The sequence below is a fragment of the Methylosinus sporium genome, from assembly GCF_003113265.1.
Classification (GTDB): Bacteria; Pseudomonadota; Alphaproteobacteria; order Rhizobiales; family Beijerinckiaceae; genus Methylosinus; species Methylosinus sporium.
This window is the reverse complement of record NZ_PUIV01000003.1, coordinates 1-201,434: the sequence shown is the minus strand read 5'-3', so window position 1 is coordinate 201,434 and position 201,434 is coordinate 1. Positions and strand designations below refer to the sequence as shown.

188 protein-coding genes, 4 tRNA genes and 6 pseudogenes are annotated in these 201,434 nt (G+C 64.0%); 98 read left to right on the top strand and 100 right to left on the bottom strand.

All coding sequences use genetic code 11. The annotated features are described in order from the left end of the window. Together C5689_RS18340 and C5689_RS04170 are read left to right on the top strand one after the other, a co-directional pair. On the top strand, positions 1 to 194 hold a 194-nt coding region (locus tag C5689_RS18340; protein WP_206605351.1), incomplete at its 5' end, for a restriction endonuclease subunit S domain-containing protein. 895 nt (positions 195 to 1,089) lie between these two features. After that, entirely contained in the window at positions 1,090 to 4,542 is a 3,453-nt protein-coding gene (locus tag C5689_RS04170; protein WP_108916003.1) for a DEAD/DEAH box helicase family protein, read from the top strand. A 409-nt stretch (positions 4,543 to 4,951) separates the two neighbouring features. Here C5689_RS04170 and C5689_RS04160 read toward each other — a convergent pair. From C5689_RS04160 to rpe, 3 genes are all read right to left on the bottom strand, one after another. Further along, positions 4,952 to 5,026 (bottom strand) — tRNA-Gln (locus tag C5689_RS04160). An 80-nt stretch (positions 5,027 to 5,106) separates the two neighbouring features. Then, complete coding sequence (locus tag C5689_RS04155) at positions 5,107 to 6,597, bottom strand: pyruvate kinase (protein WP_108916001.1); 1,491 nt, start codon at positions 6,595 to 6,597, stop codon at positions 5,107 to 5,109. 83 nt (positions 6,598 to 6,680) lie between these two features. Then, entirely contained in the window at positions 6,681 to 7,367 is a 687-nt protein-coding gene (gene rpe / locus C5689_RS04150) for a ribulose-phosphate 3-epimerase (RefSeq protein ID WP_108916019.1), read from the bottom strand. Between the two features lie 178 nt (positions 7,368 to 7,545). On the opposite strand from rpe, the gene C5689_RS04145 reads away from it, so the two are divergent. Further along, positions 7,546 to 7,908 carry a hypothetical protein gene (locus C5689_RS04145; protein ID WP_108916000.1) on the top strand — a complete coding sequence of 121 codons (363 nt, stop codon included), beginning with the start codon at positions 7,546 to 7,548 and terminating at the stop codon, positions 7,906 to 7,908. A 53-nt stretch (positions 7,909 to 7,961) separates the two neighbouring features. On the opposite strand, the gene fba is transcribed toward C5689_RS04145, so the two are convergent. The 3 genes from fba to C5689_RS04130 form a co-directional block, all read right to left on the bottom strand. Continuing rightward, positions 7,962 to 9,044 (bottom strand): class II fructose-bisphosphate aldolase, encoded by a 1,083-nt coding sequence (gene fba, locus C5689_RS04140; protein WP_108915999.1) that lies wholly within the window; start codon positions 9,042 to 9,044, stop codon positions 7,962 to 7,964. A 265-nt stretch (positions 9,045 to 9,309) separates the two neighbouring features. Beyond that, positions 9,310 to 11,310, bottom strand: a complete 2,001-nt coding sequence (tkt, locus tag C5689_RS04135; RefSeq protein WP_108916018.1) for a transketolase — start codon at positions 11,308 to 11,310, stop codon at positions 9,310 to 9,312. 13 nt (positions 11,311 to 11,323) lie between these two features. After that, positions 11,324 to 12,199 carry a phosphoribulokinase gene (locus C5689_RS04130; protein ID WP_108915998.1) on the bottom strand — a complete coding sequence of 292 codons (876 nt, stop codon included), beginning with the start codon at positions 12,197 to 12,199 and terminating at the stop codon, positions 11,324 to 11,326. Positions 12,200 to 12,516: 317 nt separating this feature from the next. On the opposite strand from C5689_RS04130, the gene C5689_RS04125 reads away from it, so the two are divergent. After that, on the top strand, positions 12,517 to 13,518 hold the full coding sequence (locus C5689_RS04125) for an adenosine kinase (protein WP_108915997.1): 1,002 nt from the start codon (positions 12,517 to 12,519) through the stop codon (positions 13,516 to 13,518). A 54-nt stretch (positions 13,519 to 13,572) separates the two neighbouring features. On the opposite strand, the gene C5689_RS04120 is transcribed toward C5689_RS04125, so the two are convergent. The 3 genes from C5689_RS04120 to ubiE are packed head-to-tail and all read right to left on the bottom strand — an operon-like array spanning position 13,573 to position 16,853. Further along, the gene (locus C5689_RS04120; protein WP_146188315.1) at positions 13,573 to 14,481 is read right to left on the bottom strand and encodes a hypothetical protein; all 909 of its coding nucleotides are present in this window, start codon (positions 14,479 to 14,481) and stop codon (positions 13,573 to 13,575) included. A gap of 5 nt (positions 14,482 to 14,486) precedes the next feature. After that, positions 14,487 to 16,055, bottom strand: a complete 1,569-nt coding sequence (gene ubiB, locus C5689_RS04115; RefSeq protein WP_108915995.1) for a 2-polyprenylphenol 6-hydroxylase — start codon at positions 16,053 to 16,055, stop codon at positions 14,487 to 14,489. Between the two features lie 36 nt (positions 16,056 to 16,091). Then, complete coding sequence (gene ubiE / locus C5689_RS04110; protein ID WP_064033906.1) at positions 16,092 to 16,853, bottom strand: bifunctional demethylmenaquinone methyltransferase/2-methoxy-6-polyprenyl-1,4-benzoquinol methylase UbiE; 762 nt, start codon at positions 16,851 to 16,853, stop codon at positions 16,092 to 16,094. Positions 16,854 to 17,155: 302 nt separating this feature from the next. On the opposite strand from ubiE, the gene thyX reads away from it, so the two are divergent. The 10 genes from thyX (at position 17,156) to C5689_RS04065 (ending at position 25,840) form a co-directional block, all read left to right on the top strand. After that, on the top strand, positions 17,156 to 17,836 hold the full coding sequence (thyX, locus tag C5689_RS04105; RefSeq protein WP_108915994.1) for an FAD-dependent thymidylate synthase: 681 nt from the start codon (positions 17,156 to 17,158) through the stop codon (positions 17,834 to 17,836). A 4-nt stretch (positions 17,837 to 17,840) separates the two neighbouring features. Beyond that, the gene (mutM, locus tag C5689_RS04100) at positions 17,841 to 18,713 is read left to right on the top strand and encodes a bifunctional DNA-formamidopyrimidine glycosylase/DNA-(apurinic or apyrimidinic site) lyase (protein ID WP_108915993.1); all 873 of its coding nucleotides are present in this window, start codon (positions 17,841 to 17,843) and stop codon (positions 18,711 to 18,713) included. Between the two features lie 89 nt (positions 18,714 to 18,802). Next, on the top strand, positions 18,803 to 19,684 hold the full coding sequence (locus C5689_RS04095; RefSeq protein WP_158271746.1) for an FkbM family methyltransferase: 882 nt from the start codon (positions 18,803 to 18,805) through the stop codon (positions 19,682 to 19,684). 124 nt (positions 19,685 to 19,808) lie between these two features. After that, complete coding sequence (locus tag C5689_RS04090; protein ID WP_108915991.1) at positions 19,809 to 20,672, top strand: ParA family protein; 864 nt, start codon at positions 19,809 to 19,811, stop codon at positions 20,670 to 20,672. 4 nt (positions 20,673 to 20,676) lie between these two features. Then, entirely contained in the window at positions 20,677 to 21,132 is a 456-nt protein-coding gene (locus C5689_RS04085; RefSeq protein ID WP_108915990.1) for a hypothetical protein, read from the top strand. Between the two features lie 8 nt (positions 21,133 to 21,140). After that, the gene (locus C5689_RS18120) at positions 21,141 to 21,848 is read left to right on the top strand and encodes a hypothetical protein (protein WP_146188314.1); all 708 of its coding nucleotides are present in this window, start codon (positions 21,141 to 21,143) and stop codon (positions 21,846 to 21,848) included. 147 nt (positions 21,849 to 21,995) lie between these two features. After that, positions 21,996 to 22,751: an ABC transporter ATP-binding protein gene (locus C5689_RS04080; RefSeq protein ID WP_108915989.1), complete on the top strand. Its 756-nt coding sequence runs from the start codon at positions 21,996 to 21,998 to the stop codon at positions 22,749 to 22,751. Next, on the top strand, positions 22,748 to 23,575 hold the full coding sequence (locus C5689_RS04075; RefSeq protein WP_108915988.1) for an ABC transporter permease: 828 nt from the start codon (positions 22,748 to 22,750) through the stop codon (positions 23,573 to 23,575). The genes C5689_RS04080 and C5689_RS04075 overlap by 4 nt, the downstream gene beginning before the upstream one ends. A 145-nt stretch (positions 23,576 to 23,720) precedes the next feature. Further along, positions 23,721 to 24,401, top strand: coding sequence for a response regulator transcription factor (locus C5689_RS04070; RefSeq protein WP_108916017.1), 681 nt, complete (start codon positions 23,721 to 23,723; stop codon positions 24,399 to 24,401). Beyond that, positions 24,398 to 25,840: a sensor histidine kinase gene (locus tag C5689_RS04065; protein ID WP_108915987.1), complete on the top strand. Its 1,443-nt coding sequence runs from the start codon at positions 24,398 to 24,400 to the stop codon at positions 25,838 to 25,840. The genes C5689_RS04070 and C5689_RS04065 overlap by 4 nt, the downstream gene beginning before the upstream one ends. Here the strand turns inward: C5689_RS04065 and C5689_RS04060 are convergent. The 3 genes from C5689_RS04060 to C5689_RS04050 all read right to left on the bottom strand — a co-directional run bounded on the left by C5689_RS04060 (position 25,804) and on the right by C5689_RS04050 (position 28,789). Next, on the bottom strand, positions 25,804 to 26,643 hold the full coding sequence (locus C5689_RS04060; protein WP_306432192.1) for a tRNA nucleotidyltransferase: 840 nt from the start codon (positions 26,641 to 26,643) through the stop codon (positions 25,804 to 25,806). The genes C5689_RS04065 and C5689_RS04060 overlap by 37 nt on opposite strands. A 56-nt stretch (positions 26,644 to 26,699) precedes the next feature. After that, positions 26,700 to 28,448 (bottom strand): SulP family inorganic anion transporter, encoded by a 1,749-nt coding sequence (locus C5689_RS04055; protein WP_108915985.1) that lies wholly within the window; start codon positions 28,446 to 28,448, stop codon positions 26,700 to 26,702. 71 nt (positions 28,449 to 28,519) lie between these two features. Next, the gene (locus C5689_RS04050; protein WP_108915984.1) at positions 28,520 to 28,789 is read right to left on the bottom strand and encodes a helix-turn-helix domain-containing protein; all 270 of its coding nucleotides are present in this window, start codon (positions 28,787 to 28,789) and stop codon (positions 28,520 to 28,522) included. A gap of 132 nt (positions 28,790 to 28,921) precedes the next feature. Here C5689_RS04050 and ung point away from each other — a divergent pair, with 132 nt between their 5' ends. The 4 genes and pseudogenes from ung to C5689_RS04030 all read left to right on the top strand — a co-directional run bounded on the left by ung (position 28,922) and on the right by C5689_RS04030 (position 31,698). Beyond that, entirely contained in the window at positions 28,922 to 29,587 is a 666-nt protein-coding gene (gene ung, locus C5689_RS04045) for a uracil-DNA glycosylase (RefSeq protein WP_108916016.1), read from the top strand. 221 nt (positions 29,588 to 29,808) lie between these two features. Beyond that, the gene (locus C5689_RS04040) at positions 29,809 to 30,042 is read left to right on the top strand and encodes a hypothetical protein (protein WP_108915983.1); all 234 of its coding nucleotides are present in this window, start codon (positions 29,809 to 29,811) and stop codon (positions 30,040 to 30,042) included. A 120-nt stretch (positions 30,043 to 30,162) separates the two neighbouring features. Further along, positions 30,163 to 30,483: pseudogene (locus C5689_RS04035) on the top strand (uracil-DNA glycosylase); the annotation flags it as partial. 168 nt (positions 30,484 to 30,651) lie between these two features. Next, positions 30,652 to 31,698 (top strand): phosphatase PAP2 family protein, encoded by a 1,047-nt coding sequence (locus tag C5689_RS04030; RefSeq protein ID WP_108915982.1) that lies wholly within the window; start codon positions 30,652 to 30,654, stop codon positions 31,696 to 31,698. Positions 31,699 to 31,822: 124 nt separating this feature from the next. On the opposite strand, the gene C5689_RS04025 is transcribed toward C5689_RS04030, so the two are convergent. Together C5689_RS04025 and C5689_RS18115 are read right to left on the bottom strand one after the other, a co-directional pair. After that, positions 31,823 to 32,545 (bottom strand): TonB family protein, encoded by a 723-nt coding sequence (locus C5689_RS04025; protein WP_108915981.1) that lies wholly within the window; start codon positions 32,543 to 32,545, stop codon positions 31,823 to 31,825. Between the two features lie 438 nt (positions 32,546 to 32,983). Further along, on the bottom strand, positions 32,984 to 33,460 hold the full coding sequence (locus C5689_RS18115; protein ID WP_146188313.1) for a hypothetical protein: 477 nt from the start codon (positions 33,458 to 33,460) through the stop codon (positions 32,984 to 32,986). A 42-nt stretch (positions 33,461 to 33,502) separates the two neighbouring features. Between C5689_RS18115 and C5689_RS04010 the strand changes: the two genes are divergently transcribed. Next, positions 33,503 to 34,030 (top strand): hypothetical protein, encoded by a 528-nt coding sequence (locus C5689_RS04010; RefSeq protein ID WP_108915978.1) that lies wholly within the window; start codon positions 33,503 to 33,505, stop codon positions 34,028 to 34,030. Positions 34,031 to 34,343: 313 nt separating this feature from the next. Here C5689_RS04010 and C5689_RS04005 read toward each other — a convergent pair whose 3' ends face one another. The 3 genes from C5689_RS04005 to recF form a co-directional block, all read right to left on the bottom strand. Then, positions 34,344 to 35,156 carry an SGNH/GDSL hydrolase family protein gene (locus C5689_RS04005; RefSeq protein WP_108915977.1) on the bottom strand — a complete coding sequence of 271 codons (813 nt, stop codon included), beginning with the start codon at positions 35,154 to 35,156 and terminating at the stop codon, positions 34,344 to 34,346. Then, a complete protein-coding gene (locus tag C5689_RS04000) occupies positions 35,096 to 36,199 on the bottom strand; it encodes an OpgC family protein (RefSeq protein ID WP_108916015.1) in 1,104 nt (367 codons plus the stop codon). Before C5689_RS04000 ends, C5689_RS04005 begins: the two co-directional genes overlap by 61 nt. 106 nt (positions 36,200 to 36,305) lie before the next feature. After that, a complete protein-coding gene (recF, locus tag C5689_RS03995; protein WP_167398678.1) occupies positions 36,306 to 37,466 on the bottom strand; it encodes a DNA replication/repair protein RecF in 1,161 nt (386 codons plus the stop codon). Here recF and C5689_RS03990 point away from each other — a divergent pair. The 10 genes from C5689_RS03990 to rplA all read left to right on the top strand — a co-directional run bounded on the left by C5689_RS03990 (position 37,444) and on the right by rplA (position 44,146). Beyond that, on the top strand, positions 37,444 to 39,015 hold the full coding sequence (locus tag C5689_RS03990; protein WP_244594575.1) for a M48 family metalloprotease: 1,572 nt from the start codon (positions 37,444 to 37,446) through the stop codon (positions 39,013 to 39,015). The two genes, recF and C5689_RS03990, sit on opposite strands and share 23 nt — an antisense overlap. A gap of 112 nt (positions 39,016 to 39,127) precedes the next feature. Further along, the gene (locus C5689_RS03985) at positions 39,128 to 39,400 is read left to right on the top strand and encodes a ribbon-helix-helix domain-containing protein (protein WP_108915975.1); all 273 of its coding nucleotides are present in this window, start codon (positions 39,128 to 39,130) and stop codon (positions 39,398 to 39,400) included. Next, entirely contained in the window at positions 39,401 to 39,709 is a 309-nt protein-coding gene (locus tag C5689_RS03980) for a type II toxin-antitoxin system RelE/ParE family toxin (protein WP_108915974.1), read from the top strand. Positions 39,710 to 39,737: 28 nt separating this feature from the next. Beyond that, positions 39,738 to 40,739: a 4-hydroxythreonine-4-phosphate dehydrogenase PdxA gene (gene pdxA, locus C5689_RS03975; protein ID WP_108915973.1), complete on the top strand. Its 1,002-nt coding sequence runs from the start codon at positions 39,738 to 39,740 to the stop codon at positions 40,737 to 40,739. After that, positions 40,736 to 41,599 carry a 16S rRNA (adenine(1518)-N(6)/adenine(1519)-N(6))-dimethyltransferase RsmA gene (rsmA, locus tag C5689_RS03970; RefSeq protein ID WP_108915972.1) on the top strand — a complete coding sequence of 288 codons (864 nt, stop codon included), beginning with the start codon at positions 40,736 to 40,738 and terminating at the stop codon, positions 41,597 to 41,599. Before pdxA ends, rsmA begins: the two co-directional genes overlap by 4 nt. Before the next feature lie 33 nt (positions 41,600 to 41,632). Further along, positions 41,633 to 41,866: a hypothetical protein gene (locus tag C5689_RS03965; RefSeq protein WP_108915971.1), complete on the top strand. Its 234-nt coding sequence runs from the start codon at positions 41,633 to 41,635 to the stop codon at positions 41,864 to 41,866. 203 nt (positions 41,867 to 42,069) lie between these two features. Next, positions 42,070 to 42,261 (top strand): preprotein translocase subunit SecE, encoded by a 192-nt coding sequence (gene secE / locus C5689_RS03960; RefSeq protein ID WP_108915970.1) that lies wholly within the window; start codon positions 42,070 to 42,072, stop codon positions 42,259 to 42,261. Between the two features lie 61 nt (positions 42,262 to 42,322). Next, positions 42,323 to 42,853: a transcription termination/antitermination protein NusG gene (gene nusG, locus C5689_RS03955; protein ID WP_108915969.1), complete on the top strand. Its 531-nt coding sequence runs from the start codon at positions 42,323 to 42,325 to the stop codon at positions 42,851 to 42,853. A 155-nt stretch (positions 42,854 to 43,008) separates the two neighbouring features. After that, positions 43,009 to 43,437, top strand: a complete 429-nt coding sequence (gene rplK, locus C5689_RS03950; protein WP_108915968.1) for a 50S ribosomal protein L11 — start codon at positions 43,009 to 43,011, stop codon at positions 43,435 to 43,437. Positions 43,438 to 43,441: 4 nt separating this feature from the next. Continuing rightward, positions 43,442 to 44,146 (top strand): 50S ribosomal protein L1, encoded by a 705-nt coding sequence (gene rplA, locus C5689_RS03945; protein ID WP_108915967.1) that lies wholly within the window; start codon positions 43,442 to 43,444, stop codon positions 44,144 to 44,146. A 65-nt stretch (positions 44,147 to 44,211) separates the two neighbouring features. Here the strand turns inward: rplA and C5689_RS03940 are convergent, their stop codons facing one another. Next, on the bottom strand, positions 44,212 to 44,826 hold the full coding sequence (locus C5689_RS03940; RefSeq protein WP_108915966.1) for a PAS domain-containing protein: 615 nt from the start codon (positions 44,824 to 44,826) through the stop codon (positions 44,212 to 44,214). 1,067 nt (positions 44,827 to 45,893) lie between these two features. Here C5689_RS03940 and rplJ point away from each other — a divergent pair. The 4 genes from rplJ to rpoC all read left to right on the top strand — a co-directional run bounded on the left by rplJ (position 45,894) and on the right by rpoC (position 55,577). Continuing rightward, complete coding sequence (gene rplJ / locus C5689_RS03925; RefSeq protein WP_108915963.1) at positions 45,894 to 46,415, top strand: 50S ribosomal protein L10; 522 nt, start codon at positions 45,894 to 45,896, stop codon at positions 46,413 to 46,415. 51 nt (positions 46,416 to 46,466) lie between these two features. Further along, complete coding sequence (gene rplL, locus C5689_RS03920; protein WP_108915962.1) at positions 46,467 to 46,847, top strand: 50S ribosomal protein L7/L12; 381 nt, start codon at positions 46,467 to 46,469, stop codon at positions 46,845 to 46,847. A 155-nt stretch (positions 46,848 to 47,002) separates the two neighbouring features. Next, complete coding sequence (gene rpoB, locus C5689_RS03915) at positions 47,003 to 51,151, top strand: DNA-directed RNA polymerase subunit beta (RefSeq protein WP_108915961.1); 4,149 nt, start codon at positions 47,003 to 47,005, stop codon at positions 51,149 to 51,151. 235 nt (positions 51,152 to 51,386) lie between these two features. Next, positions 51,387 to 55,577: a DNA-directed RNA polymerase subunit beta' gene (gene rpoC / locus C5689_RS03910; protein WP_108915960.1), complete on the top strand. Its 4,191-nt coding sequence runs from the start codon at positions 51,387 to 51,389 to the stop codon at positions 55,575 to 55,577. A gap of 195 nt (positions 55,578 to 55,772) precedes the next feature. On the opposite strand, the gene C5689_RS03905 is transcribed toward rpoC, so the two are convergent. The 4 genes from C5689_RS03905 to C5689_RS03890 all read right to left on the bottom strand — a co-directional run bounded on the left by C5689_RS03905 (position 55,773) and on the right by C5689_RS03890 (position 58,342). After that, the gene (locus tag C5689_RS03905; RefSeq protein ID WP_108915959.1) at positions 55,773 to 56,630 is read right to left on the bottom strand and encodes a hypothetical protein; all 858 of its coding nucleotides are present in this window, start codon (positions 56,628 to 56,630) and stop codon (positions 55,773 to 55,775) included. A gap of 65 nt (positions 56,631 to 56,695) precedes the next feature. Beyond that, on the bottom strand, positions 56,696 to 57,223 hold the full coding sequence (gene infC, locus C5689_RS03900; RefSeq protein ID WP_108915958.1) for a translation initiation factor IF-3: 528 nt from the start codon (positions 57,221 to 57,223) through the stop codon (positions 56,696 to 56,698). 198 nt (positions 57,224 to 57,421) lie between these two features. Further along, on the bottom strand, positions 57,422 to 57,646 hold the full coding sequence (locus C5689_RS03895) for an FmdB family zinc ribbon protein (protein WP_108915957.1): 225 nt from the start codon (positions 57,644 to 57,646) through the stop codon (positions 57,422 to 57,424). Between the two features lie 75 nt (positions 57,647 to 57,721). Beyond that, positions 57,722 to 58,342, bottom strand: coding sequence for a DUF2239 family protein (locus C5689_RS03890; protein WP_108915956.1), 621 nt, complete (start codon positions 58,340 to 58,342; stop codon positions 57,722 to 57,724). 128 nt (positions 58,343 to 58,470) lie between these two features. Here C5689_RS03890 and C5689_RS03885 point away from each other — a divergent pair, with 128 nt between their 5' ends. The 3 genes from C5689_RS03885 (at position 58,471) to C5689_RS03875 (ending at position 60,538) form a co-directional block, all read left to right on the top strand. Beyond that, on the top strand, positions 58,471 to 59,655 hold the full coding sequence (locus C5689_RS03885; RefSeq protein ID WP_108915955.1) for a PQQ-dependent sugar dehydrogenase: 1,185 nt from the start codon (positions 58,471 to 58,473) through the stop codon (positions 59,653 to 59,655). 71 nt (positions 59,656 to 59,726) lie between these two features. Then, positions 59,727 to 60,035, top strand: a complete 309-nt coding sequence (locus C5689_RS03880; protein ID WP_108915954.1) for a type II toxin-antitoxin system TacA family antitoxin — start codon at positions 59,727 to 59,729, stop codon at positions 60,033 to 60,035. Continuing rightward, on the top strand, positions 60,023 to 60,538 hold the full coding sequence (locus tag C5689_RS03875) for a GNAT family N-acetyltransferase (RefSeq protein ID WP_206605350.1): 516 nt from the start codon (positions 60,023 to 60,025) through the stop codon (positions 60,536 to 60,538). The genes C5689_RS03880 and C5689_RS03875 overlap by 13 nt, the downstream gene beginning before the upstream one ends. A gap of 86 nt (positions 60,539 to 60,624) precedes the next feature. Here the strand turns inward: C5689_RS03875 and C5689_RS03870 are convergent, their stop codons facing one another. The 3 genes from C5689_RS03870 to dapF form a co-directional block, all read right to left on the bottom strand. After that, a complete protein-coding gene (locus C5689_RS03870; RefSeq protein WP_108915953.1) occupies positions 60,625 to 61,842 on the bottom strand; it encodes an RNA ligase in 1,218 nt (405 codons plus the stop codon). Positions 61,843 to 62,068: 226 nt separating this feature from the next. Continuing rightward, a complete protein-coding gene (locus C5689_RS03865) occupies positions 62,069 to 63,229 on the bottom strand; it encodes a MiaB/RimO family radical SAM methylthiotransferase (protein WP_108915952.1) in 1,161 nt (386 codons plus the stop codon). Continuing rightward, positions 63,226 to 64,092, bottom strand: a complete 867-nt coding sequence (dapF, locus tag C5689_RS03860; RefSeq protein ID WP_167398681.1) for a diaminopimelate epimerase — start codon at positions 64,090 to 64,092, stop codon at positions 63,226 to 63,228. Before dapF ends, C5689_RS03865 begins: the two co-directional genes overlap by 4 nt. A gap of 90 nt (positions 64,093 to 64,182) precedes the next feature. On the opposite strand from dapF, the gene C5689_RS03855 reads away from it, so the two are divergent. Continuing rightward, on the top strand, positions 64,183 to 64,938 hold the full coding sequence (locus tag C5689_RS03855) for a GyrI-like domain-containing protein (RefSeq protein WP_108915950.1): 756 nt from the start codon (positions 64,183 to 64,185) through the stop codon (positions 64,936 to 64,938). 3 nt (positions 64,939 to 64,941) lie between these two features. Here C5689_RS03855 and C5689_RS03850 read toward each other — a convergent pair whose 3' ends face one another. The 4 genes from C5689_RS03850 to C5689_RS03835 form a co-directional block, all read right to left on the bottom strand. Continuing rightward, positions 64,942 to 65,454, bottom strand: coding sequence for a GNAT family N-acetyltransferase (locus tag C5689_RS03850; protein WP_108915949.1), 513 nt, complete (start codon positions 65,452 to 65,454; stop codon positions 64,942 to 64,944). Continuing rightward, the gene (locus C5689_RS03845; protein WP_108915948.1) at positions 65,451 to 65,738 is read right to left on the bottom strand and encodes a type II toxin-antitoxin system TacA family antitoxin; all 288 of its coding nucleotides are present in this window, start codon (positions 65,736 to 65,738) and stop codon (positions 65,451 to 65,453) included. The genes C5689_RS03850 and C5689_RS03845 overlap by 4 nt, the downstream gene beginning before the upstream one ends. Positions 65,739 to 65,802: 64 nt before the next feature. Beyond that, the gene (locus C5689_RS03840) at positions 65,803 to 66,027 is read right to left on the bottom strand and encodes a helix-turn-helix domain-containing protein (RefSeq protein WP_024881568.1); all 225 of its coding nucleotides are present in this window, start codon (positions 66,025 to 66,027) and stop codon (positions 65,803 to 65,805) included. A gap of 6 nt (positions 66,028 to 66,033) precedes the next feature. Next, the gene (locus tag C5689_RS03835) at positions 66,034 to 66,597 is read right to left on the bottom strand and encodes a DUF2975 domain-containing protein (protein WP_158271743.1); all 564 of its coding nucleotides are present in this window, start codon (positions 66,595 to 66,597) and stop codon (positions 66,034 to 66,036) included. A gap of 104 nt (positions 66,598 to 66,701) precedes the next feature. On the opposite strand from C5689_RS03835, the gene C5689_RS03830 reads away from it, so the two are divergent. The 3 genes from C5689_RS03830 (at position 66,702) to C5689_RS03820 (ending at position 68,983) form a co-directional block, all read left to right on the top strand. Continuing rightward, complete coding sequence (locus tag C5689_RS03830) at positions 66,702 to 67,334, top strand: hypothetical protein (RefSeq protein WP_108915946.1); 633 nt, start codon at positions 66,702 to 66,704, stop codon at positions 67,332 to 67,334. Positions 67,335 to 67,435: 101 nt separating this feature from the next. Next, positions 67,436 to 68,137: a TerC family protein gene (locus C5689_RS03825; RefSeq protein WP_108915945.1), complete on the top strand. Its 702-nt coding sequence runs from the start codon at positions 67,436 to 67,438 to the stop codon at positions 68,135 to 68,137. A gap of 6 nt (positions 68,138 to 68,143) precedes the next feature. Further along, positions 68,144 to 68,983, top strand: a complete 840-nt coding sequence (locus C5689_RS03820) for an alpha/beta hydrolase (RefSeq protein ID WP_108915944.1) — start codon at positions 68,144 to 68,146, stop codon at positions 68,981 to 68,983. Between the two features lie 3 nt (positions 68,984 to 68,986). On the opposite strand, the gene C5689_RS03815 is transcribed toward C5689_RS03820, so the two are convergent. Then, positions 68,987 to 69,862, bottom strand: coding sequence for a tetratricopeptide repeat protein (locus C5689_RS03815; RefSeq protein WP_108915943.1), 876 nt, complete (start codon positions 69,860 to 69,862; stop codon positions 68,987 to 68,989). 109 nt (positions 69,863 to 69,971) lie between these two features. Then, positions 69,972 to 70,211, bottom strand: coding sequence for a 30S ribosomal protein S21 (gene rpsU, locus C5689_RS03810; RefSeq protein WP_018267543.1), 240 nt, complete (start codon positions 70,209 to 70,211; stop codon positions 69,972 to 69,974). Positions 70,212 to 70,514: 303 nt separating this feature from the next. Between rpsU and C5689_RS03805 the strand changes: the two genes are divergently transcribed. From C5689_RS03805 to C5689_RS03695, 24 genes and pseudogenes are all read left to right on the top strand, one after another. Continuing rightward, positions 70,515 to 71,369, top strand: a complete 855-nt coding sequence (locus C5689_RS03805; RefSeq protein WP_108916012.1) for an NADPH-dependent oxidoreductase — start codon at positions 70,515 to 70,517, stop codon at positions 71,367 to 71,369. A 178-nt stretch (positions 71,370 to 71,547) separates the two neighbouring features. Continuing rightward, positions 71,548 to 71,757 carry a hypothetical protein gene (locus C5689_RS03800; protein ID WP_108915942.1) on the top strand — a complete coding sequence of 70 codons (210 nt, stop codon included), beginning with the start codon at positions 71,548 to 71,550 and terminating at the stop codon, positions 71,755 to 71,757. 13 nt (positions 71,758 to 71,770) lie between these two features. Next, positions 71,771 to 71,947 (top strand): hypothetical protein, encoded by a 177-nt coding sequence (locus C5689_RS03795; protein ID WP_158271742.1) that lies wholly within the window; start codon positions 71,771 to 71,773, stop codon positions 71,945 to 71,947. Positions 71,948 to 72,177: 230 nt separating this feature from the next. Continuing rightward, on the top strand, positions 72,178 to 74,112 hold the full coding sequence (gene thrS, locus C5689_RS03790) for a threonine--tRNA ligase (RefSeq protein ID WP_108915940.1): 1,935 nt from the start codon (positions 72,178 to 72,180) through the stop codon (positions 74,110 to 74,112). Positions 74,113 to 74,396: 284 nt separating this feature from the next. Next, positions 74,397 to 74,738: a hypothetical protein gene (locus C5689_RS03785; protein ID WP_108915939.1), complete on the top strand. Its 342-nt coding sequence runs from the start codon at positions 74,397 to 74,399 to the stop codon at positions 74,736 to 74,738. Positions 74,739 to 74,894: 156 nt separating this feature from the next. After that, complete coding sequence (locus tag C5689_RS03780) at positions 74,895 to 75,896, top strand: ABC transporter substrate-binding protein (RefSeq protein ID WP_108915938.1); 1,002 nt, start codon at positions 74,895 to 74,897, stop codon at positions 75,894 to 75,896. Positions 75,897 to 75,918: 22 nt separating this feature from the next. Continuing rightward, entirely contained in the window at positions 75,919 to 76,707 is a 789-nt protein-coding gene (locus tag C5689_RS03775; RefSeq protein WP_108915937.1) for an ABC transporter ATP-binding protein, read from the top strand. 103 nt (positions 76,708 to 76,810) lie between these two features. After that, positions 76,811 to 77,515: an ABC transporter permease gene (locus C5689_RS03770; RefSeq protein WP_244594574.1), complete on the top strand. Its 705-nt coding sequence runs from the start codon at positions 76,811 to 76,813 to the stop codon at positions 77,513 to 77,515. Then, positions 77,461 to 78,594, top strand: a complete 1,134-nt coding sequence (locus C5689_RS19060) for a zinc-dependent alcohol dehydrogenase (protein ID WP_108915935.1) — start codon at positions 77,461 to 77,463, stop codon at positions 78,592 to 78,594. The genes C5689_RS03770 and C5689_RS19060 overlap by 55 nt, the downstream gene beginning before the upstream one ends. Beyond that, a complete protein-coding gene (locus tag C5689_RS03760) occupies positions 78,591 to 79,328 on the top strand; it encodes an enoyl-CoA hydratase-related protein (RefSeq protein WP_108915934.1) in 738 nt (245 codons plus the stop codon). Before C5689_RS19060 ends, C5689_RS03760 begins: the two co-directional genes overlap by 4 nt. A 37-nt stretch (positions 79,329 to 79,365) precedes the next feature. Further along, positions 79,366 to 80,679, top strand: coding sequence for an FAD-dependent oxidoreductase (locus C5689_RS03755; protein WP_158271740.1), 1,314 nt, complete (start codon positions 79,366 to 79,368; stop codon positions 80,677 to 80,679). Between the two features lie 106 nt (positions 80,680 to 80,785). Further along, entirely contained in the window at positions 80,786 to 81,739 is a 954-nt protein-coding gene (locus tag C5689_RS03750; protein ID WP_108915932.1) for a LysR substrate-binding domain-containing protein, read from the top strand. A 162-nt stretch (positions 81,740 to 81,901) separates the two neighbouring features. Beyond that, complete coding sequence (locus C5689_RS03745; RefSeq protein ID WP_158271739.1) at positions 81,902 to 82,771, top strand: alpha/beta fold hydrolase; 870 nt, start codon at positions 81,902 to 81,904, stop codon at positions 82,769 to 82,771. 88 nt (positions 82,772 to 82,859) lie between these two features. Continuing rightward, complete coding sequence (locus C5689_RS03740; protein WP_146188311.1) at positions 82,860 to 85,268, top strand: TonB-dependent receptor; 2,409 nt, start codon at positions 82,860 to 82,862, stop codon at positions 85,266 to 85,268. Between the two features lie 261 nt (positions 85,269 to 85,529). Then, on the top strand, positions 85,530 to 87,005 hold the full coding sequence (locus C5689_RS03735) for an MFS transporter (protein WP_108915929.1): 1,476 nt from the start codon (positions 85,530 to 85,532) through the stop codon (positions 87,003 to 87,005). Positions 87,006 to 87,253: 248 nt separating this feature from the next. Further along, positions 87,254 to 88,504, top strand: a complete 1,251-nt coding sequence (locus C5689_RS03730) for an aromatic ring-hydroxylating oxygenase subunit alpha (protein ID WP_108915928.1) — start codon at positions 87,254 to 87,256, stop codon at positions 88,502 to 88,504. 26 nt (positions 88,505 to 88,530) lie between these two features. Continuing rightward, positions 88,531 to 89,031: an aromatic-ring-hydroxylating dioxygenase subunit beta gene (locus tag C5689_RS03725; RefSeq protein WP_108915927.1), complete on the top strand. Its 501-nt coding sequence runs from the start codon at positions 88,531 to 88,533 to the stop codon at positions 89,029 to 89,031. Between the two features lie 20 nt (positions 89,032 to 89,051). Next, a complete protein-coding gene (locus C5689_RS03720; protein WP_108915926.1) occupies positions 89,052 to 89,900 on the top strand; it encodes a class I SAM-dependent methyltransferase in 849 nt (282 codons plus the stop codon). A 110-nt stretch (positions 89,901 to 90,010) separates the two neighbouring features. Then, the gene (gene aroC / locus C5689_RS03715) at positions 90,011 to 91,096 is read left to right on the top strand and encodes a chorismate synthase (protein WP_108915925.1); all 1,086 of its coding nucleotides are present in this window, start codon (positions 90,011 to 90,013) and stop codon (positions 91,094 to 91,096) included. Positions 91,097 to 91,306: 210 nt separating this feature from the next. Further along, positions 91,307 to 91,444 (top strand): annotated as a pseudogene (locus C5689_RS19055) (MerR family DNA-binding transcriptional regulator); the annotation flags it as partial. Positions 91,445 to 91,489: 45 nt separating this feature from the next. After that, complete coding sequence (locus tag C5689_RS19050; protein ID WP_370464713.1) at positions 91,490 to 91,765, top strand: MerR family transcriptional regulator; 276 nt, start codon at positions 91,490 to 91,492, stop codon at positions 91,763 to 91,765. Beyond that, complete coding sequence (locus C5689_RS03705; protein ID WP_108915923.1) at positions 91,689 to 92,876, top strand: MFS transporter; 1,188 nt, start codon at positions 91,689 to 91,691, stop codon at positions 92,874 to 92,876. The genes C5689_RS19050 and C5689_RS03705 overlap by 77 nt, the downstream gene beginning before the upstream one ends. A gap of 143 nt (positions 92,877 to 93,019) precedes the next feature. Next, a pseudogene (locus C5689_RS19045) lies at positions 93,020 to 93,136 on the top strand (ATP-binding cassette domain-containing protein); the annotation flags it as partial. Positions 93,137 to 93,420: 284 nt separating this feature from the next. After that, complete coding sequence (locus C5689_RS03695) at positions 93,421 to 95,415, top strand: sigma 54-interacting transcriptional regulator (RefSeq protein ID WP_108915921.1); 1,995 nt, start codon at positions 93,421 to 93,423, stop codon at positions 95,413 to 95,415. A gap of 71 nt (positions 95,416 to 95,486) precedes the next feature. Here the strand turns inward: C5689_RS03695 and C5689_RS03690 are convergent, their stop codons facing one another. The 3 genes from C5689_RS03690 to sfnG all read right to left on the bottom strand — a co-directional run bounded on the left by C5689_RS03690 (position 95,487) and on the right by sfnG (position 98,845). Beyond that, complete coding sequence (locus tag C5689_RS03690; protein WP_108915920.1) at positions 95,487 to 96,320, bottom strand: OmpW/AlkL family protein; 834 nt, start codon at positions 96,318 to 96,320, stop codon at positions 95,487 to 95,489. Between the two features lie 155 nt (positions 96,321 to 96,475). Beyond that, on the bottom strand, positions 96,476 to 97,660 hold the full coding sequence (locus C5689_RS03685; protein WP_108915919.1) for an acyl-CoA dehydrogenase family protein: 1,185 nt from the start codon (positions 97,658 to 97,660) through the stop codon (positions 96,476 to 96,478). Positions 97,661 to 97,732: 72 nt separating this feature from the next. Further along, complete coding sequence (gene sfnG, locus C5689_RS03680) at positions 97,733 to 98,845, bottom strand: dimethylsulfone monooxygenase SfnG (protein ID WP_108915918.1); 1,113 nt, start codon at positions 98,843 to 98,845, stop codon at positions 97,733 to 97,735. A 391-nt stretch (positions 98,846 to 99,236) separates the two neighbouring features. Between sfnG and C5689_RS03675 the strand changes: the two genes are divergently transcribed. From C5689_RS03675 to C5689_RS18330, 5 genes are all read left to right on the top strand, one after another. Then, on the top strand, positions 99,237 to 99,998 hold the full coding sequence (locus tag C5689_RS03675; RefSeq protein WP_244594572.1) for an amidohydrolase family protein: 762 nt from the start codon (positions 99,237 to 99,239) through the stop codon (positions 99,996 to 99,998). Between the two features lie 167 nt (positions 99,999 to 100,165). Then, on the top strand, positions 100,166 to 101,326 hold the full coding sequence (gene ssuD, locus C5689_RS03670; protein ID WP_108916011.1) for an FMNH2-dependent alkanesulfonate monooxygenase: 1,161 nt from the start codon (positions 100,166 to 100,168) through the stop codon (positions 101,324 to 101,326). 14 nt (positions 101,327 to 101,340) lie between these two features. Next, positions 101,341 to 102,507, top strand: a complete 1,167-nt coding sequence (locus tag C5689_RS03665) for an acyl-CoA dehydrogenase family protein (protein ID WP_108915916.1) — start codon at positions 101,341 to 101,343, stop codon at positions 102,505 to 102,507. Positions 102,508 to 102,556: 49 nt separating this feature from the next. Next, positions 102,557 to 103,090 carry an FMN reductase gene (gene msuE / locus C5689_RS03660; RefSeq protein ID WP_108915915.1) on the top strand — a complete coding sequence of 178 codons (534 nt, stop codon included), beginning with the start codon at positions 102,557 to 102,559 and terminating at the stop codon, positions 103,088 to 103,090. A 67-nt stretch (positions 103,091 to 103,157) separates the two neighbouring features. After that, positions 103,158 to 103,334, top strand: a complete 177-nt coding sequence (locus C5689_RS18330; RefSeq protein WP_158271738.1) for a hypothetical protein — start codon at positions 103,158 to 103,160, stop codon at positions 103,332 to 103,334. A 165-nt stretch (positions 103,335 to 103,499) separates the two neighbouring features. Here the strand turns inward: C5689_RS18330 and C5689_RS03655 are convergent, their stop codons facing one another. From C5689_RS03655 to C5689_RS03640, 4 genes are all read right to left on the bottom strand, one after another. Continuing rightward, on the bottom strand, positions 103,500 to 105,311 hold the full coding sequence (locus C5689_RS03655; RefSeq protein WP_244594571.1) for an ABC transporter ATP-binding protein: 1,812 nt from the start codon (positions 105,309 to 105,311) through the stop codon (positions 103,500 to 103,502). A 42-nt stretch (positions 105,312 to 105,353) separates the two neighbouring features. Next, positions 105,354 to 106,451, bottom strand: a complete 1,098-nt coding sequence (locus tag C5689_RS03650; protein WP_108915913.1) for an ATP-binding protein — start codon at positions 106,449 to 106,451, stop codon at positions 105,354 to 105,356. Then, complete coding sequence (locus C5689_RS03645; RefSeq protein WP_108915912.1) at positions 106,448 to 107,134, bottom strand: response regulator; 687 nt, start codon at positions 107,132 to 107,134, stop codon at positions 106,448 to 106,450. Before C5689_RS03645 ends, C5689_RS03650 begins: the two co-directional genes overlap by 4 nt. Positions 107,135 to 107,262: 128 nt before the next feature. Beyond that, entirely contained in the window at positions 107,263 to 108,246 is a 984-nt protein-coding gene (locus C5689_RS03640; RefSeq protein ID WP_108915911.1) for a DUF535 family protein, read from the bottom strand. A gap of 270 nt (positions 108,247 to 108,516) precedes the next feature. On the opposite strand from C5689_RS03640, the gene C5689_RS03635 reads away from it, so the two are divergent. From C5689_RS03635 to C5689_RS03625, 3 genes and pseudogenes are all read left to right on the top strand, one after another. Further along, positions 108,517 to 109,707: an efflux RND transporter periplasmic adaptor subunit gene (locus C5689_RS03635; protein ID WP_108915910.1), complete on the top strand. Its 1,191-nt coding sequence runs from the start codon at positions 108,517 to 108,519 to the stop codon at positions 109,705 to 109,707. Positions 109,708 to 109,715: 8 nt separating this feature from the next. Then, complete coding sequence (locus C5689_RS03630; RefSeq protein ID WP_108916010.1) at positions 109,716 to 112,829, top strand: efflux RND transporter permease subunit; 3,114 nt, start codon at positions 109,716 to 109,718, stop codon at positions 112,827 to 112,829. Between the two features lie 110 nt (positions 112,830 to 112,939). Then, positions 112,940 to 113,179 (top strand): annotated as a pseudogene (locus C5689_RS03625) (transposase); the annotation flags it as partial. A 158-nt stretch (positions 113,180 to 113,337) separates the two neighbouring features. On the opposite strand, the gene C5689_RS03620 reads toward C5689_RS03625, so the two are convergent. Beyond that, on the bottom strand, positions 113,338 to 114,150 hold the full coding sequence (locus C5689_RS03620) for an AraC family transcriptional regulator (protein WP_108915909.1): 813 nt from the start codon (positions 114,148 to 114,150) through the stop codon (positions 113,338 to 113,340). A gap of 86 nt (positions 114,151 to 114,236) precedes the next feature. On the opposite strand from C5689_RS03620, the gene C5689_RS03615 reads away from it, so the two are divergent. Further along, positions 114,237 to 115,010, top strand: coding sequence for a class I SAM-dependent methyltransferase (locus C5689_RS03615; protein WP_108916009.1), 774 nt, complete (start codon positions 114,237 to 114,239; stop codon positions 115,008 to 115,010). A 432-nt stretch (positions 115,011 to 115,442) separates the two neighbouring features. Here the strand turns inward: C5689_RS03615 and C5689_RS03610 are convergent. Then, positions 115,443 to 115,517: transfer RNA gene (locus tag C5689_RS03610), tRNA-Gly, on the bottom strand. A gap of 217 nt (positions 115,518 to 115,734) precedes the next feature. Here C5689_RS03610 and C5689_RS03605 point away from each other — a divergent pair. Together C5689_RS03605 and mfd are read left to right on the top strand one after the other, a co-directional pair. Then, complete coding sequence (locus tag C5689_RS03605; protein WP_108915908.1) at positions 115,735 to 116,025, top strand: FAD assembly factor SdhE; 291 nt, start codon at positions 115,735 to 115,737, stop codon at positions 116,023 to 116,025. A 15-nt stretch (positions 116,026 to 116,040) separates the two neighbouring features. Continuing rightward, a complete protein-coding gene (gene mfd, locus C5689_RS03600; protein ID WP_108915907.1) occupies positions 116,041 to 119,562 on the top strand; it encodes a transcription-repair coupling factor in 3,522 nt (1,173 codons plus the stop codon). Positions 119,563 to 119,581: 19 nt separating this feature from the next. On the opposite strand, the gene C5689_RS03595 is transcribed toward mfd, so the two are convergent. Together C5689_RS03595 and C5689_RS03590 are read right to left on the bottom strand one after the other, a co-directional pair. Further along, positions 119,582 to 120,292, bottom strand: coding sequence for a hypothetical protein (locus tag C5689_RS03595; protein ID WP_108915906.1), 711 nt, complete (start codon positions 120,290 to 120,292; stop codon positions 119,582 to 119,584). 80 nt (positions 120,293 to 120,372) lie between these two features. Continuing rightward, positions 120,373 to 121,542, bottom strand: coding sequence for a GGDEF domain-containing protein (locus C5689_RS03590; RefSeq protein WP_108915905.1), 1,170 nt, complete (start codon positions 121,540 to 121,542; stop codon positions 120,373 to 120,375). 84 nt (positions 121,543 to 121,626) lie between these two features. On the opposite strand from C5689_RS03590, the gene C5689_RS03585 reads away from it, so the two are divergent. Together C5689_RS03585 and C5689_RS03580 are read left to right on the top strand one after the other, a co-directional pair. Continuing rightward, positions 121,627 to 122,871 carry a dicarboxylate/amino acid:cation symporter gene (locus C5689_RS03585; RefSeq protein WP_244594570.1) on the top strand — a complete coding sequence of 415 codons (1,245 nt, stop codon included), beginning with the start codon at positions 121,627 to 121,629 and terminating at the stop codon, positions 122,869 to 122,871. A gap of 169 nt (positions 122,872 to 123,040) precedes the next feature. Next, on the top strand, positions 123,041 to 124,090 hold the full coding sequence (locus C5689_RS03580) for an alpha/beta hydrolase (RefSeq protein WP_108915903.1): 1,050 nt from the start codon (positions 123,041 to 123,043) through the stop codon (positions 124,088 to 124,090). 12 nt (positions 124,091 to 124,102) lie between these two features. Here the strand turns inward: C5689_RS03580 and C5689_RS03575 are convergent, their stop codons facing one another. The 3 genes from C5689_RS03575 to C5689_RS03565 form a co-directional block, all read right to left on the bottom strand. Next, positions 124,103 to 125,725, bottom strand: coding sequence for an ABC-F family ATP-binding cassette domain-containing protein (locus C5689_RS03575; protein ID WP_108915902.1), 1,623 nt, complete (start codon positions 125,723 to 125,725; stop codon positions 124,103 to 124,105). A 127-nt stretch (positions 125,726 to 125,852) separates the two neighbouring features. Then, a complete protein-coding gene (locus C5689_RS03570) occupies positions 125,853 to 126,260 on the bottom strand; it encodes a bacteriohemerythrin (RefSeq protein WP_108915901.1) in 408 nt (135 codons plus the stop codon). Between the two features lie 180 nt (positions 126,261 to 126,440). Then, on the bottom strand, positions 126,441 to 127,496 hold the full coding sequence (locus C5689_RS03565; protein ID WP_108915900.1) for a DUF2336 domain-containing protein: 1,056 nt from the start codon (positions 127,494 to 127,496) through the stop codon (positions 126,441 to 126,443). A gap of 138 nt (positions 127,497 to 127,634) precedes the next feature. Between C5689_RS03565 and C5689_RS03560 the strand changes: the two genes are divergently transcribed. Beyond that, positions 127,635 to 127,823, top strand: a complete 189-nt coding sequence (locus C5689_RS03560) for a hypothetical protein (protein WP_108915899.1) — start codon at positions 127,635 to 127,637, stop codon at positions 127,821 to 127,823. Positions 127,824 to 127,827: 4 nt separating this feature from the next. On the opposite strand, the gene C5689_RS03555 is transcribed toward C5689_RS03560, so the two are convergent. The 3 genes from C5689_RS03555 to C5689_RS03545 all read right to left on the bottom strand — a co-directional run bounded on the left by C5689_RS03555 (position 127,828) and on the right by C5689_RS03545 (position 132,247). After that, complete coding sequence (locus C5689_RS03555) at positions 127,828 to 128,340, bottom strand: CAP domain-containing protein (RefSeq protein WP_108915898.1); 513 nt, start codon at positions 128,338 to 128,340, stop codon at positions 127,828 to 127,830. A gap of 51 nt (positions 128,341 to 128,391) precedes the next feature. Further along, complete coding sequence (locus C5689_RS03550) at positions 128,392 to 131,007, bottom strand: DUF3772 domain-containing protein (RefSeq protein WP_244594569.1); 2,616 nt, start codon at positions 131,005 to 131,007, stop codon at positions 128,392 to 128,394. A gap of 100 nt (positions 131,008 to 131,107) precedes the next feature. Further along, positions 131,108 to 132,247 carry a lysine-2,3-aminomutase-like protein gene (locus C5689_RS03545; RefSeq protein ID WP_108915896.1) on the bottom strand — a complete coding sequence of 380 codons (1,140 nt, stop codon included), beginning with the start codon at positions 132,245 to 132,247 and terminating at the stop codon, positions 131,108 to 131,110. A gap of 200 nt (positions 132,248 to 132,447) precedes the next feature. Here C5689_RS03545 and C5689_RS03540 point away from each other — a divergent pair. Next, positions 132,448 to 132,537 (top strand) — tRNA-Ser (locus C5689_RS03540). A 313-nt stretch (positions 132,538 to 132,850) separates the two neighbouring features. Here C5689_RS03540 and C5689_RS03535 read toward each other — a convergent pair. The 4 genes from C5689_RS03535 to C5689_RS03520 all read right to left on the bottom strand — a co-directional run bounded on the left by C5689_RS03535 (position 132,851) and on the right by C5689_RS03520 (position 139,201). Continuing rightward, complete coding sequence (locus C5689_RS03535) at positions 132,851 to 136,012, bottom strand: efflux RND transporter permease subunit (RefSeq protein ID WP_108915895.1); 3,162 nt, start codon at positions 136,010 to 136,012, stop codon at positions 132,851 to 132,853. Positions 136,013 to 136,036: 24 nt separating this feature from the next. Beyond that, positions 136,037 to 137,155, bottom strand: a complete 1,119-nt coding sequence (locus C5689_RS03530) for an efflux RND transporter periplasmic adaptor subunit (RefSeq protein ID WP_244594568.1) — start codon at positions 137,153 to 137,155, stop codon at positions 136,037 to 136,039. A 191-nt stretch (positions 137,156 to 137,346) separates the two neighbouring features. Beyond that, complete coding sequence (locus C5689_RS03525; RefSeq protein ID WP_108915893.1) at positions 137,347 to 138,015, bottom strand: TetR/AcrR family transcriptional regulator; 669 nt, start codon at positions 138,013 to 138,015, stop codon at positions 137,347 to 137,349. A gap of 286 nt (positions 138,016 to 138,301) precedes the next feature. Continuing rightward, positions 138,302 to 139,201, bottom strand: a complete 900-nt coding sequence (locus C5689_RS03520) for a LysR family transcriptional regulator (protein WP_108915892.1) — start codon at positions 139,199 to 139,201, stop codon at positions 138,302 to 138,304. 127 nt (positions 139,202 to 139,328) lie between these two features. On the opposite strand from C5689_RS03520, the gene C5689_RS03515 reads away from it, so the two are divergent. The 3 genes from C5689_RS03515 to C5689_RS03505 all read left to right on the top strand — a co-directional run bounded on the left by C5689_RS03515 (position 139,329) and on the right by C5689_RS03505 (position 140,989). After that, positions 139,329 to 139,793: a nuclear transport factor 2 family protein gene (locus C5689_RS03515; RefSeq protein ID WP_108916008.1), complete on the top strand. Its 465-nt coding sequence runs from the start codon at positions 139,329 to 139,331 to the stop codon at positions 139,791 to 139,793. A gap of 143 nt (positions 139,794 to 139,936) precedes the next feature. Continuing rightward, positions 139,937 to 140,314: a DsrE family protein gene (locus C5689_RS03510; protein ID WP_108915891.1), complete on the top strand. Its 378-nt coding sequence runs from the start codon at positions 139,937 to 139,939 to the stop codon at positions 140,312 to 140,314. A gap of 69 nt (positions 140,315 to 140,383) precedes the next feature. Further along, entirely contained in the window at positions 140,384 to 140,989 is a 606-nt protein-coding gene (locus tag C5689_RS03505) for a pyridoxamine 5'-phosphate oxidase family protein (RefSeq protein ID WP_108915890.1), read from the top strand. Positions 140,990 to 141,213: 224 nt separating this feature from the next. Here C5689_RS03505 and C5689_RS03500 read toward each other — a convergent pair whose 3' ends face one another. Then, positions 141,214 to 142,266, bottom strand: coding sequence for an acyltransferase family protein (locus C5689_RS03500; protein WP_108915889.1), 1,053 nt, complete (start codon positions 142,264 to 142,266; stop codon positions 141,214 to 141,216). Positions 142,267 to 142,699: 433 nt separating this feature from the next. Here C5689_RS03500 and lptG point away from each other — a divergent pair, with 433 nt between their 5' ends. The 6 genes from lptG to accC all read left to right on the top strand — a co-directional run bounded on the left by lptG (position 142,700) and on the right by accC (position 149,703). After that, positions 142,700 to 143,785 (top strand): LPS export ABC transporter permease LptG, encoded by a 1,086-nt coding sequence (gene lptG, locus C5689_RS03495; RefSeq protein ID WP_108915888.1) that lies wholly within the window; start codon positions 142,700 to 142,702, stop codon positions 143,783 to 143,785. Further along, positions 143,785 to 146,403 carry an LPS-assembly protein LptD gene (locus C5689_RS03490; RefSeq protein WP_108915887.1) on the top strand — a complete coding sequence of 873 codons (2,619 nt, stop codon included), beginning with the start codon at positions 143,785 to 143,787 and terminating at the stop codon, positions 146,401 to 146,403. The genes lptG and C5689_RS03490 overlap by 1 nt, the downstream gene beginning before the upstream one ends. A 47-nt stretch (positions 146,404 to 146,450) precedes the next feature. Next, positions 146,451 to 147,242 carry a DsbA family protein gene (locus tag C5689_RS03485; RefSeq protein WP_108915886.1) on the top strand — a complete coding sequence of 264 codons (792 nt, stop codon included), beginning with the start codon at positions 146,451 to 146,453 and terminating at the stop codon, positions 147,240 to 147,242. Between the two features lie 101 nt (positions 147,243 to 147,343). After that, positions 147,344 to 147,787, top strand: coding sequence for a type II 3-dehydroquinate dehydratase (gene aroQ, locus C5689_RS03480; RefSeq protein WP_108915885.1), 444 nt, complete (start codon positions 147,344 to 147,346; stop codon positions 147,785 to 147,787). 6 nt (positions 147,788 to 147,793) lie between these two features. Then, positions 147,794 to 148,336 (top strand): acetyl-CoA carboxylase biotin carboxyl carrier protein, encoded by a 543-nt coding sequence (gene accB / locus C5689_RS03475; RefSeq protein ID WP_174800244.1) that lies wholly within the window; start codon positions 147,794 to 147,796, stop codon positions 148,334 to 148,336. Positions 148,337 to 148,344: 8 nt separating this feature from the next. Further along, complete coding sequence (accC, locus tag C5689_RS03470; RefSeq protein ID WP_108915884.1) at positions 148,345 to 149,703, top strand: acetyl-CoA carboxylase biotin carboxylase subunit; 1,359 nt, start codon at positions 148,345 to 148,347, stop codon at positions 149,701 to 149,703. Positions 149,704 to 149,707: 4 nt separating this feature from the next. Here the strand turns inward: accC and C5689_RS03465 are convergent, their stop codons facing one another. The 3 genes from C5689_RS03465 to C5689_RS03455 form a co-directional block, all read right to left on the bottom strand. Then, a complete protein-coding gene (locus C5689_RS03465) occupies positions 149,708 to 149,959 on the bottom strand; it encodes a transposase (RefSeq protein ID WP_108915883.1) in 252 nt (83 codons plus the stop codon). Positions 149,960 to 150,191: 232 nt separating this feature from the next. Beyond that, positions 150,192 to 151,289 (bottom strand): helix-turn-helix transcriptional regulator, encoded by a 1,098-nt coding sequence (locus tag C5689_RS03460; protein ID WP_158271737.1) that lies wholly within the window; start codon positions 151,287 to 151,289, stop codon positions 150,192 to 150,194. A gap of 146 nt (positions 151,290 to 151,435) precedes the next feature. Then, complete coding sequence (locus tag C5689_RS03455; protein WP_108915881.1) at positions 151,436 to 152,392, bottom strand: UDP-glucuronic acid decarboxylase family protein; 957 nt, start codon at positions 152,390 to 152,392, stop codon at positions 151,436 to 151,438. Between the two features lie 211 nt (positions 152,393 to 152,603). Here C5689_RS03455 and C5689_RS03450 point away from each other — a divergent pair. Next, positions 152,604 to 152,679 (top strand) — tRNA-Thr (locus C5689_RS03450). Between the two features lie 250 nt (positions 152,680 to 152,929). Here C5689_RS03450 and C5689_RS19040 read toward each other — a convergent pair. The 7 genes from C5689_RS19040 to C5689_RS03410 all read right to left on the bottom strand — a co-directional run bounded on the left by C5689_RS19040 (position 152,930) and on the right by C5689_RS03410 (position 160,071). Then, positions 152,930 to 153,205, bottom strand: coding sequence for a hypothetical protein (locus tag C5689_RS19040; protein ID WP_425293391.1), 276 nt, complete (start codon positions 153,203 to 153,205; stop codon positions 152,930 to 152,932). Positions 153,206 to 153,812: 607 nt separating this feature from the next. Next, positions 153,813 to 154,673 (bottom strand): alpha/beta fold hydrolase, encoded by an 861-nt coding sequence (locus tag C5689_RS03435; protein ID WP_108915879.1) that lies wholly within the window; start codon positions 154,671 to 154,673, stop codon positions 153,813 to 153,815. A gap of 52 nt (positions 154,674 to 154,725) precedes the next feature. Further along, positions 154,726 to 155,223: a DUF302 domain-containing protein gene (locus C5689_RS03430; RefSeq protein ID WP_146188310.1), complete on the bottom strand. Its 498-nt coding sequence runs from the start codon at positions 155,221 to 155,223 to the stop codon at positions 154,726 to 154,728. Between the two features lie 156 nt (positions 155,224 to 155,379). Next, positions 155,380 to 156,702 carry a fumarylacetoacetase gene (fahA, locus tag C5689_RS03425; RefSeq protein ID WP_174800243.1) on the bottom strand — a complete coding sequence of 441 codons (1,323 nt, stop codon included), beginning with the start codon at positions 156,700 to 156,702 and terminating at the stop codon, positions 155,380 to 155,382. A 7-nt stretch (positions 156,703 to 156,709) separates the two neighbouring features. Continuing rightward, positions 156,710 to 157,939, bottom strand: a complete 1,230-nt coding sequence (locus C5689_RS03420; protein WP_108915876.1) for a CaiB/BaiF CoA transferase family protein — start codon at positions 157,937 to 157,939, stop codon at positions 156,710 to 156,712. 1 nt (position 157,940) lies between these two features. Beyond that, positions 157,941 to 158,750, bottom strand: coding sequence for an enoyl-CoA hydratase/isomerase family protein (locus tag C5689_RS03415; RefSeq protein WP_108915875.1), 810 nt, complete (start codon positions 158,748 to 158,750; stop codon positions 157,941 to 157,943). Between the two features lie 259 nt (positions 158,751 to 159,009). Continuing rightward, positions 159,010 to 160,071 (bottom strand): AraC family transcriptional regulator, encoded by a 1,062-nt coding sequence (locus C5689_RS03410; protein ID WP_244594566.1) that lies wholly within the window; start codon positions 160,069 to 160,071, stop codon positions 159,010 to 159,012. A gap of 290 nt (positions 160,072 to 160,361) precedes the next feature. Here C5689_RS03410 and C5689_RS03405 point away from each other — a divergent pair, with 290 nt between their 5' ends. Together C5689_RS03405 and C5689_RS03400 are read left to right on the top strand one after the other, a co-directional pair. Then, positions 160,362 to 161,768: an NAD-dependent succinate-semialdehyde dehydrogenase gene (locus tag C5689_RS03405; protein WP_108915873.1), complete on the top strand. Its 1,407-nt coding sequence runs from the start codon at positions 160,362 to 160,364 to the stop codon at positions 161,766 to 161,768. 52 nt (positions 161,769 to 161,820) lie between these two features. Continuing rightward, positions 161,821 to 162,303 carry a tautomerase family protein gene (locus tag C5689_RS03400; RefSeq protein WP_108915872.1) on the top strand — a complete coding sequence of 161 codons (483 nt, stop codon included), beginning with the start codon at positions 161,821 to 161,823 and terminating at the stop codon, positions 162,301 to 162,303. A gap of 174 nt (positions 162,304 to 162,477) precedes the next feature. Here the strand turns inward: C5689_RS03400 and C5689_RS03395 are convergent, their stop codons facing one another. From C5689_RS03395 to C5689_RS03380, 3 genes are all read right to left on the bottom strand, one after another. Next, the gene (locus tag C5689_RS03395) at positions 162,478 to 162,906 is read right to left on the bottom strand and encodes a PIN domain-containing protein (RefSeq protein WP_108915871.1); all 429 of its coding nucleotides are present in this window, start codon (positions 162,904 to 162,906) and stop codon (positions 162,478 to 162,480) included. Continuing rightward, positions 162,903 to 163,253: a FitA-like ribbon-helix-helix domain-containing protein gene (locus C5689_RS03390; protein WP_425293390.1), complete on the bottom strand. Its 351-nt coding sequence runs from the start codon at positions 163,251 to 163,253 to the stop codon at positions 162,903 to 162,905. The genes C5689_RS03395 and C5689_RS03390 overlap by 4 nt, the downstream gene beginning before the upstream one ends. Before the next feature lie 348 nt (positions 163,254 to 163,601). Beyond that, entirely contained in the window at positions 163,602 to 164,033 is a 432-nt protein-coding gene (locus tag C5689_RS03380; RefSeq protein ID WP_244594564.1) for a hypothetical protein, read from the bottom strand. Between C5689_RS03380 and C5689_RS03375 the strand changes: the two genes are divergently transcribed. After that, positions 164,032 to 164,388, top strand: a complete 357-nt coding sequence (locus C5689_RS03375; protein ID WP_108915870.1) for a helix-turn-helix domain-containing protein — start codon at positions 164,032 to 164,034, stop codon at positions 164,386 to 164,388. The genes C5689_RS03380 and C5689_RS03375 overlap by 2 nt on opposite strands. A 29-nt stretch (positions 164,389 to 164,417) precedes the next feature. On the opposite strand, the gene C5689_RS03370 is transcribed toward C5689_RS03375, so the two are convergent. Continuing rightward, positions 164,418 to 165,233 (bottom strand): hypothetical protein, encoded by an 816-nt coding sequence (locus tag C5689_RS03370; protein WP_244594563.1) that lies wholly within the window; start codon positions 165,231 to 165,233, stop codon positions 164,418 to 164,420. A gap of 187 nt (positions 165,234 to 165,420) precedes the next feature. Here C5689_RS03370 and C5689_RS03365 point away from each other — a divergent pair, with 187 nt between their 5' ends. After that, positions 165,421 to 166,338, top strand: coding sequence for a LysR family transcriptional regulator (locus C5689_RS03365; protein WP_108915868.1), 918 nt, complete (start codon positions 165,421 to 165,423; stop codon positions 166,336 to 166,338). On the opposite strand, the gene C5689_RS03360 is transcribed toward C5689_RS03365, so the two are convergent. From C5689_RS03360 to C5689_RS03305, 12 genes and pseudogenes are all read right to left on the bottom strand, one after another. Beyond that, positions 166,302 to 166,559, bottom strand: coding sequence for a DUF2274 domain-containing protein (locus C5689_RS03360; protein ID WP_108915867.1), 258 nt, complete (start codon positions 166,557 to 166,559; stop codon positions 166,302 to 166,304). The two genes, C5689_RS03365 and C5689_RS03360, sit on opposite strands and share 37 nt — an antisense overlap. Then, positions 166,556 to 167,764 (bottom strand): TraB/TrbI/VirB10 family type IV secretion system protein, encoded by a 1,209-nt coding sequence (locus tag C5689_RS03355; protein ID WP_108915866.1) that lies wholly within the window; start codon positions 167,762 to 167,764, stop codon positions 166,556 to 166,558. The genes C5689_RS03360 and C5689_RS03355 overlap by 4 nt, the downstream gene beginning before the upstream one ends. Then, entirely contained in the window at positions 167,761 to 168,831 is a 1,071-nt protein-coding gene (trbG, locus tag C5689_RS03350; RefSeq protein ID WP_108915865.1) for a P-type conjugative transfer protein TrbG, read from the bottom strand. Before trbG ends, C5689_RS03355 begins: the two co-directional genes overlap by 4 nt. After that, positions 168,828 to 169,511, bottom strand: a complete 684-nt coding sequence (gene trbF / locus C5689_RS03345) for a conjugal transfer protein TrbF (protein ID WP_108915864.1) — start codon at positions 169,509 to 169,511, stop codon at positions 168,828 to 168,830. Before trbF ends, trbG begins: the two co-directional genes overlap by 4 nt. A 4-nt stretch (positions 169,512 to 169,515) precedes the next feature. After that, positions 169,516 to 170,855 (bottom strand): annotated as a pseudogene (gene trbL, locus C5689_RS03340) (P-type conjugative transfer protein TrbL). Beyond that, a complete protein-coding gene (gene trbK-alt, locus C5689_RS03335; protein ID WP_108915863.1) occupies positions 170,852 to 171,166 on the bottom strand; it encodes a putative entry exclusion protein TrbK-alt in 315 nt (104 codons plus the stop codon). The pseudogene trbL and the gene trbK-alt overlap by 4 nt, the downstream one beginning before the upstream one ends. A gap of 9 nt (positions 171,167 to 171,175) precedes the next feature. Then, entirely contained in the window at positions 171,176 to 171,919 is a 744-nt protein-coding gene (trbJ, locus tag C5689_RS03330) for a P-type conjugative transfer protein TrbJ (protein ID WP_108915862.1), read from the bottom strand. After that, complete coding sequence (gene trbE, locus C5689_RS03325; RefSeq protein ID WP_108915861.1) at positions 171,919 to 174,354, bottom strand: conjugal transfer protein TrbE; 2,436 nt, start codon at positions 174,352 to 174,354, stop codon at positions 171,919 to 171,921. The genes trbJ and trbE overlap by 1 nt, the downstream gene beginning before the upstream one ends. A 7-nt stretch (positions 174,355 to 174,361) precedes the next feature. Then, positions 174,362 to 174,640, bottom strand: coding sequence for a VirB3 family type IV secretion system protein (locus tag C5689_RS03320; protein ID WP_003612050.1), 279 nt, complete (start codon positions 174,638 to 174,640; stop codon positions 174,362 to 174,364). Then, a complete protein-coding gene (locus tag C5689_RS03315; RefSeq protein ID WP_108915860.1) occupies positions 174,640 to 174,978 on the bottom strand; it encodes a TrbC/VirB2 family type IV secretion system protein in 339 nt (112 codons plus the stop codon). The genes C5689_RS03320 and C5689_RS03315 overlap by 1 nt, the downstream gene beginning before the upstream one ends. Continuing rightward, the gene (gene trbB, locus C5689_RS03310; protein ID WP_108915859.1) at positions 174,975 to 175,961 is read right to left on the bottom strand and encodes a P-type conjugative transfer ATPase TrbB; all 987 of its coding nucleotides are present in this window, start codon (positions 175,959 to 175,961) and stop codon (positions 174,975 to 174,977) included. Before trbB ends, C5689_RS03315 begins: the two co-directional genes overlap by 4 nt. Positions 175,962 to 176,126: 165 nt before the next feature. Then, positions 176,127 to 176,684, bottom strand: a complete 558-nt coding sequence (locus C5689_RS03305; RefSeq protein ID WP_244594562.1) for a helix-turn-helix domain-containing protein — start codon at positions 176,682 to 176,684, stop codon at positions 176,127 to 176,129. Positions 176,685 to 176,746: 62 nt separating this feature from the next. On the opposite strand from C5689_RS03305, the gene C5689_RS03300 reads away from it, so the two are divergent. Next, the gene (locus C5689_RS03300; RefSeq protein ID WP_108915858.1) at positions 176,747 to 177,307 is read left to right on the top strand and encodes an arsinothricin resistance N-acetyltransferase ArsN1 family B; all 561 of its coding nucleotides are present in this window, start codon (positions 176,747 to 176,749) and stop codon (positions 177,305 to 177,307) included. Between the two features lie 49 nt (positions 177,308 to 177,356). Here C5689_RS03300 and C5689_RS03295 read toward each other — a convergent pair whose 3' ends face one another. From C5689_RS03295 to C5689_RS03230, 14 genes are all read right to left on the bottom strand, one after another. Further along, positions 177,357 to 177,800 carry a ribbon-helix-helix protein, CopG family gene (locus C5689_RS03295; protein WP_108916005.1) on the bottom strand — a complete coding sequence of 148 codons (444 nt, stop codon included), beginning with the start codon at positions 177,798 to 177,800 and terminating at the stop codon, positions 177,357 to 177,359. A 9-nt stretch (positions 177,801 to 177,809) separates the two neighbouring features. Beyond that, positions 177,810 to 179,789 (bottom strand): conjugal transfer protein TraG, encoded by a 1,980-nt coding sequence (locus tag C5689_RS03290; protein WP_108916004.1) that lies wholly within the window; start codon positions 179,787 to 179,789, stop codon positions 177,810 to 177,812. A gap of 146 nt (positions 179,790 to 179,935) precedes the next feature. After that, the gene (locus tag C5689_RS03285) at positions 179,936 to 181,693 is read right to left on the bottom strand and encodes a relaxase/mobilization nuclease domain-containing protein (RefSeq protein WP_108915857.1); all 1,758 of its coding nucleotides are present in this window, start codon (positions 181,691 to 181,693) and stop codon (positions 179,936 to 179,938) included. 370 nt (positions 181,694 to 182,063) lie between these two features. Further along, positions 182,064 to 182,840, bottom strand: coding sequence for a lytic transglycosylase domain-containing protein (locus tag C5689_RS03280; RefSeq protein ID WP_108915856.1), 777 nt, complete (start codon positions 182,838 to 182,840; stop codon positions 182,064 to 182,066). Between the two features lie 4 nt (positions 182,841 to 182,844). Further along, the gene (locus tag C5689_RS03275; protein ID WP_108915855.1) at positions 182,845 to 183,180 is read right to left on the bottom strand and encodes a DUF736 domain-containing protein; all 336 of its coding nucleotides are present in this window, start codon (positions 183,178 to 183,180) and stop codon (positions 182,845 to 182,847) included. 35 nt (positions 183,181 to 183,215) lie between these two features. Further along, complete coding sequence (locus C5689_RS03270) at positions 183,216 to 183,761, bottom strand: S26 family signal peptidase (RefSeq protein WP_108915854.1); 546 nt, start codon at positions 183,759 to 183,761, stop codon at positions 183,216 to 183,218. After that, positions 183,758 to 184,276, bottom strand: a complete 519-nt coding sequence (locus C5689_RS03265) for a DUF2840 domain-containing protein (RefSeq protein ID WP_108915853.1) — start codon at positions 184,274 to 184,276, stop codon at positions 183,758 to 183,760. The genes C5689_RS03270 and C5689_RS03265 overlap by 4 nt, the downstream gene beginning before the upstream one ends. Beyond that, entirely contained in the window at positions 184,273 to 184,527 is a 255-nt protein-coding gene (locus tag C5689_RS03260; RefSeq protein WP_108915852.1) for a ribbon-helix-helix protein, read from the bottom strand. The genes C5689_RS03265 and C5689_RS03260 overlap by 4 nt, the downstream gene beginning before the upstream one ends. Positions 184,528 to 184,582: 55 nt before the next feature. Further along, positions 184,583 to 185,221: a ParA family partition ATPase gene (gene parA / locus C5689_RS03255; RefSeq protein ID WP_108915851.1), complete on the bottom strand. Its 639-nt coding sequence runs from the start codon at positions 185,219 to 185,221 to the stop codon at positions 184,583 to 184,585. Positions 185,222 to 185,238: 17 nt separating this feature from the next. After that, positions 185,239 to 186,384, bottom strand: a complete 1,146-nt coding sequence (locus C5689_RS03250) for a replication initiator protein A (RefSeq protein ID WP_108915850.1) — start codon at positions 186,382 to 186,384, stop codon at positions 185,239 to 185,241. Positions 186,385 to 186,396: 12 nt separating this feature from the next. Then, positions 186,397 to 186,621 (bottom strand): DNA-binding protein, encoded by a 225-nt coding sequence (locus C5689_RS03245; RefSeq protein WP_244594561.1) that lies wholly within the window; start codon positions 186,619 to 186,621, stop codon positions 186,397 to 186,399. Positions 186,622 to 186,854: 233 nt separating this feature from the next. Next, positions 186,855 to 187,463: a DUF2285 domain-containing protein gene (locus C5689_RS18675; protein ID WP_244594560.1), complete on the bottom strand. Its 609-nt coding sequence runs from the start codon at positions 187,461 to 187,463 to the stop codon at positions 186,855 to 186,857. Next, the gene (locus C5689_RS03235) at positions 187,429 to 187,638 is read right to left on the bottom strand and encodes a transcriptional regulator domain-containing protein (protein ID WP_108915847.1); all 210 of its coding nucleotides are present in this window, start codon (positions 187,636 to 187,638) and stop codon (positions 187,429 to 187,431) included. The genes C5689_RS18675 and C5689_RS03235 overlap by 35 nt, the downstream gene beginning before the upstream one ends. Before the next feature lie 138 nt (positions 187,639 to 187,776). Beyond that, positions 187,777 to 188,040 (bottom strand): DNA -binding domain-containing protein, encoded by a 264-nt coding sequence (locus C5689_RS03230; RefSeq protein WP_244594559.1) that lies wholly within the window; start codon positions 188,038 to 188,040, stop codon positions 187,777 to 187,779. Between the two features lie 227 nt (positions 188,041 to 188,267). Between C5689_RS03230 and C5689_RS03225 the strand changes: the two genes are divergently transcribed. The 3 genes from C5689_RS03225 (at position 188,268) to C5689_RS03215 (ending at position 191,235) form a co-directional block, all read left to right on the top strand. Then, positions 188,268 to 188,495 (top strand): helix-turn-helix domain-containing protein, encoded by a 228-nt coding sequence (locus tag C5689_RS03225; protein ID WP_108915845.1) that lies wholly within the window; start codon positions 188,268 to 188,270, stop codon positions 188,493 to 188,495. A 442-nt stretch (positions 188,496 to 188,937) separates the two neighbouring features. After that, the gene (locus C5689_RS03220; protein WP_146188309.1) at positions 188,938 to 189,780 is read left to right on the top strand and encodes a hypothetical protein; all 843 of its coding nucleotides are present in this window, start codon (positions 188,938 to 188,940) and stop codon (positions 189,778 to 189,780) included. Positions 189,781 to 189,792: 12 nt separating this feature from the next. Continuing rightward, positions 189,793 to 191,235, top strand: coding sequence for an SMODS domain-containing nucleotidyltransferase (locus C5689_RS03215; RefSeq protein WP_108915843.1), 1,443 nt, complete (start codon positions 189,793 to 189,795; stop codon positions 191,233 to 191,235). A 59-nt stretch (positions 191,236 to 191,294) separates the two neighbouring features. On the opposite strand, the gene C5689_RS03210 is transcribed toward C5689_RS03215, so the two are convergent. From C5689_RS03210 to C5689_RS03190, 5 genes are all read right to left on the bottom strand, one after another. Then, positions 191,295 to 194,747, bottom strand: a complete 3,453-nt coding sequence (locus C5689_RS03210; protein ID WP_158271736.1) for a DUF4062 domain-containing protein — start codon at positions 194,745 to 194,747, stop codon at positions 191,295 to 191,297. Then, complete coding sequence (locus C5689_RS18325; RefSeq protein WP_158271735.1) at positions 194,740 to 195,894, bottom strand: hypothetical protein; 1,155 nt, start codon at positions 195,892 to 195,894, stop codon at positions 194,740 to 194,742. The genes C5689_RS03210 and C5689_RS18325 overlap by 8 nt, the downstream gene beginning before the upstream one ends. A gap of 69 nt (positions 195,895 to 195,963) precedes the next feature. Beyond that, on the bottom strand, positions 195,964 to 196,305 hold the full coding sequence (locus tag C5689_RS03205; protein WP_146188308.1) for a hypothetical protein: 342 nt from the start codon (positions 196,303 to 196,305) through the stop codon (positions 195,964 to 195,966). Between the two features lie 686 nt (positions 196,306 to 196,991). Next, positions 196,992 to 197,318, bottom strand: a complete 327-nt coding sequence (locus tag C5689_RS03200; protein WP_108915840.1) for a DUF736 domain-containing protein — start codon at positions 197,316 to 197,318, stop codon at positions 196,992 to 196,994. Between the two features lie 534 nt (positions 197,319 to 197,852). Further along, the gene (locus C5689_RS03190; RefSeq protein WP_108915839.1) at positions 197,853 to 198,293 is read right to left on the bottom strand and encodes a hypothetical protein; all 441 of its coding nucleotides are present in this window, start codon (positions 198,291 to 198,293) and stop codon (positions 197,853 to 197,855) included. Between the two features lie 623 nt (positions 198,294 to 198,916). On the opposite strand from C5689_RS03190, the gene C5689_RS03185 reads away from it, so the two are divergent. Continuing rightward, entirely contained in the window at positions 198,917 to 199,126 is a 210-nt protein-coding gene (locus C5689_RS03185; protein WP_108915838.1) for a hypothetical protein, read from the top strand. Positions 199,127 to 199,200: 74 nt separating this feature from the next. Here the strand turns inward: C5689_RS03185 and C5689_RS03180 are convergent, their stop codons facing one another. Both C5689_RS03180 and C5689_RS03175 read right to left on the bottom strand, forming a co-directional pair. Then, positions 199,201 to 200,139, bottom strand: coding sequence for a DUF2493 domain-containing protein (locus C5689_RS03180; RefSeq protein ID WP_174800242.1), 939 nt, complete (start codon positions 200,137 to 200,139; stop codon positions 199,201 to 199,203). Positions 200,140 to 200,468: 329 nt separating this feature from the next. Then, positions 200,469 to 201,332, bottom strand: a pseudogene (locus C5689_RS03175) (DUF7146 domain-containing protein); the annotation flags it as partial. Between the last annotated feature and the right edge of the window lie 102 nt (positions 201,333 to 201,434).

The following is a 201,434-nucleotide window of genomic DNA, read 5'->3' as shown; positions in this document are numbered from 1 at the left end:
CCCTCCCCCTCCAACACGCCTTCGCCGCCCGGGTCGCCGAGATCGACAAGCTCAAAGCCCATCACCGCGCCCATCTCGCGCGGCTCGACGCTCTGTTCGCCTGCCTGCAACATCGCGCCTTCCGCGGCGACCTCTCCGCCCCTTCCTTCTCCCGCGCGCGGGAGAAGGCGGCCTCGCGAAGCGAGGTCGGATGAGGGTCCGGGAAGAATAGACGTATTTTCGAAGCGTTGTAGCCTCGATAGCCCTCATCCGACCCGACTTCGTCGGGCCACCTTCTCCCACAAGTGGGAGAAGGAACGCGGCCCCATCGTTGCGGCTCATTTCGCCGCGTCGCGTCATAGGGCGTCCGTGAGAAGCCCCGGAGCTCCACCCTCCCCTTCAGGGGGAGGGTCGGCCTGCGCAGGCAGGACGGGGTGGGGCGATCCCTGAATCTTCGTCGCGCGGACTCCACCCCGCGCCTTCGGCGCGACCCTCTCTCTCGAGGGGAGGGTGGCGAACCCCTCCCCGCCGCCTCTTGACAATTGCGGACTAAATTCCTATTCTCTCCCTCGCCTCCGCCGGTGGGGCGCGCCTGAAGGGTAGGCGGCGTCGGCGGGGGCGCGGTTCGCATGGACGGGCGCCGACCCTCGCTCGTTTCCAGCGACGCCACGCCGCCGGCACGGGCTTCTCCTTCGCGCGGAGGCATGGGGACACATGCGTGTGGCCACATGCGAAAGCCCGGCCGAATATCCGAGGTTCGCGCGGGGATAGACTACCCGAAAGGGGAAAACAACCCTGGGCCCGCAGGCGGCGGACAGAAAAGGCAGCCGTGGTCCGGGACGCTTCCCGCTCCGAGGCGCATTGCTTCAAGGCACGCCGAGGCCGAACGGGGCCGAAGCGTCCCGGACCCTCCCATCCTCCCGCGCCCATTCCGGGCGGCGGGCGCAAAGGCGCGCCCATATGTGGGATAAAATACCTACAACTCGCGCAGAGCCCGCCGAGCGGCTCCTTCAGCATGAAAGATCGGGATAATTCGCTCGCCCGATCGCCCGGCGTTCTGGAGCGCGGGGGCTGGACTTTGGCCTCGCTCTGTCGTCGAATTGACCCGCCATGTCCCAATTTTCATTTCTCGCAGCCGAATTTCCCGACATATTCACCCACGCCTCCCGCGCGGAAGCGCTGGCGCGCAGCGATTCGCGCGGCGCCGCCTTTTATTGCCGGCTGGCGCTGGAGACCTCCGTCGAATGGCTCTATCGGCATGACGGGACGCTGCGCAGCCCCTATGAATCGACGCTCGCCGCGCTGATCGCGGCGCCGAGCTTCCAGACGCTCGTCGGCCGCACGCTCTGCGTCAAAGCCCGCTTCGTGAAGGATGTCGGCAACGCCGCCGCCCATGGCAAGCCGGTCGCCCCGACGCAGGCGGCGACGGCGCTGCGCGAATTCTTCGACATCGCCTATTGGCTCGTCCGCACCTACGCAAGGGGCGGGAAGCCCGCGCCGGATGCGGCTTTCAGCCTGGAGGCGCTGCCGAAGCTCGCGCAGGTTCAGCAGACGACGCTGGCGCAATTGCAGGAGGCCGCGCGGCGCTATCGGACGAGCGTGGAGCAACGCAAAGCGGTCGAAGCCGCCCTCTCCGCGAGCGAGGAGCGTCGCGCCGAAATCGAGGCGGCGCTCGCGGCGTTGCGCGCCGAGATCGCCGGCGCCAAGGCGGCGAACCAGGCGCGGCCGGATACGCATGACTATCGCGAGAGCGAGACCCGCGATCTCTTCATCGACACGCTGCTGCGCGAGGCCGGATTCGATCCACAGGCCCCGGATGTCGCCGAAGTGGAAGTGCGCGGAATGCCAAATGCGAGCGGCGTCGGCTTCGTCGATTATGTGCTGCCCGGCGCCGATGGGCGGCCGCTCGCGCTGATCGAGGCCAAGCGCAGCCGCCGCGATCCGCGCGACGGACAGCAGCAGGCCAAGCTCTACGCCGATCGCCTCGAGGCGCAATATGGCCGGCGGCCGGTGATCTTCACCACCAACGGCTATGAGCATTGGATCTGGGACGATACGCGTCACCCGCCGCGCCCGATCCAGGGCTTTCTGAAGCGCGACGAGCTGGAGCTGATGCTGCAGCGGCGCGAGACGCGCAAGACGCTCGCGCCGGAGAATATCGACAAGCAAATCGTCGATCGCGCCTATCAGCAGCGCGCCATCCGCCGCGTGACGGAAAGCTTCGAGCGCGACCATGCGCGCAAGGCGCTGCTGGTGATCGCCACCGGCGCCGGCAAGACGCGCACGGTGATCGCGCTCTGCGATCTGTTGATGCGCGCCAATTGGGTGAAGCGCGTGCTGTTCCTCGCCGATCGCAAGGCCCTCGTGACTCAGGCGACGAACGCCTTCAAGAAGCATCTGCCCGGCGCGGCGACGGTGAATCTCGTCGAGGACAAGACGCAGGAGGGCCGCGTCTATGTTTCGACCTATCCGACGATGATGCGGCTGATCGACGAGGCGGACGCCGAGGGGCGGCGCTTCGGCGTCGGCCATTTCGATCTCATCGTCATCGACGAGGCGCATCGCTCCGTCTATCGAAAATACAAGGCCATCTTCGATTATTTCGACAGCCTGCTGGTGGGGCTGACGGCGACGCCGAAGGGCGAGGTCGATCGCGACACCTATCGGCTGTTCGACCTGGAGACCGGCGTGCCGACCGACGCCTATAGTCTCGACGAGGCGGTGCGCGACGGTTTTCTCGCGCCGCCGAAAGCCGTGTCGCTGACGACGGATTTTCTCGACAGCGGCATTCGCTATGACGCGCTCTCCGACGACGACAAGGAGAAATGGGACGCGCTCGAATGGGAGGAGGACGGCGCCGTTCCGGGCGTCGTCGAGGCGCCGGCGATCAACAAATGGCTGTTCAACGCCGACACGGTCGACCGCGTGCTCGCCCATCTCATGGAGAATGGGCTGAAGGTCGCGGACGGCGACCGGCTCGGCAAGACGATCATTTTCGCGAAGAACCGGGACCACGCCAATTTCATCGCCGAGCGCTTCGACGCGCATTATCCGCATCTCGCCGGCCATTTCGCGCGGGTGATCGACCATTCGATCTCCTATGCGCAGACGCTGATCGATGATTTCTCCGACGCGGAAAAGGCGCCGCATATCGCCGTGTCGATCGACATGCTCGACACCGGGATCGATGTGAAGGAGATCGTGAATCTCGTCTTCTTCAAGCCCGTGCGCTCCAAGACCAAATTCTGGCAGATGATCGGCCGCGGCACGCGCCTTTGCGAGAATCTCTTCGGCGAGAAGAAGGACAAGGAGTTCTTCTATATTTTCGATTGGTGCCGGAACTTCGAATTCTTCGACGAGCATCCGAATGTCGCCGACGGCAAGGCGGGCGAGTCTCTCGGCAAACGCCTTTTCATTGCGCGCGTGGAGCTGATCGGCGAGTTGGACGGCGCCGCTACCGAGACGCCGGCCGGCGACTACGCGCAATTGCCGCCGGCGGCGCTGCATGTCGGCGAGAGCGGATCGGACGCCGATCGCGACGCCGCCGTCGCCGAGATCCGCGCATCGCTCGCCGGCGCGCTGCGGGCGGAGGTCGAAGGCATGAGCCTCGACAATTTCCTCGTCCGCCCGCATCGCCGCTCTGTCGAAAAATTTTCGTCGAGCGCCGCCTGGGCGCGGCTCGACGCCGACGCGCGCGCCGAATTGATCGAGCATGTCGCAGGCCTTCCTTCGTCGGTCGGCGACGACGATCTCGCCGCCAAGCAGTTCGATCTCCTTCTGTTCCGAACCGAGCTGGCCCTGCTGCGCGTAGAGCCCTCTTTCGTGGGCCTCGCCACGCGCATTCGGGAGATCGCCTCGCTGCTCGAACCGCTCGCCAATGTGCCGATGATCGCGGCGGAGATCGCGCTGATCGAAGAAGTCCAGACCGACGCCTTTTGGCAGGATGTGACGCTGCCCATGCTCGAGCGGCTCCGGCGACGCCTGCGCGCGCTCGTGAAGCTGATCGAGCGCGAGAAGCGGCCGATCGTCTATTCCGATTTCGAGGATCGCATCGGCGCCGGCGCCGAGGTGGCGATACGCGGCCTTCCGGTGGGGACGGATATGGACGCCTTTCGCCGCAAGGCGCGCGTCTTCCTGCGCCCGCACGAAAGCCATATCGCCGTCCTCAAGTTGAAACGCGCCGAGCCTCTGACCGCGACTGATCTTTCCGAGCTCGAGCGCATCTTCAAGGAGTCCGGAGCCGACGACGCCTCCCTCGGCCTCATCCAGTCGGAGGGTGGCCTCGCGCGTTTCGTTCGCTCGCTGGTCGGCCTGGACCGCGAGGCGGCGAAAAGGCTTTTCTCGGAATTCGAGGATGGACGGCGACTGACCGCGGACCAGCACGAGTTTCTCAATCTCGTGATCGATCATCTCACCGAGCGCGGCGCGATGGACCCCGCGCTCCTCTATGAGACCCCTTTCACCGATTTCGACGCCAAAGGCGTCGAGGGCGTCTTCGAGACGGCCGATGTTCTGCGCCTCGTCGACATTCTCCGACGCGTGGACGAGCGCAGCGCGGCGTGAGCGGACCTCCGCTCGACGCCGAATTCCGCTCCTTCGACGCGGCCGACGCGGCGCGGGCGATCGTGGCCGCGGGCCTCGATACTTCGCTCGGTCTCTTTCATCGCAGTCGAGGCGACGCGCTTCGAGCGGCCGGAAAGAACAGCGATCGGCGAGCGCTTAAAATCTGGCCCCCGAGGTAGCGCGCTCTTCCGGGGTTGCTGGCGTCCAGGCCGAGAATCGGCGTCGCAGAATTTCTCGATTCGGCAAGCGCCGACGGCAGTCGCCGCCGCCAATAATAGAACGCGCCGCGACGCACGACATGGGTTAGGGCGGGCACGAAGTCTCCGTGGTGTGCCAGCCATATGTCACACGGATGTGGAAACGTGCCCATAAGGCAATTTTCTAGCGATTCCAATGACTTACGGAATTCTGGCTGGGGCGGGAGGATTCGAACCTCCGTATGGCGGAATCAAAATCCGCTGCCTTACCACTTGGCGACGCCCCAATGCGCCGACCGGCCGAGTCGCCGGGCGGCGGCTATCCCATAATGCCCCGGCGTCGGCTCCGCAACTTTTTCGCGCGCCTCTAGTCCCAGGCGCGCAGCGGCATGAAGCGGGCGAATTTCTTCGATTGATGGCGATCCATGCGGGCCAGCACGTCGCGCAGGAATGTCACCGCCTCGGCGAGATACGGCCCTTTGTTCAGCATCACGCATTCGGCGCGCTGGGCCATGGCGGCGTCCGTGGTCTCGGCCCGGCTCGGCGCGCCGTCCTTGATGAACTGGTCGAGCACCTGCGTCGCCCAGATCACCGGCGCATGGGCGGCCTCGCAGAGCCATAAAATCTCCTCCTGCATTTCGGAGAGCCGCGCGAAGCCGAGCTCGACGGCGAGATCGCCGCGGGCGATCATCACGGCGGTCGGATGATGCTGGGCCGAGCGCAGAATGAGCTGCGGCAGATTGCGCACGGCGAGGGGCGTCTCGATCTTCAGCACGATCGTCTGCTTCGGCAGCGCGCCGCGCCGCGCCGCGAGATGATCCTGCAGGAGATCGACGTCGCTCGTCTCCTGCACGAAGGAGAAGCCGACGAGATCGGCCTTGGCCGCGACGAAATCGAGATCGCGGAAATCCTTCGGCGTCAGCGGCGGCAGGCGCAGATCGATGGTGGGGAAATTGAGGCCCTTCTCGACCTTCAGCCGCTCGCCCTTGCCGCGCGCGCTGAACACTTCCAGCTCCACGGCGCCCGCGCGCGCCTCTATGACGCGGGCGCCGATCTTCCCGTCATTGATCCACACTTCGGCGCCCGGCGCGAGCTGGTCGATCGCCTGCGGAAAGGAGGGGCGGATCGCGACCGGCCCGGCGGCGCGCGGATCGAGCGCGGCGACCATGGCGAAACGGTCGCCGCGGTAGAGGCGCAGCTTCTCGGGCGCGCGCACTTGCTCGATCCGGCATTTCGGTCCGGCGATATCCATCAGCACGCGGCAATTGCGCCCGAGCGCGGCCTCCGCGCCGCGAATATTGGCGATCATCGCCTCCCAGGCGGCGGCGTCGTCATGCGCGCAATTTATGCGCGCGCAGCCCATGCCGGCCTCCATCAGCCGGCGGATGAGCGCAGGCTCGCTCGCCGCCTCGCTCGGCAGCGTCACCATCACCACGGCGTGCGGTTTCGCGGGGACGACGCCGAAAATCTGGTCGCGCGCGGCGCTCAAGGCGTCCTCGCCGGCGCGCATCGCCGCGGGCGTGGGGTAGGGGGCGTCGGCCTCGCCGTCGAGCCGCCTGAGCGTCGCGAGCAGCGCGTCCAGCGCCTCCATCACCTTGGCCTCGCTGCGGCCGAGCGAGGAGAGGCCGAAGGCCGAGAGGCGAGATTGCAGAGCGCTGAGATCGCGGCGCCGCAGGGCGATGTAATGGGCGAGATTCTCCGCCGCCGAAGCGGCCTGCGGCGTGAAGGGCCCGCCCCAGCGTGTGAGGAGGGCGGCGCCGTCGGCGATGATCTCCTCGCGCAGGCGCGACAGAGCGGTCGATAGCTCGTGGAGTTCGGCGCGAGCCTCGCTCGCCGGCCTGTGTCTGGCGTCGTTCATCCGGTGAAGTCCGTTCGCGGCGAGGCGCCCATGGTTTCTTCCTCCATCATGACGATTTCGCAACGTCGCTGTGCGATGCGCCGTCACACGGCGAGCGCGCCGGCCGCCGCCGCCGCATGACGCAGCGCGGCGATATTGTCGCGATAGGCGGAAACCCCCGCGCCGGCGAAGACGGCGGAGCCGGCGACGAGAACCTCCGCGCCCGCTTCGACGATCGCCGTCGTCGTCTGCGGCGTCACCCCGCCGTCGACCTCGAGCATGATGTCACGACGACCGATCATCTCGCGAATGCGCCGAAGCTTGTCGAGCTGCGAGGGAATGAAGCTCTGCCCGCCGAAGCCCGGATCGACGCTCATCACGAGAATGAGATCGACATCGTCGAGCACATAATCGAGCGTGCGCTCGCTGGTGGCCGGATTGAGCGACACGCCGGCCTTTTTGCCGAGCGAGCGGATGAGCCGCAGCGAGCGATGCAGATGCGCGCCCGCCTCGGCGTGAACGGTGATGATGTCGGCGCCCGCCTCGGCGAAGGCCGCGACATAAGGGTCGATCGGCTCGATCATCAGATGCGTGTCGAAAGTGCAGGCGGCGTGCGGGCGCAGCGCCTTCACCACGGCGGGGCCGAAGGTGATGTTGGGCACGAAGTGCCCGTCCATCACATCGAGATGAATCCAATCGGCGCCGGCGGCGACGACGTCGCGCACCTCCTCGCCGAGCCGTGCGAAATCGGCGGAGAGAATGGAAGGAGCGATGACGATGTCATTGGGCATATGAGAGGCTCCGTCTATGTCGATGTCGAGAGACTGGCGGGGCTCCCCGATTGCGATTGTGTTTCGGCGGGCCGCGTCGATTTGCGTCACGCAGATTTCGTAATGGCGGTGCACCAATGAGATGGCAGGCGTGCTCAAAACCGCTCGCCCGCCGTACATCACATAGAGGGGGGATCCTATGAAAAAAGCCATCGCTCTCGCGGCGCTGCTGGCGCTGCCGTTCTCGAACGCTTTCGCCGCCGATTGCGTCGTTCACATCAAGCGCACGGCCTGCGCCGGCCAGGAGGCGGAGTCTTACAAGAAGTGCAACGGCAAGCAGGAGTGCGACACGCAGGAATCCGCCGAGAGCGAAGCGGAGTGCTCCGCCGTGGCGCTGAAGCATTGCGACAATTCCCGCCTGGATATCACGAAATACAAAGTCGTGACGGCGACCTTCAAGGGCGCGGCGCTGACGGGCGGCTTCGCCGCCAGCGGTAAGCCCAGCTCGAAGGGCGCGAATTTCTGCGCCGGCGATCGTCCCGATCTCAATCAGTGCAAATAAGCTCGAAGCGAGCTTTGGCGCGCCCGACGTTTTAGGGCGCGCCGTTCGCCGCATCACTCCGCGGCCCTCTTTTCCGCGAATTGCGGATCGAGCGCGCCTGCGGCATAGCGCTTCGCCATTTCGCTGAGCGGGATCGGCTTGATCTTGTTCGCCTGGCCCGCGGCGCCGAATTCCTCATAGCGCTGCTTGCACACTTTGCGCATCGCCTCCTGCGCGGGCTTCAGATATTTGCGCGGGTCGAACTCGCCCTTGTTCTTCAGCAGCGTCGCGCGGATGGAGGCGGTGACGGCGATGCGGCAATCGGTGTCGATATTGATCTTGCGCACGCCGAATTTGATGCCGCGCTGAATCTCTTCGACAGGCACGCCCCATGTCTGCGGCATCTCGCCACCGGCCGCATTGAACGCGTCCTGCAAATCCTGCGGCACGGAGGAGGAGCCGTGCATCACGAGATGCGTGTTCGGCAGGCGATTGTGAATCTCCTCGATCACATGCATCGCGAGAATGGCGCCGTCCGGCTTGCGTGAGAATTTATAAGCGCCATGCGAGGTGCCCATGGCGATGGCGAGAGCGTCGACCTTGGTGCGGGCGACGAAATCCACCGCCTGAGCGGGATCGGTCAGCAGCTGGTCATGGCTGAGCTTGCCTTCGGCGCCATGGCCGTCTTCCTTCTCGCCCTCGCCGGTCTCGAGCGAGCCGAGCACGCCGAGTTCGCCCTCGACCGAAGCGCCGACCCAATGGGCGAGATCGACGACGCGCCGCGTCACCGCGACATTGTAGTCGTAGCTCGCCGGCGTCTTGCCGTCGGCCTCCAGCGAGCCGTCCATCATCACCGAGGTGAAGCCGAAGCGAATGGCGCTGGCGCAGGTGGCTTCGCTATTGCCATGGTCCTGATGCATGACCAGCGGAATGTCGGGATACATGATCGCCAGCGCCTCGATCATCTTGGCGAGCATCACGTCATTGGCGTAGGAGCGGGCGCCGCGGCTCGCCTGGATGATGACCGGAGCGTCGACGGAGGCGGCGGCTTCCATCACCGCGAGACCTTGTTCCATGTTGTTGATATTGAAGGCCGGCACGCCATAGTCGTGCTCGGCGGCGTGGTCGAGCAATTGTCTAAGGGTGATGAGCGCCATTTGCGGTGTCCTCCCAGTGCCGGAATTCGATTAAAGTCTACGGCGGCGCCGCCAGAGCAATGCGGGGGCGCAGGCCGATTCCGTTGATAGCGATATAGCGGAGCGCGGGCGATGTCATCACCTCCCGCGGCCGCTCGCCGAGAATTGCGGCGCCCTCTCGCGAGGGTTTCTCTTGGTCTATTCGTTCGAGCTCGAAATCGACTATTCATTCCCTGCCGGCGCGACGCTCGCGAAGCTGCGGGCGCCGTTCCGATCACGCCGATCGTCAGAGCAGCGCTTGCGCGGTCCCGGCGACGCCTTCGGCCGTTATGCCGAAGCGGGCGTAGAGCGCATCCGCCGGCGCGCTCGCGCCGAAGCCGGTCATGCCGACGAAGGCGCCGCGCTCGCCGATCCAGCGGTCCCAGCCGAGCCGCGCGGCGGCCTCCACCGCGACGCGCGGCGCCGAGCCGAGCACGCTGGCGCGATAGGTCGGCGATTGCGTCTCGAACAACTCCCAGCAGGGCATGGAGACGACGGCGGCGCGCACGCCCCGCGTCCACAGAAGATCGGCGGCGGCGAGCGCGATCTGCACTTCCGAGCCGGTGGCGATGAGCGTCACATGGCGCCCGCCGCTCGGCTCGCGCAGCACATAGGCGCCGCGCGCCGTGAGATTCTCGCCGAGCGGCCGCTCCAGCGTCGCCAAATTCTGGCGCGACAGGCTCAGCACGGAGGGCGTCGTCTTCGCATTGAGGGCGATTTCCCAGCTCTCCGCCGTCTCGATCGCGTCCGCCGGGCGGAACACATAGAGATTGGGCAGAGCGCGCAGCGAGGCGAGATGCTCGATCGGCTGATGCGTCGGCCCGTCTTCGCCGAGGCCGATCGAATCATGCGTCAGCACATAGACGACGCGCTGGCCCATCAGCGCGGAGAGGCGGATCGCGCCGCGCGCATAATCGGAGAAGACGAGAAAGGTTCCGCCATAGGGAACGAAGCCGCCATGCAGCGCTATGCCGTTCATCGCGGCGGCCATGCCGTGCTCGCGCACGCCATAGTGAATGTAGCGGCCGGCGAAATTCTCCGCCGAGACCGAGCCGAGCCCCTTGGTGATGGTGAAGTTCGAATGGGTGAGATCGGCGGAGCCGCCGATCGTGGCGTCGGTCGCGGCGTTGATGACGCCGAGCACGGTCTCGGAGGATTTGCGCGTCGCCACCTTGGGCCGCTCGGTGGCGAAGCTCTCGCGCAGCGCGCGCAGCGGCGCGGCCACCGCGCCGGAGACGTCGCCCTTTAAGAAATTCTCGAAGGCGTCGCGCTTGCCGGAGGCGGCGAGACGCTGCTCCCAGGCGAGCCTTTCGCTCTCGCCGCGGCGGCCGGCGGCGCGCCAGGCCTCCAGCGTCTCCGCCGGAATCTCGAAGGGCTCATAGGGCCAGCCGAGTTCGGCGCGGGCGAGCTCGATCTCCGAGGCGCCGAGCGGCGCGCCGTGGACCGTCTCCTTGCCCTGCTTGCCCGGCGCGCCATAGCCGATGACGCTGCGGCAGGCGATCAGCGAGGGGCGCGCGTCCTGCTGCGCGGCGGCGAGCGCGGCGGCGATCTCCGCCGGCGCATGGCCGTCCACGCGCTGCACATGCCAGCCGGAGGCGGCGAAGCGCGCCAGCTGATCGGTGGAGGTGGAGAGCGTCGTCGGCCCGTCGATGGAAATGCCATTGTCGTCCCATAGCACGATCAGCCGGCCGAGCTTCAAATGGCCGGCGAGATCGATCGCCTCATGGCTGACGCCTTCCATCAGGCAGCCGTCGCCGGCGATGACATAGGTGCGATGGTCGACGATCTCATCGCCGAAACGCGCCGCCTGCAGCCGCTCCGCAATGGCGAGGCCGACGGCGGTGGCGAGGCCCTGGCCGAGCGGGCCGGTCGTCGTCTCGACCCCGATCGTGTGGCCGAACTCGGGATGGCCCGGCGTCTTCGAGTCGAGCTGGCGAAAGTTTTTCAGATCGTCGATCGAAACGCCCGGATAGCCGAGCAGATAAATCAGCGCATAGAGCAGCATGGAGCCATGCCCCGCCGACAGCACGAAGCGATCGCGGTCCGCCCAGTCCGGCGCCGAGGCGTCGAATTTCACGAATTGACGAAACAGCACCGCGGCGACGTCGGCCATGCCCATGGGCATTCCGGGGTGGCCGGATTTGGCCTTCTCCACCGCGTCCATCGCCAGCGCGCGAATGGCGTTGGCGGCGCGGCGCTCGTCCTCGGCCGCGGCGACTTCGGCGACAGTCTCCAGAACATTCGACATCGGATTCGTTTCCTCAGGCTTCGCCACGTTTGCGTTTCATCAGCTCCAAGATCCGCGGCGTGAGTATGAGCTGCATGGCGAGATCGAGCTTATTGCCCGGAATGACGATGGAATTGGCGCGCGACATCCAGCTGCCGGCGATCATCGTCACGAGATAGGGAAAATCGACGCCGCGCGGATCGCGAAAGCGAATGACGACGATCGATTCGTCCGGGCTCGGAATGGAGCGTGCGACGAAGGGATTGGATGTGTCCACCGTCGCGGCGCGCTGGAAGTTGATGTCCGTCTCCGAGAATTGCGGGCAGATGTAATACACATAATCGTGCATCCGGCGCAGGATCGTCTCGGTGACGGCCTCGGTGGTGTAGCCGCGCGTGTTGCGGTCGCGATGGAGCTTCTGCGTCCATTCGAGATTGATGACCGGCACGACGCCGATTTTGAGATCGGCGTAGCGCGCGACATTGACGTCCTCCGTCACGACGGCGCCATGCAGGCCTTCGTAGAACAGAAGATCGGTATTGGCGGGCAGCTCGCGCCAGGGCGTGAAAGTGCCCGGCGGCGAGGCGAGCACGGCGCCCTCGTTCGCGTCATGGACATAATGGCGATATTGCCCGCTTCCGGTCTCGCCATATTCCTTGAACAAGGTCTCGAGCTCGCCGAGCAGATTGGCCTCTGGGCCGAAATGGCTGAAATGCTGATTGCCCTGCGCCTGGGCGTCGGCCATGGCCGCTTTCATCTGATCGCGGTCGAAGCGGTGGAAGGAGTCGCCTTCGACATAGGCGACCTCCACCTTCTCGCGGCGGAAAATCTGCTCGAATGTCTGTTTGACCGAGCTGGTGCCGGCGCCGGACGAGCCGGTGATCGAGATGATCGGATGCTTGATCGACATGACGACGCTCACCGCAGGCCGGAACGGGACGCGCGAGCCGGAAGGCCGCGCTGTAATTCTCCTACAAGAAAAGCCGGGCGTTTGCTCGGCCCGCGCAAAAAAAATCTCGGACGCCGCCGCGCGCCGTCCCGCGTGCCCTGGCGCATTTTATATAATTACGTTGAATCAGTGTATTATGTGAAATTTACGGTTTCCCCCCGTCCCGCCGCCGCCGCCGTCGACCGGGCGCGCGGGGAGGCGGCCGGTTGACCTCCCGGCGGCGTCGATTAGGAAGAGCGCTCCGGCGCTCGCGCCCCCGTTCTGCAGCAGGTGATTTCATGTCCGCCACCTATGACGTCCTCGGCGTCGGAAACGCCATTGTCGACACTCTTTCGCGCGCGGAGGACGATCAGCTGGTCGCCGCCGGCCTGCACAAGGGCGCGATGCAGCTCGTCGACGAAGCCCGCGCCGCCGAAATCTATGCGGCCATGGGGCCGACGACGGTGATGTCCGGCGGTTCCGCCGCCAACACTCTGGTCGGCGTCGCCGGCTTCGGCCTCGCCGCGGCCTTCATCGGCAAGGTGAAGGACGACGACGCCGGGCGCGAGTTCGCCCATGACATTCGCAAGGCCGGCGTCGCCTTCGAGACGCCGGTCGCGGCCGACGGCGCCGCCACCGCACGCTGCCTCATTCTGGTGACGCCAGACGGCCAGCGCACGATGAGCACATTCCTCGGCGCCTGTCAGGCTCTGGGGCCGGAGGATGTCGACGAGGCGCTCGTGCGCGCGTCCAAAATTCTCTATCTCGAAGGCTATCTCTGGGATCCGCCGGCCGCCAAGGAGGCGTTTCTGAAGGCCGCCAAGGCCAGCCGCGCCGCCGGCAATCGCGTCGCTCTGTCGCTGTCCGACGCTTTCTGCGTCGATCGCTATCGTGGCGAGTTCCTGGGGCTGGTGCGCGACGGCCTCGTCGATATTCTTTTCGCCAATGAGAGCGAGCTGCATTCGCTCTATGAGACGGCCGATTTCGCCACCGCGGTGAAGGCGCTCGGCGCCGAGGCCAATCTTCTCGGCGTCGTCACGCGCTCGGAGAAAGGCGTCGTGGTCGTCGAGGGGAAGAAATGCGTCGCCGTTCCGGCCTATCCAGTGACGGAAGTGGTCGACACCACCGGCGCTGGCGATCTCTTCGCCGCGGGCTTCCTGGCGGGCCTCGCGCGCGGCGCGCTCTATGAGGGCGCGGCCTCGCTGGGCGCTCTGGCGGCGGCGGAGGTCATCGCCCATGTCGGCGCGCGGCCGCAGAAGAATCTGCTGCAGCTCGCCCGCGACCACGGCCTGCTCGCCTGACGTGACGCGCGTTCACCTCCCCCTAGAGGGCTCTAAAGGGGATGGTGGGCGCGCTCAGCGCTCGGCCGTCGCCATCCGGTCGGCGAGCGCCTGCGCCTCCTGCGTCAGCGCGGCGAAGAATTTCGTGGATTTCGCATGGTCCGCGAAGCAGCGACGGAATCCGGCTGAACCCTCCGCCTGCAAATCCGCATATTTTGCGAAATCCTTCTCATTGGCGAGGCCGGAGGCGGAATAGGACTCCATCGCCTTCTTGGCCTCGGCTTGATGCTCGGCCCAGATTTTCTCGCAAGCGGGCGCAGACTCGATCTTCGCCTTGGCAGGCGTCGAGGCGATGTAGAGCCGCCCTTCGCTGGCGACGGCGACGATGATCTCGTCGGGCAACACGCCGCCGGCGTCGTCCTGGCTGCGTAGGTCCAGAATGGCGGCGGCCAACGTCGCCGCCGCGGGCTTGGCGATGGGCAGATCGGCGTATTTCTCGACGCCCGCATCCGGGCTCACCGCCAGAGTGTAGAAAAAGGGCGAAGCCAGCGCCTCGCCGAGCGTTTGCGGCGGCTTTTCGCTTTTCTCCCAATCCTTGCGACGGGCACGCAAAAAGGCCTCGGCGAGGCCTTGCGTCGAGACGGTGAGCAGCGATTTCTCGTCGTCGCCGGTGAAGGCGAGGCCGTCGAGCTGATCCGCGCCGACGCCCTCGAACAGTGTCTCTATGCTGTATTTGCCGAGCTTCTGAAAACCAGGAACCGAGACGGGGCCGATGATCGCCTCCATCTTCTCGCCGAGGTCTTTCAGCGTCTTCCGCTCCTCCGCCTCGGCCGCTCCGGCGGCTTTGCCCGCCGCCTCCAGCTTGCGCAGCTTGGCCGTCGCGCGGTTGCGGAGGGAGAGATAGGCTTCCTCCGGGGTCGCGGCCGTGGCGGCGATGGGCGTGAAGGAGAGCAGGAGCGCGAGCGACGCCGTTTTCGCCATCATCGATCTCACCTCATCCAGTGAATGGCCAGCAGCGCCACCAGTACGACGGCCAGCATGAACCAGCGATCCGACCGCCGCCGCGCCCGCGCCAGACCTTCGAGCGAATCTTCCGAGAGGCGCAGGCCCTTCGAGCCTGCGGAGGCCAGCATTTCGACGGCGGCCTCGGCGTCATTGAGCAGCTTGGGCAGGCGCGTCGTGAATTTGGCGACCTCGATCGCGGCGCGGCCGGCGTCCTCGAGCTTTGCCTTGGGGCCGAGATTATCCTCGATCCAGCTGCGCACGACCGGATCGGACGTCCGCCAAATATTCAGCGTCGGATCGAGCGAGCGGGCGACGCCCTCGGCCACCACCATGGTCTTTTGCAGCAGCACCAGCTCGGTGCGTGTGCGCATGTCGAACAGCGCCGTCACCTCGAAGAGCAGAGTGAGCAGCCGCGCCATGGAAATGTCCTGCGCATTCGCCGTATGCAGCGGCTCGCCGATGGCGCGCAGCGCCTGCGAGAATTCCTCGACCGAATGGATCGGCGGCACATAGCCCGCCTCGAAATGCACCTCGGCGACGCGCTTGTAATCGCGGGTGATGAAGCCGAACAGGATTTCGGCCAGAAAGCGCCGCTCCTTGAAGCCGAGCCTTCCCATAATGCCGAAGTCGATGGCGACGAGCCGACCCTTGCGATCGACGAAGAGATTGCCCTGATGCATGTCGGCGTGGAAGAAGCCGTCTCGCATCGCCGTGCGCAGGAAGGACTGCAGCACTTTCCGCCCGAGGTCCTTGAGATCATGGCTCATGGCGGCGACGCGGGCGATGTCCGACAGCGGCGCGCCGTCGATCCATTCCAGCGTCAGCACCTCGCGCGTCGTGCGATCCCAATCGACGCCGGGGGCGCGAATATCGGGATCATCCGTCACATTGTCGCGAAATTCCGAGGCCGCCGCCGCCTCCAGGCGGAAATCTGTCTCGAGCTTCACCGAGCGGGCCAGCGTGTCGACGACCTGGATCATTCGCAGGCGCCGCGCCTCCGCCGAGAAACGCTCGGCGGCCCGGGCGAGAATATACATGTCGGCGAAGTCGCGGCGGAACTGACGTTCCACATCCGGCCGCAGCACCTTCACCGCGACCTTGCGCTCACCCTCGGCATAGGCGACGCGGGCCGGATGCACCTGGGCGATGGAGGCCGCCGCCACCGGCTCTCCGAAGGAGAGGAAAATCTCGTCGATCGGCTTGCCGAAAGCTTTTTCGATGATCTCGACCGCGGCCTTGCGGCCGAAAGGCTCCATGCGGTCCTGCAGCGCGGTCAGCGCGTCGGCGATCTCGCCGCCGACCACATCCGGCCGCGTGGCCAGAAACTGGCCGAGCTTCACATAGGAGGGGCCGATCTGCGCGAAGGCGCGCACCAGCGCCTGCGGCGCGCCGCCGGCGCTGCTGCCGGGTTTGGCGAGAAGATTGCCGAAGCGCAGCAGAAATTGCGCCGGGACGGGCAGGATCGCCGGGTCGACGCTCTTGAACACGCCTTCGCGCGCCAGAATGAAGCCGGCGCGCGCCAGTCGGAAGAGATGCCCGAAGCCGATGAGCACGAAGAGCCGCCGTTCGCGTTTAGTTTTAAGGAAAGATCAGAGCTTCCAGCCGGAGTGGATCGCCACCACGCCGCCGGTCAGCCGCTCGAAGCCCGTGCGGCGGAAGCCCGCCCGGCGGATCATCCGCTCGAACTCGTCCGCGCGGGGGAAGCGCTGAATGGATTCGACGAGATAGCGATAGGGCTCGCCGTCGCCGGCGACGAGCTTGCCGATCGCCGGGATCACATTGAAGGAATAGGCCTCGTAGATCTTGTCGAGGCCCGGAATCGCGACTTGCGAGAATTCCAGGCACAGGAACCGCCCGCCGGGCTTGAGCACGCGATGCGCTTCGGCGAGCGCGACCTCGATCCGCGGCACGTTTCGAATGCCGAAGGCGATCGTATAGGCGTCGAAATGCGCGTCCGGGAAGGGCAGGGATTCGGCGTTGGCCTGGACGAATTCCAGCTTGTCGGAGAGGCCGCGCTCCTGCGCGCGGTCGCGGCCGACGTCCAGCATGTCGCCATTGATGTCGAGCACGACGATCTCCGCCTCCGGCCCGGCCGCCTTGGCGATGCGGAAGGCGATGTCGCCTGTGCCGCCGGCGACGTCCAGATGGCGGAAGGGGCCGCGGCGGGAGGGCCGCACCTTGGCGGCGAAGACATCCTTCCACAGCCTGTGCATTCCGCCGGACATCAGATCGTTCATAATGTCGTAGCGGCGCGCCACCTTGTGGAAAACATCGTCCACGAGGCCCTGTTTTTCATCCAATCCGACTTCGGAGAAACCGAAATGGGTCGAGGTCTCGCGCTCAGAGGTCATAATCTCTCGGGTCCGGTGGCGTTCCGGGCGATATAACGCGCCTTTGCGCCTATGGCTATGGCTGGGGGCGAAAACCACCCTCTCCTAGGGGAGGACTATCACATTCACAGATCTCATAAGGCTCCAAGGTCGTCCTGGCCGGGACGAGCCCGGCCAGGACGTCGTGGGTGAGTTGGAAGATATGTGAATCTGCAAGCCCTGCGAGGGGCGCGCTGCCCAAAACATGTTATCGATGGGCGAGGCTCAGCTCCATCCGCCATAGAACGCGGGGGGCGAGCCGGGGAAGGGCGGAACGGCGTCGTATGTCAAATCAGATCAAAGTCCTGGACCATGGTTTCGTCCGCCTCGTCGATCACATGGGCTCGGACCTCTCCATCGTGCGCGCGGCCCGCGTCTCCTATGACGCCGCCTGGCGCGCCGGCGAGAACGAGGGCTCGGACAAGAAGCTCATCGATTACCTCTGGAAGAACCGCCATACGACACCCTTCGAGGCGGTGGAGTTCCAATTCGAGGTGATGGCGCCGATCTTCGTGCTCCGCCAATGGCACCGGCACCGAACTTGGACATTCAATGAACTTTCCGGCCGCTATCGCGAATTGCCGGAGACCTATTACCTCCCCGACCCGGAAAACATCGGCGAACAGGCGACGACCAATAAGCAGGGCCGCCAGCCCGGCGGCGATCTCGAGGCGCGCCGCGCCGAGGTGGAGAAGCTGCGCGCCGGCTTCGAGGCCGCTTTCGCCACCTATCGCGAGCTGCTGGCCGCCGGCTGGCCGCGGGAGCTGGCCCGCACCGTTCTGCCGGTGTCCACCTACAGCCATATGTTCGCAAAGGTCAATTTGCTGAATTTGTTCAAGTTTCTGTCTCTCCGGGCCGATCCGCACGCGCAATATGAGATCCGCGTCTACGCCGAGGCGATGGAAAAGCTCATCGAGCCCATTGTCCCGGTCGCCGTCGCGGCCTGGAAGGCGGGGCGGTTCTGAGCCCATGCCCGAGCTGCCCGAGGTCGAGACGGTCCGCCGCGGGCTCGAGCCCGTCTTCACCGGCTCAGGCCTCGCGCAGGTGGAGCTGCGCCGCGCCGATCTGCGCTTTCCCTTTCCGCAGGGCTTTGCCGCGCGGCTCGCGGGACGGCGCGTCGAGGCGCTGAAGCGGCGGGCGAAATATCTCTTGGGCGAGCTGGACAGCGGCGAGACGCTCATCATGCATCTCGGCATGAGCGGCTCCTTCCGCATCGACGCCGACGACCCCGAGGGCGCCTATCACCGGGCCGTGACCACCAAGCCGGCGCATGACCATGTCGTGTTCCATTTCACGAGCGGCGCCAGCGTCACCTATAACGACCCGCGCCGTTTCGGCTTCATGCTGCTGGTTCCGCGTGGCGAGATGGCGGCGCATCCGCTGTTCAATGGTCTCGGCGTCGAGCCGCTGGGGCCGGAGCTGACGCCGCAGCGTCTCGCCGAGGAGCTGCGCGGCCGCAAGGCGCCGCTGAAAGCCGCGCTGCTCGATCAGCGCATCATCGCCGGCCTCGGCAATATTTATGTCTGCGAGGCGATGCACCGTTCGTATCTCTCGCCCTTGCGCGCGGCGGGGACGCTGGTCGACGCCAAGGGCAAGCCGAAACGCGGCCTCGTCGATCTCGTCGAGGCGATAAGACAAGTGCTCGGCGAAGCGATAGAGGCGGGCGGCTCCAGCCTGCGCGACCATCGCCAGACCGATGGCTCGCTCGGCTATTTCCAGCACTCTTTCCGCGTCTATGACCGCGAGGACGCGCCTTGTCCGACGCCCGGCTGCCGCGGCCATGTCTCGCGCGTGATCCAGAGCGGGCGCTCGACCTTCTTTTGCCGCGACTGCCAGAAATGAGTGCGCGCCAGTCCCGCGCAAGCGGCGGCGCTCAAAGCTCGCTGATATTGGCACGCCGATCGACGCGCCGGCTATCGGGCGAGGCTTTCATGGAACCTGCGGACCTTCTCCCTCCCTTCATCGAGCTCGCCGGGGCGAGCGTCCCGCACAGAATCGTCGACATTGGCGCGCGCCATATCAGCGGCGAGCCGGTCTATGCGCCTCTGCTGCGCGGCGGCGAGGCGACCATCGTCGGCTTCGAGCCCGACGAGGGGGCCGTCGAAGAGCTGAACGCGCGCAAAAATCCGGGCGATGTCTATCTGCCGCACGCCGTCGGCGATGGCGGACGCCATACGCTGCACATATGCGCCGCGCGCGACATGACCTCGCTGCTGAAGCCCAATCCGGCGGCGATGGAGATGTTCCACGGCTTTCCGGTGTGGTCGGAAGTCGTCGCGACGCAAGAGATCGACACTGTGCGGCTCGACGATGTGGCCGAGACCGAGGGCGCGACATTTCTGGAATTGGACGTGCAGGGCGCGGAGCTGATGATCCTGCAGAACGCGGTCGAGAGATTGCGCCGCGCCTATGTGCTGCATATCGAGGTCGAGTTCCTGCCGCTCTATGAAGGCCAGCCGCTTTTCTCGGAAATAGAGCTGTTCCTGCGTTCGCAGGGCTATGTGCTGCATCGCTTCACGCCGATGATGAGCCGCGTGCTCAAGCCTTTGATGCTCGGCAATAATGTCTTCGCGGGCATGAGCCAGATCGTCTGGAGCGACGCTATTTTCGTGCGCGACTTCATGCGCCTCGATCTGCTCGCCGACGACGAATTGATCGGCGTCGCGCAGATCGCGCATGATTGCTATCGCTCGGCCGATCTCGCTCTGCGCCTGCTGACCGAGCATGATCGCAGAAGCGGCCGCAATCTGGCGCGCGCTTATATGTTCGGCCTGCGCCATCGGGCGCCGCGCGAGGCTGCGGCCGTGCCGTGAGTGGGGCGCGGTTCGAGGAACTGCGGCATGATCTAGACTGATAGCTTGATGATTTCAGGTGAAACAGGTTATCCCTATTTTAAAGAATCGCTGTCGGACTGCGACCGTTTTAAAGGAGTCTGCTTTGGGCGTCGTCGTGACTGTAATGAACATGAAAGGCGGGGTGGGCAAGACGACTGTCACTGCACACTTGGCTGGCGTGACAGCGAGGTACTTAATAAAAGGTAAGGAGCGGAGGGTATTAGTAATCGACTATGACCCTCAGTTCAATCTTTCTCAAGCTTATCTCCCGGCAAAGAGTTACTTTGAAGCAGAGACGGCAAAGAAAACCATATTATCGGTATTGATAGACGACGACGATGACCTGGATCCGTATAGGCTGCAGGTTCCTGGAAACCATGAGCCACCGAAGTTGAGTAGTGTCGTAACAAATGTATTTTCTGGAACAAAAGCAAGGCTTGATATTGTTCTGTCGACATTGGATCTCATGTATGCTGCTCTTGGGCAGGCGACGGAAGACACAAGGCCAATTGAAGAGCGGTTTGCGAAGTTTATTTCTGAGTGTCGAGAAAATTATGATATTATCTATATCGACTGCCATCCGGCAGGGTCGCTTTTTACGAAAACATCGCTGCGGAACTCGGATCACGTTCTAATTCCCGTGGTGCCACAGCGATATGCTGTTCGAGGGATTGGACTAATGACGCAATTTATTTCTGCGAAAGCTGTCGGTGGGGTGCCTCCAAAGGCGCATATTTTGTTTAATTCTGCGCCGCGTTCAAGCATATCGCGGGAGGAAGCTGAAATTCGTGCGGACTCTGCCTATACGCCGCTTTGTCTCACCGCTACGTTAAAAAAATACAAGGTATTTGCTGAACCGGAGGGCGGGCGAGGGTTTGTGTGGGCGAGTGGAAAGCCCTATAGTACCGAGGCGTTTAGGAACCTTCTTCGCGTGGCCGAAGAGTTTATTGGCCGCGTAGGAGCGTGAACGGATGGACCGGAAAGCACGTCAGCGCATACTTAGGAGCTTTCTTGCCTCGCTGATTCAGAGCGAACTGAGCGTCGATGATCTCAGAGCGCTGGCTATCGAATTGGACAGCGGTGCCTTTGGCCACGAGCTTAGCCAAATAATTCTAGATACAATTAGGGGAATATCCACTTTTGACGGCGGTCGTGCGGCAACGGGTTCCCCTGCGGGCAGCGGATTGGATGACGCATTGATTGCTGTAAAAGCAAAAAAAATGTCGAAAAAAATGGTTATGGAATTAATGAAAGTTGCGTCTCCGTTGCTGCGGGAATCCATGATTGCGCCCGCTATGCAAAAGAGCTTGGCTCTGGGCCTGAAGCGGTTCTTTGAGGTGGCGAATGCAGAGGATTGTCGGATTTTTATGGATATCCTTGCGGGCAAGTCGTCCGATGCATACCTCAAAGGAATTAACAACAGATAGGCGGGTGCATGCTGACCAATAAATTCAAAGCGGCTATTACTGCCGTTGACTGGAATTCTAATGTTTGTGACTTCCTTTCGGATCAGCCTGCTATAGAGAGATTAGCGGCCGCTAATCTTCGGCTCGCAGTATGGTCGCGGCAGCTTGAGAATGCGGACGCAGGTAATCCGGCGCTTTCTTTTATCCGCGAAATGCAAATAGCGGGTCAACATGTAGCAGCCTTGGTCGCATTGTCTCTTTATAAACCAGCGTCTGCGCAAATAAGAGCTGTATTCGAATGTGCTTTATTTTACACCTATTTTAGGACGCATCATTCAGAACTGGCAACACTGGTCAGGAGCCCGGAGTATTTTTTAGATAAGAAAGAGATTATCGACTACCATAAGGTTCACTCTGAAAAATTTTCAGAACTACAGCATAAGATCGGCCTTGTTTCTCAGATTAATAAGTGGTATTCGAAGATTTCTGCTATTGTTCATGGGCAAATACCCGGGTCGTGGGTGGGGTATACAAAAATAGCGGATATAAAAACGGCTAAGCCGACATACAATTCGGCGATTGATTTATTTATTCAGGGGGTTGATATTGTTCACCGCTTGCTCCTCTGTACGGTGGCGCAGGTGCTTTGGAATAAATTTTCTACAACAGCGAAGAAGCAGCTTCTAGCAGGTATGTCGGGAGAGCAAAAAAGTGCTATGGGGCTTGATGCTGCATAATAACGTGGGCCTGGTAAAAATTCCTGGCGATTCTGTCGATTTTGCTATATCTAAAAATATGTGTGAGGATATTTCTGGTATTGCTTCAGGGGTAGTTTTTGCTTTCCTGGTGCTTTATACTATTCACCTGAAGCCCTAAATACACCCATGTCGCCCGACACCTCCCCCATCCTCCGCGTCGCCGGCGTCTCCAAAACCTACGCCGAGACCGTGGCCGTGAAGCCGCTGAGCTTCGCGCTTCCCGCCGGCTCGGTGACGGGTCTGCTCGGCGGCAATGGCGCCGGCAAGACCACGACCATCGGCATGGTCATGGGCCTCATCGAGCCGACGACGGGAACGATCGAAATCTTCGGCCGTGAATTTCTGAAAGATCGCTATCATGCGCTCGGCCGCATGAATTTCGAGAGCCCCTATGTGGACATGCCGCATCGCTTGACCGTGCGGCAGAATCTCACCGTCTTCGGTCGGCTCTATGGCGTTCGCGGCGTCGCCGACAAGATCGAGGAGCTGGCCGGCGATCTCGCCTTGAAAGAATTTCTCGATCGTCCGAGCGGGCGTCTCTCCGCCGGGCAGAAGACGCGCGTCGCGCTCGCCAAGGCGCTCATCAACGAGCCGGAGCTCTTGCTGCTCGACGAGCCCACCGCCTCGCTCGATCCTGACACGGCCGATTGGGTGCGCGCGCATCTCGAGGATTATCGCCGCCGGCGCAATTGCGCGATCCTGCTCGCCTCGCACAATATGGCGGAGGTGGAGCGCCTCTGCGATCGCGTGATGATGCTGAAGGAGGGAAGCCTCGTCGACGACGGCTCGCCCGCCGAGCTGCTCGCGCGCTATGGCCGCGGCAATCTCGAAGACGTGTTTCTCGATGTCGCGCGCGGGCGCGGCAATGGAGCCGCCGCATGAGCGCGTCTTTGGAATTCTCGCTCGCGCGCGTCGGCGCGATGACCTTGCGCTATTCCTATCTGCTGCGCTCGTCGATGCCGCGCATGTTGGAGATGATGTATTGGCCGACGGTGCAAATGCTCACCTGGGGCTTTCTGCAGACCTATCTCCTGCGCGCGCCGGGCGGTCTCGCGGGCGCCGATAAGACGACGATCGCTGCCGGCTCGCTGATCGGCGCGGTGCTGCTGTGGGATATTTTGCTTCGCGGCCAGCAGGGATTTTCTTTCTCTTTTCTCGAGGAGATGTGGTCCCGCAATATCGCCAATCTCTTCATGAGCCCGCTGCGGCCGGCGGAATTCGTCGTCTCCATGATGGCGATGAGCCTCATTCGCCTCCTGGTCGGCATGGTTCCGGTGACGATCCTGGCCATTTGGTTCTTCGGCTTCAATCTCTGGGCGCTCGGCTTTGCTTTCGCCGCCTTTTTCGCCATTCTGATCTTCTTCGCCTGGAGCGTCGGCCTGTTCGTGTCGGGGCTGCTGCTGCGCTATGGATTGGGCGCGGAAAGTCTCGTCTGGTCGCTGATGTTCGTCATTCAGCCGCTCGGCTGCGTCTATTATCCGGTCGCCGTTCTGCCTTCCTGGCTGCAGCCGATCTGCTGGGCGCTGCCGCCGACTTATGTGTTCGAGGGGCTGCGCGGCGTTCTCGTCGACCATGCGCTTCGCCTCGATCTGATGATTTATGGATTGGCGCTGGACGCCGCGCTATTCGCCGTCGCCTCTTTCGCCTTTGTGCGCCTGCTCGCCGCAGCGCGCCGGGCCGGGACTTTATTACAGACCGGCGAGTGAGCGCGCGCGAGCGACGCGCGCATTTTCTGTTGCGGCCGGCCGGCCGGCGCTCGATAATGGCGCGACAGTCAGTCGAGTGGCGCGCTTTCGGCGTCTCGCGCCTTACGATCTTCGCCTGTCGAAGCTCGATGGGGACCGTCGTTCGATGCGAATTCTGATCGTCGAAGATCAACCCGATATTTCGACATTGATCGCCGATCGCGTCCGGCGCGCCGGCTATTTTCCAGATTGCGTCCGGGCTTTGGCGGATGTGCCGGGGGCGCTCGGCGCCCGCGACTATGCGGTGATGCTGCTCGATCGGCGTCTGCCCGATGGCGACGGCCTCTCGATCGTCGCCGCGGCGAAGCGTATTCGGCCGGGAATCCGCATTCTGGCGGTGACGGCGGCGCGCTCGATCGAGGACCGGGTCGACGGACTCGACGCGGGCGTCGACGATTATCTGACCAAGCCCTTTTCTCCCGAGGAGTTGCTGGCGCGCATTCGCGCGAGCCTTCGGCGCCCCGGCGGCGAAGCGGCGCCGCCGGTCGTCGTCGGCCGGCTCGCTTTCGATCTCAATTCGGAGAGCGCCTCCATCGGCGGGCATCCGCTCGTCGTGCCGAAACGGGAGCTGGTGCTGCTGGGGGCGCTGATGCGTCGCGCCGGACGGGCGGTCACTTTCTCGACGCTGCTCGAAGAGCTCTATGGGGCGGACGATCCCTCGCACATAGGCGCGCTGAAGATGGTCGCCATGCGACTGCGGCAGCGTTTGAAGGATCAGCAGGCCGACGTCGAAATTCACGCGCCGCGCGGCATCGGCTATCTCATCCGCGAAGCGCATGGGCCATGAGGCTGCGGTCGCTTTCGTCGCGATTGATCGTCTATGCGATCTTCGGCTCGATTCTCGGCTATCTCACTCTGCCGCCGGTCGTCGTCGGCGGCGTTCTGGTCTCGGGGTTTCCGGGCGGGCTCGGGTCTCTCGACGATCTGATGCGTCCTCGCGTGGGCTCGATCATGCTCGCGGCGCTGCGCAAGGGCGCAGACGGCGAAAGATCGATCGCGATGACCGACGAATTGCGGCAATTCATGTCCGCAAATCCGGATTTTCGTTTTGCCGCTTTCGATCCGCGCACGGGCAAAGCGCTTCCAGGATCGGCGCCGGAATTGACGAAGGCCTTCGAAGGCGTCGGTCGGCTGAAGCTGTTCCGCTCGCCTATCGAGATCGCTGTCGGCGGCTCCTTGCGCCATGGCGAATCCGCGGTTTTCGATTCGCCGATCGGCGAGGTCGTCATCGCGACTTATGGCGCGAAATTCCAGTGGCGCGACTTTTTTCTGCTGCCCTACCGAATGACCTCGATCTATGGGGCGCTGATCTTTCTTCCGCATTGGGCGGCCATGTGTCTCATCGCGCTATTCGTGGTCGATCGCGGGCTCGCGCCTTTGCGCGCCGCCGCGACGAAAGTCGCGAAAATCGACGTGAATTCGTTGAAGGAGCGCATCGCGCCGGAGGAGGCGCCGTCGGAAGTGCTGCCCTTCGTCGAAGCGGTGAACAAGGCGTTCGAGCGTGTGCGCGAGGGCGTCGAGCGTCAGCGGCGTTTCTCCGCCAATTCGGCGCATGAGCTGCGCACGCCGATCACGATTTTGCGCGCGCGCGTCGGCAAAATGGAGGAGGGCCCGCTCAAATCGGAAATGGAGCGGGATGTGCTGCGCGTGCAGACGATCGTCGAGCAGATGCTGCTGCTCGCGCAGATCGAGGAACGCGGGCGTATCGCGCCGCAGAAGATCGATCTCTACGATGTCGCGCTGACGGTCGCCGCGGATTATGTGCCGATCGCGATCGGCAATAATCGCGAGATTCAGTTCGAGGCGCCGTCGCGTCAAGTCGCGGCGCTCGCATCGCGATGGAGCGTCGACAGCATCGTCACCAATCTCATCGCCAATGCGGTGCGCGCGGAGCCCGAAGGCGGCGTCGTCATCGTTCGCGTGCTGCCCGAATGTGCGATCGAGGTCGTCGATCACGGCGTCGGCGTCGCCGAAGCCGACCGCTCCCGCATTTTCGAGCCCTTCTGGCGAAAGGACGAGGCGACGCCGGGCACGGGGCTCGGATTGGCGATCGTCCGCGAGCTGGTCGATCTGCTCGGGGGCGAAATTCGCGTCGAGGAGACGCCGGGCGGCGGCGCGACCTTCAAGGTGCGGCTCCCCGCCGCGGGCGTCGAGCCGGGCGAGGCGACGGAGGCCGTGGCGCTCGACGTTCAGCCGTTCGACCAGCGCTGCGAGCGCAGCGCCTGAGCGATCGCCTCGGCGCGCGCCTCGGGCGTCGCCGGCTCGATCGGCAGACAGGCGTCGCGCGCCGTCTCCAGCAGCACGGCCTTTGGATAGGCCTCGCCGGAGCGCCCGGAATGGGCGGTGAAATCGCAGCTGCACACTTCCATCAGCAGAGCGAAGCTCTCCGGCGCGTCGAAGGCGCCGAGCCGCTCCAGCATTTGCGCCACCGGGCCGGCGCGCACTTCCGAGGCGCGATGCACGCGCTCGCATTCGCTGAGCGCCGTCAGCGCCAGCGGGACGCAATCCGCTGGAACGCCGAAGCGCTCGGCGATCGAATTTATGCGCGGGCCGCCGCGGTCTATGTGCTTGTAATGATGCGGGAGATGCTCGCGTGGCGAATCCCCTTTGCCGACATTCATCACCAGCAGGGCGAAGCGCACGGGAAGCGGCGCCTCTCTGCGTCCGGCCTCGTCCAGCGAACGCAGCAAATGGGCGCCGAGATCGACCTCGTTCTGGCCGTCCGACAATTGCGGCACGCCGAAAAGGGCGTCGACCTCCGGCAGAACGACCTGCAGCGCGCCGCAGATGCGCAGCACGCGGAACGCCTTGCCGGGAGCCGGCCCGCCGAGCGAGAGCAGCAGCTCCGGCCAGATATCGGCCGGGTCGAGGCCGGCGAGGCAGCCGCTCTCGACCTGCTCGGCCATGAGATCGAGGGTCTCTTCGCCGGGATCGTCATCGGTCTCGGCGAGCAGCGCCGCCATGCGGAGAAGGCCGAGGCCGGGGTCTGTCTGCCCGAATTCGGGCAGGAAGAAAGGTTCTGAGGGCATGAGGCTTCGCGGGTGAGTGGTCGGCTGACGGCCAAGCAAACACCTTGCCGCGCGCCTCACGCACGGCCGGGGAGGGCGGCCCCGCTCAGACGCGGGGCGCGATTTTCGGGCGGCTGCGGCGCCGTGGCGCGCCGTCGCGCATCGGCGACCGTGCCGGCGTAGAGCGTCTCCGGCTCATGCAGTCCGGCCGAGAGCAGCGCCCGCCGCACGGCGGGCCGCGCCCCGGCGACGCAAACCACGGTTCCCGCCTTTCGCAGCCGCGCGACAAAGCTCTCCAGCGCCCGCGCCGCCGTGCTGTCGATCAGCGGAGCCTCGCTGAAATCGAAGATGAAGACATGCGGATAGCGGCCGATCTCGTCCAGAGCCGCGCTCACCGTCGCCGAGGCGCCGAAGAAGATCGCGCCGCTGATCTTATAGACCATCACCTCGGCGTCGGAGGCGGCAGCGGAATCATAGGCGGGGCGATGGCCGCCGTAATCATCCGCCCGGTCTTCGTCGAGGAAGGCCTCGCCGGTCTGCACCTCGACGCTCTCGGCGAGGCGATGCAGGAAGAGGAAGGCGCCGAGCGTCACGCCAACGCCTATGCCCACGGTCAAATCCTCGAAAATGGTGAGCAGGAAGGTCGAGACCAGCACCAGAGCGTCGCCGCGCGAGGCGCGGAACAGAGCGACGAATTCCTTCTTCTCGGCCATGTTCCAGGAGACGACGGCGAGCACGGCGCCGAGCGAGGCGAGCGGGATGTAAGCCGCCAGCGGCGCCGCGACCAGCATGAAGCCGAGCAGGAACAGCGCATGAAGCATTCCCGAGACCGGTCCCTTGGCGCCCGAGCGCACATTGGTCGCGGTGCGGGCGATGGTTCCCGTCACCGGAATGCCGCCGAAGAGCGGCGCGACGACATTGGCGACGCCCTGCGCGGCGAGCTCGCAATTGGAGCGATGGCGTCGGCCGCTCATGCCGTCGGCGACGACGGCGGAGAGCAGCGACTCCATGGCGCCGAGCACGGCGATGGTCAGCGCGTCCGGCAGCAGCGCGCGCAGCCGCGCGAGATCGAAATGCGGGACCGCCGGCGCCGGCAGCGTGCTCGGCACGCCGCCGAAGCGCGAGCCGATCGTCTCTATGTCGAGATGCAGCGCCGCCGTCGCCGCCGCGCAGACCGTCACGGCGATCAGCATTCCGGGCCAGCTCGGCCGCCAGCGCCGCAGCCCGAGGATGATCGCCAGCGCCAGCGCCGAGACGCCGATCGTCGCCGGCTTCAGCGTGCCGCGCGCTTCCCAGAGCGCCGTGAGCTTGGGGCCGAGCGCGGCCGGCTCATTGGCGATGGAGAGGCCGAAAATCTCCTTGAGCTGGCTGGCGAAGATGATGACCGCTATGCCGGCGGTGAAGCCGACCGTCACCGGAAAGGGGATGTATTTTATGTAAGTGCCCCAGCGCAGCAGGCCGATGGCGAAGAGAATGACGCCCGCCATCATTGTGGCGAGCGCGAGCCCGTCATAGCCCTGGCGCTGCACGATGGCGAAGACGAGAACGATGAAGGCGCCCGCCGGCCCGCCGATCTGGAAGCGGCTGCCGCCGAGCATGGAGACCAGAAAGCCGCCGATGATCGCCGTATAGAGTCCGCGGTCCGGGCTCAGCCCCGAGGCGATGGCGAAGGCCATGGAGAGCGGAAGCGCGACGATGGCGACAGTGAGGCCGGCGATGGCGTCGGCGCGCAGATCCGCGAGGCCATATCCCTCGCGCAAAATGGTGACGAGCTTGGGCGTGAACAGCTCGATGAAGCTCGGCTGGCGAAAACGTCGATCTCTCAACACTGGCTCCTTTGGTCGAGGAGCGGCGGGATCGTCGGCGCGAAGTCGGCGGTCGTCGTCGCGATTTATCCTCAAGTCGTCGGATTGGGCGGACCGGGGCGACGCATCCTCACGCCGCGTCCGCCGCTTTCGCTGCGGGCGTTCTCGCCGAGCAGTTCGACGCCGGCCTCGTTCAGCGCCTCGACGACCTTTGTGAGCGTCTCGATCACGCCGCGGACATTGCCGTCGCTCGCCTCCATGCGCTGAATCGTCGGCAGGGAGACGCCGGAAAGCTCGGCCAGCTTCTTTTGATCTATGCCGAGCAGCGCCCTCGCGGCGCGCAATTGAGCGGCGGTGATCATCTCATATGCTCACGCTTATTATATTAGCAGGCATGTTTTATCTCGCCAAGATGATGTTTGAAACATCATTCTCGCGCTTTTGCGACACGGCCGGGTTCTCGCCCGGCGCCGACGCATGTTAGCTTGGCGGATATGAACAAACCCGTGCAGATAGACGAGAGCTGGAAGCTGCGCCTTTCGGCGGAATTCGAGCAGCCCTATTTCGATGCTCTGCGCCAATTCGTGCGCGGGGAATATGCGCGTGGGGCGGTCTATCCGCCGGCCAAGCAGATTTTCCGCGCCTTCGACGAATGCCCTTTCGACGCCGTGGAAGTGGTGATCCTCGGCCAGGATCCCTATCACGGCCGCGGCCAGGCCAATGGCCTGTGCTTCGCCGTCGGCCGCGACATTCCGCCGCCGCCTTCGCTGCAGAACATCTTCAAGGAGATCGAGAGCGACCTCGGCCGGCCCGCCTCGCGCGATCCCGATCTCTCGCGCTGGGCGCGGCAGGGCGTGCTGCTGCTCAACGCCACGCTCACCGTGCGCGACAGCGCCGCCGGCTCGCATCAGGGCAAGGGCTGGGAGCGCTTCACCGACGCCGCCGTGCAGGCGCTCTCGCGCGAGCGCGAGGGAATTGTCTTCCTGCTCTGGGGCAATTACGCGCGGCAGAAGGGCGCGGGCGTCGATCGCTCGCGGCATCTCGTGCTCGAGAGCGCGCATCCCTCGCCGCTGTCGGCGCGCGGCTTCTTCGGCTGCAGGCATTTTTCCAAGGCTAACGGCTATCTGGTCGCGCAGGGGCGGACGCCAATCGACTGGTGAGGCGACGCCAACGTCGGTGAAGCGAGCGCTTCTCCTGTATTGTCGGCAAGAGCCGAACGGGTTCTCAGGTCTATTAGGGGAATGAAATCATGAAGTGTTTTTCACATTCGGATGTCGACGCGGTCGGCGTCTGCAAATCATGCGGAAAAGGCGTGTGTCACTCGTGCGCGCGGGTCGAGAGCAATGGCTTGGTATGCTCGGACGCTTGCGCGCAATCGTGGATGGATATGTTCACTCTCCAAGAAAACACGCGCCAGATTCAGAAAAGATTCCAGAAGAGCGGCGCCTCGATGAAGACACCGATCGCGACAGGAGCGATTGGCGGCATCCTGGCGGCGATGGGGCTGGCCTTCATCGTTACAGGAGACGCCAAGGGCCAGCCGCTCGTCATCATGGGCTCGGGGCTTCTGGCCATCAGTGTCGTGCTCGCCGTGCTACGCCGTTCTTTGCGGTAGAGGCAGACTGTCGGTCGCATGCGATGTCGCGTTCGCGCGCATTGCCGGGCCGCAGCATGGCGATTTCAATTACATCGTTTGCCGGCTGTCTCGCGCGGCGCGATCCGGGACCCCTCGCGCTGGGCGCAACAGGGCCTGCTGCTGCTCAACGCCACGCTCACCGTGCGCGACAGCGCCGCCGGCTCGCATCAGGGCAAGGGCTGGGAGCGCTTCACCGACGCCGCCGTGCAGGCGCTCTCGCGCGAGCGCGAGGGAATTGTCTTCCTGCTCTGGGGCAATTACGCGCGGCAGAAGGGCGCCGGCGTCGATCGCTCGCGGCATCTCGTGCTCGAGAGCGCGCATCCCTCGCCGCTGTCGGCGCGCGGCTTCTTCGGCTGCAGGCATTTTTCCAAGGCCAACGCCTATCTCGAATCGAAAGGACGCGCGCCGATAGACTGGTGAGACGGCTATATTACTGGAAGACAATATAAAATTAGTCGTTTACCGAAATGTAACCGCGGTTTCGTAATCAGGTATTCATTGGGAAGCCGGCGCTAGTCGGCAATTTCTGGGGCGTTTTCGTCGAGTCCGGCGGCGCGTCTCCAAATCATTTCGAGACGAGAGTTGTGCATGTATTCGACGTTAATTTGCAATTCGCTCCATGTTTCCTGCCGATTTTGCGACATTTGCCTCGATCATCTACGATTGCGTTTCGTCGTCGTCCCATTTGCGGCGGTGCGTCTCGGCCTCGCATTGATGGCGAGCGCCTGTGTCGGCGCAAAAGCGACGGGGCTGACGCTGCCATCCGTCCCGGACCTCAGTCTTTTCCTCGGCGCGATCGTCGCGCTCGACGTCTATTGTCGCTTCGCCTCGCCGAGCTTGGTCTCGCGCGCCGCGCCGATTTTCGTCTATTCAATGATCTATCTGGTGGCGACGTCGCTCGCGGGCGCCTTTGCGAGCTATGCGACGCAGCGTCTCGCCATGCCGCTGCAGGACGAACTGTTTCTCTCGCTCGATCGATGGCTCGGCGTCGATTGGCTGGCCTTCGTCCATTATATCGACGATCGTCCCGTGTTGGCGGAATGGCTGCGGAAAGCCTATGCGAGCATGGCCATTCAGATCGTCGCGCCGGCGCTTCTGCTGGCCGTGCTCGAGCGCATCGACGAATTGCGCGTCTATCTTCTCTCCTACGCGATCGCGCTCACGGCGACGATCGTCATCGCCGCTGTGCTTCCGGCCTCGAGCGCGGTCACTCTCGTCGACAATTCGATGTTTCACGAGCTTCGGTTCGCCGGCCGCACGCCGCTGGATCATCTGGCGCGCTTGCGCGAGGCCGGTCCGTTGGATTTCACGAACAGCGGGATCGGCGGCCTTGTGAGCTTTCCTTCCTTTCATGCCGTGGTCGGCGCGCTGACGCCTCTCAGCCTGCGCTCCGTGCGCCCGGTCTTCTACGTCTTGTGCCTCGTCGACGCCGGTCTGATGGTGGGCACGGTGACGGACGGCGGGCATTATGTCGTGGACCCTATCGGCGGAATCGCGGTCGCCTATCTGTCCTATCGGATGGCGCAGAGCATCGAGAGCCGGCGGCGCCGATCCTCGCCTATCGTCGAAGCGCATGGCGCCCGCGCCGCGCATCTGTCGCCGCCCTCCGCGGGGAGGGCGTCCGCCGTCGCCTGAGCGGCGCGACAGCATCCTCCGCTCCGAGCGCTTTCAGCCGACGTGGACGCCGGTCGGGCGTTGGGAACGCGTCGAAGCGAGAGCTTCGAATCTCTCTGCGCCTTCTATGAGATACGGAAAGATTTCAGGGGCCGAAGATGACATCGAGCGCGAAAGTCATCGGCCGCGGCGGCGGACCGAAGGGCGCGCTCGCGCGAACTCTCTGTAGAGCGGCCGCGTCGAGCTGCGGCTGACCGCTGCTCGACGCCACCTTCACGCTGTCGGCGCGTATTTCGCCGCTCTCCAGAATGAAGAAGGACACTTTCGTCACGCCGCGCCAGGCGGTAGGTCGTCCGGCCTCTGGATAGATGAGCTTCCCTTTTATCTTCTTGCTCACCAGGACGCCATAGGCGCGATCCAGCGTCTCTTTCGACACCTGACGATGTGCGGTCGTGCTGGCGACCTGCTGCTGTTCGGCGCCATCCACCTGCGTCGAGCCGGCGGGCGCCGACTTTGCGGGCGATCGCGCCTGCGCGGCGACCGACTTCGCCGTGATCGGCGCGCCATCTTCTTCTATCGGCTTTTGCTCCGTCGGCGGAGTCGGCTGCGCCTGCGTGGCGTTCTGCGCCCTCTGCTGCGTATCGCCCGCCCTGTCCCGCTGAATTTTTTCGTCGGCCTGGTCGTCCGAGAGGAGGTCGCTCACCTCGAAGATGAACGTGCTATCGTCTTCCGCTGGCTGGAGACGAGAGAGGAAATAGGGCAGCGTCAGCGCCGCGTGCAGGGCGAGCGACGCCGCGAGGCCATGATAAATCGTGAAGCGGCTCGCGCCCCCGCCATTGCTCGTCGTCATCGTCAATTGCATGGTCATCGTGCGTCTCTCAATTCTCGCCGGCTCTGATCTGCGCGCGGAGGCCGCGGCGCCGGCGAGCGCGCCGACGTCGATCCGATAGGCGGACGAGGACGAAATCGAACGTCGTCGACGGCCGCTTCATCTGCGTTTCTCCAAACTCTCGCGCACGCGAAGGCAATTTATCCGATTTACAGGAATAAGCCGACGCTCTCCAATTATACAGCAAGAAGCGCGCCTTCTTTCGTCGACGAGCTTCACGATGACGGGGCCCCGCATTTTTCGACTGTAGAATCTTTCTGCGTTTCGTTGAAACACAGAAAGATTATAAGCTCCTGTTTCGATGCGTTTCCCACGCCGGACCGGCGTCTGCTTCGGCTGGAAGCGCTCGGAGCGGCCGCCGATGGCGATGGCGTTTATTGCTTTCGCTTTATCGCACGGCGCCACGCGACGCAAAAATCAGCCGAACGCCTGTTCTTTCGGCATGGACGAAAAGTCGATTCGTAATATAAACAAAACATATTGTCGTGTCGAAGCCGATCGACGCCGTCGGTAAGCCGTCCGATGATCGCTTTCGCGAAGACCGCTCGCCTTCTCGCGAGCGTCGGGGCCGCCGAGTGGCGCCAAATATGCTTGGCTTCGTCGAGGAGCGACGAACGTCGTCGTACGGATCGAAAGCCGACATTTTTGTGGGCTTTGCGTCAGCGACAATTGCAACAGGCCGTTCTGCTCGATCTTTCGAGAGCGCTCCCTCATCACGGCTCTCGTCAGGACGATGCGCGCGCTGTCGATGCGAATCCCGTCTCCTGATCCCCCGATCGAGGGGCTCGGCGTTTCCTCCCCCTCTCTGCGCGCGTGCGAGAAGGAAAGCGCCGGACGCCGCGCGAATCGATCAGCCGGAATCCATACGTCTACCCCTGAAAAATCGACCGTCACGGCCTCGAATGTTTCGAGAAGGGCGGATAGCGAAAGCAGAACATGACGTCTATCGAAACGACCGCCTTCCAGCGCCTCGACGCCGAGGGCCGGCTCTTGAAGCCCAGCCACAAGGGGGCGACCCATCACGCCGGCCGTTTCGGCTTTCGCGGCGAGATCGCCGTCTCGCTCGATCCGCTGCTCGCATTGGAAGGCGTTCACGCCACGGCGCAGGAAGGCGAGGCGGCGCTGTCGTTTCTCGCTGGATCGCTGGCTTCTTTCCGCGAGCTCCCCGCTCTCGTCGCGGCGCTCGGCGCGAGCGCGAAGCCGGAAGGCAAATATTTCATCTATGTCTCCGATCTCGACCGCGCCTCGCGCTATGAGATCAGCATAGACGGCGTGCCGCTCAATGTTCTGCCGATCGACGACACCTCCGTCTACAATGAGCTGATCGAGCTTCTCTATCTCGACAAGACGAAGATGAAGAAATACGACACGGCTGAAAAGATCGACACGCTCGCCGATGGCGCCGCCAAATATGATCAGCGCTTCGAGGCCATCAGCTTCGAGGAAGGGCTGAAGCGGCTCTGAGGCTTCGGCGCAAAGTCGGCGCAGCGGCTTTCGCCGGGCGCCGGCGTTTGCGCGAAATGCTCCACTATGCGTCGATAGCAAAGATCGCCGATTGTCGTGATTATCCGTGTCAGCGGAGTGTCTCGCCTCGCCCCGATCCTACGTCCGAGAGCCCAGCGGCCAATCGCGCCATAGAATTCTCATCGAGGCCGTTCGCCTTCGAAGCGCGCGCTGCCCAAGAGCTTACAAAAGAACGCTTTCAAATCCATTCCCTCGGCTCCTGTCGGCAAAACGAGTGTGTCGGCCAAAACACGGGCTCTCCATCGACGAAGCGTCAATTCCCGCTCGGGCGGCGCTTGGCGAAGGCGCCGACGATCACCGCCCGCGCGATATGCTCGGCCATGCATTGATAGCCGAGATCGTTGAGGTGGAAATTGTCGCGCGCCATCATCTGCAGATTGGCGTGGTTCTGCGCGATGAAGCGCATGGCGTCGTAGCGGCGCACATAGGCGACATTCTCGGTGGAGGCGACGCGCTGCAGCACATTGCGTATCGCGAAATATTCCTCGTCGCGCGAGAAGCGCGAGCTGTATTGCAGGCCGACGAGAACGACGTCGATCTCGTTCTCCTTCAGCCAGCGGATCGTCGAGCGCACCGTGTTCTCGAACTCCTCCGGCGCGACGCGCACCAGCGCGTCATTGGTGCCGAGCTGCCACAGCAGCATATCTGGCTTCTCGCGCGCCACCTCGCTCTTGATGCGCTCGGCGGTGACGGCGGCGACCTCGCCCGAGACGCCGCGATTGGCGACGACGACATCGGCGCCTTTCATCGCGCCCTCGAGAATGGCCTCGAGCTGCGCCGGATAGCTCTTGGCGTCGGAAGAGGCGCCGACGCCCGAAGTGGAAGAGGAGCCGATGGCGAGAATGCGCGCCGATTTGCGCTCGCGCAGCGCTTTGGCGAAATGCGGCAGCGAGGCGGGCGCGGCGATGTCGCCGGCCGGCGCCTCGCAGGCGGGGCTGAGTGGCGGCGCCTCGGTCGGCGGCGCGGCTTCCTGTGCGAGCGGAGCCGCGACGGCGAACGCGAGCGCTAAGCCGCAGGCGCCCGCGACAATTTTGTCCGCAGCCTGTCCCGCCATTCCGAAGCCCATGCGGCCGCTCCCATCGTAAGGATGCCGAACATAACGATAAAAGCGTCGCTTACAACATCTCCGCCATAGGCGAAGCGGAAGATCTGCCCGGCGAGGCTCAGCAGTGAGCCGGCGCAGAACACCTGGAGCGAATTGCGGCCGAGCAGCGACAGGAAGCCGGCGATGCGCGGCAGCGCCCCCGCGATCGCGCCGAAAGCGCCCGCGAAGACCGCGACGATCGCGAGATTGGAGAGCAGCCGCGCCGGCGAGAGAAAGGTCTTGTCGAAGACGAAGAAGAGCTTGGGCTCCGGCAGAGCGATCGGGGAGGGGTCGAAATCGGTCTTGGCCGCGACCGCGCCGAGCAATACGAGGGGCAGAGCGAGCCGCCAGAGCCATTTTCGATGGCGGCGGGCGAGGCCGCCCAATCCGTCTTCGCCGGCCAGCAGAAAGCCGAGCACGAAGACGAGCTGCCAGGCGAGCGGATCGAAGAACCAGGAGCCCTCGGTCGGCCATGTCGGGAAATTCACGCCGAAAGTCAGAGCATAGGCCCAGATGGCGAGCGAGGCCGGCAGCAGCGCGGGCCGCGCATGGCGATAGCAGAGCGCGATCAGCGGCGAGGCCAGCATCAGCGCCACATAGAGCGGAAGAATGTCGAAATAGCCGAGCTGAAAAGTGAGCGCCACGAGGCCGAGATTGGCGCGCACCGGATCGGTGAAAATGGCGGAGGCGTTGTTCCAATCGAGTAGAAAGGGCGCGTCCAGCAGCAGCGAGGCGCCGGCGAGAAGCGCGACGGCCAGTTGCGCGATGACGAGTTGCGCCAGATAGACGGTGAAGGCGCGGCCCTCGAGCCGCAGGATCAGATAGCGCGCCGAGAGCGGCTTCGCCGGTCCGTCGACGAGCTTGCGCAGCGCGAAGCCGGCGAGAAAGACGAACAGCTCCGCCGAATCGGAAATCGCCACATTGCGGAAGGTGAAGCGCTCGAAAAAAATCCCGGGAATGTGATTGACGAATATTGTGACGAGAGCGAAGCCGCGCCAAAAATCGATTTCGTTCGGCTCGCGCATTCGCTTCTTCGATCGTTCGGCGGTTTCGTCGTCCCGCGCGAAGGCGGGCCGGGCGCGCTCGTTCATGGCCAGGAATGCGGCCTTTTTTAGGACCTCGCGGCGCAACTCACAGCGCGCGCTCGACGCGGCCCGGAAAGACGCGCAAAAGCTGCGCATTTCCGCCGAGCGCGGCGAAGGCTTCGGGATCGGCGCCCGTCATCCACACCTGTCCGCCGATGCGCGAGAGCTCGGCGAAGAGCGCCGCGCGCCGCAACGGATCGAAATGGGCCGCGACCTCGTCCAGCAGCAGCAGCGGCGCGCGCCCGGTCGTCGCCCGCACCAGACGGGCGTGGGCGAGCACGAGGCCGGTCAGCAGCGCCTTCTGCTCGCCGGTGGAGCAGGCGCGCGCCGCCTCGTCCTTGGGGCCGTGGCGCACGCGAAGATCGCTCGCCTGCGGTCCCTCCAGCGTGCGGCCGGCCGCGGCGTCGCGGCGGCGCGCAGCGGCGAGCCGCGCGCGATAGCGATCCTCGACGCGCAGCGCCGGCTCCTCGCCGAGCATTCGCTCGAGCTCCCCCTCGATCGCGACCTCGGCGAAGGGAAAGGGCGAGCTGTCGTCGCGCTCGCCGGCGATGAGCGCGCGCAGCCGCATCACGGTTTCAACCCGCGCCGCGGCCACGGCGACGCCGAGCGCGGCGATCTCCCGCTCGGCCGCGTCCAACCAGCGGGCGTCGGCGGTCTCCTCGGCGAGCAGCCGATTGCGATTGCGCAGGGCGCGCTCGAGCTTCGCCGCGCGGACTCCATGCTCGGCGTCGACGCTCAGCACGAGCCGATCGAGAAATCGCCGCCGATCGCCCGCCGGGCCGGCGAACAGCCCGTCCATCGCCGGCGTCAGCCAGAGCGGGCGCAGATGATCGGCGAATGCGCGGGCCGAGGAAGCGGGCGCGCGATCGATGCGGAAGCGGCGCGCCGCGCTCTGCTCGCCGCTCGCCGGCTCCAGCCCATGGCCGAGCTGCGTGGCGACGCCGTCGGCGGAAAGCTCGATCGAGACGGCGAAGCCGCCCGCGCCCTGGCGGCGCGCGCAATCGGCGAATTCGGCGCCGCGCAGCCCCCGCCCCGCCGAGAACAGCGACAGCGCCTCGAGAATATTGGTCTTGCCGGCGCCGTTCTCGCCGGTGAGCGCGACCAGCGGCGCCTCGATCATGCAATCGAGCGCGGCATAGGAGCGAAAATCGGCGAGCTGCAGCCGCCGCGCCATGGGGGCGAGAATGGGTGTGTCGCTCGGCGTCATGCCGCACGCTTTGCCACGGCCGGGCGCCGAGGGCCAGCGCCGAGGCCGCATCGTCGTCGTGGCGCATGTGTCCTCCGCCAATCCCGCCAACTCCGCCGCCGCGGCCGAGCCGGGTTTGCTTTCCGTCCTGGCTTACGCCACTCTCCACCGCATGGATCGCAAAAGCGGCAGGCGGCGGACGCTTCTCACCTGCGTCTTGATCTTCGCTCTCGGCGCGCCGGCCCGCGCCGAGGACGATGGTCCGCGCGTATCGATCATCCGCGACGCGGAGATCGAGCAATTGTTGCGGGACTACACCGCGCCCGTGCTGAAGGCGGCGGGCATTCACAGCGAGGCGGCCAAGATCATTCTGGTCGGCGATCGCTCCTTCAACGCCTTCGTCGCCGACGGGCAGAAAATCTTCGTCAACACCGGCGCGCTGATGGAGGCGAAGACGCCCAATGAGATCATCGGCGTGCTCGCGCATGAGACCGGCCATATCGCCGGCGGCCATTTGGCGCGCGGGCGCCAGGAGCTCGCCAAGGCGACCATCCTCTCCGTCGCCGGAATGCTGGCCAGCGCCGGCGCCATGGTCGCGGCGCGCGGCGCCTTCAACCGCCGCGACGGGCAGGTGGGCATGGATTCGGCCGGCGCCGTCGGAATATTGCTCGGCCCGCAAGAGGCGGTGAAGCGCTCGCTCCTCGCCTATCAGCGCGGCGAGGAGCAGGCCGCCGACCGCATGGCGGTGCGCTTCCTCACTGCGACGCGCCAGTCGGCCAAAGGAATGCTGGAAGTGTTCAACCGCTTCGCCGGCGAATCCTTGTTCAAGACGACGGCGATCGACCCCTATCTGCAATCGCATCCGCTGCCCAACGAGCGCATCTCCAATCTCGATCAGGCGGCCAAGCAGTCGCCCTATTTCGATGTCCCGGATTCGCCGGCGCTGCAGGCCCGTCACGATCTGATGCGCGCCAAGCTCGTGGGCTTCATGGGCAATTCCGGCGAGGTGGCGCGGCGCTATCCCATCTCCGATCTATCGCTGCCGGCGCGCTACGCCCGCGTCATCGCCGATAATCGCTTCGGCCGGCTGGAGGATGCGCTGCGCGGCGCCGACGCCCTGGTCGCGGCCGATCCGAAGAACCCTTACTTCTGGGAGCTGAAGGGGCAGATTTTGCTCGAGGCCGGCCGCGCCAATCAGGCCATCGCGCCTTTGCGCAAGGCGGCCGCCATCGCCGGGCCGGGCGCGACGCCGATCCGCGTGCTGCTCGGCCATGCGCTGGTCTCGGCCGACGATCCCAAGCTGCTGAACGAGGCGGTGAGCGTGCTCGCCAACGCGACGCAGCGCGACGAGGATAGCGCCGACGCTTGGGAGTTTCTGTCCATGGCCTATTTCCGCAAGGGCGAGAACGCCAAGGCGCAGCTCGCGGCGGCCGAGGGCCTCTTCGTCGCCGGCAAATATGTCGAGGCGCGCACCCAGGCGACGCGCGCCCAGGCGCAGTTCAAGGAAGGCACGCAAGGCTGGCTGAAGGCGGACGATATATTGACCTATCGCCCGCCGGGGAGCGAGTGAGGCTAGTGCGTTTCCAGCCGAAGTGGAAGCCGGTTCGGCGTTGGAAACGTTCGAAGCAAAAGATCGTAGCGAGCGGCCTTGGCCCCGCGCGACGCTGTGATATGAGGCAGTCATGACGATCACACTGACGAATGATCAGCGCGCCTGGCTCGAGGCGCATGTGAGCCGCGGAGATTACGGCTCGATCGAGGAGGCCGTCCGGCAGCTGCTCGACGAGCGCATCGCCGAGTCCGAATTGATCGAGAACGACGATCTGGCCTGGGCGAAGCCGCTCGTCGACGAGGCCCTTGCCGAGGTCGCCGCAGGCCAGACCATTTCTCTGGACGAGCACGCGCGCCGGATCGACGCATTGCTCGGCGCCGAAACTCGAGCCAAGACGCGCTGAATGGCGCGCCTGCTGTTTTCCCGAAAGGCGCATGCCGATCTGGAACGAATCCTATCCCAGCTCGCCCGTGTCGCAGGGCTCGCGACGGCGCGGAAGTATCAAGGTCTCTTCGAGCGGCTCTATCGCCGCATCGCGGATCATCCCGAGAGCGGCAGTCCGCGCGTGGCGCTCGGAGAAGGCGTTCGGATCGCAATCGTTTCGCCCTTCGTTCTGATCTATCGATATCGCGAGGGCGAGGAGTCTGCGATCGTTCTCAGGATCATCCACGGTCGGCGCAAGATCGCGGGCGCCGATCTTCCTCGCGAATGACCAGTCTTCTTCCTGGAAGGACGATTAAGTGACCACGCTTCCTCTCGCTCTCACCCAGGGCGACCCTTCCGGCATCGGCCCGGAGCTGACGCTGAAGGCCTATGCCGCGCGCAAGGCGCGGGCTCTGCCGCCCTTCTTCGCGCTCGCCGATCCGGCGCAGCTCGCGCGGACGGCGGCGGCGCTCGGGCTCGAGATTGCGCTGCGCGAGGTCGCGCCGGAGGGGGTGGCGGCGGTTTTCGATACGGCTCTGCCGGTCGTCCCGCTCGGTCTTTCAGTTCAGGGCGCTCCCGGCGCTCCCGAGCCCGCCGACGCCGCGGCGACGATCTTCTCCATCGAGCGCGCGGTCGAGCTGGTCGCGGAGGGAAAAGCGCGTGCTCTCGTCACCAATCCGATCGCCAAAAATGTGCTCTACGCCGCCGGTTTCGCGCATCCGGGCCATACGGAGTTTCTCGCGGCGCTGGCGGAGCGGCGCTTCGGCCGCCCCTTCCGCCCGGTGATGATGCTCTATTCGGAAGAGCTCGCCGTCGTTCCGGCGACGATCCATGTCGCGCTCGCCGAGGTTCCGCGCCTTCTCACCCGCGAGCTGCTGGTGGAGACGGGCGTGATCGTCGCCGCCGATCTTTCTGCCCGTTTCGGCCTCGCTTCGCCACGCGTCGCTTTCGCCGGCCTCAATCCGCATGCCGGCGAGAGCGGCGCCATGGGCCGCGAGGAGATCGACGTGATCGCCCCCGCCATCGTCGAGCTGCGCGCGCGCGGGATAGACGCCTCTGGTCCGCATCCGGCCGATACGATGTTCCACGCCGCCGCCCGCGCGCGCTATGACGTCGCCATCTGCCCGACGCATGATCAGGCGCTGATCCCCATAAAGACGCTGGCCTTCGATCGCGGCGTCAATGTCACTCTGGGCTTGCCCTTTGTGCGCACATCGCCGGACCATGGCACGGCTTTCGACATCGCGGGCAAGGGAATCGCCGAGGCGACGAGCCTCATAGAGGCGATCCGCCTCGCCGACCGCATGACGGCGCGATGATCGACGATCTGCCGCCATTGCGCGAGGTGGTCGCGCGCCATGGACTCATGGCCAGCAAGGCGCTCGGCCAGAATTTTCTTTTCGACCTCAACCTCACCGCCCGCATCGCCCGCGCCGCCGGGCCGCTCGAAGGCGCCACGGTCATCGAGATCGGGCCAGGGCCGGGCGGCCTCACCCGTGCGCTGCTCGCCGAGGGGGCGGGGCGCGTCATCGCCGTGGAGCGCGATTCGCGCTGCATTCCGGCGCTGCGCGAGATCGAGGCGCGCTATCCGGGTCGGCTCGTCATCGTCGAGGGCGATGCGCTGGCGCTCGATCCGGCGGAGCTGGCGCGGCTACATGGGCTCGGCGGGCCGGCGCGAATTTGCGCCAATCTTCCCTATAATATCGCCACCGAGCTGCTGGCGCGCTGGATCGAGGCCGAGCCTTGGCCCTCGGTCTTCGACCGCTATGTGCTGATGTTCCAGCGCGAGGTCGCCGAGCGCATCGTCGCGACGCCGGCGCAGCGCGCCGATTATGGCCGTCTCGCCGTGCTCTGCGGATGGCGGACGCGCTCGCGCATTTTGTTCGACCTCTCGCCCTCGGCCTTTACGCCGCCGCCCAAGGTGACGTCGTCCGTGGTGGAGCTCATTCCCAACGCCTCGCCGCTGCCTTGCGACCCGAAGCTTTTATCGCAGGTGACGCGCGCCGCCTTCGGCCAGAGGCGCAAAATGCTGCGCCAGAGCCTGAAATCCCTGCCGAAGCCGGGCCTGGATGTCCCCGCTCTGTTGGCCCGCGCGGGCATAGAGGAGACGCGCCGCGCCGAGGAGATCGACATCGGCGGATTCGTCGCATTGGCGCAAGCTCTGGCTGTCCTATCTTGACTCTGCGGCGCCTATCTTCGAGGAGCGGCAGTAATGGCGAAATTCTATTTTGCGGCGGTGGAGACCGAGGAAGGCCTGCGCGCCGAGCTCAAGATCGCAACCCCTTATTCGCTGGCGGCGGATGTCTTCGATCCGAGCGAGAGCTTTGCCGATTACGAGGCGAAGCTGGACGGCGCTCTGCGCGAGCTGGAGCGCACGCGCGACGAGGCGCGCGCCTGGTTCGCCAAGCATAATGGCGGGGCGGCGGCCGGGGGAGCGGCGCGCTGAGCAAAAGCCCTGACGTCGGCCCGAGCCTCGAGGCTTAATCCCGCTCTCGAATTTCCGCTTGGCGGCGTCGTCGGACTCGATTATAAGCACCTCATACGTGGCGCGCGGCCTGTGGCCCCGCGCCGCGACTGTTTTGTGGCGCGTCTCGACGAGTTTCGGGGCTGCGATCCTCGGCTCGGTGAAACATCTCGGCTCGGTGAAGAATGGCCAATCCGTTTCAGTTCCTGCAAGAAGTGCGCTCGGAAGCGAGCAAGGTCGTGTGGCCGACCCGCCGCGAGACCTTGATCACCTCCGGCCTCGTGGTCCTCATGGTGCTGGCCGCGAGCATTTTCTTCGTCGTCGTGGATCAGGGGCTGCGACTCGCCGTGGGCATGTTGCTGCGGCTCGGCCAGTAAGGGCGAGGAATTCGCCGGCGCGCCGATCGTCGAGAGCGAAAATTTTGGAGATTGTCGCGCCGTGAGCATGCGCTGGTATATCGTCCACGCCTATTCGAACTTCGAGAAGAAGGTCGCCGACTCCATTCGCGAGGGCGCCGCGCAGCGCAATCTCACCGATCAGTTCGAGGAGATTCTCGTGCCGACCGAGCAGGTGGTCGAGGTGCGCCGCGGCCGTAAGGTCAGCTCGGAGCGCAAATTCTTCCCCGGCTATGTGCTGGTGAAATGCGATCTCTCCGATCAGGTCTTCTCGCTCATCAAAAACACGCCGAAAGTGACCGGCTTCCTCGGCGCCGACAATAAGCCGATGCCGATCAGCGAGGCGGAGGCGATGCGCATCAAGGGGCAGGTGGCCGAGGGCGTAGAGCGTCCCAAGCCGACCATCTCCTTCGAGATCGGCGAGACGGTCCGCGTCGCCGACGGCCCCTTCGCCTCCTTCAACGGCGTGGTGGAAGAGGTCGACGACGCCCGCTCGCGGCTCAAGGTGGCGGTGTCCATCTTCGGCCGGCCGACGCCGGTGGAGCTGGAATTCGCGCAGGTGGAGAAGGTTTGAGGTTTCTGTGAATTCCCTCTCCCGCCTACGGGAGAAGGAAAAGCCGTGGCGGGCGCGCCCCTGTCGCCAGGGGGATCACGCGTCGGACCACGAACTGCAACCGGCGGCCCGGGACGCGGAAGCGTCGCGGGACCGCCTTTCGTTGGAGATGAGACATGGCGAAGAAAATCGCCGGCTACATCAAGCTGCAAGTGCCGGCGGGCGCGGCCAATCCGTCGCCGCCGATCGGTCCCGCGCTCGGTCAGCGCGGCCTCAACATCATGGAATTCTGCAAGGCGTTCAACGCCAAGACGGGCCAGATGGAGAAGGGGACGCCCATCCCCGTCATCATCACCGCCTTTCAGGACCGCTCCTTCACTTTCGAGCTGAAGCAGCCCCCGGTCTCCTACTTCCTCAAAAAGGCCGCCGGCATTCAGTCCGGCTCCAAGACGACGGGCCGCGGCTTCGTCGGCAAGGTCACGCGCGCGCAGATCCGCGAGATCGCCGAGAAGAAGATGCAGGACCTCAACACGACGTCGGTCGATTCGGCCGCGTCGATGATCGAGGGCTCCGCCCGTTCCATCGGCCTCGAAGTGGTGGGGTGAGATCATGGCCCATATCGGAAAACGCATCGCCAAGGCGCGTCAGGCCGTCGAGCGCACCAAGCTCTACCCGGTCGAGGAAGCGATCAAGCTGGTTCGTGCCAACGCCACCGCCAAATTCGACGAATCGATCGAGATCGCCATGAATCTCGGCGTCGACCCCAAGCACGCCGACCAAATGGTGCGCGGCGTCGTCAATCTGCCGAACGGCACCGGCCGCACGCTGCGCGTCGCCGTCTTCGCCCGCGGCGCCAAGGCCGACGAGGCCAAGGCCGCCGGCGCGGACATCGTCGGCGCCGAGGATCTCGTCACCATCGTCCAGGGCGGCACGATCGAGTTCGATCGCTGCATCGCCACGCCGGAGCTGATGCCGCTCGTCGGCCGTCTCGGCAAGGTGCTCGGTCCGCGCGGCCTGATGCCGAACCCCAAGGTCGGCACGGTGACGATGGATGTCGCCGGCGCGGTGAAGGCCTCCAAGGGCGGCGCGGTCGAGTTCCGCGTCGAGAAGGCCGGCATCGTGCAGGGCACGGTGGGCAAGACCTCCTTCGAGGAGGGCGCGCTCGCCGAGAACATCCGCGCCTTCGTGGATGCGGTGGCCAAGGCCAAGCCGACCGGCTCCAAGGGCACCTATATCCAGCGCGTGGCGCTGAGCTCCACCCAGGGGCCCGGCGTCAAGGTGGATGTGGCGACGCTCGGCGCGACCCAGGGCTGATGCGAGGCGGCGGCCGCTGGGCCGCCGCTCTCCGACTGTTCGCGCAAGATCATCGACGCGAGGAATCAATCGTCTTCTCGTGTCGAACCTTTCGGGGTCGCGCCCCCCTCATAGATCGTGAAATGCGGCCGCCTCGGCAGATCCCGCATCGGCGTCCCGGGCGTAATCGGCAACATCAGAGCCGTTTCCTCTCCAAGCACGCGCAGCGATACGATGTGCAGCGCCTCGACCGGAGTCCGCCCGAGCCATAGTGGCCGCTCTCCGGGCGCCAGAGAGCCCAGCACGCGGGCGTGCGTTTTCCCGAAAAACCGGACCGGCAGGAGCAGGAGCTCGAAATCCGCGATTTCGATCCCTCCCACCAGATAGCCCCGCGCCCCGGCGACGACCGGCGTCGCATCGTCCGTGACGATGCGAAGGATCGTCCTCACATCCTCGCGTCCCGCCTCGCTCCAAATTCCGAGGAATGATCGGCTCGGCCGCTCTGGGGGCCAAAAGGCGGCGACGCGCGCTCCGCAGAGCTTGGCCGGAACGAAATAGCTCAGCTCCGTTTCAATGACGAATGCGTCGGAAAGAGTCTGAAACGTGTTCGCCAGATCCATTTCGTGGCAATCGGGGGCCGCGCGCTCCCCTTTGAAGCCCCGCCAATAATCGTACAATATTCGATTGGCTGGATGTCTCATGCCCGCATTCGCACTCCAGCGACGCTCCCGGCCCGTTCAAGTCGCCGCCGAGGCTGTGTTTTCGGATCGCGGCGCATGGCTGTCCGCGACGAACCGTCCGCACGACGGTCAATTTTCTGAGAATCTAGAGATAGCGAATAGAGACGTTCGACACGCCGATTCCCGGATGAACATCCCGGTCGACGAGCTTCGACAATTCGAATGATCGGACGCTTGCTTTCATCAAATCATCAGCCCGGACGTTTTAAGGTAAACAGACCGTGTTTTTTCCGTTATGATCTCGCTCCAGAGCGACCGTCTGAATTTCGGGATAAAAAATGTTCGATGAAGCTGGCGCCGAACGGCGTGAGATCGACCGAAGGGGGCTCGATGGGCGTGGCGCCCGTCTCGAACTCCTGTCTCAGGGATTTTGCCGGGCTCTGGGTCATTCGATCATCGCTCTCGTCATCGCTTTCGGTTTCGTGAAAATCGCCTATGTCGAAGCTCGAGCTATCATCTGGGCGAGCCGCGGCTTTTTCAGGGCTGGAGCCGAGGCGTGGCGAAGGTCTGGAGCATGGACGGGGGCCAAATTTTTGCTTGGCAAACGCATTAGCCCCCTTTAATAAGGCCTTTCCGGGGTCGGCCAGCGTTCGCGACCCCCTTTTCAGATATCAGCTTCCGTCGAACCCGATCCCTCGATGTGGGAAAGGGCGAGACGGTGGATAGGCCGGCGGACCCGGGGAGTTTCCTCGCGTCCCGTCCGGCCATGTCCTGTCCGAGACTGCCGGCGCCCGACCGAGGATCACACCGAGGGACGGCTCAATCAGCTCGCGGACCGGCGGATCCCTCCGCCCCCGACGAGCGGCCTGCATAGACGGGGAAGACCGGAATTGTAGGGCCGGCGCGGCGCTTTTCAAAGCTCGCGCGCGGTCTTTCGAATTTGGTTGGCGCCCCTCTGATCCGAGGCGAGGCCGTTTCGGCCGACGCCGAGGGGACAGGATCTACGGCGCCGTCGTTCCGCCGCTGCTGCGGCGATGCGACGGCTCATCGCAGCGGCGGGGTTCGCCCCGCTCGAGGAGAGAGCAACCGTGGACAGAGCGGAGAAAAAGCAAGCCGTCGCGGCGCTGAACGAGGTCTTTGCGAAGACCCCGGTCGTCGTCGTGGCGCATTACTCCGGCCTGACCGTCGCCCAGATGCAGAAACTGCGCAAGCAGGCTCGTGAATCTGGCGCTTCCGTTCAGGTCGCCAAGAACCGCCTCGCCAAAATCGCTCTCGACGGCACGAGCGTCGCCTCTATCGGCTCCCTTCTGAAGGGGCCGACCCTGATCGCCTATTCGGACGATCCGGTGGCGGCGCCCAAGGTGGCCGCAGCCTTCGCCAAGGATCACGACAAATTCGTCATCCTCGGCGGCGCGCTCGGCGCCCAAGCCCTCGACCCCGACGGTGTGAAGTCGCTCGCGACTCTGCCGTCGCTCGACGAACTGCGCGCGAAGCTCGTGGGCCTCATCCAGGCGCCCGCGACCAAGCTGGCGCAGCTCACGACCGCTCCGGCCGGAAAGCTGGCGCGCGTGGTCCAGGCCTATGCCGACAAAGACGCGAACGCGGCCTGATAGGCGGCTCGTATCCAACCAACCGAACCGAATTCGAAGGACTGAAACATCATGGCTAATCTCGAAAAGATCGTCGAAGACCTGTCGAGCCTGACCGTGCTCGAGGCCGCCGAGCTGGCGAAGCTCCTCGAGGAGAAGTGGGGCGTCTCCGCCGCCGCCGCCGTCGCGGTGGCCGCCGCTCCCGGCGCCGGCGCCGCCGCCGCCGCTCCGGTCGAGGAAAAGACCGAGTTCAACGTGATTCTGGCCGCCGCCGGCGACAAGAAGATCGAGGTCATCAAGGAGGTCCGCGCGATCACCGGCCTCGGCCTCAAGGAGGCCAAGGACCTGGTCGAGGGCGCGCCCAAGCCGGTCAAGGAAGGCGCTTCCAAGGAAGAGGCCGAGAAGATCAAGGCCGCTCTCGAGAAGGTCGGCGCCAAGGTCGAGCTCAAGTAAGACGAGAATCGCCCCTCTCCCGCTTCACGGCGGGAGAGGGTTTTCCGCACTGATGACCAGGAGCGAATGGCGAATAGCGAATAGCGAATAGACAGGCCCTCTATTCGCTATTCGCAACTCGCTATTCGCTTTCAATAAGAGGATCGAGAGGCGACATGGCTCAGACTTCGGCGCAAACTTTCTCCGGTCGCAAGCGTGTCCGCAAATTCTTCGGCCATATCCGCGAAGCCGCGGAAATGCCCAATCTGATCGAAGTTCAAAAGGCCTCCTACGATCAGTTCCTTCTCGTCGACGAGCCCGCCGGAGGGCGCCCCGACGAGGGTCTGCAGTCGGTTTTCAAATCCGTTTTCCCGATTTCCGATTTCTCTCAGGTCGCTTTGCTCGAATTCGTACGCTACGAATTCGAGCCGCCGAAATACGACGTCGACGAGTGCCGCCAGCGCGGAATGACCTTCGCCGCGCCGCTCAAGGTGACGCTGCGCCTCATCGTGTTCGATGTCGATCCCGACACACAGGCGAAGTCGGTCAAGGACATCAAGGAGCAGGACGTCTATATGGGCGACATGCCCTTCATGACGGCGAACGGCACCTTCATCGTCAATGGCACGGAGCGCGTCATCGTCTCGCAGATGCACCGCTCGCCGGGCGTCTTCTTCGATCACGACAAGGGCAAGAGCCACTCTTCCGGCAAGCTGCTGTTCGCGGCCCGCATCATTCCCTATCGCGGCTCCTGGCTCGACATAGAGTTCGACGCCAAGGACATCGTCTATGCGCGCATCGACCGTCGCCGCAAAATTCCGGTGACGTCGCTGCTGTTCGCGCTCGGCATGGACGGCGAGGAGATTCTCTCCACCTTCTACAAGACCATCACCTTCGAGGCCGCCGGCGACAGCTGGCGCCAGCCCTTCGATCCCGAGCGGCTGAAGGGCGTGAAGGCCGTCAACGACATCGTCGACGCCGATACGGGAGAAGTGATCGTCGAGGCGGGCAAGAAGCTGACCGCGCGCGCCGCGCGCCAGCTCGCCGAAAAGGGCGTGAAGGCGATCAAAATCCAGCCCGAGGACCTCTATGGGCAATTCCTCGCGCAGGATCTCTACGATCCGTCGACGGGCGAGATTTTCGCCGAGGCCGGCGACGAGATCACGGTGAAGTCGTTGCCGCTGCTGGTCGAGAAGGGCTTCGACGAGCTGCCGGTGCTCGACATCGATCACATCAACATCGGTCCCTATATTCGCAACACGCTGGCGGTCGACAAGAACTCGTCGCGCGAGGAAGCGCTGTTCGACATCTACCGCGTCATGCGTCCGGGCGAGCCGCCGACGATGGATACGGCGGAGGCGATGTTCTATTCGCTGTTCTTCGATCCCGAGCGCTATGACCTCTCGGCTGTCGGTCGCGTGAAAATGAACATGCGTCTCGACCTCGACGCGCCGGACACGATGCGCGTGCTGCGCAAGGACGACATCGTCGCCGTGGTGCGCGCGCTCGTCGATCTGCGCGACGGACGCGGCGAGATCGACGATATCGACCATCTCGGCAATCGCCGCGTCCGCAGCGTCGGCGAGCTGATGGAGAATCAGTATCGTCTCGGCCTCCTGCGCATGGAGCGCGCGATCAAGGAGCGCATGTCCTCGGTCGACATCGACACGGTGATGCCGCAGGACCTCATCAACGCCAAGCCGGCGGCGGCGGCGGTGCGCGAGTTCTTCGGCTCGTCGCAGCTCTCGCAATTCATGGACCAGACCAATCCGCTGTCGGAGATCACCCATAAGCGTCGTCTCTCGGCGCTCGGACCGGGCGGTCTGACGCGCGAGCGCGCCGGCTTCGAGGTGCGCGACGTGCATCCGACGCATTACGGCCGTATCTGTCCGATCGAGACGCCGGAAGGCCCGAACATCGGCCTCATCAACTCGCTCGCCACCTTCGCGCGCGTGAACAAATACGGCTTCATCGAAGGCCCGTATCGCCGCGTGCGCGACGGCAAGGTGACGGATGAGGTCGCCTATCTCTCCGCCATGGAGGAGCAGAAATATCACGTCGCCCAGGCCAACGCCCCGGTCGATGCGGAAGGCAATCTCACCGAGGATCTGGTGCTCTGCCGCCACGCCGGCGATGTCGTGCTCGTCCCGCGCGAGCGCGTCGACGCCATGGACGTGTCGCCCAAGCAGCTCGTCTCGGTCGCCGCGGCGCTCATTCCTTTCTTGGAGAATGACGACGCCAACCGCGCGCTGATGGGCTCCAACATGCAGCGCCAGGCCGTGCCGCTGGTGAAGGCGGATGCGCCGCTGGTCGGCACCGGCATGGAGCCGATCGTCGCCGCCGACTCGGGCGCCGCCATCGCCGCGCGCCGCGCCGGCGTCGTCGATCAGATCGATGCGACGCGCGTCGTCATTCGCGCGACGGAAGAGCAGGACCCGACCAAGCCGGGCGTCGACATTTATCGTCTGATGAAGTTCCAGCGCTCGAACCAGTCGACCTGCATCAATCAGAAGCCGCTGGTGAAGGTCGGTGACTATGTGAAGAAGGGCGACATCATCGCCGACGGTCCTTCGACCGACCTCGGCGATCTGGCGCTCGGCCGCAATGTGCTCGTCGCCTTCATGCCGTGGAACGGCTACAATTTCGAGGACTCGATTCTTCTCAACGAGCGCATCGTCAAGGACGACGTCTTCACCTCGATTCACATCGACGAATTCGAGGTGATGGCGCGGGACACCAAGCTCGGCCCGGAGGAGATCACCCGCGACATTCCCAACGTCTCGGAAGAGACGCTGAAGAATCTCGACGAGGCTGGCATCGTCTATATCGGCGCGGAAGTGCAGGCGGGCGATATTCTCGTCGGCAAGATCACGCCCAAGGGCGAGAGCCCGATGACGCCGGAGGAGAAGCTGCTGCGCGCCATCTTCGGCGAAAAGGCCTCGGACGTTCGCGACACGTCTCTGCGCGTGCCGCCGGGCGTGCAGGGCACGATCGTCGAAGTGCGCGTGTTCAACCGCCACGGCGTCGAGAAGGACGAGCGCGCCCAGGCGATCGAGCGCGAGGAGATCGAGCGTCTCGCCAAGGACCGCGACGACGAGCTCGCCATTCTCGACCGCAATACCTACGCGCGTCTTTTCGAGATGCTGGTCGGCAAAATGGCGGTCGCCGGTCCGAAGACGCTCAAGAAGGACCAGCCGCTGACCTTGGCGCTCCTCGACGAATTTCCCCGCTCGCAATGGTGGACGATCGTCGTCGACGACGACAATTTGATGAGCGGCATCGAGGCCGTGCGCAAGCAATACGACGAGTCGAAGAAGGGTCTCGAGAACCGCTTCCTCGACAAGGTCGAGAAGCTGCAGCGCGGCGACGAGCTGCCGCCCGGCGTGATGAAGATGGTCAAGGTCTTCGTCGCGGTGAAGCGCAAGATCCAGCCCGGCGACAAAATGGCCGGCCGCCACGGCAACAAGGGCGTGGTCTCGCGCATCGTGCCGCAGGAGGACATGCCCTTCCTCGAGGACGGCCAGCCTGTCGACATCGTGCTGAACCCGCTCGGCGTGCCGAGCCGCATGAATGTCGGGCAGATTCTCGAGACGCATCTCGGCTGGGCCTGCGCCGGCCTCGGCAAGCAGGTTGGCGCCGCCGTCGACGCCTATATGCGCAGCAAGGACCGCAAGCCGCTCGAGGACAAGCTCGTCGACATCTATGGTCCCAACGAGTCGCTGCAGAGCCTCGACGAGCCGACCCTGGTGGAAGTCGCCAAGAATCTGCGCCGCGGCGTGCCGATCGCGACGCCGGTGTTCGACGGCGCGCGCGAGAAGGACATTGTCGAAATGCTGACGCGGGCAGGGCTCTCCTCCTCCGGTCAGGTCACGCTGTTCGACGGCCGCACGGGCGAGCCCTTCGATCGCAAGGTGACGGTCGGCTACATCTATATGCTGAAGCTGCATCATCTCGTCGACGACAAGATCCATGCGCGCTCGATCGGCCCCTATTCGCTGGTCACGCAGCAGCCGCTGGGCGGCAAGGCCCAATTCGGCGGACAGCGTTTCGGCGAGATGGAGGTGTGGGCGCTCGAGGCCTATGGCGCGGCCTATACGCTGCAGGAGATGCTGACGGTGAAATCCGACGACGTCGCCGGCCGCACCAAGGTCTATGAGTCGATCGTGCGCGGCGACGATACTTTCGAGTCGGGCATTCCCGAGAGCTTCAACGTGCTCATCAAGGAAATGCGCTCGCTGGCGCTCAACGTCGAGCTCACCTCCGCCGAGCCCGAGGAGGGCGAGGAGACGCCGCCCGCCGAGACCACGGCCGAGGCGGCCGAATAGAGCCGCCGCTCTTCCTTCTCCCGCTCTGCGGGAGAAGGTGGCCCCGCGGAGCGGGGTCGGATGAGGGCCGCCGCGGATCGCGCGAGCCCTTGGAGCCCTCACCCGACCCGACTGACGTCGGGCCACCCTCTCCCACAAGTGGGAGAGGGGATGCGCATATGAGATTTATGGACGTAGCGGAGAGACATCGCGAGGCGAGCGCGCTTCATCCGTTCTGCGTCTCTAGGAGAAGACCATGAATCAGCAAGAGGTCATGAATCTCTTCAATCCGGTCGTTCAGCCGCAGGCGTTCGATCAGATTCAGATTTCGATCGCGAGCCCGGAGAAAATCCTCTCCTGGTCGTTCGGCGAGATCAAAAAGCCGGAGACGATCAACTACCGCACCTTCAAGCCGGAGCGCGACGGCCTGTTCTGCGCCCGCATCTTCGGCCCGATCAAGGATTACGAGTGCTTGTGCGGCAAGTACAAGCGCATGAAATACAAGGGCGTCATCTGCGAGAAATGCGGCGTCGAGGTCACGCTCGCGCGCGTTCGCCGCGACCGCATGGGCCATATTTCGCTGGCCGCCCCGGTCGCGCATATCTGGTTCTTGAAGTCGCTGCCCTCGCGCATCGGCCTTCTGCTCGACATGACGCTGAAGGATTTGGAGCGCATCCTCTACTTCGAGAGCTATATCGTCATCGATGCGGGCCTGACGCCCCTGAAGGAGCGTCAACTCCTGACCGAGGACGAATATCTGCGCGCCCAGGACGAATATGGGCAGGATCACTTCACGGCGATGATCGGCGCCGAGGCTATCCGCAAGATTCTCGAGTCGATGGACCTCGAGGGCATCGCCGCGCGCCTGCGCACGGAGATCGCCGAGGCGACGACCGAGCTCAAGCCCAAGAAGCTCGCCAAGCGCTTGAAGATCATCGAGGCCTTCATCCAGTCCGGCAATAAGCCGGAGTGGATGATCCTGAAAGAGATTCCCGTCATTCCGCCGGACCTGCGTCCGCTGGTTCCGCTCGACGGCGGCCGCTTCGCGACCTCCGATCTCAATGATCTCTATCGCCGCGTCATCAACCGCAACAATCGTCTGAAGCGGTTGATCGAGCTGCGCGCGCCGGACATCATCATCCGCAACGAGAAGCGCATGTTGCAGGAGGCCGTCGACGCTCTGTTCGACAATGGCCGTCGCGGCCGCGTGATCACAGGCGCCAATAAGAGGCCTTTGAAGTCGCTCGCCGACATGCTGAAAGGCAAGCAGGGCCGCTTCCGCCAGAATCTGCTCGGCAAGCGCGTCGATTACTCCGGCCGCTCGGTCATCGTCGTGGGCCCGGAGCTCAAGCTCCATCAGTGCGGCCTGCCCAAGAAGATGGCGCTCGAGCTGTTCAAGCCGTTCATCTATTCGCGTCTCGACGCCAAGGGCCATTCGGCCACGGTGAAACAGGCCAAGAAGCTGGTCGAGAAAGAGAAGCCGGAGGTTTGGGATATCCTCGACGAGGTGATCCGCGAGCATCCGGTGCTGCTCAACCGCGCCCCGACGCTGCACCGCCTCGGCATTCAGGCCTTCGAGCCGGTGCTGATCGAGGGCAAGGCGATCCAGCTGCATCCGCTCGTCTGCGCCGCTTTCAACGCCGACTTCGACGGCGACCAGATGGCCGTGCATGTCCCGCTGTCGCTGGAAGCGCAGCTCGAGGCGCGCGTGCTGATGATGTCGACGAACAACATTCTGCATCCGGCCAATGGTCAGCCGATCATCGTGCCGTCGCAAGACATTGTTCTCGGCCTCTATTATCTGTCTCTGGAGCGCGACGGCGAACCGGGCCAGGGCATGATGTTCGCCGACCAGGGCGAGATCGAACATGCGCTCGCCGCCAAGTCGATCACGCTGCAGACCAAGATCAAAGGCCGAGCCTGGACCTATGACGAGAAGGGCCAGCGCGTGTCGAAAATCTTCGACACCACGCCCGGCCGCCTGATCCTCGGCCAGCTCTTGCCGCGCAATCCCAAGATTCCCTTCGACGCAGCCAACAGACTGATGACGAAGAAGGAAATCTCCAACATGATCGACACCGTCTACCGCAATTGCGGTCAGAAGGAGACGGTCATCTTCTGCGATCGCATCATGGCGCTCGGCTTCCGCGAGGCGTTCAAGGCGGGCATCTCCTTCGGCAAGGACGACATGGTCGTGCCGGAGACGAAGGAGCGCATCATCGAAGAGACGCGCAGCGCCACCAAGGAATATGAGCAGCAGTACAACGACGGCCTCATCACCCAGGGCGAGAAGTACAATAAGGTCGTCGACGCCTGGATGAAGTGCTCGGAGAAGCTCGCCGAGGAGATGATGATCCGCATCTCCACCGTCCGCAAGGACGAGCATGGCCGCGATCTGCCGATCAACTCGATCTACATGATGTCGCACTCGGGCGCGCGCGGCTCGCCCGCCCAGATGAAGCAGCTCGCGGCGATGCGCGGCCTCATGACCAAGCCCTCGGGCGAGATCATCGAGACGCCGATCATCTCGAACTTCAAAGAAGGCCTCACCGTTCTCGAATACTTCAACTCCACCCACGGCTCGCGCAAGGGCCTGTCGGACACGGCGTTGAAGACCGCGAACTCGGGCTATCTCACGCGTCGTCTCGTCGACGTGGCGCAGGATTCGATCATCACCACGGTCGATTGCGGCACTGAGAAGGGCATTCGCATGAGGGCGATCATCGACGCCGGACAGGTCGTCGCCTCGCTCGCCTCGCGCATTCTCGGCCGCACGGCGGCGGAGGATCTGCGCGATCAGCAGGGCAAGATCATCGTCCCCAATGGCGAGATGATTCAGGAATGGCATATCGAGCCGATCAACGCCGCCGGCATTCAGGAGGTGAAGATCCGCTCGGTGCTGACCTGCGAGTCGAAGAACGGCGTCTGCGCCAAATGCTACGGGCGCGATCTCGCCCGCGGCACGCCCGTCAATATGGGCGAGGCGGTCGGCGTCATCGCGGCGCAGTCGATCGGCGAGCCGGGCACGCAGCTCACCATGCGCACCTTCCACATCGGCGGCGCGGCGCAGCTGGCGGACCAGTCCTTCATCGAGTCCAACTTCGAAGGCACAGTGCATATCCGCAACCGCCATGTGGCGCGCAACTCGGATGGCGATCTCATCGTCATGGCGCGTAACGTCGCGGCGGTGATCGTCGGGCCGGACGGCGTCGAGCGCGCCGTCAACCGCATCCAATATGGCGCGCGGCTGAAGGTGGACGAAGGCGACAAGATCAAGCGCGGCGACCGCATCGCGGAATGGGACCCCTATACGCGTCCCATCGTCAGCGAGGTGGACGGCGCCATCGGCTTCGAGGATCTCGTCGAAGGCCAGTCGGTGTCGGAGACGGCCGACGAATCGACGGGCATCACCAAGCGCGTCGTCATGGATTGGCGTCTCAACACGCGCTCGGCGAGCCTCAAGCCGGCGATCGTCATCAAGGGCGCGGACGGCAAGGTCATCAAGCTGCAGCGCGGCGGCGACGCTCGCTACACGCTGCCGGTCGACTCGATCATCGCGGTCGAGCCGGGCGGGCAGATCAAGGCCGGCGACATTGTCGCGCGTATCTCGCTCGAAAGCGCCAAGACGCGCGACATCACCGGCGGTCTGCCGCGCGTCGCCGAGCTGTTCGAGGCGCGCCGTCCGAAGGATCACGCGATCATCGCGGAAATCTCCGGCACGGTGCAATTCGGCCGCGACTATAAGAACAAGCAGCGCCTCTCCATCGTCCCGCATGAGGAAGGCGCCGATCCGGTCGAATATCTGATCCCCAAGGGCAAGCACATCCATCTTCAGGACGGCGACGTCGTGGAGAAGGGCGACTATATCGTCGACGGCAATCCGGCGCCGCACGACATTCTGGCGATCAAGGGCGTGGAGGAGCTGGCGGCTTACCTCGTCAACGAGATCCAGGAGGTCTACCGGCTGCAGGGCGTCAACATCAACGACAAGCACATCGAAGTGATCGTGCGTCAGATGTTGCAGAAGGTCGATATCGTCGACGCCGGCGACACCGGCTTCCTCGATGGCGAGCAGGTCGATCTCACCGAGCTCGAGGAAGCCAACGCCAAGGCGCTCGAGGAGGGCGGCAAGCCGGCCCATGGCACGCCGGTTCTGCTCGGCATCACCAAGGCCTCGCTGCAGACGCGCTCCTTCTTCTCGGCGGCCTCCTTCCAGGAGACCACGCGCGTGCTCACCGAGGCGGCGGTCAATGGCAAGGTCGATCCGCTGGTCGGCCTCAAGGAGAATGTCATCGTCGGCCGGCTGATCCCGGCGGGCACCGGCGCCGCCATGGCGAAATTCCGTGGCATCGCCACCGGCCGCGACGATCTCATCATCACGCAGCGCGCTGCGGAAGCCGAGACGCGCCCGACGCCGCCGCGCCTGCCGCCCGCCGCGGCGGAGTGAGGCGATAGAGATTCTCCCTTTCCTCCACAGCGGGGAGAGGGAGCCGCGCATAATGAAAAAGGCCGCCAGCGTCTGGCGGCCTTTTTTCGTGCTGTATCTGGGATGTTGTTCGATCTGCGAAAACCGCGGGCGCCCGCATCAGACCCGGCTTCGCCGAGCCGCCTTCTCCAGCGCGCGGGAGAAGAATTCGCAGGCCTACCGCTTTTTCTTGCCGCCGGTTTCCGCCGTTTTTTTGAAGCCGATGGCCAGCTGTGTGCCGAGCGCGAGAGCGCGCGCCTCGGTCACGCGTAGGGCGCAATAGCCGAAATCCGCCTCCTGAACATAGGAGCGGCAGATCTCTTCGCGACGCGCGGAAAAGCCGGCCTGTTCGCGCACCAGCTCCTTGCGCTGCGCCTTGTCGGATTTGATCCGATCATAGAGCGCCTTGAAATCATTGCGCACGGTCTGCTCGATGCGGGCGCGCATCGTCAGCATCTCCTCGGCGCGCTTGGGATCGAATTCATCCGCGCCCATTCCCCAGAGTCCATTGGGGTCGGCGCGGCAATCGGCCTGTTTCAGTTCGCAGGCCTTGCCGTCGGAGCTGACCAGAATCGCCCCGTCCAGCGCGTCGAAACCGAAGGGGCAGGCGGGAAACGCCACCTCATAGCGCCGCAGCCCGCTCGTCGTCTCCCGCGGCGTGAGCGGTAGGGGCTCGGAAACCTCGATGCGGCAGGTCTCGCCGGAGCGCGTCAGCCGATCGCCGACGAGCGAGAGCCGCGCCACTTCCAGCGCGCCGCCGCCACGGCGCTGCAATTCGATCGAGCCGCGCGCGTCGCCGTCCTGGTGGAGGACGTGTCCGACGATCGTCTCCTCGCTCGGCAATTTGGGCGCGACGGGCGCGACCGTGGCGCGCGGCTTGGGCTTCGAGCCCTCCGCCGGCGCCGCCACGGCGCCGGCCGGCGCAGGCGCGACGGCGCCCGGCAGCGCCATTTGCGCGCGCGCGCCGGTCGATGCGGCGAAAGCCGATAGAAGCGCCGCGCCGGATAGAATCGCGCGGATGGACGGTCTGGACATGAAAGCAACAAAGACTGAAAGACGCGGCCTCGGCAAGTGCGGATCGAGGCCCCGTCCGAGGCGGGTCAGCGCGGCGCCAGCACCATGATCATCTGGCGGCCTTCCATCGAGGGCTCGAGCTCGACCTTGGCGATGGTGGCCGTCTCTGCCTTCACGCGGGTCATCAGGCGATAGCCGATGTCCTGGTGGGCGATCTCACGACCGCGAAAACGCAATGTGACCTTGACCTTGTCGCCCTCTTCGAAGAAGCGCTGCACGGCCTTCATCTTCACGTCATAGTCGTGCTCGTCGATGCCCGGGCGGAGCTTGATCTCCTTGACCTCGACGATCTTCTGCTTCTTGCGGGCCTCGGCGGCCTTTTTCTGTTCGAGAAAACGAAATTTTCCGTAATCGAGAATTTTGCAGACCGGCGGCTCGGAGTTGGGCGCGATCTCGACGAGATCGAGCGCAGCCGTCTCCGCCAGAGAGAGGGCGTCGAGCAGAGGAACCACGCCGTGGTTCTTGCCTTCCGAGTCGATCAGTTGCACCTCGCGCGCGCGAATCTCCCGGTTGATGCGCGGACCTTCCTTCTGTGGGGCCGCGGTGCTCTTCATTGGACGGCGAATGGATATTCTCCCTTCAGGATGAATCGGTCGTCTTCCGATCCTATCCGATTCGCGAGAGAAAGCGGCAAAAGCCGTCTTTTCCCCCGGGAGACCCGGTGGATGGCCGACGCCGAAAGAATCTCACTCTCCTCGGCGAAGTCAACCGCCGATATCGAACAATTCTGGGCGAGGGGCTGAAATTCGCGCTCAGCCGCAATCGGCGAAGGCGGGGCAGGAGGCTCCGCAGCCGCCGCCGCCGAGGGCGGCGCAGGCGGGCTCGGCCTCGCCGCCGCTCGCCGGCTTCGCGATCAGCGAGAGCTGGCGCGTCAATTCGACGCTTCCGCAGGCCGGACAGGCGGGAGTGTCGCCCGAGCGCACCAAGGTCTCGAATTCTTTATCGCAGGAATTGCAGCTATAGGCGTAGAGCGGCATCGCAATCCTCGTCGCCGGAACAGGTTTCGCGATACATGCGCTCGCGCCCGCGCCATTGCAAGCCGTGGCTCCTGCTCACGCGCCGCCGCCGGCGAGGCGCAGCGCATAGGCGCGAACATCCTTCGGCCACCCGGCCATTTGCGCCTCGAAGCGCGCGGCGTCCCCGGCGAAGAGCGCGCGCAGCGCCTCCTCATAGCCCGGCAGATTTCCGGCGACGTTCGAAAGGAAGCGATAGGCGGCCTCGCGCGCCGCGCGCGTGCGGTCGTCCGCCCCGCTCTCGCGCCGGGCGTTGTCGACGAGCCGGCGCAGCGTCGCCGAAGCGCCGCCGGGCTGGGTGGCGAGCCAGTCCCAATGGCGCGGCAGTAGCGTGACCTCGCGCGCGACGACGCCGAGCCTGGGCCGTCCGCGTCCGCGCGCGCTCTCGTCGCCCGTCTCCGGCTCGGCGGTTCCGCTTTGCGGCTTGCCGCTGGCGGCGGGGGAAGCGGCGAGCCGCGCGATGATCGCGGCCTTTCCGCCGCGCAGATCGAGATCGACGATCTCGCCCGTCGCATCGTCGAAAGTGAGAATATGGCCGTCGGCGGCGTCGGCGCTCTCGACCGCGAGAGCGACCTCCACCAAAGGGCCCGCGGCCAGCATCCGGCCCTCGGCGAAAGCGGCGCAGGGCCGCGACAGACGGGAGAGGAGATCATTTTCCATGCGCTATTTATACCCATTAAAAATTACGCAAGTCAATAATACCCGGAATAAATAATCGGCAAGCCGCAAGGGCGCGCGGCCCTATCTTTCTCGACGGGTCCTTTTGGGACCGCCACGGAGACCGTCCGATGATTCGCCGGATCGCCCTTTGCCTCTGCCTCTGCTCGACGCCGACCCTCGACGCCGGCGCGGAGCCCTCGCCGGAGGCCGAGACCCGCCGAATAGAGGCGGATCTGAGCCGCATCCATATGCCGGAAGGCTTCTCCATCTCGCTTTATGCGCTGGTTCCACATGCGCGCACGCTCGCTGTCGGACGGCGCGGCGCCGCCATTTTCGTCGGCACGGATGCGAACCGCATTCATGTGCTGACGCCGGGCAGGGAGGGCGCCGCTTCGGTCGATGTTTTCGCCCCCGACGCGCCTTTCGTCATTCCGCATGGGCTCTGCTTCGACGCGGAGGGAAGCCTCTTCGTCGTCGAGCAAAATCGCATTTCGAGCTTCCCCGCGGCGGAGACAGACTGGCGCCGGCTCGCCTGGAAAGACGCGCGCGGCCTCGCGCCGCAGGGCGGGCTCATCCCCGCCGCCGAGCAGAGCGCCAATCACACGACGCGCGTCTGCCGCATCGGGCCGGACGGCAAGCTCTATGTGTCGCTCGGCCAGCCCTACAATGTCACGCCGCGCGACAAGCTCGAGCTCTTCGACAAAATCGGCATGGGCGGAATCATCCGCATGAATCGCGACGGCTCCGGCCGCGAGGTTTTTGCGCGCGGCATTCGCAATTCTGTCGGCATGGATTTCGATCCTTCGGATGGGACGCTCTGGTTCACCGACAATCAGGTGGATAGCATGGGCGACGACACGCCGCCGGGCGAATTGAATCGCGCGACGCGGCCGGGATTGCATTTCGGCTTTCCCTGGTATGGCGGCGGCCATGTGCGCACGAATGAATATGCGCGCGATGCGCCGCCGCAGGGCGTCGTCTTTCCGGAGGTGGAGGAGGCGCCGCACGCCGCCGATCTCGGCATGACCTTCTATCGCGGCTCGACCTTCCCGCCCTATTATCGCGGCGGAATTTTCTCGGCGCAGCACGGCTCCTGGGACCGGACGATGCCGGTCGGCGCGCGCGTGATGTTCACCCGCGTCGGCCCGGAGGGAAAGCGCGGCGTCAGCGAGCCTTTCGCGGAAGGCTGGAACGATGGCGATCCGCAATATCTCGGCCGGCCCGTGGATGTGGCGGAGCTGCCGGACGGCTCGCTGCTGGTGACGGACGACCAGAATGGGGCGGTCTATCGGATCGTTTATAAGGCGCCGTGACGAATGACCTTTTGTATTGACATTATCCACACACGGGCTTTTCAATAGGCTGATCGTCAGAGGAGAGTCGAATGCCGACCGAGGCGTCGAAACAGCCGGCGGCGCCGGCCAGAGAGCGTCACGACTCCACAGTGAATGTGCGCATGTCGACGACGACGCGCAATCTGATCGACACCGCCGCCTCGCTCCTCGGCAAGACGCGCAGCGAGTTCATCACGGAAAGCGCTCGAAACCACGCCGTCGACATATTGCTCGATCAGCGCCTGTTCGTGCTCGATGAAAAAGATTTCGCGGAATTCGAGGCGGCGCTGGATCGGCCGCCGCCGCCCAATGACGAGCTGCGAGCGCTGCTGAAGAAGAAGCCTCTGTGGGAGAGGTAGAGCGCGGGGCGATATTTCATGCGCCCGCGCGGCTCGATCCCACCAAGCATGACTTTCGGACCTTCGACTGCGGCAAGCCTCGGCTGAACGAATGGCTGAAGCAGCACGCGGCCGCGAGCGAAGGGCGTAGCGCGAGAACCTATGTCGCCTGCGAGGGCGACAAGGTCATCGGCTATTACTGCATCTCCGCGGGCGCGATCGAGCGTGCGGCGATTCCTTCCAAGGTCAGGAAGCATGGCCTTCCCGATCCGATCCCGGTGAGCATCATCGGCAGGCTGGCGCGGGATGTCGGCCATGCCGGCAAGGGTCTCGGGGCCGATCTGCTCGCCGATGCGCTGAAGCGAATATTGTCCGCTTCGCAGACGATCGGCGTGAGAGGCGTGGTCGTTCACGCGCTCGATGAAGAATCGGTCCCTTTCTATACGAGGCGCGGGTTTCTTCCCTGCAAGCTCGGCGAGCGGACGTTTTTTATGCCGATCGAAACGATCGAGAGCGCTCTGTGAGTCCGCGCCCAAGTCGGCGCGAAATAAGTCGGCGCGAAATCACAGAGGCATCGCCAAGGCGGCCGCGAGCGCGTCTCTCATTTCTCTCATTGATCGCCGTCGAAGCCGAAGGCGAGCTCGGGAAGATCGAGCGCCGCCACGATCTGCTGGAAACGCGCATTGGCGCTCGTATTCTTCAGCACCAGCAGATCGATCGCCGCGAATGCGTCGCGGCGCTCCAGCCAGACATCCACCGCGCTTCCCGACAATGCCGCGCCGAGCGGCGCGGCATAGAGGGTCCAGAACAGCTTCTGACGTTCGCGCGGGTCCTGCGTGGTGATTTCCTCGCGCGCTCGCGCGATCGTCTCCGCCAATCGGCTCGCCGTGGCGGAGAGACGCGCGCGCAGGCAATCGCGATAGGCTTCGATCTTGCTCCGCTCGGCTGCGGAAAGATGCGGCAGCATATCGTCCAGCGCGCCGGAGACGATGATTTCCGCCGCGTCCTTGGGCTGCGCGAGATGCGCCTTGAATTTGTGAACGCGCGCATAGAGCGTATTCTTCACCTTCAGCATATGGCCGTCGTCGAAGCGCACGACATAGCCTTCGCCCTCGGTCTCCGCGAAAGCGCGCGCAGAAAAACTGTCCCAATCCGCGATCGAATCGAAAGCGCGCACGAGCGGAACGCGCAGCCGCCGCGCATGATCGGCGAGCTGCGCGTAAGCGACATGATCGCCGGTCTCGCGTTCGCGCAGGCCGGTCAGCGTCAGAGCCGGTGCGGCGTGGCGGACGACGACGATGTTTTCCGGCGACGTCCATTCGAAAATCGGCGTCAGCCCGGCGACGACGAGATCGCGCAGCGCGGCGCGCCCGGCGCCGTCTCCATCTTGCGTTTCGTACCAGGCGAGCGCCTGGCGCGCTATGTCGCTCACGCCCCAACGCGTCGCGAAGGCGAGCGCGCCATCGGGCCGGATGAAAGCATGAATCATCGAGCCGTCGAGCTTTTCCAGCACGAGATGGCGATCGGCGAGCGGCAGATTCGTCGCCAGCGTCTCCTCGCGTTCGCCGGCGTTGAAGAATTTCTGATAGGGACGCGACAGCAGCGCGCCGTTCTTCGCGTCGAAGGTCAGGCCGCGCAGCTCGCGCGCCAGCGCCGCGAATTGCGTCGCGCCGATTGGCGGAAAAACCTGATTGTCCATATAGGCGTAGTCATAGACAATCGTGCCATTGTGACGTTCGCCGCGCTTGAACGCCTCATGCATGAGGCCGGCGTCGCGATGCCTGTCGATATCGTCGAGATGCCGAATGAGAGGAAAAGCGTATTTCATGGGTCACTCTCCGCGCCCGGCCGCCGCAGCGGCCCGAACGCTGAAGAAGACCGGACTAACAAATCATGTGAAAAGCAGGTTGCCGAGCGCGCGCAGGCCCACGCCGCCACCGCAGTGCGGGGCGTTTTTCTGAATGCGGGCAAAATTGCGCATGTCGCTCATGCGCGGCGCGATACGCCTGTCATGCGCGAAAAGCAAGAGGCTTCGTTGCTCCGCGCGATGACGCTCAGGCGATGAAGACGCCATTCAACGCCTTCCCGTCATGCCCCGTCACGCGCATTTCCAGCATCCGCCCCGCTTCCGCGCCGGGCGTGCGAATGAGCGTGAAATCGTCGGCGCGGGCCATGCCGCCTTTTTCCGTCAGCACGCGCAATGTCTTGCCGATCTGCGCGTCGAGATGACGGATGAGCGCCGCTTCTCCGGCCGCGCGCAGGCGGGCGGCGCGCTCCCTCGCCAATGCGCCATTCACTCGAGGCATCAGCGCCGCCGGCGTTCCGGGACGCGGCGAATAGGGGAAGACATGCAGATGCGTCAGCCCGCACTCCTCGACGAGAGCGAGCGTGTGGGCGAACATGTCTTCCGTCTCGGTGGGAAAGCCGGTGATGAAATCGGCGCCGAAGACGATATCCGGCCGCGCCGCGCGCAATTCGGCGCAAAAACGAATGGCGTCGGCGCGCGAATGGCGACGCTTCATGCGCTTCAGAATGAGATCGTCGCCCGATTGCAGCGAGAGATGCAGATGCGGCATGAGCCGCGGTTCGGCGACCATGCAATCGAAAAGCGCGGCGTCCGCCTCTATGCAGTCGATGGAGGAGAGCCGCAGCCGCTCGAGCTGCGGCAATTCCCGCAACAGCGCGCGCGCGAGGCCGCCGAGCGTAACGCCCTCGGCGGAATAGCTGGTGAGATCGACGCCGGTCAGCACGATCTCGCGCTTGCCGCTCTCGACCAGCCGCCGCGCCTCGGCGACGACCTCGCCCGGCGCGATGGAGCGCGAGGGACCGCGGCCGAGCGGAATGATGCAGAAAGTGCAGCTATGATCGCAGCCGTTCTGCACGGCGAGAAAGGCGCGAGTCTGCCCTTCGGCGGCGCTGTCGGCGCGCGTCTCGCCCGGCTCGGTCAGCACCCGCATGACGCCATCCATTGCGGCGAAGCTCTGCGGATCGATGCGGGCCGCGCAGCCGGCGACCACGATCTCGGCCGCCGGCCGCTCGCGCTTCAGGCGGCGGATCGCCTGGCGCGCCTGGCGCGTCGCCTCGGCCGTCACGGCGCAAGTATTGACGATGACGCGCTCGCTTTGCGCGCCGGCGCGCGCCTCGCGCAGCAGCCGCTCGGAATCGACGTAATTGAGACGGCAGCCGAAGGTGACGATGTCGACCGCGGCGGTCACGATTCCGGCTCGGCGAAATAGCGCGCTTCCAGCGCCGTCTCGAATTCGAGCTCGACGTCGCCGGTCATCAGCACATGATCGTCCGCCCCCCAGGCGATGACGAGCTCGCCGCCGGGCAGGCGCACGCGCGCCTCGCGGGCCGAAAGGCCGCTTCGGGCGGCCGCCACCAGCGTCGCGCAGGCGGCCGAGCCGCAGGCCCGCGTCTCGCCCGTGCCGCGCTCCCATACGCGCAGCAAAATCTCGTCCTGCGTGATGATCTTGGCGAAGGAGATATTGGCGCGCTCGGGAAAGAGCTTGTGATGCTCGAGCTGCGGCCCGAGCGTCGCGAGATCCATAGACAGCGGGTCGTCGACGAAGAAGACCGCGTGAGGATTGCCCATATTGACCGCCGAAAAGGCGGCGGGCGCCCCCTGGATTTCCGGCGCAAGCGTCACATTTCTCGTATCGGGCGCTTCCTCGGCGAGCGGGATCTCCCGCCAGCCGAGACGCGGGGCGCCCATATCGACGGCAAAGCGCGTCTCGCCGGCGCGCCATGTGCGCACCGGGCCGGCGTCGGTCTCCAGCGTCAGCGTCTCGCCTTCGCCGGCGCGGCCGAGCACATAGGCGACGCAGCGCGTGCCATTGCCGCAGGCGGCGGAGAGCGAGCCGTCGGTATTGTAGATGCGCATGAAGGCGTTGGCGCCAGCATGGCGCGGGGTCTGCAGGACCATGAGCTGGTCGAAGCGCAGGCCGGGGGCGCGGGCGATGGCGCGCGCCTCGGCGGGCGCGACCTCGAGGCCGGCGCGGCGCAAGTCGAGAACGAGAATTTCATTGCCGATCCCGTTCATGCGAAAGATCGGGAGGCCGGCGAGCGGACTGGTCATCATGCCGTTCATTTCCTGTTACAGGCGTATATAGAGAATCGAATCGCGACGCTATGGCCGGCGCCTGCGCTTTCCAAGAGGACGAGACCGATGAGCAATTCGAGCGGTGAGGGCGTCACGCAGAGATTGAAGCGGGCTTGGCCCTTTGTCGCGGGGCTGGCTGTTCTCGCCGTCGTCGCGGGAGCCTTTTTCGGCGCGACATCCACCCCGCCCACCCCCACCGCCGTCGTTCTGGCGCCGAGCGCGCAGGTCGCGGCGGAGACGCCGCAAAAGCCCGCGCCCGCCGCGCCGGACAGCCCCGTCGCGCCGAAGCCGACGCTGGACCTCAACGAGCCTTCGCCGGCGGAGGCGGAGGCGCAGGCGCAGGCGCAAGCCGACGCTATCGCCGGTCAGGCGATCGATATCATCGCCCGTCCCGTCGTCAAATTGCGCGGGCAGGGCACATGGGCGGACGGACTCAAGACGCTTTCCGAGGCCGTCGCCAATCTGCGCATCGCCGCCTCCAAGGCTGGCCTCACCGTGGACGGCCGTCCGCTGGTCGCCTTCACCGAGACGGATGACAATGGCTTTCATTTCGAGGCCATGCTGCCGCTGACGCGCCCGCCCGAGACCAAGGCCAAGTTCGAGCACGGTGTCGAGGCCGGCGCGTCGCCGGCCGGCAAGGCGCTGAAATTCCAGCATCGCGGGCCTTACGAGGAGATCGACTCGACCTATGAGGCGATCACCGCCTTTCTGGACGAGAAGGGTCTCGACACGAAAAATCTGTTCGTCGAGGAATATCTCACCGATTTGAAGACCAGTGACGACGATGGGCTCGAGGTGGATATCTACGTGTTCTTGAAGTGAGGGTCATCGCTTCGCTTTTGCGAGCGCCTGCAGAGCCGTCGAAATCGGCAGGAAGTAGGAAGATGATCTGACCGCGAAAGCAAGAAAACCGAGGCTTCGATAGAAGGCCTCGGCGCTTTCGTCCTTCGCCTCCACGACGATCGCGAATATCGCGGGATCGGCCCTCGCCGCTCGCACGACGGCGTCCATGACCATTGCGCCGGCGAGGCCTCGCCGTCGAAATTTCACATCGACCGCAAGCCTGCCGATCAGTCCGGCGGGAACCACGCCGTAGCGCGGCAGCTTTCTCACGATCGCGGGCGGCAGCTCGGTGAGCGGCAGGCTGGCCGCGGCGAAAGTGTAATAGCCCGCGATGGCGCCGACGTCGTCGAGCGCGACGAAGCAATTGCTGATGCGCCGCTTCACATCCTGTGCAGCGAGCTCGCGCAGATAGCGGTCGAGCGGCTCGACGCCGCAATAAAATCGCTCCCTGTCATGGATCGAGCTCAGCGATTCGATACGAAATTCGACCGTCACTTCGTCGCCTTGACGAGCCGACGATAGGCGTCGGCGGCGCGCTGCAATCCGGGCGACGGCGCGGGTGGGTCGAGAATCGCATCGGCGAATATGCGCTGATCTTCGACCGAGAGTCGGATGATCTGGGTTTCCTCGATCGTGCGAATCGCCGCTTCTTGCGCGGCGACCACCACGAAATCGCTGACGCTTCGGCCTTGGATTTCGGCGGCGCGTTTGATCGTGGCCAGCGCCTCGGGCGCGAGACGCGCTTCGAGCCGCGCCGTTCGGTTGTTTTCTGCGCCCATGACGCCTCCGATTTTTGACGCCTCCGATCTTCGACCAACTATGTACGGTCGATTGCCGGACAAATCAACCTCCCTTTCCCTCCGCCTCCGGCCGATATTCCAGAATGTCGCCCGGCTGGCAGTCCAAGACCTCGCAGATCTTCTCCAGCGTATCGAAGCGAATTCCTTTCACTTTGCCGGATTTCAAAAGGCTGACATTCTGCTCGGCGATGCCGATGCGTTGCGCGAGATCGCGCGAGCGCATTTTGCGCCGCGCGAGCATCACGTCGAGATTGACCACGATCGCCATGTCGGCTCACACGAATTGCGCGTGCTCGCCGGCGATGTCGGCTGCGGTCTTGAAGATATGCGCTATGGCGATCAGCACCAGCAGGAAGATGACGTTCAGCAGATCCTCGAGCCTTATGTAGCCGTGATGATTCTGTCCGGGCGGCAGATGCGATGCGATGGTGAGAATGATCGCCGAGCGCATGACGACATCCAGCAGCACGGTGAACAGCCCGATGACGCCGGCTCGCCGCAGCCAGAGCGCCGCCTCCGCGGAGAAGACGCCGCCCTCGCGATAGAGGCTGAACACGCGCCACAGGCAAAAGCTGATGACGGCGGCGAAGACCCAGACGAAGAGGCTCAGCGCCGTCGCCGTCGCATATTGGCTTTGTGAAGCGCCCGAAACATCGATCTGCAGCAGCTCGCGATAATGGCGCTCGACCTTTCCGTGATCGGCCCAGAAGGTCAGTATCGCGAGGAGATCGGCCCCGGCGAAGACAATGACGAGCGCCCGGACCGTCTGGCAGATCCAGCCGATGCGCACCCGCAGCGCGGAAAAACGCGGGTCCTGAAAAGCGACGGCGTCGGTCATGGGTTGCATCCTCCTTGGTCGCGTCATGCGCGATAGAAACAATTTGACGCATATTATTTTTAATGTCAAACATGAAAATATAATCGAACAACAGGAAGCGATCCATGACCCGCGGCCTCCCGTCTCTCGCGCTCGCCTCTGCTCTTTTTCTTTCGGCCTGCAACGGCGTTCCGCTCTCCACGCAGTGGAAGCTGCGCTCCTTCGATCTCTCGACGGCCGACGTCGCGCCGCTCCGTGTCGCCTTGCGCGCGCCCGATTGGCTGGAGCCGACGCCGACGAGCGCGCGGGTCGTCGTCGCCTATTGGCGGGAGGGCGAGGAGGCGGCCAAGCGCGTGCTGACGATTCGCCTCGTCTCCGGCGCGAGGGCCGAAGACGGGCCCATTCTCGCCGGCCTCGAATCGACGCTGAGCGGCGGGCTCGTGGTTTTCGAGGCCGACAGGCGGGATCTCGCCGCTATCCGCGCCGCGCAGGAGGAAGGAATGCGCTGGCGCGAGAGCGGCGCGAAAGCCCACGGTTCGCTCGAGCTCGACGGCGGGCTGTTCTGTCGCCGCGCGGAAATCCCCGCCGGGGCGGTGATTTTCGACGTCTATGTGCATACGGATGATGCGCTCGGCTGGCTGCCGTTGCTGATCGGCCATGACGCGCACCGGCCCGGCGCGGACGAGAAAAAGCTCGCCGACTTCATGCCGCCCTGCGCCGCCGCGCCCGCCAATGTCGCGGCCAAGACGCGGCGATAGCGCAAAGCTCCGCCGCCGTCCGATCTCGCTGGCCTTCTCCCCCTTCCGCGCGATATGATCGCGGCCATGCTGCCCACGGGCAGGGTTGGAAATCCAAGTCAATGAACGGCGACGAGCTTTCCGTCGGCTTCGAAATCTTCGAAATCATCTGGATCGATCTGCTTCTTTCGGGCGACAATGCGATTCTCATCGCTCTCGCCTGTCACAAGCTCCCGAAACAGCAACGGCGATGGGGCATAATTCTGGGCGCGGCCGGCGGCGTGACGCTGCGCATCGCCTTCGCCTTCGTCGTCATACAGCTCATGGCCATTCCGGCGCTCAAGGCGATCGGCGGGCTCTTGCTGCTCGGCGTCGCCACCAAGCTGCTCATCGACGAGACCGAGCATCACGTCGACGCGAAAGAGGACCTCTGGGGCGCGGTGGCGGCCATCGTCATGGCCGATGCGGTGATGTCGCTCGACAATGTCATCGCCATCGCCGGCGCCGCGCGCGGCTCCATGCCGCTCATCGTCTTCGGCCTCGCCGTGTCCGTGCCGATCGTCGTCTTCGGCGCCGGCCTGCTGATGCAGGCGCTGTCGCGCTTTCCCATTCTCGTCTGGGCGGGCGCCGGCCTGCTCGGCTGGATTTCGGGCGAGCTCATCGCTGGCGATCCGGTCTGGACGAAGCTCGGCTGGACCGCGCCGGCCCATTTCGAATTGGCCTCCTCTATCGTCGGCGCCGTTCTGGTGCTCGTCGCGGGCTTTGTCGCGTCGAAGCTCGAGGAGCGCGCCGAGGCGCGGCGCCGAGCCGAAAGCAAAGGCTGATCGCCGATGGTCCTTGCGCTGCTGAAATGGACGCTGCTCGTCGTCGTCGGACTTTACTTTCTGTCGATGGCGGGCCTCGGCCTGTTTCAGCGACGCCTGCAATATCTGCCGGACAGGCGTCATATCCCGCCGCATGAGGCGGGCCTCGCCGGCGTCGAGGAACTGACGCTTTCGACATCGGATGGCGAGACGATCGTCGCCTGGCACGCGCCGCCGCGCGAGGGGCGGCCACTGTTGCTCTATTTCCACGGAAACGCCGGCGGGCTGGTGGATCGCGCCGCGCGTTTCCGCAATTTCCTTACCGCCGGCTATGGCTTTCTCGCCATCGCCTATCGCGGCTATGCGGGCTCCAGCGGAATGCCGACGCAAGAAGGCGTCATGCGCGACGCCGAGGCCGCCTATACGGAGGCCCGCGCGCGCGGCTACGAGCCGGAGCGCCTCGTCATCATCGGCGAATCATTGGGGTCCGGCGTCGCGACGCAGCTCGCGGCGCGGCGCGCGGCGGCGGCCTTGGCGCTCGATTCGCCTTTCTCCTCGGCCGTCGACGTCGCCGAGACGCGCTTCGGCTTTTTGCCCGTGCGCTGGCTGATGCTGGATCAGTTCCGCTCCGATCTCGCCATTCGCGACGTGCATATGCCGCTGCTGATCGTCCATGGAGACGAGGATGGCGTGGTGCCGATCGCGCTCGGGCGGCGGCTGTTCGATCTCGCCAATGAGCCGAAGACCTTCTTCCTCGCGCCCGGCGGGCAGCATTTGGTGCTGGGACTGCCGGACGTGTTCCCGCGCGTCGCGCGCTGGCTGGATGCGACGCTCGCGGCTCCGCGTCGCATGGAGGCGAGCGACTGACGTTCAGCCGCGCGAGGCGCCCTGCTTCGCGATCGGCTGCTGCGGATCGAGCGCCAGAGCGCGCTGATAGGATTCGGACGCCTTCTGGCGATTGCCTTTGCGCTCATAGGCGAGGCCGAGCCAGGCCCAGGCCGGCGCGCTCTTATTGTCGACATTGAGTGCAGCGTTGAAATCCTCGATCGCCTTGTCGTAATTGCCGAGCGTGACGAGGCTCTCGCCGCGCGCCTGATAGGGCGCCGCCGCGAAAGGATCGCGATCGATGGCGTTGTCGAAATCGGTGACGGCGCGCTGATTGTCGCCGCGCTTCTGATGGATCAGCCCGCGCGCGTGAAACGCCTGCGCGCTCTCGGGATTGAGCTTGATCGCCGCATCGAGATCGGCGAGCGCCTGCTCGAGATTGCCCTGCGCGCGCAGCAGATTGGCGCGGCCGATATAGGCCGGCGCGTGATTGGGGTTGACGTCGACGGCGCGGTCGAAATCGAGCCGCGCCTGATCGTTGCGGCCGATCTGGCGGAAGGCGAGGGCCCGATTGGTGAAAGCGGCGGCGTTATTGGGCTCGATCTTGATCGCCTGGGAAAAATCGGCGATCGCCTCCTGGAACTGGCCGATCTTCGCCAGCGCCACGCCGCGCGTGTTGTACGCCTCCGGGCTCGGATTGCGGCGAATCACCTCGGAGAGCGATTCGATATTGGCGTTGGCGGCTCTGGGGTCGGCGGCGTCGGTCTCGGCGAAGCCGCGTCCCGGCGGCCGCAGCACGCCGGCGGTCTCGCAACCGGCGAGGGCGAGTAGAGTCAGCATCGCGGCGCTCGCGCGCAGAGGCGCGCGGCGGCGAGATGCGGGGGACGTCCGGCGAACCGCCGAGCCGAGCGGCAATTCCATTCCGTCCGACCTCCTCGAACAAAGTCCTGAAAGCGCGGAACGCGCGATGACGACGATCTATACCGGGCAATTCGGCGAGAATTCGACGGTGCGCCCGCTTTTAACGCGCTCAGCGGCCGCCGACGGCGGGCTTCGCTTTCACCGGCAGCAGGCCTTCGCGCTGCAGCTTCTTGCGGGCGAGCTTGCGCGCGCGGCGCACGGCCTCGGCCTTCTCGCGGGCCCGCTTCTCGGAGGGCTTCTCATAATGGCCGCGGAGCTTCATCTCGCGGAAAATGCCTTCGCGCTGCATCTTCTTCTTCAGCGCCTTGAGAGCCTGGTCGACATTATTGTCGCGGACGAGAACTTGCACGAAGCGATCCTGTTTCTAGAGGCGGCGCGCGCCCCGGGTGGAGACGTTGCTGCGGGTGAGAATAGTCGGTCGGGCGCTGACGGAGCGCCTGACCCGTGCGCGGGGAATTAACAGAACCGCTCGGCGTTGTCCACACGCAGCAGCGGCGGCGTCGCCGTTATCAGTACAAACCGATAGGCCGGGAGCGCCCCGCCCGCTTCTGGTTTTCCCGCGGCGCGAGGGTGGATTTTTACGGCGGCTTTCGCCACCATGCCGCAAAGCGCGCGTTACGGCGCGCGTCATGCGGCGTTTTCTGGAGACGACATGAACAAGCCGATCAGCAAAGGGGAATTGAGCGTGGCCGATGGCGCGGAGGCGATCCGCGCCCGCTATCGCCGCGATGATTCGCCGACCCCGCCCGTTTGGAACGAGACGCTCGAGCTTCTGCTCGCGCATCGCTCCATTCGCGCCTATCTGCCGGAAAAAATTCCCGCCGAAACTCTGGCGACCGTCGTCGCCGCCGCGCAATCGGCCTCCACCTCCTCCAATCTCCAGGTGTGGAGCCTCGTCGCCGTGGAGGATGAGGCGCGCAAGAGCCGCCTCGCCGATCTCGCGGGCAATCAGCAGCATATTCGCGACGCGCCTTTATTTCTTCTGTGGCTCGCCGATCTCTCGCGGCTCGAGAATATCGGCAAGGAGCAGGGCCGCGACGGGGCGGCGCTGCCCTATCTCGAAATGTTCCTCACCGCCGCGATCGACGCCGGCCTCGCCGCGCAAAATGCGCTGGTCGCGCTGGAATCGCTCGGCTTCGGCGGCGTTTATATAGGCGGGATCCGCAACAAGCCTGAGGAGGTGGCCAAGGAGCTGGATCTGCCGCCGGGCGTTTTCGCCGTCTTCGGCATGGCGGTCGGCCGTCCCGATCCAACCAAGGCCGGCGGCGTGCGCCCGCGCCTCGGCCAAGGCGCCGTTCTGCATCGCGAGCAATATGCCTGGAACGAGGCGCAGCGCGAGGCTGTCGCCACTTATGACGGGAAGTTCCGGGATTTCCAGAAGGAGGCGGGCCTTCCCGAGCAGGGCTGGATTCGCCAGGCGCTCTCCCGCATTCGCGGCCCGGAGAGCCTCAGCGGCCGCGACCGGCTGAAGGATGCGCTGCGGGCGTTGGGATTCGCGTTGAAGTGAGCCGGGTGGAGGCGGCGGCCGCAACCGCCGCCTCCACGACTGCGCCCCGCGGACGCGTTTCGGCGAGCGTCTCTTGCGGAAACTCGGCCTTGAACAAAAGCGAGAATTGAAGCAATCTGCCAATTGCGAGATTTCGACGTCCTTACTGTTACAATCCAATTTCACTGGAGAATTGATCATGCAGAACGATGTGGATCGCGACTTGTTCTGGCTGGTCCTAGGAGCGCTCGTCGGCATGTTCGCCGTAGTGTTCCACAAATTCACATTCGGCTTCGATCTGCCCGCATGGCTCGGAGCGCTCATACCGTTGATTTCGGCCGTCGTCGTGGGCTCGATCGGGCCTCGCCTCGGCGAAAGAGCGTCCGCGCCTCCGATCGCCTATAATTGAGGAGCGCCTGGACATGTCCAATGTCGTCACGGGAGGCAGCCTGGGCGGAGCTCTATCTGTTCTGATCACCTGGGCTTCGAAGGTGTTTTTCCATTACGATATGGCGAGCGAGGTCGCCTCCGCTATGTCGGTCGTGCTCATCGCCCTCGGCGGATGGATCGGGAGACTCACCACTCCGGCGAGCCAGTAACGCCAGCGCGGACGGCTCGCCCGGCATTTTGCGTCGCCTGCCGTATGCCTTCGATCGCCATCCTATCGGCAGATCGTTCGGCCCCATCGAGATTGGTCGTGCTTCGGGCGCGCGTTCGAAGCATTATTGCCAAGCGCGACATGCTTGCCTTATCAAAGCCTCGGCCCAAATTCGGGCGACACGCGACTTACGCCGACTTGTATCGGCGAGTGGGCGCATGAGGAGAGCATATGATCGCCGTAACCTTCCCCGACGGGGCGTCCCGTCAATTCGAGCCCGGCGTCTCCGGCCTCGATATCGCCAAGAGCATTTCCCCTTCCCTCGCCAAGCGCACTGTCGCCATGGCTCTCGATGGAGAGCTGCGCGACCTCGTCGACACGATCGACCGCGACGCCAAAATCGAGTTCGTCTCGCGTGAAGACCCGCGCGCGCTGGAGCTGATCCGTCACGATTGCGCGCATCTTCTGGCGGAAGCGGTGCAGGAGCTCTATCCCGGCACGCAGGTCACCATCGGCCCGGTGATCGAGAACGGCTTCTATTACGACTTCTATCGGTCCGAGCCGTTCACGCCGGACGATCTTCCCGCCATCGAGAAGAAGATGCGCGAGATCGTCGCGCGCGACGCCGCCATCACCAAGGAAGTCTGGAGCCGCGATCAGGCCAAGACTTACTTTACGGCGAAGGGCGAGGCCTTCAAGCGCGAGCTGATCGAGAGCATTCCCGGCGGCGAGGACCTGAAAATCTATCGCCAGGGCCATTGGCTCGACCTGTGCCGCGGCCCGCATCTGCCGTCGATCGGCAAGGTCGGAACAGCCTTCAAGCTGATGAAGGTGGCGGGCGCCTATTGGCGCGGCGACCACAACAACCCGATGCTCTCGCGCATCTATGGAACCGCCTTCGCCAAACAGGAAGACCTCGACGCCTATCTGCATCGGCTCGAGGAAGCGGAGCGGCGCGACCATCGCCGCCTCGGCCGTGAGATGGACCTCTTCCATTTCCAGGAGGAAGGGCCGGGCACGATCTTCTGGCACGAGAAGGGCTGGGCGCTGTTCCAGAGCCTCGTCTCCTATATGCGTCGGCGCCAGAAGGCTGCGGGCTATCGCGAGGTGAACACGCCGCAGGTGCTCGACCGCGCTTTGTGGGAGACCTCCGGCCATTGGCAGACCTATCGCGAAAATATGTTCCTCACCAAGACGGAGGACGAGCGCATCTTCGCGTTGAAGCCGATGAACTGCCCCGGACATGTGCAAATCTTCAAGAATGGCTTGAAGTCCTATCGCGACCTGCCGGTGAAGATCGCCGAATTCGGCATTGTGCATCGCTATGAGCCGTCGGGCGCGCTGCATGGCATGATGCGCGTGCGCGCCTTTACGCAGGACGATGCGCATATCTTCTGCAATGAGGACCAGATCATGGAGGAGGCGTTGAAGGTCAACGACCTCATCCTGACGATCTATAAGGACTTCGGCTTCGACGATGTGGTGGTGAAGCTCTCCACCCGGCCGGAGAAGCATGTCGGCTCCGATGAAGCCTGGGCCAAGGCCGAGGCGGCGCTCCACAAAGTGCTGGAGGAGCTCGCTGCGCGGGGCTTGAAGACCGGCGTCAATCCGGGCGAGGGCGCTTTCTATGGGCCCAAGCTCGAATATACTTTGCGCGACGCCATCGGCCGCGAATGGCAATGCGGCACGACGCAGGTGGACTTCAATCTGCCGGGGCGTTTCGGCGCCTTCTATATCGGCGCGGACAGCGAGAAGAAGACGCCGGTGATGATTCACCGCGCCATGTTCGGCTCGCTGGAGCGCTTCACCGGCATATTGATCGAGCATTACGCGGGTCATCTGCCGCTGTGGCTCTCGCCGCTGCAGATCGTGGTGTGCACCATCACGCAGGACGCCGACGACTACGCCTATGAGGTGGCGGCGGAGGCGCGCAAGCTCGGCCTCGCGGTCGATCTCGATCTGCGCAATGAGAAGATTACCTATAAGGTGCGCGAGCATTCGCTGGCCAAGGTTCCGGCGCTGCTCGTCGTCGGTAAGAAGGAGGCGGCCGAGCGCACCGTCTCCATCCGCCGTCTCGGCTCGCAGGCGCAGAGTTCCGCTACCCTTGCCGACGCGCTGGCCGCGCTCGCCGCCGAGGCGACGCCGCCGGATGTGAAGGAGGCGTAATACCGCTCGCGACAGGCGCTCGCGGTCGCGGCAGCGCGATCGCGAGACGCCGTGATCGAGGCCGGGATTGGCTTTCGTCAAATCGCGTCATTTGCGGGCGTCGCCATATTGCCGCAGCGCGATGCGCTCCAGAGTGTCGCCGGGATAGATCGCGTCTCGCCCGCGGCCGGCGGCGGTGCTTCCGGCGCAGTCTGCGCGACAGCCGGCGATCGAAGGCAATTTGGTTTACCGGCGCAATGGATATTTCTCGCGGCGGCACGGAATCGTGAACGGCGAACTTGCACATGCGGCCGTGGGCGTCCCGCGAGTCGATCCCGTCGGCGACGGTTAGTCTGGGCGTCATCGTCTTGTTCGCCGTACGCCTGCGAAGAAACGTCAGCAGGACGGGTTCGACCGTGCGCAGCGAGCGGAAGAGCCTCTCGCACCATCTTCAAGAGTCCTTCTCGCGTAATTTCGCGATCCATTTTGAACCGCTTATCGTTACAGGAAATTTCACCATTCTTGTGAATGACGCCGTCACCGCGCTCGACATCAATGCTGTCCCCGAGCCAAAGCGTCGCGCCTTCCCACAATTGTGCGGGCGGCTTTGGCGCTATGGCGAGATTGGACAATTTCGAAAGCGGTAAGTCGCGAGCTCTGCATTATGCGGTCCTCACGACCTTGCACCACCAGCGCAGAAAATGAACTTCCATAATTCACGACTATGCAAGACATAAATAAAACAGAGATTGCGATGGGGATTTTCTTCGCGATAGTTCGTTCCACTCGCGAGGGAACAGGTGATGATCGATCGTCGATATTTCAGCCGAGCGGTCGCCGCATCCGCTCTCGCCCTGCCCGGCGTCGCGTGGTCGGAGTCTCCCGTGCTGCGCCTCGGAACGATGCGCCTGAACAGCGCGGCGCCATTTTTTGTCGCATCTGATAAAGGCTTTTTCGAAGACGAAGGCTTGAAGGTCCAAGTCGAATATTTCGACGCCGCCGCCCAATTGCCCGTCGCCGCCGTCGCGAATTCGATCGACGTCGGCATGACCGCCTTCACCGCCGCTTATTTCAACCTCGCCGCCAAAGGCGGGCTGAAACTCGTCTGCGGCGACAGTCGACCGCATCCCGCCTTTCCCAATAATCAGCTGGTGGCCAGCCGCAACGGCTACGACGCCGGATTGCGCTCTTTCGCAGACATTCGGGGACGTCGCCTGGGCATAACGACCATCGGATCGTCGTTCCATTATCAGTTCGGCGTGATTGCTGCGAAATTCGCCTTCCCACTGTCGCAGGTCGAGCTCGTCCCTCTTCAGACTTTGCCGAACGTCGGTTCTGCGGTCGCCGCCGGAAAGCTGGACGGCGCCATCCTTCCCTCGACGGTCGCGGACCCGTTGGTCAGAGCGGGCTCCGGCCTCTTCATCGGAAATACGGCCGAAGTCGACATGACGCAAGGAAGCGGCGTGTTTACCCGCCCCGATTTCATCGCCGCCAATCGTGCGGGGATGGAACGCTTCGTGCGAGCGCATCGGCGTGCGATGGCCTTCAGCAATCGAGCCGTCAATCGGCTCGACGAGCGAGGCCGACCGGTCGACAGCGACGAGCGAGAGGAGCTTCTCGAAATCGTCGCTCGGCGCACGGGCCAGACCAGGCAGCAGATCAGCTCGACCTTCGGCTATTACGATCCCGCCGCCGGCTTGAACCTCGAGGACGTCCGCAAGGTGCTCAGATTTTGGCAAGGCCTGGGACTCGTGAAGCGAAACGTCGACGCCGAACAGGTCGTCGACCTCTCTTTCGCGGCTTGAAGCCGGCCTCGGGGAGGACGCAATGGAACTGGAGCTTCGAGGATTGGGACACGACTTCGGGTCGTTGACCGTTCTCGACAATGTCTCGTTCGCGGTGCGAAAATCCGAGATCGTCTCTGTCATCGGTCCCTCTGGTTGCGGAAAGTCGACTCTGCTGGCGATCGCCGGCGGCCTCATCGCGCCGAGCCGAGGATCGGCTGTCTCGCTCGGCGTTCCGCCGGCTGCGAGCCTCAACCCCTTCACCTTCGTTTTTCAGGACGCCGGGCTGCTGCCGTGGCGGACCGTGGCCGGCAATGTCGCATTGGCGCTGGAGGGTCGGCCGCTATCGCGAAAGGCGCAGGCCGAGATCATCGAGGAAGTGTTGGATCGAACCGGTTTGTGCGGCTTCGCGAAAGCCTATCCGAAGCAATTGTCGGGCGGCATGAAACAGCGCGTCGGCATCGCCAGGGCGCTGGCCGCTCGTCCTGCCTTCCTCCTCATGGACGAGCCCTTGTCCGCCGTAGACGCGCAGACGCGCGAGCTGCTGATGGAGGAGTTCCTCGCCCTGTGGCTGCGAGACCGCGTTTCGATCCTCTACGTCACCCATAATCTCGACGAGGCGGTGCGGCTTTCCGACCGGATCGTCGTGCTCTCGAGACGGCCGGGCCGCGTCCGCGAAATCGTCGACGTCGCAATTCCGCAAAGCGAGCGCCGCCGCCCCGATGTCGCGAGCGAATTGTCGGCGATGCAGAACGACATCTGGAATCTGCTTCGATCGGAGGCGCGCAACGCCGATCGAGAGCTTCTGTCCCTGGAACGAGCCGATGTCTGAAGCCCATACGCCATCAGCGATCGGAGTTCCGAGCACGGTGCGATTCCGGGGCGGCGGATTCGAGATCACGCCGAAACGGTGGTTCGCTCCGGCATTTGCCGTTGTGCTCGTCGGAGCGTGGCAGGCCGGATCGACCTCGGGGCGGATCGATCCGCTGCTGCTGCCGGGGCCGGTCGACGTGCTCGAGACACTCTATCGCGAGCTCGCGCAAGGGGATTTGGCGATCCATATCGGCCAATCGCTCACTCGACTGCTGTTGGGCTGGTCGATCGGGAGCCTCGCGGGCCTGAGCGTGGGGCTCTCGATGGGACTCTGGTCCTGGTGCCGAGCGATCGGCGACGCCGCGATCTCTTCCCTATACCCCATTCCCAAGATTGCCCTGCTGCCGCTCTTCATACTCTGGCTCGGAATTGGGGAGTCCAGCAAAATAACGACGATTGCGCTCGGCGTTTTCTTTCCTATGGCGGTGTCCGTATGCGCCGCCGTCGACGCTGCGCCGCGTCCTTTCATACGCATGGCCCAGAGCTTTGGACTCGATCGCCTGTCGATCATCGTCAAGATCGTGTTGCCATCCGCCCTCCCAGCCATGTTGGCCTGCGCACGCATAACCGTTTCCACAGGCCTGGTGCTCCTCGTCGCCGCCGAGATGATCGGCGCACAATATGGGATCGGCGCCTATATTCTCGCCGCCGGCAACATCATGGACTCCGAGAAGCTCCTCGCCGGCGTTCTCGTAATCTCTCTCCTCGGAACATGTGCAGGGGCGGTGATCGCAGCGCTCGAACGCACGCTCTTGCGCTGGCGTTGACCCGCTCGCTCATCGGATCGTCATTCATGAAAGCTCTCCAAAAAACAGCGCCGAGCTTCGGAGTCGAGTTTCGCGAGGTTCCCCGTCCGGTCCCGCGCCCAGGCGAGGCGCTCATCGAAATCACTGCGGCCGGCGTTTGTGGGACGGACGTGCATATCTTCGAATGGAGCGGCGGCTATGAATTCATGGCGCCGCTGCTTCCGCTGACGCTCGGGCACGAATTCGCGGGACGCGTGATCGACGTCGCCGGCGACGCAAACGGATTGGCGCCCGGCGCGCTCGTCGCCGTAATCCCTTCCGCCCCATGCGGAAGTTGCGCGCATTGCCTGAGCGGCGCAGCCGAATCTTGCGAGCGTCGGTCAGCCAAGGGCACAAGCGCCGACGGCGGCTTCGCGCCTTGGATCACAGCGCCTGTCGTCAATTGCCTCGAGGCGCCGAACGGCGTCGACGACGAGCTCGCAGCGCTCGCCGAACCATTGACCGTCGCGCAGGAAGCCGTCCTGAAAGGCGGAGTGACGCGCGGCGATCGTGTGCTCGTCATCGGTCCTGGAACGATCGGACAGGCGATCGCCCTCTACGCCCGCATGGCCGAAGCCGCGGAGGTCGTCGTCGTGGGGAAGAACGATCCCCTCCGTTTCGAAACGCTGCGCGCTCTCGGATTTTGGGACCTTGTCGACATTGGCGACGGCGATCTCGAAACCGCTTTGGCGTCCCGCTTCACAAGCCAGAAATTCGATATCATTTTCGAGGCGACCGGCGTTCCGGAGGTGGTTCAGCAAAGCCTCACATTCTTGCGCAAGGAAGGCGTTCTCGTCGTCGCTGGGATACACCCGCGCCGGGCTTCGCTCGATCTCACCCGCCTCGTGCGCGAAAGACATCAAATCCGAGGCACGCAACGCGCTCCGCGCAATGTCTGGCCGCGTGTGCTCGACAGCCTCGCGACCGAAGGCGAACGGTTTCGCCATATGATCACGCATCGCATGTCGCTCGATCGCGGCGTCGAGGCCTTGGAATTGGCGCGGACGCGTCGGGCCTCGAAAATCATTCTCTCGCCGGTTGTTCGAAAGAGAAGTTCATGACCGCTGTCTCGATCGCCTCCCATGGAAATGTCGTCGTTATTTCGATCGATCGCCGAGAGCGACGAAACGCCATCGACATCGACGTCGTCCGTGGACTGCAAGAGGCGTTCGCCCAATTCGACGCGTCCGATGGCCGCGTTGCGGTGCTGACCGGGGTCGGCGACGATTTTTCCGTCGGATCCGATCCGAATGTCCCGGTAACGGAGCTCTGGCGCTGTATGCCGACGATCGGAATCGTTACGAAAAAGCCCATCGTCACCGCCGTCGCCGGCGAATGTCGAGGCAGCGCCTTCACTCTCAATATGTTCGCGGATCTCTGCGTCGCAGACGAAAGCGCGAACTTTTGCTATCCGGAAGGAACGCACGGGGCCTGGGGCGGCCTCGCCGCAGGTCTCGCAGCGCGCATTCCGCACAAGATCGCGATGGAAATTCTGCTGTTGTCGCAGCCTATCTCGGCGCGCCGCGCCTATGAAGCCGGACTCGTCAACCGTCTCGCGCCGCGAGGGAAGCATCTGGAAACGGCGCTCGAAATCGCCCGCGTCGTCGCGACGCGCGCTCCGCTCGTCATGCAATCGATGAAGCATTTTGTGACCGACCATGTGCTCGTGCAGAGCCCATCGGAGATACTCGGACGGACGACGCGCGACCTGACTGCGGTCCGCACGAGTCAGGACGCAGCCGAAGGCAAACGCGCGATGGCCGAGGGACGCGCACCCGAATTCGTCGGCAGATGAGCGCCCGGCTCGGCGATAACAAGGGAATTTGCCTCCTGTGACGACACGCGCCATCGACGCTGGCACGATCATTCGCCGCAATCTCCGTGACGCCCCGCCGCGCGTCTTGACGACCGACCTCTGCGTCGTGGGGTCGGGAATCGCCGGCGTATCCGCCGCGCTCGAAGCGGCGAGACTCGGGCATCGGGTCGTTCTGGTCGAGGCGGGCGGATCGCTCGGCGGTCAGTCCGTCGCAGCGCAGATCAACACATTTTGCGGGTTCTATGCGAATGGACCAACGCCACGGCAAATCGTCTTCGGCATCGCCGACGAGATACTCGCAGACCTCGGGAAGACCGGCGACGTCATGCTGCTTCGCAGCCGCCACAACTCTTTCGTCGTTCACTACCATAGCGTCGCTCTACAACGCTGGATCGAGCGGGCGACGAGCCGCGAGAGCGTTACCCCGCTTCTCGGCGCGGCGCTGTTCGACGCTCGCGTCGAAGACGAGCGCCTAGTCTCCATTTCCGTGGCCACGCGCGCCGGGATACTGCGCATCGAAGCCGAGGCCTTCGTCGACGCGACAGGAGACGCCGCTGTCGCCTGGATGAGCGGCCTCGCTACGCGAGAGCCCGCCGCTGGGCCGATCTATGGATCGCAGAACGGCATCCTTCGCAATGTCGATGAGCAGGCGCTCGCGGCGATCGATCGCGCGACCCTGCGATCGCGCCTCGTCGCCAAAGGCTGCGCCTATGGCTTGGACAGAAGCGACGCCTTCATATTCACCGCCCCGGGATCGGGCGAGACGCTCGTCAATATGACGCATGTAGAGACGCCTCTCGATCCCATCCATGCAAGTGAGATGGTCGCCGTCGGTCACGACAAGATGGACCTCGCCCTCGACTTTCTTCGGGCTGAATTTCCGGAAGCTTTTTCTCGCGCCGTGGTAAGCATATATGGCGCGCTCGGCGCACGCCAGACGCGCTGGTTCAAGAGTCGCTGTCAGCTGAGCGCGGACGATGTGCGGGCCGGAACGATCTTCGAGGATGCGATCGCCCATTGCGCATGGCCGATCGAGCTCCACAATAGTCTCGACCAAATCTATTTCGAGGCCTTTGATGAGGAGCACATTCATACGATTCCGTTTCGCTGCATGGTTCACGACGAGGTCGTGAACCTGCTCGCCGTCGGCCGATGTGTGGATGGCGACGCGCTCGCGCTGTCCTCCATTCGCGTAATGGGCCCGTGTATCGCGATGGGAGCCGCGGCCGCCCACGCCTTCGACCTGACCGGCGGCAGGTTCGACGCCCCGCCTGTCGGCCGCCTGCGTCGACGCCTGGCCGCCAATCTCGGGCTGGCGCAACTCGCCTGAGCGCTTCGGGCCGTTTCCAAGTCCCGGGCTTCGGCCGAAAAAAAAGCGGCTTGCAAATCTATTAAAACCATCGATATAATAGATTACTATCGGGAGTTCCTGACGCATGTCGCTGAGCTTACAGCCTCGTCGAAACGGAAATCCGACGCTCACTCCGGCGCGAGACGATCGGCCGCATGGCGTCAGCGTCATTCGCAATCAGATTCTCGAGAACGACCTTCTCCACGTGTTCGTGACGGTCGTCGACCAGGGCGGGTTCACTGCCGCCGCTCGAACGCTGCACAGAACCCAGGCGGCCGTCAGCCTGCAGATCAAACGTCTCGAAGACATTATCGGCGTCAGCCTGATCATGCGCCCGCAGAGAGGCTTTCGCCTCACTCCCGAAGGCGATCTCATGCTCGATTACGCGCGGCGCATGTTGGCGCTCAACGCCGAAGCGCTTCGCACGCTCCGCGCCGAAGAAACCGATTGCACGGTACGCCTCGGCACGATCGACGATTACGTCGCCAACATTCTGCCGCCGCTCGTCGGCGCATTCTGTCGTTCGCATCCACGCGTCAATGTCGAGCTCTATGGCGGTATGCCGAGTTCGATGCTCACACGCATCGGCGCCCATTTCGATATTGTGATCGCCATGGAGCCGGCCGGCACGAGCCAGGGACAGGTGCTTCGTCGCGAGCCGGTCGTATGGACGACATCGTCCGAGCACAATCAACATGAGCGATCCCCCTTGCCTCTGGCGGTTGCTCCGCCTGGAAGCATGTTTCGTCATTGGGCGATCGCCGCTCTTCAACAAAGTGGCGTTCCCTGGCGTCTCGCCCATGTGAATTCGAACGTTTCCGGCATAGAAGCCGCCGTGCGACAAGGCCTCGGCGTAGGGGTGTTCAAAGCGAGCACGATCGACGATCGACTACGGCGTCTCGACGAAAGCGACGGATTCCCGCGGCTTCCCGATGTCGAGATAGCGCTCTATTCAATTCGCTCGTCTCCGTCCTCGCCGACCATGCGGCTGAGAGACTATCTCGTCGAGCGGCTCGGAGATAATTCAGGCTCGGATTGACCACGCGGAAAGCCGACCATGCCGATTCGGCTATTCGACGAATAACCGAATTCCGTATTTCCAAAATCATATGATCGCCTCAGATTCCTCGAGCGTGAGCGTGTCGCCGAGGAGAGATATCTCGGCGAGATCCGATTGCGGGACCTCTATCGATTCATGGCCATGACCAGCGCTTATCCGAGTCTTTGTCCTCGACCATTCGAATATGACAAATCGCATGTCGTGAGCTCGGACGGCGTGCAAATCGTCGTGCGGCGGTGGGGCAATCGCCGAGGACCGCCGATCATCTTTGTCCATGGCTTCGCGCAGAGCGGTCTCGCCTTCATCCGGCAAGTACGAGACGAACGTCTCGCGGAAAAATATCATCTGATCACCTATGATCTTCGCGGTCACGGGGCGTCGGACAAACCTCTCGATCGTAACGCTTACCACGACAATCGGCTCTGGGCGCATGATCTACGCGCCGTCGCCGCTGCGGTCGGCGCGGCGCGGCCAATTCTTGTCGCCTGGTCATTCGGAGGCCGCGTCGTTTGGGACTACCTCAAAGAATATGGCGACGAGAGCCTCGCCGGCGCGCAATTGGTGGGATCGTCGTGGCGCCGAAGCAGCGAATGGACGAGCGCGGCTTCGGCCGCGAGCCTACCGCTGATGCTCGAAGACGATCTATCCACTAATATCGCCGGAACGATCGCCTTTCTTTCGAGCTGCTTCGCAACGCCGCCATCGCCGGAGGAGTTCGCGCAGATGCTCGCCTATAATATGACGCAGCCGCCGTCCGTTCGAAGGCTGATCGTTGGACGACCACAGCAGCCCCATGACTTCATCGCCTCGCTCTCTTTGCCGCTCGCGTTCATCGTCGGCGAGAAAGATCGCCATTGTGACCCGCGCGCGTCGCGCGCCTCCGCCGAACATATTCGCGGCGCAACCTTCCTCGAGCTGCCCGATGTCGGCCATTCGCCGTTCTACGAGGACGCGCCGGCGTTCAACGCGCAGCTGCTGAGCTTTGCGGAGCGCGTCTTTCCGCGCGGATGAAAGCATCCACCGTTTTCGATATGCCACTCATAAGAAGAATCAGCGTTGCCTGAGCGTTTACGTAATCTGTAGCGTTGCTTTACGATGTTTGCGTCAGAAAGTGGGAATGATGAGAAAATCGCTTATCGCCGCTATTCCGCTTTGCCTCCCCTTCACTGTCACCAGCGTCGCGCAGACGCTTCGTTCCGAGGAGGCGCGCGTTCCAGATGTGGTGGTCGGCGCGCCGAAATCGACCGCCGACGTGTCCGAGCGTCAAGCGACCGCTTTCCAAACGACGCCGCAGGCCGCGACCGTCATCACGAAGCAGCAGATCGACGCGTTGCAGATCAGCAATCTTCTGCAGGCGCAAAAGCTCGAGCCGAGCTTGCAGATCCGCTTCGCCGACGTTCGCTCATTGACTGTCAATATTCGCGGGTTCGGTTCGTCGACCTCCGTCGCCACCGACGGAATCTTCGGCGGCGTGCCGGTCTATGTCGACGGCATATTGCAACCTCGGCCAGGCCAAGCGATATTCGATATTCCCGATCTCGTTGGCGTCGACGTTTTAAAAGGGCCACAAGGAACGAGAGGCGGGATGGATTCGACGGGCGGCGCCGTCTATCTCAACACGGCGTCGCCGAGCTTCGACACACAACGAAAGCTCGAAGTCACTCATGGAAGTTATGGCAACATTCAGGTTCGCGGATCGGCGACGGGTGCGATCGCCGACAGCGACAAGTTGGCGTTCCGCTTGTCATTCGTCAGCGCCGATCGCGACGGATACGTCTACAGCTATTACAGCGGCCAAAAATACAATGACTGGCACAACAAGAGCTTTCGCGCGCAGATCCTGTTCCAGCCGACGAACGACCTCAGCGTACGTCTGATCGCCGACTATTCGCGTGTCAATCAGGCGTGTTGCCCGAATGTGCTGAACGGCGTCGTCGCGAATTACGCCAATGGCGCGGCGGTTCCGAACAATCTCTACGCCCGCCTGGCGAGGCTGAACTATGCGCCGACATCGTTCTACAATATCGACAGCTACAAGGGCGATATTTCCGGCTATCTGCAGAACACGCAGCAGAGCTATGGAGTGGCCGCTGTGATCGACTACAAGCTCGGCGGCTACGAATTTTCCTCGGTCACGTCTTTCCGAGGGTGGAGCTTCGATCCGCTGAACCAGACGAGCAGTGCTCTCGCCCCGGTGCGGACGACCAACTCGAACAATCAAATCGCTGAAAGATCCCTGCAGCAAGAGTTCAAAGTATCGACGCCCGCCAACGGCCCCATCGAGGGAACCGCAGGCCTCTTCTATCTATTCGAGCAGCTCTATGACTGGGGATATTCGAGCTATGGCCCAGCTGCGGGCGCATGGTACGGCTCGGCGGCGAATCCCCAGGCCTTAAACGATATCGCGCTCAACAACCTCGCCTCCAAGTCCTACGACAATCCAGTCAGTCATGTTATCGCGCCTTATGCGCGAGCCGTCTGGCATGCGACGCCGGATCTCGATTTCACCTTCGGTCTTCGCTACTCTTATACCGCGAAGAGCACATTATTTCGACAGTACCAGTTTGCCGCCAACAGCCTCGACGGGCTGACCGCGGCGCAACAAGCCACCGCGCGATCCGCGCGAATTGGATTGATCGGCGCAGATCGTGAATTCTACGCCACGACACGACAAGGATTGATTTCCGCTCTCGCCTCCGCCTCCTATAAGATTTCGCCCGACGCGCTCGCTTATGCGACCTACGCGCGTGGAGGACGCGCCGGCGGTCCAAATCCCGTCGCCAACCTTCCGACGACAGCCGCTACGACGGTGCGGCCCGAGGAATTGGACGACTTTGAAATTGGATTGAAGACTGATTTCTTCGATCATCGACTGCTCGCGAACATTGCAGCCTTCATCATGGTCGACCGGAATTATATCACCAACGTCACCGATACGTCTGGCGCTCGGCCGATCACCTATCTTTCCAACGCCAAGAGGGCGATCTCCCGAGGGTTCGAGCTCGATCTGCGGGCAAAACTCATCGAGGGGCTGACGACCTATGGTTCAGTCACCTACGATCACACCTATTACGACTCGTTTGAAAATGCGCCTTGCCGATTCGAACTCGCATTCTTGAGCTCTTGCAGCCTGACCGGCCGCCCGATCTCCCTGACGCCGCGATGGGCTCTCGCCGCCGGCGGCGAATATGCGCACGATATCGGACACGTGCTCGATCCGATCGAAAGATCGGTGATCGCCTATTTCGGAGCCGACTTCTCCTACCAGACGAAATTCTTCTCGGTTCCAGACGATTCGATCTACAGCGTCATCGACGCGTACGGTCTGCTCAATCTGCACGCCGGAATTCGGCTCGACGATGAAAGCGTCGATTTGTCGGGGTGGGTCCACAATGTGACCAACAAGCACTACTTCACTACCGTGTCGCCGAATTTTACCGCTGGCGGAGTGATCGGCACGCCTGCTGATCCGATCATGGCCGGATTCACGCTGAAAGCGAAATTTTGAACGCGACGCCGATGTGCGACTCTTCGTCCCCGAGGCCGTGTTCGTAATCGCTCCGAGCCTCGTCGACTTGCGCGGGGGCCTCGACGGCGATTGCATGCTCGCGAATGAAAAGATCGCGGCCCGGAATCTATCTTCCGAGCGATAGACGCATTAGCGGGAGCGATCTCACGCATAAACGAAACGAGCATTGCCAAATGCGACCGTGATCGGCATAGCTAGAAACGGCGCTTTTGCCCATCCCCTGTCGAGTTGTCCCGCGAAATGTCGCTCGAACAACAGAGCCGCAGCAATGGAGTTGTGGTCGCTCACGCGCGGTGGCGTTGGTTCCGCTTCGCTGTGCTGCTCACGGGCGTTTTTCTGTCGCCACTCGATTTTTTTATCGTCAATATCGCGCTTCCGGCGATCAAGGAGGAGTTCGGCGCGACGCCCGCCGATTTGCAACTCGTTGTCTCAGGCTACATGACCACCTATGCCGTGTTCCTTATCACAGGCGGTAGGCTCGGAGACATTTTCGGACGTCGGACCATCTTTTTGGCGGGACTCGCCTGCTTTGCCGGCGCATCGGCGATATGCGGTTCGGCCCCCAGTTCCAGCATTCTCGTAGCGGGCAGAGTTCTCCAAGGATTCGGCGCCGCGCTGATGGTTCCCCAAGGGCTCGCGTCCATCAATGTGATTTTCGCACCGGAAGAAAAATCGCTCGCGCTGGGTCTTTATGGCGCGACGCTCGGACTTGCCGCGGCGAGCGGACAAATCCTGGGCGGCTTCCTGGTCTCGGCCGATGTCTTCGGTCTCGGCTGGCGGATCGTCTTTCTCGTCAATCTGCCGATCGCAGCGGCCGTTCTCATTTCGGGGCTTCTCTTGCCCGAGGCGTCTAATCCACGTCGACCGCGGCTCGATATTTTCGGCGTCCTGCTTTCTGCGCTGACGCTCGCTCTCGTCGTCACGCCGCTGATCGAAGGTCGTGAACGAGGCTGGCCGCTCTGGTCCCTGCTATTACTGATGGCGGCGCCGATCGCCGGATCGCTGTTCCTGCGAAATGAGGAGCGACTCCTGCGAGATGGAGGAACTCCGCTTTTCGATCCGCGCGTCATGGAATTGCCCGGCTTCGGCCTGGGGTTGCTGGCGGCCCTCTTCTTCTATGCCATCGGCTCGTTTTTCCTTATTTTTTCCATTTATCTGCAAACTGCGCTCGGAGAATCTCCGAGAGACGTGGCGCTCGTCTTTCTCCCATTCGGCGTCGGCTCTTTTCTCGCTCCGCTGCTCAGCCCCTATGCCGGCCGGTTGCTCGGCCCGCGAACGGCTCCCTTAGGAATCGCTGTCGAGACGATCGGTATGCTGGGCCTAGCGTTTGTCGTTTGGAATTGGCGAACCGACCAGTCGCTCGATCACGCGCTTCGCGGCCTTGCACTGTTCGCGATCGGCTTTGGGCAAGGGACAGCGTTGCCGAGCCTCGTTCGCGCCATTATCGGCAAAGTCGACACGGCATGGTCTGGGCTCGTATCCGGCATCATCAACACGACCTTGCAGATCAGCTCCGCATTGAGCATCGCCATCGTCGGCGGATTGTTTTTTTCGATCGCCGGTCATGAGCCCATCGCTGAAAATATCTCGTTCGCATTGGTGGTGTCCTTGATCGCTATTTCGGGTTGCCTCGTCATTGCCGCGCTCGCAACCGTCGCTCTCACGCAAACAAGGCTCGTCGAGCTCGGCACGACGCCCAGCAAGAAAATCCGCTAGCGCGCGCCGGCCGAAAGGCCTTATTCTTTCTGATGCACAATTATAGAATAATACACGCTTTTGGCTTGTCGATATGACATCGCAGAATTACGAGGCAGTTAAATTGTTATGTGTCGTATAATAAAATTCTATATTGCTATTTTTAACGATTGTAATATTTATTTCGTTGTCGAGCTTTATTGTTGCTCGGTTATGGATGCGGCTACAAGAATAGAGGCTCGCCCTGGCATCGTTCTCGGGAGACTCGAATGACGACGCGGCAATTCGTCGAGACAGACAATAGGAATTTTTTTCGGGTGCATCGGCAAGTCTATGTATGTGAGGATACTTGGCGCCGGGAGCTGACGCGAATATTCGATAAATGCTGGCTGTATGCCGGTCATGCGAGCGAGTTGGAAAAGCCCGGCGACTTTCTCACGCGCAAGATCGGCGGTCGCCCCGTCATCTTGGTCAGGGACGTAGCTTCCGAGGCGCCGCTCGCGTTCTTGAACGCCTGCGCGCACCGCGGCGCCGTCGTCTGCACGGACGCGAAAGGAACCGCCAATCGATTTGCATGTCCCTATCACGGCTGGATGTACGATACGTCGGGCGCGCTCACCGGCGTGCCGGGAAGGTCCGCGTATGGACGTGTCGGCGAAGGGCTGCCCGAGCCTTCCTTGCCGCAAATCAAGCTCGATGATTATCGCGGCTTTCTATTCATCAACTTCGGCGAACCGTTGGTGAGCCTCGCCTCCTATCTCGGGGGCGCGAAGGAATACATAGACCTCGTCTGCGATCAGTCCGAAGGATCCGTCGAAGTTCTGCCCGAACATCTTCATCACTCCATCCGAGCCAATTGGAAGCTCCTCGCTGAAAACGGCGTCGATGCCTATCATCTGCCATTTGCGCACAAACGATTTCTCGAGCTTCTCGATTCGCTCGGAACCGATCCGAACTCGCACAAGCGCAGCGGCGTCGGCTATGCTCTCGGCGGCGGACATGGCGTCATAAAGAGCGGTCCGCCTTCGACTGGACGGCCCATCGCCTATTGGAGCCCCCTATTCCCAGCCGACATGAAAGCAGCGATCGATAAAAAGTTCGACGATCTCGTCGCTCGTGTCGGACGAGGACGCGCGGAGGACATGGCTCATACCAACCGCAGCCTCTTCGTTTTTCCAAATCTGGTCATCAACGACATACTCGGCTTGAACATACGGACTTTTTTCCCGACGTCTCCCGACGAGGTCGAAGTGACCGTCTGGGGTGCCGGATTTTCGAATGACACGCCGGAAGAAAGAGCCATGCGCGTCAGCGCACTGATATCCTTCATCGGGCCAGGCGGTTTCGGAACGCCCGACGACGTCGAAATTCTGGAATCCTGTCAGCGCTCATATGCACATGCGGGCATCGGCTACAGCGACTTCTCGCGTGGCATGAGCGTCGGCACGACAAAACATACAGATGAAGAGCAGAACCGAGCCTTCTGGCGCGAATGGGCCAATTATGTGGAGCAGCCGTAATGACAGCAACATTCGTCGTTCCCTATATGAGCGCAGTCCCGATTGTTCCGGATATCGTAAGCCGCATCACCTCCTTTCTCGCCTTGGAAGCGGACCTGCTCGACGAATGGCGCCTCGATGACTGGTTCGAGCTTTTTGAACCGGAGGCGCGATACATCGTCGCTCCATTGCAGCGCGCGGCCGAAAGCGCGCCTGAGCAAGCCCTCTGCCTGATCTTGGACGATTATGAGCGACTGCGGGCGCGCGTTCGGCATTTCGCGGGCGCGTCGACTTGGATGGAGCAACCGCGCTCGCGTACGCGTCGCTTGGTGTCCAATTTGCGATTTTTGGCCTCTGCGACCGAAGAGATCGTCGTGAGAGTGAATTTCGTCGTCTATCAATTTCGAAATCACGAATCCTGGGAGTTCGTCGGCAGCGCCAAATATCGGCTCGTCCCGCATGAATCCGAGTTTCGAATCCGTGAGCGGTCGGTGCAATTGGACCATGAGTCCATCTCGAAACAAAGACGCATCAGCATCATCATCTGAGACCTTTCTCGGAGAACGCCATGCAGAACCAAGACAGCTATTCGAAGGACGAGAGCGAAGCCTATATCCACGATGTCGGCTACGCCGATCGAGAGCGATTGGAGATATTGACCGAGCTATACGACCCCGCGAGTCGAGACTTCATCACGAGCCAGCTTCCCGACAATGCGCGGTCCGTATTGGAAATCGGATGCGGGCATGGCCAAATGGCGTTCTGGTTCGCCGATCAGGTCAGGTCACGCAGCGGAGCTGTCGTGGCGATAGACGAGTCGCAAGCTCAGATCGACGTCTGTCTCCAGAGGCGAGACGAGCGCGGGATCGACAATATTCGCTTTATCCGCCATGATATGACATCCACGCTGGATATCGGAGAAGCGTTCGACGTCGTCTACTGTCGCTTCGTTCTCGCGCATATCACGAACTGGACGACATTTTTCGAGAACGTCCTGTCGCTATGCAAGGACAACGGCTCGATTGTCATCGAGGAGCCGACGACACGCCGTTTTTCGATTCCCCATCACCCCTCCGTTCCCCGGTCGGTCGAGCTGCTCGAAAGGCTGGGCGAGAGAATCAACGTCAAATTCAATTGCGCGGAGCCGCTCTGGACCTATGTGCAGAACATGGACGTCGCTATCGAAGCGGCGCAGTTCACACAACCGGCGCTCAGGACCCCGCGTCAAAAGAGCCTGATCTGGCGTTCGTTCGTTCAGATTCGAGATCGGCTGCGAGAATTTGGACTCGCGACCAGTCCAGAAATAGAAGCGCTCTACCGCGATCTCCGGAATGTCGCAGAGGACGACGGCTACCTACTGGAAGGCGTTCGTATTCTTCACCTGCATTTGAGAAAGCGCCCTCCGGTGCGAAACTAAACGGCCCCAGTTCGGATCGCGGAGCTGCGCGACGGGGCGTCTCTTCATGCTTCGACCGCGTGGCGGAAACGGCGACGAGATCGAGTATGCGCTAGAACGCCGAGGTCTGCATGTCTCATAATTGTTTCGGCCACCTCTTCCGCGTCACGACATTCGGCGAGAGCCATGGGCCGGCGCTCGGCGCAGTGGTCGACGGTTGTCCGCCGGGAATTGAGCTGACGGCGGCGGAGATTCGACATGCGCTCGAGAGACGTCGACCCGGCCAATCGCGCTTTACCACGCAACGGCGGGAGCCGGATGACGTGAAAATTCTCTCCGGCGTCTTCACGGACGGAAACGGCCGGCAAGTGACGACGGGCACGCCGATCGCTCTGATGATCGACAACACCGATCAGCGCACAAAAGACTATAACGAGATCGCGAACAAATTCCGTCCCGGTCATGCAGACTATGCCTATGATGCGAAATACGGAATTCGTGACTATCGCGGTGGCGGACGCGCATCGGCGCGGGAGACGGCCGCGCGCGTTGCAGCGGGCGCGGTCGCCCGCAAAGTCGTCGCGGGCGTATCGATTCGTGGAGCGCTCGTGCAGATCGGCGCGGATAGAATCGATCGCGAGCGTTTCGATTGGAGCGAGGTGGAGAGAAATTCGCTATTTTGCCCGGATCCACGAGCAGCGCGGCGTTGGGAGGATTCTCTCGACGAGGCGCGGAGAGCGGGCTCGTCCGTCGGCGCCGTGATCGAGGTAATCGCGGAAGGCGTTCCTGCAGGCTGGGGCGCGCCGATCTACGGTAAGCTCGACGCCGAGCTCGCGAGCGCCCTCATGTCGATCAATGCCGTCAAGGGAGTTGAAATCGGGGCGGGCTTTGCGGCCGCGGAACTCTCGGGCGAAGCCAACGCCGACGAAATGCGTTCGGGCAATGACGGCAGAGCGGTCTTTCTTTCCAATCACGCCGGCGGCGTGCTGGGCGGCATTTCGACCGGGCAGACGATCGTGGCGCGTTTCGCGGTCAAACCGACGTCGTCGATCCTCACGCCGCGGCTGACGATCGACAGCCTCGGAGGAGACACGGAAATCGTCACGAAAGGCCGGCACGATCCCTGCGTCGGCATTCGCGCCGTGCCGGTCGGCGAAGCAATGATGGCGATCGTGCTCGCCGATCAGTTTCTGCGGCATCGTGGCCAAGTCGGATAGCGTCGCAAGCGCTGGGAACTCGGTGTCACGCGGCGAGCCGGCATATATCGACAGACAGCCACGAAGCCACCCTCTCGCGAGCCGCGCCCGCCGGATGCGCAAGTCCGCTGCGCGCTGCGGCGCAGTGCTTCTCCGTCGTGCGGTAAATCTCACTTTCGTGCTTGACCCTGACATTGATGTCAGGGGCTAGACCATGCGGCAGGAGGGCGGATGAAGATCGGAGACGTTGCAAAAAGGACTGGGGCGAGCGTGCGCTCCATCCGTCATTACGAGAAGGTCGGCCTGATCCGCGCCACCCGCGAGGAGAACGGCTACCGCGATTTCGACGAGGCCGACGTCGCTTTCGTGCGCCGCATCGGCCGGATGATCCGGCTCGGCTTCACCACAGACGAAATCGCGACATTTCTCAACTGCATCGTCGACGATCCCGCCGCGGTTACCGCCTGTCCGAAGGTGGCCGCTGCGCATCGGTTGAAGCTAGAGGCGATCGAACGGCAAATGGCCGATCTCGAAACGCGCCGCCAGAAGCTTCTCGTCACCCTGAAGGCTGCCTCCAGCCAGGACGACATCAACGTATCGGAATCGCCTGTCCATGCCGAAACCAACCCCATCGCCCTCGCTCATCCTCGCCACCCTGGCGCTCGCCGTCTATTTCGTCGGCGCGGTTGAATTCATGCTCGCGCCGATGCTGACGCCATTGGCGTCGGCCTTTGCCGCGAAGCCCGCCGATATCGCCTGGCTCGTGTCGGCCTACGCGGTGTCCTATGCCGTACTCGCCCCGCTCATCGGCCTCCTCGGCGATCGGATCGGTCGGCGGCGTTTGTTGTTGCCAGCGCTGGCGCTTTTTGCCGCCGATGCGCTGGCTGTCGCCTTCGCGCCCTCGCTCTCTTTCGCGATCGTCGCGCGAGTGCTCGGCGGCGCGGCGGGAGCGGCGCTCACGCCGACCGCCTTTGCCCTGATTGCCGAGACCGTTCCCGAAGAACGTCAGGCCGGAGCCATGGGGCTCGTCCTCTTGGGCTTGACCCTCGGCATCGCCACGGGTCCGACTTTCGCAGGGCTATTGACCGACGCCTACGATTGGCAGGCGCCGTTCATTGCCGTAGCCTGCGGCTGCATCGCCGTCCTCATCCTGGCGGCGCGCATTTTGCCGCCATCCATCGCGCGGCGGAGTCGTCCGCTCAAAGCCTCGGCGGCCCGATTGCTCGACGGCGCGATCCTCCGGCCCAACCTCTCCAAGGGGTTCTGGCTCGGCGCGACGATTGCTGGGTTTCTAATCTCCGGCGAGGTTCTGCGTAGCCGCTACGGTCTTTCCACCGGCGTCATCGGCCTTTCGGTCGCTGCCTTCGGTCTCGGGCTCGCCGCAGGCAACCTGGCCGTCGGACGGCTGACCGCCTGGGCCGGACGGCCCGAGACTGTGCTGGTTTTCGCCATCGGCCTGATCTTCTTCACGCAGAGTGCGTTCCTGGCGACCGAGTCTAGCTGCGTATCGGCAATTATCCTTCTGGCTCTTTGGGGATTTGCCTCGGGCCTCGCCGCCCCGGCCAACACCGCCGTTCAGACGAGCCGAGCTGGGTCTGACGCGGGCTTTGTATTGGCGTCATCGGAATCGATTAACAATTGCGCTCTTCTCGTTCTGGCGCCAGTCGTCGCAAGCTGGATCGGACGGGCCGACACCGTCGACGCGGCGATCCTGCTCGGCGCCTGCACGCTCGCGGCGCTCGGCGTAAATCTCCTCGATCAGCGATCGCTCCCGAAAATCCTTCCCGGCGAAACCGGCTAGCATTATTCGGCGCGCCGCGTTTCGATTGCACGATGGCGCTGGTGTTCCAGGACGCGCGATTGCTTCCCTGGCGGCGCCCAGGCCAGTGTGACGATTGGGCGCATCTGCGCGCTGGATGCATTGCGCGGCATCGGCTTCGAGGCTTTCCGCATCAGTTCTCCAGCGGACAGAGGCCCCGCGTCGCCTTCGCCCGAGCGCTCGCGGTGCGGCCGGACGTGCTGCTGACGGACGAGTCTTTCTCCGCGCTCGACACGCCGACCTTTTGCCGGACGATCTGCTCGAGCTCCGGCGCTCCGTCTCGGCTACTACCCTGTGATCGCTCTCGGCGGAAAGCCGGGCGAGGTCCGCGCCGCCGTCACGATAGAGGTCGCGCGTCCGCGATGACGTGCCGACCCACGCTGTCGCCTCCCATCGTCTCGAGATTTATTGACTTTGTCTAGTAATTTAGTCAACATATGCGCCGCCGTGAAACCCCGATTGCCTTCACCGCCGAGCAAACTGCGGGGCGCGGGGCAAAATGTAATGACGCATCGAGGCGCCGAGCATGTTCAGTCCCTCTTCCTTTTCGGTGGTCGTTACCGACAAGAAAAGGACCGGAATCGAGACCCTTTCCGGAGTGACGCCCGGAGCGACGAGCCGGGCTTCGGCCATGGTGTTCGAGGATTCCGTCTCCTTGCGGCTCAAAGCCGATCTGCATCGGATCGCGCCGAGCGACGCGACCGTTTTGATCATCGGCGAGACCGGAACCGGAAAGGAGCTGGTCGCTCGCTACATTCACGCCAATAGCGCGCGCAAGGACGGTCCCTTCCTCGCGGTCAATTGCGGCGCTTTCAGCGAGACGCTGGTCGAGGCGGAGCTGTTCGGCCATGAGAAGGGCGCGTTCACTGGCGCCGCGAGAAGCGAGACCGGCTGGTTCGAGGCCGCCCATGGTGGGACGCTGCTGCTCGACGAGATCGGCGATCTTCCGCCGCCCATGCAGGTGAAGCTGCTGCGCGTCTTGCAGGAGCGCGAGATCGTGCGCGTCGGATCGCGCAAGGCGCGGCCGATCGATGTGAGGCTGATCGCCGCCACCAATGTGAATCTCGAGGCGGCGGTGGCCGCGAAGAGCTTCCGCAAGGACCTCTTCTATCGACTCGCCATAGCGACCGTGAATATCGCGCCGCTGCGCGCGAGACGCGGCGACATCGAGCCGCTCGCCAATTATTTTCTGCGCCTCTATGGCGCGAAGCTCGGCCGCCCGATGCCCGTGCTCGCGCCCGAAGCCCTCGCGAAGCTGACCGCCTATCATTGGCCCGGCAATATTCGCGAGCTGGAGAATGTGCTGCACAATGCGCTGCTGCTGACGCAGGAGGCGCGCATAAGCGATGTGCCGATCGTCGAGGCGTTCGACGCGCCGCATGCGGAAGAGGTCGCCGATTTCGAGACGCGCCTGCGCAGCCTGCTCGAAACCGCGATAGCGCAAGGCGAGAAGAACCTCTTCGACCGCGTGACCCGTTCCCTCGTCTCGGTCGCTCTCGATCTCGAGCGCGGCAATCAGGTCCACACCGCGGAGCGGCTCGGCATGAGCCGCAACGAGCTGCGCACCCATCTCGGCCATATGGGCGTCATCGCGCCGCGCAAGAAAAATCGGCCGGAGAAAGCGCGCGAGGAGAAGCGGGCGCCGGCGCGAAGCGCGCCCAACATCGTGCGGCTGGGCTTTCAGAAATTCGGCACGCTTGCGGCCTTGCGGGCGCTCGGCTCGCTCGACGAACATCTTCGTCCATTCGGCTATCGGGCCGAATGGCGGGAGTTCAGCGCCGGGCCTGCTGTTCTCGACGCGATCGGTCGCGGCGAGATCGACATCGGCGTCACCGGCGAGGCTGCGACGGTTTTCGCTCTCGCGATGGGCGTTCCGTTCTATTATGTCGGCTATGAATCTCCCGCCCCGACCGATGTCGCCCTCGTCGTCGCCGATCCGCGCCTCTGCTCGATCGACGATCTGAGAGGCAAGCGCGTCGCTTTGAGCCGATGGTCGAACGCCGATCATTTTCTTACGACCGCGCTCAACATTCGGGGTCTATCGCGCGACGACATCGAGCCCGTCTATGTCCCTCCGACGCTCGATCTGCTCGAGGATTTGCGCGAGGGCGCCATCGACGCTTGGGCGATCTGGGAGCCTTTGTTGAGCGCCGCGCGCATGGGGAGCAAGACTCATGTGCTCCTCGATGGCTCCGGCTTCGTCGAGAATCATCAATTCTATGTCGCGCGCCGACACTTCGCTTGCGGCCAGCCGCAGATCGTCGACGCGATCCTCGCCCAAATCCGCGCGCTCGGCGCGACGCCGCGCGAGCGCGCCGAGGAAGAGCTCGGCGCCGTCGCGCGATGCCTGCATCTCGACCGGCAGGTGGCGCGACATTATCTGCACCGGCTCGATTTCGAGCCCAAGCCGCTCGATTTCCATGTCATCGGCCAGCAGCAGTCGATCGCCGACGGCTATTTCGCCGCGGGCCAGTTGCCCGCGCGCGTCTCGATCGAAGGCGCCGTTTGGCGAGGCGCCTGACGGCGCCTCGCGCTTTTGGCTCGGCGTGTGATCGATCGAACGATTCCATTCGATCGAAAGGCGCTTTCGCGTCAATATTTGGCGAGGATCGGCTGCGTCGCCGCGCCGCCGAAGCGCAGAGTGACGCCGACGCTCGCGAGCCAAGGATCGATGTTCGACTTGACCTTGACATAGATGTTCTGATTGAGCGCGGAATTATAGATCGTCGCATAGGCGGTCGGCTCCGCCATGATGCGCTTCAGATCGACATTCACGCCGATGTTGGGCGTGATCATATAATCGAAGCCGATCTGTCCCGCGACGCCGACCGAGGTTCCGATCTGCAGAGCGCGCACCGAATCATAGCCGGTGAAGCCGAGCGCGGTGCCGAGAGGCGTCCAGCCGTTGCCCGGGCTGTAGCCATAGGGAACCGCCCAAGTGACGCCGACGCCGATGTAGGGTTGGAAGGCGCCGAATTGGGTGAAATGATATTGGCCGAGCAGCGATACCGGCAGAAGATTGGTCGCGCCGACCGGAATGCCGGCGAGCGAGCCCGTCGCCGTCAGAGTGTGCCGCGTATAGCCGGCGATCGTCTCGACGGCGAAATGCTCGTCGAAATAATAGCTGAGATCGATCTCGGGAATGATCGATGTGGAGGCGTGAACGCCGGCGCCGAAGATCTGGCCGCCGGGAACGCCGGCTGCGATGCCGGTGACGGCCGGCACGGTTCCGAAGCGGTCGAAAACCGAAAAGCCGCCGTCGGGAACGATCGCCGTCGCGCGCAGCCTGATCTGGAAGGGCTGATAATCGACGGAGGATATCGTTGCTGGTTGCGGCTGCGCGCGCGACAGCAGATCGGCGGCGTAGGCGGCGTTCGCGCAGACGAGCGCGCTCGCCGCACCGATGACGCGGTACGGGAGATTCATCTTCTTTCCTCGAAATGCAGGGAAACGAAACGAAAGGCGAAGGCGCCTTTTGCTCGAGCAGTTTCCGATCCGAATGGATCGAAAACTGCTCCGGCTTTTCTTGATTTGGAGCGAATTCTGATCGATCGAACGATTCCGTTCGATCGGAAAGCGCTCTATTCGCCGCCTTCGTAGAACAGCTCGAGCGGCAGGCCGACCGCAGTCTTGCCGATCCAGTCGCGCGCGATGATGTTCGACGGCCCCATGCCGATGCCGGCGCGGGCGTCGCGGAAATAGCGCTCGAGTGCGCCCTTCTTGTAGCCGTAGCCGCCGGTGACGGTGAGCGCGGCCGCGGCGGAGAGATTGGCGGTCTCAGAGGCATGAACCTTGAATTCGGTGAGCGCGATCAGCAGCTCCGATTGCGGCTTGCCCGAAAACCACAGCACGTCGAGCCCCGCCGCGAGCTCACGCCGCCAGGGTCCGAGTGATTCGATCAGCACTTTCGGCTTGGCGAGCTCCTGTCGGATCGCCTGATAATCGGCGAGACGCTTGCTCGTGTCCTTGTGGATCGAATTCTTGATATGTCCCACCGCCGTATCGTGAGCGCCGCGGGCGACCCCTTCCCACACCGCGCCGAGGCCGATCAGATAGACCGGCGAGACGCCGTTGTAGATGATCTCCTTGCCTTGATTTTCCTCGCCGAGACGATTGCTCCGCGCGACCTTCACGCCCTCGTAGCGGATCGGACCGGAATGGTTTCCGCGCACGCCGAGCGCGTTCCACGGCCCGGGCGTGATGCCCGGCGATTTCCCATCCACGATGAAGAAGGAGATATCCGATTGATCGCGCGCGTCCGGCGTGCGCGTCTGCGTGATGTAGTAATCCGCCTTGCCGGAGGAGGTGGTGAAGGATTTTTCCGCATTGACGATATAATCATCGCCGTCGCGCGACGCCTGCGAGAAATTATACCACCAGTGACCGCCGGAGGCGCGCTCGCTGGTCGAGTAGGTTCCGAGCAGATATTTTCCGTCCTGCGGCTTCAGCCAGCGCAGCTTCTGATCATGCGCGCCATAGAGATTGATCGTCTGCGCGGCGCCGACATGCATCACATAGACGAGGCCCGTCGAGGCGTCCTTCTGTCCGATGCGATAGGCGGCCTCCGCGAAAGCCGTATGATCGAGTCCGAGCCCGCCATATTCCGGCGAGACCAGCGCGCGCGTCCATCCGGCTTCGGCGAGCGCATGGAGATTCTCGGCGGGGAACAGCGACTTCTCGTCATTGCGCTCCGCATTGCCGGCGATCACGGTCTCGATAACGCGATCGAGCCGTTCGAACGCTTCTGCTCTGTTGACTTCCGACATTTTCGTGCCTCAACTTATTCTGTCATTGCGGATCGAAGCGCAGTTCCGATCGACGAATCTGTTTCGAGACGCTCACGCGGCCAAGCGGGCTTGCTCGGCCTCGAGCGCGCGCACGAGCGGAATGACGCGCTTGCCGAAAAACTCGATCTCCTCCTGAAAATGCAGGAAGCCGAGAAGGACGAGATCCACGCCGACCGCCTTGAGATCCAAGATCCGCCGGGCGACCTCTTCCGGCGAGCCGATGAGATTGGTCTTGAAGCCGTCATTGTATTGGACAAGGTCCTCGAAGCTCGATTTCGCCCAATTGCCTTCGCGCTCCGGCGAAGCCGCACCGGCGTTCTGAACCTCGTGATGGAAAGCGCGAACCGCGTCCGGATCGGCATGGGTCAGAATGTCGTCCAACGCGGCGCGCGCTTCCTCGGCCGTGTCGCGCACGATGGCGAAGGCGTTGACTCCGATCTTCACCCGATGACCGCTCTGCGCGGAATTGGCGCGAATGTCGTCGACCTGTTTTTGAATGCCTTCGATCGTGTTGCCATTGGTGAAATACCAGTCGGAAACGCGCGCCGCCATGTCGCGCGCCGCGCGCGAGCTGCCGCCCTGGAATATCTCCGGCGGGCTGACCGGCTTCGGCTTCAGCGTGTAGGCGCGGAAGCGGTAGAAATCGCCCGCGAAGCTGAAATCGTCTTGCGACCACACGCCGCGCAAAACGCGGATGAACTCCTCCGAGCGCCGATAACGCTCGTCGTGATCGAGCCAATGTTCGCCAATCGCCTGGAACTCGCCGCGGAACCATCCCGAGACGATGTTCACCGCGAGCCGCCCACCGGTATACCAGCTGATCGACGCGACCTGCTTGGCGACGACCGCCGGATGCCACGGGCCGGGAAGAATCGCCGCGATCACATTGAGCTTCTCGGTCGCCGCGAGCAGCGCATGGGAGAAGCTCACCGACTCGTGCTGATATTCGGCGCCATAGCCGGCGGTGAAGCGGATCTGGGTCAAGGCGTATTCGAAGCCTGACGCTTCGGCGATCTGCGCGAGCTTGCGGTTATAGTCGATATCCCAGCTCGTGCGCTGCTCGACCTTGCTGATGACGAGGCCGCCCGAGACATTCGGAACCCAATAGGCGAATTTGATCGCCTCCGTTTTTTGATGCGCCGAAGGCGAAGAAGCGCCGCTCATCCTTAGTCTCCCTGGTGGCCCGCGCGCGCCGCCGATAGTCACGCGACCGCGCATCGATCATCTATGAATGAGCACGGCGCGTGCCACCCGATTTTCGGCCGGTGATTACGGTTTTCCGCATTATCACGGGGGACGGCGATTGCATTCGCAACAGTCGAGGAGCGGCGCTGCTGCACATGCAACAATGCGATTGCGATAGGCCGCGATCTGCCGAGTCCCGATCCGGCGCCTCGATTGCGATGCGCTTACTTCCGAGGCACGTCGAGAGGACCTTCGAATGACACGATCGAACCGCCCGCGGCATATCGTCGACATGCGCGCGCGACCATCATTCCTTCATTCCTTCTTCGGAGCGGAGCCTGGATCGGCCGACTTCGAAACCGTGCGCTGGATGAACCGCCGCCTGGGCTCCGAGGATATCGACCATTTCACGCGAGCGCCCGACCTTCCTTCGTTTCGTCGAGAACTCGATGCGGCGGAGATCGACATCGCTGTCATGGTGGGACGCAGCACGCCGAGCGTGCGGATTTCAAATGATGTGCTGGCGACGCTGTCTCGCTCGTCGGAAGGGCGCATGCTCGGCGTCGGCTCGGTCGACCCGCAACTCTTCGCCGGAAGAGGCGCGGCCGACGAGGCGGAGCGCTGCCTGAAGGAGCTTAAGTTCGCAGGCGTCAATGTCGATCCCGCTTTTTTGGGGGAGCCGATCTCTCACGACGACGCTACTTTGTTTCCCGTCTACGAAGTCTGCGCGGACTTCGGCGCGCCGGTCTTCATGATGTCTGGTCCGACGACGCCGGACCTACGGCGCAACGATCCGCTCGCCGTCGATCGCATCGCAAGGGCCTTTCCGACCCTTCCCATCATCTGCTGCCACGCCTTCTATCCCCGAATCGACGAGATGATCGGCGTCGCCTTTCGTAACGAGAATGTCTTCGTGTCGCCGGACATGTATCTCTTCGCGCCGGGCGGCCGGCGCTACGCGGACGCCGCGAGTGGATGTCTCGCGGATCAAGTCCTGTTCGGCTCGTCCTATCCGTTTCGCCCTCTCGGTCAGAGCGTCGCCGATTTCCTGCGCCTCGACTTGGACGAGGAAGTGATCGAGAAAGTCGCGTGGCGCAACGCCGCGCGCCTGCTGCGCCTCGATCTGGCATGAGCTGTTGCGCTTGCCGCAGAGCCGGGTCGGAATTGCTTCGAATGCAACAGCCGAAGGACAAAAAGACCGAGGATTCGAGGGTCGAGAGATTGGCCCGTCTTTTGCGGCCGCCGATTGCAAAAAAAGTCTCGTATGGCCGCGCTCGAATCGGCGAACAGGATCGGATCATGGAAGTCTTGTGGTACATTCCGACGCATGGCGACTCGCGCTATCTCGGCGCGGAGGAGGGCGCGCGGACGGCGACATTCGATTATGTTCGGCAGATAGCGGTGGCAGCCGACAGCCTCGGCTACTATGGCGTTCTCATTCCGACCGGACGCTCCTGCGAAGATCCGTGGATCGTCGCCGCGAGCTTGATCGAATCGACGAAGAGCTTGCGCTTTCTCGTAGCCTTACGGCCGGGCCTGGTGCAACCGGCGCTGGCGGCGCGCATGACGGCGAGCCTCGATCGTCTGTCGCGCGGGCGTCTGTTGATCAATCTCGTCGCCGGAGGCGATGCGAGCGAGCTCGCCGGCGACGGCCTCTTTCTCGATCATGCGGCTCGCTACGCCGTCTCGGCGGAGTTCGTGCGCGCATGGGAGGCGCTTCTTCACGCGAGCCACACAGATGAGAGCGTCGATTTTCACGGCGCGCATTTCGATATGGAGAAGGGGAAGCTGCTGTTTCCGCCGGTGCAGAGCCCGAGGCCCCCGCTCTATTTCGGCGGCTCCTCGGAGCCCGCGCACGAGCTCGCAGCGCGCGCTGTCGACACTTATCTGACATGGGGAGAGCCGCCCTCCGCGGTCGCCGAGAAGATCGCGGATGTGCGGCGTCGTGCGGCGGCGTTCGGACGCGCGCCCCGCTTCGGAGTGCGGCTTCATGTGATCGTTCGCGAGACGGAGGACGAAGCCTGGGCGGCGGCGGACTCCCTCATCAGCCGCCTGGATGATGGCGCCATCGCGGAGGCGCAGAAGACCTTCGCGAAGATGGATTCGATTGGCCAGAGGAGAATGCTCGAATTGCGCAAAGGCGGAGGGCGCACGCGCGCAGACCTCGAGATAAGCCCCAATCTCTGGGCCGGCGTCGGATTGACGCGGGGCGGCGCAGGAACGGCGCTCGTCGGTAATCCGGCGCAGGTCGAGGCGCGCTTGCGTGAATATGCGGCGCTCGGCGTCGACAGTTTCATTCTTTCCGGCTATCCGCATTTGGAGGAGGCCTATCGTTTCGCCGAGCTCATGTTTCCGAGGCTCGGAGTCGAGGCGCGCGGGACGTTGCCGGGCAAGAAGATCACCGGTCCGTTTGGAAGCGTCGCGGCGAAGCCCGACGCCGCGCCTTCGGCCGCGGCATGAGGAGCGCATCATAAATGTCTGACCGCATCGTCGAGATCCGCGCGACCGCTGTCGCGCTCGAGCGCCTGCTCGCCGCGCTCGCCTCGAACGCCGCCCAAAGGGACAAGCAGGGCAGCACGGCCAAGCACGAGCGCGATCTCATTCGCGACAGCGGCCTGCTGACCCTCTCCATCCCTCACGAATTCGGTGGCGGCGGCGCGGATTGGGTGGAGATATTCGCCATTATTCGGCGAATGGCGGCGGTCGACAGCTCGCTCGCCCATCTTTTCGCGTTTCATCATCTGATGATCGCCACGCTCCAATTCTTCGGGACAGCCGAGCAGACGCGGCGCGCCATGGAGAAGACGGTTCGCGAGAATTGCTTTTGGGGCAATGCGGTCAATCCGAAAGATTCTCGCCTGCGGCTGCGGCGGCAGGGCGAATCCTATCGGCTCGACGGCGCGAAGAGCTTTTGTTCCGGCGCGAGCGATTCCGACATGCTCGTCGTCTCGGCGCTCGACGATCTGGAAAAATTGAAGATCGTCGTCATTCCGACCCGGCGCGGCGGAATTCGGATTCACGATGATTGGGACAATATGGGGCAGCGCCAGACCGACAGCGGCTCCGTGTCTTTCGACGCGGTCGAGGTGCGTGAGGACGAGCTGCTCGTTTCGCCCGGGCCGCTCGGCTCGCCTTTCGCAACCCTGCGGCCATGTCTCGCGCAGCTCATTCTCGTCGCCATTTATGTCGGATTGGCGCGTGGCGCGCTCGATTCGGCCATCGGCTATGTGCGGGAGCTGCCGGGCGACGGCGTGGCGCGCATCGGCGGCGATCCGTTCACTCTCCATACGACAGGTGAGCTCTGGGCGCAGGTCTGCGGGGCGGAGGCGCTGGTCGATCGCGCCGTGCAGTCTTTTCAACGCGGCTGGACGCGCGGCGACGCGATCACGCCGCAAGAACGCGGCGCCATTGCGATCGATGTGGCGACCGCCAAGGTCGCGAGCGCCCGCGCGGCGCTCGACGTCGGCAGCCGCATGTTCGATATCATGGGCGCGCGCGCGACGACCGCCCGCGCCGGGCTCGACCGCTTCTGGCGTAATGCGCGCACGCATACGCTTCACGATCCGCTCGATCACAAGCTGAAGGAGCTCGGCGATTTCGCGCTGAACGGCGCCTATCCTATGCCTTCCTTCTATTCTTGAACGGAGCTGCGCCACAGCCGGCTTTCATAGCTCTCACACAGGAGACGACATGACCGCGATAAAGCTCGTCGCCGTATCCGGCGGCCTCGGACACCCATCACGCGCCGCTGCTCTCGCGCAAGCGATCACGGCGGAAATCGCCGCATCGACGGCGATCTCAGCCCATGCGATCTCGGTCGCCGATCTCGTCTCCGATCTCGCCGGAGTCGTTTCGGCAAAGGACGCTCCCCCGTCGGTGAGCGAAGCCGTGAAACAAATCGAGACCGCGGACGCGCTGGTCGTTACGACTCCGGTCTATCGCGGCTCCTACACCGGTCTCTTCAAGCATCTCTTCGATCTCGTCCATCACGAGGCGCTGATCGGTACGCCCGTTCTGCTCGCCGCGACGGGCGGCAGCGATCGACATTCATTGGTGATCGATCACCAATTGCGGCCCTTGTTCGCCTTTTTCCAATCACTGACATTACCTGTCGGCGTCTACGCCAATGACAGCGATTTCTCGAATTATGAGGTGAGCAGCGACGCCCTGAAGGAACGCATCAGGCTCGCCGTCACACGAGGGATAGAGCATTTGAAGCACTGACGGTAGCTGCGCTTCACTTCACTGGAAGCCTGATCCCTATCGGCGGAGTGGTTCTGGAGCCGTCGTGATGAGCCTCGCCTTCGCCGTTTTCAAAGAGAAGTCGCGTCTGGAAGCCTTCTCGACCATTTCTCGATCATCGACGACCCGCGCGAGGCCTGGCGCGGCGCGCATCCGCTTCGCGAGGTTCCCCGAACAGTCGATGAAGCTATTTCGGACGATGACGGACATGCGGCTCTTCAAGTGACGGGCGCAGGGGAGGGGGCGTCGACAGGGGCGCAATCGCCTGTCGATGGGCGCCTAGAAGTTCGCAGTCAGGAGAGGCGCGGCGTGTTTCGGCGCGGCCGGACGAGCAGGAGGAAAAAGCCAGCGGTGCGCGATGGGCATGAAAAGCGAAGGCTTTGCATAGGCGTCACGCAGTTTGCCGATCGAGATGCGACCGCATCACCAGTTCCGAATAGGCTCGTCCTTGCGCCATGAGTTCATCGTGCGCGCCACGCTCGATGATCCGGCCCTTTTGCAAGACGATGATTTGATCGGCCTGCCGCACCGTCGAAAGGCGGTGGGCGATCGTGATGGTCGTGCGTCCCTGCGATAGCGCAGCCAGCGCAGACGCCATGGCGTGTTCTGTCTTGGCGTCGAGGGCGCTGGTCGCTTCGTCGAGCAGCAGGATCGGCGGATCGCGAAGAATGACGCGCGCGAGCGCCAGCCTTTGCTTCTCGCCGCCCGAAAAGCGATAGCCTCGCTCCCCGACCAGCGTCTCATAGCGGTCGGGCAAGGCCATGATCGTCTCGTGGATCTGGGCGATGCGCGCGGCCCTCGCGAGCTGATCGTCGGACGCTTCCGGGCGGCCGAAGCGCAGATTGTCGGCGACGGTCGCATGGAGCAGATAGGGTTCCTGCGTCACGACGCCGAGCATGTCGGCCAGCGTCTCGAAGCGAAGCGCGCGAATATCGACGCCGTCGAAGGAGATGACGCCTGCGTCCACGTCATAGAGTCGCGCGAGGAGATAGCCGAGCGTGGTCTTGCCGGAGCCGGTCGCGCCGACAATGGCGACATGGCCGCCGGCCGGAATGTCGATGGAGATATCGCGCAGAGCGGGAGTCGCGGCGCCAGGATAGAAAAACGAGACATTTGCGACCCGGACTGCGCCGTGCATATCCGCCCGATCGAGCGCGACTGTCTCGGCGGCTTGCGTAATCTCGACCGGTCTGTCGAGATAAGCGAAGATCCGCGCGAAGAGCGCGCGGGTCGTTCGCATCTCCCGCGCGATTTCCAAAAGCTGCTCGAGCGGCCACAACAATTGCTCCTGCAGCGCGATCATGGCGACGAGCGTGCCGATTGTGATCGGCGTGTCGGCCTCTATCAGCAGTCCGCCGACCAGCAGCGTCAGCGCCGGAAGCACGGAGAGCGCGAGGTTGATGAGCGCCCATTGCCATTCGCCCGCCGTATGCGCGCGAGCTTCGAGCTTCGCCACCTCTCCGGAGAGGCTCGAGAAGCGATGCGACAAATGCTCGCCGCGGTTCATCGTTCTGGCGAGGATCACGCCGGAGATCGAAAGCGTTTCTTGTATGGCCGACGACATGTCGGCGATGCGCTCCTGCTGCTCGAAAAGCAGCCTTTCGCGCATTCGCGCGACCCGATTGCTGATCGCCACCGTTCCGGGAACGATCAGAAAGACGAAGAGAGCCAATCGCCATTCGAGCAGCAGGATCGCCGCGGCGGTCATGACCACTGTGGCCGAAGATCGCGCCAGCTCGTTCGCGCTGGTGGTCACGAGCGATTGCAGCCCGGATATGTCGCTGGCGATGCGCGATTGAATTTCTCCCGCGCGCGTCGCCGTGAAGAAGCCGAGAGACAAGGATTGAAGGTGCGAATAGACCCTCACTCGCAGATCATGCATGATCGCTTGCCCGATCCCGACCGACAATATCACCTGCGCTGTGCTGAGGCTGGTCGACAGGACAGCGACGAACAGCAGGCCGACCACCAGCGCGACGAGCTGATGCAGATCGGAACGGGGCAGAGCCTCGTCGATGATTGCGCGCAAGAGAAAAGGCGACGACATGCCCGCGCCCGCGCCGAGGAGCATCAGGGAGGCGACAATTGCGATCTTGGCGCGGTAAGGCCTGAACAGCTCGAGAACGCGGCGCAGAGACACATGCGTTGCAGCGACTTTCTCGTAATCGTTATCGGGTCGGTCCATTGCAGGTGTGGCGGTCATTCGATTGTCCATGGTCGTTCGATCAGCGTCGTGGCGGCGCCGTCATTCGGCCGGCGCGTCGCCGCCGAAGCGATCGCGCGCTCGGGCGAGCGGCAGAACGATCTCGAAGATCGCGCCGCCGGCGGCGGAGGCTCTGTATTGCGCGCGGCCGTGATGCGCCTCCGCTATGGCGCGCACCACGGAGAGGCCGAGGCCCGCGCCGCCATGTCGACGCGAGCGTGAGGCTTCCGCCCGGCTGAATGTGTCGAACGCATGGGGCGCGAAGTCGGGCGCGAGGCCCGGCCCCTGATCCTCGACGGCAATCACGAGTTCGTCCTCCTCCGCTCGCGTCGAAACGCGCAGGAGCCCCGGCGTCGCATAGCGCTTTGCATTCTCGAGAAGCGCGAGCAGCGCCTGCCGCAATCGAACGCCGTCGCAGGCCAGGACGATTCGGCGGGTATCGAGCTCGATCGTGAAGCCGGCCTCTACGAGAGCGGGTCGCATGGCGTCGACGGCCTGTCGAATGTCCTGCTCGAGATCGGTCGGCTCGAAACGCATCTCCAGCCGGCGACTCTCCGACAGAGTGACGATGCGCAGATCGTCGACGAGACGCGACAATCCTTCCACCTGCGACAGGAGATTGCGGAACAATTCGTCGCTCGGCTCGAACACCCCGTCGGCGAGGCCGTGCAGCCGCCCCCGCAGGATCGTCAATGGCGTGCGGAGCTCATGCGCGATCGCCGCGTTCCAGGAGGCCATCGCCGTGACGCTGTTCTCGAGGCGTTGCGCCATCGCATTGAAGTCGTCCACCAGTCGAGCCGTTTCGCCGAGCGATCTGTCGCCGGGCGAGGCCCGCGCCGTGAGATCGCCGGCGGCGATCCCGCGCGCGCCTTCGGCGAGCGAATTGAGAGGAACGAGAATCCGCTTCGTCAGGCGAAGCGCCGCGAAGATCCCGATGACGAGAGTGAAGAGAAGCAGGACCGCGATCAGCACGAAGTCCGGCGCCTCGGGAAGAAGCGGCGGCGGCCCGGGCGGCGGCGGGTAGTAGGTCAGATAGACGCCATAGAAGACAAAGGAGCCGACGAAGACGATCATCACGGCGACGGCGACGACAGCGCTCATCGACAGCGTGATCTGTCGGCTCAAACGATGGCGGCTCATGGCGCCGCCATCCGATAGCCGACGCCGCGCACGACATTCATCAGGCCGGTCGCGCCGGCCTCGTCGAGCTTGCGGCGCAGATTGCTCATATGACTGTCGACGGTCCGCTCCAGCGCGTCGCCGCCGGGCAGACAGGCGTCGACCAGCTCGCCCCGGCTGAACGCGCGCGAAGGCGATTTCGCCATATGGGCGAGGAGCCGGAATTCCGTCAGCGTCAGGGGCAGCGTCGCCGCGGCGTCGCCGTCTCGCACCCTGGCGAGAAAGCTTTGAAGATCGATCTCGAGCTTGCCGATGCGCATGACCTGACTGTCGGTCCGCGCATTGGTCCGCCGCAGAACCGCTTTGACGCGCGCGACGATTTCCGCCGGATTGAACGGCTTCACAACATAATCGTCGGCGCCGAGACGTAAGCCCTGCAGGCGCTCTATGTCCTCGTCGAGCGCGGTGATCATGATGATCGGCGTGTCGCCGCGACGCCGAAGCTCGGCCAGAGTCTCCCAGCCGTCCACATTCGGCATGTTCACATCCAGTAGGACGATGTCCGGCTTCAGAATCGCATGTTGATCGAGCGCGATCCGGCCATCCGCCGCGCTCACGGTTCGCAACCCTTCCCGCACCAGATAGGCTTCCAGAATCGCGGTGATTTCTGCTTCGTCGTCGGCGATGAGTACGAGTTCGTTCATGGTCGAGTTCTCGGCTGCTTGCTGGCTGGCCTCATATTGTTTCCCGCACATCGGACAATGTCGTCCTGCGGAACGACTTTGGTCACGCGTCGAAATTATGGCCGAATTTTCGGTTGTTCGAGTCGCTCCTAAATTTCCTGCAAAGAAATGGGTCTGCAGTAATATTTGGTCGATGACTCGAAAGCTTCGTGTGCCGGCATCGACGAGCTGCCGAACATTCCAAGATCCAGGCAGGGCTTCTCCATGCAAAATCGTCCCACCAATTCGTCGATATGCGCCCGTTGCCTTTCACGTCGCTCGTTCTGCGATTTCGCCGATATTAAGGGTAAGACGAAACCCTCGCGTGCGCGTAATCCTCCGCGTTCGAGCCAAAAGGCGTCGTAATCGGCGCGCATTCGCCGGCGCTGCCAACAGGCGTCGGCATTGATCGAATGCGTGTCATTGGATACGGCGAGGATCCGCCGGGCGCCCAACGCCCGGGCCAAGGTCGTCGCCGCCAGAAAGACCGCCATTTTGGGACGCAACCCCCAGAGAGACCGCGTTGCTTTCACGATCTGCGCCTTGGCGTCCGGCCCGCAATGCGACGATGGCCCTTGCAGTCCCCCGATCAGAACGGAAGGCGTCCCGTCGTCTTCGTTTCCAAGCACAAAGGTCAACGTCGCAAGTTTGAGACCGTCCGCTGTGTCGCTCAATACGAAACTCAACTCCCCCTCTTTGTAGCAATATTCCGGGCTGCGGAGCGACAGCCGATAAACTTCACCGTTCTTGCCGCATAGGAGGCCGAGCTCTGCGTCACATATTCCCCAAGAAACGGCAATCAAAGATGGAATAGCGTCGCAAATTAGGCTATAGTGATCTTTCAAAATCGACACCCGCTCGGAGCAAGAGAGGCCAAACATAGCGTAATTGAAAAGCGGCTTTCTGATACATTGTGCCGGAGCCGCTCCAAATGGATGCTTGTCTTTAAACTCGTCGAGAAAGTTCAGCCAGGCCGCCGAGGCGCGAATATCCTGCAACGACGATAGGCAGAATATTCCCGCTCGGAATGTCGATTCGTTTGCTGCGATCACGCAGACGTGTCGCCATATCGTCCGCATTGCTTCTTGCACCACGCCTCCGGACAAACGACCGTTTCGATATGGCTTCACGGGCTTCGTCAGCAGTTCGAGCCGACGACGAGTCGATGAAGATCGACCTCAATTATCAGTAACGAAACACACACATTACAGCAATCATTTGTCCGGCCAGACCGATGGTCTCCATCAATTCTCCATCAAACCTGCACGATCCACGAACAGCGGCGGCGTAGGTCATGATCGAAGACAAAAAAGACGCCCCGGCGCCGTCCAGGGCGATCCAGCAACGACCTCGAAAGCGCGCTCATGGATATTCGCTCGGCGATCGCCATCTCCACCGCCGCCGCCACGCTCGCCGGATGCGACTTCGATTCCAACGACCGAAGCAAGGCGTCTGTGCGGCCCGAAGTGAGCGTCGTCACCTTGCATCCTCGAAATGTCGCCGTCGTCTCGGAGCTGCCCGGCCGCATCGTCGCTTCGCTGGTGGCGGAAGTGCGGCCCCAGGTCGCGGGGATCATTCAGAAGCGGCTGTTCCAGGAGGGCGGTGAGGTCGCCGAGGGCGCGCCGCTCTATCAGATCGATCCGGCGCCTTATCGCGCCGCGCATGACAGCGCCGTCGCCGCCTTGCAGAAGGCAGAGGCCACTGTGCCCAGCGCTCGAGCCAAGGTCGAGCGCTATCAGGGACTGATAAAAAAGAACGCCGTCAGCGCGCAGGATCTCGAGGAGTCCGTAGCCGCGCTCGCTCAGGCGCGAGCCGATGTGGCGACGGCTCAGGCGAATGTCGCCAGCGCGAAAATCAATCTCGACTATACGACGATCAAGGCGCCGATCGGCGGCCGCGCCGACAAATCCTCGCTGACGCAAGGCGCGCTGGTGACGGCCGGTCAGGCCGACACGCTCACTACCATTCGCACGCTCGATCCGATCTATGTCGACCTCGCGCGATCGAGCGCGGCTATGCTCGATCTGAGACGGGCCATAGACGAGGGCCGCATCCGAACGTCGGAGCGCGAAGTCGATGTGAAGCTGAAGCTCGAAAATGGCCGGGTCTATCCACTGGCCGGACGGCTCGAATTCACCGAGGCCAAAGTCAGCCAGACGACCGGAACCGCGACAGTGCGGGCGGTCTTCCCCAATCCGTCGCGGCTGCTGCTGCCGGGAATGTACGCCCGGGCGATCGTCGAGGAAGGCGTCGCGCCCGGCGGCTTCCTCGTCCCTCAGCGCGCGGTCGTCCGCAACGTCAGGGGGCAGGCGACGGCGCTGGTGCTCGGCAAGGACGACAAGATCGAGGAGCGCGTGCTCTCCGTCGGCAGGACGGTCGGCAATAACTGGTTGGTCACGGCGGGGCTCGGCGACGGCGACCGCGTGGTTGTCGAAGGCTTGCAGCTCGTGCGCGCCGGGCAGTCGGCGACAGGCGTCGAGGTCGTGATCGACGAGGCCACCGGCGAGCTGCGAGAGCGCGAGCCGACGACGGCGAAAATCCAGGCGAAAGGCTGACGCGCGTGATCTCCGCATTTTTCATCGCCCGTCCGATCTTCGCCTCGGTGATCGCGATCGTCGTCATGCTCGGCGGCCTGCTGGCGCTCATCGGCCTGCCGGTTTCGCAATATCCGGAGATCGCGCCGCCGACGATCCAGATCACCGCCAACTATCCGGGAGCCGATGCGCGAACGGTCGAGAATTCGGTGACCAAGATCATCGAGCAAGGCATGACCGGCCTCGATCATCTCGACTATATGACCTCGACCTCGACCTCGACCGGCCAGGCCGACATCACCCTCACCTTCACCAACGCCGCCAATTCGGATGTGGCGCAGATGCAGGCGCAGAACAAGCTGCAGCTCGTCACCGCACTGCTGCCGACCATGGTCCAGTCCAATGGCCTCACCGTCACCAAATCGTCGAGCGCCTTTCTGATGGTCGTCGGCTTCGTCTCGACCGACGGCAAGATGACCGGCACGGATCTGTCGGATTACGTCAAGAGCGCGCTCAACGACACGCTGAAACGGGTCGAAGGCGTCGGTAACACGCAGCTCTTCGGCGCCGGCTATGCGATGCGCATTTGGCTCGATCCAGACAGGCTCGCCGAATATGCGCTGAACCCGAGCGATGTCGCGAGCGCGATTCAAGCGCAGAACGCGCAAGTGTCGGCAGGACAGCTCGGCGGTCTGCCGGCGCGCAGAGGGCAGCAGCTCAACGCCACCGTCACGGCGCAGAGCCGCCTGCAGACGCCGGAGCAATTCCGCGACGTCATCATCAAGAGCGCCGCCGATGGATCGCTGGTTCGCATCGGCGATGTCGCGACCGTCGAGCTCGGCGCCGAGGACTACGTCAGCGCCTCCACCTACAATAGCGCGCCGGCGACCGGCCTCGCTATTAATCTGGCGATCGGCGCGAATGCGGTCCGCACGGCCGCGGCGGTGAAGGCGGCGATCGATCGGCTCGCGCCGACGTTTCCCGAAGGAATGAAGGTCGTCTATCCCTACGACACGACGCCTTTCGTCAAAATCTCGATCGAGCAGGTGACGCACACGCTGATCGAGGCGATCGCACTCGTCTTTCTCGTCATGCTGGCCTTTCTGCACAATATTCGCGCCACGCTCATTCCGACGCTCGCCGTGCCGGTGGTGCTGCTCGGAACTTTCGGCGTTCTGGCGGTGGCGGGATATTCGATCAACACGCTCACCATGTTCGCCATGGTGCTGGCGATCGGACTCCTGGTCGACGACGCCATCGTAGTGGTCGAGAATGTCGAGCGCATCATGCATGAGGAAGCCTTGTCGCCACGCGAGGCGACGGTCAAATCCATGAGCGAGATTACCGGCGCGCTCGTCGGCATCACGACGGTCTTGTCCGCGGTCTTCGTGCCGATGGCCTTCTTCGGCGGCTCGGTCGGCGTCATCTATCGCCAGTTCTCGGTCACGATCGTTTCGGCCATGGCGCTGTCGGTCGGCGTCGCATTGATCCTGACGCCGGCGCTATGCGCGACGCTTCTTCGTCCGCCGAAGCCGGGCGCCGAGAAGGCCGGCTTGTTCCGCTGGTTCGATCGCAACATGGAACGCGGCGCCGACGCCTATCGAGACGGCGCGGCCGCTGTTCTGAGGCGCCCGAGGCGCGGCTTCGCGGCTCTGGCCGTGATGACGATCGCGGCCGCCGCGCTGTTCACGCGCTTGCCGAGCTCGTTCCTGCCGCAGGAGGATCAGGGCTATCTGATGGTCAGCGTGCAGCTGCCTGTCGGCGCGACCAGCGACCGCACGGAGCGCGCGCTCGATCGTGTGACGCGCTATTTTCTCGATCAGGAGAGCAAGGCCGTCGATGGCGTCATGACGGTGAGAGGCTTCGCCTTCAGCGGCGTCGGCCAAAATGTCGGCATGGCCTTCGTCGGCCTGCGCGACTTTTCGGAACGCAAGGCGTCCGACCTGTCGGCGACGGCGGTGACGGAGCGCGCGACGGCCGCGCTCACCGGCATTCGCGACGCGCAGGTCTTCGTGCTGGCGCCCCCGGCGATCGAGGGATTGGGCACGAGCAGCGGCTTCGATTTCTATCTCGAAGATATGACCGGCGCCGGCCACGAAAAGCTCTTGGCCGCGCGAGACCATTTGCTCGCAGACGCCGCGCGAAGCAGGCTCTTGAACGGCGTGCGGCCGAACGGCCAGGACGACACGCCGCAATTTGCGATCGAGGTCGATCAGGATAAAGCGAGCGCCCTCGGCGTCGGCCTTTCCGACGTCAACGCCACGCTGTCGACGGCATGGGGCGGCGCCTATGTGAACGATTTCATCGATCGCGGCCGCGTCAAAAAGGTCTATCTGCAATCTGCGGCCGATTTCCGAATGCAGCCGGACGATCTCGACCGCTGGCATGTCCGTGCCGCGTCGGGCGAGATGGCGCCTTTCTCGTCCTTTGCGTCCGGTCGCTGGGCGTTCGGCTCGCCGCGTCTCGAACGTTACAACGGATCGCCCGCCGTCCAGATTCAGGGCGAGGCGGCGATCGGCGCCAGCTCTGGCGACGCCATGATGGAGATCGACCGTCTGGTCGCCGGTCTGCCGTCTGGATTCGCTCATGAATGGACCAGCCTGTCGCGGCAGGAGCGTCTCTCGGGCAATCAGGCCACGTCGCTCTATGCGATCTCGGTCCTCGTCGTCTTCCTATGCCTCGCCGCGCTCTATGAGAGCTGGACGGTCCCGCTCGCCGTCATGCTGTGCGCGCCGATCGGCGTGCTCGGCGCGCTCGTTGCGGCGCTGATGTTCGGACAGGCCAATGACGTCTATTTCAAGGTCGGCCTGCTGACGACCATAGGGCTCGTCGCCAAGAACGCCATTTTGATCGTCGAATTCGCCATCGACCATCAAAGGGCGGGCATGGATGTGATCGAAGCGACGCTGCTCGCGGCGCGCCAACGGCTGCGCCCGATCGTCATGACCTCCTTCGCCTTCATTCTCGGCGTCGCGCCGCTCGCTTTCGCCGGCGGCGCCGGTTCGTCCGCCCAAAACGCGATCGGCGTCGGCGTCATGGGCGGCATGACCGCGGCGACGGCGCTCGCCATCTTCTTCGTTCCCCTGCTGTTCGTCGCCGTGCGTCGGATATTCGAGGGCGAGCGCGAATGGATGCGCCGATGAATGCGGCGGAAACGGACGAGAGATGGCCGGGAAGAGCGGGCAGCTTCGTCGAAAAAAGCGAGGCCATGGCCTGGACAAATTTTAAACGGCGTAGCGCGGCGTCGTGCGCTTATCAGGGGAAAGATTATCGCGCCAACGACAAATCCGAGGCAATGACCCTCGACGCTGACGAGTTCGTGCGCCGCTCACTCATGCACGTCTTGCCCGAGGGGCTTCGGCGCATTCGTCGTTTCGGGTTTCTCGCTAACGCCCGCCGTGCCCAGAAGCTCGCCCATATCCGCGCCGCTCTCGATATTGTCGATCCGCCGCGGAGCGTCGAATCCGCCGATTATCGCGAGCGCCACGTCATATGGTCTTACGATCTACCTGCTCGTTCCTTAACTGTGCTAGCAGGATTCCGCCACTCCGCGAGCGCATGCGCCTATCGGTGACAGCAAAGGAATCAGGTGGACGAATTCGGTCCCGGGATGATCGGCGTGTCGAATGATCTGTCGCCCGACGGCGAGCATCAACTCGCCCCTGAGCGGTGCCGCTGCCGGAATTGGGCCGGCCCTTCGCCGGCGATCTGCGCGAACGCCTTCGCGAAGGCGCTGAGGGACGCATAGCCCACATCGGCCGCGACGTCGGTTATCCTTCGACCCTGGATCAACAGTCCCATTGCCATCTGAATCCGCGCTTGGCCGAGCCAGTTCTGCCATGTCAGTCCCGTCTCGCGCGCGAACAGGCGGCGGAACGTGCGTTCGGAAAGAGCAGCGTGGCGGAGGGCTTCGGTCAATGTCGCGGCGGCGAGGTCGGCCGAGGCATAATCCAGGGCGCGGCGGATGGAGGGGTGCGCCGCGCTCGGCAAGAACAGCGGAAGCTCACTTTGCAGCCACTCGCCGCACAGGAGCGCCAATGCGCGTAGGAAGGCGTCCGCGAGCGGATCGGTCTCGCTGGCGCCGAGCGGCCAGCGGGTCGCGAACAGGATCATCTCCCGCATCAATGGGCTCGCGACCACGATCCGCACATGCCGCGAGCGATCCTCGACGGCTTCCGGCGAAAAATGCAATGAGGCGCCGCCGCCATCCGTGATCAGGGAGCGATGTCTCGTTTTCGCCGGTATCCAGACAGCCCGGCCTTGCGGAAGAATATGGAGACCGCGATCCGTCTCGATCTGGGCGACCCCACCCGCAGCATACATCAGTTGATGGTAGTCGTGCGCGTGCCAATCGTAGAGGATGTTGCAGGCGGCGCCCAAGAATGCGAAGCCGATGCCGGTGGGCCGATCGAGCCCGTGGGCGTGTATGGCGTTTTGGGTTTCGGCGTCGTCCAAGGCTCGCATGGCCGATATCCGCTCAACTATGGCCGTACAGCGTTAGTCGGCCAAGGTGGCGATGTCTATAGTCCCCTTTGATCGAGGAGGATGATATGACCGTCGCCACGCACAATCAGCGCATCGTCGACCAGTTCACCCGCTGGGCCAAGCCCTTCTCCGAACTGCCCATTCACGCGGAAGCGGACGCGATGGCGCGCACGCTCCGAGCCTGCGCCCTGACGCCGGACACGGACGCGCTCGATGTGGCCTGCGGACCCGGCATCCTCGCCTGCGCGCAGGCGCCCCATGCACGCGCCGTGACCGGCATCGACATCACGCCCGCCATGATCGAGCAGGCGCGAGCGCGGCAAGCCGCAGCCGGGCTGGAGAACATGGCCTGGCATGTCGGCGATGCGACCGCGCTACCCTTCGAGAGCGCGAGCTTCGATCGGGTGACGACGCGGTACAGCTTCCACCATATGCGCGATCCTGCCGCCACGCTCGCGGAGATGGTTCGCGTTTGCCGTTCCGGGGGGCGCATTGTCGTCATCGACGCGACGCCCTCGCCGGAAACCCAGGCGGCCTATGACGCCATGGAGCGATTGCGCGATCCGTCCCATACGAGCGCGCTCACCCTGGAGCAGCTCCGAGAGATCGGCCGGGAGGCGGGACTGCGCGAGGTCGTCGTCGACGGCTATCGGCTGGAGGCGGAGCTCTCCACTCTCGCGGATCCATCCGACATGCCGGCGCTGGCGGCGATGTTCGATGCCGACATTGCCTCTGGGCAGGATCGCATCGGCGTTGGAGCTCGGCGCACGCACGCTGGCATCCTGTTCCATTTCCCGGTGTCGATCGTGGCGTGGGAGCGTTTGGACGGCAAGCGATGACGATACGCTTTTCGACGCGCTGGGCGTCCTGCGAAGATCTTCCCGCACTGCGCGCGCTCATGGCGCTCGCCATTGACGCCTCGCAGGTGGGATTCCTCTCGCCCGGGCAGATAGCGGCAAGCCATGCGCGCCCGGGCGCGCCAGAAGCTGGCGCCCGTCACCGAGGTGGCCGACTCGGATCGTCACGCCATAGCGGTCGCCGCTTTTTCGTTCCGCTGAGCGCCGGAGCAAGGTCGCTGGGTTGCGCCATGCACGGGCTGAGGTGGAGCGCGACATAGGACCGCTTGTCGACGATGAAGGATCGCCAGAGTGAGTCAGTGACGCGGCCGGCCGGCTCCAAGGTGGTGGACACCATGTGAACGCCACCTTGGAAAAGCGAAAGGCCACCTTGCGGCGGCCTTTTCATAACGCTCTGGAATATATTGGCTATTTTGGAGCGGGCGAAGGGATTCGAACCCTCGACCCCAACCTTGGCAAGGTTGTGCTCTACCCCTGAGCTACACCCGCATCCATGTCGCGGCGACGCGACGGGGTCCTTATGCCGCAATCGAAGCGTGATTGCAACTGTCTCGGCGACGATCTCGAACGGCTTCGCACAGGCTGTGGATGACCTATCTTTTCCCCGCCGGCTGCGCTAATTCCTCTGGCTCCGCGCCGGCGCCCGAAGGGGCGGCCCGGCGCGCGAATTCTTGTACTCCGTCCCTCCGCGAGCGGATTTCCGCCCTTGAGCGCTTCGACCCGAGACGATCCCGACATTCGCCGCCGGCGCATAAAAATTCGCGCATGGCGCCGCGGTATGCGCGAAATGGACATATTGATGGGCCGTTTCGTCGACGCGACGATCAACTCTCTGCCCGAGGCCGAGCTCGACGATCTCGAAGCGTTGCTGGACGCGCAGGACGACGAGGTTTTTCGCTGGCTGTCGCGCGCCGAGCCGGTTCCCGCCTGCTACGACACGCCCCTCTTCCGCCGGATCGCGGCTTTCCATACGCATGAGAAACCGCTCGATCTTTGAGAGCATGTTCCCGAAATGACCGATCTCAAATCCGCGGTCGCCCGCCTGGAAAAAGGCGACAAGCTCCGCTTCGTGAATGTCCCGGACGGTTTCGACGCTTTCGTCGCCGCCGATCTCACCCGCGCGCTGGCCCGCGTCGCGGAGGGGCGGCCGGCCGTCTTCGTCCATGTGGCGCGCGATGCGCAGCGCTCGGCGGCTTTTCGCGAGGCGCTGCGATTCGCCGCGCCCGAGGTGGAGGCGCTGGATTTTCCCGGCTGGGATTGCCAGCCCTATGATCGCGTCTCGCCCAACGCCGCCATTTCCGCCCGCCGCATGACGGCGCTGGCGCGTCTCGCCCGCTCCAAATCCTCGGCCGAGCGGCCGCGAGTCGTCATGGCCACGGTGGATTGCCTGCTGCAGCGTGTCCCGCCGCTGGAAAATGTCGCCGCCGACACTTTCTCCGCGGCGCCCGGCAATGTCGTGCGTCTCGACGAGCTGGCGCTGTGGCTCGAGACCAACGGCTTTCTGCGCTCCTCCACCGTGCGCGAGACCGGCGAATACGCGCAGCGCGGCGGCATCGTCGATCTCTATGCGCCGGGAATGCCGGGGCCGATTCGTCTCGATTTCTTCGGCGACACGCTCGAATCGATTCGCAGCTTCGATCCCGAGAGCCAGCGCACCACGGGACAGCTGCGCTCGCTCGATCTCGTGCCGATGAGCGAGCTGCGGCTCACCAGCGACACGATGCGGCGCTTCCGCCAGGCCTACACCACGCGCTTCGGCGGCCAGACGCGCGGCGACGCGCTCTATGAGGCGATCAGCGAAGGCCGCCGCCATCAGGGCGCCGAACATTGGCTGCCGCTGTTTTATGCGCGCATGGGCAGCGTCTTCGATTATGTGGGTGAGGCGCCGCTGCTGCTCGATCCGCTGGTCGAGGAGGCCGCCGGCGAGCGGCTGACGCAGATCGCCGATTATTACGACGCCCGCAAATTCGCCTATGACGCCGCCCCGGCCGACTCCAATTACAAGCCGCTGCCCCCGGATCAGCTCTATCTCACAATAGAGGAATGGCGCGGCAAGCTCGAGGGGCGCAGCCTCGCGACCTTCTCACCCTTCGCCGCGCCCGACGGCGCCGGCAAGGAGACGATCGATTGCGCCGCCCGCGCCGGCCGCGATTTCGCGCCCGAGCGCAATGACGAAAACGCCAATGTCTTCGAGGCCGCCGTCGAGCATGTGAAGGCGCTGCGCGGCGCCGGCAGAACCGTCGTCGTCGCCGGCTGGTCGGACGGCTCCTGCGAGCGTCTCGGCAGCGTGCTCGCCGAGCATGGCTTGCGCGACCTGAAGACGGTGTCCTCTCTTCCTGCCGCTCTTTCGCTCGGCAAGGGCGCGGCGGCGCTCGCCGTGCTCGGCGTGGAGCATGGTTTCGAGACGCAAGGCCTCGCCATTCTCGGCGAGCAGGACATTCTCGGCGACCGCCTCGTGCGCCGCCGGCGCAAGACCAAGCATACGGAGAATCTGCTCGGCGAGGTGGCGGCGCTCTCGGCCGGCGATCTCGTCGTGCATGTCGATCACGGCATCGGCCGCTTCATCGGCCTCGAGACGATCACCGCCGCCGGCGCGCCGCATGATTGCCTCGAGATTCACTATGCCGGCGGCGACAAGCTCTATCTGCCGGTCGAGAATATCGAGCTGCTGACGCGCTACGGCTCCGAGGATACGGAGGCCGTTCTCGACAAGCTCGGCGGCGTCGGCTGGCAGACGCGCAAGGCGCGGATGAAGAATCGCATTCGCGAGATGGCCAAGGGCCTCATCGCGATCGCTGCGCAGCGCAGTCTTCGGCAGGCGACCAAGCTCGTCCCGCCGGAAGGGCTCTACGACGAATTTTGCGCGCGCTTCCCCTATGACGAGACGGAGGATCAGGCCGCGGCGATCGAGGCAGTGCTCGACGATCTGGCTTCTGGCCGTCCGATGGATCGGCTCGTTTGCGGCGATGTCGGCTTCGGCAAGACAGAGGTGGCGCTGCGCGCCGCCTTTTGCGCGGCGATCAACGGCCGACAAGTGGCGGTCGTCGTGCCGACGACTCTGCTCGCGCGCCAGCATTACAAGACGTTTTCCACGCGCTTCTCCGGCCTGCCGATTCGCGTCGCGCAATTGTCGCGCATGACTCACGCCTCCGACATGCGCCTCGCCAAAGCGGGCATTGCGGACGGAACCGTCGACATCGCCGTCGGCACACATGCCGTGCTCGGCAAGGCGATCTCTTTTAAAGATCTCGGCCTCGTCATCATCGACGAGGAACAGCACTTCGGCGTCGGCCATAAGGAGCGATTGAAGGAGCTGCGCGCCGAGGTGCATGTGCTGACGCTCTCCGCGACGCCCATTCCGCGCACTTTGCAGCTCGCCATGACCGGCGTGCGCGAATTGTCGCTCATCGCCACCGCGCCGGTCGATCGCCTCGCCGTCCGCAGCTTCGTTTCTCCCTTCGATCCGCTCATCGTGCGCGAGGCGCTGCTGCGCGAGCGCTATCGCGGCGGACAAGCCTTCTTCGTCTGTCCGCGCATCGAAGATCTGGAGGACGCCGCCGCATTTTTGCGCGAGGCCGTGCCGGAGGCGAAATTCGTCATGGCGCATGGGCAAATGGCGGCCGGCGATCTCGAAGAGCGCATGACGGCTTTCTACGAGGGGAAATTCGACATTCTCCTCTCGACGACCATCGTCGAATCGGGCCTCGACATTCCGACGGCCAATACGCTCATTGTCTGGCGCGCCGATATGTTCGGCCTCGCGCAGCTCTATCAGCTGCGCGGGCGCGTCGGCCGCGCCAAGACGCGCGCCTATGCGCTGTTCACCACGCCCGCCAATAAGACCATCACGCCGCAAGCGCAGAAGCGTCTCGAAGTGCTGCAGAGCCTCGACACGCTCGGCGCCGGCTTCCAGCTCGCGAGCCACGATCTCGACATTCGCGGCGCCGGCAATCTCTTGGGCGAGGAGCAGTCCGGCCATATCAAGGAGGTCGGCTACGAACTCTATCAGCAGATGCTCGGCGATGCGATCACGCTGCTGAAGGCCGGCATAGAGGAGCCGGAGGAGGAGGCGTGGTCGCCGACCATCGCCATAGGCGCGCCGGTGACGATACCGGAAGATTATGTGCAGGACCTCACTCTGCGCCTGCAGCTCTATCGGCGTCTCTCGACGCTGGAGACGGATCAGGACATCGAATCCTTCGCGGCGGAATTGATCGACCGTTTCGGCCCGACGCCGCCGGAAGTGGAGCTGCTGCTCAAGATCGTCGCCATCAAGGCGCTGTGCCGAAGAGCGCATGTGGAGAAGCTGGAGGCGGGGCCGAAGGGCGTCATCATCGCCTTCCGCGACGGCAATTTCGCCGATCCCGCCGGCCTCGCGCGCTTCATCATGGAGCCGAGCGCGCAGGCCAAGGTGCGCCCGGATATGCGAATCGTCTTCATCCGCGATTTCGCCGATATGAAGAGCCGGCTCGAGGGCGCGCGCCGCATATTGCGCACGCTGGTGTCGATCGCGGAGAAGAAGAAGGCGGCGTGATCTCGTCGCGCGGCCTCGGTCAATGGCCGCCCTTGGCCTCGTGATAATTCTCCACATTGGTCTGGAAATCGGCGACGCATTTTTGCGGAACCTCGTCGGCGATCTCGGGCCGCGCGTCGAAGCAGGCGCCGAGCATTTCCGGGCCGGGCGGAAATCCCTTGCAGAGCGAGACATAGATCGCATTGCATTCGCGCGACAGTTTTTCCTCCAGCGTTCTGGCGACGAGCGCGCCGTCGATCAGGTCGCGCGCCTCCTCATTCGTCTTCGCCGCGCCGATGACCATGGGCTCGCCGCGCAGATCGAAGACCATGAGCGTGGAGGCCGCGGCGCCGTCGGCGCGCTGATAGGCGATGCGCACGATCAGCCCCGCGGGCGCGCCGGTGGGATCGAGCCGCCACTCGGCCTGTTTCGCGCCCGTGACATTGGGAAAATTGCCGAGCGAGAAGGCCGAGGCCATGGGCCGTTCCAGCGAATAAAGCGTTTTGCCGCGCTCCAGCACGAGGAAGCTGCGCGGATCATCGTCCACGACATAGACGGAAAAGCCGCCGACGCCGGCGCAGCGGAAAATCGCGGTCCTGTCGCTCTTTTCCAGCGTCCGATTCGCGAGTTTCAGCCGATCGACGGCGGGGCAGTTCTGGAGAGACGTGTATTGCGATTTCAGCTCCGCGGCGGGGGCGGCGGAGGCGAGAGAGGCGAGTGCGAGAAGAGAAAGGGTTATTCCGCGGATCATGCCGGCTCGGCCTTTCGATGCGACGTGGTGCGGCGACTATATAGCGGCCGAAGAAAGGCGGCGCGATGATCGACTTTCGTCTAGCTATGGATTTCCTTCAGGCTCGCCCGGCGGGCGACGCAGACGCGATCGCGGCCCAGCGTCTTGGCGCGATAGAGCGCTTCGTCCGCGCGGCGCATCGCTTGGAGGAAGGTTTCATCCTCGGCGATTTCGGCGACGCCTATGCTGACCGTGATCGGGGGTAGGCGCGGCGTGACATGCAGCGCGGCCGCCTGCCGGATCATCTCGGCGACGCGCCGCCCTTGCGCGCGCGGCGCTCCATCCAGGAAAACAACGAATTCCTCTCCGCCCAGGCGGCCGACGAGCGCGCCTTCGGGAGTCGTCAGCCGCAGCAGCGCGGCGAAATATCTCAAGACCTCGTCGCCGACCGCATGGCCGAATCGATCGTTGACCCGTTTGAAATAATCGAGATCGACGAGGGCGACCGTCGCCGGATCGCCCTCGGCGCGGGCGCGCGCCAGCAAAGGCGCGCAAGCGAGGTCGAATCCGCGCCGGTTCAACAGCCCGGTCAATTGATCGGTCTCCGCCGCGCGGCGAGCCTCCGAGATCGCTCGCTGCGCGACCAGGAGCAAGGTGAGCAGCCCGGCCGCGATCAGCAGAACGCCCGTCACCGATTGCGAGATGATCGCGTAGGAGCTCGCGACATATTCGCTCGACGTGCGGCCGACGCCGTAGGCCGTCGCGAAAAAGGGCTTTGCGATGAAATGCGCGGCGATCACCCCATAGAGGCCGGCGAGCGCGATCTCGAGCGCCCCGCGTCCGCTCGCGAGCAGGATGATCCAGCCGCAGCAGGCGGTCGCCAGAGCATAGGGCGTCTGATAGACGAGGTTGAAGGCGAGACGGTCTTGCGGCCATTCGCCGATCGCCGCGCCGCTGAGCAGCGCCGCGCAGTAGAGCCCGGCGACCGCGCTCCAGCGTGGGCCGCGATCGTAGAAGCGGGCGAGAGAGGCCGTCATCAAAAACAGGCCCGCGCAAAAGCCCACATAGTTCAGTGCGCCGAAGAAATCGGGCCAGACTCCCAGGTGAACGACGAAAAGGCACAGCGGGGCCGACATTCCGAGCATATAGCTCGCGGCGAACCACAACGCCCGGCGGTCGGCCGGATTGGCCAGAGCGACGAAGGCGAAGCTCGCAGCGAACAGCGCCGCGATCATGATATTGACGATGAGAGCGTAGGACGCGCCGAGCATAGGTCTCCCGAGACGCCGGGAATAGACCTATAAGGTTGACAATTCGCGTCATTTTCATGTCGGCGATCACTGGAGGACGAAAGATTGCGATCGAATGAGAGAGAGACGACGACCGGCCTCATCGCGCATTGGCGCGCCATACCGCTCTATGCGCGCATCATCGTCGCCGTGGCGCTCGGCGTCGTCGCCGGCCTCGCGCTCGGCGATTCGGCGCATATCCTCGAGACGCCGGCCAAGCTCGTCCTGCGCCTGCTGGGCGCGTTGGCGCCGCCGCTGATCCTGCTCGCCATCGTCCAGGCGCTCATGCGCGCGCATCTCGCCGGCGGGCAGGCGCTACGCCTCGTCGCTCTGCTCCTCACCAATACTCTGGCGGCGATCTTCATCGGACTCGCGGTGGCCAATGTGCTGCAGCCGGGCGCCTGGACGACGGCCGCTCCCGGCGCGCCGGCGAAATCTTCGGGCGGTGCGGCCGATCCGCTGATGCAATTTCTCGACAGCGTGCCGAAGAGCATTCTGGGGCCTTTCGGCGACAATGGCGCGGTGATGGGCGTCATCTTCATCGCCGTCGCCTTCGGCGTCGCGCTGCGCGGACTGCGGACTCACGAAGTGCGCACGGTGGAGGATCTCGTGCATGTGGCGCTTTCGAGCCTCATCGCCATTCTGCATTGGATCATCGACGTCGTGCCGCTCGCCGTCTTCGGCCTCATCGCCAGCATCGTCGGCGTCAGCGGCTTTCGGGATTTTCTGGCGCTCGGCGGATTTTTCATCGCCGTGCTGACGGCGCTGGCGCTGCAATTTCTCTATTATGCGCTGCGCATATGGCTCGGCTCCTGGGCGAACCCGCTGCATGTGGTCGCCGGCGTGCGCGATGCGCTGCTGATGGCCTTTTCGACCGGCAGCTCCACGGCGACCATGCCGCTCACCTATGAGCTGCTGCGCGAACGCGTCGGCCTGCGCGAGCGATCAGCCAGCATGGGCGCGCTGATCGGCTCCAATTTCAACAATGACGGCACGGCGCTCTATGAGGCGATGGCCGCGCTCTTCGTCGCGCAATTGCTGGGAATGCATCTGACCTTCACGCAGCAGATTCTGGTGGTGCTGACCTCGGTCGTCGCCTCCGTGGGCGCGGCCGGCATTCCAGAGGCAGGCCTCGTGACCATGACCATGGTGTTTCGCGCCGTCGCGCTGCCGACGGATTATATCGCGCTGCTGCTGACGATCGACTGGCTCTTGGACCGCTGCCGCACCGCGATCAATGTGATGGGCGATGTAACGGTGAGCTGCCTGCTGGATGGGAAGGTGAAGGAGGAAACGCGGGAAGCTTCCTGAGGCGGCGCCCGACGCTTCGCTCGTCCTTCGAGAAACAGCGCCCTCTTTCAATCGGCGCCGACAAGTCGCCGAGTGGAAACAGTCGCCGCGGTCGAGCAAAGAACCGGAAAAATGTTCGAGGCACTGTGCAGCGCGCGGGCCTCGCCCGTCCTCCGATCGGAGTGGGAGCTTGAAGGAATCGCTCACACATTGCGCTGCGGCCGGACTACTGCTGGTCGCGCTGCTGCGGCCGACGTCGGGAGCCGATCCGGCCCGCGCCTCCGCCTATGCTTGGGTTCCCGAGACGATTTCGACGGACGGCCAGCGGCTGCTGGCGAAAATCGGCGGCGATCACGCCATCATCCCCACTTTGCCGGAGCCCGGCGATCATGATGGCTGGGCGCGGCTGCAGGCGGCCGCGGCGGCGGCGCGCGAGGTCGATCTCGCCGCTGTGCGGGCGAAGGGCGTCGCCGTATCGCGGATCGAGACCGACGGCGTCTCCTATTTCGACATTGCGCCGAACGGGCTCGTCGATGACGGATCGGTCGTCGTCTATCTCCATGGCGGCGCCTTCGTGTATTTCGACGCGCGCGGCGCGCTCGAGGGAATGGCGAAACTCGCGCGCGTCTTCGGCCGTCGCATCGTCGTCGTCGATTATCGCCTCGCGCCTGCGGCGAAATGGCCGCAGATCACGGGAGATGTGGTCGCCGTCGTGAAGCGCCTGCTCGCCGGCGGCGCGCAAATGCGGCGCATCGCCATGTTCGGCGATTCCGCCGGCGGCAATCTCGCGGTCGCGACGACGCTGAAAATGCGTGACGAAGGCCTCGGCCTGCCGGGCGCCGTGGCGACATGGTCGCTCACGGCCGATTTCCGCAACGCCGCCGACACGCGCGTCACGTTGCGCGACGCCGATCCGATCATGTCCTATGAGCGCCAGATCAAAAACGCAATGCTCGCCTATGCGGACGAGAAGGATTGGGCGCATCCTCATGTCTCGCCGGTCCATGGCGATTTCGCGAAAGGCTTTCCGCCCGCTCTCATTCAGGTGGGCACGCGGGAAATTCTGCTCAGCGATTCGGTGCGGCTGTATCAGGCGATCGAAGCGGCGGGGGGAACCGCCAAGCTCGACGTCTATGAAGGAATGCCGCATGTGTTCCAGGGGCAGATTCCGAACGCGCCGGAATCGCGCCTCGCCGTCGCCAAGGTGAAAGCCTTTTTCGACCAGCATCTCGGGCGCTGAGCGAGGCCATGCTCACCCGTGCACGCCCGGCGCCTCGCGCCCGGTGCGGGCGACATATTCCGTATAGCCGCCGCCGAACTGGTGCACGCCCTCCGGCGTCACCTCCAGCACGCGATTGGAGAGCGCCGCCAGAAAGCGTCGGTCGTGCGAGACGAACAGCATGGCGCCCTCATAGGCCGCGAGCGCCTCGACCAGCATCTCCTTGGTGCCGAGATCGAGATGGTTCGTCGGCTCGTCCAGCACCAGGAAATTCGGCGGATCGTAGAGCATCTTCGCCATCACCAGCCGCGCCTTCTCGCCGCCGGAGAGCACGCGGCATTTCTTCTCCACGTCGTCGCCGGAAAAGCCGAAGCAGCCGGCGAGCGTGCGCAGCGAGCCTTGTCCCGCTTGCGGAAAAGCGTCCTCCAGCGCCTCGAAGACGCTGTGCTCGCCATTCAGCAGCTCCATGGCGTGCTGCGCGAAATAGCCCATCTTCACATTGGCGCCGAGCGCCGCCGCGCCTTCGTCCGGCTGGGCGGCGCCGGCGATGAGCTTCAGCAGCGTGGATTTTCCCGCGCCATTGACGCCCATCACGCACCAGCGCTCCTTGCGCCGCACCTGAAAATCCAGCCCCTCATAAATGCTGCGCGAGCCATAGCGCTTGGAGACGCGCGAGAGCGTCGCCACCTCCTCGCCGGAGCGCGGCGCCGGGGCGAATTCGAAAGCGACCGATTGGCGCCGGCGCGGCGGCTCGACGCGCTCGATCTTGTCGAGCTTCTTCACGCGGCTCTGCACCTGCGCGGCGTGCGAGGCGCGCGCCTTGAAGCGCTCGATGAATTTGATCTCCTTGGCGAGCATGGCCTGCTGCCGCTCGAATTGCGCCTGCTGCTGCAATTCATTCTGCGCGCGCTGGCGCTCGTAGAATTCGTAATCGCCAGAATAGGAGTTGAGCGAGCCGCCGTCGATCTCGATGATCTTGCCGACGATGCGATTCATGAACTCGCGATCATGCGAGGTCATCAGCAGCGCGCCGGGGTAGCCTTTCAAAAATCCTTCGAGCCAGATCAGGCTTTCGATATCGAGATGGTTGCTCGGCTCGTCGAGCAGCATGGCGTCCGGGCGCATCAAGAGAATGCGCGCCAGCGCGACGCGCATCTTCCAGCCGCCGGAGAGCGCGCCGACGTCGCCGTCCATCATTTCCTGGGAAAAGCCGAGCCCCGCCAGCACCTCGCGCGCGCGGCCGTCCAGCGCATAGCCGTCCAGCTCCTCGAAACGCGCCTGGACTTCGCCATAGCGCTCGAGGATCGCGTCGAAATTCTCCGCCGCGTCGGGATCGGCCATGGCGGCCTCGAGCTCGGCCAGCTCGGCGGCGACGGCGCTCACCGGGCCGGCGCCGTCCATCACCTCGGCGACGGCGCTGCGGCCGGCCATTTCTCCGACATCCTGGTTGAAATAGCCGATGGTGACGCCGCGATCGACCGACACCTGGCCTTCATCCGGCTGCTCCTGGCCCGCGATCATGCGGAAGAGTGTCGTCTTGCCGGCGCCATTGGGGCCGACCAGTCCGACCTTCTCGCCGGGAAGCAGCGCCGCCGACGTTTCGATGAAGAGGAGCTGCTGGCCGTTCTGCTTGCTGATGTTCTCGAGGCGTATCATGTCCGCGCGCTTATCTGTGAATTGCGCGGGTCTTATGACATAGCGAGGCGGATTCCCGAAACCGCGACGGTAGAGGGCGATTTCGTCCTCTCCCCGCCGGCGCGGGGAGAGGAAAAGCGAGCGCGATTTACGCCACGCCCTTCTCGTTGAGGAAGGAGCCGTAGAGCTTGTCGATCTTCGGAATATGATCGGTCAGCCAGCCGACGAGAAAGGCCGCCGTATCGGCGGTCACTTCCGTCTCGCCGGCGTGAAATTTCTTCTGCAGATCGAGCGCGGCGGCGACCAGCTTGTCGTGCTCGGCCTTGTGGCCCGGATAGGCGGGATAACCATAGGCTTCGAAATTCGCTTCTTCCGAGGCGAAATGCTCGGCTACATAAGCGATGAGCGCGTCGAGGTCGCGGCCGACGGCGTCGCGGTCGCCGCTCGCGACCGAATCGCCGAGAACATTCAGCAGTCTGAAAATTTCCTGATGCTCTATGTCATGCTTGGAGACGTTGGTGGCGAATTGCTCGGGCGTCCAGGTGATGAGCGACATGCCTTTTCCTCCATCGAATGATTGGTTCGATCGAGGCGCGCCGCGACCGAACGAAGAGTCGCGTAAAGATCATGTCGCCGCGCGTCGTTGACGGGCGTCAATAAAGGACGAATCGCCGCTGCGGCATGATGCGGCCTTAAGGGCGAGACGAGAGCGGGCCTGAAGGCTGGCATCGCGGCTTCACGCCTGCGCTTTGGCCGTCTGGCTCGTCTGCTTGCGCCTGCGCTTTTGCTCCAATGCGCCGGGGCGCGCGGAAGCGGCGGCGGCGCGCTCCTTCTCCTGGCGCAGCGAGCCAGTCATCGCGGCGACGAGCCTCTGCGCGGCGCGCGGCGGCGTCGAGCGCATCAGGGCGACGAGCGAGCGTATGCGCTCCACATCCGGGGCCTCGCGATCCGCGCCCAAGAAGATGCGGATCGCCGTATCCTCCGAAACGCCGAGCGCGAGAAGGGCGAGCGCCAGCGCTTCGCCGCCCTTGTCGGCGAGAATGGCGCGCGCGCGCGATTTGCGGCAGTCGAGCGCTTCCGCGAGCGCCTCGGCCAGTCCCTCGAAATCGCGGGCTAGGGCGCAGGCGTCGATCTCCTCGGCCAGCGCCGGCGTCGGCCGCGCGACATATTCCGGCCCGTTGGAGACGAGCGCCCGCGTCGCCGCCTCCAGCAGAATGCGCGAGCGCTCGCCGGCGTCGGCGGCGAGGAACAGCGCCTCCGGGTCGAGCGCGAGATCGGCGCGGTCCAGCAATATGCGGGCGAGCCGCAGATCGTCGCGCGCGGCCTGCAGCAGCGAGCGCCGCGCCGCTTGATCGAGATGCAGGCGGCGATTGGCGGCGAGCGCGCAGAGCACCTCGCTCTCGCCGCGCGAGGCGAGGCCGGCGGCGATCTTGCGCTCGAGAGAGGAGCGGCGGGCGATGGCGATGGCGAGCTCGGCCGAGCCATGCTCGGCCAGCGCGCGGACGAGGCCGGCGTGGATCGACGGCGCATATTCTATGGCGATGCGCGAGACGCGCCCGCCCTTGTCGAGAAGCCGCGCGATGATCCCGCGCGGCGTGTCCGGATGGCGACACAGTTCCAGAGCCCGCTCGGCCACCACATCGGCGTCGAGCATCTCGATGAAGCCTCCGACCAGCGTCTCGAACTGCTCGACATCGGCGGCCGGATGCAGCGGACGCGCGACGAACTGGTCGACGATCTCGCGGAACAGGACCGCCTCGGCCTTCCGCCTTTCGCTTTCGCCTCGTGGCATATACGCACCAATCGCAAACTAAATACACGATCGGCGATATTAGCGTGCGGACATTGACGCAACATTAACCCTCGGCGTCCCCTAATCGCGCCATCGACCTGACGCGCGATTTGCGCGCTTCATTGCGGGGGCGATGAAATGGGCGAATTGATAGATTTTTCCGCGAGGGCGAGACCGGCGGCCGCTGCGCCGCCCATCGTCGGCGAGGCGCAAATTCTTTTCTTTCTGGGCGTGCGCTATGTGCGGCCGGAGGAGGCGGCGACCAAAACGCCGGGCGGCGGCGGCAAGGCGTCGAGCGGCGGCCGCAAGCGCAAACGCCGGGCGTGACGCCTCAGTCGGCGAGAATCAGCGCCCAATAGACCTTGTATTTCGCATTGGGCGCATAGGCGGTCGCGATTCCCATACGCGTCGCTTTCTTCATCAGCAAATTCTTATTGTGCGGCGGCGACTGCCGCCATCCAGAGAAAGCTTCGGCGAGCGTGTGATAGCCGGCCGAGACATTCTCCGCGGCGCTGACGCTGCGCATCCCGCGCGCGGTGAGGCGCATGTCCAGCGTTCCGCGCACCTCATGGCTCAACGAATTGGCGCTCGCCATGGCGCTCGCTTGCGCCTGCGCGGCCTCTTGCAATGTGGGGTCCAGCGCCAGCGCCGAGAGCCCGTTGTTGCCGCGATAGAGCGAGATCATCTCCCGCGCCGCCTGCGCGTCGACGCGCGCGTTCGGCGCAGCGAGCGAGCGATAGAAGCTCGGCTGCTCGGGCTCTTTCGGCAGGCGGCTCTCGCTCGTGCAAGAGGCGAGCGCGAGAAGCGCCGCGGCCGGCGCGAGGAAGCGAAGGGAGCGAGACATGCGGCTTTCGTCTGTGAGTGGAACGAAACGGAATGCGCGCGCCTTCTACACTCATTCGCCGGCCACCGCATAGTCCCGCTCGCGTCCGCTCTCCAGCGCGCGCGGCGAGGGCGCGAAAGGCTCCAGCCCCATCACCTGCACCACCGCCGGCGCCGGCGCGGGGGCGGAAATCTTCACCTCCGCCTCGGCGAAGCGGCGGTAGATGTCGAAGAGAAGATCGCTCTTCACCCGCGTCGCCTGCTCGACATCCTCGACATAGCACCAGAGCTCGAAGCGGAAGGCCGTCTGCTCCATGGAGAGGAACATCACTTGCGGCGCCGGAATGCGCAGCAGCCCGTCCTGAGCCTTGGCGGCGGCGAGCAGCAGCTCGCGGATCTGCTCGGGATCGACGCCCGAATGCGGGGCGATGGCGATTTTGATGCGGCCGATGCGATCATTGCGCAACCAATTCTTGACGACGCCGGAGACGAGATTGGAATTGGGCACGATCATCGTGGCGCGGTCGAAGGTCTCGATCTCGGTGGAGCGCACATTGATGCGCTTCACATAGCCCTGCTCCTCGCCGAGCACGACCCAATCGCCGACTCGGATCGCCCGCTCCCACAGCAGGATGAGGCCGGAGACGAAATTATTGACGATCGATTGCAGGCCGAAGCCGATGCCGACCGACAGCGCGCCGGCGACGATGGCGAGCCGCTCGAGGCCGAGGCCGAGCTCGGCCAGCGCCACGGCGACCGCCAGAATGAATCCGGCGTAGCCGAGGCTGGCGCCGATGGAATGGCGCAGGCCCATGTCGAGCCGCGTCAGCGGCAGCAGGCGCTGATCGAGCCAGCGGCGCAACGCCTTGGTCGCCCCGTAAGTGAGCGCGAAAAGGGCGAGCGCCGTCGCCATTCCGGCCGGCGAGATGGTGACCTCGCCGATTTTGAAACCGGCATAGGCGGTCTGGAGATTGCCGAAGAAATCGCCGGATTGGAAACCGTAAGGGACCAGAGCGACGAAGAGCGCGAAGGCGTAGAGGCCGAGCGTCGCGAGCCCGGTCAGCAGCACGGCGATCTGGCAGAGCGATTCCTGCCTCGCGCCGAAACCGGAGACGAGCGCGCGGCCGAGCGGCGTTTCCGGCTGGAAGGCGCGCGTGAGGCCGGTTTCGACAAAGGCGAGCAGCAGATAGAGCGCCGCGCCGACCGCCGCGAGCCAGGCGAGCTGCAACACCAGAAAATTGGCGAAGGCCACATAGCCGGCCGCTAGCGCGACGGCGATCACGACGATCTCCACCCAGGCCAGCAGGCGCAGCGCATAATTCGCATCGCGCCCGTCGAGAACGGCGCCGGGGTCGCCCTCGCATGTCTCATGGCGCGTCGCGACGGTGACGATGAGAAAGACGATGGCGATGAACAAGGCTCCCGCGCCGCGCGTCAGCACGATGACCGGAAGGCTCGCCTGAACGAATTCGGCGATCTGCTCCAGAACGCGCGTCGCCGCGGCGACGAAGCCGACGAGAACCGCGAGATAGAGCATCCGCCGCGAGAGCCGGTCGCCCAGGCCGACGAGCCGCCATTGCGGTAGGCCCGGCGCCAGCAGCCCGCGCGCCAGCCCATAGGAGACGGCGACGAATGTCACCGATTCGGACAGCCGCCGACCGAGCGGCGCGAGAACCGGGTCATCGAGCTGAAAGGCGTCGAGCGCGAGGGCGACGGCCGCGACGACGGCGATCGGCAGCGCCGCCGTCACAATGGTCGTCGTCACCGCCGCCGCGGCCTTGTGGAAACGATCCGGCGCCTCGACGGAGGCCTCGCGCTTCGCGAAGCGGCGGGCGAAGAAAGTCGCCGGGACGGCGAGCAGCAGCACGCAGAATATGGTCGCCAGAAAGCTCTCGATCTGCCCATTGCGCAGCCGCGCCGAAACCGCCGCGCCGCGCTGCTCCAGCAGCAGGCCGAAAACCTTGGCGTCATAGGGCAGCTCCTGCAGAGCGGAGCTCCACAGCGCCGGCGAGAACAGCCCGCTGGTGCGCAGGAACAAGGTCTTGGCGAAGAGCGCCCGCTGCCGCGCGCGGATCGCCAGAGCGGTCTGCCGCGTCTCGATCGATAGCGCCCGCGCCCGCTTCAGCGTGGCGTCCACCTCCTCATAGAGCTTTTTCTGTTCCGCCCATTCGGCGTTGACGCTCGCCGTCGCCAGCGAGCCGCTGTCCACGGCCGGAGCCGGCGCCGGATTGGCGGCGGGCGAGGAACGCATTTCGGCCGAGGCCTTGGCGATGACCGCCCGGCCGTTGCCGGGCGCGCGCGCGCCCTTGCCCGGGGCGGGCTCCTCCTTCTTGGGCGGAGCCTCGGCCGGAACCGGAGCCGGCGCGGCGGCTGGAGCCTCCTTCGTCTCGCTCGTGGGCTTAGCGGGGCCCGAGAGCTCGTCGAGCCGCGCCTGCAGCGCCGCGAGGCGCGGCGTCAGCCGCTCGACCACATCCTGCAGCTCGGCCGGGAGCGCATCGACCCGATCGCGCAGGCTCTTGAGCGTGGCGTCGTTGAGCGAGGGGTCGGCGAGGGCCGCCTCCACCTCGTCGAGCGTCGCGCGGGCGACGTCGAGCCGCGCGTTGAACTGCTCCAGCGAGGAGGAGGGCTCGGCGGCGAAGGCCGCGCTCGTGACGAAGAGGATCAGGCAGAGGGCGAGAAACCGGCGCAAGGCGGAGCTTTCGGTGGTGAGACGAGCCATATGAGCAATGAGACGAAAAATTCGCCAATCTTGCGGCGGCGGCGAGAGTTCCGCTGCTCGCGCGGGACTATCAGTCTCCCGCTGGGTAGCGATGCCGCCCTCCGGCGCGGTCGCGGACGCGCCAGCCGCCGTCCTCGTCCTGCTCCAGATGCGATTGCTGGAGCGGAACCTTACCGAAGCCGCCGGGAATGTCGAGAACGTAAGAGGGCAGCGCGATTCCCGAGAGCCGCCGCGCCAGCTCGGCGTAGAGCGCGCGCCCGCGCTCCAGCGAGAGGCGGAAATGCCCGGTTCCGGGCGCGAGATCGGGATGATGCAGATAGTACGGCTCGATCTGCGCCCGCACCAGAGCGCGCATCAGCTCTTCCAGAGTATCGACCGCATCATTGACGCCGGCGAGCAGCACGGTCTGCGCCAGCGTCGAAATCCCAGCGCTCTGGATGCGGCCGACGGCCGCGCGCGCCGGAGCCGAGAGCTCGCGCGCGTGATCGACATGCATCACCATATAGACGGCCTTGCCGCTCGCCTTCAGCGCCGCGAGCCGTTCCGCCGTCACGAGGCGCGGCGCCGCGGTCGGCGCGCGCGTATGGATGCGCAGCACGGCGACATGGGGAATGGCGGCGAGCTTTTCGGCCACTGCGGCGAGACGCCGCGCCGAGAGCGCCAGCGGATCGCCGCCAGTGAGAATGACCTCGAAAATCTGCGGCCGCTCCGCGACATAGGCCAGCGCCCGCGCCAGCGCCTCGTCGGAGAGCGTCGCGCCCTTGCCGAGGCCGACGGTCTCGCGGCGGAAGCAGAAGCGGCAATAGACCGGGCATACCGAGAGCAGCTTCAGCAGCACGCGATCGGGATAGCGATGCACCAGCCCTTCGGCCGGGCTGAAGGCGTCGTCGCCGATCGGATCGGAGCGCTCCTCCGGGCGCGTTTCCAACTCGCGCGGGTCCGGCAGAAATTGCCGGGCGATCGGATCGGCGGGGTCGGCGCGGTCGATCAGCGCGGCGATTTCCGGCGTCACGGCGACGCCATAGCGGGCCTCGACGGCGCGCAGCGCTTCCGCGCTCGCCGGATCCATGAGCCCGGCGGCGACCAGATCGGCCACGGATTTGAGCGTCGCCTCCGCCTCATTGCGGGCGGGCGATCCGAAGCCGTGGGACGGCCCCTGATTCGTTTCCTCGCCGCGCTCCGCGCGATAACGGGCTCTGTCCTCGGTCATCTGGCCGCTTATACGGCCGAATCCGCGCGTCGCAATGGGGCCGCGCCCGCTGAATCGGCGAGCGTCGCTGTTTTCCGGGCGCGACTGGGCGGGAGCCGAAAGTTTGAGCGTGGACGACTTACGGAATGATTTGCACTCTGGCGGCTTGTGAATATAGTGCGCGCCGATCCGAGGCCGAATCTGAGCCGGCCGGGATTTACGGAGGGGTGGCCGAGTGGTTGAAGGCGCACGCCTGGAAAGTGTGTATACGGGAAACCGTATCGCGGGTTCGAATCCCGCTCCCTCCGCCACGCGATTCCCGCCCCGATAGGCGCCGCCGCCGATTTCGATCCGACGCGGACCTTCGATGGCGCAGCCGGATCGCCCGATCTTCTCGAAAATTCGTCCCATCGATGGTCCTCGGGCTGTTCCGCGCGCCTCCCGCGCTTATTTGGAAAGACGACCGTCGCCTTCGCGGCGTATCGGAGCGGGGCCGAATTCCATGTTCGCGGCCACGGGTCTGCTCAGCGCGCCCTTCTCGATCTCTGGATCGCGGCGATCGGCGCGGTCTTCGCATCTCATTGCCGCCTCATCGAGGCCTGCGTACGTTTTGTATGGGCTGCCTCACCATGAATGCTCGCTCGATATGTCCCGCGTCACGGGAGCTCGAGGCTCGACAACTCCGTTCGGTCTGACCCGAAAAGCGCTCGAGACCGTGACGAAGAACGCCGGTACGAAATAGATCGCCAGAAGCGTCGCGCTGAGCATGCCGCCGACGACCGCCGTGCCGATCGCGATGCGGCTGGCCGAACCGGCGCCGGTCGCGAAGACGAGAGGCAGAGTGCCGGCCACGAAGGCGATGGACGTCATCAATATCGGCCGCAGCCGCTCTCCGGCGGCGGCGATCGCGGCCTCCGCCAGCGTGGCTCCATTGTCGAAGAACGCTTTTGCGAATTCGACGATGAGGATCGCGTTCTTCACCGCGAGGCCGACCGTCGTGAGCAGGCCGACCTGAAAATAGACGTCATTGGCCAGTCCGCTGCTCAATGTCGCCGTGATCGCGCCGATGACGCCGAGGGGAACGACCAGTATGACGGAAAGAGGGATCGCCCAGCTCTCGTAGAGAGCGGCGAGACAGAGCACCACGACCGTCAGGGAGATGGCGTAGAGCGCGGCTGTCTGCGAGCCGGATTTCTGTTCTTCATAGGAGAGGCCGGTCCATTCGTAGCCGACTCCCGGAGGAAGCTTCTCGATGAGGCGTTGCATCGCCGCCATGGCTTCGCCAGTGCTGTGGCCGGGCGCGGGGGCGCCGAGAATTTCAAAGGATGTGAGACCATTGTAGCTTTCCACTTTTTGTGGGCCCAATGTCCACTCGCCGTCGAGGAAGGCGTCGAACGGAACCATTTTTCCCGACGAGTTGCGCACGCGCCAACGCGCGAGGTCGCTCGGCGACATTCGCGAAGCCGTGTCACCCTGGACATAGACCTGCTTCACACGTCCCGCTCGCAGGAACTGATTGACATATTGCGAGCCGAGAGCGCCCTGTATGGTCGCGTTGAGGTCGCTCACCGAGACGCCGAGCGCATTGGCTTTTTCGCGGTCGATCTTCAGCCGGTACTGGGGTGCGTCTTCGAGCCCGTTCGGGCGCACGCCGGCAAGTGTAACGTCCTGCGCGGCCATTCCGAGCAGTTGGTCGCGCGCGGCGAGAAATTTGTCACGCCCGAGTTGGCCCCGGTCTTCGAGCTGGAGGTCGAAGCCCGTCGCATTGCCGAGCTCCATCACCGCCGGCGGCTGGAAAACGAAGACTCGGCCGTCGCGACTCCCGGCAAAATGTTGCATCGCGCGGCCGGCGACGGCTGCGCCGCTCTGTCGGGGGCTCGGTCTTTCCGACCAATCCTTCAGCTTGATCGCCGCGAAGCCGGCGTTCTGGGCCTGACCGGCGAAATTGAACCCCGAGACGGTCAGCACCGATTCGACATTCTCCTTTTCGGCGGTCAGCAAATAATCGGCCATCTGCTTGTTCAATGCCGCCGTTTGTTCGGCGGTGGCTCCAGGCGGCATCGTCACTTGGCCGAAGAGCAGCGCCTGATCCTCGTCGGGAAGAAAGCCGGTCGGGATTCGGTTGAACAGCACGACCGCCGCTACGGTGATCGCCATGAAGGTCATAATGAACGCGCGCGGACGCGCGATCAGATTGTGGACGCCGTTTTTGTAGCGCTCGGTGAGTCGAGCGAATGTGCGATTGAACCATGCGAAGAAGCCGGCCCTGGGACCGCTTTCCCGCGCCGGCTCTTTCAACAGCGTCGCGCAGAGCGCCGGAGTGAGAATCAACGCGACCAGCACGGAGAGCGCCATCGCCGACACGATCGTGACCGAGAACTGACGATAGATCACGCCGGTCGAGCCGCCGAAAAAGGCCATAGGCAGAAACACCGCCGAGAGCACCAGGGCGATGCCGACGAGCGCTCCCGATATCTCGTCCATCGACGCGCGCGTGGCGTCTCGAGGCGACAGACCTTTTTCGCTCATGAGCCGTTCGACGTTTTCGACGACGACAATGGCGTCATCGACGAGGAGGCCGACGGCGAGCACCATTGCGAGCATCGTCAGCGTATTGATCGAATAGCCGAGAGCGGCGAGCACGCCGAATGTGCCGAGCAGCACGATCGGCACAGCGATCGTCGGAATGAGCGTCGCGCGAAAGTTTTGCAGGAAGACGAGCATGACCACGAAGACCAGCGCGACGGCCTCGAATAGCGTCTTCACCACCTCCTCGATGGAAAGCGTGATGAAGGGCTCGGTGTCGAGCGGATAGGCGAGCTTGAGGCCGGGAGGGAAAAATGTTTCGAGGCGGTCCAGCTCGGCGCGCACGGCTGCTTCCGTGGAAAGCTGGTTGGCTCCCGGGGCGAGCTTGAGCGCGAGAGCGCCGAAGGGCTTGCCATTATAGAGCGATGCCGTCGAATAGGACTGCGCGCCGATCTCGACGCGCGCGACGTCCTTTAATCTCACCTGTGAGCCGCTGGGATTCACTTTGAGCAGGATTTCCTCGAATTGCTCGGGCGTTTCGAGCCGGGCCGGTCCGATGATTGCGGCGTCGAGCCGATTGCCTCTGCTGGCCGGCAGTCCGCCGAGCTCTCCTGACGAGACTTGCACATTCTGCGCGGTGAGCGCGCTCGTGACATCGCCGACGGTCAGCGAATATTTGTTGAGCTTGTCCGGATCGAGCCAGATGCGCATTGCGTATTCGGATCCGAACGAGGTGAAGTCGCCGACGCCGGTGATGCGCGTCAACGGATCCTTGAGGTTGGAAGAGACATAGTCGTCGATGTCGACGGCCGACATCGCGCCGTCGTCGGAATAGACGCCGACGATCAACATGAAGCTTTTGACCGATTTGTTGACCTTGATCCCCTGCTGGGTGACTTCGGTCGGCAGATTCGGCTGGGCGAGAGACAGCTTGTTCTGAACTTGCACCTGCGCGATGTTCGGATCCGTGCCTTGCACGAATGTCAGGTCGATTTCCATCGATCCGTTCGATTGGGCGGTCGAAAGTAGATATTCCAAGCCATCGAGGCCCGACATTTGTTGGAGAATGGGTCTTACCACAGTATCCATGACCGTCTGAGCGGAAGCGCCCGGATAGGTGACCGTGATCGAGATTTGCGGCGGAGCGATGCTGGGATATTGCGCGATCGGCAACCGAAAGATCAAGATGCCGCCGAGCAGCATCACGATCAGGCCGAGAACCCATGCGAAGACCGGACGGTCGATGAAGAAGCGTGACATCGATGGAATCCCCGTGGCGAAACGTCAGGACCGTTTGTCGGCGCGGATCGCCGCGTCTTCGACCGCGACGGGTCGAACGACATCGCCGGGACGTATGTTCTGCAATCCATCGACGATCACGCGCTCGCCCGCGCGGAGGCCGCCGATGACGATCCATTGATCGCCGATCGCTTGACCTGTTTGTATGATGCGCAGGCTCGCCTTGTCGTCGTCTCCGATCAGTAGGACGGTCGCGTCTCCATGCGTATTGCGGGAGACTGCTTGCTGCGGTATCAGAACGCCGTTTCGATCCACCCCTTCCTGAAGGGAGGCATGTACATACATGCCCGGCAACAGGAGGTGTTTGGGGTTGGGGAAAATCGCCCGCATGAGAACCGTGCCCGTCCCCTCGTCGACGGTGACTTCCGAAAACTGCAGCTTTCCCGCGACATCATATGTGCTGTTGTCTTCGAGCTTCAAAGTGACCTTCGCCGCGCCATTGCCGATGCTTTCGAGCCCGCCGCTCGCCAGCGCCTTCCGCAGACGCAATAGCGTCGTCGCCGATTGCGTCACATCGACATAGATCGGGTCGAGCTGCGTGACAGTCGCGAGAACATTGCTCTGATTGGCGATCACGAGCGCGCCCGGCGTGACTGTGGATCGACCGATACGGCCGGAGATGGGCGCAAGAACTTTCGTATAGGAAAGATTGATCTTCGCCTGGGAGATGCTCGCTCGGGCGATGGCGATATCGGCCTCCGCTTGTTGCGCGGCCGCGACGGCGTCCTCGACGTCTTGCTTGCTCACGGCTTTCAAGGAGGACAGCGACTTGTAACGAGCGGCTTTCGCGTTTGCCGCCTGGAGAGTCGCCTGATTGCGCGCCAATGTGGCGACCGCGCTGTCATAGGATGCTTGGTAGAGAGCCGGATCGATCTGATAGAGTTGTTGGCCTTCTTTGACCTCGCTGCCCTCTTCGAAGAGCCGTTTCAGGACCACCCCATTGACTTGGGGCCGCACCTCTGCGGTTAGAACGGCGGTCGTGCGGCCGGGCAATTCCGTCACGCGCGTGATCGGTTGGAGATGGACGACGACATAGCCCGCCTGCGCAGGCGGACGCGCCGGCTCTGCGGCCAGCGCTCGTTCGCAGCTCGCGGCGACCGCCATAGAAAGCAGCGCGAAGTAAGCGCCGAACAGGCCTGCTGCGGCCGAGCGCGAAATCCGTGCTTCAGGAGTCGTGACGATCGAAGGCGACGAAGGGACTCGGTGACGCGTCGGGATCATGTGCGGCTTCGCTCGAGAGAGTGGGGAAAACATAGCGCTTTTCGTCGTAGGGCTTCGGGAGCGACCGAGGTCCCTCATTCCTTGCCTTTCTGGGCCTCCGCGGGAGAACCGCGGTAGGGCGGCGCCGAAACCGCTCGACCGAACATGTCCGCGAACTGTTCCAGAAGCCGCCTCGTCATTTCGGGTGAAGTTTCGAGAATCTCGCGATGGACGAAACCCAGCTCGAAGCCCAGGCTCAGCAGCATTTCGGCGGCGGAGCCGACATCGAGATCAGGTTCGGCAATTCCAGCGTCGACGTAGAGAGCGAGCCGCGCCTCGAGGCCACTCCTGATTTCTTCACGGATCCAGATGCGGTTCAAATGCGTTTTGAAGGCTCGATCGAGCAGGGCTCTCGAGATCACGATGCGAATTCGGTCCGAACGTTCCGAGATTTTCTCGACCAAATGCGCGAGCATCTCGCGCGCTTCTTGCGCCATGGTCGAACAAAGCGGGCGCCCCAGGAAGAGCGCCGCGTCGGAGCGGTCATCCTCCTTGTCGAGCACCGCGAGCAGCAGGCCTTCCTTGCCGCTGAAATATCGCTGGATCAGGGCCTCCGAGCATCCTGCGGCGTCGGCGATGGCGCGCGTCGTCGCTCCCTCGTAGCCGCATTCGGCGAACGCCGTCGCTGCGGCCGCGATCAGAGCGTCGCGAGTGGCTTGGCGGTCGCGAGCTCGGGGCTTGCGGACTATGTCGTCGGAGTGCATGTCGCCTCGTATGTAAGTATGTGCACACATACCTACGGCGCATGAGCTACCGGGTCAAGGGCCTCGGCGCAAGAAAATGCGGGCAAGCTCGCGCTATCGGCAGGTCGGAAAGGCCAAGATTGTTCGACGCTGGTCGGCTCGGATCATCGGTTGCGCTGCTCGACTTGGCCGAGGATGTGGACGATGCGCGATCCTTCATCCGTCTGCGCCAGCGAGGTTTGCTCGACACGCATTTCGCGCGGCGCTGACCGATAGAGACATCGCCCCGCCGCCCATCGGGCGAGCGTCAGAAATCCACGAAGGTCCAATCGCATTCCCGCGCCGCGAGGTCGATCAGAGATCGGACTTTCGCCGACAGAAGCCGCGCGCTCGGATAGACGAAATGGATCGGCAGCGGCGCCGGCTCATAATCGGCGAGCACGACCGCGAGCCTGCCGGCGCGGACCAGCTCGATGATCTGATAGCCGGCGGCGATGGTCAGTCCGCCATTGTTCTCGGCATGCCAGATCGCCGCCTCGGCGCTGTTCGTCACATAGGCGGGCGCCGCATCGACGTCGAAGCGTTCGCCGCCCGACCAGAAGCGCCAGCGGCCGGCCGGCGTCAGGGACGTGCAGGAAATCAACCGATGGCGCTCGAGATCGGCGGGCGTCGTGGGCTTGTGTCTCGTCTCGAGATAGGCCGGAGAGCCGACGACGACCCGCCGCGTCGCGCCCATCTTGCGCGCGACCAGCGCGGAGTCGGACAAGTGGCCGATGCGCAGAGCGAGATCGAATCCTTCCTCCACGAGATCGACGAAGCGATCGGAGAGCGACAGCTCGACCGATAGCCGCGGATGCGCGTTCATATAGCGGCCGATCAACGGCCCTATGTGCATGCGACCGAACATCAGCGGCGCGGACAGGCTCAGCCGTCCTCTCGGCGCGCTCTGCTCATTCTCCGCGACGCGCTCGGCCTCCTCGAGATCGGCGACGATCCGTCGGGCGCGCTCGAGAAAGCGCGCGCCCGCATCCGTCAAGCCGACGGAGCGGGTCGTTCGTTGCAGAAGCCGTACGCCGAGCCGCTCCTCGAGCGCGGCGACGAGCCGCGTCACCAAAGACGCCGAGACGCCGAGGCTTCGCGCGGCCGGCGCAAAGCCCTTATGGTCGACGACCGCGATGAAGGCCGTGATCGTGTCGAAGCGGTCCATCGGATTGCTGCGCCTGCCGCAACGATGTCGTGCCGAGAAAGGCGATTATCGTTTCGATCGTCATCTATCATTTTCCGGGTGACAGGCAAAACGCCTCGCTCACATGCGCCAATCGGAGGAGGAAATCATGTCGAGACCGCCGCTACCGCCTTTCACCGCCGAAACCGCCGCCCAAAAAGTGCGCCTCGCCGAGGACGCCTGGAACAGCCGCGATCCGGAACGCGTCGCGCAGGCCTATTCGATCGACAGCCACTGGCGCAATCGCGCCGAATTCATCGTCGGCCGCGATCGGATCGAGGCCTTTCTCCAACGCAAATGGTCGCGAGAGCTGGAGTACCGGCTCATCAAGGAGCTTTGGGCGTTCCGCGAGAATCGGATCGCCGTCCGTTTCGCCTATGAATGGCGCGACGACAGCGGGAATTGGTTTCGCTCCTACGGCAATGAAAATTGGGAGTTCGACGCGCAGGGCCTCATGCGCCTGCGCATCGCCAGCATCAATGATCTTCCGATCTCCGCCGCCGATCGGAAATTTCAATGGCCGCTCGGCAGGCGTCCGGACGATCATCCGAGCTTGAGCGATCTCGGCCTCTGACGGCGAGCGGACTCGATTCGCGTCGTTCATGACGTCGCTGGCGGACAAGAGCGAGCCTGAAGGCTCGCGGTCCAGGGCGCGCATCGGACCGCGAGCCTTCAGGCTCGCTTCGAAACCATTCGGCAATCGTCAGGAGAAACCCCATGAGCAAGACCGCCATCATCATCTATTCCGATCCGAAGTCCGGCTCCGAGGAAGCGCTCGGCCGCCTCTTCAACGGCCTGTTTCTCGCTTACGAGCTCAAGGAGAAAGGCAAAGACGTCGCTGTCGTCTTCCAGGGCGCCGGCACGCGCTGGCCGGCTCAGCTCGTTCGAGCCGACCACGCGGCGCATGCTCTCTATGAAGCGGTGAAGGACGTCGTCGCGGGCGTCTGCGGCGGCTGCGCGGATGTTTTCGGCGCCACAGAGGACGCTCGCAAGACCGGACTGAAGCTCGATTACGAAAAGGCGATTCCCGGAACGCCGGGCGTGCTCGATCTGTCGAGCTACCTCGACCAGGGCTACAGCCTCGTCACATTCTGATCTTCGTTCCGCGCCCGGCCGCATTCGCGGCCGGGCGCCCGCTCCCTCGACTCTGCCAAGGGATCGATCATGGACAACCAACGCCCCAACAGCGACATCGCCTTCACCGAGACGGTGAAGCAGCTTCAGCGCCGAAACGGCTCGCGCGACGCCTATGCCAAAATGGAGGCGCGTGGCTGGCAGGACCGCATCACCCCCCAACTGGCGGCGTTCATCGCCCAGCAGAACAGCTTCTACCTCGCGACCGTGAACGCCGAGGGACAACCCTATATCCAGCATCGCGGCGGGCCGCGCGGCTTCCTCATGCCGATCGACGAGCACAGTTTGGCGATGGCCGATTTCAGAGGCAACCGTCAGTTCATCTCGCAGGGCAATCTGCTCGACAACTGCAAGGCGTTCATTTTTCTGATGGACTATGCGAACCGGCGCCGGATCAAGATCTGGGGCGAGGCCTCCATGGTGGAAGGAGATGACGCTTTGCTCCGATCAGTGACGCCCGATGACCACGCCGCGGCGCCCGAGCGCGTGCTTCTGTTCAGTGTGTCGGCCTGGGACGCCAACTGCCCCCAGCACATTCCGCGCAAGATCGACGCCGATGAGGTCGACGATATGCTGGCGAAGCGGGATCGGCGAATCGCCGAGCTCGAAGCGCTGATAGAACAGAGGCGACGCTGAATCCCGGACGCGGTTTTCATCTCGGCGATGAAAGCGAACAAAATGTGGAGGCGTGGCCCATGTGTCCGGAACAAACTGTCACCCATGTCTCAGGTCGCTCAATCGAATATCGAGGATAGGCGCGCCCTGTGGGACTTTCGTCCCCTCTAGGCGCTGGCGGCGAAAGCGCAGGGCGATCGGGCCCTCTCGGCCTTCCCTCGTCGAACAGGGTCGGAAATCGGAGCTCAGAGAGCGTCCTGGCGGGCGTCCCGCTCGATCTCGCGAGATCTCGCCGCGAGCCGGAAGAATGCCGGCCTTTCGAAGAGAAAGCGAAATCGCCCGCGCTTCGTCATTTTTTGCAGGAGCAGGGGGCCGCCCACCGCGGTCAGCGTGACGATGAGCGAGGCCATGTCCACATTTGCGACGAGATCATGATCGACGATGAGCTTGCGCGCGGCCGCCATAGGCAGAAAAAATCCGAGATAGATCGCCAGTGAATTGGCGCCGCAATAGCGTAGCCATCCCATTGCCGGAAGATCGCAGGCGAGCGCGGCGCCGGCGATGACGGCCGCCGCGCCCGCCAAGCCGGCCGTGAGGCTCATCAGCGGCAGCGATGCGAGCGTGGAATAGCCGGCGATCGGGGCCGGCGAGAAGGCCAATGCGGCTTCGGCCGCAGCCCAGCCGAGCAGCCATGTCAGCGCCGCGCGCGGAGCCCGCCTCGCCGATTCGGCCAGGGCGAAGACCTGCGGCGCCAACATATGACCGGCCAGGAAAAAGAAGAAGCGAGCGGCGAATTCGTCCGGCGCGGTCCAGCCGCTCTCGATGCGGGCGGTCTCCAGCAGCGCGGCCGCCAGCAGCAGGATCGGCGGCGGAACGCCGCGCAGCAGCTTGGCGACGACGAAAAAGATCGGCAGCAGATAAATGAACCACAATGTGCCGAACGGCTCGATCGTGGCGAGCGCCAATTGCCGAAACGCGTTCAGCGGATCGGCTCCCGACCACAGTCCGCTCTTGAACAGCCATTGGACGAAGAGCCACAGAAAATAAAAATAAGCGAAATGGACGAGCTTCGTATCGAGATAGGCGCGCCAGTCGCGATCGATTCCGCGGGACAGGAAAAGCCCGGCGATGAAAAAAAAGCCGGGGATGCGAAACGGCTTGGCGAAAGCCACGATCCAATGCAGCAGCCCCTCGTCCCCCATCGCCTCTCCGACGCCGAGCGCGGAATGCATCATGACGACGAGGATGACGCTCATTCCTTTTGCATTGTCGACCCAGGCGATCCGAGATTCTCGCATCGACGCCCATTTCTATGCGGCTGGCGGGCGGCGCAGGAGGCGCGCGCTTCGTCGAGCAAATTCGCAAGCTAGCGGCGGAAGGTTACGAAACGATGGGCGAGAGGCGCGCGTCAGGGGAGGTCGACGAATGGTCTCGGTCGGATGCATCGACCCTTCGGTCGAAGAGCGCGCGAGCCGGTGAGGCGGGGGCGGCGCGGCTTCGCCCAGGAAAAGCCTCGAGGGCAGGGCAGCTTCGATCGACCGCGTCGATCGACCCTCGCGCCGGCCTCGGCTTGCGCCGAGCCGTCGGAGCGTCTAGCCAAGCGGTGCGGAACAGGTCGCGTCGGCAGGGCGCATCGGGGGGAGGGCGACGACAGGCGATGGCGATCGATTCTGCGCGACATGTGCCGGCCTCGTTCCGCCTCTCCGATTTCGATTCGCGCGCGAGGGTCGGATGATCGGCGTCACCATCACGCGCTATCTCGCCGCGCGATTCACCAAGACGATCATGGCGATCTTCGTCGCCATGTTCTGTCTCATGTTCGTCGTCTATTTCGTGGAGCTGCTGCGGCGCGCCGGCGACATTCCGCAGGCGGGCGCCGGCACTGTGGCGCTGATGACCCTGCTGCGCGTCCCGGCGACGGCGGAATTGATTCTCCCCTTCGCCGTGCTGTTCGGCTCCATGGCGACCTTCGTCGACCTCACCCGCAAGCTCGAGCTCGTCGTCGCGCGCGCCTCGGGCATGTCGGTCTGGCAGTTCCTGCTGCCGCCGGCGCTCGTCGCGGCGACGATCGGGATCGTTTCGGTCACACTTTATAATCCGGTCTCGGCGATGATGAAGATGCGCTCCGACCAGATGGAGCTCGATCTGTTCGGCGTGGAAGGCAGCGTGCGCATCGATCACGGCAAATGGTTCCGCCTCAATGGCGTCGACGGTCAGGCGATCATGCATGCGGTCGATGTGCGGGCCGGCGGCCTCGCGCTCGATGGCGTCAGCGTCAATGTCTATCAGAAGGACGGGGTCTTCCTCGAGCGCGTCGAGGCGGCGCGGGCGCGGCTGCTCGCCGGCGTTTTCGTGCTCGAAGACGCCCGCGTCAGCGCCCCGGGCGAAGCATCGCGGGCCGTCGGCTCCTATCTTTTGGCCACCGATCTGACGCCCGAGCAGCTCGCCTCGGCGGCGACGCCGCCGCAGGGCGCGCCCTTCTGGGATCTGCCGCGGCTCGGCGACAGCAGCCGCGACGCAGGCCTCGACCCGACCGGGTATACGCTGCAATTTCAAACGCTTCTGGCGCGGCCCCTGCTGCTGGTCGCCATGGTTCTCGTCGCCGCTTCCTTTTCATTAAGATTCTTTCGATTTGGCGGAATCGCACGGACCATTTCGGGTGGCGTCGTCTCGGGCTTCGTGCTTTATATCGGCTCGAAAATCTTTTCCGATCTGGGCGGCGCGGGCGTCATCAGCCCGCTGGTCGCTGCTTGGTCGCCTGCTCTCGTCGGAAGCATGTTGGGTGCGCTCGTTCTACTGCATTCGGAGGACGGCTGATGGAGTCCCGTCGTCGCTCTCGCGAATCTAGGCCGGGGCCGGAGCGAATCCGCTCCGGGCCGGCGTCGTCGCGCCTTCTTTCCCGGCTCTCTCCGGCCCTCGCTGTTCTTCTCTTCGCGGCCCCGGTCGTGGGTCGCGCGCAGCCGCTGGCCGCGCCGCCGCCCGAGAGCGCGCAGCGCATGGTGGTGGAGGCCAAGGAGCTCGCCTATGACGAGCGCCGTAACGTCGTCACAGCGCGCGGCTCCGTGCAGATTTTCTACAAGGGCCGGGTGCTGGAGGCGGACCGCGTCGTCTATGACCGCAACACGCAGCGCGTCTTCGCCGAAGGCCACGCCAAGCTCACCGAGAAGGACGGATCGATCGCCTATGCCGATCGCTTCGACTTCACCGACGACTTCAAGAACGGCTTTATCGACAGCCTGCAGGTCGAGAGCGCCGAGAGCACGCATTTCACCTCGCCGCGCGCCGAGCGCGCGGGCGAGGTCACGACCTTCGAGCAAGGCGCCTATACCGCCTGCGACGCCTGCCAGAACGATCCGAGCAAGCCCCGGCTGTGGACCGTCCACGCCAAGCGCATCATCCACGACAATGACGAGAAGGTGATCTATTACGAGGACGCCTCGCTGGAACTGTTCGGGACGCCGATCGCCTATGTCCCCTATTTCTGGTCGGCCGATCCATCGGTGAAGCGCAAGTCCGGCTTTCTCAACCCGCAGCTGACCTATCGCCAGCAGCTCGGCTTCGGCGTCGGCGTGCCTTATTATTGGGCGATTGCGCCCAATTACGATCTCACCATCACGCCGACCGGCTTCACGCGGCAGGGCCCCTTCCTCGCGGCCGAGTTCCGTCATCGGCTCGAGAACGGCTCCTATGTCATCCGCGCCGAGGGGACGCATGTCAGCGACCCCAGCGCCTTCACCATCGCGCCCTATGGCGCGCGCAACGAGCGCTGGCGCGGCTCGATCTATTCGAATGGCGAATTCGCCATCAACGATTATTGGCGCTTCGGCTGGGACGCCACCGTGCTCAGCGACCGCTATTTCCTGCAGGATTACAAGCAGTACAACAGTTTCCTGCAGAACTACTTCTTCCGCGAGGCGTCTTCGACCGTCTATTTGACCGGGCAGGGGCCGCGCAGTTATTTCGATCTGCGCGGCTATTACTTCCAGGGCCTGTCGGCCAGCGACGTGCAGGCGCAGCAGCCGGTCGTGCATCCTCTGCTCGACTATAATCGCTCTTTCGCCGTGGACCCGGCCAAGACCTTCGGCATCGGCGGCCAGATCACGCTGGACGCCAATTTCACCAGCACCTCCGCCAGCATCGCCAATTACGAGTCGATCCAGCCGCGCACGCTCGATTCGCTCTATGGCCTCTATAACGTCTGCCAGCTCTACTCGCCCTCCGTCGATCCGTACAAGAGCGGCTGCCTGCTGCGCGGCGTCGGCGGCGACTATCAACATGCGACGGCGATGGCCTCCTGGCAGCGCCGCTTCATCGACCCGATCGGCGGCGCCTGGACGCCCTTCGCCTTCACCCGCGTGACCGGCTCCTATCTCAATTACGACTCGACGAATTCCTACGCCGCCTACAACAGCGTCGGGCAGCCGATTCCCAATTCTGCGCAGTCGCTGTTCGTCAATGGCGCGGACAGCGTGTTTCGGGGACAGGCGACGCCGGGCGGCGGCGTCGAATGGCGCTATCCCATTCTCGCGCGCAGCAATCTCGGCGATCTCGTGGTCGAACCGATCGCGCAAGTGGTGGCGCGGCCGAACCAGTCGTCGATCCCCTCGCTCGTCAACATGGACGCGCAGAGCCTCGTCTTCGACGATTCCAACCTGTTCGAATGGAGCAAATATTCCGGCTACGACCGCTTCGAGACCGGCACGCGCATCAATTACGGCGGGCAGGGCACGCTGACCTTCGCCAATGGCGGCTTCATCAACGCCCTCGTCGGCCAGTCGCGGCAGCTGGCCGGCAAGAACGGCTATTCCACCGCCGACGCCGCCAATGTCGGCCTTTCTTCGGGCCTCGACACGCGCACTTCGGATTGGGTCGGCCGTCTCGCCATCGCGCCTTCGTCGTTCTTCAGCATCGTCGGCAAAGGGCGGTTCGATCCGGACGGATTGCGCGGCCGCCGCATAGACGTCATCGCCTCGTTCAAGCTCGATCCGCTCACCGTCAATCTGCAATACGCCAATTACGCGTCGCAGCCGGTGATCGGCTTCGACCAGCGCCGCCAGGGCATGTCGGTGAATGGCCGCTACGACATCACCAAGAATTATTTTCTCACCGGCTCCGCCACTTTCGACATGAGCCGCTATCTCTACAATTCCTTGACCGTCTCGCCGGCGACGAATATCACGCTGACGGGCAGCACGATCACCGGATCGGCGCCGCTGTTCTCGGTCGCCGCGCTGGGCCTCGGGGGCGGCTACCACGACGAATGCACCACCGTCTCCGTCAATTATTCGTCGGTCTTCCAAGGGAACACCTCGACCGGGCTCTCGCGGAACCAGACCATCATGGTGTCGTTGCAATTGCGCACGCTCGGCGACGCCAAATTCAACTATGGGCTCGGCTCGCTTCAGCTCAACGACGGCGTGCGCACCCAGCCCTGACGCGCGAACGTCGAAGAGGACGTTCCGAACCCCTCGAGGAGATTGCCATGTCGCTGCGGCTCGCCCAAATTTTCGACCTCGGCGCTCTCGTCCGCGCCGCGGCCGTCGCGGCGGTCGGCCTCGCCGCCGTCGCCACGCCGCTGCGCGCCGAGCTCGCGGTCCCGCAAAAGGCCGAGATCGAGAAAATCGTCCATGATTATCTCATTGCCAATCCAGAGGTGATTCGCGACGCCATCGACGAGCTCGAGCGCCGCCAGAAGGTCGCCGAGGCGGATTCGCGGCAAAAGGCGGTCACTCAGGGCGCGGATAAATTGTTCAATTCCGCCAATCAGGCGGTGATCGGCAATCCGGCGGGCGACGTCACTCTGGTCGAGTTCTTCGACTATAACTGCGGCTATTGCAAACGCGCGCTGGACGATATCGCCAAGCTCATCGACGGCGACCCCAAGCTGCGCGTCGTGCTGAAGGATTTCCCCGTGCTCGGCGCCGGCTCGGTCGAGGCGGCCGAGGTCGCCGGCGCGGCGCGCCTGCAGCTCAAGCCGGAGAAATTCTACGAATTCCATCGCAAGCTGCTCAACACGCGCGGCGCGGTCGGCAAGGCGCAGGCGATCGCCGTCGCCAAGGAGCTTGGCGCCGATCCGGCCAAGCTCGAGAAGGACGCCAAAAGCCCCGAGAGCAAGGCGTCCATCAAGGAGGTCATGGAACTCGCCGACAGCCTCAATCTGAGCGGCACGCCGTCCTGGGTGCTGGGCAAGGAGGTGATCGTCGGCGCGGTCGGCTATCAGCAGCTCAAAGCCAAGATCGACAACACGCGCAAGTGCGGCAAGACGGTCTGCTGACGGGGGCGGGGCTTCCTTCGCGGCGGCAATGAGGCTAGAAGAGGCCCCGCCGGGGCGGCGCGCGCCCTTCGTTCAGGACCCGCCCTTCGTTCAGGACCCTCATGCCCGCCGTCCATGTTCTCAACGGTCCAAACCTCAATCTGCTCGGGACGCGCGAGCCCGATGTCTACGGCCGCGCGACGCTCGACGATATAAAGGCGCGGCTGGCCGAGATTTGCGCCGCCCGCGGGCTCGATCTCGTGTTCCGGCAGTCCAATCACGAGGGCGACCTCGTGGACTGGATTCAGGAGGCGGGCAAAGTCGGCGCGGCGGTGATCCTCAACGCCGGTGCCTTCACCCATACGTCGATCGCGCTCCATGACGCCATCAAAGGCTCGGGAGCGACAGTCGTCGAAGTGCATCTCTCCAATGTTCATGCGCGGGAGAATTTTCGGCGTCACTCCTTCATCGCGCCAGTGGCTCGCGGCGTCATCGCCGGTTTCGGAGCCGATTCCTACGTTCTGGCGCTGGACGCATTGTTCGATCGAGAAGAAAGAAAGACCTGAGCAATCATGGCGCGCAAAGCCCAAACTCGTCGCCCTTCCACCACTGCCGCAAAACCGAAAGTCGCCGCCGGAGCCGCCGGCGTCGACACCGAGCTGCTGCGTGAGATCGCACGCCTGCTCGGCGAGAGCGATCTGACCGAGATCGAGGTCCAGAAGGGCGATCTGCGTATTCGCGCCGCGCGCACGCCGGCCGTCGTGGCGCCTGCCCATGCGACCATCGCTCTGCCGGCCGCAGCCTATGCGCCGGCCCCTGTCGCCGCGCCGGCGCCCGCTGCCAGACCTGCCGCGCCGGCCCCCGCCGCGGCGGCCGAGCACGCCGACGCGCTGAAATCGCCCATGGTCGGCACCGCCTATCTGCGGCCGAGCCCGGACGCCAAGCCCTTCGTCGAGGTCGGCGCCCGCGTCACCGCCGGCGACAAGCTGCTGCTCATCGAGGCGATGAAGACCTTCAACGACATTGTCGCCCCCAAGGGCGGCGTGGTGACGGCCATTCTGGTCGAAGACGGACAGCCGGTCGAATATGGCGAACCGCTCCTCGTGATCGAGTAGGGCGCGCGATGTTCGACAAAATCCTCATCGCCAATCGCGGCGAAATCGCGCTTCGCGTGCTGCGCGCGGCCAAGGAGCTCGGCATAGCGACGGTCGCCGTGCATTCGACGGCCGACGCCGACGCCATGCATGTGAAGCTCGCCGATGAATCGGTCTGCATCGGCCCGCCGGCGGCGCGCGAATCCTATCTCAATATTCCGGCGCTGCTGTCGGCCTGCGAGATCACCGGCGCCGACGCTGTGCATCCGGGCTATGGCTTTCTCTCCGAGAACGCCCGTTTCGCCGAGATCGTCTCCGAGCACGGCCTCACCTTCATCGGCCCCAAGGCGGAGCATATCCGCCTGATGGGCGACAAAATCGAGGCCAAGGCCACCGCCAAGCGCCTTGGCATCCCTTGCGTGCCCGGCTCCGACGGGCCGATCACCGACGATAAAGAGGGCGCGAAAGTCGCGGCGAAGATCGGCTATCCGGTGCTGGTGAAAGCGGCTTCCGGCGGCGGCGGCCGCGGCATGAAGGTCGCCCGCAGCGAGGCCGAGCTGCATTCCGCGCTCGCGACCGCGCGCGCCGAGGCCAAGGCCGCTTTCGGCGACGACACCGTCTATCTCGAGAAATATCTCGACAAGCCGCGCCACATCGAAATTCAGGTGTTCGGCGACGGCAAGGGCCAGGCGATCCACCTCGGCGAGCGCGATTGCTCGCTGCAGCGCCGCCACCAGAAGGTGTGGGAAGAGAGCCCTTCGCCCGCGCTCAACGACGAGCAGCGCGCCGAGATTGGCGAAATCTGCGCCAATGCGATGCGCGAGCTGAAATATGCCGGCGCCGGCACGATCGAGTTTCTCTATGAGAACGGCGCCTTTTATTTCATCGAGATGAACACGCGCATCCAGGTCGAGCATCCGGTGACGGAGGCCGTGACCGGCGTCGATCTCGTCAGCGAGCAGATCCGCGTCGCCGCCGGCTCGCCACTGTCGCTGCGGCAGGAGGATATCTGGTTCTGGGGCCATGCGATCGAATGCCGCGTGAACGCCGAGCATCCGTCGAGCTTTCGGCCCTCGCCCGGGCGCATCGCCTATTATCATCCGCCGGGCGGCGTCGGCGTGCGCGTCGATTCCTCGGCCTATCAGGGCTACACGATCCCGCCCAATTATGATTCGCTGATCGGCAAGCTCATCGTCCACGGCCGCAACCGCACCGAGGCGCTGATGCGCCTGCGACGCTCGCTGGACGAGTTCATCATCGATGGGGTCGACACGACCTTGCCGCTGTTCCGCACGCTGGTGCGCAACGCCGATGTCCAGAATGGCGTCTACGACATTCACTGGCTCGAGCATTTTCTGGCGACGGGCGGCATAGAGCCGAGCTTTTGAGGCGTCAGCGCGCCGCTCGCCGGCCGGGCAGCGCGCAGACGGCGGCGAGCGCGGCCTGCTTCCGCATCCTGCTTGCCATGCGCAGAAAGGCGCCATCGGCCGCCCCTCTCCAATTGCTATATTCTGCCGGCAGCTCGCGCCAGGCGCCGCCGGTCAGCGCGACCCAGAGCACGCCGTCGATGACGCGGCGACGATCGCGCGGCGGTCGTCCGCGTTTTGCACCAGTCTCAATGACGAAGCTCGCGCAGAGCGCCATTCGTCATCATCAAGTCGGCTGTCGATCACATTGGTTTCCGCACACAGCCGCAGCGCTATCGACTACGCCCACGGCCGGCCGCGGCGTCGCTCGCTCTCGGAGCGTTCCTCCTGCGATCGTCGAGACTGGACATGCGTTTCCCCGAACCCTCTCGACCCGCGCCGAGAGCGCCGCATGCACTCCCTATATGGGTCGCGCTTCCGGCGTCTCCCCCGATCGGAGGAGAATGGGCTCATGGCAGAGTGGCGCCGGCGAGCAGGCGGACGAGATCGACCTGGCGCGACACGCCGGTCTTGGCGAAGACCGATCTGAGCTGAGTGCGAATGGTCTCCCCCGAGACGCCGTGCTCCCTGGCGATTTCCGAGGCGGGCCGGCCCGCGGCGATGGCGCGGGCGACGCGCGCCTCTGCGGGGGTGAGATCGAACAGGCCTTGCAGCAGGCTGGCGCTGGGCGCCGCTCCCAAGGTCACTTCGGTGACGACCAGCAGCAATTCGCCGGCGGCGAACACATCCTGCGCCGCGCCGCGAATCGGCGCGAGATGCAGGATCAGCGGCCGGCTGCCCTCGCGGGCGGGAATCGGCAGCGATTGGACGCCGGCCGGCGCGCCGATCACGCGCAAACGGGCGAGCGCCTGCTCGAACAGCGCGTCGGCGCGTGGATCGGCGATGACTACGCGCTCGCGCCGATCCTGGACCAGCGATGGCGCGAAGCGCGTGAACAGATCATTGGCGAGCAGCAGCCGATGCGAGCGTGACAATACCGCCGCTGGCAGGCCGAGCGCGCGCATCGTCTCGGCGGCCATGCGCGCGCGCTCGAGGCCGAGCCGCGCGGCGATGAGCGCCGCGCGGGCGAGATGGCCGCCGATGGCGTTCAAAGCGTCGAGCGTCGCGCGATCGAAGGGGCCGTCGACGAAGCGCCTTTCCCAGCTGAAGACCAGCATATCGCCCGAGGGCGGGGCGGCGATCTTGCCGGCGCACCAGCCCATCCCCTGGCCGCGCAAATAGCCATAGGTGGGATCGGCGTCCATTTCCTCCGGCGAGAAAAGCTCGTGATCGCCGACGAAGCCGCCGGCGCCGAAGGCGAGGCCGCGCGCCGGACGCGGATTGCGCGCCGCCCATCCCTTCTCGACGAATTCGGCGAACATGGGCGCGATGCGCGGCGACGCCGTCCAGCCGGAAAATTGCGGATTGCTCGCGAAGAGAACGCCGCCGAAAGCGCCGCTGAGCGCGCCGATCGTTTCGAGCAGCTCCGGCCAGAGTTCCGGAACGACGGCGGCCTCGTAGATTCGGTCGGCCAAGGCTTCGAATTTCGACTGATCGACTCTCGACATTGGACGACGTCCGCCGGTCATGAGCGAGGGACGCGAGATGTCCGTCGCGCGACCTCGAAAGAGAGACGCTCCGCCGCGCGCTGAAACCTTTCCGTTTCCTACACCGAACCGGCGTCCGCTTCGGCTGGAAACGCGCTACCGCGTCGCTATGCTCGGCGAGGCCGGCCCAGCGTCTCGTCGAAATAGGCGATGGTGCGCAGGAGGCCCTCGCGCAATTGAACTGTGGGCGCCCAGCCGAGCAGGCTCTCCGCCGCGGAAATATCGGGCCGGCGTTGCTTGGGGTCGTCGGCCGGCAACGGCTCGAAGACGAGCTTGGAGGCGGAGCCGGTGAGGTCGATCACCTGCTCGGCGAGCTGGCGAATGGTGAATTCATTCGGATTGCCGATGTTGATCGGACCGACGATATTGTCGGGCGAATCCATCAGCGACGTGAAGCCGCCGATGAGATCGTCGACATAGCAGAAGGAGCGCGTCTGCTGGCCTTCGCCATAAATGGTGATCGGCTCGCCCTTGAGCGCCTGCACGATGAAGTTGGAGACGACGCGTCCGTCGCGGGCGTGCATACGCGGGCCATAAGTATTGAAGATGCGCACGACTTTGATTTTCAGCCGATGCTGCCGATGATAATCGAAGAACAAAGTCTCGGCGCAGCGCTTGCCTTCGTCGTAACAGGCGCGCGGCCCGAGCGGATTGACATTGCCCCAATAGGATTCCGGCTGCGGATGGACGGAAGGATCGCCATAGACTTCCGAAGTCGATGCCTGGAATACTTTGACCTTGAGCCGTTTGGCGAGGCCGAGCATGTTGATCGCGCCGAGGACGCTGGTCTTGGTCGTCTGCACGGGATCGAATTGATAATGGATCGGCGAAGCGGGACAAGCGAGATTATAGATCTCGTCGACCTCGACGAATAATGGAAAGGTGATGTCGTGGCGCAGCAGCTCGAAATTGTCGTGATCGAGCAGATGGTGAATATTTTTACGCTGGCCGGTGAAGAAATTATCGACGCAGAGGACCTCGTGCCCGGCCGCGATCAGCCGCTCGCACAGATGGGAACCGAGAAACCCCGCGCCGCCAGTGACCAAAATCCTGCGATTTTCCATGTGACGCCCGGGATGATCTCACAAAAAGCGGCAAGTTCTCGAATTTCGATTCGTCGCGGCGTGAGGTGTCCAGATAGCATTTCGCTCTCCCTGGCGCAACGCTGCCGGTTCGGCTCGTAGCGCCGAGACACTGGCCGGCCGGTTTCGAACCGGCCGCCCGCGCTCTTTTCTGGCGAAGCGCGTCGGCGTATAGAGAGCCCGACGTCCAAACGCCGGTTTAGCTCAGCTGGTAGAGCAACTGATTTGTAATCAGTAGGTCGCGGGTTCGAATCCTGCAACCGGCACCAATTAAACACCTGAAAAATAAGCATTATTCCTTGTGAGTAGCCGAGCAACAACTCGACGCGGGTTTTCAAGTCACCACCTTGTCACCAAATTCGGCCCCAAAGCTTGTCCAGGCTTGCCAAGGTTGGGGTCGAGGGTTCGAATCCCTTCGCCCGCTCCAAAAAATCGCAATGGCAATCTGATAGTTAGCAACGGCCCTTCGGGGCCGTTTCTGCTTAGAATGCCTGAACTCTCGGTTGCTCCAAACGGAATCTATGCACTCGGATCAAAACCGCCGGACGCGGATTTCGGCCGCTTTGGCTCGGAGACCGTATTGGCGTCGAGCGCGGTAACGGCATCGTACACGAGAATGTCAACGATTCGTGCACCGGGCCCCGTGTAGGAAGCTCCAGCCCTACGCCGCCGATAGCCAAAGCGGGTATGAATCGCCCGGCCGACATTTTTCGGTGCGCTCGCCCCGCTGACGGCCTCCCGTCGGAGTTCTCGCGCTTCCTCTTCCGTGGAGTGGCTGTGTTCGGCCGCTTGCACACGCAAGCGGCGCTTCAAGCCGTCGTCCAGATTGGAATTGTTATGTTGGCTATTGCAACCTCCAGGATCGCCGTCAGCGAATTGAGCAGAGAGAACGTCGTCAATGTAAAATTCCAGGAAACCGCGGAATTGACTGATCGGTCGAGACCCGCGCTTTTCAGTCGCGAATTACAGACCTATTTTTGACGTTGAAATACAGCCATTTAATACAAGTAGAGAAAATCCTAGCAAGGGGCTGCCAAGGGCCAAGCCGGCCTAGCTTCCGGGGCGGCCGATATGCGGTTATCGGTGAGCGCCAGTGACGAGGATTTGCCGAAAATAGCGTCACCGATTGATCGAGTCGAAGAAGCCGGCGAGGCGGTCGTGAAGCGAATCGAGCGCGTCGACTTTGTCTGCGCGTTGCGAGCGCCGTCTCTCGAACCGCCCCTCGGAAAGCCGGCTGGCTCTCGCCCAGATCGAGATGGCGCCGAGCGCGGGAGCAAAATCGCGGCTTGCGCCGAGAGTGAAGCAGAGCCGACTTGAGAGCAACACGACAATGGTCACAGCTATTCGGCGTCGCGCGTCCCAATTTTATCGGGGCTCCGTATCGCCCACTTTCATTACGCTCCTAGGCGTCCAGAAATGCTCGTGCTTGGCTCACGAACAGCGAGTGGTGCTGGAAGAGTGCCCCATGGCCGGAGTCGGGATATAGAATGAGCTGAGCATTGCTCATCGCTTTGAACATCGCATAAGCGTTGCCCGCTGGCAGCATGGTGTCATGGCTGCCGCTCACCACCAGGCTGGGCTGCTCGATCGCTCGTAGGAGCGCGTGCTCGGGATCGGGCGTTGCGCACCAGGTGATCAGCGCCTTCGCCTGTGGATCGGTTACGGCGCTGCCGTTATCGATGTCCCGATCTTCCTTCCGGGTGTAGACGCGGTCGAGAAACGCCTTGCCAGCGGCTTGGCTCGCCGCCGATTGGGTGAAGAACAGCGGCAGCCGCGGATCTGGCGCTTCGGTGTGGGAGAAAGCCTCTTCGAGAACCGCCAGCAAATGCTCTTCGCCGCCCTGTGGCGCGGTGCCGACGAGGATCAGCTTCCGGACGAGGGAGCTGTGCTCCGGCGCGATCTGCTGAGCGACGCAGCCGCCGAGCGAATATCCCAGCAGATCGACTTTCGAGAAGCCGAGAAGGTCGAGGAATGTCACGGCGTCGCGGGCCATGGCCACAACATTGTCCGGTGTCTTGCCCGTGGAACGGCCGACGCCGGCGTTGTCGAACGCGATCACCGAACGATCCGACGCCAGGGCGTTCACGACGGCGGGATCCCATGCGTCGATGTTGCCCGAGAAATGCTGCAACAAAACAAGTGGTGTTCCAGTCGAAGGACCAAGCTGGCGATAGGCGAAGCGGATGCCATCGCCTTCGATGTAACGTGTGGGCGCGGTTTCCAGCGTCGCGCGCTCGGATGTCGCTGCGTCGAGGTCGGTCATGTCATCCTCCGGTTGGTCAGGGAAACATAAGCAGACTGCGTCCGTGTCGATTTCACGCGACAGCGCCTGTCGCGCGCTCGGCCAAAGCGCGGAGCTTGGCGTCGAGCTCGAGAGCGGCGGCGGATACGTCTTCGTTGTGGAGCCGGCTCATCAGAGATGACGGCAGATCATAGGCCAGACGAACCTCGCCCGTTGACGTTTGGAAGATCGCGACTCGTATCGGGACGTTGAGCCCGACGCCGGGGTCGTGGGTGATCATGGTCTGCGCGACCAGCGGGTTGCCGATGACATACGAACGAATTTTAGCGTCCGTGCCCATCCTCCCCATCCAGGCGCCGTGATCATTGGTCAAGAAGCGCATGAAACCGCTCCGACCCTCGTAGCGCCTGATGCGCGTCTCGAAGTCGGTTCGACTCGTCGCTGCGGCCACTTCCCTTGGAAGCGCGCCGTCCTCGACACTGCCGAGCTCAGCCTCGAAGGCCGCGACGACCTCCGCGAAGGAGCGATGGCTGACATGCTCATGGTGCTCGACGGTGAAGCTATCGATCATGGCCGCCTCATGGTGAATTTGCACACTGCCTTCGGCGGATCGAGAACATTCGCGTATCTCCCTTGCCGACGCTGCCCGACGAGCGTGATGCGCACTTGCGCCGCAATCATCGCAACGCCTGACACGACTGCGTGGCGCCGCCGTCGCGGGCGGCTTCTACAAAGTGGGCGCTGGCTGCACTTCGCCGGCGCAGTCGCCAAAGCCGATCCGAGCGAAACCGTCCTTGGCGCAATAGCCGGACAAGATGACGGTGTCGCCGTCTTCGAGGAAGGCGCGCTCCTCGCCGGCGTCCAGTGGCACGGGAGCGCTTCCGGCCTTGCTCAGTTCGCTCAGCGCCCCCGCCTCCCCTTCGCCGGGGCCGGAAACCGTGCCGCTGCCGATCACATCGCCGATCTGCAAATTGCAGCCGTTCACCGTATGGTGGGCGATCATCTGCGCCACCGTCCAATATTGGTGACGAAAGCTGGTGACCGAGACGCGCCGCGGCAAGCGGCCGGCCTCTCGCTGACGCGCCGTGCCCAAGCGGACTTCCAGGACGATGTCAAAGCCGCCGGACATTCGGTTCTGATCGCTGTCGAGATAGGGCAGTGGCGCGGGATCGCCCTCCGGGCGTGGCGCCGCCGCGCGAAACGGCGCCAGCGCCTCCAGGGTGACAATCCACGGCGACACGCCGGTCGCGAAGTTCTTCGCCAGGAACGGTCCGAGCGGCGCCTGCTCCCAGACCTGGATGTCGCGGGCCGACCAATCATTGAGCAGACCGATGCCGAACACCTTGTCCTCGGCCTCGTCGATCGGGACCCGCTCGCCCGCCGCATTGCCCTGGCCGATGTAGATCGCTAGCTCTGCCTCGTAGTCCAGCCTCCGGCACGCCTGGAGCTGCGGGACGACCGCGCCGGGAGGCTTGGCCTGCCCGAGGGGCCGGCGGACCGGACGCCCGCTGACGCCGATGCTCGACGCCCGGCCGTGGTAGGCGAGCGGCATCCAGCGAAAATTCGGCGTGACCAGCTCGAGGCCCATCGCCCGGCCGATGTTGTCCGCGTGAAACAGCGAGGTATAGAAATCGGTATAGTCGCCGATGTCGGTCGCGACCTTGAAGATCGCGTCCTCCCGCGGAACCAGACATGCAGCCACGGCGTCGCGCTCGGCCGGCGGAGCGCCTTCCTTCAGGAGATCGAACAGGCCGTGGCGCAGCGCTCGCCAGGCGGTGGGCCCGAGCCGGAAGAGGGCGTTCAGGGACGGCGAGACGCAGGCGCGCGCGGCAGCGGCGGCGGCGCCCTCGAGCAATGCGGCGTCGCCAAGCGCATGCATGTCGACGATGTGGTCGCCGATTGCGACGCCGCCCCGCCAATGATGCTGCTCGCCCGCGCGTCGAAACACCGCGAAAGGGAGATTCTGGATCGGGAAGTCCCCGTCCGGCCCGTTGGCGCCAGCCACCCAGCTGCGGGCGGCCTTGTCGTGCGTGTGGTTGATCGCGATCATGATGACCTCAATCGAAACCGCCCGTGATGCTGCGGCGGCTCAGAAGGATGCGTCGGTCCTTCAAGCTCTGGATGGCCTCGGGCGCCACATTGGCTTCCGCGCAGATCTCGGCATTGTGCTCGCCCTGAAAGGCCGGCGCACCCGGCGTCGGCAGCTCGGCGCCGCTGAAGATCCACGGAGCGCCCGGCATCGGCGTCGTGCCGCCATTGCGATCGTCGACCTCGACGATGGCGTTCCATTCCCTGACCCAGTCCGTCTCCGCGAACTCGGTGATCGAACGGACTTCGCCCACCGCGAGGCCGGCTTCACTGACCTGGGTCTGCAGCTGCGCCAGATCCTCGAAGGTCAGGATCCAGGCCCGCACCTCGGCGAGGAGGGCGTCGAGATTGGTCCGCCGGAGCCGCGCCGTGGCGAACCGCGGATCGACCAGCAGATCCGTCCGCCGCATCATCCCGCAATAGCTCATGAACATCGGCGTGTAGATCGGGCTGGCGGCGATCGTCAGCCGTTTGCCTCCGGGCAGCTCGTAGATGTGGGATTCATTGGCCGAGAGGGCGATCGGCTCGCCCTCGGTGTCGATCGCCGACAGCAGAGCGCCGGCGCGCTCGTTAACCGAGAGCATGGTGGCGGCCATCGAGACGTCGACGTGCTGGCCTTTCTCGGTCTTGTGCCGGTGCTCGAGGGCGGCCAGCACCGCGATCACGCCCTGCAGCCCGGTATAAACGTCGGCGTGGCTCGCGGCGTCGTTCATCGGCGCGCTGAGAGCGGCGCCGTAATGGGCGTGGACAATCGAAGTATGGCCCGTCTCGCATTGCACCGTGGGCGCGAAGGCGGGCCGGCCGCGCCAGGAAGTGGATTGGCCGTAACCGCTAATCGACACATAAACGATACGGGGATTGTAGGCGCTCACGTCCTCGTAAGAGAGGCCGAAGCGCGCGAGCGTGCCTGGGCGGAAGTTCTCCACGATGATGTCGGCGTGGCGGCAGAGCTCCGTGACGATCTCCCGCGCCTCTTTCCAGTTGAGGTCGAGGCTGAGGTTGCGTTTGCCGGCGTTCTGCTGGGCGAAATAGAGGCCCATCTCGCCGATGTGCGGCAGGCCCTTGCGACCGATGTCGCCCGACGGGGGCTCGATCTTGATGACGTCCGCGCCGAGGTCGCGTAGTGCCTTGGTGCAATGGGGGCCGGCGAGAACGCGGGTGAAGTCGACGACGCGCAGGCCTTGCAGGGGCGCCGACATCTCAGTTTCCATCGTAGACGGCCGTGCCCGGCCCAGTCTTCAGGAACGCCTCGATCCCGCGTTTCCGGTCTTCGGTCGCCCATATCGCCTCGTTGATCTCGACTTGCCGTCGGTCGGCCGCGGCAATGCCCGCGCGCGCCGATTCATTGGCCAGCATCTTGATGCCGCCGAGAATCCGCGTCGGGCCCGCGGCGAGCTGTCGGGCCCAGGTCAGGGAGACCGTGCCGAGCTCCTCTTCGGGAACGACCAGATTGATGACGCCCCACCGCTCGAAGGCCTGCGGCGAGTGGCGGCGGCCGAGCATCGCGATCTCCTTGGCGCGCGCGACGCCGGCGCGCTGCACCAGGCGCTGGGTTCCGCCGAGCATCGGGTGTAGACCGACCGCGACCTCGACCTGGCCCACGAAGGCGGAGTCCGCGGCCAGGATCATGTCGCAGGTCAACGCGATCTCCAGGCCGCCGCCCAGCACGCCGCCGTTCAGAGCGGCGATGGTCGGGACCGGGATGCTCTCCAGACCCTCCATGAGGGCGGCGAATTTGACGGGATCGGTGTGTATGACCGTCGTGACGCCGAAGGTCTCGACCTCCGCGCCCGCGCAGAAGTGGCGCAGGGCGCTGCGCAGCAGAATGGCGCGCGCGCCGGCCTCGACCGCCGCCCGATAGGCTGCGACGAGGGCCTCGAGCATGGCGTCGTCGAGAAGGTTGTGCGGCGGTTTGATCATCGTCACCACGGCGACTGCGCCGTCGAGCGTCCATTGGACGGGCGCGTCGGCCGCCGGCGTTCGGGAGTCCTGGACGGCTGTCGACGTCATTCCCTATCTCCCTGTGTTCCACAGTCGCGTCGCCGCTGACTGGAACGCTGGCGCTTCGCCTCGCGGCGTCGCTGGGAGGGAGTGTGCCGGTGAACCGGCGAACCAGCCATGTCCGACTCTGCCAATTTTCGCATTCGAAACTGCCAGTCGGACCCCACATCTCGTTTTCATATTCGTTGGTCGTCCAGCCTTCGCGACCATCGCACGCAAGGTGATCATAACGGGTCAAATCACGCCAAGCGCGAGGCTTTATGGCCTCTTATTCGACCTTGGAGAGGATCCCGTCGGGCCCCACCTGCAGACCGCCGCGATAGACACTCGGCGCATGTCCCGTCCACTTCTTGAAGGCCTTGCGGAAGCTCGTAGCATCCGCGAAGCCCACGCGTTCGGCGACTTCTTCGATCTGCAGCCTCGTGTTCTCCAGATATTCGGTGGCGATCGATCGGCGCAGGTCGTCGATGATTCCCTGATACGACACGCCGCTCTCCGAGAGCCGCCGATGCAGGGTGCGCAAAGAAAGGCCCAGCTTGTCCGCGACCTCCCGGGCGGGCGGAAATTGCTGCGAGCTGTTGAGGCAGACGACGCGGATCTGTCGCGCCAAATCGGCGCCGCCGGTCGTCTCGGTCAACACCCGATCGCAGAATTGCTGGCACACCTGGGCGGTGATCGGATTGGCGTTCGGGCAGGCTCGATCGAGGACGGCGGGGTCGAAACGCCACTCCATGGTCTCGCGGCCGAACTCGATCGGACAATTAAACATCCGCTCGTAGAGCCGCCAATATTGCGGGCGCGGGAATGTGAAAATCATTCGCTTGGTGGGAAAGGGCGCTCCCAGGACGTGGCTGAACAGCGACGTCATCGAGCTGCGCCAGAACTCGGCGGCGAAGGGCAGCAGGTCGCCGAGCGCCTCCACGCCGTGGCTGCGCAGAATGGCGGTGTTGTTTTCGATGCTGAAGCTGATCTGCCTCACCGCCGGCCCCGCCATGGTCACATGTTCGACCGAGAGCAGCAGCGCCTGGCCGAAGGTCGCGCTGCTGACCATGGCGTAACCGTAGATGCCATAATCGCTCAGCCGCTGCCGCGCGCCGGCGAGCAGGCCGATCTCCGGTCGCGTCGCCAGCCGGCGGGCATTGGCGTAAATGGCCAGCCGCTGGCGGTGCGACATGCGCGCTTTCGGGTCCTCCAACTGGCAAGGCCGGATACCCGTCCGCGCGAAAAGATCTTCGACGGAGACGCCCTGCGCGCCCAATTCCGCGGCGAGCGCGCTCAACCCGAGCAGGCTTTGCGTTGGAGCGTCGTGGTCGTCCGGCAGCGGATGCACGATCTTGATCGCTTTCAACGATCCCTCCTCCCCGTTCGGGACATTGGCACGACTTCACCACCTCTTCTGCCGCCGCGCAACGGATGATCCGGCCGCGACAGGCCGATCAGAGGCTCGACAGGAGGCGACAAATCAATAGGCGGCGCAGAGCCGACTGGCACATTCGAACGCCTAGATTGGCAGAGTTCAGCGTTATCCGACGAAGTCGCGAGCGCCTAAGCTCCGCGATGAGACGGACGAGCAAGAGCAGCGAGAGCCGTCGTGGCTCTCGAAACGACGGAGGAACACACATGGCCTACGCAACTGTGAACCCAGCGTCGGGAGCGCGTTTGAAGTCCTTCGACGACATCTCCGAGGCGGCGCTCGAAACGGCCATCGCCACCGCTCGACGGGCCTACCAGACGGACTGGCGCGATCGCCCGGTGGCGGAGCGCGCCCGGGTCCTTTCGAAGGCGGCGGCGCTGCTGCGGGAGCGAGCGGATGAATACGCCGGCTACGTCACCCTCGAGATGGGCAAGCTCTCGGACGCGGCCCGGGCGGAGGTCCAGCTCTCCGCGGCGATCCTCGACTATTACGCCAGCCACGCCGAGGAATTCTCGCGGCCGAAGACCTTTTCCGGCTTCCCCGACAGCGTGCTCGAGACCCGCCCGATCGGCGTGATCCTGGCGATCGAGCCTTGGAACTTCCCCTATTACCAAGTGGCTCGCGTCGTCGGCCCGCAACTCGCCGCGGGCAATGTCGTGCTGCTCAAGCACGCCGAAAGCGTGCCGCAATGCGCGCTGGCGTTCGAGCGGCTGATGCGCGACGCCGGAGCGCCTGCGGGCGTTTTCACCAACCTCTTCGCCAGCATCGAACAGATCGGGCGCCTGATCGACGACCCCCGCATCGTCGGGGTGACCATCACCGGCAGCGAGCGCGCCGGCGCCGCCGTGGCCGAGCGGGCTGGACGCAATCTGAAAAAGGTTGTCGCCGAGCTGGGCGGCAGCGACCCGCTCATCGTCCTCGACGATGCGCCGCTGGCGTCCACCGTCGAGAGCGCCATCTTCGGCCGGATGTTCAACACGGGCCAAAGCTGCGTGTCGTCCAAGCGCATCATCGTGGTCGGCCAGGCGCGCGGACAAGCGTTCCAGGACGCCTTTGTCAGCGGCATAGCGGGACTGAAAGTCGGCGAGCCGACAGCGGAAGACACAGGGCTCGGGCCGATGTCCTCTGAACGCGCATTGAACCTTCTGCTCGACCAGATCAGCGCGGCCAAGAAGGGTGGTGCCAAAGTCGTGGTCGGCGGCGAACGCATCGACCGGCCGGGCTTCTATCTGCAAGCGACGGTCCTGACGGACATAACCTCCGAAAACCCGGTTTATTCGCAGGAGTTGTTCGGTCCCGTCGCGTCCCTTTTCGTCGTTGACACCGAGGAGGAGGCGATCGCCCTCGCCAACGCCAGCCCATTCGGTCTCGGCGGCTCGGTCTTCGCCGGCGATACAGCGCGCGGTCGCGCGATCGCCGATCGGATCGAGAGCGGAATGGTCTTCGTGAACCAGCCTGCCTGGACGACCCCCGAGCTGCCATTCGGCGGCGTCAAGCGTTCGGGCTACGGCCGCGAGCTGTCGGAATTGGGCTTCGGTGAGTTCGTCAATCGCAAGCTGGTCACCGTCGTTCAGGCTGGCTCCCCACCGTGGGGACCGGTCCAATCCGGCTGACGCCTGCCCGGAAGACGCGGGGCGCAGCCATAACATCGAGGGAGGAAGCACAATGCCGCTATGGAAGGTCTACACTCCGGTCGGGGCCTACTCGGATGCCGACAAGGCGGAGTTCGTGGCGAAGATCACTGAAGCGTACGGCACGGTTCCGATTCCAGCGTTTTACGTCGTGGTCATCTTCGAAGAGGTGGCGGCGAATAATATTTTCGTCGGCGGTAAGCCACACCCGAAGTTCGTGCGGTTCAAAATCGACCAGATGGCCCGAACGGCGAACGGAGCTGTGGTGAGAAGCTGGTGGGTTCACACCATCGACACCTTTATCGCCCCTTGGGTCAAGGATCGCGGATTCGACTGGGAGGTCACTGTTGATGAGCTTCCCGCCGACCTCTGGTCGATTCAAGGCCAGATTCCGCCCCCCTTCGAATCCGTCGCGGAGAAGCGCTGGATCGCGGAAAACAAGGTCAGCCCATATTCCTGTCACGAGACGATTCCGGCTAGCGGGAAGATTTGGAACGCCGGTGTCTCCGGCTCCTGAATGACCGGTTCCGAGCCGATGTGAGATGCGCGGGCCGGCCGCTTCCCCTGCGGCCGGCCTTCGTTTCCGCCTCAGAAAGGGGAGCCCGCTCGGCGCCCGAGTTCGCCACGAAGTGGAGGTCGTCGGCGCCCTCATAGCCGCAGCCGATCCCCTGCAAATAAAGTGGCTCGAATCTCACGGAACATGGAATGGATCGACAATCGCAAGGTTGTATCCCTCGAAATCACGAACATTGCGGGTTGCCACCGTAGCTCCGCGGACACGGGTGATGGCGGCGATCTGGCAATCGGCTTCCAGGATCGGTTGGCTAGCGGTCCGACGGTTCGCGGCGATGATTGCGTAGGCTTTCGCAGCTGCGCTTTCGAAGAGCGGGCCGCGGCCCGCGAAATTCTCGGTGATCATGATGTCGATGGTGGCCGTCAGACTGTCGCTGCGCTTCCCGGTCGGAAGGATCGCCGCGTCCGTGCGCAATTCGGCCACCGCGCTGAAAAACAGCTTGGTCGAGTCCTGCGCGGTGAACCAGTCCAAGACCGTCTGCGCGGGCTTAGGCCGCATCAGCTCGGAGGCGACGTTGATGTCGAGCAGGATGACGGCCTCGTTCATGAGAACGATGGCGGTTCGCGCATCAGGCCGCGCGCGGGAAGCTCCAAGTCCACGCCGCCGATAGCAGCGAAGCGGGCGTGAATAGCGTGGCCGAGATTCTTCGGCGCGATGATGCCGCCGATCGCGCGACGCAGGATTTCCCGCGCTTCTTCTTCCATGGAGCGGCCATGTTCAGCCGCGCGCATACGTAAGCGGCGCTTCAAATCGTCGTCCAGATTGCGGATTGTGATGCTTGCCACGACAGCCTCCAGCATGGCGTCGTTAGCAAAATTGGCAATGATTGCAGTGCAATCAAGTTTGGCGTTGCCGGGTGGATCGCGCGCCGTGAATTTCGTCGGACGCTCCACGTGGGCCTTTTTTGGCTTCGCCAGCAAGGGGAACGAAGCAAAAGTTCCGTCCGCCCAGCGATCCTTGATAGGGAGCGTTGCGGCTGTGGCGAAATAATCGAAATTGCACGGATGTGTTCGGCACCGCCAGCGTCAAAGACGTCTCGTCGGCGGCGATAATATCGACTTCGAGCGCCTCTCCAGGGCGGTCTATGTCAGTGAGAGTTATTCGTCTTTCCACGACAATGCTCCCAGAACAAAATCCTTGAAATGTGATCGACGTCAACCGTGCTGCTAGTCAGGAAACGTCGCCTCCTGTTGGCGCAAGCGCAATGCGTCGCCGTAGCCGGCGCACCGAAAACGCGATCACTAATTATCCGTTCGCCGCATTCTCACGTTTTCCAACGCCTCTCGGATCATTTCGTCGACCGCGAAGCGGACATTGCTCTCGAGCGCGTCGAGCCCGTCTCTGCCGATCAGATAGAGAGCGTCGTCGACGTGCGACTCGAGGAAGTAGCGGGAGATGATCGGCTGGTCGAAACCCGCGCCTCTCGATCTCGCTCTGATGCTCGCCATCGCAGCGTCGCGCAGCGCGCGAGCGAACTGCTCGCGCGTGCTCAACAAAATCGTCGCCAAAGAGACGGCGTGACCCAGATGCTTCTCACGCATTTTCGGACTCTCGGTCGGTTCCGGACTCGCCCCCTCTGCCGCGCCGGCGCTTCCCTTCCTCGAACCAGCGGCTACCATTTGTAGAGTATACTCCGTAGATAAATACTCTTCAAGCTGGCTGGTTCTCGTCATGGAAATGCGAGAGACGCTGGCGCGCAATCTGAGGAAATATCGACGGGCGCAACGCCTGTCGCAGGAAGAGCTCGGCCATCGAGCCGAGCTCGACCGCACCTATATCAGCTCGATCGAACGCTGCGTCTATTCGGCGACGGTGGACGTCGTCGGCCGCCTCGCCGACGCTCTCGGAATCCCGGCGCTCGAGCTTTTGAGGCCTGCGAGCGAAATCGCGGAGGCGAAATCGTCATCCGCGACATCGGCTGAAGGCGCCGGCACGAAGGGGCAGCCCAAGAAAGGCGCAAAGCCGTCTCGGAAAAGCGAGGGGCCGGCGCAAAGGCGGGCTACTGCTCGAAAGGAGCCGGGTCCATAGCCGAGCGGCGATGGACCCGAGCATGAGGATCACATCGGCGAGACGGCGGCTTCCGGCGACGCCAGCCGGGCGATATCCGCCAAAGCTGAGCGCAGTTCCGGCCAGGGAAACTCCGCATCTGTCGGGCTCGGCTCGCCGAGCTGAATGAGGATCGCGAGCTTGGCCGCGACGCCCGGCAGGCTGGCGGCTTTCGTCTTCGGGACCGAAGACACAAAGTCGCGCTCCTTGCCGAGAGCGGCGCGGAGTTCCGTGTCGACTGCGTCGAAGCCGAGCGCTGCCGCCGCCTCGTCCCATCGCTTTTGCCGCTCGTCGAACGCCGCGATCAGCGCTTCTCTCTCGATCGTCGGCTCGTTCGCGACCAACTCCTCGATCTCGTCGATCGATTGAGCGATTTTCGGCTCCTCCGCGCCGGAAAGGCGGATAGTGACCTCGGGGATGCCGACCGAGTGAATGAGCTGCTTCTCGATCCGCTGCCACTGGCGCGTCAGCGCGACGACCTGAGTGTGATTGACTTGCCAGTTCCGCCAGAGCTGCAGCGCGGGGTCGGACGGCGCCCCTCCAGTCTTTTTCGCAGGCGGCAAAGCGCCGGTTCCTCGCAGAATGGCGCGCCAGCTAACGGCGGGCGGAGTCGTGCTATCTTCAGAATCAGCCATGATCCAAGCTCCTCTAAAGCATGGGTTGTGGTCAGGCCGGGCGGGATGCTCCAACATCCCGTTCGGCCGCTGCTCATGAAATAGCAGCCGGGAGAAGGTAAGCCGGGGAGAACGTTTTAGCAACGTATATTGGAAGCGTAGGCGTCCGTAGCGTTGCGCCGCAAAGCGGTCGGGCTGTTCGAGACGGCGCATCGATTAAGGAGGAATCGGGTCCGTTCGTCAAAAAAACCCATAGCTTGCAAAGCGATAGCCGTTCGATCGGCGGCCTTTAAAAGGCCATTTATTTTCAATGAAGTAGGAAGCATTAGGACGGCCGATGGCGGCCCTGTCGCCGGCACATCCGATTCTGAAAATCAGCTTGTGAAACCGGGCTTTTCAGGTGAATTCGGAGCTACGAGATTTGAAATGGGCTCTTGTCGCCTCGCGGCATCGAAGCCTTCGACAAGCGGCGGAGACGCTGAACACGCGTCAATCCACCCTCAGCCGTCGATTGCACGATCTCGAATGTGAGCTCGGCGTGGACTTGTTCGAGCGCACGACGGGTGGAACGAAGCTCACGCCGGTGGGTCGCGAATTTCTGGATGCGGCGCGGCCCATTGTCGACGAAGCGGACCGTCTCTTCCTCACATTCAAGACGCGCCGCAATGGCGGAAGCAGGCCATTGCGAATAGGGATTTGCTCGTCGCTTTCGGCCGGCAATCTGCGGGAGACGCTCGCGGAGTTGTGCCGCCAGATTGCGGATGCGGATATTCTCCTGGTCGACGGCGCCAAGGTGGGATTGCTCGGTGAGGTCGCCGCGGGCGCGATCGACGTCGCCATATTGACCTCCGGCGGCGGAAGATGGAACGACCACGTTCTGCCGCTCTGGGGCGAACGGGTCGTCGTCGCCGTCCAGGAAAATCACCCGCTCAATAGTCGGCCAGCAATCCAATGGCGGGAGCTTTGCGACAATCGGATATTGCTGACGCGGAGCGGCGTCGATTCCGAGCTCGAGCAATTGCTGAGCGTGAAGGTGGGCGGCTCGGGTTCTTTGCGCATCAGCTATCAGGATGTCAGCCTCGACAGGCTGCTGAGCCTCGTCGGCGCCGGCTATGGCGTCGCGCCACTGCTCGAGGGCGCCGCCGGATTTGGCTGCCCCGGAGTGACTCATCGCGAGCTGCATGGCGACTGTGGGCAAATGCGGCTTCAGTTCGCGGCCTATTGGAAAGAGACGAACAGCAGCCCGATGCTGCAGCGATTTCTCGATCTGTTGCGCGCCCGCTATCCTGACCTTTCGGCTCCCGCGACATCGGGTTGAGTTTTCGAACGCGTCCGAGTCTTCGCGAAGGCTCTGTCGGTGGCGATGAAGCGCTGGAGCATCGGGACGATCAGCTTGAGCGGATCGGCGATGGTCTGCCCATTGGCTCGGCCGAGCGCGTCGGCATAGGCGGTGAGATCGCGATGCAGAGAGGCGGGAATCTCGACGGTGACTTTGACGGGCTTGTCGTCGGCGAGCGGACCGAGCTTCAATTTCGTCACGGCGCCATTCCTTCCTTGTATGGAGCCAATAGGAGATCCCGCGTCACGAGCACGCGAACGGGGAAGCCCGGCCGGATGGTGAGAGTGGGCTGGACATTGAGCTGGCGTTGAACGAGCAATTGCCCGGTCTGGCTCGCGCTGTTGGAGCCGCCGCGGCGGATCGCCTGGATGAGGCTGTTCTCGCTGCCCGTTGTTCCGGCTTCGGCGCCGATGCTGAGCAGCGTCGAGAGCGCGGCTCCTTTGAGCAGCATGTCCCAATGATTGTCGACCTCGTCCTCGAGGCCGGCATAGCCGGCCGCATCGGCGCCCGGTTGCCGTTCCAGCACGATCGAGGTTCCATTGGGCATGATGAGCCGTGTCCAGGCGAGGAGCACGCGCCTCTGGCCGTAGGCGACGGAGCTGTCGTATTGGCCAATGAGCTTCGCGCCCTGTGGGATGAGCAGAAATTTCCCCGTGGGACTATCGTAGACCGCTTCGGTCACTTGCGCGGTGATCTGTCCGGGCAGATCGGAGCGGAGGCCGGTGATGAGCGCGGCCGGGATGACAGTGCCGGCCTGGACGACATAGGGCGACGCAGGCTTGACGAGCCGATCCGGACTGACGGTTCGACGATCCGTCGCCGCGGTCAGAAAAGCCGTTTTGCGATCCTGCATGTTCTGCGCAGAGCCGGCGTCGACAGACGGCGTCGCGACGGCGCCAGCGTCGCCCGCGGCGATTATGGTCGGAGCGATCGGGGTGACCGGCCTCTCGTGCTCACTCGTCTGAGTAAAGAGGCGGCTCACGCGCGCGGCCTCACCTTCCTGCGCGCGGCGCTGCGCTTCTGGATCGGACGCCGAGGCGCCGACGATCGTCGTATTGCCTGCCGCGCCAGCGTTCAAAATCGGCCGCCCGAGATCGCCCGGCAGAGGCGGCCCGAGCGGCGGCGCCGGGCGCGGCAATCCGGCATAATCCTTGGGCAGGTTCGCGAGACCGTCGGCGGCGGGACGATTCTGCGTATTGTAGAGTTCCTGGGCCGCGCCGCTTCTGTCGCGCGGCTGCAGCGCGTAGCCGAGCGCGCCGGCGATCGCGAGGGCGGCGACGCTCGCCATGCCGATCAGCACCTTGCGCGAAAGGCGCGTCACGCGCGGGCGTTCGCCTCGGAGGCGAAGGTCGGGCGTGATCGGCGGCGACGCGGCGAACCGCTCGTCATTCGCATCCGGCGTCATGACCGCGGCCTTCCGTCGGTGCGGACGATGCGCACGCGCCGTTCGCTGTCCGCGTCGCCGAGGCGCAGTTCCGCGGCGGCGAAGAGGCGATCGACGATGTAGTAATTGCTGCTGACACGATAATTGACCAGCTCCGAGCCGCCGGCCGGACCGATGACGAAGAGCGGCGGCGTCTCGCCCTGGCGAATGCCGGTCGGGAATTCGATATAGACCTTCGATCCATCATCGAAGGCGCGTAGCGGCCGCCAGGCGGGATTGTCGCCCTGGATGGCGTAGCGGAAATTCAGCGCGGAAGCGTCGACGCCCGTCGCGATCGGCGCGGCAGATTCGGCGATCGCGTTCTGACGACGCAAGGCGATGAGCTGGTCTTCTGGATACTGCCAGGAAACCGAGGCCATATAGGTCTTCTCGGTCGATCGCAGCTCCAGCAGATAGGTGCGCCGATCCGTGTTGACGACGAGATTGGTGACGAGGTCGGGCCGCGTCGGCTTGACCAAAATATGGATCTTTTTCGTCGCTCCCGCGCCGCTCTCCGTGTCGCCGATGATCCAGCGCACAGTGTCGCCGGCTGCAACTGGTCCAGAGCCGACGAGCTGTTCGCCCTCCTGCAGCGCGACATCTGTGATCTGTCCGGGTGCCGCGTAGACTTGATAGAGCGCGCCGCCCGAGAAGGGATAGACCTGCACGGCGTTGATGAATCCATCGCGCACCGGCTGCACGCGGGCGGCGGCGTTGGCCTGATTGACGCGCACGGCCGGATCGGCGGGCTCGGGCGGGGCTTTGCCCACATGCAGCGGCTTCAATTGGCCCGGCAAGGGAAGCGGCTTGGCGAGGGTGACGATTTTCACCGGCGCCGGCGGATCGGCGGAGAGCCGCGCGGGCGCGGCGTCATCATAATCGATGTCCGGCGGAATGAATTTCGTGCATCCGGCGAGCGAGGGCGCGGAGATGAGGAGAATCGCAAAGCCGGCCTTACGGAAAGACGCTTTTCGTTCTTTCCGGGACAGCACGTTCACGGCGATGTGCGAAGCCGGATCGCCGGCATTCAGGAAATTCGGCCGGGTCATTGTCCGAGCTCCTTCGACCAGTTGATGGCGTTGACGTAGACGCCGAGAGGATTCTTGCGGAGGCGATCGGCGTCGGTCGGCGGCTGGATTATGATCGTGAGGATTGCCGTCCATCGCGTGGTGTCGGCGAGCGCGCCGTCTTGATAGCGGCGCTCGATCCAGGCGACGCGGAACGAGTCGGCAGAGGCGCGAATGACACTGGAGACGTCGACGGCGATCTGCTGCTTGCCGAGCTTGGCGAAAGGGTCGTTGGCGCGCGCATAGTCGTTGAGCGCGGCGGCGCCGGCCGTCGTCGTGAAGTCGTAGGCCTGCAGCCAACTCTGCCGGACGACGACAGGGTCGGCCGGAGCGGCGCGCACATCCTTGATGAAGCGGGCGAGATACCAGGCGATCTGCGGATCGGACGGCGTGTAGTCCGCCGTCGCCGGCGCGATGGCGCGCGCCTCGCCGAGTTGATCGATTTGAACGACCCACGGGACGACGGTTCCATGCGTCGACTGCCAGACGAGGCCAGCCGCGAGGCCGCAGGACAAGAGCAGCGAGCCGAAAGCCATCAGCCGCCAGTTCTTGGCCTGGACGCGTGCGGAGCCGATGCGCTCGTCCCAGATTTGTGCGGCTCGCTGATAGGGCGTCTCCGGTTCGGGCGTGCGGCCATAGCGCACCGAGGCGCGTCGGAACATGGGTCTATTCCTCTTGTGAGAGATCGACGGAATGGCCGCCGCCGTGGCTGTCGCCGGACTGAATGACATGCGCGGCGGTCGTCGCGCCGTGGCTCGCGAGCTGATTGCGTTTCATGCGCCGCGCCCAGGCCGGCGGCGCATTCCCTGGCGGAGCGCTGGTTGCGCCATCGCCGACCGCGCCTGTCGTCGATGAGCCGCCGGTCGCTGCGAAGGCGGCGCGAGCGCCGGCGGAATAGTTCTCGGCCAAGGAGTTCGTCACGCGAGCGGCCGCGCGCCGGAAGGGAGCCGCTGCGACGGCGCCCGCCGCTCGACCGACGCCGGCGAGGCCTCCGGCGACAGCCGACGGCCCCGACTCGCCGGCCGAGCCGAGCGCATAAGCCGACGCCGCTCCTCCGGCGAGCCTCGCCCCGCCGCGCGCGGTGGCGGCGGCTCCCGAGGCGGCGGCCGTCGCTCCCTTTCCGGCGAGGCCGAGCGCCGCGCCTCCGAGCATTCCGGCGCCCGCGACGGCGACGCCGGTTCCGACCGCCGCGCCGGCGCCGAGCTGCGGCGCGCCGGAGACGAGGCCGGTGGCGATGCCTGGACCGAATATGCCGAGGCCGAGCATTGCAAGCGCGGCGAGCACGACGGAGAGCGTCTGCTCGATCGTCGGCTGCTCGCCCCCGTAGCTCGTCGTGAATTGCGAGAAGAGTCCAGAGCCGACGCCGACGATGACGGCGAGCGTCATCACCTTCACGCCCGAGGCGACGATATTGCCGAGCACCTTCTCGGCGAGAAAAGCGGTCTTGTTGAAGAGCGCGAATGGAATGAGCACAAAGCCGGCGAGCGTCGTCAGCTTGAACTCGATCAGCGTGACGAAGAGCTGCACGGAGAGAATGAAGAAGGCGATGATGATCAGCAGCCAGGAGATCATCAGCACGGCGATCTGAACGAAATTGGCGAAGAAGGAGGCAAAGCCCATCATCTGGCTCGCGGCGTCGAGCAGCGGGGCTGACCGGCGTCGAGGCCGACCTGGGCGAGACGGCCGGGCCGCAGGAAATCGGCGGTCGACACTGAGGAGCCGCCGGCCTTGAGGCCGACGCCGGCGAAGCTATTGAAGACGATTCCCGAGAGCTTGTTGAAATTGGTGATCAGAAACGCGAAAAAGCCGATGTAGAGCGTCTTCCTCACGAGTCGCTGGATCACATCCTCGTCGGCGCCCCAGGCCCAGAACAGGCTGGCGAGCGTGATGTCGATCGCGATCAGCGTGGAGGAGAGATAGGCGACATCGCCCTTCAGCAGGCCGAAGCCGGAATCGATATAGGTCGTGAAGGTGTTCAGAAAGGTGTCGATGACGCCGATATTCATGGCGCGGCGCCTTTCGATGTAGCAGCGGCCGGCGCGGCCGTGGGAGGCGTCGGCCGCGCCGGCCTGCCGAAGAAGCGGCGGCGGTTCTTCGTCCAGACCGCCTCACAGCGCTGGTCTTCGGCATTCTGGAGCGCGAGCGCGCCGCAGCGGCGCAGCTCGGCGGAAAGATCGTCGGGAACGATGCCGTAGGACGCGCCAGCGTCACGGACGACTGGCGCAGGCGCATCGAAATCGATCGCGGAGAGAGTCGCGACCAATGTGGCGATCAGAATGAGGATCGCGCCGGCGCGCCATATGTCCCATCGTCCCATCAGCGCGCCTCAATTGCCGTGGAACATGGTGACATTGCCCGGCTGATAGCCGGAGCGCGTCGAAAAGCGACGATACTGCTCCTGTCCCTGCGCCTCGGTCGCCGTGATGCGCGATTGTTCCAGCGCATCGGCGCGGCTCTTCGCCGCGACCACGGCGACGAGATCGGAAAGCTGCTGCGATTGCAGCGCGAGCAGCTGATTCCCGGCCTGCGCCGCCTGCAGCGCGCCGGTCGCCGTCTGGCTGGCGGAGGTCAGCGACGACATGGCGGAGCCGTTGCTCGAGATGTTGCCGACGACGCCAGCCTGTACCTTCAACGAATCCTCGAAGGCGGCGACCGAATTGCGCCAACGCGTCTGCGCCGTGGCGATCAGTCCCGAGCTGGAGGCGCTCGTCGACGCCGAACCATAGGTCGTCGCGAAGGCGGATTCGATCTGCTGAACGTCGAAGGCGACGTGCTGCGCCTGAGAGAGCAGAGATTGCGTCTTCTGGATCGTCGTCTGGAGTTGGTTCAGCGTCGAGAGCGGCAGACTCGCGAGATTGCGCGCCTGATTGGTCAGCATCTGAGCCTCATTGGCGAGGCTCTGGATTTGATTATTGATCTGCTGCAGCTCGCGCGCGGCGGTGAGCACGTTCTGCGAGAAGTTGGTCGGATCGTAGACGACGATCTGCGCAGGCGCCGGATCGGCGACGAGCGAGAAGCAAAGAGCCGCGGCGCCGAACAGCGCGGCGCGATGACAATGACGAGCGACCATCAGGAAAATTCCAGATTGGTGAGGTCGGGGATGACGTCGGCTGCCCATTCGAGCCCGCGCTCGATCAGCCAGGCGCGCAGGAATCCATCCGGCCTGTGCTCGGCGAGAATGCGCTCGATCGCGGCGTGATCGGCCTTGGAGGAAGCGGCGCAGAAGGCGAGGCCGATCGGTCCAAGCCCCAGTTCGAAGAGGCGATTGCCTCGCCGCGATTGGCAGTAATAGTCGCGCTTGGGCGTCGCGCGGGCGATGATCTCGATCTGGCGGTCGTTGAGCCCGAAGCGGCGATAGATCGCGGTGATTTGCGGCTCGATTGCGCGCTCATTCGGAAGGAAGATGCGGGTCGGACAGCTCTCGACGATCGCCGGTGCGATCGGGCTATTGTCGATGTCGGAGAGCGACTGCGTGGCGAAGACGACGGAGGCATTCTTCTTTCGTAAGGTTTTCAGCCATTCGCGCAGCTGGCGCGCGAAGGCGGGATCGTCGAGCACGAGCCAGCCCTCGTCGATGACGAGCAAGGTCGGCCTTCCGTCGAGGCGCTGCTCGAGGCGATGGAAAAGATAGGTGAGCACGGCAGCGGCGGCGCCGGCGCCGATGAGCCCTTCCGTCTCGAACGCCTGGAAGTTCGAATAGCCGAGGTGTTCCTCTTCGGCGTCGAGCAGCCGGCCGAAGGGACCGCCGACGCAATAGGGCTGAAGCGCCTGCTTCAGGGCCGTCGATTGCAACAAGACGGCGAGACCGGTGAGCGTTCGTTCATTGGGCGGTGACGAGGCAAGCGAGGTGAGCGCCGACCAGACATGCTCCTTCGCCGCCGGGTCGATGGCGGCGCCTTCCTTGATGAGGATGGCGGCTACCCATTCCGCCGCCCAGGCGCGCTCGGCCGCGTCGTCGATGCGGGCGAGCGGTTGCAGCGACACGCTGTCCTCCGAGCCGGCCGATAGGCCGCCGCCGAGATCGTGCCAATCGCCGCCGCAGGCGAGCGCCGCCGCGCGGATCGAGCCGCCGAAATCGAAGGCGAAGATCTGCGCGCGTGCGTAGCGGCGAAACTGCATCGCCATCAGCGACAGCAGCACAGATTTACCTGCGCCGGTCGGACCGACGATCAACGTATGGCCGACGTCGCCGACATGGAGAGAGAAGCGGAAGGGCGTCGAGCCGTCGGTCTTTCCGAATAGCAAGGGAGAGCCACGAAGATGCTCGTCTCCGTCTGCTCCCGCCCAGATGGCGGAGAGCGGAATCATATGGGCAAGATTGAGCGTCGAGATCGGCGCCTGGCGGACATTGGCGTAGGCGTGACCGGGAAGGGAGCCGAGCCAGGCTTCGACCGAATTCACGCCTTCCGCTATGCAGGTGAAATCGCGGCCCTGGATCGCCTTCTCGACGAGGCGCAGCCTTTCCGTTGCAATCGCCGGGTCTTCGTCCCAGACGGCGACGGTAGCGGTCACATAGGCTTCGCCGACATCGTCGGCGCCGAGCTCCTGCAACGCGACATCGGCGTCGGCCGCCTTGTTCGCCGCGTCGGAGTCGACGAGGGTCGAAGCCTCATTGGTCATCACCTCCTTGATGATGGCGGCGACGGATTTACGCTTGGCGAACCACTGCCGCCGGATCTTCGTCAACAGTCGAACCGCTTCCGTCTTGTCGAGCAGTATGGCGCGCGTCGACCAGCGATAGGGGAACGCAAGACGGTTGAGCTCGTCGAGAATGCCGGGATAGGTCACGCTCGGAAAGCCGACGATGGTCAGAATGCGCAGATGCGCGTTTCCGAGGCGTGGCTCCAGCCCGCCGGTGAGCGGCTCGTCGGCGAGCAGCGCGTCGAGATGCATCGGCGTTTCCGGGACGCGGACGCGCTGCCGGCGCGTCGACATCGTCGAATGCAGGAAAGTCAGCGTCTCGCCGTCGTCGAGCCATTCGATCTCGGGCATGAAGCTCTCGACCAATTGCAGCACGCGGTTCGTGCGATCGACGAAGCCGCGCAGCAGTTCCCAAGGATCGACGTCATCCTGGGCGCGGCCTTCATAGAGCCAATTCTCGGCGCGCGACGCGTCCTCCTCCGGCGGTAGCCAGAGGAGCGTCAGGAAATACCGACTTTCGAAATGTGCGCCCGCCTCCTCGAAGGCGTTTTGTCGCTCGAGGTCGACGAGCGCCGAGGCTGCGTCGGGAAAGCGGTCGTGCGGATAATGCTGCGCCGGCAAGCGATCGGCTTCGACGAAGATCGCCCAGCCGGAGCCGAGACGGCGCAGCGCATTGTTGAGGCGCGCGGTCACGCCGACGAGCTCCGCCGGCGTCGCGCTGTCTAGATCGGGTCCGCGGAAGCGCGCGGTGCGCTGAAACGAGCCGTCCTTGTTGAGGACGACGCCTTCGACGACGAGAGCGGCCCAGGGCAGGAAATCAGCAAGGCCCGCGGGGCGGCCACGATATTCGGCGAGGTTCAACATGGCAGCCTCACACGCCGAAATAAGCGGGATAGCGCAGGTGGCGGCGCACGACCTCGACGAATTGCGGGTCGCGCTTCGCCGCCCAGACCGCGGCGCTGTGGCTGACAGCCCAGAACAGAGCGCCGGGAAGCCAAAGGCGAAGGCCGAGCGCGATCGCCGCTGCGAGCGTGCCATTGGCGATCGCGACCGCTCGCGGCGCGCCGCCGAGCAGGATCGGATCGGTCAACGCCCGATGCACGGGGACGAAGAAGCCGGGCACGTCCTCGGCGCTGTTGAACCCGCTCATCAGATCAGCGCTCCGCCGGAGAAGGAGAAGAAAGAGAGGAAGAAGGAGCTGGCGGCGAAAGCGATCGAGAGGCCGAAGACGATCTGGATCAGACGGCGGAAGCCGCCCGACGTGTCGCCGAAGGCGAGCGTGAGGCCGGTCACCGTGATGATGATGACCGAGATGATCTTGGCGACTGGGCCCTGAATCGATTCGAGAATTTGGTTGAGCGGCGTCTCCCACGGCATAGAGGAGCCGGAGGCGTGGGCCGACGAAGAAGAGATCACCGCGCCGCCGACGATGGCAGCGAGGATGGTAATGCGTCGGCCAAATCGGCTATTGGGAGCAATGGGCGTCATGATGGGTCTCCTGCGACATGTGCAGCGATCGAAAGGACTCGGTAATCGCCGGTGGATGGATCGAGGCCGTCGACGGTCGCGAGCTCGGCGAGGCGCCGCTCGCCGCCGCGGCCTTGCAGAACGGCGATGACATCGATGGTCTCGGCGATCAGCGCGCGCGGCACTGTGATCACGGCTTCCTGAATGAGCTGCTCGAGACGGCGCAGCGCGCCGAGCGCAGTGCCGGCGTGAATGGTGGCGATGCCGCCGGGATGTCCGGTGCCCCAGGCCTTCAGCAGGTCGAGGGCTTCCGCGCCGCGGACCTCGCCGATCGGAATACGGTCTGGCCGCAGTCGAAGCGACGAGCGCACGAGATCGGAAAGGGAGACGACGCCATCCTTCGTGCGAAGAGCGACGAGGTTCGGCGCGCGGCATTGCAGCTCGCGCGTATCCTCGATCAGCACGACGCGATCTGATGTATGCGCTATCTCGGCGAGCAGCGCATTGGCGAGCGTCGTTTTGCCGGTCGATGTGGCGCCGACGACGAGAATGTTCTTGCGATCTGCGACGGCCTTGCGCAGCGCGTCGGCCTGACCGTCTGTCATAACGCCGGCGCGCGCGTAGTCATCGAGCGTGAACACCGCGACGGCGGGCTTTCGGATCGCGAAGGCGGGCGCCGCCACGACGGGCGGAAGCAGTCCTTCGAACCTTTCTCCCGTCTCGGGCAGTTCGGCCGAGACGCGCGGCGATCCCGGATGCACCTCGGCGCCGACATGATGGGCGACGAGCCGCACGATGCGCTCGCCGTCGGCCGCCGACATTTTGCAGCCGCTATCCTCGAGGCCGCTCGACAATCTGTCGATCCAGAGCCTCCCGTCTGGGTTGAGCATCACCTCGACGACGGACGGATCTTCGAGGAAGCTCGCGACGGCTGGTCCGAGCGCGGTGCGCAACATGCGTGCGCCGCGCGCGTGAGCCTGAGAATGAAGAAGAGATGCCGCCAAACCCGCCCCCGCTTCAGTCGATCGCGCGAGGGCGAACGGCTGCGGGGATGATTAGAAAAGGCAAAGAACGGGCGTAATCAACAAGGCTTCGGTCGTCGTAGCAGCCGGTCGTAGTCCAGCGAAAAAATACTTGTTCGTGGGGCGGGAGCGTGCGCGCGTCGATGCCTATCTCAGCTGGATCGCCACGAGATAACGACACGGCTTTAGAGTAGCGTTTCGATAGGTCACATCCCTCGGCTCGCGGAATTGAAGGCGGTCGCCGGTGGACAGGAAATGCTCTTCGTCGCCTTCCCTCAGATTCAATTCTCCCGACAGCATCCAGACGACATGCTGACGGTCGATGTAAGTGCTCGCTGGAAACGACACGCTTTTGCCGGCAGGCAACATGATCTCGACCATCTCGAAAGGCACACGCGGATCGACAAAAATTTGCCGTCGCACGTAATTTGTTTCTGGATCCCGCCAAGTTGGCTGGGCGTCCGCCCGCATCAAGCGGATGGGAGGCGACGCTCGCTCGAAACTCAGGAGTTCAGCGAGAGTCAGACCAAACGCCGTGGCGATCCTGGCGAGAGTATTTGCTGTCGGGCTGGCCTCGACGCGTTCGATCTTGCTCAGCATCGCCTTGGAGACGCCAGAGTGGGTCGCCAGCTCTGCGAGCGACCAGCGGCGCGCTTGGCGTTCGTTCCGGATGCGCTCTGCGAGGGCTTGATCGACGTTATCCATTATATTAGACATATCGTCTCATATATCTGATCAAGTTCCCGATCAAGCCGAGGCTATTCCCAATGCCGACGATTCGCCCCGCCCGCCCGGAGGATGCCGCGGCCATTGCAGCGGTCTATGCTCCGTATGTGAGCGAAACAGCGATCTCCTTCGAGATCACGCCTCCAGACACGGAGGAAATGTCTCGGCGGATGACGGCTTGTATGGCCGTCTACCCGTGGCTCGTCGCCGAGGACGGTGGGAGGATCGCAGGTTACGCCTATGCCGGCCGTTACAGCGGCCGCGCTGCGTACGATTGGGCTGTCGAGGTGACCGTTTATTTGCATCCGGATTACCATCGCAAGCGCGTCGGAAGACATCTCTACCAAACGCTCTTCGCAATTCTGAGGCGGCAAGGCGTCCACAGCCTGTTCGCTGGAATAACCTTGCCCAACGACGCCAGCGTCGGACTCCATCGCGCATTGGGCATGAGAGAAATCGGTATCTATCGAGAGGTCGGCTTCAAGTTCGGGGAGTGGCGTGACGTCCAGTGGATGGGCATGACTCTTTCGGATCGCGCTTCGCCGATAGGACCTCTAACTCCGTTTCCCCAACTCACTCTCGACAGGCGAGATTTTGAATAGTCGGACGATCTTCAATCAAGCGTCGGGACTGCGAATTCGTCCATGCAGTCTAGTCCGTCGTCTGCTTCGAGACTTCCTTTGACGGCTCTGTGTCGAGCATGTCGCGCGGAATCTCGTCGAGAAGCGTCCGTCCTTGATTGAGTCGTCGCCCCAGCGCCTCGATGAAGCCCTCGTAGCGTTCGCGCCCTTTCACCTGGGCGCTGGCCTGCGCCTCCGGCGGCAAAGGCGGCGTGACGGTCAACCAGAAGCGGACAAATAGCGCGAGCGCTTCGGTCGCGAGACCGCTGTTGCGCTCGAGGCGTTGAACCTGACGCGTCAGCCGGTCTAGCCGCCGCGTGAAGGCGGCCTCCATGCGGTCTGCGCCGTCGGGCGACAGAAAGGATGCGACCGCAGCCTCGACGATGGCGGAGCGCGTCAAACGCTTTTGCGTAGCGAGCTCGTTGATCCTCACGATCATCTCCACGGGAAGCGAGACATTGAGGCGGTCGCGCATCATCGCTTCCTACAGCTCGAGGCCGTCAGCCGGGTCCATCGCGCCCTGACGCGCGAGGCCGCCGATGCGCTGTCGAACGATTTCTTGCTGGCGCGCCGCCTGCTCGGGCGTATCGTCGACGATGGCGAATTCGTTTCTGTCCCGACGCGACGGCGTCGTCTCCTTCACGATCGCGACATGATCGGGCAGCTCCGGCTCGCGCCTCAACCCACCATTGGCCTCGTCCTCGGCTATCGACCGCGTGAGTAGATCGGTTGCCGGGCGTTGGACCGGGAGAGCCGACCAGTCGTCGGGTCGGGGCGCGTGAGGCGCGCCTTTCGGCGCCGGCAGAATCCGCTCGGCGAAGCGGCGGTCCTCATAATAGCGCGCTTTCTTCGCGCGGACTGGATGCAGGCCCGACATCATGACAATCTCATCGGAAGGCGGAAGCTGCATGATCTCGCCGGGGGTGAGCAGTGGACGCGCCGTCTCGGAGCGCGACACCATCAGGTGACCGAGCCACGGCGAAAGCCGATGGCCGGCATAGTTCTTCATCGCCTTCATCTCGGTCGCGGCGCCGAGCGCGTCGCTCACCCGCTTCGCGGTCCGCTCGTCATTGGTGGCGAAGGACACGCGCACATGGCAATTGTCGAGGATGGAATTATTCGCCCCATAGGACTTCTCGATCTGGTTGAGGGATTGCGCGATCAGGAAACTCTTCAAGCCATAGCCCGCCATGAAGGCCAGCGCGCTCTCGAAGAAGTCGAGCCGTCCCAGCGCCGGGAATTCGTCGAGCATCAGCAGCATTCTGTGACGGCGGCCCGGCGGGCGCAATTCCTCGGTCAGGCGTCGTCCGATTTGATTGAGCACCAGTCGGATGAGCGGCTTGGTGCGGCTGATGTCGGAGGGCGGCACCACGAGATAGAGCGTGGCCGGACGCGCGCCGGAAACGAGATCGGCGATCCGCCAGTCGCATTGCCGGGTCACTCTCGCCACGACGGGATCGCGATAGAGTCCCAGGAACGACATGGCAGTGCTGAGGACACCGGAACGCTCATTGTCGGATTTGTTGAGCAGCTCGCGAGCCGCCGAGGCGACGACGGGATGAGGACCGCCGTCGCGGAGATGGTGGGTGGTCATCATCGCTAGCAAGGTCGTCTCGATCGGCCGGTTCGGATCGGAGAGGAAGGCGGCGACGCCGGCGAGCGTCTTGTCGGCTTCGGCGTAGAGGACGTGGAGGATGGCGCCGACCAGCAGGGAGTGGCTGGTCTTCTCCCAATGGTTCCGGCGCTCGAGCGATCCTTCCGGGTCGACCAGCACGTCGGCGACATTCTGCACGTCGCGGACTTCCCACTCTCCTTTGCGCACTTCGAGCAGCGGATTATAGGCCGACGATTCGCCGTTGGTCGGATCGAACAGCAGCGCGCGGCCATGGCGGGCGCGAAAGCCGGCGGTGAGCTGCCAGTTCTCGCCCTTGATGTCGTGGACGATGGCCGAGCCCGGCCAGGTGAGCAGCGTCGGCACGACAAGGCCCACGCCCTTGCCGGACCGTGTCGGGGCGAAGCAGAGGACATGCTCCGGTCCGTCATGCCGCAGATATGAGGTCTCATGCCGGCCGAGCACGACTCCGTCGGGGCCGAGCAGGCCAGCGGCCTCCATCTCGTCGGGCCGCGCCCAGCGGGCGGACCCATAAGTCTCGGCGTCGTCGGCCTCGCGCGCGCGCCAGATCGACATGGCGATCGCCGCCGCGATGGAGAGTGGTCCGGCCGAGGCTGCGATATAGCCGCCTTCGACGAAGACTGCCGGCGCGTAGGCGTCGAAGGCGTACCACCACCAAAAGAATGCGGGCGGCGGATAGAAGGGGAAATGGGCCAGCTCGAACCAGGCATGTCCGAGCTGCGGCTGGAAGCCGAGGCGCCATGCGGTCCATTCGGTCGCCGTCCATATCGTCGTCAGAACGATGAGCGATACGACAAGGATCTGGCCCCAGAGAATCCTGGTCGCGGACAAGGACGCCTCCATTCGAATAGAGCGAGGCGTCGAGACAAAGACGCGGTTTGAGAGGGTTCAAGCGTGTTCGTGTTGCGATCGTAGCGTGGCGAACCGAGACGAAAAAATACTGGCGTCGCGAACCGGCGATCGACGCTGGTCGATCGTCACAAGCCCAATCCATGCTTTCGGCCGATGCTCCATTCGATGCCACCGCCGTCTCGCGCCGTCCCGGAGACATGCTGGCCGAGCTTTTTCTCGAGCGTCGGCGACCACGGCACGAGCTGGAAGCCGAGACCGTCGTCGATCATGGCGAAGCGCCCCGAAGCGAGCACGAGGCGCTGACGATAGACGCCGGAGATTTGATTGCCAGCCGCGGCCTGCGTGCGCGGAAGGCCGGTCTCGGCAGAGAGCTTCGCAGCGGCGTCATTCAGCTCGCGGCCACGCAGCGTCGCGAGCAGGTCGCGCTGGAAAATGACCTGCCCGCCTCGGCGCAGAGCCAGTCCCTCGGCGATGAGATGCTCGGTGCGCGCCTTCATCGCCTCGCGGACCTCGCCGCCGAATCCGCCCATGGCGAGCGGCGTCGGCGTGCGCTCCACGAGGCGATGATCGAGCCAGGTCGCCCCCGACGCGCCGATCTGGCGATCAAGATCGAAGTCCGAGCGCGTCGCCAGGATGAGCGTCGGCTTCGGATCGTCGGCGCCGCCGAAGCGCCGCACCTCGACGACGCCGCCGATCGGCGGACCATGGTTGAGCGCCTCGACGCCGCGGAAGCGGACATGATGGGCGCGTCCGTCAGTCCCGTCGATCACGGCATAGGCTTCTCCGTTCAGCTCGTCGTGCAGTCCCTTGCCGACCAGCCGCCCGACGATCGGCGACCCCGAAGGCGCCGCATCGATGGCATAATCACCGACGCCGCGGTCCTGGCCACGCTCGGCGAAGGCGCGATGCATGGTCTTGATGATGTCGCCGCGCATTCCGAGATCGCGCAGCGTGCGTTCGGCCTCCAGGCCGATCATCCATCGGCCGGGACCAGCGGAGGCGGCGAGGCCCATTCGCTCGAGCTTCTGAGCGCGGCCGACCATCAGGCGGCGCAATTCAGGATCGTCGGGACCAGGACTGGCCGGACGCAGGTCGACCAGACCCGTTTCGTCGGCGGCGAAGCGGATGGCGGCGTCGAGCCGTGTCCAGCGGTCGGCGTCGACCTCGCGCTCGAGCGCCGAGCGGATCGCATGTTCGGGACGCGGGCCGAGCTCGACGGCGACGAGGTCTTCCGCGCGCGAGCGCAGGCCGCAGCTGATGTAATCGCGGGCGATGACGAGATCGCCGCCGGTCTCGTCCACGCCGCGCACCAGCAGATGGATATGCGGGTTGTCGGTGTTCCAATGATCGACGGCGACCCAGTCGAGCTTCGTTCCAAGATCGGCCTCCATCCGCCCGGCGAGATCGCGAGTGAACGCTTTGAGGTCGGTCATCTCGGCGGCGTCCTCGGGCGAGATGATGAAGCGGAAATGATGCCGGTCGTCTTCGCATCGCTCGATGAAGGCCCGATCGTCGGCGCGATCGTTCGCGGCGTCGAACATGACGCCCTTCTCTCCGTCGCGGCTGATGCCCTCGCGCTTCAGATAGGAAAAATGTGCGGAGAGTGGCGCCGATCGAAAGCTGCGGCCTTTGTGGCGGACGACGCGCGCCTTGACGACGACGCGTCGACCCGGATCGAAGAGGCGGGCGCGGCCGAAGGCGGCGCGCCCGCGCCCGAAGCCGGAGCCGCCGGGGGCAGCGGATTGCGCGCCGCTATGCGGCGTCGCAGGTCCCGCCTTGCGCGCGGCTTTCAGAACCTCTGCGACGAAGCTCTTCGGCTTCGGCGCGCGTGTCGTGCGGACCCGTCCCGGACGGACGCGGAAATCCTTCTCCTCCCGGCTCATCGGAGCGCCTCGCCGAGGCGATCGGCAGCTGCGAGAACGTTGTGTGCAGGTCGACGCGTTGTGATTTCACGAGAATTTGCCGAAACCTGCCAATGACCGACCGGCCTGCCAGACGAAAGACGAGTCGCGCCAGCGACTTGTCTGGCGGCGTGGCAGGCGCTTTTATCTCGCCGTAGTCCGGTCGTGTTTTGCGCTGAATTGCCTTCCGCCGTTCTCTCTTCGCGACATTGCGCTCTGAAACGCTGGAGTGCGAAGCCGCCGCGAATGGCGCTCACAATGCGTTTGCACGTTTTCAACGCCGGGCGAAGGACGGCGATGAGGCCCGTCGATGCGCGAAGGTCGGCAGTCCGACTGCAACAACGATGCTGGTTCATTGCGCGTGCTCCGTCGACGAGAGCGCGACGAACAGGCCGTCGGAGCGATGCGCGGTGACGGACAGATCGCGCGTGACGGCGACAGCTGTCGTGTCGGTTGCGGTCCGACTTGGCGCCGGATGAATGGCGGCGCGTCTGCTGTCGTCCCGCCCGACGAACAGCGGCGCCGTCGTCCAGAGCGACAGACCAGGGAGGGAGCGAATGGCGGGTTGAGCGCTGCCATTTCCCTCGATGAGAGGGGCGAGCGCCGTGACATAGGCGACGGTCTCGGATGGCAATGAACGGCGCCCGTCGAGATAATCCTCGTAGCGGTGCGGTCCCGCATTATAGGCCGCGAGGAACTCGGGCGAGCCGTAGCGATCGTGCAGCTCGCGAAGATAGGCCGCGCCGGCGAGAATGTTGTCGCGCGGGTCGAAGGGATCGCCGGCAAGTGCGTAACGAGCGCGCAGCTCCGACCAGGTGTCGGGCATGATCTGCATGAGTCCCGTTGCGCCTTTGGTCGAGACGGCGCCTTGCTGGGCGCGGCTTTCGATCTTCATAACGGCCCGGATCCATGCCGCGGGAATGCCGAAGCGCCGCGCCGCTTCTGCGACATGGACGGCATAGGGATCGCCATCCGTCGGGCGCTCGATCGGCGCTGCCTTTGCGGGCAGGAGTCCGCCCAGTGTGCAGGCCGGAACGAGGCCGATAAGGAAAAGGAGCGTGAATCGCGCGCGCGTGCAGGCCCGGTTCAGGCGGTCCGATTTGATCATGAGCGGGAATGCGGGACGCATGTCATCAGTCCCGCTCGTTGCGCTTCTGGAGTCGGGTCCAGTGCAGAACCCAGCTGGACTTGTTTTCGCTCGACCGGAACAGATTGGCGCGCATGGGCTGCGTCAGGGCTGGATCGTCGAGGAGCAGCGAGACATAGTCGCCGGCCTTTTCGCCGACGCGTTTCCGTGCCGCCCCGATCTCTGGTCCTTCGTCATCGCCGAGCAGGATGCGATAATCCGGCGCGTTCTCCGTGATGCCATGGTCGGAGGGAACGAGAGCGATCTGGGCGTCGAGCGACAGCGTGCGGATAGCGCCCGAATAGCCTGATTTGGTGCGCATGAATCGACCGATCTGCGTCATCGGAATTCTCCATGATTGGTAAAGTACTGCGGGCGTCAGTCGACGGCTGCGCGCCAGACGAAACGGCCGTCGCCCTCTTCGTCGGTCCAGATCGGAATCGCGCGAGCGACGATCGACGCGGCGGGGAATGGACCGAAGTAACGCCCGTCGAGGCTGTCCTGGACGGTCGGATTCATGAGAAAGACGTCGTCGGGCCGAAGTGTCCGGCAGCCGCTCCAGCGCGGCAGCGGACGACCGAGACGATCGCGATCTCGCGCTACACCGACGTCGACGCCATCAACGGTGACGGCGGGGCCGGCGCGGCATACAGACTGTCCGGGGAGCGCCAAGACATGCTTCAAGAGCAGCGCGCCCTTCGGCAGGAAGCCGCCGTCGACGAGGAAGCTCGCGATGGGTTCGGGCGGACGGACTGCCACCAACTGCATAGCGCGGAGTCGGCCCGTGGCCTGAAGCGCATAGAGCCCCGTCGGCGTGCTCGCCGTGGCGTTCCAGACGAACCATGGCGTGACAGGAACCAGGGACTGGCCGACGATCAGCAGCATAGAGGAGACCGTCGCCGTGACATAGCCGAGGCGGATCATAACGCGACGCTCCGGCGCTTCAGCCAGGCGTCATGCTGCTCGCGCGTATAGGCCCGCGGCTCGTCGCCGACAGCGAGACGGTTGTGCAAATGCTGCCAATAGTCGGGCGACGCGTCTGCCGGATCGACGCCGATCGCGTCTATAGCGTCGATCGCCTGGAGCGCTCGCTCGACCCTCGGCCAGGCGTCGACGCGGAGCAGGATCTCGCCGCCGGGCCGAACGAAAGGGAGCGTCTGATAGCGCTCGCCGGCTCCGACCGCGCGCACGATGTCCATCCGCGAAATCACCGTCCCATAGTCGTTCGACGCCCATCGGACGAAGCAGAAGATGCTGCCGGGAGCGAAGCTGGCGATGCGGCGGCGGCGGTCGACAATCTTGTCCGCCGCGCGATGGCCGAAGCGAATTCGGAACTCGATCTTCTTCTCGATCCAGGTCAGCTCGACATGGGTGAGAGGCGTGGCGGCGCGACGCGGCTGCGCTTCGACGCGAGCGGATTGCGGCTCGTTGTCGTTCATGATGTCTCTCCGGGATCGTCGGGAAATTCACGTGCAAGCAGGTCGCGCAGCATGTCGGCGACGGTGACGCCGCGCCGAAAGGCGGCGACCTTGATGCGGCCGCGCTGCGCTGGCGTGACGTCGATCGTCAGGCGCGCGGTGAATCTGCCGGCGTCGTTCGCGCGCCGGGCGGGAGCCTCGGCCGATCTGATCCAGCCCTCGGCGTCGCCGGGACGCGCCGCGAAGCCGCGCTTTGCAGGGCGCTCGTTCATGCAGCGCCTCCGTCATGGAACGACGAGGGATCGCCATCCACATCGGCAAAGATCGTCATGGCGCGATCCTCCCGACCTCGGCGGCGAGCGCGACGATCTCGCGCGCCGCCGGCGTGTCGTCGGCGAGCTCGCAGACGAGCCTCCCCGTCTGCGCGGCGTCGGCGAAGGCGATGCGCTGACCTATGGTGGCGAAGAGCGCCGGCGGATCATGATCGGCGAGCGTCTCGACCGTTTCGCGCGCGATGACGGTGCGCGCCGCATAGCGATTCAGGATGAAGCGGGCGGCGAGCTGCGGGCGATAGATGCGCGCCTCGCCAAGCAACGCCAGCATCTCGGCAGACGCCCAGCCGTCGAAGGGCGATGGCTGCACCGGGATCAGCGCAAGATCGGCGGCGAGCAGCGCCGAACGCATCAGGCCGGCGACGCGCGGGGGACCGTCGATGACGAGATGGTCGACGCCGCGCGCCAGCTCGGGCGCCTCACGGTGGAGCGTGTCGCGCGGCAGGCCGACGACGGTGAACAGTCGTGAGAGGTTTTCACGCGCGCGCTGCTGTGACCAGTCCAACGCCGAGCCTTGCGGATCGGCGTCGATCAGCGTGACGCGCTTTCCCTGCCGAGCCCATTCGCCGGCGAGATGCAGCGCGAGCGTCGTCTTGCCGACGCCGCCCTTCTGGTTGAGCAGCGCGACGATCATGACGCGCGTCCTTCGCTTTAGACGAAAGGAAGAGGCGCTTCGGAAGTTGCATCGTCCGTAAAGCCGGATTTACGGAAAGTCGTATCAGGTGTAGTCTTTTCAGACGAAAGTTTCGGTGCGCGGGAACTTTCCGATGAGTTTTCCACGCTCGCCGGGCGCAAACAAAAGTTAGAGTCTCTGTTAGACTCTAAGTTAGCAGCGCGGATTTTTCCTTCGGGCCATAGGGTTAGCTGGCCTTCGCGTTCCCGAAGTCCCGATAGGGCTGCTCCCGAAGTCCCGATACCATGCGTTCCCGAAGTCCCGAGCGTTTCCACAGGCTTATCCACAGGGGCTGTGGATAAGTCGATCGGCAAGATGCGAAGCAGCTCGTGCCGACCTTCGCGCTCGATCCGCAGGCGATAACCGGGGAGCGGTTGCCGGTGAACGATGAGTCGGATGTCGAAGGCGAAACTTCTGAGCGTCGCGAGGCTGCCGGATTTTTGATGCAGATGCGGGATATCGAAGGTCCAGCCCTGCCTCTGTCGACCGGCGTGCTTGCGGGCCACGCGATAGAGCCAGCGCTCGACGCCGCCCGTCAGCCGGAAATAGGCAGGATCGATGGCGAGCACGAGAGATCTGTCGACGACGCCGCGGTAGAACCATTCCGGGAGAACGAATTCCATGCCTTCGACGCGGCCGTCGCGCGTCACGCACTCCTCCCATTCGTTGATCCAGGAGAACTGGCTGCGACGCCAGTGCTCGCCGTTGCGAATGGTGGTGCAGATGGCCGTCGATTGCAGGCGGGTGAGCGCGCCCTTCAGGAGCTTGTACTCGCGGGCGCCGGTCGCCCGTCCGACCGCCTTGAGGAGCTGATAGGGCGTGAAGCGCAGGAAGCGGGACGTGGTGAGGCCCTGGTTCTCGGCCTCGACGATCTGGCTAGCCGCCCAGATCAGCACGTCGGCGTCCCAGATGGTCGCCATGCCATGCTCGGGCATGGCGAAGACTTCCACGCGCGCGCCGGCCGCTTCGTAGAGGATCGGCGTCGTGCGCTTCGCCTTGGCGAGCGAGAAGAACGGCCTCTCCATGAGATCGCGCTGATCGCGAGGGGATGCGTCCCCCGTCGCGACGACGAAGGGGTGGAGCCGGCTTCGCTCGCTCGAGGTGACGGGGAGGAGGCGCGACATGGCGGCGTCGCCTCAGCGGTAGGAATTCGAGCGGGCGATGCGCACGCCGGTATCGACGCGGACGGCGTCGCGCGCTTCGACATATTGCGGATCGGACGTGGAGCGGCAGGCGGCGCCGTCGGCCCAGGCCTGCAAATCCTCGATCGCGTAGACGACACGGCCGCCGAGCTTGCGGAACGTCGGGCCGGCGCCGTGACAGCGGTATTTTTCGAGTGTGCGCGCGGAGAGGCTGAGCATTCGCGCGGCTTCGTGCGTCCGGACGAAGCGCGTGGCGCCCTCGGGTGATTTGTCGCGCAAGAGACGCCTCCGTAGCGGTGAGGTGCGCCGCAGGGAGGTCGCGACGCTTCGAGATCACCGTGGCGGAGAAGAGAAGCGCAGGGGGAGGACGAAGTTTTGGGGCCGATCCGTGTCCCCCCTTCCGCGAGGCGCACGCTGGGATGTGCTAGCAGACGGAGAAAGCGGAGGGACCGTCAATCACCGCGTAGCAGCCGCTTGTAGCCGCCGTTCATCAGCGCCATGGAATCGTGGATAAGGCGGTTCGCCTTGCGGCGCGTCGATGAACTCTTCCACTCGAGCGCGGGAAGCGCGGCGTCCTCGGCGTCGATCAGGGACGCGGCGATGTCGCGTGGCCCCGCGCCGCCGAGCCGGAAATCCAGCGCGTGCAGCAACAGGATGAGACGCGCGCGGCGCTGCGCGGTCAATTGCAGCGCGCGAGGAAGCGGCCCTGCGTCGCTGCCTTGAAGAAGACGAACGAATCGCGACGCGACTTCGAGCCGGATTTCGAGTGACGCGTCCAGCGGCAAGATGATCGCGGGGCGACTCGGCGCGCCGTCGTTCATCCAAAGATGAATCTTGCCTCGGGCGTCACCGATCACGACCCGCCTGTCGCCGTCGTCGGACCTGTCGGCGACGACCTTGCCTAAGGTGGTCGGATCGAGGGTCTCGTCTGCCGCGAAACGGGGCGGCGCTGAAGCGATGATCAGCGTGCCGGGGTCGATCTCGGGGAGCCAGAATGCTGGCTCCCTTCCTGCCGGAGATTTCGGGTCATGAGCGAAACTGCAACCCCCAGCGACGCGCAAGGCTCGAAAGGGCAGTCGCTTCGTCGACGACGCCGCGTTCGATCCGCCTCAACGTCTCGCGATAATCCTGGCGATATTTGGGGTTCCGACGCAGGAATTCGAGCGCGAACCCGGAAGGGTCCAGGTCGTTCAATTGCTTGATAGAATCGGGAGATTTCCAAAAATTCGTTGGCATGAAGCGCTCCTCGGCTTGGCCTCGTAGCTCGAGCGGCGACTTCGACGATCCCGGAATGGCAGAACCAAAACTAGCCCAAAGGGTTGCATCGCGTGCCGCGAGCGCCCGTGACCTTTTTATGGCACGCGAGAAGAGAGATTATTGCAGGCGCGTGCCCAAAAGCTGCCGATAGCCGGCTGCGGACATCCATCTCGCTCTGGCCAAATGGCTTTCGTAGATGGTCTTCGCCCGTTCCGGCTCGCGCTCTGGATCGATCCCGAAAATCACCGCGACGACCTCGCCCCAGTCGGCGCCTTCGTCGGCGGCGTCCAGCAGCCGCAGATAGGTCGTGAGGTGACGCTCGTCGTAAGCGTTCACGTGCTCGGTGAGCGGTGGACGATCTTCGAAGGCTGGCGTGCTCATTGCGGACCTGCCTGTCGCTCTATGCCGGCGAATTCATGGCGAGACGACAGGATTATATCCCAGGATTGAATGGCGTTCTATTCCAACAGTGATGCAATTGGCGCATCGCGTTGTTCGCTGGGATGGAGGACCCACCGGATCGGCGGACGCCATACTTAGCATGGTTGCGGACGAATCGGAATGTTCGTTCCTGGAATGAACATTCCTGACTCGGCTTCCATGCCGCCATGGAAATCGAGGAGGTCATAGCGACGAATATCCGTCGCCTGCGTAATGCCAGGAAATGGACGCAGGAAGCGCTTGCCGAGAAGGCGCAGCTGAGCTCTCGCTATGTCGGTGCGATCGAGCGCGCCAATGTGTCTGCGAGGGTGAGCATTATAGGACGGATCGCTGACGCGTTCGGCGTTGAACCTGCCGAGCTTCTCAAGCGCAGCAAGCCGAAAATTCGTGGCTGAACTCGCCAGGCCGAAGGCCGGCCGGAACTGGCGTGACGTCTATTTGGCACCAATACCTGACGTTCTGCCGATCTGCCATCAACGTCTCCGTTCGACCGATTTCTGGCCTTCGACGTTACTCAATCGACTATCATTGCCAAAATGCCATCGTCCTTTCGGAAGTTCAGCGCTGATTCTGTCAGCCGGCCTTCCGTACGGTCCCACCCTTTGAGATGGTAGGTCTCGTCAATGACATGAAGCACCTAATGCTGTATTCTCACTCTTCTCGGGCGACTCACCGCCGCCAGCACGTTTCGGAGGCTCTTACGGCTCGGAAATGGTCCTTGGGGATAGTCGCCTTTCTAAAAGTGAGCTTCTACAGTGGATGGAGTAGGATATTCAGAACAAAGATAAGTATGGCAGAGTCCGGTGAGAGTGCGGCCACGTTCCAACAGTAGCCGCTTTGCTTCGTATTTTGGAGGTTTTTGTGGCGCTTACATCACAACAACTCATCGGATACCAGCTCGCCGAGTTCACAATCGCCTCAAACCGCCGACTTTGGATGATTGCTCTGCAATTCCTCGTTGCAGCAGCAGCCGCTGCCGCGGTTCTCACGGATGATCATACCGACCTCTATTTCCTCGGCGTCGCAGGCGCGGTGCTACTTGTCGCTTGGGTGATGGCGGAGCGAAGCTATCGAAAGCATCGAGAGGCAGCGGAACGCGGCAGACGGGCCACATTGCTCATTGATGGTCTGGGCCACCCTGTCTCCCAAAGTGAGTTGGCAATTCTCAAAGAAGCATTCATCGTTCCGGCAGAAAAAGCGTCCAAATACGAAGACCCGAAATATTTTGCTGCGAAGGCTCCCGCAGGTCCTAAGAGACTGACAGAGATGTTGGCTGAGTCTGCTTTTTGGACATCTCGCTTGCAATCAAAAAGTGTCACACTCATGATCGGAATGTTCGTGGTCATCGTGATCGGTACACTTGTCGTCGGACTGATCGCATTTCCGATCGCAAAGCACGAGCAAATGGTGACTGCCGTGCGTGTGTTCTTGGCCTTCCTGACTTTCCTCTTGTCGACCGATGTATGGGGCGCTATCCAAGGTCACCTGGCAGCAATAAATGCTATTGAAGATGTGCGAGCAAGGCTCCGCACGATCTCGGCAACGGACTACCCGCTTTCCGACTTGCTACTGGCCATGAACGATTACAATGCTGCCGTTGAGTCTGGCCCCTTGAACTTCCCCTACGCGTATAAATTCTTTTCGACCCAACTCAACAAAGAATGGCGTGAAATCGCCTGATACGGACTTTCAATGAAGCTCATCGAGCACTTTAACGATTTCCTTCGCGATGAGGTCAACCTCAACACCACTCGCCTCGGCTTGCTCGAAGACAGCATCGATGCGGTGAAGAAATTTATCCGCGAGTCGAGTTGGAGTCCGCAGATCAGGGAGTTCGCCCCGCAAGGGTCTTGGGCGCACAAGACAATCATCAAGCCACTCCCTGACAAGGAGTATGATGCGGATCTTCTCGTGTACGTCGAGCCCGTCGATGACTGGAAAGCCAGCGACTACCTCAACACCTTGTATGATATATTTAAGGACAGTGGTATATACAAGGACATGGCGCGCCGCTATTCGCACTGTGTGACATTGGAGTATGCCAAAGAGCGTCGCCTTGATATTGCACCGTGCATTGTCAGGGCGGGGCTGCTCTCAGAGTCCTACGAAGTCTGCAATAGAAATACGAACCAGTTTGAAGGGACTGCTCCCCGCGCATATACGGATTGGCTCATCGAGAAGAACACTCGGACAGGGAACAACCAGTTCCGCAAGGCAACGCGCCTATTTAAGTATATGAGGGACATCAAGGGCAACTTCACGTGTCAGTCTGTCCTACTTACGACGATCCTCGCCCAACGGATCAGCATCTTGGATACTTCGAACACGTACCCGGACACGCCGACCACATTCAAAGTCCTCTTCGACCGTCTGGACGATTGGCTCCAAACCAACACAACCAAACCGGATGTTCGGAACCCGAAGTACGAAAGCGAACTGTTTAGCGACAGTTGGGACGATACAAAATATTCTAACTTCCGTGACAAAATACACCTGTATCGCGAATGGGTCGACGACGCTTACACCGAGGCTGACCGCGACGAGAGCATCGGCAAGTGGCGTCGTGTATTCGGGGAAGACTTCGCTTCCAAGGTCGCTCTTGAAGAGGCTCAGTCCGTCAACAAGCGAGCAGTTGAGATCGCGTCTCAGAGCGCGGGACGTCCTCTTGGTCCGGACATCATCTCAGTCCTGAAGAGCAATGGATCACAACTGATTCCGAGATCCCTCTTCGAGCATCTGCCGCACATGAAGCGTCCGCCATGGCGATCCACCCCTCAACTCTTCACGACGCTGATCACCGCCACTCTGCACAAGAGCCGGGACGGCACCGCGATCGGGACGCTATCCCCCTGGCAGATTATCCCGAAGAACTATTGGATCAAATTTACGGCCGTCACCCAAACTGGTGCGCCTTTGCCGCGCGAGTTCGACGTTCGCTGGCGCATCACCAACACCGGACCGGACGCCACCGCAGCCAGACAGCTCCGAGGCGCGTTCTACGATAGCAGCAGCCAGTCGACCAACTGGGAGCAAACGCAATACCACGGTGTTCACATGGCCGAAGCGTTCATCATTCGCCGAAGGGATGATCTACTAGTCTCGAAGAGCGAGCCCTTCTATGTCGCCGTCGAGTGAGGAGGCAGCTCGAAGACTCAGCTACTGCCGGTTTCGTGGACACCGAGAATAAATCTCACCTATCGCAACACCGAGATTAGCAGATCCCGTATCTTCGTTGAGAAGATCGCATCGTCGATACCTCGACCTGTGGTCACAAAGATGACTTCATCAAGGAAGCGCGCGAGCATGATTTCAAGCTCTCCTCCCCGTTCCTCGCTCGCCTTCAACGCCTCAATCGTGTCGAATCGCGCAACGACCACGATCGGGGGCTCCTCCCCATCCTCCGCGATTATCCTTGCGGTCGCAACCGGCTTGTCCTTGAGACCCTCCCGGAAGAAGTCCGCTACCGCCTTGCTTTCGACCGCTTCGGGAAAGACATGGACGTCGATCGCGGCGCCTTCCCCCAACAGATCAGGCGAGAGAATTTCGGAAAGCTCATCAGCAAAGGCGTCGAGGAAGGAGCCGATCACTAGCGCTACGAACACCGCCTCCGGTTTCTTGGGCTCGGTTCGAACGGTGAAGAGCAGGCGTCGCGTTGCTCCGAGATGGATGACGAGATCCAGATCGTCGCCGGGCCTGTGACGCACGACCATATGATCGGACCCGCTCGCGCAGATTCCCGTCAACGTCAGAAGTTCCGTTGTGGTGAACGCCCGATAACGACCGAAGCCGAGGATCGCGAGCAGCAGCATTGAGCCGAGCGTCCCGTGCTTTCTGCGTCCTCGTTTGTCGTCGACAACAAATAGGCACCTGACTAGGCAATCGAACCAGAAGGCACCCGATTGCTGCGGTAGGAATGCTCGGATGAGGCACCCGAGCACGCTCGGCGCGACCGCGCTTGGGCAGCGCGACAGTGCCACCGTCATCGCCTCAACCCAGGCGCTCGAGGCCGAAAGGTCGTTGCGACCATCGAAAGCTTGCGCGATCAGTGTCGCCGCGTCCTTCTCATCCGCGATATAGGGCACGAAGAAACGCAGCAAGCGTTCGCCTTCGGGCACATCGCAGCCGCGTAGAAATCCCCTTATGGCAAGCGCATAGTCGGCCATCGCCTCCCGATTGCGACCTTGCAGCCGGCGCGCGTCGCCACGCTCCTCCAGCGCGAACGCCTGCTCGACCCAGGCGAAGCTGTCCGCTAACAGCCCGGCTGCATGAGTCGCATAGTGCTCGGCGCGCGCTGCAAGCGAGCGCTTCTCGCTTTCCTCCGCGGCATCGGCCGCTTGATTGTCGACCGCCGCCAAAAGGCGCGAGCTGCGTCCTTCCACGTCCGGCCGGCCGGCCGACTTCCCGAGTTTGCCGCCCTCGGCATAGGCCGCCCGCGCCCCATCGAGATCGCCAGCGTCGCGCAAGACGTTACCGAGCACAATCTGATTGATCGCGACAAGATACCCGTCGCCCAGCTCACCGCCGATAGCGATCGCTTCGCGCGCTAAAGCCTCGGCTTCCTCATACCTCTTCTCGATCCGTAGGCGCGGCACGTTCAGATTGCACAGCCAAGCGCGATGACGCGGAGAATCCGGCTCCTTGACGTCCAGCTTAGCTCTCAACGCCTCCGCTTCGGCTCGCCCTTCTTTCGACATCGATAGCGACGCAATCAGGTTGCGGCTCGCGACATCGAAACCGTAATCGTCCTCGAGCTCTTTAAAAATCTCGCGCGCGCGTCGAAAGAGCGGCGCGGATGCGTCGGTATCGTTCACGCTGAGGTACGCGACACCCTCGTCGAGCAACAACCGCCCTTCGCGATCGCTGCGCCCGTCCACCTTGGCGGCCTCGCGGAGCGCGCGGACACGCGCGAGCGCGGCGGCCGACGCGGACCGTCTGAGATCGATCGACGCCTGCAGGATTTCGATCATTTGCTCGGCTTCGCGATCGCCGATTTGCTCTGCGACCTCGCGAGCCTCCTGCAACAGCAGGTTCGCCGCGCTCGCACGGCCCTGGTTCGCGCGCGCGTCGCCCAGCGCCATGAGGACGGACATGAGCCGCCCCTTCTCTGAGCGCGACCGATAATAGTCGACGAGATAATCGAGCGCTTCAGTCAGGTGCCGTTTCGATCCGCTGAACACGGCCTCTGAGACAGCACGGTTGGCAAGCCGCGCGACCCGCTCGGTCGTCTCGGCTCGGCGCAGACTAAAGGCCGCCCAAGACCGTCCCGTTCGGGCCAACAGGTTCGACAACCGATCGACGAGCAGGCCATGCAGCTGCGGGCGTCCGGCTACGTGCTGTTCGATCTCCTCGCGCAGGCTCTCGTGGATGAAACCATAGCCGGCCACGGTCTCCATCAGGAGATCGCCCATCGCCGCGACACGCTCGGTGATCTCGGTCGCCGTTCTTGCCGCGCCACCAAGTAGGGTCTGCATGTCGGGCAAAGTGAGAATGACCGGCGCGAGCGAAAGATAGCCGAGTATTTCGCGCGAGGTCGCATCCAGACCTTCGAACCGCTGGCCGCCGGGGATCGCTGCCGCTTTCTTGCGGAGCAAAACTGGCAGGTCGCCGGGATCTACCGGTACGGCGGCTCCCGCGATGACGCGCAGTGCCTCCAGCTCGTCACTGGTGAAGCCCGGCACTGCCAACGTCTCAGCGGAAGCACCCTCGGGGCGCTCCCGGGTGACGATTAGGACGGAGCCTGTTCCGCTCTGCGCCAGGCAGGCACTGAGCACCGACCAGACCGCATCGGCATCGTCCGGGTCGTCCAGGATCAATGGCCAGCCACTGCCGTTTCGCCACCGGGCGAGCAGCATCGAGCGGACATCATCGAACAACGGCGTCGCAAGCTCCGGACCGCTCGCGAGACCCAGTCTCTCGGCCGCCGCGAGTAGCGCTGTGCGCGCATCCATGCCGCGCGCATTGACATAAGCAGCCTCGCGTTCTTGCGACCATTCCGCGACAAGCGCGGTTTTGCCGGCACCAGATGACCCTGTCACCCAGACGATGCGGGCTTGTGCCGCCGCGTGCGACAATTTATCGAGCAGGCCGTTGCGACGCACCCGCAGCGCGCCATCGCGGAAAATGGCAGCGAGTGTCGCGTCCGCCGTGCCGACGTTCGGCGACGGTGTCTGCGCCCGTGTGACGCGATCGGTGACCAACGCCGTCAGATCGTCGCGAAATCGCGCTTCGAGATCCTCGCCCTCCTCGAAGAAATAGAGGACGTGAGGACCGCCCATCATTTGTTGGACCAGGGTTTCGAGCCGGGAGTCACGATTAGGTGCGGATTTCAATACATATGCGAGGAAATCCTTGCCAAGCCGCTGGGCCTCGCGGAACTCGTCCTCGAGCCCCGAAATCGTCATCCCCTTGGCCTGGTCGGTCCAGCCATAGGAGTCGCGGTAGATAGCGAGGACAATGTGCGAATCCTGGAGCTTGCGCAGATAGAAATCGCGCGGGGCCTCCGCCCGCGCTCCTTCCCGCTCAAACTGGACCGGCTCGAAGTTCAAACCTCTGATGGCGCTGCGCGCGGCTTCGCGTTCCTTCGCGCACTCACCGATCGTCGAGCTGATGAAGACGCGCAGGCGGTCGGCCGTCAGCATGTCAGCCATAGCCGAGCTCCTGCAGACGCCGGATCCGATCGCCGGTCGCCTCCGCCATCTCGCGGTCGGGCTCAAGACGCCGCAATAGATGCGCGGCGTCGAGCGCGATCTGGGTGGTGAGCTGGTCGACCGTGATGCTGGCGAGATCGACATCCATCGACGCGGGTTCCAGCACCCGGTTGCGCACCGCTTCGATCATGGCGAGCCGTTTTCCGACGCTGCTAGGCTGATAGGCGAGGAAATCGGCCGATCGAAGATTGCAAATCGCCTGCTCCACCTGCCATTTTGCGCATCCCAGTGCGTGGCCGTGAGCCAGGAGCGCGGCGCCACGATTAGTGTTGCGCAACACGTGCAGCGTCTTCGGCACCGACGCTGCGAGACGCCGCTCGCGCGCCGCCGCAACGCTCACGGGATCCCGCTCCGGCTCGGGAGGCCAATCGGCGCCGGCTCCCTCTTTTGTCCTGGATTCGAACTCGGCTTCGGTTTTCGCCATGGTATCCACCGGGCGATCGTCAAGTTGTCGATAGATGTCGATGCCGGGCAGGAGGATGGCGTTGTCCCATTGTGGCGTGAAGGCGTAGCTGCGGCTACCGCCCGCGCGCGCGACACTGCGGGGTAATTCATCGACAACCAGCCACAGCGGTGCGACCGGCTGCTGCGCATAATCCGCGAGCAGATCGAGGTTTGGGTGCCGCGAGTCCATGCGCTTGATGTGGCTTGTCGCCATGATGAGCGGCTGGCGTACGGTATCGATGCCGGAAAGGCGCCAGCGAAGTAGATCGATCTGCTGCGAGATGGCGAGCACATAGCCCGGCCCATCATAAGCGATTTCGATGCGAATGGCGTTCGGACCGGACATGGACGTCCATTCCTTCATGAGCGCGAGCGCCGACTTCATTCCCGGGAGATTGTCGCCGAATAGCGAAAGAAAGGGCGGGCCATCGGGTGGGATGATACCATAGCCACAGCCCGAGAAACCGCCGGCTATGAGGCGGCGCGTGAGCTCAGTGCTCGCCATGACGACTTCAAGGGCGGGCCAGCCCCAATCGAAGCCACCAGCGTCTTGTAGCAACTCTTCCCTGGCCGCGTCGCTACCGCCAGCTTTCGCGTTTTTCGCGCTCTTTCTTTTCTTAGCCCCCATGACGGCTATCTGCATGAAAAGCGGTCTGTCGCCAAGGCCCTACGCTGTCCATCAGACACGTGCTCGACACCTTTCTGTGGGCATTCAGCGGCGCGCGTAACGATTGGTTCGCGCCAGCCTCAGAAATCCCTGGGGATCGACGAGTAGAATCTTTTTCACGCCGCGCTCTCCCGCGCGTTGCTGCGCGAGATGCAGGAGTTCCAGCGCGGGGAGTTCAAAGCCGCTCAATTTTCGCGGTTGCGCGACATCGGCCGTCACGGGGCCGGTAAGATCCATCTCCATTTCGGCGACGATGGATTGACCAACGCCCCTGGAGCAATCGACGTAAACAGCAATGTAGTTCTCGCCCGCCTCAATCGCGTGCGTGTTCATCACAACTTCGGCCAAATTTGCCCCCTTTTGAAAACGAGAATCTTTATAAAACATTCTTCCGCCGAAGATAAGAGGATAAGTAGGCTGGCGCTTCCATTCGGGACCGATGCTCTATCTCCGCTTCACGTTTCGACCTGCCGATAATTATCACCATAGCGGGCGGCGCGTGAGCTAACGGCTGCCTTCGGGGTCGTCTGGGACGACGCAGAGCGGCCGACATCGGGACGCGAAACTGTCCTGACGGTCAACCGCATTAAGCTACAGCAATCCCGAGCTGGGCTCCATAACCTGCCGTTCCGGGGTATCCGTCGTTTTGGACGTTTAACTGAGATCGATCCCATGTCCGCTTTCGGGAACGCGGCAAACCGGTTCGAACGACCGGATATGAGGCGCGAAGCGGTCATTCTCGGCGTGGCCCGGGAAGTCCGCAACGGGTCGATGCTGTTGAAAACCTAATTTCGGGGACCCCTTGCAAAATTCCTGCGGAAATTGGCGCGGTAGCGGGGAAAAGGAGTGGGCCCCTACCTTTCACTGCGACGATCGAACGAGTGACTCTCCTAGCCTGAATGAGAGGTTGCCAAAGGGCGACTCTGAGAAATTTCGCATTTCGCCTCGATTTTTGGCGCGCTCCAATTTTCGAGTTTTTCAACCACAATCGGTCATTTTTTCGCTTTCGTGGAGCCAAGGCGCGCTCGATTGCAAGGGACGCGCCCCGTCGGGAAGGCGGGGCGCGATATCGGTCAGTCGCCGTTGCGGCGGCTCGGGCGCGACCAGATCAGGCTGTAGCCATCGCCGCTCTCGTCGTCGAACAGGTTGGCGAAAATCGGGGCGGTGAAGCTCGGATCGTCGAGCTTGAGGCCGAGATAATCGCGGCCCTCGTTGGAGCGCTTGGACCAGGCGGCTCCGATCTCCACTCTGCCGACATACACGCGGTGGCTGGGCGCGTTCTCGCCGGAGCGGCTGGTTTCGGGGACGATGCGAACATTCTTCGCCTGGACCGAGAGGGTCACGATTTCGCCGGTGAACTCGTTGTTGCCGGTCTTCTTGAAGGTGCCGATGGTCGCCATTTGAATTCTCCTCGATCTGAATTTCCGAGCCCGCGCTATTGCGGCCTCGATGGCGATCGAAGGGCCGGAGGCGATCGACGCGGCATCGCTCGCGACCGCAGCGTCAGCGGAGGATGGCGCAAGAGCGACTTTGTTGTCTCGCGAGGAATGACGGCGCAGCCGTCAGGGGAAGAAAGTCGATCGACGCCATTGCCGCATAGGCGATCGAGGCGCAGCCGGCCTTCGGCCAGATCCGCCCATCAAAGAGGCCGTTATGGAGCGCTCGGGCTGACGGGTATCGGGGAGAGTTCGGCGACGGTGTGCGACCGTAAAGATTCGGCGACGAGCGCCGACGATGATGACAATCCTCTGTCCGTCTGCATAATTTCGTCGTCGCTTCCGAGCCGCTTATCGAAATCTCTCCCACCCGCTGATTGTCGGACGCAGTGAGATCGCTCTCGCCAAAGGATCGCCACCATCATTGCCGCCGTGTCACGACGATGAACTCGGAGAGATGCAGATCGACGTGCGCTGATAGAAGCAATTGCAACGGTGTCAGGCCCGCGCGAGACGCGTTTCTTCCCGGTCCAGCGGGATCGCTCCAGTGATGCGGATCAACGCGCTGATGCCGACCGCGACCGCGCCGACGAGCGAAAAAATCATCTGCCATGTCGTGGAGGGCATAACCATCTGGGCAATTCCGTGAGTGGCATAATAGCCGGCGACCGTCGCCGGCGCAGCATAGACGAGTACAATGGCGAGCCGGAGCCAGGTCCAGGGAACGAAAGCGAGCGCCAATTGCCCGACGCCGAATGTCCCGCCTGCGGCGATGACGCCAACGATTGCTCCGCCGAGCCATCCGGCGCCCGTGTGAAAAGCCCAGGCGCCGACCGTCAGGCCCGCATAGAAGGGAAGCGCGAAAACGGCGAGCGTGAACAGAAACCAGCAGAAAAAACCGATGCCGGCGATGACGAGCAGCGGTCCGAAGATGATCATAGCGGTGGTCTCCGTGAGACAAAGGTCTGACGAGCGCGCCTTCCACCACCACCACGGCGCAGCGGCGAGTCTAGCCGGAAAGATGAGACAGGGCGAGCGAAAATCCCGCGGGATTTTCGCTGCTCATGGTGGCAGATTCCTTCATGATGGGAAGGGATCGAATTCATGCACGATGGCGGTGGGATCGCCGTCGTATTCGGTCGACGGCATGACGCCGTAGTCTCCCGCGCCGTCATGGAAGACGACGACGCAGATCATGAGGGTGTTCGCGAGGTCCCAACCGCGAGCGTGGGCGAATGTAAGGTTTCGAGACATCGATCGGCTCCTGTGCTGAGGCGGGGGGCATCCCCGCGCGACAGGCGCCCGATGTGTCCGGCCGATGGCCGCGATCACCGCGCAGGTGAAACCGAAGCGGCGGCACGCTCGCGTAGCCGACCCCTCGTGGGTTGATGGCGTCAGGCCATCGGTCGGATAGAGGATCAGCGCCGATCAGAGCGGGGTGGCGCTCGCTGGCAGGAGTCGATTGTTTCGAAGTCATGAAGCCCGGTCGCGGATCGCGCGAACCACGTCTATTGTCGGCCGACCACAGTGCATCTGCGGAGCGAACGGCTCGGGAGGTCGGCATGGCGGAGTTCACGGGACGAGATCTCCATCTCGTGAAGAAGGCGCTCGCCATCGCGGCGCTGGCGATCGAGGGGCAGCCGGGGCCGTTTCAGTCCGGCTCGGATTTGAGCGACATGAAGGCATTGCTCGACGAGATCATCGAGAACGATACGGAATTGGCGTATTACGCGCGCGCGGCGAGGATCGCCATGATCGGCGCGCCCGACTGAAACAAGGCTTTACGGAAACGCGGCGACACGCTTTTGCGTTTCGGCGCATTTCCAGCTCTGATGGTCGGCGGCGCTCACGCGCCGCCTGCGCCGAAGCGCCAAACCGGAATGCCGAGCTTGCGCGCCTTGTCGGCGAGGTTTTCCTGGATGCCGGTTCCGGGAAAGGCGATGACGCCGATCGGCAAGATTTCCAGCATCGCATCGTTGCGCTTGAAGGGCGCCGCCTTCGCGTGCTTGGTCCAGTCGGGCTTGAAGGCGATCTGCGGAACCTTGCGGTGATCGGCCCAGCGGGCGGCGATTCGTTCGGCGCCTTTCGGACTGCCGCCATGCAGCAGCACCATGTCTGGATGCTTGGCGTGGACTTGGTCGAGCTTTGCCCAGATCAGGCGATGGTCGTTGAAGTCGAGGCCTCCGGTGACGGCGATCTTCGGACCGGGGGGCAACAGCACCTCGTTTTCTGCGCGCTTCTTCGCTGCGAGGAAGTCCCGGCTGTCGATCATTGCCGAAGTGAGATTGCGGTGATTGACCATCGATCCGCCGCGCGGTCGCCAGGACGATCCGGTGTGGCGTTCGTAATGCTCGGCGGCCTGATCGCGCATCAGCTCGAAAGCGTCCCGGCGCTCGAGGAGAGTCTGACCTTCAGCCGTGAGGCGTTCCAGTTCGACGGATTTCACCTCGCCGCCATCCTGCTCGCGCTGCGATCGACGTTGCGCCTGCTCATTGCCGTCGAGCTCGCGCTCGATCCGCTCCACGGCGCGGTGAAAGAGATTGACGGTCGACCAGAGCACGTCGCCGAGATCCGGCTCGAGGCGGGTGTCCTGCAATGCCGCGATCAGCGCGTCGAAGATGTCGGCGACGGCGCCCGAGACGATGCGCCCTTCCGGCAATGGCCTCGGATCGGGTTCGTCCTGAAAGGGGCGATAGCCGTAGAGCTGCAATTCCTGGAGGATATGGTCGGTCGGGGATGGCGCGTGCGGCGGCTCGTGGCGGTCATCGTCGCGATCGGTGATCATGGCGCTTCCTTTCGTCGGATCGACCGCGCCCATCGCGGCCTTCATGGCGACGAAAGCGGCGGGCGGAGCGGACCTGCACCCGCAGTGAAGCGAAGGGCCGCAGCGCAGCGGAGGACGGCGAAGGCCGGCTATTTTGTCTCGCGATGGAAAGCGGCCGCAGGCCGCGCCGGAAAATAGTCGGCCGCATCCGTTGCCGATCCGAGCCGCCTGCCGATCGATCGCCCTCTGAAGAAGGCCGTGGGGGCGGACCTCTCCGACAATTCAGGAAGTGTCATCATTTGTCGTGGCGTGAATCCGCCGGCAGCGAGCGTTCGCCTGTCAGCCCGAGCCTATGCCGCCAGCTCCATGAAGCGTGCGACGTCCTGCGGGGCGATCTGCACACGCACGGCGGCCCGAAGCGCATCGAGCCCGAGCAGCCGCAGATCTTCGTTGAAGTCGCTGAGCGCAGGAGACAGCACGATCGCCTCGATACCGAGCTGCTGAGCCCGGTCGATCAACGCCGTCACCGCGCCGTCGCCAGCCGGATCGTCGTCTCGCGCGATGTAGAGCCGGCGCAATGTGTCGGAGAAGATGATGGCGGAGAGATGCGCCGCCGACAGCGCCGCGGCCATCGGCATGGTGGGAAGCGCCGATCGCAGCGACAGAACGGTTTCGACGCCTTCGCCCGCCGCCATGACCTCGCCTGCCACGCCGAAACGGACCGCATGGCCGTTGAGATCGCCCATCGCCCGCCTCGGCGTTTCGATCGGCGCCTTTCCGAGCGTCGTCTCCGAGAAGCCGCGAGGATCGAGCCATGTGCGATGCACGCCGGTCAGGCGCCCATCGAGGTCGGTCACGGAAGCGATCATCGCCGGCCAGATTTCGGTCGGGGAATGCTCGTCCGGCCGGTGATAACATTGCGGATGAAAGCGGAGCGATCCGGCTTCGTGCAAAGCCGTAATGCCGCGTTTGCGCAGATACGCTTCTGCGAGAGTCCCGGAAATCGGCTGCGATATAGCGAAAAGCCGCCTTGCCGACTCCCGCGAGTCGACAGGTTTCGAAAGTGATCTCGTCCTGTTCTTCATCAACGCCGGCTCCTGAAGCGGCAGTCTCAGGAACGAGCGCGCCTCATCAACAGTGTTCTTGAAATCGGCGAAGCCGCAACTCTCCTGGATGACGTCGAGCAGATCGCCGTGCTCGCCCGTCGCGGCGTCGACCTTATGTTCAACTGCACATAAGACCGATTATGTCGCGGTGCTGATTATGTTGCGAAGCTGATGATTTGGCGCTTTTCCACAGATGATTGAAGGGTTCTT

Bases quoted from the DNA above. Each gene is read 5' to 3' on its own strand.
- C5689_RS04170 (WP_108916003.1), top strand. From the start codon at position 1,090: ATGTCCCAATTTTCATTTCTCGCAGCCGAATTTCCCGACATATTCACC.
- C5689_RS04155 (WP_108916001.1), bottom strand. From the start codon at position 6,597: ATGAACGACGCCAGACACAGGCCGGCGAGCGAGGCTCGCGCCGAACTC.
- rpe (WP_108916019.1), bottom strand. From the start codon at position 7,367: ATGCCCAATGACATCGTCATCGCTCCTTCCATTCTCTCCGCCGATTTC.
- C5689_RS04145 (WP_108916000.1), top strand. From the start codon at position 7,546: ATGAAAAAAGCCATCGCTCTCGCGGCGCTGCTGGCGCTGCCGTTCTCG.
- fba (WP_108915999.1), bottom strand. From the start codon at position 9,044: ATGGCGCTCATCACCCTTAGACAATTGCTCGACCACGCCGCCGAGCAC.
- tkt (WP_108916018.1), bottom strand. From the start codon at position 11,310: ATGTCGAATGTTCTGGAGACTGTCGCCGAAGTCGCCGCGGCCGAGGAC.
- C5689_RS04130 (WP_108915998.1), bottom strand. From the start codon at position 12,199: ATGTCGATCAAGCATCCGATCATCTCGATCACCGGCTCGTCCGGCGCC.
- C5689_RS04125 (WP_108915997.1), top strand. From the start codon at position 12,517: ATGTCCGCCACCTATGACGTCCTCGGCGTCGGAAACGCCATTGTCGAC.
- C5689_RS04120 (WP_146188315.1), bottom strand. From the start codon at position 14,481: ATGATGGCGAAAACGGCGTCGCTCGCGCTCCTGCTCTCCTTCACGCCC.
- ubiE (WP_064033906.1), bottom strand. From the start codon at position 16,853: ATGACCTCTGAGCGCGAGACCTCGACCCATTTCGGTTTCTCCGAAGTC.
- thyX (WP_108915994.1), top strand. From the start codon at position 17,156: ATGTCAAATCAGATCAAAGTCCTGGACCATGGTTTCGTCCGCCTCGTC.
- mutM (WP_108915993.1), top strand. From the start codon at position 17,841: ATGCCCGAGCTGCCCGAGGTCGAGACGGTCCGCCGCGGGCTCGAGCCC.
- C5689_RS04095 (WP_158271746.1), top strand. From the start codon at position 18,803: ATGGAACCTGCGGACCTTCTCCCTCCCTTCATCGAGCTCGCCGGGGCG.
- C5689_RS04085 (WP_108915990.1), top strand. From the start codon at position 20,677: ATGGACCGGAAAGCACGTCAGCGCATACTTAGGAGCTTTCTTGCCTCG.
- C5689_RS18120 (WP_146188314.1), top strand. From the start codon at position 21,141: ATGCTGACCAATAAATTCAAAGCGGCTATTACTGCCGTTGACTGGAAT.
- C5689_RS04080 (WP_108915989.1), top strand. From the start codon at position 21,996: ATGTCGCCCGACACCTCCCCCATCCTCCGCGTCGCCGGCGTCTCCAAA.
- C5689_RS04075 (WP_108915988.1), top strand. From the start codon at position 22,748: ATGAGCGCGTCTTTGGAATTCTCGCTCGCGCGCGTCGGCGCGATGACC.
- C5689_RS04070 (WP_108916017.1), top strand. From the start codon at position 23,721: ATGCGAATTCTGATCGTCGAAGATCAACCCGATATTTCGACATTGATC.
- C5689_RS04065 (WP_108915987.1), top strand. From the start codon at position 24,398: ATGAGGCTGCGGTCGCTTTCGTCGCGATTGATCGTCTATGCGATCTTC.
- C5689_RS04060 (WP_306432192.1), bottom strand. From the start codon at position 26,643: ATGCCCTCAGAACCTTTCTTCCTGCCCGAATTCGGGCAGACAGACCCC.
- C5689_RS04050 (WP_108915984.1), bottom strand. From the start codon at position 28,789: ATGATCACCGCCGCTCAATTGCGCGCCGCGAGGGCGCTGCTCGGCATA.
- ung (WP_108916016.1), top strand. From the start codon at position 28,922: ATGAACAAACCCGTGCAGATAGACGAGAGCTGGAAGCTGCGCCTTTCG.
- C5689_RS04040 (WP_108915983.1), top strand. From the start codon at position 29,809: ATGGATATGTTCACTCTCCAAGAAAACACGCGCCAGATTCAGAAAAGA.
- C5689_RS04030 (WP_108915982.1), top strand. From the start codon at position 30,652: ATGTATTCGACGTTAATTTGCAATTCGCTCCATGTTTCCTGCCGATTT.
- C5689_RS04025 (WP_108915981.1), bottom strand. From the start codon at position 32,545: ATGACCATGCAATTGACGATGACGACGAGCAATGGCGGGGGCGCGAGC.
- C5689_RS04010 (WP_108915978.1), top strand. From the start codon at position 33,503: ATGACGTCTATCGAAACGACCGCCTTCCAGCGCCTCGACGCCGAGGGC.
- C5689_RS04005 (WP_108915977.1), bottom strand. From the start codon at position 35,156: ATGGGCTTCGGAATGGCGGGACAGGCTGCGGACAAAATTGTCGCGGGC.
- C5689_RS04000 (WP_108916015.1), bottom strand. From the start codon at position 36,199: ATGCGCGAGCCGAACGAAATCGATTTTTGGCGCGGCTTCGCTCTCGTC.
- C5689_RS03990 (WP_244594575.1), top strand. From the start codon at position 37,444: ATGGGTGTGTCGCTCGGCGTCATGCCGCACGCTTTGCCACGGCCGGGC.
- recF (WP_167398678.1), bottom strand. From the start codon at position 37,466: ATGACGCCGAGCGACACACCCATTCTCGCCCCCATGGCGCGGCGGCTG.
- C5689_RS03985 (WP_108915975.1), top strand. From the start codon at position 39,128: ATGACGATCACACTGACGAATGATCAGCGCGCCTGGCTCGAGGCGCAT.
- C5689_RS03980 (WP_108915974.1), top strand. From the start codon at position 39,401: ATGGCGCGCCTGCTGTTTTCCCGAAAGGCGCATGCCGATCTGGAACGA.
- rsmA (WP_108915972.1), top strand. From the start codon at position 40,736: ATGATCGACGATCTGCCGCCATTGCGCGAGGTGGTCGCGCGCCATGGA.
- C5689_RS03965 (WP_108915971.1), top strand. From the start codon at position 41,633: ATGGCGAAATTCTATTTTGCGGCGGTGGAGACCGAGGAAGGCCTGCGC.
- secE (WP_108915970.1), top strand. From the start codon at position 42,070: ATGGCCAATCCGTTTCAGTTCCTGCAAGAAGTGCGCTCGGAAGCGAGC.
- rplK (WP_108915968.1), top strand. From the start codon at position 43,009: ATGGCGAAGAAAATCGCCGGCTACATCAAGCTGCAAGTGCCGGCGGGC.
- rplA (WP_108915967.1), top strand. From the start codon at position 43,442: ATGGCCCATATCGGAAAACGCATCGCCAAGGCGCGTCAGGCCGTCGAG.
- C5689_RS03940 (WP_108915966.1), bottom strand. From the start codon at position 44,826: ATGAGACATCCAGCCAATCGAATATTGTACGATTATTGGCGGGGCTTC.
- rplL (WP_108915962.1), top strand. From the start codon at position 46,467: ATGGCTAATCTCGAAAAGATCGTCGAAGACCTGTCGAGCCTGACCGTG.
- rpoB (WP_108915961.1), top strand. From the start codon at position 47,003: ATGGCTCAGACTTCGGCGCAAACTTTCTCCGGTCGCAAGCGTGTCCGC.
- rpoC (WP_108915960.1), top strand. From the start codon at position 51,387: ATGAATCAGCAAGAGGTCATGAATCTCTTCAATCCGGTCGTTCAGCCG.
- C5689_RS03905 (WP_108915959.1), bottom strand. From the start codon at position 56,630: ATGTCCAGACCGTCCATCCGCGCGATTCTATCCGGCGCGGCGCTTCTA.
- infC (WP_108915958.1), bottom strand. From the start codon at position 57,223: ATGAAGAGCACCGCGGCCCCACAGAAGGAAGGTCCGCGCATCAACCGG.
- C5689_RS03895 (WP_108915957.1), bottom strand. From the start codon at position 57,646: ATGCCGCTCTACGCCTATAGCTGCAATTCCTGCGATAAAGAATTCGAG.
- C5689_RS03890 (WP_108915956.1), bottom strand. From the start codon at position 58,342: ATGGAAAATGATCTCCTCTCCCGTCTGTCGCGGCCCTGCGCCGCTTTC.
- C5689_RS03885 (WP_108915955.1), top strand. From the start codon at position 58,471: ATGATTCGCCGGATCGCCCTTTGCCTCTGCCTCTGCTCGACGCCGACC.
- C5689_RS03880 (WP_108915954.1), top strand. From the start codon at position 59,727: ATGCCGACCGAGGCGTCGAAACAGCCGGCGGCGCCGGCCAGAGAGCGT.
- C5689_RS03870 (WP_108915953.1), bottom strand. From the start codon at position 61,842: ATGAAATACGCTTTTCCTCTCATTCGGCATCTCGACGATATCGACAGG.
- dapF (WP_167398681.1), bottom strand. From the start codon at position 64,092: ATGACCAGTCCGCTCGCCGGCCTCCCGATCTTTCGCATGAACGGGATC.
- C5689_RS03855 (WP_108915950.1), top strand. From the start codon at position 64,183: ATGAGCAATTCGAGCGGTGAGGGCGTCACGCAGAGATTGAAGCGGGCT.
- C5689_RS03845 (WP_108915948.1), bottom strand. From the start codon at position 65,738: ATGGGCGCAGAAAACAACCGAACGGCGCGGCTCGAAGCGCGTCTCGCG.
- C5689_RS03840 (WP_024881568.1), bottom strand. From the start codon at position 66,027: ATGGCGATCGTGGTCAATCTCGACGTGATGCTCGCGCGGCGCAAAATG.
- C5689_RS03835 (WP_158271743.1), bottom strand. From the start codon at position 66,597: ATGACCGACGCCGTCGCTTTTCAGGACCCGCGTTTTTCCGCGCTGCGG.
- C5689_RS03830 (WP_108915946.1), top strand. From the start codon at position 66,702: ATGACCCGCGGCCTCCCGTCTCTCGCGCTCGCCTCTGCTCTTTTTCTT.
- C5689_RS03825 (WP_108915945.1), top strand. From the start codon at position 67,436: ATGAACGGCGACGAGCTTTCCGTCGGCTTCGAAATCTTCGAAATCATC.
- C5689_RS03820 (WP_108915944.1), top strand. From the start codon at position 68,144: ATGGTCCTTGCGCTGCTGAAATGGACGCTGCTCGTCGTCGTCGGACTT.
- C5689_RS03815 (WP_108915943.1), bottom strand. From the start codon at position 69,862: ATGGAATTGCCGCTCGGCTCGGCGGTTCGCCGGACGTCCCCCGCATCT.
- C5689_RS03805 (WP_108916012.1), top strand. From the start codon at position 70,515: ATGAACAAGCCGATCAGCAAAGGGGAATTGAGCGTGGCCGATGGCGCG.
- C5689_RS03800 (WP_108915942.1), top strand. From the start codon at position 71,548: ATGCAGAACGATGTGGATCGCGACTTGTTCTGGCTGGTCCTAGGAGCG.
- C5689_RS03795 (WP_158271742.1), top strand. From the start codon at position 71,771: ATGTCCAATGTCGTCACGGGAGGCAGCCTGGGCGGAGCTCTATCTGTT.
- thrS (WP_108915940.1), top strand. From the start codon at position 72,178: ATGATCGCCGTAACCTTCCCCGACGGGGCGTCCCGTCAATTCGAGCCC.
- C5689_RS03785 (WP_108915939.1), top strand. From the start codon at position 74,397: ATGCGGCCGTGGGCGTCCCGCGAGTCGATCCCGTCGGCGACGGTTAGT.
- C5689_RS03780 (WP_108915938.1), top strand. From the start codon at position 74,895: ATGATCGATCGTCGATATTTCAGCCGAGCGGTCGCCGCATCCGCTCTC.
- C5689_RS03775 (WP_108915937.1), top strand. From the start codon at position 75,919: ATGGAACTGGAGCTTCGAGGATTGGGACACGACTTCGGGTCGTTGACC.
- C5689_RS19060 (WP_108915935.1), top strand. From the start codon at position 77,461: ATGTGCAGGGGCGGTGATCGCAGCGCTCGAACGCACGCTCTTGCGCTG.
- C5689_RS03760 (WP_108915934.1), top strand. From the start codon at position 78,591: ATGACCGCTGTCTCGATCGCCTCCCATGGAAATGTCGTCGTTATTTCG.
- C5689_RS03750 (WP_108915932.1), top strand. From the start codon at position 80,786: ATGTCGCTGAGCTTACAGCCTCGTCGAAACGGAAATCCGACGCTCACT.
- C5689_RS03745 (WP_158271739.1), top strand. From the start codon at position 81,902: ATGACCAGCGCTTATCCGAGTCTTTGTCCTCGACCATTCGAATATGAC.
- C5689_RS03735 (WP_108915929.1), top strand. From the start codon at position 85,530: ATGTCGCTCGAACAACAGAGCCGCAGCAATGGAGTTGTGGTCGCTCAC.
- C5689_RS03730 (WP_108915928.1), top strand. From the start codon at position 87,254: ATGACGACGCGGCAATTCGTCGAGACAGACAATAGGAATTTTTTTCGG.
- C5689_RS03725 (WP_108915927.1), top strand. From the start codon at position 88,531: ATGAGCGCAGTCCCGATTGTTCCGGATATCGTAAGCCGCATCACCTCC.
- C5689_RS03720 (WP_108915926.1), top strand. From the start codon at position 89,052: ATGCAGAACCAAGACAGCTATTCGAAGGACGAGAGCGAAGCCTATATC.
- aroC (WP_108915925.1), top strand. From the start codon at position 90,011: ATGTCTCATAATTGTTTCGGCCACCTCTTCCGCGTCACGACATTCGGC.
- C5689_RS03705 (WP_108915923.1), top strand. From the start codon at position 91,689: ATGCCGAAACCAACCCCATCGCCCTCGCTCATCCTCGCCACCCTGGCG.
- C5689_RS03695 (WP_108915921.1), top strand. From the start codon at position 93,421: ATGTTCAGTCCCTCTTCCTTTTCGGTGGTCGTTACCGACAAGAAAAGG.
- C5689_RS03690 (WP_108915920.1), bottom strand. From the start codon at position 96,320: ATGAATCTCCCGTACCGCGTCATCGGTGCGGCGAGCGCGCTCGTCTGC.
- C5689_RS03685 (WP_108915919.1), bottom strand. From the start codon at position 97,660: ATGTCGGAAGTCAACAGAGCAGAAGCGTTCGAACGGCTCGATCGCGTT.
- sfnG (WP_108915918.1), bottom strand. From the start codon at position 98,845: ATGAGCGGCGCTTCTTCGCCTTCGGCGCATCAAAAAACGGAGGCGATC.
- C5689_RS03675 (WP_244594572.1), top strand. From the start codon at position 99,237: ATGAACCGCCGCCTGGGCTCCGAGGATATCGACCATTTCACGCGAGCG.
- ssuD (WP_108916011.1), top strand. From the start codon at position 100,166: ATGGAAGTCTTGTGGTACATTCCGACGCATGGCGACTCGCGCTATCTC.
- C5689_RS03665 (WP_108915916.1), top strand. From the start codon at position 101,341: ATGTCTGACCGCATCGTCGAGATCCGCGCGACCGCTGTCGCGCTCGAG.
- msuE (WP_108915915.1), top strand. From the start codon at position 102,557: ATGACCGCGATAAAGCTCGTCGCCGTATCCGGCGGCCTCGGACACCCA.
- C5689_RS18330 (WP_158271738.1), top strand. From the start codon at position 103,158: ATGAGCCTCGCCTTCGCCGTTTTCAAAGAGAAGTCGCGTCTGGAAGCC.
- C5689_RS03655 (WP_244594571.1), bottom strand. From the start codon at position 105,311: ATGACCGCCACACCTGCAATGGACCGACCCGATAACGATTACGAGAAA.
- C5689_RS03650 (WP_108915913.1), bottom strand. From the start codon at position 106,451: ATGAGCCGCCATCGTTTGAGCCGACAGATCACGCTGTCGATGAGCGCT.
- C5689_RS03645 (WP_108915912.1), bottom strand. From the start codon at position 107,134: ATGAACGAACTCGTACTCATCGCCGACGACGAAGCAGAAATCACCGCG.
- C5689_RS03635 (WP_108915910.1), top strand. From the start codon at position 108,517: ATGGATATTCGCTCGGCGATCGCCATCTCCACCGCCGCCGCCACGCTC.
- C5689_RS03620 (WP_108915909.1), bottom strand. From the start codon at position 114,150: ATGCGAGCCTTGGACGACGCCGAAACCCAAAACGCCATACACGCCCAC.
- C5689_RS03615 (WP_108916009.1), top strand. From the start codon at position 114,237: ATGACCGTCGCCACGCACAATCAGCGCATCGTCGACCAGTTCACCCGC.
- mfd (WP_108915907.1), top strand. From the start codon at position 116,041: ATGACCGATCTCAAATCCGCGGTCGCCCGCCTGGAAAAAGGCGACAAG.
- C5689_RS03595 (WP_108915906.1), bottom strand. From the start codon at position 120,292: ATGATCCGCGGAATAACCCTTTCTCTTCTCGCACTCGCCTCTCTCGCC.
- C5689_RS03590 (WP_108915905.1), bottom strand. From the start codon at position 121,542: ATGCTCGGCGCGTCCTACGCTCTCATCGTCAATATCATGATCGCGGCG.
- C5689_RS03575 (WP_108915902.1), bottom strand. From the start codon at position 125,725: ATGATACGCCTCGAGAACATCAGCAAGCAGAACGGCCAGCAGCTCCTC.
- C5689_RS03570 (WP_108915901.1), bottom strand. From the start codon at position 126,260: ATGTCGCTCATCACCTGGACGCCCGAGCAATTCGCCACCAACGTCTCC.
- C5689_RS03565 (WP_108915900.1), bottom strand. From the start codon at position 127,496: ATGCCACGAGGCGAAAGCGAAAGGCGGAAGGCCGAGGCGGTCCTGTTC.
- C5689_RS03560 (WP_108915899.1), top strand. From the start codon at position 127,635: ATGGGCGAATTGATAGATTTTTCCGCGAGGGCGAGACCGGCGGCCGCT.
- C5689_RS03555 (WP_108915898.1), bottom strand. From the start codon at position 128,340: ATGTCTCGCTCCCTTCGCTTCCTCGCGCCGGCCGCGGCGCTTCTCGCG.
- C5689_RS03545 (WP_108915896.1), bottom strand. From the start codon at position 132,247: ATGACCGAGGACAGAGCCCGTTATCGCGCGGAGCGCGGCGAGGAAACG.
- C5689_RS03535 (WP_108915895.1), bottom strand. From the start codon at position 136,012: ATGTCACGCTTCTTCATCGACCGTCCGGTCTTCGCATGGGTTCTCGGC.
- C5689_RS03530 (WP_244594568.1), bottom strand. From the start codon at position 137,155: ATGGCGGTCGCCGCGAGCTGCGAACGAGCGCTGGCCGCAGAGCCGGCG.
- C5689_RS03525 (WP_108915893.1), bottom strand. From the start codon at position 138,015: ATGCACTCCGACGACATAGTCCGCAAGCCCCGAGCTCGCGACCGCCAA.
- C5689_RS03520 (WP_108915892.1), bottom strand. From the start codon at position 139,201: ATGGACCGCTTCGACACGATCACGGCCTTCATCGCGGTCGTCGACCAT.
- C5689_RS03515 (WP_108916008.1), top strand. From the start codon at position 139,329: ATGTCGAGACCGCCGCTACCGCCTTTCACCGCCGAAACCGCCGCCCAA.
- C5689_RS03510 (WP_108915891.1), top strand. From the start codon at position 139,937: ATGAGCAAGACCGCCATCATCATCTATTCCGATCCGAAGTCCGGCTCC.
- C5689_RS03505 (WP_108915890.1), top strand. From the start codon at position 140,384: ATGGACAACCAACGCCCCAACAGCGACATCGCCTTCACCGAGACGGTG.
- C5689_RS03500 (WP_108915889.1), bottom strand. From the start codon at position 142,266: ATGCGAGAATCTCGGATCGCCTGGGTCGACAATGCAAAAGGAATGAGC.
- lptG (WP_108915888.1), top strand. From the start codon at position 142,700: ATGATCGGCGTCACCATCACGCGCTATCTCGCCGCGCGATTCACCAAG.
- C5689_RS03490 (WP_108915887.1), top strand. From the start codon at position 143,785: ATGGAGTCCCGTCGTCGCTCTCGCGAATCTAGGCCGGGGCCGGAGCGA.
- C5689_RS03485 (WP_108915886.1), top strand. From the start codon at position 146,451: ATGTCGCTGCGGCTCGCCCAAATTTTCGACCTCGGCGCTCTCGTCCGC.
- aroQ (WP_108915885.1), top strand. From the start codon at position 147,344: ATGCCCGCCGTCCATGTTCTCAACGGTCCAAACCTCAATCTGCTCGGG.
- accB (WP_174800244.1), top strand. From the start codon at position 147,794: ATGGCGCGCAAAGCCCAAACTCGTCGCCCTTCCACCACTGCCGCAAAA.
- accC (WP_108915884.1), top strand. From the start codon at position 148,345: ATGTTCGACAAAATCCTCATCGCCAATCGCGGCGAAATCGCGCTTCGC.
- C5689_RS03465 (WP_108915883.1), bottom strand. From the start codon at position 149,959: ATGGCGCTCTGCGCGAGCTTCGTCATTGAGACTGGTGCAAAACGCGGA.
- C5689_RS03460 (WP_158271737.1), bottom strand. From the start codon at position 151,289: ATGTCGAGAGTCGATCAGTCGAAATTCGAAGCCTTGGCCGACCGAATC.
- C5689_RS03455 (WP_108915881.1), bottom strand. From the start codon at position 152,392: ATGGAAAATCGCAGGATTTTGGTCACTGGCGGCGCGGGGTTTCTCGGT.
- C5689_RS03435 (WP_108915879.1), bottom strand. From the start codon at position 154,673: ATGACCGACCTCGACGCAGCGACATCCGAGCGCGCGACGCTGGAAACC.
- C5689_RS03430 (WP_146188310.1), bottom strand. From the start codon at position 155,223: ATGATCGATAGCTTCACCGTCGAGCACCATGAGCATGTCAGCCATCGC.
- fahA (WP_174800243.1), bottom strand. From the start codon at position 156,702: ATGATCGCGATCAACCACACGCACGACAAGGCCGCCCGCAGCTGGGTG.
- C5689_RS03420 (WP_108915876.1), bottom strand. From the start codon at position 157,939: ATGTCGGCGCCCCTGCAAGGCCTGCGCGTCGTCGACTTCACCCGCGTT.
- C5689_RS03415 (WP_108915875.1), bottom strand. From the start codon at position 158,750: ATGACGTCGACAGCCGTCCAGGACTCCCGAACGCCGGCGGCCGACGCG.
- C5689_RS03405 (WP_108915873.1), top strand. From the start codon at position 160,362: ATGGCCTACGCAACTGTGAACCCAGCGTCGGGAGCGCGTTTGAAGTCC.
- C5689_RS03400 (WP_108915872.1), top strand. From the start codon at position 161,821: ATGCCGCTATGGAAGGTCTACACTCCGGTCGGGGCCTACTCGGATGCC.
- C5689_RS03395 (WP_108915871.1), bottom strand. From the start codon at position 162,906: ATGAACGAGGCCGTCATCCTGCTCGACATCAACGTCGCCTCCGAGCTG.
- C5689_RS03375 (WP_108915870.1), top strand. From the start codon at position 164,032: ATGGAAATGCGAGAGACGCTGGCGCGCAATCTGAGGAAATATCGACGG.
- C5689_RS03380 (WP_244594564.1), bottom strand. From the start codon at position 164,033: ATGACGAGAACCAGCCAGCTTGAAGAGTATTTATCTACGGAGTATACT.
- C5689_RS03370 (WP_244594563.1), bottom strand. From the start codon at position 165,233: ATGCGCCGTCTCGAACAGCCCGACCGCTTTGCGGCGCAACGCTACGGA.
- C5689_RS03355 (WP_108915866.1), bottom strand. From the start codon at position 167,764: ATGACGCCGGATGCGAATGACGAGCGGTTCGCCGCGTCGCCGCCGATC.
- trbG (WP_108915865.1), bottom strand. From the start codon at position 168,831: ATGACCCGGCCGAATTTCCTGAATGCCGGCGATCCGGCTTCGCACATC.
- trbF (WP_108915864.1), bottom strand. From the start codon at position 169,511: ATGTTCCGACGCGCCTCGGTGCGCTATGGCCGCACGCCCGAACCGGAG.
- trbK-alt (WP_108915863.1), bottom strand. From the start codon at position 171,166: ATGGGACGATGGGACATATGGCGCGCCGGCGCGATCCTCATTCTGATC.
- trbJ (WP_108915862.1), bottom strand. From the start codon at position 171,919: ATGGTCGCTCGTCATTGTCATCGCGCCGCGCTGTTCGGCGCCGCGGCT.
- trbE (WP_108915861.1), bottom strand. From the start codon at position 174,354: ATGTTGAACCTCGCCGAATATCGTGGCCGCCCCGCGGGCCTTGCTGAT.
- C5689_RS03320 (WP_003612050.1), bottom strand. From the start codon at position 174,640: ATGAGCGGGTTCAACAGCGCCGAGGACGTGCCCGGCTTCTTCGTCCCC.
- C5689_RS03315 (WP_108915860.1), bottom strand. From the start codon at position 174,978: ATGACGCCCATTGCTCCCAATAGCCGATTTGGCCGACGCATTACCATC.
- C5689_RS03305 (WP_244594562.1), bottom strand. From the start codon at position 176,684: ATGGATAACGTCGATCAAGCCCTCGCAGAGCGCATCCGGAACGAACGC.
- C5689_RS03300 (WP_108915858.1), top strand. From the start codon at position 176,747: ATGCCGACGATTCGCCCCGCCCGCCCGGAGGATGCCGCGGCCATTGCA.
- C5689_RS03295 (WP_108916005.1), bottom strand. From the start codon at position 177,800: ATGCGCGACCGCCTCAATGTCTCGCTTCCCGTGGAGATGATCGTGAGG.
- C5689_RS03285 (WP_108915857.1), bottom strand. From the start codon at position 181,693: ATGAGCCGGGAGGAGAAGGATTTCCGCGTCCGTCCGGGACGGGTCCGC.
- C5689_RS03280 (WP_108915856.1), bottom strand. From the start codon at position 182,840: ATGCGTCCCGCATTCCCGCTCATGATCAAATCGGACCGCCTGAACCGG.
- C5689_RS03275 (WP_108915855.1), bottom strand. From the start codon at position 183,180: ATGACGCAGATCGGTCGATTCATGCGCACCAAATCAGGCTATTCGGGC.
- C5689_RS03270 (WP_108915854.1), bottom strand. From the start codon at position 183,761: ATGATCCGCCTCGGCTATGTCACGGCGACGGTCTCCTCTATGCTGCTG.
- C5689_RS03265 (WP_108915853.1), bottom strand. From the start codon at position 184,276: ATGAACGACAACGAGCCGCAATCCGCTCGCGTCGAAGCGCAGCCGCGT.
- C5689_RS03260 (WP_108915852.1), bottom strand. From the start codon at position 184,527: ATGAACGAGCGCCCTGCAAAGCGCGGCTTCGCGGCGCGTCCCGGCGAC.
- parA (WP_108915851.1), bottom strand. From the start codon at position 185,221: ATGATCGTCGCGCTGCTCAACCAGAAGGGCGGCGTCGGCAAGACGACG.
- C5689_RS03250 (WP_108915850.1), bottom strand. From the start codon at position 186,384: ATGTCGCGCCTCCTCCCCGTCACCTCGAGCGAGCGAAGCCGGCTCCAC.
- C5689_RS03245 (WP_244594561.1), bottom strand. From the start codon at position 186,621: ATGCTCAGCCTCTCCGCGCGCACACTCGAAAAATACCGCTGTCACGGC.
- C5689_RS03235 (WP_108915847.1), bottom strand. From the start codon at position 187,638: ATGCCAACGAATTTTTGGAAATCTCCCGATTCTATCAAGCAATTGAAC.
- C5689_RS03230 (WP_244594559.1), bottom strand. From the start codon at position 188,040: ATGAGCACGCCAGCCTTCGAAGATCGTCCACCGCTCACCGAGCACGTG.
- C5689_RS03225 (WP_108915845.1), top strand. From the start codon at position 188,268: ATGGAAATCGAGGAGGTCATAGCGACGAATATCCGTCGCCTGCGTAAT.
- C5689_RS03215 (WP_108915843.1), top strand. From the start codon at position 189,793: ATGAAGCTCATCGAGCACTTTAACGATTTCCTTCGCGATGAGGTCAAC.
- C5689_RS03210 (WP_158271736.1), bottom strand. From the start codon at position 194,747: ATGGCTGACATGCTGACGGCCGACCGCCTGCGCGTCTTCATCAGCTCG.
- C5689_RS18325 (WP_158271735.1), bottom strand. From the start codon at position 195,894: ATGCAGATAGCCGTCATGGGGGCTAAGAAAAGAAAGAGCGCGAAAAAC.
- C5689_RS03205 (WP_146188308.1), bottom strand. From the start codon at position 196,305: ATGTTTTATAAAGATTCTCGTTTTCAAAAGGGGGCAAATTTGGCCGAA.
- C5689_RS03200 (WP_108915840.1), bottom strand. From the start codon at position 197,318: ATGGCGACCATCGGCACCTTCAAGAAGACCGGCAACAACGAGTTCACC.
- C5689_RS03190 (WP_108915839.1), bottom strand. From the start codon at position 198,293: ATGATCATCTTCGGACCGCTGCTCGTCATCGCCGGCATCGGTTTTTTC.
- C5689_RS03185 (WP_108915838.1), top strand. From the start codon at position 198,917: ATGGCGGAGTTCACGGGACGAGATCTCCATCTCGTGAAGAAGGCGCTC.
- C5689_RS03180 (WP_174800242.1), bottom strand. From the start codon at position 200,139: ATGATCACCGATCGCGACGATGACCGCCACGAGCCGCCGCACGCGCCA.